General features: G+C 42.4%; 133 protein-coding genes, 12 tRNA genes, 3 rRNA genes, 1 other RNA gene and 8 pseudogenes. 64 read left to right on the forward strand and 93 right to left on the reverse strand.

Features of this window, described 5'->3' with window-relative positions:
• Positions 1-404, forward strand: a pseudogene (locus BACCOP_RS20740) (hypothetical protein); the annotation flags it as partial.
• Here the strand turns inward: BACCOP_RS20740 and BACCOP_RS17080 are convergent.
• On the reverse strand, positions 379-1,839 hold the full coding sequence (locus BACCOP_RS17080) for an ISAon1 family transposase N-terminal region protein (protein WP_227994726.1): 1,461 nt from the start codon (positions 1,837-1,839) through the stop codon (positions 379-381). The pseudogene BACCOP_RS20740 and the gene BACCOP_RS17080 overlap by 26 nt on opposite strands.
• 104 nt (positions 1,840-1,943) lie before the next feature.
• On the opposite strand from BACCOP_RS17080, the pseudogene BACCOP_RS17085 reads away from it, so the two are divergent.
• From BACCOP_RS17085 to pyrH, 3 genes and pseudogenes are all read left to right on the forward strand, one after another.
• Positions 1,944-2,465: pseudogene (locus tag BACCOP_RS17085) on the forward strand (efflux RND transporter permease subunit); the annotation flags it as partial.
• Positions 2,466-2,506: 41 nt separating this feature from the next.
• Positions 2,507-3,793, forward strand: coding sequence for a TolC family protein (locus tag BACCOP_RS17090; protein ID WP_007571336.1), 1,287 nt, complete (start codon positions 2,507-2,509; stop codon positions 3,791-3,793).
• Between the two features lie 85 nt (positions 3,794-3,878).
• Positions 3,879-4,589 (forward strand): UMP kinase, encoded by a 711-nt coding sequence (gene pyrH / locus BACCOP_RS17095; protein ID WP_007571338.1) that lies wholly within the window; start codon positions 3,879-3,881, stop codon positions 4,587-4,589.
• A 99-nt stretch (positions 4,590-4,688) separates the two neighbouring features.
• On the opposite strand, the gene BACCOP_RS17100 is transcribed toward pyrH, so the two are convergent.
• The 5 genes from BACCOP_RS17100 to BACCOP_RS17120 all read right to left on the reverse strand — a co-directional run bounded on the left by BACCOP_RS17100 (position 4,689) and on the right by BACCOP_RS17120 (position 9,694).
• Positions 4,689-5,207: a histidine phosphatase family protein gene (locus BACCOP_RS17100; protein WP_007571340.1), complete on the reverse strand. Its 519-nt coding sequence runs from the start codon at positions 5,205-5,207 to the stop codon at positions 4,689-4,691.
• Between the two features lie 103 nt (positions 5,208-5,310).
• Positions 5,311-6,999, reverse strand: a complete 1,689-nt coding sequence (gene ettA, locus BACCOP_RS17105; RefSeq protein ID WP_007571342.1) for an energy-dependent translational throttle protein EttA — start codon at positions 6,997-6,999, stop codon at positions 5,311-5,313.
• A gap of 11 nt (positions 7,000-7,010) precedes the next feature.
• Positions 7,011-8,138, reverse strand: a complete 1,128-nt coding sequence (locus tag BACCOP_RS17110; RefSeq protein ID WP_007571344.1) for an MFS transporter — start codon at positions 8,136-8,138, stop codon at positions 7,011-7,013.
• Between the two features lie 28 nt (positions 8,139-8,166).
• Entirely contained in the window at positions 8,167-8,988 is an 822-nt protein-coding gene (panB, locus tag BACCOP_RS17115; protein WP_007571346.1) for a 3-methyl-2-oxobutanoate hydroxymethyltransferase, read from the reverse strand.
• 55 nt (positions 8,989-9,043) lie between these two features.
• On the reverse strand, positions 9,044-9,694 hold the full coding sequence (locus BACCOP_RS17120; RefSeq protein WP_022124962.1) for an HAD family hydrolase: 651 nt from the start codon (positions 9,692-9,694) through the stop codon (positions 9,044-9,046).
• Positions 9,695-9,788: 94 nt separating this feature from the next.
• Between BACCOP_RS17120 and BACCOP_RS17125 the strand changes: the two genes are divergently transcribed.
• Positions 9,789-11,147 (forward strand): MATE family efflux transporter, encoded by a 1,359-nt coding sequence (locus tag BACCOP_RS17125; RefSeq protein ID WP_007571350.1) that lies wholly within the window; start codon positions 9,789-9,791, stop codon positions 11,145-11,147.
• Positions 11,148-11,301: 154 nt separating this feature from the next.
• On the opposite strand, the gene BACCOP_RS17130 is transcribed toward BACCOP_RS17125, so the two are convergent.
• Both BACCOP_RS17130 and BACCOP_RS17135 read right to left on the reverse strand, forming a co-directional pair.
• A complete protein-coding gene (locus BACCOP_RS17130) occupies positions 11,302-12,558 on the reverse strand; it encodes an Nramp family divalent metal transporter (RefSeq protein ID WP_007571352.1) in 1,257 nt (418 codons plus the stop codon).
• Positions 12,559-12,618: 60 nt separating this feature from the next.
• Positions 12,619-13,884 (reverse strand): putative DNA modification/repair radical SAM protein, encoded by a 1,266-nt coding sequence (locus BACCOP_RS17135; RefSeq protein WP_007571353.1) that lies wholly within the window; start codon positions 13,882-13,884, stop codon positions 12,619-12,621.
• Between the two features lie 127 nt (positions 13,885-14,011).
• Between BACCOP_RS17135 and BACCOP_RS17140 the strand changes: the two genes are divergently transcribed.
• The gene (locus BACCOP_RS17140; RefSeq protein WP_007571355.1) at positions 14,012-14,914 is read left to right on the forward strand and encodes a DMT family transporter; all 903 of its coding nucleotides are present in this window, start codon (positions 14,012-14,014) and stop codon (positions 14,912-14,914) included.
• A gap of 83 nt (positions 14,915-14,997) precedes the next feature.
• On the opposite strand, the gene BACCOP_RS17145 is transcribed toward BACCOP_RS17140, so the two are convergent.
• The gene (locus BACCOP_RS17145; protein ID WP_007571358.1) at positions 14,998-16,680 is read right to left on the reverse strand and encodes a putative transporter; all 1,683 of its coding nucleotides are present in this window, start codon (positions 16,678-16,680) and stop codon (positions 14,998-15,000) included.
• Positions 16,681-16,861: 181 nt separating this feature from the next.
• Between BACCOP_RS17145 and mutA the strand changes: the two genes are divergently transcribed.
• Together mutA and scpA are read left to right on the forward strand one after the other, a co-directional pair.
• The gene (mutA, locus tag BACCOP_RS17150; protein ID WP_007571360.1) at positions 16,862-18,730 is read left to right on the forward strand and encodes a methylmalonyl-CoA mutase small subunit; all 1,869 of its coding nucleotides are present in this window, start codon (positions 16,862-16,864) and stop codon (positions 18,728-18,730) included.
• A gap of 4 nt (positions 18,731-18,734) precedes the next feature.
• Entirely contained in the window at positions 18,735-20,882 is a 2,148-nt protein-coding gene (scpA, locus tag BACCOP_RS17155) for a methylmalonyl-CoA mutase (protein ID WP_007571362.1), read from the forward strand.
• A 286-nt stretch (positions 20,883-21,168) separates the two neighbouring features.
• Here scpA and BACCOP_RS17160 read toward each other — a convergent pair whose 3' ends face one another.
• The 6 genes from BACCOP_RS17160 to BACCOP_RS17185 all read right to left on the reverse strand — a co-directional run bounded on the left by BACCOP_RS17160 (position 21,169) and on the right by BACCOP_RS17185 (position 28,188).
• A complete protein-coding gene (locus BACCOP_RS17160) occupies positions 21,169-21,978 on the reverse strand; it encodes an N-acetylmuramoyl-L-alanine amidase family protein (RefSeq protein ID WP_007571363.1) in 810 nt (269 codons plus the stop codon).
• The gene (locus BACCOP_RS17165; RefSeq protein WP_370859016.1) at positions 21,975-22,499 is read right to left on the reverse strand and encodes a TlpA family protein disulfide reductase; all 525 of its coding nucleotides are present in this window, start codon (positions 22,497-22,499) and stop codon (positions 21,975-21,977) included. The genes BACCOP_RS17160 and BACCOP_RS17165 overlap by 4 nt, the downstream gene beginning before the upstream one ends.
• A 322-nt stretch (positions 22,500-22,821) precedes the next feature.
• Positions 22,822-24,354, reverse strand: a complete 1,533-nt coding sequence (locus BACCOP_RS17170) for an acyl-CoA carboxylase subunit beta (protein ID WP_007571369.1) — start codon at positions 24,352-24,354, stop codon at positions 22,822-22,824.
• Positions 24,355-24,358: 4 nt separating this feature from the next.
• The gene (locus BACCOP_RS17175; protein WP_007571370.1) at positions 24,359-24,877 is read right to left on the reverse strand and encodes a biotin/lipoyl-containing protein; all 519 of its coding nucleotides are present in this window, start codon (positions 24,875-24,877) and stop codon (positions 24,359-24,361) included.
• An 11-nt stretch (positions 24,878-24,888) separates the two neighbouring features.
• Positions 24,889-26,400 (reverse strand): acetyl-CoA carboxylase biotin carboxylase subunit, encoded by a 1,512-nt coding sequence (gene accC / locus BACCOP_RS17180; RefSeq protein WP_007571372.1) that lies wholly within the window; start codon positions 26,398-26,400, stop codon positions 24,889-24,891.
• 291 nt (positions 26,401-26,691) lie between these two features.
• Positions 26,692-28,188 carry a trypsin-like peptidase domain-containing protein gene (locus tag BACCOP_RS17185; protein WP_007571375.1) on the reverse strand — a complete coding sequence of 499 codons (1,497 nt, stop codon included), beginning with the start codon at positions 28,186-28,188 and terminating at the stop codon, positions 26,692-26,694.
• A gap of 258 nt (positions 28,189-28,446) precedes the next feature.
• On the opposite strand from BACCOP_RS17185, the gene rnpB reads away from it, so the two are divergent.
• Both rnpB and BACCOP_RS17190 read left to right on the forward strand, forming a co-directional pair.
• Positions 28,447-28,813, forward strand: an RNA gene (gene rnpB / locus BACCOP_RS19330) — RNase P RNA component class A.
• Between the two features lie 22 nt (positions 28,814-28,835).
• Entirely contained in the window at positions 28,836-30,146 is a 1,311-nt protein-coding gene (locus BACCOP_RS17190; protein WP_040312227.1) for a YihY/virulence factor BrkB family protein, read from the forward strand.
• 127 nt (positions 30,147-30,273) lie between these two features.
• Here the strand turns inward: BACCOP_RS17190 and BACCOP_RS17195 are convergent, their stop codons facing one another.
• The 15 genes and pseudogenes from BACCOP_RS17195 to BACCOP_RS17270 all read right to left on the reverse strand — a co-directional run bounded on the left by BACCOP_RS17195 (position 30,274) and on the right by BACCOP_RS17270 (position 42,845).
• Positions 30,274-30,879 carry a riboflavin synthase gene (locus tag BACCOP_RS17195; protein ID WP_007571377.1) on the reverse strand — a complete coding sequence of 202 codons (606 nt, stop codon included), beginning with the start codon at positions 30,877-30,879 and terminating at the stop codon, positions 30,274-30,276.
• Positions 30,880-30,918: 39 nt separating this feature from the next.
• Positions 30,919-31,125 (reverse strand): hypothetical protein, encoded by a 207-nt coding sequence (locus tag BACCOP_RS17200; RefSeq protein ID WP_007571378.1) that lies wholly within the window; start codon positions 31,123-31,125, stop codon positions 30,919-30,921.
• A 109-nt stretch (positions 31,126-31,234) separates the two neighbouring features.
• Positions 31,235-31,307: transfer RNA gene (locus tag BACCOP_RS17205), tRNA-Gly, on the reverse strand.
• A gap of 23 nt (positions 31,308-31,330) precedes the next feature.
• A tRNA-Gly gene (locus BACCOP_RS17210) sits at positions 31,331-31,403 on the reverse strand.
• A 5-nt stretch (positions 31,404-31,408) separates the two neighbouring features.
• Positions 31,409-31,492: transfer RNA gene (locus BACCOP_RS17215), tRNA-Leu, on the reverse strand.
• Between the two features lie 39 nt (positions 31,493-31,531).
• Positions 31,532-31,604: transfer RNA gene (locus tag BACCOP_RS17220), tRNA-Gly, on the reverse strand.
• A gap of 9 nt (positions 31,605-31,613) precedes the next feature.
• Positions 31,614-31,697: transfer RNA gene (locus BACCOP_RS17225), tRNA-Leu, on the reverse strand.
• 19 nt (positions 31,698-31,716) lie between these two features.
• Positions 31,717-31,797 (reverse strand) — tRNA-Leu (locus tag BACCOP_RS17230).
• A gap of 28 nt (positions 31,798-31,825) precedes the next feature.
• Positions 31,826-31,898, reverse strand: a tRNA-Gly gene (locus BACCOP_RS17235).
• A gap of 380 nt (positions 31,899-32,278) precedes the next feature.
• Complete coding sequence (gene nspC, locus BACCOP_RS17245; RefSeq protein ID WP_022125161.1) at positions 32,279-33,442, reverse strand: carboxynorspermidine decarboxylase; 1,164 nt, start codon at positions 33,440-33,442, stop codon at positions 32,279-32,281.
• A gap of 14 nt (positions 33,443-33,456) precedes the next feature.
• Positions 33,457-35,811: an ATP-dependent helicase gene (locus BACCOP_RS17250; RefSeq protein WP_007571381.1), complete on the reverse strand. Its 2,355-nt coding sequence runs from the start codon at positions 35,809-35,811 to the stop codon at positions 33,457-33,459.
• A gap of 245 nt (positions 35,812-36,056) precedes the next feature.
• Complete coding sequence (locus BACCOP_RS17255) at positions 36,057-37,739, reverse strand: RagB/SusD family nutrient uptake outer membrane protein (RefSeq protein WP_007571382.1); 1,683 nt, start codon at positions 37,737-37,739, stop codon at positions 36,057-36,059.
• 22 nt (positions 37,740-37,761) lie between these two features.
• Positions 37,762-40,680: pseudogene (locus BACCOP_RS17260) on the reverse strand (SusC/RagA family TonB-linked outer membrane protein).
• 513 nt (positions 40,681-41,193) lie between these two features.
• Positions 41,194-42,558 carry a PFL family protein gene (locus BACCOP_RS17265; protein ID WP_007571384.1) on the reverse strand — a complete coding sequence of 455 codons (1,365 nt, stop codon included), beginning with the start codon at positions 42,556-42,558 and terminating at the stop codon, positions 41,194-41,196.
• A 14-nt stretch (positions 42,559-42,572) separates the two neighbouring features.
• Positions 42,573-42,845, reverse strand: a complete 273-nt coding sequence (locus tag BACCOP_RS17270) for an ACT domain-containing protein (RefSeq protein WP_007571386.1) — start codon at positions 42,843-42,845, stop codon at positions 42,573-42,575.
• A 158-nt stretch (positions 42,846-43,003) separates the two neighbouring features.
• Between BACCOP_RS17270 and BACCOP_RS17275 the strand changes: the two genes are divergently transcribed.
• From BACCOP_RS17275 to rny, 6 genes are all read left to right on the forward strand, one after another.
• Positions 43,004-43,091: transfer RNA gene (locus BACCOP_RS17275), tRNA-Ser, on the forward strand.
• A gap of 263 nt (positions 43,092-43,354) precedes the next feature.
• Positions 43,355-43,810 carry a GNAT family N-acetyltransferase gene (locus tag BACCOP_RS17280; RefSeq protein WP_007571388.1) on the forward strand — a complete coding sequence of 152 codons (456 nt, stop codon included), beginning with the start codon at positions 43,355-43,357 and terminating at the stop codon, positions 43,808-43,810.
• Positions 43,811-44,009: 199 nt separating this feature from the next.
• Complete coding sequence (locus BACCOP_RS17285) at positions 44,010-46,157, forward strand: M3 family metallopeptidase (RefSeq protein WP_007571389.1); 2,148 nt, start codon at positions 44,010-44,012, stop codon at positions 46,155-46,157.
• Between the two features lie 260 nt (positions 46,158-46,417).
• The gene (locus BACCOP_RS17290) at positions 46,418-46,711 is read left to right on the forward strand and encodes a hypothetical protein (protein WP_007571390.1); all 294 of its coding nucleotides are present in this window, start codon (positions 46,418-46,420) and stop codon (positions 46,709-46,711) included.
• Positions 46,712-46,730: 19 nt separating this feature from the next.
• Entirely contained in the window at positions 46,731-47,030 is a 300-nt protein-coding gene (locus BACCOP_RS17295; RefSeq protein WP_007571391.1) for a cell division protein ZapA, read from the forward strand.
• Between the two features lie 108 nt (positions 47,031-47,138).
• Positions 47,139-48,674 carry a ribonuclease Y gene (rny, locus tag BACCOP_RS17300; protein WP_007571392.1) on the forward strand — a complete coding sequence of 512 codons (1,536 nt, stop codon included), beginning with the start codon at positions 47,139-47,141 and terminating at the stop codon, positions 48,672-48,674.
• Between the two features lie 344 nt (positions 48,675-49,018).
• On the opposite strand, the gene BACCOP_RS17305 is transcribed toward rny, so the two are convergent.
• Positions 49,019-49,864: a patatin-like phospholipase family protein gene (locus BACCOP_RS17305; protein WP_040312216.1), complete on the reverse strand. Its 846-nt coding sequence runs from the start codon at positions 49,862-49,864 to the stop codon at positions 49,019-49,021.
• A gap of 121 nt (positions 49,865-49,985) precedes the next feature.
• On the opposite strand from BACCOP_RS17305, the gene BACCOP_RS17310 reads away from it, so the two are divergent.
• From BACCOP_RS17310 to BACCOP_RS17330, 5 genes are all read left to right on the forward strand, one after another.
• Positions 49,986-51,380 carry an aminopeptidase P family protein gene (locus BACCOP_RS17310; RefSeq protein ID WP_007571398.1) on the forward strand — a complete coding sequence of 465 codons (1,395 nt, stop codon included), beginning with the start codon at positions 49,986-49,988 and terminating at the stop codon, positions 51,378-51,380.
• A 37-nt stretch (positions 51,381-51,417) separates the two neighbouring features.
• Positions 51,418-52,614 carry a C1 family peptidase gene (locus tag BACCOP_RS17315; protein ID WP_007571399.1) on the forward strand — a complete coding sequence of 399 codons (1,197 nt, stop codon included), beginning with the start codon at positions 51,418-51,420 and terminating at the stop codon, positions 52,612-52,614.
• A gap of 169 nt (positions 52,615-52,783) precedes the next feature.
• Entirely contained in the window at positions 52,784-54,502 is a 1,719-nt protein-coding gene (gene recJ, locus BACCOP_RS17320) for a single-stranded-DNA-specific exonuclease RecJ (RefSeq protein ID WP_007571403.1), read from the forward strand.
• Positions 54,503-54,604: 102 nt separating this feature from the next.
• On the forward strand, positions 54,605-56,500 hold the full coding sequence (locus BACCOP_RS17325; protein ID WP_007571405.1) for a RecQ family ATP-dependent DNA helicase: 1,896 nt from the start codon (positions 54,605-54,607) through the stop codon (positions 56,498-56,500).
• 43 nt (positions 56,501-56,543) lie between these two features.
• Positions 56,544-57,647 carry a linear amide C-N hydrolase gene (locus BACCOP_RS17330; RefSeq protein WP_007571407.1) on the forward strand — a complete coding sequence of 368 codons (1,104 nt, stop codon included), beginning with the start codon at positions 56,544-56,546 and terminating at the stop codon, positions 57,645-57,647.
• Here BACCOP_RS17330 and BACCOP_RS17335 read toward each other — a convergent pair.
• The 3 genes from BACCOP_RS17335 to BACCOP_RS17345 are packed head-to-tail and all read right to left on the reverse strand — an operon-like array spanning position 57,598 to position 61,429.
• Positions 57,598-58,986, reverse strand: a complete 1,389-nt coding sequence (locus BACCOP_RS17335; protein ID WP_040312217.1) for a VWA domain-containing protein — start codon at positions 58,984-58,986, stop codon at positions 57,598-57,600. The two genes, BACCOP_RS17330 and BACCOP_RS17335, sit on opposite strands and share 50 nt — an antisense overlap.
• Positions 58,901-60,538: an AAA family ATPase gene (locus BACCOP_RS17340; RefSeq protein ID WP_007571411.1), complete on the reverse strand. Its 1,638-nt coding sequence runs from the start codon at positions 60,536-60,538 to the stop codon at positions 58,901-58,903. The genes BACCOP_RS17335 and BACCOP_RS17340 overlap by 86 nt, the downstream gene beginning before the upstream one ends.
• A gap of 3 nt (positions 60,539-60,541) precedes the next feature.
• A complete protein-coding gene (locus BACCOP_RS17345) occupies positions 60,542-61,429 on the reverse strand; it encodes a DMT family transporter (RefSeq protein ID WP_007571413.1) in 888 nt (295 codons plus the stop codon).
• On the opposite strand from BACCOP_RS17345, the gene BACCOP_RS17350 reads away from it, so the two are divergent.
• From BACCOP_RS17350 to BACCOP_RS17365, 3 genes are all read left to right on the forward strand, one after another.
• On the forward strand, positions 61,403-61,903 hold the full coding sequence (locus tag BACCOP_RS17350; protein ID WP_007571415.1) for a hypothetical protein: 501 nt from the start codon (positions 61,403-61,405) through the stop codon (positions 61,901-61,903). The genes BACCOP_RS17345 and BACCOP_RS17350 overlap by 27 nt on opposite strands.
• A gap of 385 nt (positions 61,904-62,288) precedes the next feature.
• Entirely contained in the window at positions 62,289-62,858 is a 570-nt protein-coding gene (locus tag BACCOP_RS17360; RefSeq protein WP_007571419.1) for a Crp/Fnr family transcriptional regulator, read from the forward strand.
• A gap of 71 nt (positions 62,859-62,929) precedes the next feature.
• Positions 62,930-64,069, forward strand: a complete 1,140-nt coding sequence (locus tag BACCOP_RS17365) for an acyltransferase (RefSeq protein ID WP_040312230.1) — start codon at positions 62,930-62,932, stop codon at positions 64,067-64,069.
• Positions 64,070-64,127: 58 nt separating this feature from the next.
• Here the strand turns inward: BACCOP_RS17365 and BACCOP_RS17370 are convergent, their stop codons facing one another.
• Both BACCOP_RS17370 and BACCOP_RS17375 read right to left on the reverse strand, forming a co-directional pair.
• Positions 64,128-64,730, reverse strand: coding sequence for a hypothetical protein (locus tag BACCOP_RS17370; protein WP_007571423.1), 603 nt, complete (start codon positions 64,728-64,730; stop codon positions 64,128-64,130).
• Positions 64,715-65,230, reverse strand: a complete 516-nt coding sequence (locus tag BACCOP_RS17375) for an NAD(P)H-dependent oxidoreductase (RefSeq protein ID WP_007571426.1) — start codon at positions 65,228-65,230, stop codon at positions 64,715-64,717. Before BACCOP_RS17375 ends, BACCOP_RS17370 begins: the two co-directional genes overlap by 16 nt.
• A 275-nt stretch (positions 65,231-65,505) precedes the next feature.
• On the opposite strand from BACCOP_RS17375, the pseudogene BACCOP_RS17380 reads away from it, so the two are divergent.
• Positions 65,506-66,084, forward strand: a pseudogene (locus BACCOP_RS17380) (helix-turn-helix domain-containing protein).
• 13 nt (positions 66,085-66,097) lie between these two features.
• Positions 66,098-67,750 carry an AMP-binding protein gene (locus BACCOP_RS17385; protein ID WP_007571431.1) on the forward strand — a complete coding sequence of 551 codons (1,653 nt, stop codon included), beginning with the start codon at positions 66,098-66,100 and terminating at the stop codon, positions 67,748-67,750.
• A gap of 108 nt (positions 67,751-67,858) precedes the next feature.
• On the opposite strand, the gene BACCOP_RS17390 is transcribed toward BACCOP_RS17385, so the two are convergent.
• Positions 67,859-68,563 carry a TapB family protein gene (locus BACCOP_RS17390; protein WP_007571433.1) on the reverse strand — a complete coding sequence of 235 codons (705 nt, stop codon included), beginning with the start codon at positions 68,561-68,563 and terminating at the stop codon, positions 67,859-67,861.
• A 126-nt stretch (positions 68,564-68,689) separates the two neighbouring features.
• Between BACCOP_RS17390 and BACCOP_RS17395 the strand changes: the two genes are divergently transcribed.
• Positions 68,690-69,640 carry a tetratricopeptide repeat protein gene (locus tag BACCOP_RS17395; RefSeq protein WP_007571435.1) on the forward strand — a complete coding sequence of 317 codons (951 nt, stop codon included), beginning with the start codon at positions 68,690-68,692 and terminating at the stop codon, positions 69,638-69,640.
• 263 nt (positions 69,641-69,903) lie between these two features.
• Here the strand turns inward: BACCOP_RS17395 and BACCOP_RS17400 are convergent, their stop codons facing one another.
• Complete coding sequence (locus BACCOP_RS17400; RefSeq protein ID WP_007571437.1) at positions 69,904-71,073, reverse strand: MalY/PatB family protein; 1,170 nt, start codon at positions 71,071-71,073, stop codon at positions 69,904-69,906.
• Positions 71,074-71,402: 329 nt separating this feature from the next.
• Between BACCOP_RS17400 and BACCOP_RS17405 the strand changes: the two genes are divergently transcribed.
• Genes BACCOP_RS17405 through BACCOP_RS17420 form a run of 4 tightly spaced genes read left to right on the forward strand, consistent with a single transcriptional unit; the run spans position 71,403 to position 75,302 of the window.
• Positions 71,403-72,245, forward strand: coding sequence for a prephenate dehydratase (locus tag BACCOP_RS17405; protein WP_007571439.1), 843 nt, complete (start codon positions 71,403-71,405; stop codon positions 72,243-72,245).
• Positions 72,220-73,404 (forward strand): pyridoxal phosphate-dependent aminotransferase, encoded by a 1,185-nt coding sequence (locus tag BACCOP_RS17410; RefSeq protein WP_007571442.1) that lies wholly within the window; start codon positions 72,220-72,222, stop codon positions 73,402-73,404. Before BACCOP_RS17405 ends, BACCOP_RS17410 begins: the two co-directional genes overlap by 26 nt.
• A gap of 29 nt (positions 73,405-73,433) precedes the next feature.
• Positions 73,434-74,501, forward strand: coding sequence for a bifunctional 3-deoxy-7-phosphoheptulonate synthase/chorismate mutase type II (locus BACCOP_RS17415; RefSeq protein WP_007571444.1), 1,068 nt, complete (start codon positions 73,434-73,436; stop codon positions 74,499-74,501).
• Between the two features lie 27 nt (positions 74,502-74,528).
• The gene (locus BACCOP_RS17420; protein WP_007571445.1) at positions 74,529-75,302 is read left to right on the forward strand and encodes a prephenate dehydrogenase; all 774 of its coding nucleotides are present in this window, start codon (positions 74,529-74,531) and stop codon (positions 75,300-75,302) included.
• Positions 75,303-75,707: 405 nt separating this feature from the next.
• Here BACCOP_RS17420 and BACCOP_RS17425 read toward each other — a convergent pair whose 3' ends face one another.
• Positions 75,708-76,316, reverse strand: a complete 609-nt coding sequence (locus BACCOP_RS17425) for a porin family protein (RefSeq protein WP_007571447.1) — start codon at positions 76,314-76,316, stop codon at positions 75,708-75,710.
• Between the two features lie 450 nt (positions 76,317-76,766).
• Between BACCOP_RS17425 and BACCOP_RS17430 the strand changes: the two genes are divergently transcribed.
• Positions 76,767-77,897, forward strand: coding sequence for an ISAs1 family transposase (locus tag BACCOP_RS17430; protein ID WP_007565353.1), 1,131 nt, complete (start codon positions 76,767-76,769; stop codon positions 77,895-77,897).
• 202 nt (positions 77,898-78,099) lie between these two features.
• Here the strand turns inward: BACCOP_RS17430 and BACCOP_RS17435 are convergent, their stop codons facing one another.
• On the reverse strand, positions 78,100-79,602 hold the full coding sequence (locus BACCOP_RS17435; RefSeq protein ID WP_007571448.1) for a glycoside hydrolase family 10 protein: 1,503 nt from the start codon (positions 79,600-79,602) through the stop codon (positions 78,100-78,102).
• Between the two features lie 234 nt (positions 79,603-79,836).
• On the opposite strand from BACCOP_RS17435, the gene uvrA reads away from it, so the two are divergent.
• Positions 79,837-82,611, forward strand: a complete 2,775-nt coding sequence (gene uvrA, locus BACCOP_RS17440) for an excinuclease ABC subunit UvrA (RefSeq protein ID WP_007571449.1) — start codon at positions 79,837-79,839, stop codon at positions 82,609-82,611.
• A gap of 160 nt (positions 82,612-82,771) precedes the next feature.
• Here the strand turns inward: uvrA and BACCOP_RS17445 are convergent, their stop codons facing one another.
• Positions 82,772-83,935 (reverse strand): IS4 family transposase, encoded by a 1,164-nt coding sequence (locus tag BACCOP_RS17445; RefSeq protein WP_007564783.1) that lies wholly within the window; start codon positions 83,933-83,935, stop codon positions 82,772-82,774.
• Between the two features lie 190 nt (positions 83,936-84,125).
• On the opposite strand from BACCOP_RS17445, the gene BACCOP_RS17450 reads away from it, so the two are divergent.
• Positions 84,126-84,611, forward strand: a complete 486-nt coding sequence (locus tag BACCOP_RS17450; protein ID WP_007571450.1) for a carboxypeptidase-like regulatory domain-containing protein — start codon at positions 84,126-84,128, stop codon at positions 84,609-84,611.
• A 5-nt stretch (positions 84,612-84,616) separates the two neighbouring features.
• Here the strand turns inward: BACCOP_RS17450 and BACCOP_RS21585 are convergent.
• The 4 genes and pseudogenes from BACCOP_RS21585 to traK all read right to left on the reverse strand — a co-directional run.
• Positions 84,617-84,742 (reverse strand): annotated as a pseudogene (locus tag BACCOP_RS21585) (DDE transposase); the annotation flags it as partial.
• Positions 84,714-85,877, reverse strand: coding sequence for a conjugative transposon protein TraM (traM, locus tag BACCOP_RS17455; RefSeq protein ID WP_040312220.1), 1,164 nt, complete (start codon positions 85,875-85,877; stop codon positions 84,714-84,716). The pseudogene BACCOP_RS21585 and the gene traM, both read right to left, overlap by 29 nt.
• A complete protein-coding gene (locus BACCOP_RS17460) occupies positions 85,855-86,274 on the reverse strand; it encodes a hypothetical protein (RefSeq protein WP_007571452.1) in 420 nt (139 codons plus the stop codon). Before BACCOP_RS17460 ends, traM begins: the two co-directional genes overlap by 23 nt.
• Before the next feature lies 1 nt (position 86,275).
• A pseudogene (traK, locus tag BACCOP_RS17465) lies at positions 86,276-86,659 on the reverse strand (conjugative transposon protein TraK); the annotation flags it as partial.
• Between the two features lie 280 nt (positions 86,660-86,939).
• Here traK and BACCOP_RS19325 point away from each other — a divergent pair.
• The 14 genes from BACCOP_RS19325 (at position 86,940) to BACCOP_RS17535 (ending at position 101,925) form a co-directional block, all read left to right on the forward strand.
• Complete coding sequence (locus tag BACCOP_RS19325; RefSeq protein WP_007571455.1) at positions 86,940-88,769, forward strand: DUF262 domain-containing protein; 1,830 nt, start codon at positions 86,940-86,942, stop codon at positions 88,767-88,769.
• Positions 88,756-91,077, forward strand: a complete 2,322-nt coding sequence (locus tag BACCOP_RS17475) for a GmrSD restriction endonuclease domain-containing protein (RefSeq protein ID WP_007571457.1) — start codon at positions 88,756-88,758, stop codon at positions 91,075-91,077. Before BACCOP_RS19325 ends, BACCOP_RS17475 begins: the two co-directional genes overlap by 14 nt.
• A gap of 3 nt (positions 91,078-91,080) precedes the next feature.
• Positions 91,081-92,016: a helix-turn-helix transcriptional regulator gene (locus tag BACCOP_RS17480; RefSeq protein WP_007571460.1), complete on the forward strand. Its 936-nt coding sequence runs from the start codon at positions 91,081-91,083 to the stop codon at positions 92,014-92,016.
• Between the two features lie 144 nt (positions 92,017-92,160).
• Positions 92,161-92,673, forward strand: coding sequence for a hypothetical protein (locus BACCOP_RS17485; protein ID WP_007571462.1), 513 nt, complete (start codon positions 92,161-92,163; stop codon positions 92,671-92,673).
• 22 nt (positions 92,674-92,695) lie between these two features.
• Positions 92,696-92,920, forward strand: a complete 225-nt coding sequence (locus BACCOP_RS21245; protein WP_007571464.1) for a DUF6140 family protein — start codon at positions 92,696-92,698, stop codon at positions 92,918-92,920.
• Between the two features lie 78 nt (positions 92,921-92,998).
• Entirely contained in the window at positions 92,999-93,520 is a 522-nt protein-coding gene (locus tag BACCOP_RS17495) for an FtsZ/tubulin family protein (protein ID WP_007571466.1), read from the forward strand.
• Between the two features lie 95 nt (positions 93,521-93,615).
• Positions 93,616-94,872, forward strand: a complete 1,257-nt coding sequence (locus BACCOP_RS17500) for an RNA-splicing ligase RtcB (protein WP_007571468.1) — start codon at positions 93,616-93,618, stop codon at positions 94,870-94,872.
• Position 94,873: 1 nt separating this feature from the next.
• Positions 94,874-95,425 carry a hypothetical protein gene (locus BACCOP_RS20535; protein WP_007571471.1) on the forward strand — a complete coding sequence of 184 codons (552 nt, stop codon included), beginning with the start codon at positions 94,874-94,876 and terminating at the stop codon, positions 95,423-95,425.
• A gap of 130 nt (positions 95,426-95,555) precedes the next feature.
• Positions 95,556-96,842 (forward strand): IS1380-like element IS615 family transposase, encoded by a 1,287-nt coding sequence (locus tag BACCOP_RS17510; RefSeq protein ID WP_007567149.1) that lies wholly within the window; start codon positions 95,556-95,558, stop codon positions 96,840-96,842.
• A gap of 326 nt (positions 96,843-97,168) precedes the next feature.
• Entirely contained in the window at positions 97,169-97,318 is a 150-nt protein-coding gene (locus BACCOP_RS17515) for a hypothetical protein (RefSeq protein ID WP_157034758.1), read from the forward strand.
• A 13-nt stretch (positions 97,319-97,331) separates the two neighbouring features.
• Complete coding sequence (locus tag BACCOP_RS17520; protein ID WP_007571476.1) at positions 97,332-97,823, forward strand: 3'-5' exonuclease; 492 nt, start codon at positions 97,332-97,334, stop codon at positions 97,821-97,823.
• 2 nt (positions 97,824-97,825) lie between these two features.
• Positions 97,826-98,185: a hypothetical protein gene (locus BACCOP_RS17525; protein ID WP_007571478.1), complete on the forward strand. Its 360-nt coding sequence runs from the start codon at positions 97,826-97,828 to the stop codon at positions 98,183-98,185.
• 468 nt (positions 98,186-98,653) lie between these two features.
• Positions 98,654-101,215, forward strand: coding sequence for a xylan 1,4-beta-xylosidase (xyl3A, locus tag BACCOP_RS17530; protein ID WP_370859017.1), 2,562 nt, complete (start codon positions 98,654-98,656; stop codon positions 101,213-101,215).
• A 227-nt stretch (positions 101,216-101,442) separates the two neighbouring features.
• A complete protein-coding gene (locus BACCOP_RS17535) occupies positions 101,443-101,925 on the forward strand; it encodes a GNAT family N-acetyltransferase (protein WP_007571484.1) in 483 nt (160 codons plus the stop codon).
• Between the two features lie 8 nt (positions 101,926-101,933).
• Here the strand turns inward: BACCOP_RS17535 and BACCOP_RS17540 are convergent, their stop codons facing one another.
• From BACCOP_RS17540 to BACCOP_RS17575, 8 genes are all read right to left on the reverse strand, one after another.
• Positions 101,934-103,865 (reverse strand): transglycosylase domain-containing protein, encoded by a 1,932-nt coding sequence (locus tag BACCOP_RS17540; protein ID WP_007571487.1) that lies wholly within the window; start codon positions 103,863-103,865, stop codon positions 101,934-101,936.
• Between the two features lie 39 nt (positions 103,866-103,904).
• The gene (locus BACCOP_RS17545) at positions 103,905-104,852 is read right to left on the reverse strand and encodes a hypothetical protein (RefSeq protein ID WP_148315581.1); all 948 of its coding nucleotides are present in this window, start codon (positions 104,850-104,852) and stop codon (positions 103,905-103,907) included.
• A 109-nt stretch (positions 104,853-104,961) separates the two neighbouring features.
• Positions 104,962-106,287, reverse strand: coding sequence for an ABC transporter substrate-binding protein (locus BACCOP_RS17550; protein WP_007571491.1), 1,326 nt, complete (start codon positions 106,285-106,287; stop codon positions 104,962-104,964).
• Between the two features lie 38 nt (positions 106,288-106,325).
• Positions 106,326-107,117 (reverse strand): ABC transporter permease, encoded by a 792-nt coding sequence (locus BACCOP_RS17555; protein WP_007571493.1) that lies wholly within the window; start codon positions 107,115-107,117, stop codon positions 106,326-106,328.
• A complete protein-coding gene (locus BACCOP_RS17560; RefSeq protein ID WP_007571495.1) occupies positions 107,111-107,911 on the reverse strand; it encodes an ABC transporter permease in 801 nt (266 codons plus the stop codon). Before BACCOP_RS17560 ends, BACCOP_RS17555 begins: the two co-directional genes overlap by 7 nt.
• Before the next feature lie 10 nt (positions 107,912-107,921).
• Positions 107,922-109,310, reverse strand: coding sequence for a polyamine ABC transporter ATP-binding protein (locus BACCOP_RS17565; RefSeq protein ID WP_007571496.1), 1,389 nt, complete (start codon positions 109,308-109,310; stop codon positions 107,922-107,924).
• Between the two features lie 98 nt (positions 109,311-109,408).
• Positions 109,409-112,291 carry an exo-beta-1,4-galactosidase gene (locus tag BACCOP_RS17570; protein WP_007571498.1) on the reverse strand — a complete coding sequence of 961 codons (2,883 nt, stop codon included), beginning with the start codon at positions 112,289-112,291 and terminating at the stop codon, positions 109,409-109,411.
• A gap of 284 nt (positions 112,292-112,575) precedes the next feature.
• The gene (locus BACCOP_RS17575) at positions 112,576-113,628 is read right to left on the reverse strand and encodes a DUF2027 domain-containing protein (RefSeq protein WP_007571501.1); all 1,053 of its coding nucleotides are present in this window, start codon (positions 113,626-113,628) and stop codon (positions 112,576-112,578) included.
• Positions 113,629-113,924: 296 nt separating this feature from the next.
• On the opposite strand from BACCOP_RS17575, the gene BACCOP_RS17580 reads away from it, so the two are divergent.
• Complete coding sequence (locus BACCOP_RS17580) at positions 113,925-115,142, forward strand: S-adenosylmethionine:tRNA ribosyltransferase-isomerase (RefSeq protein WP_007571503.1); 1,218 nt, start codon at positions 113,925-113,927, stop codon at positions 115,140-115,142.
• Positions 115,143-115,759: 617 nt separating this feature from the next.
• On the opposite strand, the pseudogene BACCOP_RS20110 reads toward BACCOP_RS17580, so the two are convergent.
• A pseudogene (locus BACCOP_RS20110) lies at positions 115,760-115,930 on the reverse strand (transposase); the annotation flags it as partial.
• Between BACCOP_RS20110 and BACCOP_RS21480 the strand changes: the two are divergent.
• The gene (locus BACCOP_RS21480; RefSeq protein WP_007571504.1) at positions 115,879-116,403 is read left to right on the forward strand and encodes a hypothetical protein; all 525 of its coding nucleotides are present in this window, start codon (positions 115,879-115,881) and stop codon (positions 116,401-116,403) included. The pseudogene BACCOP_RS20110 and the gene BACCOP_RS21480 overlap by 52 nt on opposite strands.
• 203 nt (positions 116,404-116,606) lie before the next feature.
• Here the strand turns inward: BACCOP_RS21480 and BACCOP_RS17585 are convergent.
• From BACCOP_RS17585 to BACCOP_RS17600, 4 genes and pseudogenes are all read right to left on the reverse strand, one after another.
• Positions 116,607-117,431, reverse strand: a pseudogene (locus tag BACCOP_RS17585) (ISAon1 family transposase); the annotation flags it as partial.
• A complete protein-coding gene (locus BACCOP_RS17590; RefSeq protein ID WP_040312234.1) occupies positions 117,397-117,783 on the reverse strand; it encodes an ISAon1 family transposase N-terminal region protein in 387 nt (128 codons plus the stop codon). The gene BACCOP_RS17590 and the pseudogene BACCOP_RS17585, both read right to left, overlap by 35 nt.
• A gap of 151 nt (positions 117,784-117,934) precedes the next feature.
• Positions 117,935-118,005, reverse strand: a tRNA-Gln gene (locus tag BACCOP_RS17595).
• A 51-nt stretch (positions 118,006-118,056) separates the two neighbouring features.
• A tRNA-Gln gene (locus BACCOP_RS17600) sits at positions 118,057-118,127 on the reverse strand.
• Positions 118,128-118,335: 208 nt separating this feature from the next.
• Between BACCOP_RS17600 and rsfS the strand changes: the two genes are divergently transcribed.
• From rsfS to BACCOP_RS17620, 3 genes are all read left to right on the forward strand, one after another.
• On the forward strand, positions 118,336-118,695 hold the full coding sequence (gene rsfS, locus BACCOP_RS17610) for a ribosome silencing factor (RefSeq protein ID WP_007571507.1): 360 nt from the start codon (positions 118,336-118,338) through the stop codon (positions 118,693-118,695).
• A 17-nt stretch (positions 118,696-118,712) separates the two neighbouring features.
• Positions 118,713-120,749 (forward strand): ATP-dependent zinc metalloprotease FtsH, encoded by a 2,037-nt coding sequence (gene ftsH / locus BACCOP_RS17615; protein WP_007571508.1) that lies wholly within the window; start codon positions 118,713-118,715, stop codon positions 120,747-120,749.
• A gap of 111 nt (positions 120,750-120,860) precedes the next feature.
• Positions 120,861-121,706 (forward strand): phosphatidate cytidylyltransferase, encoded by an 846-nt coding sequence (locus BACCOP_RS17620; RefSeq protein ID WP_007571509.1) that lies wholly within the window; start codon positions 120,861-120,863, stop codon positions 121,704-121,706.
• 213 nt (positions 121,707-121,919) lie between these two features.
• Here the strand turns inward: BACCOP_RS17620 and lpxB are convergent, their stop codons facing one another.
• On the reverse strand, positions 121,920-123,062 hold the full coding sequence (gene lpxB / locus BACCOP_RS17625) for a lipid-A-disaccharide synthase (protein WP_007571513.1): 1,143 nt from the start codon (positions 123,060-123,062) through the stop codon (positions 121,920-121,922).
• On the reverse strand, positions 123,059-123,832 hold the full coding sequence (gene surE / locus BACCOP_RS17630) for a 5'/3'-nucleotidase SurE (RefSeq protein ID WP_040312235.1): 774 nt from the start codon (positions 123,830-123,832) through the stop codon (positions 123,059-123,061). Before surE ends, lpxB begins: the two co-directional genes overlap by 4 nt.
• Positions 123,833-124,043: 211 nt before the next feature.
• On the opposite strand from surE, the gene BACCOP_RS17635 reads away from it, so the two are divergent.
• The 4 genes from BACCOP_RS17635 to BACCOP_RS17650 are packed head-to-tail and all read left to right on the forward strand — an operon-like array spanning position 124,044 to position 127,806.
• A complete protein-coding gene (locus tag BACCOP_RS17635) occupies positions 124,044-124,805 on the forward strand; it encodes a ParA family protein (protein WP_007571517.1) in 762 nt (253 codons plus the stop codon).
• Between the two features lie 31 nt (positions 124,806-124,836).
• On the forward strand, positions 124,837-125,736 hold the full coding sequence (locus BACCOP_RS17640; protein ID WP_007571519.1) for a ParB/RepB/Spo0J family partition protein: 900 nt from the start codon (positions 124,837-124,839) through the stop codon (positions 125,734-125,736).
• Between the two features lie 12 nt (positions 125,737-125,748).
• On the forward strand, positions 125,749-126,543 hold the full coding sequence (locus tag BACCOP_RS17645; RefSeq protein ID WP_185150235.1) for a DUF5683 domain-containing protein: 795 nt from the start codon (positions 125,749-125,751) through the stop codon (positions 126,541-126,543).
• A 3-nt stretch (positions 126,544-126,546) separates the two neighbouring features.
• Positions 126,547-127,806 carry a lytic transglycosylase domain-containing protein gene (locus BACCOP_RS17650; protein WP_007571522.1) on the forward strand — a complete coding sequence of 420 codons (1,260 nt, stop codon included), beginning with the start codon at positions 126,547-126,549 and terminating at the stop codon, positions 127,804-127,806.
• Between the two features lie 250 nt (positions 127,807-128,056).
• Here the strand turns inward: BACCOP_RS17650 and BACCOP_RS17655 are convergent, their stop codons facing one another.
• Positions 128,057-129,163 carry an ISAs1 family transposase gene (locus BACCOP_RS17655; protein WP_007571524.1) on the reverse strand — a complete coding sequence of 369 codons (1,107 nt, stop codon included), beginning with the start codon at positions 129,161-129,163 and terminating at the stop codon, positions 128,057-128,059.
• A 365-nt stretch (positions 129,164-129,528) separates the two neighbouring features.
• Between BACCOP_RS17655 and BACCOP_RS17660 the strand changes: the two genes are divergently transcribed.
• Positions 129,529-131,802 (forward strand): RelA/SpoT family protein, encoded by a 2,274-nt coding sequence (locus BACCOP_RS17660; protein ID WP_007571528.1) that lies wholly within the window; start codon positions 129,529-129,531, stop codon positions 131,800-131,802.
• 246 nt (positions 131,803-132,048) lie between these two features.
• On the opposite strand, the gene BACCOP_RS17665 is transcribed toward BACCOP_RS17660, so the two are convergent.
• Together BACCOP_RS17665 and BACCOP_RS17670 are read right to left on the reverse strand one after the other, a co-directional pair.
• Positions 132,049-132,396 carry a MerR family transcriptional regulator gene (locus BACCOP_RS17665; RefSeq protein WP_007571531.1) on the reverse strand — a complete coding sequence of 116 codons (348 nt, stop codon included), beginning with the start codon at positions 132,394-132,396 and terminating at the stop codon, positions 132,049-132,051.
• Between the two features lie 28 nt (positions 132,397-132,424).
• Positions 132,425-133,393 (reverse strand): M23 family metallopeptidase, encoded by a 969-nt coding sequence (locus BACCOP_RS17670; protein WP_022125533.1) that lies wholly within the window; start codon positions 133,391-133,393, stop codon positions 132,425-132,427.
• Positions 133,394-133,527: 134 nt separating this feature from the next.
• Here BACCOP_RS17670 and alaS point away from each other — a divergent pair, with 134 nt between their 5' ends.
• Positions 133,528-136,146 (forward strand): alanine--tRNA ligase, encoded by a 2,619-nt coding sequence (gene alaS / locus BACCOP_RS17675; protein WP_007571533.1) that lies wholly within the window; start codon positions 133,528-133,530, stop codon positions 136,144-136,146.
• 324 nt (positions 136,147-136,470) lie between these two features.
• Here the strand turns inward: alaS and BACCOP_RS17680 are convergent, their stop codons facing one another.
• The 7 genes from BACCOP_RS17680 to BACCOP_RS17715 form a co-directional block, all read right to left on the reverse strand.
• Entirely contained in the window at positions 136,471-136,755 is a 285-nt protein-coding gene (locus BACCOP_RS17680) for a winged helix-turn-helix domain-containing protein (protein ID WP_007571535.1), read from the reverse strand.
• Positions 136,745-137,368 carry a hypothetical protein gene (locus BACCOP_RS17685; RefSeq protein WP_007571536.1) on the reverse strand — a complete coding sequence of 208 codons (624 nt, stop codon included), beginning with the start codon at positions 137,366-137,368 and terminating at the stop codon, positions 136,745-136,747. The genes BACCOP_RS17680 and BACCOP_RS17685 overlap by 11 nt, the downstream gene beginning before the upstream one ends.
• A 552-nt stretch (positions 137,369-137,920) precedes the next feature.
• Positions 137,921-139,015, reverse strand: coding sequence for a methylmalonyl Co-A mutase-associated GTPase MeaB (gene meaB / locus BACCOP_RS17690; RefSeq protein ID WP_007571537.1), 1,095 nt, complete (start codon positions 139,013-139,015; stop codon positions 137,921-137,923).
• Between the two features lie 44 nt (positions 139,016-139,059).
• Positions 139,060-140,139, reverse strand: coding sequence for a DUF1573 domain-containing protein (locus tag BACCOP_RS17695; protein WP_007571538.1), 1,080 nt, complete (start codon positions 140,137-140,139; stop codon positions 139,060-139,062).
• Positions 140,140-140,312: 173 nt separating this feature from the next.
• The gene (locus BACCOP_RS17700; RefSeq protein ID WP_007571539.1) at positions 140,313-145,991 is read right to left on the reverse strand and encodes an alpha-2-macroglobulin family protein; all 5,679 of its coding nucleotides are present in this window, start codon (positions 145,989-145,991) and stop codon (positions 140,313-140,315) included.
• A gap of 526 nt (positions 145,992-146,517) precedes the next feature.
• The gene (locus tag BACCOP_RS17710; RefSeq protein ID WP_022125538.1) at positions 146,518-148,005 is read right to left on the reverse strand and encodes a pectate lyase family protein; all 1,488 of its coding nucleotides are present in this window, start codon (positions 148,003-148,005) and stop codon (positions 146,518-146,520) included.
• Between the two features lie 239 nt (positions 148,006-148,244).
• A complete protein-coding gene (locus tag BACCOP_RS17715; protein ID WP_007571545.1) occupies positions 148,245-149,873 on the reverse strand; it encodes a polysaccharide lyase domain-containing protein in 1,629 nt (542 codons plus the stop codon).
• A gap of 217 nt (positions 149,874-150,090) precedes the next feature.
• On the opposite strand from BACCOP_RS17715, the gene BACCOP_RS17720 reads away from it, so the two are divergent.
• Positions 150,091-151,482, forward strand: coding sequence for a glycoside hydrolase family 28 protein (locus tag BACCOP_RS17720; RefSeq protein WP_148315582.1), 1,392 nt, complete (start codon positions 150,091-150,093; stop codon positions 151,480-151,482).
• On the opposite strand, the gene BACCOP_RS17725 is transcribed toward BACCOP_RS17720, so the two are convergent.
• Positions 151,483-155,814, reverse strand: a complete 4,332-nt coding sequence (locus tag BACCOP_RS17725; protein WP_040312223.1) for a hybrid sensor histidine kinase/response regulator transcription factor — start codon at positions 155,812-155,814, stop codon at positions 151,483-151,485.
• 381 nt (positions 155,815-156,195) lie between these two features.
• Here BACCOP_RS17725 and BACCOP_RS17730 point away from each other — a divergent pair, with 381 nt between their 5' ends.
• The 3 genes from BACCOP_RS17730 to BACCOP_RS17740 all read left to right on the forward strand — a co-directional run bounded on the left by BACCOP_RS17730 (position 156,196) and on the right by BACCOP_RS17740 (position 160,415).
• Positions 156,196-158,400, forward strand: a complete 2,205-nt coding sequence (locus BACCOP_RS17730; RefSeq protein WP_040312224.1) for a S9 family peptidase — start codon at positions 156,196-156,198, stop codon at positions 158,398-158,400.
• Between the two features lie 104 nt (positions 158,401-158,504).
• On the forward strand, positions 158,505-159,356 hold the full coding sequence (gene lipA / locus BACCOP_RS17735) for a lipoyl synthase (protein WP_007571551.1): 852 nt from the start codon (positions 158,505-158,507) through the stop codon (positions 159,354-159,356).
• A gap of 48 nt (positions 159,357-159,404) precedes the next feature.
• The gene (locus tag BACCOP_RS17740) at positions 159,405-160,415 is read left to right on the forward strand and encodes a hypothetical protein (RefSeq protein ID WP_007571553.1); all 1,011 of its coding nucleotides are present in this window, start codon (positions 159,405-159,407) and stop codon (positions 160,413-160,415) included.
• 5 nt (positions 160,416-160,420) lie between these two features.
• Here the strand turns inward: BACCOP_RS17740 and BACCOP_RS17745 are convergent, their stop codons facing one another.
• The 4 genes from BACCOP_RS17745 to BACCOP_RS17760 all read right to left on the reverse strand — a co-directional run bounded on the left by BACCOP_RS17745 (position 160,421) and on the right by BACCOP_RS17760 (position 164,524).
• Positions 160,421-161,125: an SAM-dependent methyltransferase gene (locus tag BACCOP_RS17745; protein WP_007571555.1), complete on the reverse strand. Its 705-nt coding sequence runs from the start codon at positions 161,123-161,125 to the stop codon at positions 160,421-160,423.
• Between the two features lie 28 nt (positions 161,126-161,153).
• The gene (locus BACCOP_RS17750) at positions 161,154-162,140 is read right to left on the reverse strand and encodes a gliding motility protein GldB-related protein (RefSeq protein ID WP_007571556.1); all 987 of its coding nucleotides are present in this window, start codon (positions 162,138-162,140) and stop codon (positions 161,154-161,156) included.
• A gap of 23 nt (positions 162,141-162,163) precedes the next feature.
• Positions 162,164-163,021, reverse strand: coding sequence for an enoyl-ACP reductase FabI (locus BACCOP_RS17755; RefSeq protein ID WP_022125548.1), 858 nt, complete (start codon positions 163,019-163,021; stop codon positions 162,164-162,166).
• 285 nt (positions 163,022-163,306) lie between these two features.
• Positions 163,307-164,524 carry a transposase gene (locus BACCOP_RS17760; RefSeq protein ID WP_007566352.1) on the reverse strand — a complete coding sequence of 406 codons (1,218 nt, stop codon included), beginning with the start codon at positions 164,522-164,524 and terminating at the stop codon, positions 163,307-163,309.
• A gap of 403 nt (positions 164,525-164,927) precedes the next feature.
• Between BACCOP_RS17760 and BACCOP_RS17765 the strand changes: the two genes are divergently transcribed.
• Entirely contained in the window at positions 164,928-165,602 is a 675-nt protein-coding gene (locus tag BACCOP_RS17765; protein ID WP_007571561.1) for a porin family protein, read from the forward strand.
• Between the two features lie 87 nt (positions 165,603-165,689).
• Here the strand turns inward: BACCOP_RS17765 and BACCOP_RS17770 are convergent, their stop codons facing one another.
• The 18 genes from BACCOP_RS17770 to BACCOP_RS17855 all read right to left on the reverse strand — a co-directional run.
• On the reverse strand, positions 165,690-166,127 hold the full coding sequence (locus tag BACCOP_RS17770) for a PepSY-like domain-containing protein (protein WP_007571563.1): 438 nt from the start codon (positions 166,125-166,127) through the stop codon (positions 165,690-165,692).
• Positions 166,128-166,232: 105 nt separating this feature from the next.
• Positions 166,233-167,513 carry a sensor histidine kinase gene (locus tag BACCOP_RS17775; RefSeq protein WP_007571565.1) on the reverse strand — a complete coding sequence of 427 codons (1,281 nt, stop codon included), beginning with the start codon at positions 167,511-167,513 and terminating at the stop codon, positions 166,233-166,235.
• Positions 167,510-168,187: a response regulator transcription factor gene (locus tag BACCOP_RS17780; RefSeq protein WP_007571567.1), complete on the reverse strand. Its 678-nt coding sequence runs from the start codon at positions 168,185-168,187 to the stop codon at positions 167,510-167,512. The genes BACCOP_RS17775 and BACCOP_RS17780 overlap by 4 nt, the downstream gene beginning before the upstream one ends.
• A 153-nt stretch (positions 168,188-168,340) precedes the next feature.
• Positions 168,341-169,078 carry a NigD1/NigD2 family lipoprotein gene (locus BACCOP_RS17785; RefSeq protein WP_007571569.1) on the reverse strand — a complete coding sequence of 246 codons (738 nt, stop codon included), beginning with the start codon at positions 169,076-169,078 and terminating at the stop codon, positions 168,341-168,343.
• Positions 169,079-169,203: 125 nt separating this feature from the next.
• Positions 169,204-171,771 carry an alpha-glucan family phosphorylase gene (glgP, locus tag BACCOP_RS17790; RefSeq protein WP_007571571.1) on the reverse strand — a complete coding sequence of 856 codons (2,568 nt, stop codon included), beginning with the start codon at positions 171,769-171,771 and terminating at the stop codon, positions 169,204-169,206.
• Positions 171,772-171,800: 29 nt separating this feature from the next.
• Positions 171,801-173,468 carry a glycosyltransferase gene (locus tag BACCOP_RS17795; RefSeq protein WP_040312238.1) on the reverse strand — a complete coding sequence of 556 codons (1,668 nt, stop codon included), beginning with the start codon at positions 173,466-173,468 and terminating at the stop codon, positions 171,801-171,803.
• Between the two features lie 201 nt (positions 173,469-173,669).
• Positions 173,670-174,134 carry a V-type ATP synthase subunit K gene (locus BACCOP_RS17800; RefSeq protein ID WP_007571575.1) on the reverse strand — a complete coding sequence of 155 codons (465 nt, stop codon included), beginning with the start codon at positions 174,132-174,134 and terminating at the stop codon, positions 173,670-173,672.
• A gap of 41 nt (positions 174,135-174,175) precedes the next feature.
• Positions 174,176-175,984 (reverse strand): V-type ATP synthase subunit I, encoded by a 1,809-nt coding sequence (locus BACCOP_RS17805; protein ID WP_007571576.1) that lies wholly within the window; start codon positions 175,982-175,984, stop codon positions 174,176-174,178.
• A complete protein-coding gene (locus BACCOP_RS17810; protein WP_007571578.1) occupies positions 175,981-176,586 on the reverse strand; it encodes a V-type ATP synthase subunit D in 606 nt (201 codons plus the stop codon). The genes BACCOP_RS17805 and BACCOP_RS17810 overlap by 4 nt, the downstream gene beginning before the upstream one ends.
• A gap of 19 nt (positions 176,587-176,605) precedes the next feature.
• On the reverse strand, positions 176,606-177,925 hold the full coding sequence (locus tag BACCOP_RS17815; protein WP_007571580.1) for a V-type ATP synthase subunit B: 1,320 nt from the start codon (positions 177,923-177,925) through the stop codon (positions 176,606-176,608).
• A gap of 29 nt (positions 177,926-177,954) precedes the next feature.
• Entirely contained in the window at positions 177,955-179,712 is a 1,758-nt protein-coding gene (locus BACCOP_RS17820; RefSeq protein ID WP_007571583.1) for a V-type ATP synthase subunit A, read from the reverse strand.
• 14 nt (positions 179,713-179,726) lie between these two features.
• Positions 179,727-180,566 (reverse strand): DUF2764 family protein, encoded by an 840-nt coding sequence (locus BACCOP_RS17825; protein ID WP_007571585.1) that lies wholly within the window; start codon positions 180,564-180,566, stop codon positions 179,727-179,729.
• Positions 180,567-180,575: 9 nt separating this feature from the next.
• A complete protein-coding gene (locus BACCOP_RS17830) occupies positions 180,576-181,166 on the reverse strand; it encodes a hypothetical protein (protein WP_007571587.1) in 591 nt (196 codons plus the stop codon).
• A gap of 466 nt (positions 181,167-181,632) precedes the next feature.
• Positions 181,633-181,741 (reverse strand): 5S ribosomal RNA (gene rrf / locus BACCOP_RS17835).
• Positions 181,742-181,827: 86 nt separating this feature from the next.
• Positions 181,828-184,707 (reverse strand): 23S ribosomal RNA (locus tag BACCOP_RS17840).
• Positions 184,708-184,811: 104 nt separating this feature from the next.
• Positions 184,812-184,888, reverse strand: a tRNA-Ala gene (locus BACCOP_RS17845).
• A gap of 82 nt (positions 184,889-184,970) precedes the next feature.
• Positions 184,971-185,044: transfer RNA gene (locus tag BACCOP_RS17850), tRNA-Ile, on the reverse strand.
• A 124-nt stretch (positions 185,045-185,168) separates the two neighbouring features.
• Positions 185,169-185,391, reverse strand: a 16S ribosomal RNA gene (locus BACCOP_RS17855); the annotation flags it as partial.

A 185,391-nucleotide genomic window follows, 5' to 3' on the forward strand; every position in this document is an offset into this window, starting at 1 on the left:
TTTATGATGAATATTCCAAATTGAATGCTTCAATTCATGCTAAAAGCATTTTTAAAGCAAGATACGAAACTCTAAATGAAACATTTCAAAAAGCCTATCAAGAATATAGCCAAAATGAAAAAATCAAATCTACTATAAATATTTACCAACTGGATTCAGATAAACTATGGCTGTTGTTTTTATTTATTACAGATTTTACAGAAAGTTGTTTCTATGAAGATACAAATATAGAAGAACATTCAATATCAGATTTCTGTAAAGAGTGCATTTCATTAATTGAAAATAGTAACGATGTTAATATTACCATTACCTCACCTGATAAGAGAATTAGCCTAAAAAATCGGCACAGTTGCATAAGTCCGTGGCAATATAATCATGTTATCCAAAGATTATGGATGCTCTGAACATAAAGAAAGGTAAATCCTGCACACCGCGTAGTTGTGCTCTAAAGCCTTTCAACTTAGAGTTAAGAGATTCAGCATGAGCATTGGTTGATCTGTTTATGAAGTAATTTAGTACTTCTTCTTCCTTGTACTTGATGGCATCCCTTGCAGCCTTTACTTCACGCAACGTACAAACTGAAACCTTCTGATACCACTCATGCAGTTTAACCTTAGCAGTACCCCGGTCGATAGACTTGTTGCTAAACACGCTTCTTAGGCTACAAATCAAAGTATATGCATCCTTTATCTTTGGGAACATCCTGAAAAGTATCTTTGCACGTGTTTTCTGCCTGTCAGTCCATTTTTCACCACTCACACTCAGCAGATACTTGCTTCTTGTCAGTAGTTCTATGACAGTTTCGCCATTGGCAAGCATGGTTGGTCTGAAGCGTTTGTTCAACCTCTGTGGCTTGCGTCCCCGCTTCTTGCCTTTGTATTTCTTTGGATGTTTCTTGCGGTAGTATTTACGGCTCTTTACCAGCTGTTCAAGTTTCTTTTTGAACATGGCCTTCTCCTTGTTTTGTGCTTTCTGTGCTTCTCGTTTAGCTTTGAGGCGGAGTTCCTCCACTGCTTCGATACAACGTTTGACGATATGGAAGCAGTCAATGACTATGGCTGCATTGGGAAAGGCTTCTGTGACGACAGCAAACATGCTGTCAGAGAAGTCCATGGTGACTTCCTCGACCTGCTCTCGCTGTTCCTGCGGTATCTGCATAAGAACATTGATAATGTCTGATGCCTTAGTGCCTTTTACTGCTGCTATTAAGGTGTGACGTTTGCCATGCCCTTCTTTGTTGGTCAAGAATGTCATCAGGTCCTTGTGGAGCATGGTCTCGTCAATGCCCAGCCGTTTGCCTATGTTCTTAGGATGCAGCACCCAGTCCTCTGCATGACTGGCTTGTTCCCAATTACGGAAACCGCTCAGATGATCCTTGTAAGCACGCTCCAGGTTATTGCCATCTACCTTAAAGTATAGCCCCGGCGAGCGGGCCGTTATCGGGTAGGTATCCAAATATTTTTTTAAGACATCAGCAAACTCCTTAGAGTAGCTGGTGTTGTCAGCAAGCAACGAGTACCTGTCAAGGATTATGTTTCTGCCTTCTGCCGTTAACCGTCTGCGACGTCTGACATGAAGAACGACCTTGTGATCACGGATAGGAAAGTCGTTAACCTGACGGCTTTCCGTGAAACCATTGGGCTTAAGGTCGTGCCACTCTTCTTCCCGTGCATCTTTTTCGTCAAGATAGATGTGAAGAAGGACGCGCTCATTACCAGTCTCTTCAATAATGCCAGTGTGGTCTTCGTTAACGGCTGTAACGTCGAAGAACTTAAGTATGCCTTTGGGAAGAAGGTAACTTGCCAGAATCTTATAGTCAAATGCTGATTGCTTACTCATGAGTGCAAAGGTAATGCTTCTTATAAACATTTAAGCATTAAACAAGAAAATAGAGACCTATACTACAAAAATAAGCCACGGATATTTGCAACTGTGCCCAAAATCCGCTTATTATGGGAGCACTCGCCATTGCAGCTGTCATGATATTATTTATCCTGATAGCTCATTTCCACCGTCTAAGTATTGCATTACTTATTTTCGGCAGCATGACATTCTGTGTTTTCGGTACAGCAATAGGTGTTTTGATTCAGGGAGTTGACTTCAGTATGACATGTACACTGGGTATTATCAGTTTGATGGGAATCATTGTCCGTAACGGAATCATTATGATCGACTATGCCGAAGAGTTGCGAAATACCGAAAAATTATGTGTACGTGATGCTATTTATCATTCTGCACGCCGACGCATGCGACCGATTTTCCTGACTTCCGCAGCAGCTTCTATGGGAGTCATTCCGATGATTTTGGGCAAAAGTGGATTGTGGATGCCTATGGGAACCGTTATTTGCTACGGAACTCTTATCACCATGATCTTCCTGCTGACCGTTCTTCCGGTTCTGTACATGCTATTGTTTAGAGGTTCCACCCGTAAACGCGCTATCAATGAGCAGCTTGAGCTTCAATAACATAATAAACAAAAGATAGCTATCAAAAATTAGTTACGATTATGAAAAGAAAAAACATCATATCTTTATTCCTGCTGTCGGCAGGCTGTATGTTGCCGCTATGTGCTTCTGCCCAACATGTCTATTCGCTGGACGAATGTATAGAAGCTGCTCTCGACAACAATGTACGCATGAAAAATGCTCAAAACAACCTCCGCATGGTGGAACACAGCAAACAAGAGGCTTTCAGTAAATACTTTCCCACGGTAAGTGCCATGGGAAGCGGGTTCCTCGCCGACAAAAGTCTGGTACGTATGGGACTATCACCCGAAATGCAGATGGCCTTTATGAAAAACGGACTTGTGGGTGATGTTTCTGCTACCCTGCCACTGTTCACCGGCGGACAGATAGTCAACGGAAACAAACTGGCTAAGGTAAATGTAGAAGTAAACCGACTCCAGCAGCGCCAGTCGCAAAACGAGGTGACTCTGACAGTCGAAAATTATTTCTGGCAGGTAGTAATGCTGAAAGAAAAATTGCAGACTATCAGTACACTCGACAAGCAACTGACACAATTACTTCAGGATGTGGAAACCAGCGTTCAAGCCGGTGTTACAACCCGCAATGATTTATTACAAGTACAACTCCGACAGAACGAAATACAAAGTAAACGCATTCAGGCAGAAAACATGCTTTCACTGTCACGAAGCATGCTTGCACAATATATAGGACATCCGGCAGACAGCATAGAAGTTGCGGCAACGTTGAAAGATACGTTACCGCAGGGACCGGAAGGACTTTACACTCCACCCGAAGCAGCGCTAGCTACAACAAACGAATACAATCTTCTTCAACAAAATGTAAAGGCAAGCAGCCTGCAACATAAAATGGCTATAGGAAAAAACTTGCCGACCATAGCTATCGGAGGAGGCTATGCCTACGAAAACCTGTTAGGAAAGGATCATACATTCTGTCTGGGATTCGCTACGGTATCCGTACCAATCTCAGGCTGGTGGGGAGGCTCGCACGATATCCAGCGTCAGAAACTACAATTACGCAATGCCGAGAATCAGCTTGCCGACCAGAATCAGTTGCTGGTAATCCGTATGAAACATACATGGGATGACCTGAATGATGCCTACAAACAAGTCAAGATAGCCTTACTTTCCATCGAACAGGCTAAAGAAAACCTGCGTTTGAACACAGACTATTATGCGGCCGGCACATGTACCATGAGCGATTTGCTCGACGCACAAAGCCTCTATCAGCAAAGTCGTGACAAATACGTAGAAACCTATGCCCAGTATGAAGTAAAAAAACGTGAATACCTGCAAGTGACAGGACGATAGAAATAAGGAATAAAAATAAGAGGTTTTGACAATTCTTCTGACATTTATTTCTAACTTTGCGACTAAACATTAAAAAAATTAATTTATGGCAAAGTTCAAACGTATTCTGTTAAAGCTCAGCGGCGAAAGCTTAATGGGAGAAAAGAAATATGGTATCGACGAAAAACGTCTGGGCGAATATGCACAGCAGATTAAGGAAATCCACGACATGGGTGTACAGATCGGCATCGTTATCGGTGGCGGAAACATCTTCCGTGGACTGACTGGAGCCGGAAAGGGATTCGACCGTGTGAAAGGTGACCAGATGGGTATGCTGGCAACAGTTATCAATAGCTTGGGATTGAGTTCTGCTTTGGTTGTAGCCGGAGTTAAGGCTCGTGTACTGACTGCTATCCGTATGGAACCGATCGGTGAGTTCTATACCAAATGGAAAGCTATCGAAGCCATGGAAAACGGTGAAGTAGTCATCATGTCTGCCGGAACCGGAAACCCATTCTTCACAACCGATACAGGTTCTTCACTGCGTGGTATCGAAATTGAAGCTGATGTTATGCTGAAAGGTACACGTGTAGACGGTATCTATACTGCTGACCCGGAAAAAGATCCGACAGCTACCAAGTTCGATGAAATCACTTACGACGAAGTTCTGGCACGTGGCTTGAAAGTAATGGACCTGACCGCTACTTGTATGTGTAAGGAAAACAACCTGCCGATTATCGTATTCGATATGGATACAGTAGGTAACCTGAAGAAAGTCATGTCTGGAGAGAACATTGGAACAATGGTTCACAACTAAACCAGATTTATTATTTTCACCACAGAAGATAAAGTTTCTCCATCATCGGTATGGAAAATATAACTTTTTCTTCTGTGGTGTTTTTTATGCCCTTTCTCCTCATTCCATCGTCAGACGGACTACCTCACAATTATCCATGTGTGGTACAGTGGTCAGCTGATCGACAGGTATGCCTGCCAGATAAGCCCGCAGCGAACGGTTTATCAAGCCGTGAGCCACTACCAATATGCATTTTCCTTCGTAATGCTGCCGGATATATTCCAGACATTTTCCAGCACGTTCGTAAAGCATTTCACGTGTTTCAGCATCAGCCGGCAAATGTGTCCGGTCTACCGAGTCGAGCGGAAGTCCGGTCCAGCTTCCCCAGTCTATTTCACGCAATAGAGGCGTTGTCTGCCACGGCAGGTTCCTGTCGCCTACAGCAAGACGAACTGTGTCAATCACCCGCTGCAAGTCACTGCTCAGTATAGCATCCAGTGGAATATCCTGCAAACGTTTGCCTAATTCTACAGCCTGCTGCTTTCCCTCTTCCGTAAGATGTCCAGGCAGGTGTCCCTGAAAAATACGACTGATATTTTCCTCTGTCTGTCCATGACGGACCAAGTATATGGTTATCATATAACAAAATGGTATTAAGCCATCATTAAATGATACGGAGTTGCCGTAAATATGCATTGCATGCCAACGTCAACTCCGTACAAATTATAATAAATAAACCCTATCAATCTTCCATCAGCTTGCGATAACGAACGCGCTTCGGCTCTACGTTACCCATACGCTTCATCTTGTTTTCTTCATATTCTGTATATGAACCTTCGAAGAAGAATACTTCACTGTTTCCTTCGAATGCAAGAATGTGTGTACAGATACGGTCGAGGAACCAACGGTCGTGGCTGATTACTACCGCACATCCGGCAAAGTCTTCCAGACCTTCTTCCAGTGCTCGCAGTGTATTTACGTCAATATCGTTGGTCGGCTCGTCCAGCAACAGCACATTACCTTCTTCTTTCAGTGCCATGGCCAGATGCAAGCGGTTACGTTCACCACCCGAAAGCATACCGCACAATTTTTCCTGATCAGAACCAGAGAAGTTGAAACGGCTCAGGTAAGCACGTGCATTCACATCACGGTTTCCCATACGTATCAAATCATTTCCTCCGCTGATAACCTGATATACAGTCTTGTTCGGGTCAATATCCTTATGCTGCTGGTCTACGTAAGCTACTTTTACGGTTTCTCCTACTTCGAATTCACCTTTATCAACTTTTTCCAGTCCCATAATCAGGCGGAACAAAGTAGTTTTACCGGCACCGTTCGGACCAATGACTCCCACAATACCGTTAGGCGGCAACATAAAGTTCAGGTCGTCGAACAGCAGCTTGTCGCCATACGCCTTTGCTACATGCTTCGCCTCGATAACCTTGTTTCCCAAACGCGGACCGTTCGGAATGAAGATTTCCAGTTTTTCTTCCTTTTCCTTCACATCTTCATTCAACAACTTATCGTAAGAATTCAAACGGGCTTTACCCTTTGCCTGACGTGCCTTAGGAGCCATACGTACCCATTCCAACTCACGTTCCAATGTCTTACGACGCTTGCTGGCAGTCTTTTCTTCCATTTCCATACGCTTGGTCTTCTGTTCCAGCCAGCTAGAGTAATTACCCTTCCATGGAATACCTTCACCACGGTCCAGCTCCAGAATCCATCCAGCCACATGGTCAAGGAAGTAACGGTCGTGTGTTACAGCAATCACCGTACCTTCATACTGCTGCAAGTGCTGTTCCAGCCAGTCGATACTTTCTGCATCCAAGTGGTTGGTAGGCTCGTCCAGCAACAAGATGTCCGGTTTCTGCAACAACAAACGACAGAGAGCTACACGACGGCGTTCACCCCCAGACAGATTTTTCACCGGCTGGTCTTCGGGCGGACAACGCAATGCGTCCATCGCGCGTTCCAGCTTGCTGTCCAGATTCCATGCATCTGTAGCATCGATTATATCTTGCAACTCAGCCTGACGGGCAAACAAGGCATCCATTTTTTCGGGATCCTCGTAATACTCCGGCAAACCGAACTTATTGTTTATTTCTTCGTATTCGGCAAGCGTATCGACTACATTCTGTACGCCCTCCATTACTACTTCTTTTACAGTCTTGGTATCGTCAAGGTGCGGCTCCTGAGCCAGATAACCGACTGAATATCCCGGAGAGAACACAACTTCTCCCTGATAGTTTTTCTCCAGACCGGCAATAATTTTCATCAGGGTAGACTTACCCGAACCATTCAAACCGATGATACCGATCTTCGCTCCGTAGAAAAAAGATAGGTAGATGTCTTTCAAGACCTGCTTATTGTTCTGGAATGATTTACTCACTCCGACCATAGAAAAGATAATCTTTTTATCGTCTGCCATACTCTTTTATATTAATTAGTTTGATAATGTTTCGTAAAATAACGGTGTATATATACCTGATATAAAAGGAATCCGATTACACAAATCCCCAAAGCTACCTGATACGGATTGTTGTTTCCAGCCTGACGGACATATTGCGAAATCCATATACCCAGCATTACTCCTGTTTCCCAAAGTAACTGATAAGTATGATACCCCGTCCCCCGTTCGCAATGTAAAGGTAAAAGTATCATCATCCGCAGAAACTGCCCGATAGAAAATCCGACTCCGATTCCAACCAGCAGACCCGCTCCGTAAAGGTACTCACCTGTGTCTGCATTACAAAGCAGCATTAAACCAGCTCCGGTAAAAAGTTGTCCGATAAAAATCTGTATCCTTCCATTCATCGGTCTGGTAAAAACTTGCCTGACAAGCAGGTATATCAAAAAACCGCTTCCTATGCAAAGATAAAAAAAAGCATTGGAAATCATAATGAAAAGCATACCTAAAACCATAGGTACCGTCATCATATTTATTCCGGGAAGCAAGGTCCGGAAAAGGATAAACCTGTCGAACGAACACAACGGCAGGTCTAAAGGCGCACGGAAGCATACTGTTACCATGGAAACAAGCACAATGGCAACCGCACATAAAAAAGCAGAAAAATACAATAACGTATCAAAACTGAGATAATTTCCTCCCTCAATTCCGATAATAATACCACTCAACATCCCGACAATGCTACTCCAGGTAAATACACGGTTTGCCGCATTACGATTGTTACTTGGAGTTACATCAATGGCCAAAGTACTTCCGGTTGCCATCAAGACAATACCAAACAGTGCCCCTTGTAAAATACGGAGCAAAACAACCATCTCTACGGAAGAGACATAAGGATACAATATCCCTACCAGTGCCAGCAACATGATACTCCGGGTACAAACATTTTTCCGGCTAAATGTATCGACCAAATAATTATTAAAAGCTCCGGGAAGGAACAAAGCGATGCCGAATACAGCTGTTACCCCTGCAGCCTGTAGTTCAGAACAACTCCAGGCTTGAATCATCCACCGATGAATCAGAGGAAACAACATGTAAACCGCTATATAGAGTAATATGTTAGCTGCAATCAATAAAGAAAAGTTTCTATTCCACAGCATATTTCATACAATAACGGTGAAATAAAAATCAATATTGCTCAGTTTCGTTAGGGAAATCACACGATTTCACATCTGCTACATAATGTCCGATAGCATCAGTCATTATGGTATGTAAGTCTGCATAGCGACGTAAGAAACGTGGACTGAAGCCTTTTGTCATACCCAACATATCGGCAACAACCAATACTTGTCCATCGACAGCTCCACCTGCTCCGATACCGATAACAGGAATTGTAAGTTCGGAAGCTACACGAGCAGCCAGATCTGCCGGAATTTTTTCCAGAACCAAAGCAAAACAGCCTGCCTCTTCCAGCAAATGAGCATCACGAATCAGTTTTTCAGCTTCAGCATCGCCTTTGGCACGCACACCATAGGTACCATATTTATTGATAGATTGTGGCATCAGTCCCAGATGTCCCATCACAGGCATACCGGCACCGATAATCTTTGTTATTGTTTCGATTACTTCTTCGCCACCTTCAAGCTTAAGAGCATCAGCTCCGGTTTCCTTCATGATACGAATTGCGTTACGTACTCCGTCGAACGGATCTGCCTGATAAGAACCGAAAGGCATGTCGACAACCACCAGTGCACGCTTTACACCACGCATTACAGACTTGCCGTGATAAATCATCTGGTCGATTGTAATAGGCAATGTAGTCACATTACCCGCCATAACGTTCGATGCAGAATCACCTACCAAAATAACATCTACTCCAGCCCCGTCAACAATCTGGGCAATCGTATAATCATAAGAGGTCAACATGGAAATTTTTTCACCTCTTTCTTTCATTTCAATCAAACGGTGAGTTGTCACTTTTCGTGTATCACCAGAAAGATATCCTGCCATAAAGTTTTCTCCTTAATTTAATAAAATTGCGGCAAATGTAGTTCATTCTGACGAGTTAAGCAAGCAGGGCTTTCATCTTTTCGAATGAGAAGGCAGTAAAATCGGGGATAACCAGTTTACATTTGTCAGCAATTGCCTCTGCCGAGTTAGTCGTACACAAGCCTACGACTGCCATATTTGCAGCATTTCCGGCTTCCAGTCCGTGAAAAGAATCTTCGAATACCACACAGTTTTCGACTACTGTATCAAAGACTTCCGCTCCCAGCAGAAAACAATCCGGAGCCGGTTTCGAACGAGTAAACATTTCGGCCGTGAGAATACGGTCTACCAGCTCTTTCAGTTCAGGATGTGCCTTGTATACATTCGCCATCTTCAAATCGTTCGAACTGGTAACAATAGCAATCTTTACACCGTGAGCACGTAAATCTTCCATAAAGGCAACTACTCCGGGAATATAATTGAAGGACATTTCTTTTTCAAACTGATTCAAACGAGCAGTAATCTCCTGCTGTTCTTTTTCCATACCCGAAAAATGTTTTGCGTAAATCTGTGTCAAAGTCTGTCCTTTGATGATGCGTCCAAAATCTTTTATCTGAGGGAAATACTGTCTACCTATCTCATCCCAAAATATGCTGTACTGGGTTTCTGTATCCATTACTACTCCATCAAAGTCGAACAAGGCTGCTATACATTTTGTTTTATCCATTCTCTTTACCATTTAGTTGATTTAACGGTACAAAGTTCTGAAATATCACGCCATATTCCTAACTTTGAGCACATAATTTTAACCAAAGTACAAAATGGAAGAAAACAATCCGCATGTTTTAGGAAATGCGCCTATAGGCAAATTACTTTTACAGTATTCCATACCTGCCATCATCGGTATGACACTGACTTCATTGTACAATATCATCGACAGTATCTTTATCGGACATGGAGTAGGTGCGCTGGCCATCTCCGGACTTGCCATTACTTTCCCGCTGATGAACCTGCTTATCGCGTTCTGCACCCTGGTTGGTGTAGGAGGAGCCACTATTTCGTCTATTCGTCTGGGACAGAAAGATATAAAAGGAGCGGAAGACATTTTAGGAAATGTTACTATTCTCTGTATCGTCAATGCCATTTTTTACGGAGGAATCACACTGATATTTCTGGATGATATCTTATATTTCTTCGGTGCAAGTGAAAGTACCCTGCCCTATGCACGCAATTTCATGCAGGTTATTCTGCTGGGAAGCCCAATCTCGTATGTAATGGTAGGACTGAACAACATCATGCGTGCTACCGGTTATCCCAAGAAAGCCATGTTATCATCAATACTGACAGTAGGCTGTAACGTAATTCTTGCTCCTATCTGTATCTTTGTACTGGAGTGGGGAATAAGAGGGGCAGCCCTTTCTACTATCATGTCACAATTCGTTGGTATGATATGGGTGCTCTATCATTTCTACGATAAGAAAAGCTATATTCGCTTCAAACGTCCCAGCTTCAAGCTGAAAAAGCACATCATCATGAATATATTCGGAGTCGGTATGTCGCCTTTTATCATGAATGTATGTGCATGTTGTATCGTGATTTTTATCAATAACCGTCTGTTGACGTATGGTGGAGATCTTTCTATCGGGGCATTCGGCATCCTGAACAGAATACAAATGTTGTTTGTGATGATTGTAATGGGAATCACAATGGGAATGCAGCCCATTTCTGGCTACAACTACGGAGCACGTCATTATGACCGTGTGAAACAGACTCTCCGGCTGGGTATTATAGCCGGATGTACCATTACAACTGTCGGATTCCTGATAAGCGAATTATTCCCCAGTATATTTGTGGGAATGTTTACTACCAACCATGAACTGACCGAACAGGCAACACTGGCACTTCGCATCGGTGTCATGGCGTTTCCCATTATCGGCGCACAAATTGTGATTACACAGTTTTTCCAATCAATCGGTAAAGTCAGCATCTCTATTCTGCTTTCTCTTTCCAGACAACTCGTCTTTCTGTTGCCCGGACTGGCTTTACTTCCGCCGCATTTCGGTGTGGAAGGAGTCTGGTTCAGTATGCCGCTATCGGATACATTAGCCTTTATCATGGCAGCACTAATGCTGATTTATCACTTCCGTAAGCTAAAAGCCAGACAACAATTAAACGACTGAAAATAAACTCCATACAAAGGGTACAATCAAGACATTTTCAGTTTATGTTTATCCTTTAAAAAAACTTCAGCAATTTTTCAGAAAAACATCTCGATATTTTTCTGAAAAATTGCTGAAGTTTTTTACTTACCTTGCCGAAGTGTTTATTTTAGAATCAACTGAAAAGTAACATAATATTGAGTACCGAAACGATGATGGCAATGGTATAAAGTACAAACGTGCTCCACCGTGAGTTGGCGTACTGCCCCATAACACGCTTTGACGAGGTGAGCGACAACTGTAAGAAAACAGTAAAAGGTAGCTGAATACTCAACACCATCTGCGAAATAATCAGTCCTTGGAACGGATTTTCAATAAAAAGAATAATCACCAGTGCCAATCCTAATGAAAGGAGCACTCCTACCTTAGAATGAATATCGCGAATATTATAAGATTCTCCAAAGATACCGGCAAAAATAGAACCGGCTGCCATACCACTGGTAACAGTAGATGAAATACCAGCCATGAGCAGAGCCAGTGCAAAAATAGCGCCAGCCTGACTTCCCAACAAGGGATCGAGCAACGATTTTGCCTGCTGAAGTTCTTCTACCGGAGTGCCGTGCACAAAGAAAGTAGTAGCAGCCAGCAAAATCATGGCACTGTTGATAGCCCATCCTATTCCCATCGACAGCAACGTATCGTAAAATTCGTACTTCAAATGTTTCTTGATAGCCTGTTCGTCCTCCTTATTGTATTCACGGCTCTGTACTACCTCCGAATGAAGAAACAGATTATGAGGCATGACAACTGCTCCCAATACACTCATAATAATGAGCATACTTCCCTGCGGAATACTTGGTGTCACCCACGAACGTGCAGCCAGTCCCCAGTCGACATCTACCAGAAACAGTTCGTAAAGAAAAGAAAGACCGATAACCGATACGAAAGCAATGATTCCCCGTTCTATACGCCTGTACGAATTAGTGAAAAGCAATATCAGCACAAATACCGTAGTCAGTACGGCTCCTGCAATAATCGGTATATCAAACAACATCTCCAGTGCAATGGCTCCTCCCAATATTTCCGCCAGTGAAGTAGAGATGCTTGCCAGCACAGCACTTCCCAGTATGGGGCGTGCTATCCACTTCGGCGTATATTTATTGGCTGCCTCACTCAAACACAATCCGGTAACGATACCCAAATGCGCTACATTATGCTGAAGCACGATCAGCATGACCGTAGAAAGTGTTACTACCCACAACAGTGCATAACCATAATCGGAACCCGCAGCAAAATTAGAGGCCCAGTTCCCCGGGTCGATAAACCCCACAGTAACCAGCAGTCCGGGACCGATATATTTAAATATATCCAGACCACCCAGATATCTCTGGTGGTCTTTCCGTTTCAATTCCTTGAACAGATTCTTCCACATAACTCATTTTCTTTTTAGCTTAATAATGATATTACAATCCATCCCGAGCAAAGGTTCACGCTAATCGAAATCAAAATTGAGTGTAAGCTGACGGTCGTCCGTACGTTTCTTTGGCTTCGGAACAAGTAACTTTCTCACACCCAGCGGAGTAAGTTCGTGTATTGTCTTGTCAGGCAACTCGTTGCACGTAATAAAATAACGGGCTTTTTTCATTACTGCTCCCATTTTTTTCAGTTCATAGAAACCAATGCGTGAGAAACGGCGCGACATGACAATCATTTTTGCCGAACGCACACCAATACCCGGCACACGAAGCAGAGTTTCATAATCTGCCGTATAAATATTTACAGGAAAAAACTCCGGATGCTTCAATGCCCATGCCAGCTTAGGATCGACTTCCAGATCGAGATCCGGACTAGCCTCATCTACCAGTTCATCTACCCGAAACTGATAAAACCGTAACAGCCAGTCGGCCTGATACAATCGATTCTCACGCACGAGAGGAGGTTGTTTCAGAGCAGGCAGGCGCTTGTCGTAGGTATTGACAGAAATATATCCCGAATAATACACACGTTTCATGGTAGGCTGAGCGTAAAGCGCAGAAGAAACTTTCAGAATATCTCGGTCGCTTTCCGAAGTTGCCCCGACAATCATCTGCGTACTCTGTCCTGCCGGCGCAAAACGCGGGGCATGGCGGTGATGCTTCCGCTCTTCCGCACTTTCAAGTGCTCCTTCACGGATATATCTCATAGGCAGATACACACTGCGATGGTCTTTTTCAGGAGCCAACATCTTGAGATTAGCTTCGGTAGGTATTTCAAGGTTTACACTCAGACGGTCGGCATAAAGTCCGGCTTCACGAACCAGTTCTCTGCTGGCTCCGGGAATACTTTTCAGATGTATGTAGCCATTAAACCGATGAATCGTACGTAAGTCTTTTGCCACACGTACCAGACGTTCCATGGTATAGTCAGGATTTCTCACCACTCCCGAGCTAAGAAAAAGTCCCTCGATGTAGTTTCTGCGATAAAACTCCATGGTCAGTTCGACTAACTCGCTGACAGACAAGGTAGCCCGCGGTATATCGTTGCTGATACGGTTGATACAATAAGCGCAATCGTAAATACAATAATTGGTAAGCATCACTTTCAGAAGCGAAATGCATCGTCCGTCTTCTGCAAAGCTATGGCATATCCCCCACCCTCCTACAGTATTTCCGACACCTCCCGAAGAATTGCGGCGTACGGTTCCGCTGGAAGAACATGATACATCATATTTTGCTGACTCTGCCAGCACTTTCAGTTTATGCAAGACTTGCTCGTTCATTGTACTTTACTGATAATTTTGCAGTTGTAGAAATTTAGTAAAAATAGACATACCGCATGAGCTATGCAAATCTTTGACGATTTTTTGTAACTTTGCAGCCAAATTTATAAAGCGATATAAAAAGATTATGTGGTTACTATTAGCCTTCTGCTCGGCAGCGTTGCTGGGCTTTTACGATGTTTTCAAGAAAAAGTCATTGAGTAATAATGCTGTACTTCCTGTACTGGCGCTCAATACACTTTTTTCGAGTATTATTTTTATTCCGTTCATCCTGCTGTCACACTTCGCACCGCAGATGTTACAAGACTCTATTTTTTATGTACCCGATTCGGGAGGATGGGAAGTACATAAATTTATTTTGCTGAAATCGTTTATTGTATTGTCTTCATGGGCATTCGGGTATTTCGGTATGAAGCATCTTCCGCTTACTATCGTGGGGCCGATTAATGCTACCCGTCCGGTGATGACCCTTGTAGGTGCCATGCTGATATTCGGAGAACGCCTGAACCTGTATCAATGGATCGGTGTATTCATGGCTGTAATTTCTTTTTTCATGCTGAGCCGTTCAGGGAAAAAGGAAGGTATCGATTTCAAACACGACCGATGGATATGGTTTGTAGTACTGGCTGCAGTACTGGGAGCAGTAAGCGGACTATACGACAAATATCTTATGGGAAGATTCAATAACATGCAGGTACAGGCATGGTATAATATTTATCAGCTTTTCATGATGGGGGGAGTACTGATGTTCTTATGGTGGCCTAAACGGAAAACATCTACTCCTTTCCGATGGGACTGGTGTATCATCCTGATTTCTGTCTTCCTGTCGGCTGCCGATTTTGTATATTTCTATGCCCTGAGTATGGAAGATTCCATGATTTCTATCGTATCAATGGTCCGCAGGGGAAGCGTAGTTGTTTCATTTCTTTTCGGTGCAATGATGTTCCATGAAAAGAATTTGAGGAGCAAAGCCATCGACTTGTTGCTTGTGCTTATCGGTATGTTCTTCCTCTATCTGGGTAGCAGGTAAAGAAAATTGATTCTGATATACAAAAAAACGTCCTGATGTCTGATTAAATCAACACCAGGACGTTTTTATATATCACAGATATCTTATCCAGCCATAAATAAGATAAGCAACTGAGCTGTAAGGATTCTAAGGAACATCGCTAACGGATATACAGTAGAATATCCTACTGCCGGAGCATCATTTCCTGAAATCTGGTTGGCATAAGCCAATGCAGGAGGGTCTGTATTACTACCGGCTATCAATCCCATTAATGTAAAATAGTTTACTTTATGTCGCCAGCGGGCTACCATTCCAATGATGAGAAGTGGAATAATGGTTATAAGGAATCCGATACCTACATACAGCAAACCATCGCCTTCTACTACCGTTTGAACAAAGTTTCCACCAGCCTTGATTCCGACACTGGCAAGGAACAGCACCAAACCGACCTCACGAAGCATCAAGTTGGCACTCATAGTTGTATAAGTCACCAGTTTTACTTTATGTCCGAAACGTCCGATAAGAATAGACACAATCAGCGGACCTCCAGCAAGACCCAGTTTCACTGGAGTAGGTATTCCCGGAAATGCAATAGGCAGACTTCCGAAAAGGATACCACATAAAATACCAACGAAGATGGTTACGATATTAGGATGATCCAGACGCTTCAACTGATTACCCAGCAAATCGGCAACTCGTTCGATAGCATCCTGTGGTCCTACTACCATGACACGGTCGCCCACCTGAAGAATCAACTGACGCGCAGCAAACAAGTCCATACCCGAACGGTTGACACGAGTTACATTCACACCATACATACTGCTGAAATGAAGCTCACCCAATGTCTTACCATTAATAGCCGGTTGGGTAACCAATATACGGCGTGATATCATCGGCTTGTCTTGTTTGCTCTGGTTATCCCAGTCTACATCATCAACTTTCGAACCGATGAAAGCCTGAATCGCTTCAGAGTCATTTTCTGCACATACAATGTTCATTTCATCGCCCAAACGCAAGACCGTATCTGCATTAGGAATATGTACATGTCCATCCTGCAAAATACGAGAGCAGACAAAATCTCTTGCCAAAAAGCTCTGAACCTGAGAAAGTTTCTTTCCACTCAATGCTGCATTCTCTACTTTCAGGGCAATGTTGTAAGGCTTCAAGTGAGGATTTGCCTCTTCTTCTTTCTGGATATCATCAGCTTCTTTGTCCAAATTTACCCGACAAATATAACGGATAAGAATAAGTGAAAGAATGATACCCATAACACCCAAAGGATAAGCACAGGCATATCCCATAGCTATTTCCGGCCCTTGATAACCTAATTGCTGCAAAGCTTCGTTGGCAGCACCCAAACCCGGAGTATTCGTTACCGCACCGCAAAGAATACCTACCATCATCGGAATTTCCACCCGACCTTGCAAAGCATAGTAAATAATTATGGCAACCGCTATATTCAGTGCCACGATACCCACAGCCAGCATGTTCAGCCTGATTCCTCCTTTTTTGAAAGAAGAGAAGAAAGAAGGACCGACCTGCAAACCGATACAGAACACAAACAAGATCAATCCAAAATCCTGCAAAAACGAAAGGATGGACTGATTTCCTGTAAATCCAAAATGTCCGGCAAGAATCCCTACGAATAATACGAAGGTAACTCCAAGAGATATACCGAAAATCTTGATTTTTCCCAAAAGAACTCCAACTGCAATTACAAAAGAATATAATGCGACTATATGTGCTATGGAGTCGGGATTAGTTAATAAATCTTGTATCCAATTCATAATATTATATTTTTAAGCGCCACAAATGTAGGCAATTAAAAAGAATAAGTCAAACATTTGAACCTAAAAAAATACTCACTTTTTGTCGGGATGTGCAATTTACTTTGTATATTTGCCTCGCATGGGTTCCAACCTCCATGCCAACTAACTTAAATCATAATATCATAAACACTCATTCACTATGGCAGATAGTAAAGAAAAACTCTTTTCAGATTTTCCCTCCGTATCGACACAAGAATGGATGGATAAAATCATGGTCGACTTGAAAGGAGCCGATTACGAAAAGAAATTGGTGTGGAAAACAAACGAAGGATTTAAAGTAAAACCGTTTTACCGCCAAGAAGATTTGGAAGGACTTAAAACAACTGAAGGACTTCCGGGAGAATATCCTTACATCAGAGGTAATAAAAAAGATGACAATACCTGGTATATCCGTCAGGACGTTCGTGTAGAAGAACCTGCTGAAGCAAACCAGAAAGCACTTGATTTGCTGAACAAGGGAATTGACTCACTGGGTTTCCACATTAAACCCAAAGATTTGAGTGCTGAATACATCGCAACTCTACTGAAAGACATCTGTTGCGACTGTATAGAAATTAACTTCACTACTTGTCAGCGCCATTCTACTCAGCTGGCTGAATTACTCGTTGCTTATTTCAAAGAAAAAGGATATGATCCGAATAAACTGTACGGCTCAATAAACTTCGACCCTATCGGCAAAATGCTTCAAAAAGGGAAAGATGTCAGCCCGATCATATCGAAAGCCAAAGAGCTGGTAGAAATTCTGGCTGAATATCCTCATTTCCGTTGTATAGGAGTCAACTCACTTCAACTAAACAATGCTGGAGCTTATATTTATCAGGAACTGGGATATGCACTGGCATGGGGAAATGAATACCTGAACAGATTGACAGAAGCAGGAGTTCCTGTTAATCTGGCTGCAAAGAAGATCAAATTCAACTTCGGTATCAGTTCCAACTATTTCATGGAAATTGCCAAGTTCCGTGCAGCACGTATGTTATGGGCAAACATTGTCAAAGCTTACAACCCGCAATGCGAATGTGCTTGTAAAATGATTGCTCATGCCGAAACTTCAAGCTTCAATCTGACCTTATTCGATGCTCATGTAAACTTGCTCCGTACTCAGACTGAAGCTATGAGTGCTGCTATTGCAGGAGTAAATTCTATCACAGTAACTCCTTTCGATAAAGCATACGAAACTCCTAATGACTTTTCAGAACGTATTGCACGTAATCAGCAATTACTTTTGAAAGAAGAATCTCATCTTAACCGCATTGTCGATCCTGCCGGCGGTTCATATTATATTGAAAATTTAACAGTCTCTATTGCTAAACAAGCCTGGGATTTGTTCCTGCAAGTAGAAGAGGCCGGCGGAATGGTTAAGTCTATCTTCGACGAAAGCGTACAAAATGCTGTTAACACAAGCAACAAAGCACGCCATGAAGCTGTTTCGAAACGTAAAGAAATCCTGCTGGGAACCAATCAGTATCCTAATTTCAACGAATTGGCAGGAGAAAAGACCCCATCAGAACACAAATGTTGCTGTGGTGGCGGACATAATCACGAGGAAGAAGCTTCATTTGCTAAACTGGAAACCAGCCGTGCTGCCAGCGAATTCGAAGCTTTACGTTTGCAGACAGAACATTCTGGCAAACGTCCAAAAGCTTTCATGCTGACTATCGGAAATCTTGCGATGCGACAAGCACGCGCACAGTTCTCATGCAACTTCCTGGCTTGTGCCGGATATGAAGTAATAGACAATCTGGGATTCCCAACCGTTGAAGAAGGAGTAGAGGCTGCAATGAAAGCCAACGCTGACATCGTTGTTATTTGCTCAAGCGATGATGAATATGCAGAATATGCTATTCCGGCATTCAAAGCTGTAAACGGAAGAGCCATGTTTATTGTGGCAGGAGCTCCTGCTTGCATGGAAGAATTGAAAGCTGCCGGCATAGAAAACTTCATACATGTACGCTGCAACGTATTGGAGACCTTGAAAGAATATAATGAAAAGCTAGGAATTAAGTAATGCTATGAAACCGAATTTTAAAAATATCGATATATATGACGGATTCCATCCTCAAAATGGTATGGAATGGCAAAAAGCCAATGACATCAAAGCCAATTGGAGAACACCGGAACAGATTCAGGTGAAGCCGGTTTATACGAAAGAAGACCTGGAAGGCATGGAGCATCTGAACTATGCTGCGGGTATTCCTCCTTACCTGAGAGGTCCGTACTCGATGATGTATACGTTCCGTCCGTGGACTATCCGCCAGTATGCAGGATTTTCTACAGCTGAAGAATCAAATGCATTTTATCGCCGTAACCTGGCTTCCGGACAGAAAGGTTTGTCTGTTGCTTTCGACCTTCCGACACACCGCGGCTACGACCCAGATCATCCGCGTGTAGTGGGAGATGTTGGTAAGGCCGGTGTTTCAATCTGCTCACTGGAAAATATGAAGGTATTGTTCGACGGTATTCCATTGAATAAGATGTCTGTTTCCATGACTATGAACGGCGCCGTACTTCCTGTTATGGCATTCTATATCAATGCAGGACTGGAACAGGGAGCTAAACTGGAAGAAATGGCCGGAACTATTCAAAATGATATTTTGAAAGAGTTCATGGTGCGTAACACATATATCTATCCGCCTGCATTCTCCATGAAGATCATCTCGGATATCTTTGAGTACACTTCTCAAAAAATGCCGAAATTCAACTCTATCTCTATCTCAGGATATCACATGCAGGAAGCTGGTGCTACAGCCGATATCGAATTGGCTTATACACTTGCCGACGGTCTGGAATATCTGCGCGCAGGAGTTGCTGCAGGTATTGATATCGATGCCTTTGCTCCTCGTTTGTCTTTCTTCTGGGCAATCGGCATGAATCATTTCATGGAAATTGCCAAGATGCGTGCTGCACGTATGCTTTGGGCAAAGATTGTAAAACAGTTTAATCCGAAGAATCCGAAATCACTTGCACTGCGTACACACTCACAGACTTCAGGATGGTCGCTTACAGAACAGGATCCGTTCAACAACGTAGGACGTACTTGTATCGAAGCAATGGCTGCTGCACTGGGACACACTCAGTCACTGCATACCAATGCGCTGGACGAAGCTATTGCTCTGCCAACTGATTTCTCTGCACGTATTGCACGTAATACACAGATTTATATCCAGGAAGAAACCCAGATATGTAAAAATGTAGACCCATGGGGTGGTTCATACTATGTAGAAGCGCTGACCAACGAACTGGCTCATAAAGCTTGGGAACACATTCAGGAAATCGAAAAACTGGGTGGTATGGCTAAGGCTATCGAAACAGGTATACCAAAGATGCGTATTGAAGAAGCTGCAGCTCGTACACAGGCTCGTATCGACTCAGGTGAACAGACCATCGTAGGTACAAACAAATATCGTCTGGAAAAAGAAGATCCGATTGATATTCTGGAAGTAGACAACACAGCTGTACGTCAGGAACAGATAGAAAACTTACGTCGCCTGCGCGAAGGAAGAAACCAGGCCGAAGTAGACAAAGCACTGGAAGCTATTACCGAATGCGTACGTACAGGTAAAGGCAACTTGCTGGAACTGGCTGTAGAAGCCGCTCGCGTACGTGCCACATTAGGAGAAATATCCGATGCATGTGAAAAAATTGTAGGACGTTATAAAGCAGTAATAAGAACTATTTCAGGCGTGTATTCATCAGAAAGTAAAAAGGATGCAGATTTCGCAAGAGCTTGCGAACTGACTGAAGAATTTGCAAAGAAAGAGGGTCGCCGTCCGCGTGTAATGATTGCCAAAATGGGACAGGACGGACATGACCGTGGTGCAAAAGTTGTAGCTACAGGATTTGCAGACTGTGGTTTTGATGTTGATATGGGACCGTTGTTCCAGACTCCGGAGGAAGCTGCTCGCGAAGCCGTAGAAAACGATGTTCATGCAGTAGGAGTTTCTTCATTAGCCGCCGGACACAAGACTTTAATTCCACAAATCATTGCAGAGTTGAAACGTCTGGGACGTGAAGATATTCTGGTATTTGCAGGAGGTGTCATACCGGCACAGGATTACGACTTCCTGTATAAAGCTGGAGTTATGGCTATATTTGGTCCTGGTACTTCTGTCGCTAAATCAGCTTGTCAGGTAATGGAGCTGTTACTTGCTGAAGAATAAACCTGACCGACAATAAAAAATCAATAAGTTCTGCCCAAAAAGAAAGGTCTTAGTATCAAAACTTTTCATGGCAGAACTTAATAAAAATCACCTGCTTGAGAGTTTCACTTTATATCTGAATAACGTGTTTCTCAGGTTCAGGCGAAAAAGCAATAGCGGAACTTTTGCTCAATGAACAGAAGTTCCGCTATTGCTTTTTCAATGTTCAGCTGTTAGCTATATACTGCCTATCCTATACAGACAAAATTAAACTATTTCTCTTCAATAACTGAATATCACACAGTTACTACTTACTTTTCTTATAATCGCTAACCATAGCCTCAGCAATCCAGTTGGCTAATGCCTGACGATTGTCGGGTATCACCAAACGCTGCTGATCGCGTGCGTTCTGAATATTTCCTAATTCCAAAAAAACAGCATAAGGCGTTGAGTTCCGAAGGACAAACAAGTTACGCGAACTAACCGTTCCATTGAATCCTCTATTAGGCTGATGACGGTCATATTTTGCAGTAAAAGTACGCTTCAACTGATCGGCAAGACGTTTTCCATATTTACTGCCAGGTGAGTGATAAAAGAAAACATCCGTCTGTTTACCTCTGCTACGGCTATCCACATGAACAAAGATTGCACGTTTATAATTGCTATTATCTCTACGATATAACCGGTTAATAGCATCACAACGCTGTTGCAACCTTGCTACCTGATTCAATGGAATTGCTTCACCCATACATGTTTCCCGCTTACTGTTATTCAATATCGCAGCATTTCGGATTCCATCTTTCTTGTCCTGAATAATAAAATGAACCTTAGCACCACGTTTCAGCAATTCTCTGCCTAAACGCAAAACAATATCATAGGCATATTCATCTTCGTGCAGTTCCTTTCCTCTATACTTGCCGATACATCCCGGATCTGGTCCTCCATGACCGCTGACCAAATAGAAGGTAGCCCCTTTTAATGAACTGGAAGTAATCTGGTAGGCTGCCTGTGATTTTCCAAATAGAGGTTCATATCCCGAAGTCTTTTTCTTACGAGAAAACCCAGGAAGAACGACCAGACAGCATAGGATGAGTAATGTATACTTAAGCCGCATCATTTCAGCAGTTCATCTATTTTCTTACACAAAGCAGAGAACTCTTCCTCGTTATATAAACGTGTCATCATCACAATCTTGCCAGTCTTGTCGATTAACACGTTGCGGGTGATACCAGCGTTACGAACCGCATATTTAGCAAAGATATCTGCTCCCGGATCAAGTCCAAGCGGATATGTTACTTTCGTCTGCTTTGCAAAAGCTTTAACCTTTTCCAAAGGTTCATCACGGTCTACTCCATAAAGCGCAAATGAAGCATTATCTTTATGTTTCTGCCAGATATCCTTCTCGATAAAAGGCATTTCTTTACGGCAAACCCCACACCAGCTTGCTGTAAACTGAAGCATCACAACTTTCCCACGCAAAGAAGATAATTTTACTTTCTGACCGTCGGTTAAAGTCATTTCAAAATCGGGAGCTTCATCACCCACTTTAACTATATATCCTACTTCATCAGGAGTAACTTCCTGTGCTTGTACTGTAGAGACTCCGGCAAACAGACAGCCAAATAATGCTGCCATCATTATCCATTTTTTCATCATATACTAATAGCTTAAATAATTATCGCTTCAAAGATACAAAAAAATCGATATAAAAAGAGGAAACCTCGAACTGACCGCTACGCTTTCAAAGGTGTTTAAATACTACTTAATATTATTTTAAGAATTATATTCAATAAACTTCTGTTGCCTTGCAAACGATACAGTCTGCTTAAAAAACAAATAAAGCACAATAATAAGCACAACAGTTGTGCTATATCATGAAGTTATATGGAATTAAAACAAAAAAGCCATCCCAACGGATTAGGTTGAGATGGCTAAATTTATATTATTTCCTTCAAATCAATTACAAAGGCATGTTACCGTGTTTCTTCGGAGGATTGCTTACACTCTTATTCTGAGTCATTTCAAGTGCCTGAATCAATTTATAACGAGTATCTTTCGGAAGAATGATTTCATCGATATAGCCCTGTTCAGCTGCACGATACGGATTAGAGAATTTCTCCTTGTATTCTTCTACAGCCTTAGCTTTTTCTTCCGCCGTAGCTTTACGATACAGAATATTCACAGCACCGTCTGCTCCCATTACAGCAATTTCAGCTGTAGGATAAGAGAAGTTCACATCAGCACCAATAGGTTTACTATTCATAACGATGTATGCACCTCCGTAAGCCTTACGTGTAATTACTGTTATTTTAGGAACAGTAGCTTCTGCATAAGCGTATACAATCTTTGCACCGTGACGGATAATACCATTGTGTTCCTGTGTACATCCTGGCAAGAACCCCGGTACATCTTCGAATGTTACAATAGGAATATTGAAACAGTCGCAGAAACGGATGAAACGAGAAGCCTTGTCAGAAGCGTCAATATCAAGCACACCTGCCAGATATGCCGGCTGATTGGCAACGATACCTACAGAACGTCCACCCAAACGAGCAAAACCGACTACAATATTCTTTGCAAAGTGAGGCATAACCTCAAAGAAATAATGATTGTCGACTATCGGTTCGATGATGTTTTTGATATCATATGGCATGTTCGGGTCGTCAGGAATAACTGTCATCAGTGATTCTTCTGCACGACGGATATCATCTGTACAAGGAATAGAAGGAGCATCTTCCATGTTGTTAGAAGGCAAGAAACTCAGCAGCTCACGAATGCTCATCAAAGTTTCTTCTTCTGTTTCACAAAGGAAGTGAGTAACACCACTCTTACTGCTATGAGTATATGCACCACCTAATTCTTCCTTATCAACTTCTTCATGAGTAACAGCCTTTACTACATCCGGACCAGTGATAAACATGTGACTCTTTTCCTTTACCATGAAGATAAAGTCTGTCAATGCCGGAGAGTAACAAGCACCTCCTGCACACGGACCAAGAATTGCTGAAATCTGAGGGATAACACCTGATGCAATAGTATTCTGATAGAAAATTGAAGCATATCCGGAAATACTTCCCACACCTTCCTGAATACGTGCGCCACCCGAGTCATTCAAAGCAATTACCGGAGCACCGTTTTTCAATGCCAGTTGCTGTACCTTTACAATCTTCTGTGCACCGGTAGCACTAAGTGTTCCACCATATACGGTAAAGTCGTAAGCATAAACATATACTAAACGTCCATCAATTTTACCATATCCACAAACGATACCGTCACCAGGAATATGTTTTTTCTCCATACCGAAATCAGTACAGTGATGAACCACAAACTTATCAATTTCATTGAACGTACCTTTATCGAGCAACATATCAATACGTTCGCGAGCAGTCATATGACCATTGGCATGTTGCTTTTCAACACGCTCTACTCCTCCACCCTGAGCAGCCAGTTTATCCAGCTCCTCAAATTTTTTATATTGTTCTGCTGTTGTCATAAATTTAATCCTCCTCTTTAATCACATCCAGTGTCATGATAACCTGGTTACTGTTTACAGAGTCACCTTCATTTACGAAGATTTCTTTTACAACACATTCGCTGTTTACTTTGTAATTACTCTGCATCTTCATGGCTTCTATCACAACCACGATATCACCAGCCTGCAAGCGGTCGCCAGCCTTTACTGGAATCTTAACCACTTTACCCGGCATAGGAGAAACAATCTTATCCTGCTGTTTCTCATCAGCTCCCTTACGCATGCGAAGGTATTTTGCCTGCGAATCTATAATATCAATATTATATGACTGGTAATGAGCATTTACCGTATAACTCTTTCCGCCTTCTTTACGGATCAGTTCTGCATTATACGATTTTCCTTCATGCAAAATAGAACAACTACCGTTTTCTGCCATTACAATATCAACATCGTAAGGAACACCGTCGATAGTCAACTGTACTTTATTGCCTTCCTTGCTAACCAACGTAACGTCAGCAACTCTATCACCTATATGTATTTCCATAAATATCTTCTTTAAATTCGCAATACACCTTTTTTCAATCCGAACTCACGCCAACGACTGATAGGACGATTGTCTGAAGAGCCAGAATTATTCTCTTCCAGATTCATCAGATAGTCGATGTATGCTGCAATCATAGCAATATTTTCAGTTTCTTCTTCCTTCTGACCAGCCCATTCACGCAACATATCCTGATGCTTTGGTATAAACAAGGTATTATAATGACCTTCTACAAAATCAGGTACATTCATGATGTGACGCAAATAACCGATATTTGTTTTCAAGCCGGTAATCTTGTATTCGTAAAGCACACGGCGCATACGTTCGATAGCAAATTCACGAGTAGTAGCCCATACGATCAGCTTACCGATCATCGGGTCATAATAAATAGGAATTTCATAACTTTCGTATACATAGCTATCGATACGAACACCGATACCGTTGGGTTCCATCAACTGACGGATAACTCCCGGTGAAGGCATAAAGTTATTTTCAGAGTCCTCTGCGCAAATACGACATTCGATAGCATGACCACGCTGCTTCAGATCTTCCTGTTTGAAATGAAGAGGCACATTGTTTGCAATACGGAGCTGTTCCTTTACCAAGTCAACACCTACAACTTCTTCTGTAATAGGATGTTCTACCTGAAGACGAGTATTCATTTCAAGGAAATAGAAATTGCGGTGTTTGTCAACAAGGAATTCAATTGTTCCTGCTCCCTTATAATTTACAGCCTTGGCAGCCGCTACAGCAGCCTCACCCATTTTCTGGCGTAATTCAGGAGTAACAAACGGAGACGGAGTTTCTTCTACAATCTTCTGGTTACGACGCTGAATAGAACATTCGCGTTCGAACAGATGTACCGCATTACCATAATTATCTCCTAAAATCTGGAATTCAATATGATGCGGTTCCTCTACAAATTTCTCCAGATAAACTGTATCATCACCAAATGATGACATAGATTCCGAACGAGCTGTATTATAAGCTTCTTCCACTTCAGACTCACTATGAATAAGGCGCATACCTTTACCACCGCCTCCCATAGAAGCCTTCAGCATAACCGGATAACCGATACGATTACAGATTTCTTTTGCTTCCTCTACACTCTGCAAAGGCTGTTCCGTACCAGGAACCACCGGCACTCCCGCAGCAATCATGTGTTTACGTGCAGAAATCTTATCGCCCATCGCATCCATTGTTTCAGGATCAGGACCGATAAAAATGATTCCTTCTTCACGACAACGACGTGCAAACTCGGAGTTTTCCGATAAGAAACCATATCCCGGATGAATTGCATCCACTCCATGGCGCTTAGCCGCCATGATAATTTTATCAATATTCAGATAGCTTTCACGAGATGCTGCCGGACCAATCAGGCAAGCCTCATCTGCATAAAGTACGTGGCGTGCCGTTCTATCAGCTTCCGAAAAGACTGCCACGGTACGAATGCCCATTTCACGGCAAGAACGCATCACGCGCACAGCAATTTCGCCACGGTTAGCGATTAATACTTTGTGTATCATGCTTTATGTTTTAGTTATTATCTTCGTTTAAGCCGCCGCCGCGTCATTCGGCACATGCAGCCAAAATCTGTGCAAAAGTAGCAAAAAAAGAGACACCGTTCTAAATATCCTCTCTTTTTTTACCCTGAGAAAGGCTTTTAGCACAAAATACCTAGCTTTAGGTATACATTCCACTCTAATATAAACCAAAACGCAATGTCGAGGTAGCAAAAAGCAAAAGTCCGAAGAGTAAACCCTTCGGACTTTTCAAACATATCTTTTTACTTCAAAAACAATACCTGTTTATTATACTTAATTCTGTGATAAATCTACTGCATAGTTGGCACGTTTTCCTGACGGATATATACCTACCATAAACAATACCTGATCAGGAGATTGAGAAGCCGCTTTCATAACTTCTTCCAGATCCTGCACTGTTTTCAGTTGTTTTCCGTTAGCTTTCAGTATGATAAATCCTTTACGGATACCAGAATCTGCCATTCTGCCTTCACTTACTCCTGTTACCTGAACACCATAACCTAAATTCAGTTGTTTCTTCAATTCGGCAGGCACTTCGCGGAATGCTGCTCTCAGTAATTCCATATCAGCATTCTTTACAATCTTAGTATTACCTTGGGCATTTTTCAGTGTTACAGTGAAAGTCTTTTCTTTCTTATCACGCCATACTTTCAATTTAATCTTATCACCCGGACGATATTTAGCCAGTGATCCTTGTAATTCGGCCATGGTCTTCACTTTCTTTCCGTTCAATTCCATTATAACGTCGTTCTTTTCCAAAACGCCATCTACCGAACCACCTTCTGTCACTTCAACAACCTGTACACCATCGTTGATGCCCAGCTCTTTCTGTTCCTTACGGATTTCATCCGGATAAGTTTCATCACCCATGTTTCGTCCTGCAATACCCAACAGAGCACGTTGTACAGTACCGTATTGCTTCAGGTCTGTAACAACCTTTGTCATAATGCTTGTAGGAATAGCAAATCCGTAACCCGAATAAGCTCCTGTAGGAGATACCAACATAGCATTAATACCTACCAATTCTCCATTAGCATTAACTAACGCACCACCACTGTTTCCCTGATTAATGGCAGCATCAGTCTGGATAAACGACTCTACACCATTAGCACCAAGTCCACGAGCCTTAGCACTGACAATACCAGCAGTTACTGTAGAACCCAAATTAAACGGATTACCTACAGCCAGTACCCATTCTCCAACTTTCAAGCGTTCAGAATCACCAACCGGTATGGCAGGAAAATCATCACCTTCTATTTTAACCAATGCTAAATCGGTAGTCGGGTCTGTACCAATTACACGTCCTTTCATTTCACGACCGTCGTGCAACTTGACAGAAATTTCATCAGCTCCATCAATTACGTGATTATTGGTTACAATATAACCATCCTTCGAAATAATTACACCCGAACCAAATCCACGCTGTTCAGGAGTTTGCACCTGCTGCTGACGTCCGCGCCCATCACCGAAGAAGAAATCAAATATATCAGGCTGACTCTGTATTGTTTTCACTTTACTTCTCTGTACAGACATAATATGTACAACAGAGTTCAAAGAACTTTCTGCCGCTTTAGTCAAATCAATCGGCTGCATGCTAGTTGCATCCAAAGCTGCATAGCGCACATTAGACGCTGTCTGGAATTCATCATAAAAAGACAAATTTTTGTCTTGTCTAGACTGCATAAGAGTATAAGTAGTAACCCCTGCCACCCCTGCACTGACAGCCAATACTGCGACTGCTCCAAATGCGATTTTAGTTGCCTTTTTCATATGTTTATATCATTTAAATTGTTAATTTCAACTCTTATTTAACATTTTATTTGCTAAAGTAGAACAAAATTCATACGATTGTACTCTACACAACATCTTTTTTCCCTCTTTTAACAAAGCAAACTTTCCTATTAACCGCAGTTAACGACTACTGCCTGACAAATTTACATTCATTATCAGACTGTTCGATAGAATTGCAGATATTTCTGACAAAAATGACACAAATTCGTTTTATTTGCGTACCTTTGCAAACAGAAAGCAGTTGGTCGGTTTGTCGCTGGTACTTATATGTACAAGAGGAAAGTCCGGGCAACACAGAGCATCCTACTTCCTAACAGAAAGCTGCCTGCAAAGGTAGAGTAATGCAGAAGAAAATAACCGCCAGTCCACACCGGAAAGGCAAGGGTGAGAAGGTAGGGTAAGAGCCTACCAGACGTATAGCGATATGCGTGCTGTGCATCTTAGGAGTTGTAAGGTCATGTAAACCGGCATTAAGGAGGGTTGCTCGCCCCACGTCGGAGGGTAGACCGCTAGAACTTACTGGTGACAGTGAGTGTAGATAAATGACAGACACTTTGCATTTCGATGCAGAGAACGGAACCCGGCTTATAGACCGACTGCTTTTTTCATTGAAAAACCTTATCGCCATGAGTTATACGAGAATAAAAAACTGGCTACAATTTCTCACCGACGGCATATGGAGAATTACCGAAGATGAGATATCTCCCGTACGGCGACAAATATATTCGTGCATCAAAATCGTTTATCTTTCTGTAAACCAGTTTCTAAACGACCGTATCCAGATACGTGCCTCCGCACTGACCTACAGCACGCTACTGTCGATTATTCCCATTCTTGCCATCCTGTTCGCCATCGCACGAGGATTCGACTTCGACGCATTAATGGAAATACAGCTCCGCAAAGGTGTTGCAAGCCAGCAGAGTGAACTTATTATTTCGTGGATAAACTCCTATCTGGAGCATGCCCAAAGTGGAATATTTATCGGAATCGGTTTAATCATGTTATTATGGACTGTTCTTATACTGACAGACAACATCGAACGAAGCTTCAATGCAATCTGGCAGGTAAAACACCCCCGTTCAGTCTTTCGCAAAATAACTGATTATTTTTCCATGATTCTCCTTTTACCACTGCTGATAGTCATTTCAAGTGGTCTTACCATTTTTATGACTACATATATAAAGAACATGGATAACTTCCTGGTACTTGCGCCTATCCTGAAATTCCTGGTAAGACTTACCCCATATGCACTGACCTGGGGAATGTTTATCGGACTCTACATATTTATCCCAAACACCAAAGTCAAATTAAAGCACGCCTGGTTTCCGGGAATACTGGCAGGAACCGCCTTTCAGGCATTTCAGTTCTTTTATGTAAACAGTCAGATATGGGTTTCAAATTACAACGCTATCTACGGAAGCTTTGCTGCCATTCCCATGTTTTTGTTATGGACACAGATTTCCTGGACAATCTGCCTCTTCGGAGCTGAAATGAGCTACGTAAGCCAAAATCTGGGTTCGTTCGATTTCGGAAAAGAAAGTGCAAATATCAGCCGCAGATATCATGATTTCTTTTGCACCATTATACTTTCAGTCATCTGCAAGAGTTTTGCAGAAGAAAAGACACCTTACTCTGCAGAAGAAATAAGCAAACAATACAAAATTCCTATCCGACTCACCAAACGGATCTTATATGAACTGCAAGACATACATCTGATTTTCGAAACAATAGAAGAGAAAAAAGGCGATGTACGCTATCTTCCGGGCATAGACATCAATAAACTTACAGTAGGTACACTGCTGGAGAAACTAGATTCTGCCGGTTCCGAAGATTTCAAGGTAGATCGCCAGCAATATTCTGACTCATGGAAAATTCTGGAGCATGCACGCAAGGAATATATGTACAACAACAGTCAGATTTTACTGAAAGATTTATAGGCAGTCACCAGACATATCAGAACAACAGATACGAAAAGAGCAGAAAACACAATTCTTCTTCTGCTGCATAAAAAAATTATCCCCGTCATAAAATATGGCGGGGATAAGTCTTACAAATACAGCTACCTTATTTTGTCAACTGCATCATGCGGCTCAAATACTTGCCGATAATATCAAACTCCAAGTTCACTACGCTACCAACCTGAAACGTATGGAAGTTGGTATGCTCATAGGTATATGGGATAATGGCAACCTGGAAAGTATCTTCAGTCGGATTACAGACCGTCAGACTAACTCCATTCACTGTAACCGAACCTTTGTCAACAGTAAAATATCCTCGTTTTGCCATTTCCGGACCGAATGCATACTTGAATGTAAAATACCAGCTGCCCTCTGCGTCATCTATAGCTACACAAGTAGCAGTCTGATCTACATGTCCCTGAACGATATGCCCGTCCAGACGTCCATTCATCATCATACTGCGTTCTACATTAACCTTATCTCCCACTTTCAGCAAACCAATATTAGAACGTTCGATAGTTTCCTTCATGGCCGTAACCGTATAAGTTCCATCCTGAATACTCACTACAGTCAGACAAACTCCATTATGAGAAACACTCTGGTCTATTTTTAACTCATCAACAAACGAACATTTCAACGTGAGGTGCAGATTTTCCTGATCCTTTACCACCTTTACCACTTCTGCATATTCTTCAACTATCCCTGAGAACATAAATTCATTATTTTATATTAATACTTCTACTTTTTACAATCACTGTACCGGAATAGGCTTACTCCAGACCGTATTGCCTTCTGAGTCGACTACCGAAATAGTTCCCCCGGCATAATCCTCTATGTAACTATTCCCTTTTACCAGCATATCCTCCGCCATACGTATGGCTTTTTCCTCTGTTCTTATAAAGAAGCCTTTATTATCGCTTGAGCTTCCATCCGAAAAATAAATATCATAAGTTTTCATGGTTATATCATTTAAATATTGCGGGCACAAATATATATATTATCAGCTAGAAGAAGCAAACTTATGACATAAAAAAAGAGAAACCAACATTTGTCGATTTCTCTGAAAGAGCGGAAAACGAGACTCGAACTCGCGACCCTAACCTTGGCAAGGTTATGCTCTACCAACTGAGCTATTTCCGCAGTTATTCTGCAATATGTAAAAGAGCGGAAAACGAGACTCGAACTCGCGACCCTAACCTTGGCAAGGTTATGCTCTACCAACTGAGCTATTTCCGCAATTATGGTGCCCAGAACAGGACTCGAACCTGCATGCCTCTCGACACACGCACCTGAAACGTGCGCGTCTACCATTCCGCCACCTGGGCAAAATCAGCCTTTCGACTTACGCAACTTTCATTGCTTTGAGCGGAAAACGAGACTCGAACTCGCGACCCTAACCTTGGCAAGGTTATGCTCTACCAACTGAGCTATTTCCGCAATTATCAGTGAAGGAAATGAGACTCGAACTCACACGACATAACTGTCACCACCCCCTCAAAGTGGCGCGTCTACCAATTCCGCCATTCCTCCGAAACAAAGATTTGAACAGTGCCCAGAACAGGACTCGAACCTGCATGCCTCTCGACACACGCACCTGAAACGTGCGCGTCTACCATTCCGCCACCTGGGCAAATCATGCGCAAACCTTTCACGCTTTGAGCGGAAAACGAGACTCGAACTCGCGACCCTAACCTTGGCAAGGTTATGCTCTACCAACTGAGCTATTTCCGCATTCTGTAATTAGCGCAAGCGATTTTTCGATTGCGAGTGCAAAGGTAATGCTTTTTCCGAAACTACCAAAACATTATAATACTTTTTTCATCAAAAGCTATTATATTGTCTTTTTCAACCCCATTTTGAAGCAATTACACAAGCTTCTTTTCCTCCAAAAACAAGATTCAGGGAAAGTAGAAAAAAACTTCAGCATATTTAAGGAAAAACATCTCGATATTTTTTTATTTTTTGTACAAAAGCCAGCAACCTTTGTACGATTTTTTTTGAAAGATAACGACAGCTATCCCAACCGTCAGGCATCTTCAATAAAAAACGTCCGCACAAGCCTGTTCGAAGGTGTACGGACGCTATGACTTACAATCAGAAGTAACTTATAATCAACACATTCTGTCGCGATAATCTTCATAACGGAAGGTTTTATACACCTCCAGTTCTCCATCAGTGTGGAGCAAAGCAACAGAAGGATGATGAATTCCATTAAACATGTTTGTCTTCACCATCGTATAATGAATCATATCTTCGAATATGATGCGTTCGCCTATCTGCAATTCATGATCGAACTTCCAACTGCCCATATAGTCACCACTCAAGCAGCTGTTTCCGCCCAAACGATAAACATGGTCCTCACGAGCAGCAGTCTTCACAGCATCAGGCGGAAGGGTTTCGGCATTGCGCACCTTAGGCTGATAAGGCATTTCCAGACAGTCGGGCATGTGACAGGTAAAGCTCACGTCAAGAATAGCCGTACGTATACCTCTGCTCTCTACCACATCGACAACCGATGCTACCAGCGGTCCGGTCTGCCAGGTAAAGGCTGATCCCGGTTCCAGAATAATCTGAAGATTCGGATAGCGTTCACGCAAACCTTTCAACAGTCCGATAAGGTGTTCCACATCGTAGTCTTTACGTGTCATCAGGTGTCCCCCACCCAAATTCAGCCATTTCAATTGAGGGAACCAGCGAGAGAACTTTTCTTCAATGTGTTTCAGTGTACGTTCCAGCTCATACGAACTCGACTCACAATGACAATGACAATGAAAGCCTTCAATTCCTTCGGGCAAACGGTCGGGAAGCAAATCGGCAGTCACACCGAAACGGGTTCCGGGAGCACAAGGATTATAAAGTTCTACTTCCACTTCCGAATACTCTGGATTCACACGAATACCACAAGATACATGTTCCGGATAAGCCTTTGCCTGCGGATAAAAACGCTCGAACTGCGACAGCGAATTGAACGTAATATGACTGCTATACTTCAGAAAAGCAGGAAAATTGGTCTCTGTATAAGCAGGAGAATACGTATGAGCCTTGCTGCCAAACTCTTCGAAAGCCAGTCTGGCTTCGTATTCAGAACTTGCTGTTGTGTAATGAATATATTCACGGAATATCGGAAACGATTTCCACATGGCAAAAGCCTTGAAAGCAAGAATAATTTCCACACCGGCACGTTCTGCCACACTTTTTATCAGACTCAGGTTCTTTCTGAGCAAATCTTCTTCCATAACATAACAGGGAGAAGGAACTTTTGTTACATCCAACATATATTTATCAATCTTTATTCTATTATTTTAAACCGTGCAAACTTCAGCAGCAACTGCTTTTCTCCCGCATTACGGAAGCGTACCGTTGCCTTACAGTTATCTCCACTTCCTTCAACTTTAATAATCTCGCCTATACCGAAACGTTCGTGTTCTATCTGCTTTCCGGCACAAACTCCATTTACAGCAGGAGAAGAAGCAGAAGTTCCGACAGAAGTTTCCGCCGCAGGGATTCTACGCAGTACACGTGGAGCAGCCGGCTTGACGAAGCGACGAGGTTCTTCGGGAATTTCACCTCCATCAAACATCGACGGCGAATTACCAGATATATACCGCGGAGTGTCCGAATCCATTTCACGGCGAAAACGCTTCGCCCCCTCTTCTACCTTTCGGGAAACGATATCCTCCTGAGGCAGGTTCAAATATCTGGCATCTATATCTTTTAAGAAACGACTGGGATTACTGAATTCCACCTTACCGTATTTAAAACGAGTCTTGGCAAACGACAGAAAACAGTGTTCTTCCGCACGGGTAATAGCTACATAAAACAACCGGCGTTCTTCCTCAAGCTGCTTGTATGAATCGCCAGCCATCGGACTAGGAAACAAATTTTCCTCCAAGCCTACAACAAAAACATTCTTAAACTCCAGTCCCTTTGCCGAATGAATGGTCATCAATGTCACCTTGGGTGCATCATCAGCCCCTTCACTGTCCTGATCAGTAAGCAACGACACTTCCGACAAATAATCAGTAAGCAGGATATGCGTATTGCCTTCTTCTTCCCGACCGGCACAGAAATCGTGCATACCGTTTATCAATTCTTCAATGTTTTCCTGCCGGCTCAAATTCTCAGGCGAACGGTCCTGATAAATATCATTGATGATACCCGACTGACGGACAATGTCTTTTCCCAACTCGTAGGCTCCGGTATGCGAAACCGCTTCTACAAATCCGGCAATCAAATCACGGAATGCCTGCAATTTGGTGTGAGTGCCTTTCGTCAAAGATACTCCATAAGTCAGCGGTTCGTTCAACACCTTCCACAAGCTTACTCTATGCACATTGGCTGCATCAATAATCTTATTTAATGTAGTATTGCCTATCCCCCTTGCCGGATAATTGATAACACGCTTGAAAGCCTCCTCATCATTCGGATTGACAGCCAAGCGGAAATAAGCTATCACATCTTTTATTTCCTTACGCTGATAGAAAGACAAGCCTCCGTAAATACGGTAAGGAACTCCCCTCTTGCGTAATGCCTCTTCGAAGATACGGCTTTGGGCATTCGTACGATACAATACAGCAAATTCATCGTATGAATATCCTTTTTTGGTCCGGAGCTGGGCTATCTTGTTTGCAACAATCTCCCCTTCTTCCACATCGCTGTAAGCATTGAATACCGTAATAGGTTCTCCCTTATCGTTTTCAGAGAAAACTTCCTTACGTATCTGCTCCCTGTTTTTCTCTATAAGACTGTTTGCCGCCTTGACAATGGTCTGCGTAGAACGATAATTCTGTTCCAGCTTAAACAAGCGGGCATCCTTATATAAACTTGTAAACTTCAGAATATTGTCGATGTTCGCTCCGCGGAAAGAGTAAATACTCTGCGCATCATCACCTACAACACAGACATGGCGATATTTTTCTGTAAGTTGCAGTACAATGCAATGTTGTGCATAGTTAGTATCCTGATACTCATCTACCAAAACATAGCGGAAGCGAGAAGCATACTTGTCACACAGTTCCGGATGTGTCTGAAACAATATATAGGTGTAAACTAGCAAGTCGTCAAAATCCATGGCATCACTCTGCCGGCAACGCTCCCAGTATCTCCGGTAAATATCGCGCACAGCCGGTATTTTAGCAGCCTGGTCATTTTCATAAAGTTCACGACTGGCAGCATAGGCATCGGGAAGCATCAGATGATTTTTGGCATTACTGATACGCGACTGTACCACTCCCGGCTTATACACTTTATCGTCCAGCTGCATTTCTTTGATAATGGCCTTGATCAGACTTTTCGAATCGGCGGCATCATAAATAGTAAAATTTGCAGAAAAACCAATGGCAGCCGCTTCCGTACGCAAAATACGTGAAAAGATAGAATGGAAAGTCCCCATCCATAAGTATCGCGCACGTTCCGCTCCTACCCGACGCGCAATACGTTCCTTCATCTCACGTGCAGCCTTATTGGTAAAAGTCAGAGCAAGAATAGACCACGGCTCATAACCGTTATCCAGCAGATAAGCTATCTTATAAGTCAGCACACGGGTTTTTCCCGATCCGGCTCCTGCAATAACAAGAGAAGGACCATCATTGTATAACACCGCAGCACGCTGACTTTCATTCAGTTCATTCAAGTAATCTGTCATACAGGTTAAAATATTTCAGGCACAAAGATAGCACAAATCCAGCAGTGTTCTAATACATTTCCAAGCTACGCCTAAACAATTTTTCCAAACTCGAATATTTATTATAAAATCCCCAAAGCTTACTGCTACAGTAAAAACACGAAAAGAGGAAGTTCCCCGGCATTTTATCCGGCAGAACCTCCTTCTCTCTCTACAGTCTCGATTATATAATATACCTTACTGAAAACCGAAAACCATCTTCTAAATTAAAGGTTTGGATTTTTAGCCGAATCAGTATCTGGATAAGGCATATATACCATCTTATCATTCCATGAGCCGCTTACTTCTACACCTTCTTTCACCTTTACTCCCGGCACTATTTCAATTTCAGGATTGCCCTGACGTTCTTCAAACGTTTTCTGTAGAAGTTTCATACGGAACTGGTCTGCCCGGCGAGTTACCATAGCAACCCAATAACCAGCAACTTCCCATCCATGTCCCTCTAAAGCAGCCTCAGCAAGCTGTGAAGCATTCATTGCATCAATATTTACTCCATTTATAACTTGCCATTTTCCATCATCTTCATACGTTTTTTCCTTTGTTCCATAGGTATCACCTACCATTCCACGCTTACGCACGTCTTTCAGACATTGTTTTGCCAATGACAAATCGCTTTCTCCCGCACGGGCAGCAGCTTCTGCGTACCACAGTTTCACTTCTGCATAGCGTATCAGACGATGACGATGCCCATTACACATATTCTGACTTGCAGGCAACGTATAATCATACGGAGCATCAATATTAGTCTTTGTCGACGGTTCCCAGTTTACAGAAAAGACGCTGAACATCGGATGACATTCCGGAATCACCCAACCGTCTTCTGATTTGTCATACCAGTTATGCAGTTCATACCCGTTTCCATCTTTATTGGGTTTCAGAATCTGTGGGTCATAAGTGGCATCCTTGCGAGGACCTTCCGGAAATTTCTGCCAGAAACGGATTTCTCCCCATGCATCTCCCCATCCACCAAGTGATTCAAACTGATCACATGAAGTAAGTTGGGAATCTTGCACCCAGTCTACATTTGGAGAATAATTAATTCCAAGAATGGTTTCCTTATTATAGTTATTACTCATGGCATATACATCGTAAAAATTCTCATCCATACGAATATCATATATTCCATTACGTTCACCTTCTATCACCTTCTTGGCTTCATCGGCTGCTTTTTTATAATAAGCAGTTCCTTTCCCTAAAGGCCATCCGGCCATAGCCATATACACAGCAGCACGCGTAGCCTCTACTGCTTGTTTGGTTACATATACATTTACACCATTCAAAAAAGCCGGTGCATTCTTATAACTTGCGGGTAGTCCTTCACATTCATCCGAAGTAAGGTCGGCTACAATTTGCTCGTACACCTGTTCTACACTGCTAGGTTTCATAGTGAAATCATCGTTTTCATTGGTCAGTGTCAATGGAATATCTCCGAAAAGGCGTACCAACGTAAAATAAGCATAAGCACGCCAGAACTTAGCCTGACCTATAGCCTGATTCAGCGATGCAGCATCAGTAGGAGTTTTCGAAGCGTTCTGTATAATAAAATTAGCAGCTTTTATAATTGCATAATGGTCGGACCAGCAATCTTTTACTCCTTTATTAGAGTTCACTGGAGCAAAACGGTCAATTTCTGCAGCGGCCTGCTTGTTACTTCCCGGATTGGTCGTAATATCATCTCCCTGCCACTGAGGATACTGAGGATTGGTACGAGTTTGTGAATAATTTACTTTACTGTACAACGAATATACACTCATATCCAGTTCTTCCTGTGTACTGAAATAACCTTCTGGAGTAAGTTTTCCCTGAGGATTTTCCTGAAGCAAGTCCGAACAGGAAACAGTTATCAATGAAGCTGCCATGATACAGCCCAGAAATATCTTTGTTTTCATATCATATCAATTTGATTAAAGGTTAAAAGTTCATGCGCACACCGAAGGTAAAAGTACGAGGAGTAGGATAAGCTCCCATATCAATACCTGCATCCACATCCACATTATCATTAGAGAAAGTTGTTCCAACCGGATCCATACCCTTATAACCGGTAATAGTAAAGAGATTCTGGCAGCTTAGCGTCAAACGGATATCGGCAAACTTTGTTACTTTTTTCGACAGATTATACGATAAACTGATATTTTCCAGTCTTACATAGCTAGCATCTTCAACCCACTTGGTAGATACAGCCTGATAATTATTTCCAGCCACCTTCAGCCCCGGATATATAGCCGACTGTCCCACCTTATCAAAATTATCAGTATAAGCCTCACGTAATGTAATAAAACGAGAATCGCCTACCATTGAAGCCATTGTAAAACGTGCCAGATTCAATCTGTCAGCTCCGAAGGCTCCGTTGAAGAATAAGTTAAGATCCCAATTTTTGTAAGTCAATGTATTATTCCATCCTACAGTAAAGTCAGGAGTTGCCTTTCCGATAACCCGACGATCGGATCCATCAATTGTTCCGCTATTATCCATATCCTGATAAGTATCCTTACCAGATTCATCAAGCCCTGTCCAGATATAACCATAGAAAGATCCGATTGCATATCCCGGCTTAATGATACTAGCCTCATCCACCATACCTGAAGCCGGCTTTGAGCCGAAGAAATAATAGTTTTCACCTCCAGCAAGTTTTTCTACACGATTCTTCAGATAAGTTCTGTTTACAGTTGTCGACCAGGTAAAATTCTTATGCTGAATCAAATGTGCAGTCAGTGATATATCTACACCTCGGTTACTGATTTCTCCATCATTCACCCAATAACTTGCACCACCTTTATAATTAGGCATTGTCTTTTTAAGCAAAGCATCGGTAGTGCGCTTATCAAAGTAATCGACACTCATTGACAAACGGTGATTGAACATTGAAAAATCCAGACCAACATCAAACTGGCGAGTCTTTTCCCATGTAAGTTCAGGAGTTGCAATATCATTAGCCCAATAACCGACATAGTCACTGCTTGTTCCAAAATTATATTTAGTCTGCGTCATCAGTCCTAAAGTAGAATACGGATCAATAGCCTGATTACCCACGATACCAAAACTAGCACGCAGTTTCAAGTCTTGTACAGCCTTGACATTCTTCATGAACTTTTCATTACTGATAGTCCAGGCAGCAGCTACAGAAGGAAAGAATCCCCATTTATTTTTAGAGAAGCGAGAAGAACCGTCAGCACGGAAAGTACCTGTCAGCTGATAACGGTCGTTATAATTATACATCACACGCGTTACTCCGGAAACCAGTGCCCAGTTCTGTATACCATTACTTACATCGCGGCTTTGAGCCATACTTGCATCCCACCAACCGACAGATTCCGTCAAAAGATTTTTTCCGGAAATATTCATCAGACGTTCCTCATACTTCGTTACTTCGTATACGGCAGTAGATGTCAGCGAGTGCTTATTCCACTTACCCATGTAAGTAAAGTTATTAGAACTCTGCAACATCATACGGTAGGTATCACTATTTCCCATGCTGTTCGACGGATTCACCCGTTTAGAAGAAAAACTGTATGATTTGGCATCGTAATAGTCAACACCGTTAGTTGTCGTAAAAGTCAGTCCTTTTGCAAGATTAAAACGCAAATCTACGTGTCCGGTAAACACATCAGTCATAGTTTCTCCACCTTGCAAACGCAAAATACCTACAGGATTGCTGGCTATGGAGTTAATAGGATCCTTCGCATAATTATTACCATCCATCATCTGCATAGTAGGAGAATAGTTCATGGCAATCCAGATCGGATTATCTTTTCCAGTAGCAAAAGATCCTCCTTTACGTATATTATGCGAAGCATTGACATCTGCCGTCACATGCAGCCATGGAGTAACTTGTGACGTAACATTAGCTTTAGCCTGATAGCGTTCATTCTTCGACTCTATTACAACTCCAGTCTGTCCCATATAGTTGCCGGACAAATAGAACTGAGTCTTATCATTACCTGACGATACCGCTACTTTATAATTCTGAGTAATACCTGTACGGAAAATTTCATCCTGCCAGTCTATTCCTGGATTCGTACCATTCAAATAAACAGACATCTCATCTTGCGTTTTCTTTCCAGCATCGACCAAAGCCTGAGCATATTCACGTGAATTAAGCAAATCATAGCGTTTATATACATTTGCAACTCCAAACGAGGCATCCAAAGTTACTTGAGTAGCTCCAGCCAACCCTGTCTTAGTCGTAACCAATACAACACCGTTTGAACCACGAGAACCATAGATAGCTGTAGAAGAAGCATCTTTTAAGACTTGCATAGACTGTATATCCTCTGGATTAATGCCATCCAAACCACTTTCCCGTACAATACCATCCACTACATACAAAGGATCATTACTTTTATTAATAGAACCAGAACCGCGCACACGAATCTTTACGCTACCGCCTGGCACACCACTGTTTTCCACTTGTACACCAGAAACACGTCCTTGCAAAGCATCCGAAACCTGCGTTATAGGCTGATCCTTAAAGCTTTTATTATCAAGTACAGCAACCACTCCTGCTACATCAGCCTTACGAACAGCTCCATAACCAATAACAACAACTTCATCCAAAGTTTCAGTATCTTCTTTCAGGACTATCTTTGCACCATTTTGATTTTTAGCCGAAACCTCCTGTGATACATAGCCTATATAAGAAAAAACTAAAACAGCATTCGGAGATGATAAGCTTAAAGAAAAGTTTCCTTCAAAATCCGTTATAGCACCATTTTCAGTACCTTTTTCTACTACATTTACTCCAATCAACGGATCACCATTTACATCGACAACAGTACCAGTAAATTCTGTAACTTACTGAGATACAGAAACTTCAGCAACATTCGCAGCCATTACTTCTGCTGCAGAACTAATTGCGACAAACAAACTAAGGGCAATGGGGACAGAGTGTAAAAGTCTCCTTGTCCAAGGAGAGTTCACCTCCCGACAAAATTGATTCTTTTTCATAAAAAAATTAAGGTTAACTATCAAAGTATTATTATCACCCAGATGCAATAATTAAATACAATAATTGACTTTAACAGGTTTAGTTAAAGTTTATTTTTGTTTTCCGCAAAGAAAGAATTTAATTTTAAAATCAGCAAGAATATCAGTAAAATATTTTCATTTTTAACCAATAAATAATGATAACATTTAGAAATACCCCGATAGTTTTATAATTCCTTTTCAAATAAGATCTTAACCTGCCTTCAAAATACTTTCAGAAGACCAAATAAAACACACAAGTAAAATAATTAATTGCATTTTATTATTGAAATATAAAGACTCGCTTGTCTCTCGAAACAAAAAAATCAGCCGAATTCTTTTCTATCGAATCCGGCTGATCTCTCATATAAAAAGCAATAATTAATTTTTAAAGCTATGAATCGGCGCAGGAATACGTCCCTTACGATTTACAAAAGCCTCACAGCTAAAACGGTTGACAGGCATCACAGGAGCATATCCCAGCAATCCACCAAACTCAACAGTATCACCAACCTCTTTACCCACTACAGGAATAATACGCACGGCGGTGGTTTTCTGGTTAATCATACCAATAGCTGTTTCATCGGCAATAATACCCGAAATAGTTGCAGCAGATGTAGTTCCTGGGATAGCAATCATATCCAAACCTACTGAACAAACACAAGTCATCGCCTCCAGTTTTTCCAAAGTTAAAGCACCGGCTTCTACCGCATTTATCATACCCTGATCTTCACTGACAGGAATAAATGCTCCACTTAGTCCTCCAACATACGATGAAGCCATTACTCCACCTTTCTTTACCTGATCGTTCAACAAAGCAAGAGCAGCTGTGGTTCCAGGTGCTCCCGGATGTTCCAAACCAATCTCCTGTAATATTTCGGCTACACTATCACCAATAGCCGGAGTTGGAGCAAGTGACAAATCAATGATACCGAAAGGAACGCCCAAACGGCGAGAAGCTTCCTGTGCAACCAGCTGTCCGACACGTGTAATCTTAAAGGCTGTACGCTTGATAGTTTCACAAAGTACCTCAAAACCTTCACCACGTACTTGTTCCAATGCGTATTTCACAACGCCCGGTCCGCTGACACCAACATTTATAATAGCATCGTCTTCCGATACTCCATGAAAAGCTCCTGCCATAAATGGATTATCATCGGGAGCATTACACAATACGACCAGTTTAGCACATCCCAAAGAATCACGCTCCTTAGTCAATTCCGCAGTCTCCTTGATTATTTCTCCCATAAGGCGAACAGCATCCATATTGATGCCTGTTTTAGTCGATCCCACATTCACTGAGCTGCAAATACGTTCCGTACAAGCCAAAGCCTTAGGAATAGAACGAATAAGCAATTCATCGCTTCGGGTCATGCCTTTCGAAACAATAGCAGAATATCCTCCGATAAAATTTACTCCCAATTCTTCTGCAACCCGGTCTAATGTCTGTGCTATCTTTACATAATCATCCGGAGTATGGCATGCAGTACCGCCAACCAATGCTATAGGAGTAATAGAAATACGTTTGTTTACGATAGGAATTCCATACTCCTTGGCAATATCCTCTCCCGTTTTTACCAGATTTTTAGCAAAGCGGGTCATCTTATTATATATATTCTGACAGAGAACATCCAGATTACTGTCGGCACAGTCCAACAAGTTTATTCCCATAGTAATGGTACGTACATCCAGATTTTCTTTCTCTATCATCTTATTGGTTTCGAGAACCTCGGATATATTAATCATAGCAATACTGTTTTTTAGATACGATGCATTTTATTGAATATTTCCTCACGCTGGCATTTCACCTGTACTCCGATTTCATTTCCGGCTTCTACCAGTTCAGTTACTATTTGCTCGAAAGGCTTTTCTATATTCGCCAGATCTACAATCATCATCATATTAAAATACTCCTGAACAATAGTCTGAGAAATATCCAATATGTTTACATTATTTTTAGCAAGATAAGAACATACCTTTGCTATGATACCCACTGTATCTCCACCTACTACAGTAATAATCGCCTTATTCATAATCAAGTTTTCTAAGTGTTATTAATTTTACAAAGATATGTATTTATTATCAAAAGCCACCTCTCTAAAAACTTTTTTTACCCAAATGCTTGCTTATTACAAAATTTTACGTACCTTTGCATCGCTTTTGAAAGGAAGCACTCTTACAAAAGAGTTTTGGAGAGGTGGCAGAGTGGTCGATTGCGGCGGTCTTGAAAACCGTTGTACCGCGAGGTACCCGGGGTTCGAATCCCTGTCTCTCCGCCAATAAAAAGTGTAAATCAAGCATTTGCGAGGTTTACACTTTTTTTATATTCTGAATTAGAATCTCTATCTGTTTTATTGGAGCATCCAACAACTGAAGTATCGTACAAGTCTATATACATAAAACGGTTCTAATAAATATTATTTTAATACAGAACTATAAAATTCAGTTTATACTTGTTGAATAAGCTACAGCTATCTAATTTTATGACTTCAATAAAAAAAGTATTTTATAGCACATCAAGCCATTTACATAAAAACTGAATATGATAAATATATATCCTATTTTCTACAACAAAAAGCAATATCTCGATTTACTGCTCCTTGCTGATGAGCAAGAATCCATGATCGATCGCTATTTAAAACGCGGAGACATGTTCGTTCTAGCTGAAAACAATGAGATAAAAGCTTCATGCGTTATAACCGAAGAAGGTAAAGGTATCTACGAAATCAAAAACATTGCTGTCTATCCACAGTTCCAGCGTCAGGGATATGGAAAAAAGTTGATATTCTTTCTTCTGAAACATTATAAAGCCCGATGCCATACAATGCTTGTCGGAACCGGAGACTCTCCTATAACTATAGCCTTCTACAAGAATTGCGGATTTGTATATTCACATCGGATACCCAACTTTTTCACCGACAATTATGAGCATCCGATTTTTGAAGCAGGTAAACAATTGAAAGATATGATTTACCTTAAAATTAGCATAAGCAAATAAGGAGCAACGTAAAAATCTAAGAGATTCGTCGACTAAAACATAGAGTTTCTCTAACCTATACAGAAAGAATTATACACTTACCTAAAAACGAAAAGCATCAAATATAAAAACAGGCAATCTGCCCCACTTGTTAAATTCCTGACATTTCGTTATATTTGCGCTCAAAGATTATAACAATTAACATACCTATTTTAACAAAATGAAGAAATGTTTATTCACAGCCGCCTTCGCTCTGGCATTGGGAGGAAGCAGCATGGCACAAAGTACCAATCCATTTCTATCAGAATCGTATGGTACTCCGTATGAAATTGCTCCATTCGAAAAAATTACTATCGACAACTACCGTGAAGCGTTCCTGAAAGGAATGGAAGAACAGAAACAGGAAATCAATGCTATTATCCGAAATCGCGCAGTACCCGACTTCGAAAACACTATCGTTGCACTCGACCGCAGTGGAGAACTGCTTACTAAAGTAGAATATGTTTTCGGACCTATCGCTAGTAGCAACTCAACCGAAGAGACTCGCGCTTTGGAAAAAGAACTGTCTCCATTATTTTCTGCACACAGCGATGATATTTACTTGAATCCATTGCTTTTTGCAAAAGTGAAAGAAGTTTACGACAATCAGAAAAAATTTGGATTAGATAAAGAACAGACCAAACTACTGGAAAATGTGTACAAGCGTTTTATCCGTGGCGGCGCTGGATTAAATGATGAGCAGAAAGCCGAATTACGTAAGCTGAACAGTGAAATATCACTGCTGGAACTTACATTCAGCCAAAACCTGATGCACGAAACCAATAACACATTTGTTACAGTCGACAAACTGGAAGAACTGGAAGGACTTCCAGAAGCAAATATCGAAGCTGCCGCTAAAATGGCAGAAGAAAACGGACAGAAAGGAAAATGGATGTTCAATATGCAGCGTCCAAGCTGTAACCCTGTTCTACAATACTGTAAAAACCGTGAATTGCGTCATCGCGTATATGATGCATATTACAATCGAGGAAATCAGAACAACCAGTATGACAATAAAGAAATATCCCGCAAACTGGTTACTTTACGCTTACAAAAAGCTAAGCTGATGGGATATGAAGATTATGCTTCTCTTGCCCTCGACAATCGTATGGCAAAAAACGAACAGAATGTATACCGCTTGCTCGACCAGGTATGGACTCCTGCTGTAGAAAAAGCTAAAGAAGAGCTGAATGATATACGTGCTGAAATAAAGAAAGATGGCTATAACTTCGAGCCGGAAGGATGGGACTATATGTACTATCTTAATAAAGCTAAACAAGCCAAATATGCTATCGATGAAGATAAAGTTTCAGAATACCTTGAAATCAACAATGTACTGAAAGGTATCTTCTATGTAGCAAATAAACTTTATGGCTTGACTTTCAGAGAATGTACAGATAAATTCCCTGTGTATGAAAAAACAGCTCAGTCATGGGAAGTGATCGATAAAGATGGTAAAGTACTTGCCCTCTTCTACAGCGACTATTACCCGCGTGACGGTAAAGGAGCCGGAGCCTGGTGTACAGGTTTCAGAGATCAGAGCTATAACGGCAATGAACGAGTTCTGCCAGTGGTTGTAAACGTATGCAACATGACAACTGCAAGCGGTGACAAACCTGCTTTGCAAAGCATTGACAATGTAACAACCATGTTCCATGAATTTGGACATGCCTTGCACAGTTTCATGTGCGACGTACACTACCCGGGAGTTTCCAATGTTGAACGCGACTTTGTAGAACTTCCTTCGCAAATAAATGAGCACTGGGCATTCGAACCGGAAGTGCTGAACATCTACGCCAAACACTACAAAACAGGCGAAGTAATACCAATGGAACTGGTAAAGAAAATAGAAGAAAGCGCTAAATACGGTCAGGGTTTTGCTACAGTAGAATATCTGGCTGCTTCGCTTACAGATATGGACTTACATACACTGAAAGAAGTTCCTTCTGACCTGAATGTTATGGAGTTCGAATCTCAAAAACTGAAAGAACGCGGAATTCCTTCACAAATCTATCCACGCTACCGTGTTACCAATTTCAGTCACACAATGGGAGGTGGATATACAGCCGGATATTACAGCTATATGTGGGCTGAGGTATTAGACTGTGACGCATTTCAGGCTTTCAAGGAAACAGGTGACATCTTCAACAAAGAAATGGCAGACAAATTCCGTAAATATATCCTGACACCGGGTGGCATCGACGATGGCATGACTATGTATAAGAATTTCCGTGGCCGCGAACCTAAGATAGATGCGTTACTCAAAAATCGTGGTTTACTGAAAGAAGAACCTCAAACACTAATCAATGGAGATATCGAAAAAAGATAAGCATCTCTAAGATATAAGTAAAAAATCGCTTCGGAGCATCTTAACATAAAGAATCCGAAGCGATTTTTTCATTTTTATTCATTCCATGTATAACCTTTATACATCCAATTCTTTTAACAACAAAAAAGTGTCAACATTCTGATTCCACCCGAAAATTTGCCCAATATCCCTTAAATTTTATCCTATTTAAAAGAAAATATGAGCAAAAATTTTTGTGTTTCTCTTCAATCCACTATATTTGTATACAATTTTGGTACAAAATGACGGAAGAAGACAAAAAGCTATTGAATACTTTCGAAGGGAAACTGAGGCATTTTATGTATTTATATGAAGAACAACAAAAAGAAAATGCATCTCTCCGTCAACTTCTTGCTGAAAAAGAAGTTGAAATAGCCGAACTTCAAAATAGCCGAAAAGAATTGGAAGCCATGTATACCAATTTAAAAACAGCTCGCATAATCAGTATCAACGACAATGAACTCCGAGATACCAAACAACGATTGGCGAAGCTTGTGCGTGAAGTCGACAAATGTATCGCTTTGCTGAATGAATAATTAAAACGGTGAAAAGAGCATGACGGACGACCAAATGAAAATACATCTGCTGATTGACAACGAACGATATCCGCTCATCATTAAACGTGAAGAGGAACAACTATATCGGGATGCAGCCAAACAGATTGATTATAAACTAAACAAATACCGCAATAAGTTCCCTAATTTCAATACTGAGAAGTATTGGGTTATGACAGCCCTGGAGCTGGCTTTTGAAAATATGTCTATGAAAGACCGTAATGATACCACGCCTTATCTGGAAAAGCTGAAACAACTGGAACAAGATATAGACGAGTGTATCGGTAAAAAGAGTGAGTAAGCGTTTAGTAAACGAAAGATAGAAAACATTTGCGCACAAGCTTGACGTCAGGAAAACAACCTGACAGAAAGTTTGTGCGTTTTTTATTTATATTTTAAACTACTTATAATGTTGACATTAGTAATATTAACGGTTATCGCCTTTCTGATTGGAGGGGCACTTTCATATTGCTTTTTCAAGTATGGCTTGAAAGCGCGATATGATAAAATTATAAAGGAAGCGGAAACAGAAGCTGAGGTTATAAAGAAAAACAAACTTCTGGAAGTAAAAGAGAAATTCCTGAATAAAAAGGCTGATCTGGAAAAGGAAGTTGCTCTTCGTAATCAAAAAATTCAACAGGCAGAAAACAAGCTGAAACAGCGCGAAATGGTGCTGAACCAGAAAAATGAAGAGTTGCAGCGTAAACGCAACGAGAATGAAGCCATCAAGGAAAATCTGGACGCACAGCTGGTTATCATTGAAAAGAAGAAGGAAGAATTAGATCAGTTACAATCACAGGAACGTGAGAAACTGGAAGCACTTTCAGGACTTTCTGCTGAAGAAGCAAAGGAACGTCTGGTAGAATCGTTGAAGGAAGAAGCCAAAACTCAGGCTCAATCTTACATCAATGACATTATGGATGATGCTAAGCTTACAGCAAACCGTGAAGCTAAACGCATCGTTATCCAATCTATCCAGCGAGTTGCTACAGAAACTGCTATTGAAAACTCTGTAACGGTATTCCATATCGAATCAGATGAAATAAAAGGACGTATCATTGGTCGTGAAGGCCGTAACATCCGCGCGCTGGAAGCAGCAACCGGAGTAGAAATCGTTGTAGACGACACACCTGAAGCAATCGTATTGTCTGCATTCGACCCTGTCCGCCGTGAAATTGCACGTCTAGCCTTACATCAGTTGGTTACCGACGGACGTATTCATCCGGCACGCATCGAAGAAGTTGTTGCAAAAGTGCGTAAGCAAGTAGAAGATGAAATCATCGAAACAGGTAAACGTACTACAATCGACTTGGGTATTCATGGCCTGCATCCTGAACTGATCCGTATCATCGGTAAGATGAAATATCGTTCTTCTTATGGACAGAATCTGTTGCAGCATGCACGCGAAACAGCCAACCTGTGTGCTGTCATGGCTTCGGAACTGGGACTTAATCCGAAAAAAGCTAAACGTGCCGGATTGTTGCACGATATAGGTAAAGTACCTGATGAAGAACCAGAATTGCCACACGCACTGCTTGGTATGAAGCTGGCTGAAAAATATAAGGAAAAACCAGATATCTGCAATGCTATCGGAGCTCACCACGATGAAATAGAAATGACCAGCTTGCTGGCCCCTATCGTACAGGTATGTGATGCTATCTCTGGTGCACGTCCGGGAGCACGCCGCGAAATCGTAGAGGCTTACATCAAACGTTTGAACGATTTGGAACAGCTTGCAATGTCTTATCCGGGTGTTACAAAAACTTACGCTATTCAGGCAGGTCGCGAGTTGCGCGTAATCGTCGGTGCAGACAAGATAGACGACAAACAAACAGAAAGCTTGTCTACTGAAATAGCTAAGAAGATTCAGGATGAAATGACTTATCCGGGACAGGTTAAGATTACAGTTATCCGTGAAACTCGTGCGGTTAGCTTCGCAAAATAAACAGCAAATAACCGAAAATGAAAATAAACTCCGGTTCTGTCAAACCGGAGTCGACAATAAAAACAAGTGCGGCAGCCTTCCTCTATTGGAAAGCTGCCGTACTTGTTTTTGAGCTACCAAAAGCTGTTTTCTAATTTCATTTCTGCTCTGATTGGGAAAGATTGAAAACTACTTTTAAAATTTCAAATATGCTTTTTTTACTTTTATATCCTTTGCAAGAAAATAAGCACGTAAAAAAGGGAATGGTAGACATCCTACATGAAGGAAAGCTGGTATCAAAAACCCTCTTAATTTCCGACAAAGAACATCAGTATTGATACACTATAAAAAGCCTATACAGTTTTTTACAAGAACTGCCCCATGACTTTTTCTGCGCATGCATAACCTTCTTCATACAGACTGGTCAACTTCTTGATATCCTTCTCTATACGGTTGACAACAACCCGTTGTTCGGGACGGATTGCAATGATCCGACCTTCATCCTCCATCCGTTCAATCATTTCCAACTGTTGATTATAAACCTGACAACGCCGGCTTAACACAACGCGCAACCTTGGATAACGTGTATAAATAAACCGTGGTACCCGAATATCCTTCTCCGATTTACGATACCCTCTGTTCCGTGTCAATACGACGACATTGCGTTCATATCCCTGTTCTATGGCACGCAGTACAGGTATCGAATCGACTATTCCTCCGTCCAACATCGGACGTCCGTCGACATACGTAATGGGACAAACATAAGGCAAGCTGCTCGAAGCTTTTGCTATCGCCAGCAGGCGCTCTTTATCTTTCTTTTCTTCCAGGTAACAGGGACGTCCTGTCACACAGTTTGTTGTAACCATTTCAAACCGTGCCGGATTTTCATAATATGCCTGATAGTCGTACGGAAGCAATTCTTCTGGAAAAATCTCGTACAATAGTTTTTGGTCTAGTATGCTATGCTGATACCACAAATACTTCAACCCGATATAATGATACTTTGCCATCATATCGATATTGCTATATTTGGCACGTCCACGCTGATGCGACATGTAAGAAAGTCCGTTACATGCTCCAGCCGAAACACCGATACCATATGGAAACTCGATATGATGATCCATGAAATAGTCTAATACTCCGCAGGTAAAAACCCCACGCATGCCTCCTCCTTCAAGAACAAGGCCCATATTCTTCAAATCTAGTTTCATAACATACAATAGTTTAGTTTCACAAAGATACATTTTTTAGGAAAATGGTTAGGACATAATTCAATTTAATTTCCTACTTTTGCAACACTTATTACAATAATTTCACTTTAACAATTACAATATGTTCGAATCATCAGTATACCGCAATCGCCGTAAGGCACTTAGAGAGAAAGTCAGTAGTGGTATTATCCTGATACTGGGAAACAATGAAGCCCCTGCCAATTATCCCGATAATACATATAAATTCCGTCAAGACAGCTCGTTCCTCTATTTCTTCGGACATTCACATCCCGGATATGCAGGAGTGCTGGACGTTGATGCTGAGGAAGATTATTTCTTCGGCGATGACGTAACGATGGACGACATTATCTGGATGGGTCCTCAGCCTAGTGTAAAGGAACTGGGAGAACGTGTAGGAGTGAAAAAAAGTTTTCCGTTTGCACGACTGAAAGAAGTAGTAGGAAAGGCCATATCACAACGACGCAAGATTCACTTCCTGCCTCCTTACCGCTACGACAACATGATGCTTCTGGAAGATTTGACCGGAATCCGTGCTTCCATGACCAGACAACATGCTTCATTGGAGCTGATAAAGGCTGTAGTAAGCCTGCGCTCAGTAAAAGAAGCATGCGAAATTGAGGAAATAGATAAAGCCTGCAACATCGGTTACGAAATGCATACGGCTGCCATGCGCCTGTGCAAACCGGGAGTTTCGGAACAATATATTGCCGGCATACTGGATGGTATTGCTGCATCATACGGAAATATGGTATCGTTTGCCACTATCCTTTCACAGAACGGACAGACACTTCACAATCATGACCACAGCCAGATTCTTCAGACAGGCCGTCTGATGCTGACTGATGCAGGTGCAGAAAGCGTTACCAACTACTGTTCCGACCATACCCGAACCATACCTGTAGGCGGTAAATTTACTGACCGCCAACGTGACGTATACAGCATCGTACTGGCATGCCACGACCGTGCTTTGGAACTGGCTCGCCCGGGAGTTACTTACAAGTCTGTCCATCTGGATGTCTGCAAGGTGCTGGCGCAGGGATTGAAAGATCTTGGATTGATGAAAGGCAATGTAGATGATGCCGTAGCAGCAGGAGCTCATGCGCTGTTCATGCCTCACGGTCTGGGACATATGATGGGAATTGACGTTCACGACATGGAAGATTTAGGACAGTGCTACGTGGGTTACGACGATGAAACTCGTCCTTCCGATCAGTTCGGACTGGCTTCTTTGCGTATGGGACGTCGTTTGCAGGAAGGCTTTGTCATCACAGACGAACCGGGATGCTATTTCATTCCGGCACTGATCGACAAATGGAGAGCAGAAAATATTAATACTGAATACCTGAATTTCGATGCTATAGACAAGTTCAAGGATTTCGGTGGCATCCGTCTGGAAGATGATATTCTGATTACTCCGGAAGGTTCACGCTTTACTGGCGACAAGCGTATTCCTATTACCATCGAAGAAGTGGAAAAGATTATGAATGAACAATAATAAATAAACAAATAATAATTTAACCCTAAAAGAAACAATGAATAAACTTGTTGCGATTTTAGCTTTGGGTGTATGCTTCAGCAATGTATATGCTAAAGGCCCCAAAAAGAACAAAGCTGAAGAAGAAGGCTTTGTGTTTACAACTGTAAAGGAAAACCCTATCACTTCTATCAAAGACCAAAACCAGTCAAGCACTTGCTGGTCGTTCTCAACACTGGGATTCCTCGAAGCAGAACTGTTGCGTGCAGGAAAGGGAGAATTCGATTTGTCTGAAATGTTTGTTGTACACAAAACAATGGAAGACCGTGCTGTAAACTATGTACGCTATCACGGTGACGCTTCTTTCTCTCCGGGTGGAAGCTTCGAAGATATCGTAGTTTGCTACGAAAAATATGGTATGGTTCCTCAGGAAGCTATGCCGGGTATCATGTACGGCGATTCACTTCCTAACCATAACGAACTGGATGCTGTAGCTTCAGGTTATATGAACGCTATCGCTAAAGGCGGATTGAAAAAGCTGTCTCCGGTTTGGAAAAACGGTATCAAGTCTATTTATGACACATACTTGGGAGAATGCCCGAAAGAATTTACTTACAAAGGTAAGACTTATACTCCGAGAACATTTGCCGATGAAGTATTGGGTCTGAACATGGACGACTATGTTTCACTGACATCTTACTCTCATCATCCGTTCTACACTCAGTTCAATATCGAAGTACAAGACAACTGGCGTAATGCACTTTCGTACAACTTGCCTATCGACGAACTGATGTCTGTTATGGAAAATGCAATCAACACCGGCTATACTTTCGCATGGGGTGCTGATGTAAGTGAACAAGGCTTTACTCGTGATGGTGTAGCTGTATGTCCGGATGCAGAAAAAGGCGCTGAACTGACAGGCTCTGATATGGCACGTTGGTTAGGTATGAGCCAGGCAGACAAACGTAAAGAACTGACAAGCAAACCACTTCCTGAAATCACTGTAACTCAGGAAATGCGTCAGGAAGCTTTCGACAACTGGGAAACTACCGATGACCACGGAATGGTTATCTACGGTATTGCAAAAGACCAGAACGGAAAAGAATACTTCATGGTAAAAAATTCATGGGGAACTGAAGGCAAGTACAAAGGTATCTGGTATGCATCAAAAGCATTTGCTGCTTACAAGACTATGAATATTTTGGTAAACAAGCATGCCATTCCTGCTGACATAGCTAAAAAATTGGGATTATAATTAGTTAATATAGACCAATTATAAATAATTAAGCGGCTAATCTCCGAAAATAAATAGGAGATTAGCCGTTTTTTTCTTTCTTTTTTTCTAATTTTACAGATTGAATAACTAGGGTAAAAAAGCTTTTTGCCCGTGTCTGAAAAAGAAAAGAAAGAAAAAATATATATAAATGAATTACAAATGGAATTATCAACCTCCGACACTAGAACAGCGGGAAGCAGCTAGAGCACTGGCTAAAGATATAGGAATCAGCCCTATATTATGCCGGCTTCTCTTGGAAAGAGGAATAACCTCTACTGCCGAGGCCAAACAATTTTTCCGCCCTCAGCTCAACGAACTGCATGATCCGTTCCTTATGAAGGACATGAGCATTGCAGTAGAACGACTGAACAAGGCTATGGGACGGAAAGAACGTATCATGGTGTATGGAGATTACGATGTAGACGGTACTACAGCAGTCGCATTGGTTTATAAATTCCTTCAACAGTTCTATTCGAACATCGACTACTACATCCCCGACCGTTACAACGAAGGGTATGGAGTATCGAAGAAGGGAGTGGATTATGCTGCCGAAACAGGCGTAAAGCTTATTATTGTATTAGACTGCGGTATCAAAGCCGTGGAAGAGATTACGTATGCCAAGGAAAAAGGCATCGACTTTATTATTTGCGACCATCATGTACCAGATGATGTGTTGCCGCCTGCTGTTGCCATATTGAACCCTAAGCGGTTTGATTCAACTTATCCGTACGATCACCTCTCAGGATGCGGTGTCGGATTTAAGTTCATGCAGGCTTTTGCCATCAATAATGGAATCGAGTTTCATCAGCTCACCCCACTGCTCGATTTGGTTGCAGTAAGTATCGCCTCGGACATCGTACCTATAATGGGAGAAAACCGCGTGCTTGCCTATCATGGGCTGCGTCAACTCAATTCTAATCCCAGTATCGGGCTGAAAGCCATCATCGATGTTTGTGGTTTGTCCGAACGGGAAATCACGATGAGCGATATTGTCTTTAAAATAGGTCCCCGCATCAATGCATCCGGACGCATACAAAACGGGAAGAAGGCAGTCGATTTGCTGATTGAGAAAGACTTTCAGGCAGCACTCGAAAAGAGTAACCAGATAAACCAGTTCAATGAAACTCGCAAAGACCTGGACAAAAGCATGACCGAAGAAGCGAATAAGATTGTAGATCATCTGGAGAAACTGTCTGAACGCCGCTCCATCGTCATCTACAATGAAGCTTGGCACAAAGGAGTTATCGGTATCGTAGCTTCCCGATTGACGGAAATCTATTACCGTCCGGCTGTCGTTCTGACGCGTACAGATAATCTGGCAACAGGTTCTGCACGATCGGTTTCAGGCTTCGATGTGTATAAAGCAATCGAACATTGCCGTGACTTGCTGGAAAACTTCGGAGGACATACGTATGCTGCGGGACTTTCCATGAAGATTGAGAACGTACCGGAGTTTACACGACGCTTCGAGCAATATGTAACCGATCATATCTTGCCGGAACAGACCAGTGCGACGATAGACATCGATGCCCAACTGGATTTCCGCGACATCACACCGAAGTTTTTCTTCGATTTGAAGAAGTTTAATCCCTTCGGTCCGGATAATCCGAAACCCGTCTTCTCAACGCTGAATGTTTACGACTATGGAACAAGCAAGGTGGTGGGACGCGATCAGGAACACATCAAGCTGGAACTGGTGGACAACAAATCGAATAACGTGATGAACGGCATCGCTTTCGGACAAAGTTCGCAAGCACGCTACATCAAGACCAAGCAATCGTTCAATATCTGTTATACGATTGAAGAAAATACGCACAAACGTGGAGAAATCCAATTACAGATAGAAGACATAAAACCTTCTTTCTAAACAATACATAATGATGAATGAAGAACGGAAACTGATGCAGTAAGTTCTTTCATTCATCATTATTCTTTCAAGACTTTCATTTATAACTTCTCATTCAACACCGTGGACTATAAAAGCATACTGAAACAATATTGGGGATACGACAGTTTTCGAGGTATCCAGGAAGATATCATCAACAGTATAGGCAGCGGACGAGATACACTCGGACTGATGCCTACGGGAGGAGGAAAGTCTATTACCTTCCAAGTGCCTGCCCTCGCCCAACCTGGATTATGCCTGGTTGTCACCCCTCTTATTGCCCTGATGAAAGACCAGGTACGCAATCTGCGCGACCGGGGAATAAAATCAATAGCTGTCTATTCGGGTATGACGCGTGAAGAAATTGTCGTGGCACTGGAAAACTGCATCTTCGGCGATTATAAGTTTCTCTATATTTCGCCCGAACGACTGGACACGGAAATTTTCCAGACCAAGCTGAAAAGCATGAAGGTAAGCATGATTACCGTCGACGAATCACACTGTATATCTCAGTGGGGATATGATTTCCGTCCAGCCTACCTCAAGATCTCAGAAATCAGAAAACTGCTTCCAGGAGTACCAGTGCTTGCTCTTACAGCTACAGCCACGCCCGAAGTGGTAAAAGACATTCAGAAACGACTGGATTTCAGAGAAGAGAATGTTTTCCGGATGAGTTTTGAACGGAAAAATCTTGCCTATATCGTCCGCCGCACAGAAAACAAGGCTGAAGAACTTCTTCACATCCTGACCAGTGTACAAGGTTCAGCCATTGTATATACGCGCAACCGTAAAAAGACAAAAGAAGTATCTCAATATCTGAATGAACAAGGTATTACTGCAACGTTCTATCATGCCGGACTGAACAATGATACCAAAGACCAGCGTCAGAAGGGGTGGATAAACGGAGAGTTCAGAGTCATGGTAGCAACCAACGCATTCGGTATGGGTATTGACAAGCCCGATGTACGACTGGTGGTACACATCGATTTTCCCGATTCTCCCGAAGCATATTTTCAGGAAGCGGGACGCGCCGGACGTGACGGACAGAAATCGTATGCGGTACTGCTATACGCACGAAGTGATAAAACCTTATTGAACAAACGCATAGCCGATACTTTTCCAGAAAAGGAATACATCCGTCAGGTTTATGAGCACATCAATTATTATTATCAGATGGCAATGGGCGACGGACTTGGCTGTACGTATGCGTTTAATATAGATGAGTTCTGCCAGAATTTCAAGCATTTTCCTATCCGGGTAGACAGTGCGCTGAAGATTCTTACCCGGGCGGGATATCTGGAATATACCGACGAACAGGATAATGCCTCACGCCTGATGTTCACACTGCGGCGTGATGAACTGTATCGCATCCAGGAAAATAATCCTGACACAGAGAATCTGATTCGCATCATTCTGCGTTCGTACACCGGTCTGTTCAGCGACTATGCCTATATCAATGAAGAAACGCTTGCATTAAGAAGCGGACTTTCCCGTCAGCAGGTGTATGAAACACTGGTACTGCTCACCAAACGGCACATTTTGCATTATATTCCGGGGAAGAAAACACCCTACATCATATATACACGCGAACGCCAGGAAAGTGAACGTATCGTACTGAACCGAGATGTTTACGAGGACCGGAAAGCCAGTTATGAGCAGCGAATCAAGGCCATGCTGGAATATGCCGATGCTGAAAACAAATGCCGGAGCCGCATACTTTTACAGTATTTTGGCGAGAAAAACGAACACAACTGCGGATTGTGCGATGCCTGTCTGGCGAAACACTCCTCGGGACTGAAACATGGAGAATTTGAAGACATACGCAACCAGATAATGGACATTCTGCAATCACCGTGCTCCTCCCACGATCTGCTGGAAGCTCTTCCGGGAGATAAAGAAAAAAATACAAAAGCCTTATCATACCTACTTGCAGAAGAAGTGATCGGACAGGAACACGGGAAACTATATATCTGCAAATGAACATATTTCTAATACCGATTGTTATATAAGAAAAACACTGAATATGAAATCTAAATTATCAATTTTACTGCTTGGCATAGCTGGTTGGTTTGCATCACAACCTGCAAATGCCTGTACAGGCATCACACTGAAAAGCAAAGACGGAACTACAATCGTTGCACGTACCATCGAATGGGGCGGAAGCAACCTGAACAGCCAGTATGTTATTGTTCCAAGAGGATATACGGCACAGTCGTACACTCCTGAAGGAATCAACGGAATGAAGTTTACGACACGATATGGTTATGTAGGACTTGCCGTAGAACAAAAGGAATTTATCGCTGAAGGCGTAAACGAAGCCGGACTGTCTGCCGGACTGTTCTACTTCCCGTCTTATGGAAAATACGAAGACTACAATGCTTCGGAAAAAGAAAATACAATCTCCGACCTTCAACTTGTTTCGTGGATACTGGGTAACTGTGCTACGCTGGATGAAGTGAAAGAAGCGGTAAAGAGTGTACATGTAGTCAACATCGACCCGCGTTCGTCTACTGTTCATTGGCGGTTTACCGATGCAGAAGGCAAACAGCTAGTGTTGGAAATTACAGAACAGACTCCGCATTTCTTCGAAAATACATTGGGAGTGCTGACCAACTCTCCGGGCTTTGAATGGCAGCTTACCAACCTGAACAATTATGTGAATCTCTTCCCGGGAACAGCTCCGGCACAAGATCTGGGAACTACTCCATTGAAATCGTTCGGAGCAGGAAGTGGATTCCTGGGCATACCGGGTGACGTAACTCCTCCTTCACGTTTCGTACGTGCGGCTTTCTATCAGTCGACTGCCCCACTGCAGGATTCTGCCGAGAAAACAGTGCTTCAGGGCTTTCAGATTCTGAACAACTTCGATATTCCGGTAGGCATTGAATTCCCATTGGGAAAAGTTCCTGCCGACATTCCAAGCGCTACACAGTGGACATCGGCTACCGATATGACAAACCGGACTATCTATTACCGAACCATGTACAACAGTGCGATACGAAGCATCGACTTGCGGACCATTGATTTTGCTAAAGTGAAATACCAGGCCATCCCGCTGGACAACGTCAGCCAGCAGCCTATCGAGCAGATAAAGGTATCTCCATCTCCCAAGTCCGGTCGCAAATAGAAAGATAATCCATTTCGGGACGACTCCCGAAAACCAAAGCATAGAACGAGGTATCTCTATGCTTTACCCCCATAATCTGTTTCATTAACTCATCCCCCACGGGTGGCATCTCGAAATCGGAAATCATTACTACATCCGAGCGATGCCACCCGTTTGTTTGTATCAAACGGACAGCTTCTTTTAATGCCGGAACCATATTGGTTCCTCCGTCGAAACGATAATTCAGGAAATCTGCCAATAAAGGAAAATCTGCACGCAAGTCCTTTATCAGCATGCAGTGGATATCTTCGGCAAAATTAATTACATAGCATTTGCGATGCGTGCCGTCTACCAACTTAGCCACAGCCAGCAGAGCCGACTTTGCCAGTATCTCACGCTTCCCTTGCATAGAGCCTGACGTATCCAGACAAACCACAAACGGTCCCTGTCCGCTTACTGGCTTTCTGCCTTTTTGAAGCACCGAACTGTCTTCTGCCGACCGACTGTCGAACACCTGCAAACGCTTCTCTACGAACTTCTGCATGAATACCGGACGAAGTACCTCATCCGTCAGATAACAATATTCTACCGGAAGCAGATGATTCAAATCGTTTCCCAATGTTATACCCTCGATATCGCTGCGTACAGCATGACGTACCAGTTGCTCTTCGCGTACTCCTCCCAACGGATCGAAGCTACGTTTCTCACCCTTACAGTGCTTTCCTAACACCCGCACCAGTTCACGAATGTGGCGATTCTGCTCCATAGCCTTCTCATAAGGCACGATACGCCGGTAAAGTTCCGGACGGTTCAACAACAACCATCTGACGCGCGAACCTGTCACATCGGCAACCGTTTTCAGTCCGTTCTGCTTGTCGAGCAAAACAAATCCTTCACACAACGACCCGATGTGATGATACTGATAATCGTATTCCTTGGTTGTGAGCAAGCGATGCCATTTATCCAGAAAAAGTTCCTGCAGGAGCTTCCGTTCGGGACTGAGCAAAGGCAGACGCTCCAGCCGCTCAATATAGTAAGCAACATCAAGCTCTGCAAGCGAATAACGTTTCCGGAAAGCTGCCTGCATACGATAAAGAAAATCCAGAAAATCAGACGGAAGCAACTGTTCATGCTCGTAAAACACCTCCCATTCGGGCGTATAACGTGAATAAAACTCCTGCAACGAAGGAGCTGTCTTCCGGTAATAACCCCACACCGTTTCCTCCAGTTCACCGGGAAGCACCGTACCACGCTGTAAAGCTTCGCCCAGGCAATCAAAGCACCTGCGCCGAAGCTCCTCCAAATAAATCGTTTTCAGATCCTTGATCCGGATACTCCTCGTTCTCTTTTCGGTACGCATGTTTCAGTTCATCAAGTTCATTCTTATATTTTGCCAGCGAATCCTGCTGCACACGCAACATCTCTTCCATCGTCCGGCGCTGTCTGTCGCCCAAGAACAGATGATTGCGGCAATACTCCATCTCTGCTTCGAAAAACTCCCTCGTTCCGGCATCCACCCGCGAAAGAAGCTCTTCCAGTTCTCGGAAACGAGCGTTTAAATCGCTTTCCGGACGCACTTCAATTGCCGGAAGCGGTTCCGCATCGGGATTACAGCGCAAAGGATATTCATAATTGTTGATAAATACCGAACGTCTTCCCTTACGGAGAGAATAGATTTTGTTCTGAGGAATCTTCCCGCGCATGGAAAGATCGTACTTCTTCAGGATAAAGCACTGCGATTTATATTTGTCTTTATGCAAGTAGAAGAGTTTCCCCGTATCATCGAGCGACTGGAAGTCGGAAGCAAACATCAGCAGACGTCCTGCCAGCCGTACCCGCTCTATCTGGTAATAATACGAATCTACCAGTGTCAGTCCGGGATCGTGATTTTCACGTACCGTACCTTCTGCCATCAGTTCCTCCTTCAGTGCCTGCAACTCACGGTCCACTCCCTGCAAGTTCAGCAGATAACCTTCAGCACTCTGCCGTATCGCTCCGGCAAGCATTTCTTCTGTTATATTCTTCTGTGTCACATCACTCCACAAGCAATGTGCCAGCAGCAGACAGTCCGACAGGCGAACAGCTTCCGAACCGTTCAGGAAAGCCGACGTACGAAGCAGTTTGACAATCTTTTTCCAACGGCGGTCGGACACATACAGAGGAAGCTCCGCAGATTCTTCGTTCTGCAAACGACGGTTGTACTCCTCCATCTTTTCCTTCAGCAGATGGATGACTTCGAAAATGGAATAATGCAAGGTTATGCCCGCTATCTGCTGCTGCCATCCGGCATACTCCTCGTCACCGATGGCTAGTTCCTCCGGCACACATGGCTCACTCTCATCGGCAGAAGCAATCATCCGGTCGAAATCGGACAAATCTTCCACTCCCGTCACCATAACACGCAACAGAAAACGGTCCCACAAAGCCTCCAGTCCCTGTCCTACCGCCGGCAACTCATTCGATGCTGCTACCAGTCCCTTGAGCGGAAGCTGCATCGTCAATCGTCCGTTGCGGAAAATTTTCTCATTGATAGCCGTCAGCAATACATTCTGAATAGCAGGTCCCGCCTTCCAGATTTCATCCAGAAACACCACCGTAGCCGAAGGCAGATAGCCCTCGGTGACACGTTCGTACGTATCGCCTTCCTTTAGCTTTGAAATAGAAACCGGTCCGAAGATTTCATCGGGCGTACTGAAACGCGACATCAGATACTCGAAAGCCTCTCCCCGGCGGAAAGCCAGTTTCAGCCGGCGTGCCACCATACTCTTTGCCACTCCCGGAGGTCCCAGCAAGAAAATACTCTCACCTGCCACAGCCGATAACAACGACAGTGCAATAACATGCTCCTTGCCGAACACACGCTCGTTCAGCTGCTGCAACAACTGTTGTATGCGCAATCTCAAATCGTCCATGCTTTACGGTTTTAATTGATTTCTCTTTGCCTGCCAAACTACTCTTCCCGTCTGCATCACGACAGACAGAAAAATCAGTCCCAGTCCGGTATAGAAACTGAAATTCAGATCTTTCGCCTCACGGAAAATAATCATAGCCAGAATAATGCTGTAAATAGGCTCCAGATTGTAAGTCAGATTAAACGTAAACGCTGAAATCTTCTTCAACACCTGTATCTGAAGAATGTACAGCAAGACGGTACAAACCGAAGCGAACAGCAGCAAATAGCCGAAATCAGTAGCCGAAGGCAATATGGTTGGTACAGGAAAGAAATACAAATATACAGGAAGCATACAGGTCAGTCCCGCAAAACCTCCTCCCATTTCATACAGCAAGGTAGTGCCCGACGGATAACCCGAAGCCACTTTCTTGTTGCAGATGGTAAACAGGGAAGCCAGCGCCGACGACACGACTCCCATCAGTATACCCGCACGGTAACGGGTGTCGAAGTGAAAGATAAGCACAATGCCCGCCACTCCTACCAGACTGAACAATATCTCACTTGCCGATATCCGATGCCGGTTGATTACCGGATCGAACAAAGCTGTGAAAAAGCTCATCAGCGACAGACAGACCACTCCGATGGATACGTTCGACGCCTTGATACTGCCATAGAAAAACAGCCAGTGAACGGCAAGCAACAGTCCCACCGAAGCAACACGCAATGCATCGCGGGCAGGAAGTTTCCGCAGTTTCTTCAGCAGAAAAAGTACGATATAAAACAATACACCAGCCAAAAGCATCCGATACCACACCAGCAGTCCTTCATTTAATGTAATCAGTCGACCGAAAATACCTGTACCTCCGGCTATGAGTACCGAGAGATGAAGTTTGATAAAAGCCTCTTTCATTCGTTTTATTTTTTCGGCGCAAAGGTACAAAACAATTTTGTAGCACGAGAAGCGAACGCTACAAAAAGACATGGCATTAGAATTAACAAAAAGACAGAAAAATACCGCTTACATAAACAAGTAAGGGCAAAACTTCCCAACCAACTGACAAGCCTCAGTGACAAAATCCTTCTTCTACACGAGGGAAAGACTATTCTATCGAAAAACAAAACCCTTCGAACAACCTTTTTAACAGGTAAACGGCAGTATCTGACAGATATTCCCGCAAAAAGTAAAGGATTTTCCCGCGGAAACAGACAGACTTTCCTGCGGAAAAAGAAAAAGAAGCCCACAGCCCGAAAAGCTTTTGTACAACTTTTCTCAAAACATCGGGATATTTTACTAAAGCCATCGAGATGTTTTGAAAAAACATGCTCTGAAAAGAATGAAAAGCTCTCTGTAAACAGCCTGAAACAGCCAGATGCTCCTTTGTAACCATCAGCAACAGACTATCATTTTTCTTGCTATTTCGCCCGATACTACCGAATATTTCTGCCACGCATACTTTACAAAGCAAAAACACGACTTTACCTCCATTCTTCTGACATTCGGGAAATTACCGGCTTCACACCGCTGCGTTTTTTACACCGCCCCTCACCTGTTGCTCGAAAGAAGCGATTCTCAGAGACGTGGATTGACAGTTTGTCAAATCAGTCTCAAACTTTATAAAGCTCTACTCATTACCCCATTTCACATATGTATGAAAGTTATACTTATTTCTCTTTGTAAATTTAAGATTTTCTTACTAACTTACCATTTCAGTTTATATTACATGGGATTTACATTATTCATTCTTGTTTTTGGAAAATACAGCTTGTAAATGGAAATAGACAATATAAGAAATAGCATAAAAAAATACTACCCTGTCACAGACAAATCTATAGATCTGTTATCCAAACATTTTAAAGCACATAATTTTCCAGCGAAGCATCTGATAATAAGAGGGGGAGTCATTGACAGAAATGTTTATTTTATAGAAAAAGGATTAACCAGATCCTATTGTATCGTTGACGGAAATGAACATACAACTTGGTTTTCAAAAGAAGGAGACATAACCTTTGGTCTACTTTGTCTATATCACAACAAAGCCGGATTTGAATTTGTTGAAACAGTTGAACCGACCCTAGCATATTCCATACCCATAAATATATTGAATGAATTATATGATACCAATATCGAAATAGCCAATTGGGGAAGAGTTATTCATCAGGAGTGTCTACTTTCATTGCAGTGTGTAAGAATAGACAATCTAACAATGACTGCCAAAGAAAGGTATCAAATGCTTCTGAAAACATTTCCAGATATTTGCCAAAGGGTCAATTTAGGATATATTGCATCTTTTCTTGGCATTTCAATATCTACCTTAAGCAGAATCAGAGCAGGAAAATAAGTATTTAAAAGAATTTTGACCTATGTCAAAAAATGTATTTTTCATTGTGGCTACTTTTGTATCAAAAAAATATGAAAGTTGCATCAATTGAAAAAGATAACAAGCGTATTATATGGCTTGATTTTGTAAAGTTTATCGCTATCTCCATGATGATAGCGGTACATTGTACTGATAATGTTACTCCAACAGAACGATCTGAAGCATGGTATAACCTCTGGGGAAGTTTTTATGGTTCATTTATGCGTCCTGCCATACCTTTGTTTGTAATGGTTACAGGAGCATTGCTTCTGCCTGTAAAAGAGAATATTTCTACATTTTATACCAAACGTCTGACAAGACTCGTTATTCCTTTTATCGTCTGGTCAGTTCTTTATAATCTATTTCCCTGGATTACCGGATTGTTGGGACTTTCTCCTACAATCATTAATGACTTCTTTGCCTGGGCAGAACCAGATCAGTCTTTTTCTGGAGCGTTACATAATATACTGATGATACCTTTCAATTTTTCGATGCTGGCTGTACAGATGTGGTATGTTTATCTTTTAATAGGACTATATCTTTATATGCCATTTTTTTCGGCATGGGTCAAACAAGCATCGGTTAAAGAACAAAAAATATTTCTTACTCTGTGGTTCATTTCTCTTTTTATTCCTTATCTGAGGGAATACCTGACAAAAGACCTTTGGGGTACATGTTCCTGGAATGAATTTGGACTTTTATATTATTTTGCCGGTTTTAATGGATATCTGCTATTAGGTTATTATATCAAAAACAATGATATAAATTTTAGCTGGGGGAAACTTGCCGTTATTGGAATACCTTCATTTATCATTGGTTATTGTATTACTTTTCTAGGATTTAAATCTATTACAGCAATTCCCGGACAACCGGCAGAACTTGTTGAACTATTCTTTACATATTGCTCTCCCAATGTATTGCTAATGACGCTTCCTATCTTTCTTGTTATCAAAAAAAATCATTTTAAATCTGTAACTATCAGACGATTTGCTATTAATATTTCTACATGCACATTGGGAATCTGGATGTCTCACTATCTGTTTCTTGGTCCTTGTTATATGCTTGTAGAGTTTTTACCCTTGCATACGATACTAAAAATGATTGTATGTACAATATTGTTGTTATCTATAACTTGGGGATTTGTTTATGTAATCAGAAAATCAGGTAAAATAGGTAAATGGATAATGGGATAACAAGAAAAATTCCATTCAGAGATACCGTAAAGCTGTTTCCTTCCGGCACAAAGTAACCCTACTCAATCTTCATGCTCTGCATCTGCTCTTTGGTTATTCCAAAACGCTTGCCGTACTGTATCCAGTAACGTGTGGAAGCCCAGATAAACAAACGCTTATTCAGCGGCATGGTAGCTTGTATGTTACAATATTTACCGTTATCGACAGATTTTGCCAGTTTCCTGATTGCCCTCACAGCTATGTAACGGAACGGAGTGCCGAGTATCGCCTCTCCACTTCCCAAAGCCAACACAGATCCTGTGCGATAACCGTTTTTCCGACAAAAAAAACGGAGCATTTCCAAGGCAATATCGTTTTGGTGGTATTCCAGAAAACCGCAATTTATCAGAACTGATACAACAGGCTTCCGCTCCGGTGGGTTGACTTCCAGATACTTCAGGAAATTCAGTAACCCCACTGGAAGCGAATCGGCATAAAGCGGAAAGACCAACAGTACATCGGAATACTCTGACATTTTCTGACACAGTGCGGCATGGTTGGTCTTCAATATATTGAAACAATCCGACGGTAACTTACAAGCGGTGGAGAATATTTCAGCATATCGTCTGGAATTGGATTTCGGAGCTCGCGGACTACCGTTAAGAATCAGTACTTTTCCCATTTTTCTACAATATCTTTTACCACATCGTTCAACATAGCTTCGGTTGTAAACCTTACTTCATAACTCTCAAAGTTCATATTGGCTGCATTGCGGGCAACCAGCTTTCTGAATAGCTTCTTTTCTTCGGACGAAATATCGCCGTAAGCAAGAATAGTAGCTTTCTTCGGCATTACGGCACGCTGCACGTGATGGGTTTCTCCCTTGTAAATGCGTATAAATGCCTGCTGTACAAGAATGGCACGCTCCAGCATGGTCTTCATCACACTGTCATATCCGCCATAGCAGAGCCGGCTGACATACAGAACAGTGTCGCTGGCAGCTATACAGGGATATACCCAGGTAGCGTCGTCACGAATCACGCATTTGCCCGGTGTTTTTGTCCAACATCCAAAGCATCCCACACAGTTCGCTATCCGCAAGGATGACAAATCAATGTATTTCACCGCCTCATCTTTCAAGAAACTCAGGTCGACAGGGCGGTCGGTCATTATCAGTTTCATATTTTATCTGTTCAAATTTAAACGAAGCTCAGCCATCTTTGAAAATATGCAAAGCTTATAAAATACACACAACACGATTTCGACCAAGGTTCACAAACCATTTTCCGTATATGTTTTTTTTTGAAAATATTAGCAAGCTCGGCAACTTTAGCAAAAAAGCTGGATAACCTTTTTATACATCCATGGCATGAGTATTATAAAACTTTACTATATTTGCCCAAATCTGATTCATTGAAAGCCACATAACGGCTTTTCATCGTAAAAAACACTATACTATGGATAGAACCAACGTTATTGGAGAAAAAGTAAAAAGCCTTAGAACAGCAAAAGAAATAAGTCTGGAAGAACTGGCAGACCGTACAGGACTTGCCGTAGAACAAATCACACGTATCGAGGAAAATATTGACATTCCTTCGCTCGCTCCGCTTGTAAAGCTGGCGCGTGCACTGGGAGTACGTCTGGGCACTTTCCTCGACGACTAGCCTGATGAAGCGGGTCCTGTAGTATGCCGACGCGGAGATGCTGACGATACCATCAGCTTCTCTAACAATGCACTCGATGCGCGTCAGCACTTACATTATCATTCACTGTCGCGCAGCAAGACCGACCGACACATGGAACCGTTTATCGTCGACATCGATGCAAACGGAAATAATGAATTCCATCTGTCTGCTCACGAGGGAGAAGAGTTTATCATGGTACTGAAAGGCACACTGGAAATCAATTATGGTAAATACACGTATCTGCTGGAAGAAGGTGATACGATTTATTACGATTCCATCGTACCTCATCATGTACATGCTTTCGAAGGACAGGAAGCTCGTATCCTGGCTGTAATCTATACTCCTATTTAAACCGCTACCTATTATGATACAATTATCGGAAAGAACACTGGGTGACTGGCTGGAGCACTGGGCCAAGGAAACACCCGATAAAGAGTATATCGTATACTCCGACCGTAACCTGCGGTTTACATGGAGTCAGTTCAACCGACGTGTGGACAATATGGCTAAGGGATTGCTTGCCATCGGTATCACACACGGCACACACGTGGGTATATGGGCGAGAAACGTACCCGACTGGCTGACGTTTCTTTATGCCTGTGCCAAAATTGGTGCTGTAGCAGTTACGGTTAACACAAACTACAAACAGGCTGAGCTGGAGTACTTGTGCGAAAACTCGGACATGCATACGCTATGTATCGTCGATGGGGAAAAGGACAGCAGTTTTGTAGATATGACTTACCGGATGCTTCCCGAGCTGAAGACTTTCGAACGCGGGCACATGAAGAGTAAACGGTTCCCGCACATGCGCAATGTCATCTACATCGGACAGGAAAAATACCGTGGCATGTACAACACAGCCGAAATCCTTCTGTTGGGAAACAACATAGACGATACCGTACTCGACGAAGCAAAGAAAAAAGTCAATTGCCACGATACGGTAAACATGCAATATACTTCAGGTACAACGGGATTCCCGAAAGGAGTAATGCTTACGCATTATAACATAGCCAACAACGGATTTCTTACGGGAGAACACATGAAGTTCACTTCCGCCGACAAGCTTTGTGTATGTGTACCGTTATTCCACTGCTTTGGTGTGGTACTTGCTACGATGAACTGTCTTACACATGGTTGTACACAAGTTATGACGGAACGTTTCGATCCGTTGCTGGTACTGGCTTCCATTCACAAGGAACGCTGTACGGCACTTTACGGAGTACCTACCATGTTTATAGCGGAACTCAACCACCCGATGTTCGACATGTTCGACCTTTCATGCCTGCGTACAGGTATTATGGCTGGTTCTCTCTGCCCGGTAGAACTGATGAAACAGGTGGAAGAGAAAATGTTCATGAAGGTAACCAGTGTATACGGACTGACAGAAGCTTCTCCGGGTATGACACACAGCCGTATCGACGATCCGCAGGAGGTGCGTTTTACTACAGTCGGTCATGATTTTGAATTTACGGAAGTGAAGGTTATCGACCCAGAAACAGGAGAGGAATGTCCTCCAGGCGTACAAGGGGAAATGTGTAACCGCGGATATAATACCATGAAAGGATATTATAGGAATCCGGAAGCTACTGCGGAAGTGATAGACAAAAACGGTTTCCTGCATTCGGGCGACTTGGGTATCAAGGACGAAAACGGCAACTATCGCATTACGGGACGTATCAAAGACATGATTATCCGTGGAGGAGAAAACATTTATCCGCGCGAAATAGAAGAGTTCCTTTATCAGATGCCTGGCATAAAGGATGTTCAGGTAGCGGGTGTACCGTCGAAGAAATACGGTGAAGCTGTAGGTGCATTCATCATTCTGCACGAAGGATGCACAATGAACGAATATGATGTACGTGAGTTTTGCGAAGGAAAGATAGCCCGATACAAGATTCCGAAATACATTTTCTTTGTAAAGGAATTCCCGATGACAGGAAGTGGCAAAATCCAGAAGTTCAAACTGAAAGATTTAAGCCTGGAACTTTGCAAGCAACAAGGTATAGAAATTATCTGATACACAGGTATCAATAAAAAGATCGCACCCGTATTCCTAAGTCGAGAAATCAGAATATCGGGTGCTTTCTTAGAAAGACAAGTATTATTAATGAAATATTAATTCAGATCACTTCACTATTTTTACCAAGATAGTTTTTCCATCAGGTTCTCCCTTGGTATTATAGCTTTCTGATTTTACCAGTCCGATACCTTCGGCATACCATTCTGTTACACGTACGGTTTCGGTCTTCAGAACGATTTTTGTACGCTTCAGGTATGAAATCTTAATACAATCAAACTTACCGGCAGTCGTACTGACTTTCTCTTCACCCATATAAGCTGCACCAGATATATTTATCTCATTCTTCAGCATATTGAAGATCAGCGAATAAGTACGGTCTGGAATCGACTCGCCTGCACTGGCGTGCTTTTTGATAGTAAATGAATTATCACCTTTCAGTTTCAGCTCTTCAGCCATAGCCTGACGGGCCTTCGAATCGTATTTGGCAGGATCTGAATCAGATTTTATATAAGGACCATACATCAAATCTTCCTGGCAGGTAGTAACATTACCATCGTAATTCCAGTTATAAAGTGTATAGCTGGTATTATTCTTGGTCTTATTAGTTACTATTTTGGCAAGATACTGAGCACTTTCTCCTGAAGCATTCTTTACGACATTGTATACCGTAACCGTTTCGTTCGACAGGCTTTGTCCTGCCTCATCATAATTTACATAATGTAATTCCGTACCCTGAGTAGTACAGAAGTATTGTGCCTGCATGGTATGACATGCCAGCAGAGCAACAATGACCAACAGCATTTTTTTCATAACTTATCTTTTTTATTTCACTGTATTATTCGGTTGCAAACATACTAATTTCTTTTCAGCAAACATATCCATTAAGTTAATTTTCTCGTTATCTTTGCAACACATTAACATAAAAGAGATAAAATTATGGGCTTATTATCATCCTTGTTCGGTGGAGGAAAGCCGAACGAAGACCAACAGGCAAAACAGGAAAAGAAAAATTTCGAGATTCTGAAATATGATGGTATCCGCGCACGCAATATGCGCCAGCTTCCCTATGCTATAAAATGTTTTGAGCAGGCAATAGCGCTGAATGATGAACCTGAAACGCTGCAACTGCTTGCCAATGCGTATATAGAAGCCGGACGTACAGACGATGCCCGTATTACACTAGACCGCCTGGTTGATAAAACGCCCGACAATATACAGGCTCTGCTTGCTCTGGCAAGTATCTGTTATATGCAAGAAGATTATGAAAGTATGGATGATGCTTGTCAGAAAGCTATAAAGCTTGACGAAACCAGTGCTCCGGCTTACTATCTTGCAGCAAAGGCTGCACGAGGCATGAAAAATGACCTGCAGGCTATTGTGATGCTGACCAAGGCCATCATGCAAAACGAAGAATATAAAGAGGCTTATCTGCTTCGTGCCGAAGTCCTCTGGGATATGCGTCAGGCTAAAGATGCCATGAGCGATCTGAATAAAGTTCTTTCAGTTTCACCTGATGAAGAGGATGCTTTACTACTTAAAGGAAGAATACACGCAGCACTTGGTCAGGTAGAAGAAGCTCAATCATGTTTCAACCAGGTATTGGAAGTAAATCCGTTCAACGAAAAAGCCTATTTGCTTAAAGGTGAAATGTTAATGGAACAGAAAGAATTCGACCAGGCTATAGAGTTCTATACAGAAGCCATCGAACTAATGCCTCAAAACGCAGTGCTCTATCAGGAAAGAGGACGCATCCGACTGTTAAAAGGTGATAAGGAAGGTTCCATAGAAGATATGAAAAAAGCTATTGAGCTAAATCCGGACAACGAGAAGCTGATTACCGGAAATTATGATAACCTCAAGCAAAACTCTGCTCCGGGAATTTATTAATATGCTACTTTTTAAATAAGACAAAGGGAAAACGTCAACAAAATTGATAAAACTGCAATTGTCAATTGCCTCAATATAGAAGAATATAATCCACTGATTTATTTAAGAAGTCTGGAATTATAATATTTTCAAACGAAAAAGAGTCGTATCAAACTACATGATAAAAAGTTTGATACGACTCTTTAGTTCATAAGAACGAAATTTTCTATTAAAAATTCACATTTCTTAAAAATGTTTTTTTTATATAGCTTTCATATCTATAATTACAACTCATCATAAGCCTCTTTCAACTGCTTCATTGCCTGTTCAAGTACAGAACGCGGACATCCGACATTCATTCTCATAAATCCCGTACCCTCTTTTCCAAAAGTCGTACCACTGTTCAGAGCTAAATGCGCATGAGATACAAAAAAATCTTCAAGCTGCTGCTGTGGCAGATTCAACTCCCGACAGTCAAGCCATACCAGATACGAAGCCATCGGAAGCATTGCCTTAATCTTAGGCATATAAGTTTTCAGGTAATGATCCAAATAATCAATATTACCTTGTATATAAGCCAGACATTGTTCCAGCCACTCTGTTCCATTAGAATATGCAGCCTCTACTGCCGGAAAGGCAAAAACATGACCTCCGCCAAACTCACAGCTTTCCATATAAGTAGTAAACCGTTTGTGGAGTCCCTCATTATAGATAATAGCATGCGAAGCAGCTACTCCTGGCATATTAAATGCCTTACTAGGAGCCATGAACGTAACGGAATTATTCTTTGCACGCTCGGAAATCATGGCAAAAGGAACATGATGACGAGGTGGCAACGTCAGATCGGCATGAATTTCATCCGAAAAGACAATCACATTATCTTCAGCACATATGTCTGCAATCGCCTTCAGCTCATCGTGTGTCCAGACCACACCGCCCGGATTGTGAGGATTACATAATATAAACACACGTACCCCTTTTATCTCTTTGCGGAACAAATCCAAGTCCATGCGATACGTTCCATTTTCCAGTATCAACGGACACTCTACCACTCTTCGGTCATTACGAGTTACCAGCCACGAAAAAGGATGATAAACAGGAGGCATAATCATTATTTTATCTCCCGGATGAGTAAAGGCATTGATTGCCATTCCCAACCCCGGCACAATGCCCGGCACGTAAGTAATCTGTTCTTTTCTTACCTTCATACCATAACGGGAATCTACCCAGTTGATAACGGCCTGATAATAGCTATCAGGTTTGCAGGTATAGCCCAGCACAGGATGCTCACAACGCTTGCGGATTGCATCAATCACAAACGGTGGAGTTGCAAAATCCATATCGGCTACCCACATCGGAATAAGATCGTCCCTACCCCATATACTCTTCATTCCTTCAACTTTTTCAGCACCCGTTCCCCGACGGTCTATCAGTTCATCAAAATTATAATTCATGGTGATATTATGTTTTAATTAGCGAGTTTGTTCTAACACAAATTTAATCGAATATGTCGTGTAAAGAAAATATTTAAAGAAAAAGTTCATAAAACTATTGTTTTTTCAAGAAAAGTATTACATTTGCAACCGTAATGATAACAAAATAACAGAACAAAAATGAAAACATTTGCGACATACTTCTTCTTTTACTTTTTTTACTTTTACTTTAGCAATGAAGTGAAGCGGGAGTTCGCATATGTACGATAAACCAATGAATAAGTAAAAACAATATAACGAAATCCCGCTTCTGGAAAGAAACGGGATTTTTTATTTTAAACCAAGAGCAAATGAAAAAGATAGCAATACAAGGTGTTCCGGGCTCATACCACGACATTGCCGCCCACAAATATTTCAAGGATGAAGAAATAGAGTTAATCTGTTGCAATACATTCGAAGAAGTATTCGAGAACATGCGCAAGGACAGCAATGTAATCGGAACAGTTGCCATAGAAAATACAATTGCCGGAAGCCTGCTTCATAACTACGAATTACTCCGCGAAAGTGGAGCTACTATCATCGGAGAACACAAGCTTCGTATCAGCCACAACATCATGTGTCTGCCCGATGAAAGCTGGGAGGACCTGACAGAAGTAAACTCTCATCCGGTAGCCCTGGCACAATGCCGCGAATTTCTCCAGCACCATCAGGAACTGAAAGTTGTAGAAACCGATGATACTGCCGGAAGTGCCAAAAACATCCACGAAAAACAACTGAAAGGACATGCAGCCATCTGCTCCAAATATGCAGCAAGCATGTATGGAATGAAAATACTTCAGGAAGGAATTGAAACCAACAAACACAATTTTACACGCTTTCTTATAGTATGCGACCCGTGGATTGCCGACGACCTGAAAGACCGTTCGAAGGTAAACAAGGCAAACATCGTTTTCTCACTTCCACACAATGAAGGAAGTCTTTCGAAAGTTCTTTCCATTTTTTCATTCTACAACATAAACCTGACTAAGATACAATCATTGCCCATCATCGGACGCGAATGGGAATATATGTTCTACGTAGACGTGATGTTCAATGATTACCTGAGATATAAACAATCTATCGATGCGGTAACCCCGCTCACTAAAGCACTTAAAATTTTAGGAGAATATGCAGAAGGAGAATCAACATTATAATATACAGCCCGCCGACAGACTGGCTAGTGTCAGCGAATATTATTTCAGCCGTAAACTGAAAGAAGTGGCAAAGATGAACGCCGAAGGTAAGGATGTCATCAGCCTGGGTATAGGAAGTCCGGACATGCCGCCATCGGAAGAAACCATCAATGTATTATGCGAAAATGCCCGCAAGGCAGATGCACACGGCTACCAGCCCACAGTAGGTATACCTGAACTGCGCAAGGCGATGGCCGACTGGTACAAACGCTGGTACAATGTCGATCTTGATCCTGCTACGGAAATACAGCCGCTCATCGGATCAAAGGAAGGTATCCTGCATGTCACACTGGCTCTCGTCAATCCGGGAGATCAGGTTCTGGTTCCTAATCCGGGATATCCTACCTACACTTCACTAAATAAAATATTAGGAAGTGAGATCGTCAATTATAACCTGAGGGAAGACAATCACTGGCAACCCGATTTTGATGAACTGGAGAAAATGGATTTGAGCCGTGTGAAAATTATGTGGACCAACTACCCCAACATGCCGACAGGAGCAAATGCCACCATGGAGTTGTACGAAAAGCTGGTCGACTTTGCCCGCCGCCACAACATCGTCATTGTAAACGACAACCCATACAGCTTCATTCTGAACCATAAGCCTATCAGTATCCTCAATGTTCCGGGAGCCAAAGAATGCTGTATCGAGTTCAACTCCATGAGTAAGAGCCACAACATGCCGGGCTGGCGTGTAGGTATGCTTGCCACCAACGCGACTTTTGTACAGTGGATTCTGAAAATAAAAAGTAATATCGATTCGGGAACTTTCCGTCCCATGCAGCTCGCTGCCGCACAGGCATACCGCAACAGTGCAGAATGGCACGAAGAAGCAAACATCAACGTATACAGCCGCCGTCGTAAACTGGCGGAGGAAATCATGACTACACTGGGATGTACATTCGATTCTGATCAGGTAGGTATGTTCCTTTGGGGAAAAATTCCTGAGAGCTATACTGATGTAGAAGACCTGACAGAGAAAGTATTACACGAAGCACGGGTATTTATTACTCCGGGATTTATCTTCGGAAGCAACGGAAAACGGTATATCCGCATTTCTCTCTGTGCCAAGGAAGGAAAACTGGCTGAAGCCCTTAAACGCATCAAAGCAATTTTCTAAAGAATAATAAATTAAAAAGACAAGATAATATGGAACTAAATTTGCAACCCATCGAACTGGAAGGTGTATCAAAAGAACACCCTCTTATCATAGCAGGTCCTTGTAGTGCCGAAACAGAAGAGCAAGTTATCTCAACTGCTACCCAACTGGCCAATAAAGGTATCAAGATTTTCCGTGCCGGAATATGGAAACCACGTACCAAACCCGGAGGTTTCGAAGGTATCGGTGTGGATGGTCTTGCATGGATGAAACGAGTTAAACAAGAAACAGGCATGTACGTAGCAACCGAGGTTGCAACGGCAAAGCACGTATACGAATGTCTGAAAGCAGGTATCGACATCTTGTGGATTGGAGCACGTACCACTGCCAATCCGTTTGCCGTACAGGAAATAGCTGACGCACTGAAAGGAGTAGATATTCCTGTTTACGTAAAGAACCCTGTCAATCCGGATCTGGAATTATGGATCGGAGCTTTGGAACGCATCAACAACGCAGGATTGAAGCGTCTGGGAGCTATCCACCGCGGATTCTCGTCATACGATAAAAAGATTTACCGTAACTTGCCACAGTGGCATATTCCAATCGAACTGCGCCGCCGTATTCCTAACCTGCCTATCTTGTGCGACCCAAGCCATATCGGTGGAAAGCGTGAACTCATTGCACCGCTCTGCCAGCAGGCAATGGACCTGGGACTGGATGGATTGATTGTTGAATCTCACTGCAATCCGGATTGTGCATGGAGTGATGCGGCACAGCAAATTACTCCAGATGTACTCGACTACATCCTGAATCTGCTGGTTATTCGTAAAGGGCATCAGTCAACAGAAAGCTTGCACGAACTTCGTCTGCAAATCGATGCGTGCGACAACGAACTGATGGAAATCTTAGCCAAACGTATGCGTGTATGCCGTGAAATAGGTACATTCAAGAAAGAGCATAACATGACTGTCCTTCAGACCGGACGTTACAACGAGATACTCGACAAGCGTGGTGCGCAAGGTACATTATGCGGAATGGATGCCGATTTTGTCAAACAAGTATTCGAAGCTATCCACGAAGAAAGCGTACGCCAGCAATTGGAAATCATTAATAAGTAAGTAAATAACAGACTTTTATAAGAATCTATGAGAATATTAATTTTGGGAGCCGGAAAAATGGGTTCCTTCTTTACCGATGTATTGAGTTTCGACCACGAAGTGGCAGTATTCGATGTGAACCCAAAGAAACTGCGCTTTATGTACAACTGCTGTCGGTTTACCAATACTCAAGAAATAGAAGAATTCAAACCCGAACTGGTTATTAATGCAGCAACGGTAAAATATACTCTTGATGCATTCAATCAGGTTTTGCCCATTCTCCCGAAAGATTGTATCATAAGCGATATAGCTTCTGTAAAAACCGGACTGAAAGAATTTTACGAAAATTGTGGATTCCGCTATGTATCTACTCACCCGATGTTTGGTCCTACGTTTGCCAACCTTGACAAGCTAAGTACGGAGAATGCCATCATCATCAAGGAAGGCGACCATCTGGGAAAAATTTTCTTCAAAGATCTGTATCAAAGACTGGGACTTAACATCTTCGAATATACATTCGAGGAACACGATGAAACAGTAGCTTACTCGCTGTCTATCCCCTTTGTTTCTACGTTTGCCTTCGCTGCGGTAATGAAACATCAGGATGCTCCGGGAACAACATTCAAACGGCATATGGCAATAGCCAAAGGAGTGATGGGCGAAGATGATTTTCTGTTGCAGGAAATCTTGTTCAACCCACGTACTCCGGCACATGTAGAAGGTATTCGTACAGAACTCAACGAGCTGTTGGATATCATCAACAAAAAAGATGCTGAAAGAATGCGTGCCTATCTTACAAAGATTCGCGAGCATATCAAATAATATAGATGATTTCCAAACGGAAACATGGGATGACTTTACTTACAGTTTATAAGTTGACATTCTAAAAGTCCCTCTGTTTTCAGCCTGATATTGCAACAAATTAAGGCTGAAAACAGAGGGACTTTTCTTTTAAGGTTTCGATTTATCAGATTTTCCAGGCCTAAACCTTACGTTTACAACGACCTGTTTTCTTCATAAAATCAATACCAGCTTTCACAAAAAACATCAGCATATTATCAGCAATTCTTCCTGATATTTTTTTTAAATTTGTACAAAAAAGCAGATAAACATCAGCTAGATTTAAAACAAAGAAATACGGAAACAGCTGCACAATCCATAAAAAAAGCGGTCAGACCATTTGTCACAGCCCGACCGCTCTATACTTAGAAAGAATTTAATACGCTATCAGAAGCGATAACCCACAGTTATCATAAAAGCCAGGTTTTTATTATTTTCCTGTGTCAGGCTTTTCTTAAACATGTTAGTAAAACCATACTGACCTGTCAGATTCAGCAAATATTTATATCCCAGTTCAAAACCTACTCCATACTGCAAACCTACAGCACAACGGTTCATCAATGCTTCGTCAGCTCCGTCTATCTTCTTAAACAGTTTAGTTCCAACTTCAGCACCTCCTGATTCCACAGTCGCTTTTCCGCCCAAACCAAATCCTACATAAGGACCGGCATTTACAACAAACGTATTACCTTCGCTGATGGGTAATTTTATAGCAGCCAATAAAGGAATATCCAGATAAACAGGATTAATTTTCGCATCAACACCTTTCTCAGATCCTTTACAACCTTTGCTTGTAAAATTCAAACCGGTCTGGAAGGCCCACATATCAGTAATGGCATAATCCATTCCTACTCCTACCGAATAGCCAATCTTCAAGTCTGCATCACTATTGGTGATGTTTGCCATAGACATACCTGCATGTACATCAAATTTCGCCTGAGAAAAACCGGCAAGTGTACACAATCCTAAAACAACAGTTAATAATAACTTCTTCATAACTGATATTGTTTTTATAAGGTTCTCGTCCCCAAAGAATCTTCGTTTTTGCTTCCGAAGTGTAGGGACTGCTCTTTACAGGCACACTTCTGTTTGTTTTGTATCTATTAGCAAAGATAATCAATTCTTTCAATATAACAAATTTAAAGGAGAAGAACACAATATTGAACCACGGCTCTTTCATTTAAAACAACCTCTATAATCCTTGTTATTCTCCGAAAAACCATTATTTTTGCGCACAGCGATGCAGGAAGCACCGCTTCCGGTGTTTCTTTTTATCGTTCATATAAAATTATTTTTGTAGGCGGAAATCAAATGCGACAGAGGTCGTTTTTTGATTTCCGCCTTAATTTTCGCTATGCGAAAATAAGATTTATTTTGCTGATATGCAACATTTTGCATATCTAATATATAAAAAAGAAACATGCATTCTGCCGTCGTGGCAGCATAATGAAACATCTGAAAGAATTTGTGAAATCAGTGCCGGATTACCGCAGGACAGACAAGGGAAACTACAAATACAAGCTGGAAGATATTCTTCTCCTTGTAATACTCGGACGGCTGGGCAAGTGTATGACAAGACCGGATATAATCAGATTCGGCGAGCGTAATCTGAAACGCTTCCGCTCTTTAGGAATTTTGTTGGACGGTGTGCCTTCTGAACCTACGCTCTGCCGTATATTCAAACATATTGATGATGAAGCCATGTCTGAGCGGATGTCTGAATTTACCTCCACCTTCCATGATGAGCTTGTCGGTTGTGCCGGAGACATCCTCTGTATTGACGGCAAGGCAATGAGAGGGACGGTACTTGAAAACGGACGCACCCCCGACATCGTATCCGCCTATTCCCTTGAAGGAGGTTTCACCCTTGCCACGGACATGTGTGAAGAAAAAAGCAACGAGATAACTTCCGTACCCAAACTGTTGGACAAGGTGGATGTGTCAGGATGCATAGTTACGGCAGACGCCATGTCCTTCCAGAAAGCCATCATAGATAAAATCCGGGAAAAAGGCGGTGATTTCCTTATCGAGCTGAAGGCAAACCAGAGAACTCTGCGATATGGGGTTGAGGACAATGTCGAACTTGCAGAGCCTGTGGATGTATATTCGGAAGGCCCTTTTCTTGAACATGGCAGAATAGAGACCAGAGTATGCCGTATCTTTCGTGGAAATGACCTGATTACGGACAGGAAAAAGTGGAATGGAAATCTGACGGTTGTCGAAATACGGACTGCAACGGAGAGAAAATCTGATGGTCAGAAATCTTCCGAGAGGAGGTTCTATGTCTCCAGTTTTCACGGAAGTGCCAGGCGGCTGAGTACAATAGCCAGAATGCATTGGGCAATAGAAAGCATGCACTGGGACCTTGACCGCAACCTGAGGCAGGACTTCATCAGGCGGAATAGTGCAAGGTCCGCCAGAAACCTTGACACGATACAGAGGATAGTACTGGCAATACTTTCTATATGGAAAGGTAAAAGGAAAAAGCTCTCCGACAAGGCTAAGGGAACGGCCGAACTTATTAGAGAACTTTCTTTGGACTTTACCGCAATGATACATATGCTGGATCAAAAATGAGATAATTTGTAATTTCAGAGGATTCGTAACGTTTTGGGTATCAATCATAACAAAATCCCTACTTCCCATAAGAAGTGGGTGGGGGAATTATGTGCCTTTATCTAAGCTTAAATGAAAGAGCCGTGATATTGAACACATCAGTCTGTTCATAAAAAAATCCGTCCGGATTCCTCCGAACGGATTTCTTAACTTAATAAATATTTTACAACTTAATTTTTTTCTTAACAGCCTTCGATTCATTATGCAGACGGTCGAGTGCAGTCACTACATAGCGGTACTTAGTCTTTCCGTTTTCATAAGGAAGTTTATAGAAAGTATTAGTAGTGATTTCAACAATATGAGAAGGATCATTCAGATTAACCTTTTCATCGTTATTGAAGCGATATACTACATAACGCACAGCCTTGTCCATTTCATCTTTCGCCTTAGGAGCTGTCCAGAACAAAATATATCCGTCGGCAGTCCACACCGGTTTCAGTTTTTTCACTTTACCCGGAGCCTCTTTATCGATAAAAGGAGAAGCCGGAATCAAAGCTGGATATTTGTGGTAGACATTTGCCAGAACCTCACGATAGTTGCCTTTATTTTCTACCACTGCAGCAGCATACCACTGACAGCTTCCCTGTACGGTTGGAAGCATACGCTGCAAGTTATATTTGGCAAGCATCTGGTGCTGTCCCGGATTTTTCAGATCTGGCTTTGTTACAGTACGAACTACGTCTTGTCCGATAAACAGTGGACGTGCGGCAGAATGACGCGCCCACCAGCGGATCAGTTTATCATAATCTGCTGCCGGATGACCGATTTCCCAATAGATCTGAGGGATATTATAATCTACCCAGCCATTGTTGACCCAAAGCAGTACATCGGCATACAAGTCATCGTAATTCTGAAGTCCGTTTGTATCGCTGCCATTCGGATCTGATTTTCTGTTACGATAGATACCGAAGGGAGAAACACCAAACTTAACCCATGGCTTACAACTGCGTACAGTTTCGTGAATTTCTTTTATCAAGACATTGACATTATCTCTACGCCAGTCGGCCTTGTTGGTAAATCCGCGACCATAAGCAGCAAAGCTGATGTTGTCTGGAAATTCTTCTTCCGGATTCGGATACGGATAAAAATAATCATCCATGTGAATAGCGTCAATATCGTAACGAGAAACGATATCTCTTACAATCTTGCAGATATAAGCTCTCGATTCAGGATATCCGGGATCGAAATACAGCTGTCCGCCGTAACGTACAAACAAATTAGGGTATTTATTATAAGGATGCATAGGCGACAATGCCGTAGTTCCCTTGGTCTGTGCACGATAAGGATTTATCCATGCATGAAGTTCCATGCCACGCTTATGACATTCTTCCACCATGAAACGAAGTGGATCCCAGCCTGGCTGAGGAGCTTTTCCCTGCAATCCGGTAAGGAAACGGCTCCAGGGTTCATAGGTCGACGCATAAAGAGCATCACATTCGGCACGAACCTGAAATATAATCGCATTGATACCCGCACCTTTCAGGTTATCCAACTGACGGATCAGAGTCGCTTTCATCTGTTCTGTGGGCATACCTTGAAACTGACCGTTCACACATTGTATCCACGCACCGCGGAATTCACGCTTTGGATGCATTGTCTGTGCCTTAACACTTCCGGCAACAAATAAAAGCATTGCCAGCCAAATCAATAAAACTTTTGATTTCATATTTTTTATACATTATAATCGAGAGGGCAAAGATAAGGAAAAAATAATCAATAACTTACTTTTTCCTCGAATCGATAAAAGAATAAAGCAATGAGGACCTGTTTTACACATGTGAAAGCAATAAGCAGAGTTTTTTCCAAAATTGAAGCTATTAACACTCCTTATTTATCTTTTGTTTCACGATATGCATAAAATTCACTATTTTTGTCTATCAAAAACCAAACGAATCCAAGCATGTCTGACAGTAAATATATATCTATAAAAGGCGCGAAGGTAAACAACCTGAAAAATATAGACGTTGATATTCCACGTAATAAACTAGTAGTCATTACGGGGTTGTCCGGTTCCGGAAAATCCTCACTGGCATTCGACACATTGTATGCCGAAGGACAGCGTCGCTATGTGGAAAGCCTTTCATCGTATGCACGCCAGTTCCTGGGACGAATGAGCAAACCTGAATGTGATTTCATCAAAGGTATTCCTCCTGCCATTGCTATCGAACAGAAAGTAATCAGCCGGAATCCGCGTTCTACCGTAGGTACATCGACTGAGATATACGAATATCTGCGTCTGCTGTTTGCACGTGTCGGCAAAACTTATTCGCCGATAAGCGGTCAGCTTGTAAAAAAAGACAGCCCCGAAGATATTGTAAACTGCATGCTCTCATATCCGAAAGGTACACGCTATACGGTACAGACTCCTATCATTCCCCGAGAAGGACGCAGTGAAGCCGAACAGATAGAAATGGATATGAAACAAGGATTCACCCGTCTGGAAGTAAACGGTGAAATGGTTCGTATGGAGGATTATCAATATAATCCTGCCGATACGATATACCTGCTGGTGGACCGTATGAGCTGCGATGATACAAAAGATGCAATCAGCCGCTTGACCGATTCAGCAGAAACAGCTATGTACGAGGGTGACGGAGCTTGTCTGCTGCGCTTTTACCTGCCCGACGGAAGTACCAAACTACATGCCTTCAGTACAAAATTCGAGGCAGACGGTATTAAGTTTGAAGAGCCCAGCGACCAGATGTTTTCGTTCAACTCTCCTATCGGCGCATGCCCTACGTGTGAAGGTTTCGGAAAGATTATCGGTATAGACGAGCATCTTGTCGTACCCAACCGTGCATTGAGTGTTTACGACGGTGCTGTGATGTGCTGGAGAGGAGAAAAAATGAGCGAATGGCTCACCGAATTCCTGCGCGAAGCTCCGGCGCACGATTTTCCTATATTCGAGCCTTACTATAACCTGACTCAGGCACAGAAGGATTATTTATGGCACGGACCGCGTGACAAAGTCTGCATCGATTCGTTCTTCAAGATGCTGGAAGAAAATCAGTATAAGATACAGTACCGCGTAATGTTAGCCCGTTACCGTGGTAAGACAACTTGTCCGGAGTGTCATGGCAGCCGTTTGAAGAAAGAAGCGCTTTATGTCAAAGTGGGAGGACGCACCATTGCAGAACTGGTAGAGATGCCGGTTTATCAGTTGAAAGAATTTTTCCGTACCTTGCAGCTCGACGAACATGACAAGATGATAGCCCAACGCTTGCTGAATGAAATCAATAACCGATTGACCTTCCTGCTCGACGTCGAACTTGGATATCTTACATTAAACCGACTCAGCAACTCACTTTCCGGGGGAGAAAGTCAGCGAATCAATCTGGCAACCTCACTGGGAAGCAGTCTGGTAGGTTCACTTTATGTTTTGGACGAACCTAGTATCGGACTTCACAGCCGAGATACAGACAAGCTTATCAAAGTACTCCGCCAGTTGCAACAGCTGGGCAATACGGTTGTAGTGGTAGAGCATGATGAAGAAATCATCCGTGCTGCCGACTATATTATAGATATCGGCCCTAAAGCCGGACGTCTGGGAGGAGAAATTGTTTATGAAGGAGATATGAAAGACCTGCATCCCGGAAGCAACAGCTATACTGTAAAATATCTGCTGGGAGAAGAAATCATCGAACGACCACAAACACATCGTTCGTGGAATAATTATATAGAAATAAAAGGAGCCAGAGAAAACAACCTGAAGGGAATCGATGTACGCTTTCCGCTTAACGTAATGACGGTAGTGACCGGAGTAAGTGGTTCAGGAAAAAGTACGTTAGTGCGCGACATCTTTTATAAGGCACTGAAGCGTGAGTATAGTGAAGGCAGCGACCGTCCGGGAGAATTTATTTCACTGGAAGGTGATATCCAGATGATGAAGGACATAGAGTTTGTCGACCAAAACCCGATAGGCAAATCTTCACGCAGTAATCCTGTCACCTACATCAAGGCATACGACGAAATAAGAAAACTGTTTGCCGACCAGCCTTTGGCCAAACAAATGGGGTACTCGGCAGGGTATTTCTCGTTCAATACCGAAGGAGGACGTTGTGAAGAATGTAAAGGAGAAGGTACTGTAACGGTAGAAATGCAATTCATGGCCGATCTGGTACTGGAATGTGAATCATGTCATGGAAAACGTTTTAAGAGTGATACCCTGGAAGTACGTTACGAAGGGAAAAACATCTATGACATACTGGAAATGACAGTCAACCAGGCTATCGAATTTTTCGATGAACACAAGCAGAAGAAAATAGTAAAAAAACTGCTGCCGCTACAAGAAGTTGGACTCGGATATATCAAGCTGGGACAATCATCCTCTACCCTTTCGGGAGGAGAAAACCAGCGTGTCAAACTGGCATACTTCCTGAGTATCGAAAAATCTCAGCCAACTATTTTTGTATTCGACGAACCGACAACAGGATTACATTTCCACGACATAAAGAAACTGCTAGAGGCATTCAACTCGTTAATAGCACGAGGACATACGGTTGTCATAATCGAACATAACATGGACGTTATCAAATGCGCCGATTATGTCATAGACCTCGGTCCGGAAGGTGGAGATATGGGCGGTAATCTCGTAGTATGCGGCACCCCCGAAGAAGTAGCTCATTGCGGAGCATCATATACAGGACAGTATCTGTTAGAAAAGATACAAATTTAGCCCATACACATACAAAAAAGAAAGTATATAGAGTAATTTTGATGTTTTTTTGTTAAGGTGCAGTAAACAATATTCCTCACTATATTGTTTAATTATTTATTTTAATCAAAAAAAGAGAGATTTTCATTAGTGTCCCGTTAAAATCGGGACGAATTAAATATTAATCAAACAACCCCGGGAAAAGGGGATTTAATTGCTCTTTGACATCATTGAAATTAGTCTTATTGAACAACTCTTGTAAAGGTGTTTTATCCGTTAATGAAATGCTCAAAATCTGTAGGACCTCATAGGTCGAACGGCTTAAGTGCAAATCATGTTGGATAATAGCTACCAAACAATAAGTGATAATAGCCACACTTATCTGAATACGGACTGCGTTTTCTGTGGTGCCCCAGAACCTTTTGATTTTAAGGTGCTGCTTCAACCATTTGAAGAACAGTTCTACAAGCCATCTCTTTTTATAGAGATTAGCTACATCAAGTGCAGATATATGTTTGGCATTTGTCAGGAAGGTAAATTCACGATCATCTTCTTCATCATAGAACCTGATAATCCTGAATGATTCCGGATACTTCTTTTCAGAGGTATATCCTGATAATTTCACTTCAGCATCAGATAGTATATTCTTTGGTAGTCTGCGTTTCCATTTGCAGAACTTAAATTTAAGATTCGACTTGGCTCTTACGACAAAGAAAGAGCCAGTAAGATGAATCCGATATAGTTCCTTAAACGAATCATACGCTCTATCAAAAATATAGTATGCATTTGGTTCATAATGAATTGCAGACATTGCTGTTGAGTCATGTTTTGAAGCTGTGGTTACTGTAAAAAAAGCCGGAACCTGAGCCTCAATGTCATAAAGGACATGTGCCTTGACTCCACCTTTTTTACTTCGAAATTTAGCCCAAGGAAATGTTGCCAAACATAACGGAATGGTGGTTGAATCAAAAGCGTACTTCTTTCCTTCGATATCCAGAATATGAGTAGCTCGTTTATCACTGGCTTCTTTCATCATGAAGAATGCAAAATCTTCAAAGATTCTGTAATCCCTATTTTGGTTAGCTGATGCAAGTGTGGTTTTGGCCAAGGGTTCACGACCCAATCCCAAATGATAACACTTGGCTTGATGTGCTTCCAATGCAACAATCAGGTCGCGTAGGCTCTCACGATTGCTTAGCTGTCCGAACATCATAGCAAGAAGCTGGTTCCAGCAAGTGAAATGTTTGACGTAACGATTTCCATCGTATTTGTCCACGATTCTTCTGAATTTATTGTTGTTCAAAAACTCTACCAATTGAGCGAAAACATATTTGTCTTGATTCATTTGAAGCCATTTGATTTGGTTTCAAAGGTACAATTTCAAATCGTCGCGCTTTACAAATAGAGTATAATAAGCTATATTTCAGTTATTTCAAAGAACTATTTATCCACTTTTACGGGACAGTAATGAGAGATTTTATGAAAAAAAGTTGTTTTTACTCTGTACTTGCTTCTTCGCCTACATCAGCATAGCGATGGCACAGGTATCGAAGGTGACAGGTGTTGTCATCTCAGAAGAAGACAATCTTCCTATCGTAGGAGCTTCTGTCCTAATAAAAGGGACTAATACAGGAACCGTGACTGATATCGATGGGAAATTTACACTTGGCAACATTCCAGCAAATGCAAAGAAAGTGATAATTTCTTTCATCGGTATGCAAAGTCGCGAATTAGACATTAAACCGGAATTAAATGTAATCCTGAAATCGGATACAGAAGTTCTGGATGAAGTGGTGGTTACCGGTTATGGAGTAACAAAGAAAAGTACATTTACGGGAGCAGCCAATGTAGCAGATTCTACTACACTTGAATCACGCACCGATGCAAACTTCATGAAAGCGCTCGAAGGAAGTATGCCGGGTGTGCAAATGAATAATTCAACAAGTACGCCGGGTGCTCAAGCTAACGTGTATATCCGAGGAGAAAGTTCGGCACAGTTGCATAAGTCCGTGGCAATATAATCATGTTATCCAAAGATTATGGACGCTCTGAACATAAAGAAAGGTAAATCCTGCACACCGCATAGTTGTGCTCTAAAGCCTTTCAACTTAGAGTTAAGAGATTCAGCATGAGCATTGGTTGATCTGTTTGAGCTTGACTTTATTTTTTTTGATTGCCTTGCTGACGGCATTACTGCTTTTCTGGACAGCATTGGAAATAGCTTGCGCTCCCCATGATGCCAGACTGTTTCCAGATGTGGTTGTATTGGTGAGTGTTGATGTATTGCTTAGCGCACCGCTACCCACATCTTTTGTAGTTTCACGGAACTGGCTGCTTGGAACATACAGTCCTTCTAATCCGTCTGTATCATAGAAGGCAAGGTTTACTTTGATAATCTCACCATCTACCATGATGCTTGTAACATTGCCTTTAACACGCTGTGAGCCAAAACCGCTCATAGTTGCATAAAGGTATGATCCTTTGGGAACAACAACTTCATTGATTTCCACATCATCTATTAATCGGAGACGGACTCTTGAGCCGTCAACTGCCTTGATGTTTTCATCTATGATGGCTTTAATTAACTTCTGCTCTTTTTCATTCTCACAGATAGTATTGAAATAGTCGGACGTTACTTTGACTTTCTTGACCACTTCCAGGGGTTCATCGTTATTTTCTTTTTCATCAGACACTTCCAGATTCTTTTCATTCATCTTTGTAAGTGTATCCGTATCAGTCGGCAAATTTGTAGCTTGCAGACCTTGCAATCTGGCTTGGGCAATAGCTCGGTTCAGCTCCTCCATGGCTTCTTGCTCACGTTGTTTACTGATGGTCAAGCGGTCTTCTTCAGAAGTACCGTCGCCTTGTGCGACTTCCTGACCTTTCTGTGCGCTCTCCTGTAGTTGTCTTTGCATCTCAGCGAGTTTCTCGGCTTCCTGTTTCTGAGATTCCAATTGTTTAAGCTCTTCTTCTGAATATTTTGAATCATACTCTTCTTTGTTGTCTCCTTCATTACGGTCAATGTTTCCTAAAGCAGTATAGTCATCTATTTTCCCATATGATTTAAGCATATTGTCATACTTTTTGCCAATACCATCGCCTTTCATGTTGGCATCAGGCAATTCCGGATTCAGATAATCAGTCGTAGTGAGTCCGTTAGGAGTCTCTGCCTTCTCCGTATGAAACAGATCTATGACAAAGTAACCGACAAACAACAGGGGAAAGTAGATGATTATTGGAATCATGTACTTTGGCTGCTTCCAGTTAATTTTCTTCAGTGCGTCCATCATTCTTTATGTTTACGTTGTTATTATTAGATTCGTCATTGACGGTAGAAAGTCCTTCGTGAAGACGGTTGGATTTTTGATTACCCTTGTTGTAATATTTGCGCAATATCAGCTCCTGCCTTTCTGTGGCACTTTGGACGGATTGTTGCCTGTTAAACACAAATGCCATTCTGTAGATATTCAGACATAGACAGATTATGATAAGTCCGAAAACAATGACAAGAAACAGCTTCCTGTGGTTGTTGGCAAAGTTCTGAACCGTTCCGGCAAGCACATCAAGTTTCATCATACGTGCGAACTTGCGACCAGCATTGACTTCATTTTCGTATCTTTGCTTATATTTCGGATCATCTTTATCTGGCATCTTCTCTCCAACAAATAACTTTTTCCATCCCATATTAGTAGTTCATTTTGTTCTTTTGTTCAATATCCTTATTCATAAGTGTCCTCCAGTTTGTTATAAGCAATCCGTGAGGGTTATTGTCAGTTCTTGGTACACGTTTCAGCTGACCTGCAGTGACCAGTTCTCTGGTAAGAATGCTTGTCCGTCGTTCAATACGCTGTTTGCCATAATACATGAACTCCATCTTTTCCTTATCGAATTTTATACTGTCGCAGAATATGCTGAACACAGCACTCGTACCCATAATATTCGAGTAGAATCCTTTTTCCTTCAATGTATTATACTGGGCAAGACCCGTTTCGTCCACTAAATACATGGCTTTGTCCATTGTGTACTTGATATATTTGTCGTCTGGAGCCAGGGTGAAAAACAGATGGTGGACTTTCTTTATATCTTAGCGCAAATGACTGTATTACAATGATTTTGTATAAGTACAAGAAATGAGAGTAACAAACAAGACACATTTTAGGTGATTTATGAGAACTCAAAGGAACTTTACTTTTGGTGTTTGCAATGTTATTCTTGAGAAATTTAGGGGGATATAAGCATTCATTGCCCCTGTTATATGGGGAAATTTTATAAAAAAACGACAAACTGCCGTGTTTTGTCAGTTCTAATTAGTAACTTTGCATAGACCACTAAAAAACATATTGTGCGGTATGGAAAACGATATTCGTGAGTTCTTGTTAGAACCCAAGCCAATTAAGGTTGGTAAATTATGTTTGAAGAATTTCAACCTGAAAATTCCATCGTATCAGAGAGGATATCGATGGACTAAAAAGGAGGTACTACGACTTATTGAGGATGTATTCCTTTATGATGAGAAGAAGGATGGTTCTTTCTATTGTCTTCAACCTCTTGTAGTAAGACATATTGAGAGCAATGGAAAGCATGAATGGAGAGTAATTGACGGACAACAACGGCTCACGACCATCTATCTTATTCTGAAAGCAATCGGTTACGATAGTAAATGTTATTCGCTTGAATACGAGCGAGATAATATACTTAGGAGAATGTGTGATGAGGACTTCGACCCTGAATCTTCATGTGAAATATGGCACCTTTCAATGGCAAAACAGGTTATCGTAGAATGGATAAATCAGAATCTTGATTATAAGGAAATACTTAGGACGAATATACTTGAATATTGCAGATTTATCTTGTATGTGATGAAGGAGGACGAGCGATTGTCAGAAAAGGAGAAAAGCCAAATGGAACATGACCTGTTCAATAATCTTAATTCGGGCAAAATATCCCTTACCGAGAGTGAACTCATCAAGGCTTTGTTTCTCCACAATGTTGGCGAGACTAAAGCAGTAAAAGAAATCAAACAAATCTCAATGTCCGAAGAATTGGACATTATGGAACGCACTTTACGAGAAGATGAAATGTGGTATTTCCTTGCCGGGGATCAAGACAGGCCTTCGAGTTGTATTGACTATCTCTATAAAGTTTGGTATCTGTCAAAGCATGAAGAGATTCCCAAAGATGTAGATTATCCTCTATTTTCTTCTTTGGAAGATTCTATCACAGCCGATACAGAGATGATCAGGAAATGGGAAGAACTCAAAAAATGCTACCATATGATTACAGGATGGTATCGTGATCCGTTGTTATATAATCTCATTGGCTATCTTGAAGGAAGAAAATATCCTAAATATATGCCGCAGGATTATCCTCCGTTCCACGAACATCTGCTTGCGAAATTCTACAAATATGCAACAGGAAACAATGAACAACAGAAGCTGCCTACTCGAAAGGAGTTTATCGGCTATGTTAAACTACAATGCTCGCAATCAATACCGAAAAACTATTTGGAGGCTCGTTTTGATAAAGACAAAAATGAAGTGTTTAATATATTATTGCTCTTGAATATAGCAATGCTTGTCAATAACAAGAGCCCTTTGCTGATACAGGATTGCGGTAAGTCAACAGGAAAGGGAACTGAAACAAAAGTAAGCCGATTCCCATTCCATGTATTTCATACTGTAAATTGGAATGTAGAACACATCTCACCGCAAAACCCCAAAGACAAGTCTAAACTCCTAGAACGTCTTCGAGATTTGAAAATTGAATACCAAGAAAAAAGTCTACCCGATGAGATTGAAAAGCTCTGCAAAATGTTAAATGATTCGAAAAATAATCTTTCAGCCCTTGACAATGATGCAGAATATATCAGTTTGGTCAATAAGTTTGTAGCAGAGGGGGAAGATGTAATGCGTCTCAAAAATCTCACACTCTTGACGGAACATGATAATAAAGGTATAGGTAACAAATTCTATTTTGACAAGCGAAATTGGCTTAACGCATACCAAGCTAATGGAAGTTTCATACCAGCTGCAACAATAAATGTATTTAGTAAATGGCACACCCACTCACCAAATGGATTTGTGTTTTGGGATGAGAATGACCAAGAAGCCTACGAGAAAGCAATAGAAAGAACAATCAACGATTTTGAAAAATTTTGTAAGGACAATGGGACAGAATGATTCAAGAAAAACTCTTCAAGCATTGTTTGAAGAAGAAAAATATGACTATATTTACATTCCACGCATCCAACGTGATTATGCACAAGGAAGAATTGACAAAGAAGCTACTGTAATTCGTGACAATATTCTCGACGATGTGGCCTCTGGCAAGCCATTGTCATGGGGGATTGTTTTCGGTGTCTCTGAGGTGAGAAACATGATAGATGGAACAACCAAGAAATGTTTTATACCTATCGATGGACAGCAACGCCTTACTACGCTGTATCTTCTTTCTCTTTATGGTGAGAAGGTACACGGAATACCGTTCGGCTATTTACAGGGATTCAATTACGAAACACGCAGTGCATCGCGTGACTTCCTGACTGCTATAGCCGAGTATTGGAAAGGTGAGAAAAATGAGACAGTTGACTTAAAGAAGCATATACTCAATCAAGGTTGGTTTTTGAACTATTGGATTCTTGACCCGACAGTCGGTGCAACTCTTAATATGTTAAATGCCATTGACTCCCGTTTCAGAAAAGCCCCAGGCGTATTTCATAATCTTGATAGAATCAGCTTTGAATTCTTGGACCTTAAAAGTCTGGAACTCAATGAAACTCTGTATCTCAAGATGAATTCGCGTGGAAAGAAGTTGTCCCAATTTGACAAGATTAAGTCTGAAATTGATAAAATCCTGCCGGACGATATACAGGATTATGATTCCGAATTTTCGCTTTACGAAAAGGAAGATTCTTATCTGAAAGAACGTCAAGAACGTCATGAATGCCCCACATTTGCGGATAAATGGAGATATTGCTTGGACCGAGAATGGAGCAATCTTTTCTGGGATAGAAAAGCCCATAATTTCGACATTCCATTATTGGCATTTCTTTCTAATTGGCTTATCGCTCGTGCCGGAAAAGAATACCCATATTCAGACAATCTTCTAGGGTTGAACTACGATGATGGGAACTTCTTCTTGCCTTGGAAATATTTTGGGTACCTCTTAGACGCAAACAATGCAAAACGATACCTTGGGGAAATATCATCTTTGTTAAACAGACTTTATCATAATCGAAATAACGGGATAGTAAAAGAATTGATCTCTATTCCAAAATCATATCCTGAACGAGCATTTAAGTTTGGTTTGCTTTCTTACAGTGGTAACGATTATTCTTCCAATGAGTTTGCAGAATGGAAGCGATTCATACGCAACTATTCAGCGAATACGGTAAGTGACAAGGATACGTTCTATGCTTATGTTAATAGAATAAGGGAAGACTTTTCTGAACATTCTACTGAGATTCTTCCTTATTTGGCTTCTCTTAATAAGGAAAAGGTCAATGAGCAAAATATGCAGCTTGCCGAAGAATACTTTAAGGCAACGGTCTTGCTAAATAACGAAGAGTTATCTGGAATTATCCGCCAGGCAGAAGAGCATCCCATACTCAACGGACGTTTGCGACCGCTTCTGATTGATGGTGATAAGTTTAATGAGACTACATTACGCAAAATATGGGACAATTTCCGACATTGGTTTGGCGAAGACGGTAAAGCCTTAGAGTTCAAAGATGGAGATGAAGAATCGCTTAGAAAGCGTTCGGCTTTTGCACGTGCGTTTACAAAGTGTATCGTAAGGCAAAATCAACTGTTCAATGACTGGCGTGTGCTTGATTTTACTGCTGGTACGCTCAAAGATAGGCTCCAACGAGAGAGATTTAATCTTATTTTTCGTACCTGTCTTTTATCAGAATCAGACAATCTTGATGACATTGAGGATTTGCCTTGTGAAAATTCCAATGAAATAGAGTTTATACAGGCCAAAGAAACGCTGCTTCAAGCTGGGATAATTGAAGGAATACTAAAATATGATGTTGGAAATCGTCTAAGGTTCAGATGGTATCACAACTCTTTATGTTTCTACCCTGAAAAAGGAAGAATTTCAGAAGATAGGATTGGAATTGACCGTGTGAATGATAATCCAGGTTGGGATCGTAACCGTAATCAGACACTGAAGTACTTGCAATCCCAATCATATATTATAGATGCGACACCTGTATCAGATGATGAATCTGTTGCTTTGTGGTGGGGAAACGACATCTGCTTCCATCGCTCTGACCATCCTGAGATAACGCTTTGCTGGACTTCTGACTATAACCTTGGAATCATTAACAAAGAATACCAATGGATAAAACGTCGAGTTTTAGTTGAAGGTAAAAATCTTAATTTTATGTTTGGTACCGTCGGAAAGAATGAATCAATAATTGAACGTGAAATCGGCACGTTAATTAAAGAGTATTTACAGGAACAAGAAAATATAAATGAGTAAATTATGGCAGCATCAGAATTATTCAACCGTTATATTTGGCTTGTTGATTTGATTTTTAGCTCAGGTGGGATTACACGAGAGGAAATCAGTAGTAGATGGTCTCGTAGTTCACTTAATTATAATAATGAACCTGAAATTCCTGAGAGGACATTCCATCGCCATAAAGATGCTATTAAGGAACTCTTTGATATTGATATTGTATGTGACCGTTCAGCAGGAAAAGTTTATAAAATAGCCAATAGTGATGACATTAGAAAAGGAGGAGTCAGAACATGGCTTATCAATACGTTTGCGGTAAATAATCTTATAAATGAGAGCCATCAAATAAAGCAACGTATTTTGTTTGAACAGATTCCTTCTGGTCAGCGATTTCTTACGCCTATTATTGAGGCTATGAGAGACAATCACACATTAACAGTTACGTATCAAAGTTTTCATCGAGATCGACCTTCAACTTTTGAGGTGGAACCTTATTGTGTCAAGGTATTCAAACAGCGATGGTATCTTCTTGCGCGAAGTACATATAACGGAGATATTCGTATTTATGGGCTTGATAGAATCCTTTCTATTGAACAGAACGATAATACATTCAACCTCCCAAAAGGATTTGATGCTGAGAGTTACTTTGATGATGTGATTGGTATCATTATTGGATCAGACGATAAGTTAGAGACAATTGAAATAGAAGTTTCAAATGGTCAGCAGAACTATTTTCGCTCGCTTCCACTTCATCACACACAGCAAGAAACATCCAAAGGAGAATACTCATCTACATTTACTTTTTTCTTGCGACCAACTTTCGACTTTATACAGGAACTATTGAGGTACGGGAGTGATGTTGAAGTAATCCGACCACTTGAGCTTCGTAAGCAGTTTGCAAAGATAGCCAAAGATATGAATGAACTTTATAGTGATGATGGTTCTAAAAAGGTGTTATAATGTAACGTTTAGTTAATTGTAGGCGGACAGAATCCCGGTATTAGAGAAAATATCGGGATTTTTTGAAAAAATAATTTATACTGCCGCATAATGGCAGTTTTGTAAACTACCTTTGCATCAACAAAACAATTAAAGCTATTAAGTATGGGACAAATTACAAACAATGAATTCCTATCGTCTGTGCTAAATGCAGAGGTTTGGAAAAAAGTTTCAGACGAAAGCCTGAGCATGGAGATGATTGAGAAGTTTCAGGACAAGCTCGATTGGGAAACGCTGTCACAGAACCGCAATATTCTGTGGACAACAGCAGGTATTGCCAAATTTGCTGGCAAGATTAACTGGTCTGATTTTTCGCAGTACTGTAATGCGAACATTCTTACTGAGGAAAATCTTCACAAGTTTAAGGAGAAGTGGAACTGGAAAACTCTTTCGTCTCGCGATGAAATCTACAACAACTGGACACTACTTGACAAGTTTGTTGACATGATGGACTGGGCTGACATCATAGATAATTGGGACATTGAGCGTGCAGAGGAGTTCATAGAACGCTACCAGCAGTACATTCCTCTCAATAAGTTCCAGACCTCACGACTATGGGATAAACTCGTCGAGGTCAAGGCGGAGCGACTTCTCAAGGAAACGATTTACTCAATCTAATAAACTACTAAACTACAACAGTATGCCACTTTGGAAATTCACAACAAAGAACAAGCGTCAGTGCAATGGCGTGTTCGTCGAGAGAGGAATGACCGTTGAAGTCGTCACACCTACAACATCTAATCCCCTACACAACCCACAGGGGCGAGAACAGATTGCTGCCGCTTTCATGACAAAGTATGGTGTGGATATGAAGAAAGCGCAAATGCTCACTTCTAGTTATTTGGACTACACGATGTCGAAGTAGAAGCTAACAACTTTTATCATTAACAGGGGAATCATGATGCAACTATCGTGATTCCTCTATAAAATTATAACAAGAATTATGAAGAAAATAATAGCTGTTGGAAACGCTGGTGGTAATATCGCTGATTCTATAAGAAAACAAGGAATTGGTGTTAGAGATGCCGAGTTCGTCTATTATGATACTGATACGGAATCCCTCTACAAACATGGTAAAAAGGAAGATACACATATCTTACTACCCAAAGAAGCAAATGCAGAAGAGCATTTTGACGCTAGTCTCAATGGCGTTGACACTCTAATTATAACTGCTGGACTCGGAGGTAATACAGGTAGCATTTATGCACCTTGTATCGCATGGTCTAGTGAAGATATGAATGTGGAGAATGTAATAGCTTTTGTCTCGATGCCGTTCACGCTTGAAGGTGAAGACAAACGTGCTATTGCTATGGAAAGTCTTGAAAACTTAAAAAATCTCTGTGATGAAGTCATTGTTCAGGAGAATGATAAACTTGATGGAGAACTTGGCATTACCGATATGGATGCTGACCTCTGCTACAAATATGCAGAGATGTCTAAAAGACAGAAGAGTAATCAAAAATAAACCATCATAAAATGTCAGATTAATGCTGTATTTTCGTCCAAGATAAGTCTTAGATAGGTTGTATACTGAATTTACCCCCCTAGTACTGAATAGATATGAAAACTATAGAAGGATATGACGTGAAGATTTTCACGGATAACATTGAAGAACGCGCATTGGAGCAAGTCAGAGGTTTGCTTTCCATTGGCGTGTTTTCTGACAAGAAGATACGTATTATGCCGGACGTTCATGCTGGTGCGGGCTGTGTCATCGGGTTCACGGGTAATCTTGGTGACAAGGTTATCCCGAACATCGTGGGCGTGGACATCGGCTGTGGTATGCGTGTACTTGAATTTGGGAAAATAACAGATATAGATTTCCATGCGTTTCATGAGTTTATCCATAGCAATGTGCCTTCCGGTATGATTGTGCGTGAAGACCGCTTTGGTTTCCGTCCTCTTGTGGGTGAAGAGATGGACATTTATCGTGAAGCAAAGCAGATAGTGACAGAAATGCGTTGCTATCGCTCACTGAAAGATAGTAGCCGTATCTATAAAGCTATCGGTTCGCTCGGTGGTGGCAACCATTTCATCGAGCTGGATAGAGATGATGACGGTAACGTGTATCTTGTTATCCATACGGGTAGTCGGAATCTTGGCAAACAGGTGGCGGAGATTTACCAGGCAGCAGCAGTTCACCACATGACGGAAGGCTATGACGAGTTTGAGGACTTAATTAAACGTACTATAGAGGAGTACAAGGCTGCCGACCGTAGGGCGGAACTTCAGTCTGTCATTAAGAGAATGCGAAAGGAACATAAAGAAGCCGAGCCGAAACTTCCTGCGGATCTCTGTTATTTAGAACATCAGGCTAGAGAAGATTATCTTCACGACATGCGTCTTTGCCAAAAGTGGGCAGTACTTAACCGAAAACTCATCTCCATACTGCTCCTTAAATTCTTCCCGGATGTAGAGGTTTTGGAGGAGTTTGAGAGCATACACAACTATATCAGTGATGACAACATGGTGCGCAAGGGTGCCATATCTTCCGCCGAAGGTGAACGCTGTATTATCCCGTTGAATATGCGAGACGGTTCTTTACTATGCACAGGTAAGGGCAATCCGGATTGGAATTGTTCTGCACCTCATGGTGCCGGTCGTGTGCTCAGTCGTACACAAGCTTATGAGCAAATCAAGATGGAAGACTTCGAGGAATCCATGAAGGGAATTTACTCTGAGAGCGTAAACGACTTCACCCGTGACGAATCTCCCATGGTTTATAAACCAGCCGAAGAGATAATTGCCAACATTGCAGACACGGTCTGTATTAACAATATCGTTCGACCTATTTTTAACTTTAAGGCATGTAAATAATATGCATGAAGCCAAGACATATAGACAATACATAGAACAGACACCTTTCGAGAGTGTTTGGGGTGTTTTACGAGTTCAGTATGGTGAGACAGAAGATGTTAGGCAATCCTATATTGACTTATGCGAGGAACTTAAAACTTTACCCCCGTCTCCTAAATGTAAACCTATTCAAATTAAAAGCGTATATAACTCTCAAAGAGAAACGGAATCAGAGAAGTTTTTATATTTGAACGTATTTCATGTTTGTTATCGTCAAGAAGCACTAATAGACCAAATTGTCAAAATCGAATCTACTATAGAAGTTAAGGACGAGGAAGTTCTTGCTTTAATACTGTATATGTCAACTTTGCATGGTTTTGAAACCGGTAAGCAAGCTGATAAGGCAATGGGTAACTGGTTGAAATCTTTGAAGGATGACGAGAAGAATTCTATTCCGCTATCGACAGAAAAGGATAAGGCAGAGTCCAAAAGTATAGAAAGAAAAAGACACTATTTTTGGAAATATACCATCGGCAATGACTATGCATACGATTGGAGTTTTATTCTTCCTTAATTCCGCAACATAATTGATAATTATTTTTATAAGTTCCTGAGCAACATTTTGTTGCCCAGGTTTTTGCCATGTCAGCGTTTTCACTTACCTTAGTGTTGCGAATCCAAAGACAAAGAAAACCGCAACAGGCATGGCAAAGGTAGCAATAAAATCCGAAAGACTCACTCCTTTTGGAGGCATATTTCCAATCATGGAGCAATTTACCTCCCTTCTCTCCTCTACAATTGACTCAACACTTGGGTTGAGATGCAAACTCTATGGTTATCAATACAGCGAAATCATCCGCTCCCTCCTATGCGTTTACTTCTGCGGCGGTTCTTGCGTTGAGGATGTCACCGCCCACTTAATGAGTCATCTTTCCCTTCACCCCACACTCCGCACCTGTAGCGCCGACACCATCCTTAGGGCAATAAACGAACTGACCCGGGAAAACATCTCATACACGTCTGATGCCGGAAAGTCCTATGATTTCAATACGGCAGACACACTCAACACATTGCTCCTGAATTGCCTGTTGTCCACAGGGCAGTTGAAAGAGGGCGGGGAGTATGACGTTGACTTTGACCACCAGTTCATTGAGGCGGAGAAGTACGATGCAAAGCCCACGTACAAGAAATTTCTTGGTTACAGGTCCGGTGTGGCCGTTATCGGCGACATGATTGTCGGCATAGAGAACAGCGACGGCAACACCAATGTACGCTTTCACCAGAAGGACACGCTAAAGAGGATTTTGGAGAGACTTGAAGAGAAGAAGCTGACAGTCAAACGCTTCAGGGCCGACTGCGGCTCATGCTCTGAAGACATTGTGGATGAGGTCAGGAAGCATTGCAGGACATTCTACATACGCGCCAACCGCTGCTGCTCGCTCTATGATGACATCTTCGCGCTCAGAGGGTGGAAGAAGGAAGAGATAAACGGCATCGTGTTTGAGTTGAACTCCATTCTCGTTGAGAAGTGGAAGGGCAAACCGTATCGCCTGGTAATCCAGAGACAGAGACGCATGGGCAGTGGACCGGACCTGTGGGAGGGGGAATATACATACCGCTGCATCCTGACCAACGATTACGAATCATCCATGAGGGACATCGTGGAGTTCTATAACATGCGCGGTGGCAAGGAACGCGTCTTTGATGACATGAACAATGGGTTTGGATGGGACAGACTGCCTAAATCCTTCATGGCGGAAAATACCGTGTTCCTGCTCCTGACGGCACTGATACGCAATTTCTACAAGGCCATCATGCAAAGGATTGAAGTGAAGAAGTTCGGGCTCAAGGAAACCAGCCGTATCAAGACGTTTGTCTTCAAATTCATTTCAGTACCTGCCAAGTGGATTAAGACCGCAAGGCAATGTGTGCTGAATATCTACACCGACAACCATGCATATGCAGAAGCCTTCAAAACTTCTTCCGGATGATTTACATCACTTGATGGCCACTGATTGCGTATTGCCTCAAGTCGCTTTATGGGGTAAGGGGATGGTATGCGCATTGAAACGGACGCGAGGACTTAATGGTTATCTTACGAATCAAAAGTCCATTTCTCTTTATGTAGGTAGCACTTCGGGAATGGAGTTGCGGATTTAAGGTTCTTCAAATTCTGGAACGTAAGATAGAATACAATATCGGTTACTGGTATTATCATCAACGATATGTTGGATGGGATAAAGATGTAGCACGAATGGAATTGTGCTGTCAACTAATTGACATTGTTGTTGATGAGTCTTATCGGAAAATTCCCATTGTGAATTACAAAAACGCATATCGTTTCAATAAGGAGTTTGAGTTGTCGGATGATAAAGATATTATGAATCTTCATAAACTTCGTAAGAAAAAGGCATTCCACCTTATTTTTAAGTTACTGGATAAAGAGATGTGTAGATGGTGGGATTAAAATTTGTAATAATATGACCGATTTCGCAGCAATAGATTTTGAAACGGCTAACCAATGTCGTTCAAGTGTGTGCAGTGTAGGGGTTGTTATCGTTCACGATGGCATGATTGTAGATAGATTTTACAGTCTTATTCAACCGACACCAAACTACTACACTCATTGGACTACTGAGATTCATGGTTTAACACACAATGATACGGATAATGCTCCTATCTTTCCAGAAGTTTGGAAGCAAATAAATCCACTCATAAAAGGGTTGCCACTTGTGGCTCATAACAGCCCTTTTGATGAAGGATGTCTCCGCTCTGTATTTAAAACATACGAGATGGAATACCCCGAATATCCTTTTTATTGTACCTTAAAAGCTTCGCGTAAACTCCAACCGGAATTGCCCAATCACCGTCTTGACACAGTCGCTGAGACTTGTAATTTCAATCTTACTAATCACCACAATGCTATTGCTGATGCAGAAGCCTGTGCTGCCATAGCATTAAAACTTTTGTAGCAATGGGAAAAAGTAACTTATTTCACTTTGAGACACCTCGTCCTTTTGCAAAGATTATTGGCATAGGGGATGGAACGGAGTCTGTACTGAATGATATTAAATCAGAATATGGCAAGAATATCAACGCTATAAAATACGAAAAGGATAATTATAATATATCATCGACAGAAGAAAGACTGACAATTATAATTATTGATGAAATTAATGTCAATCTTTCCGAAATGCTTAACGCGATACCTAATACATCTGGACTATTTCTAATAATGAGTCCTTGCGAGATTACCTTGCAAGATATGCTGATGGAGTGTTGGTCGCCAATAAGTCTGAAATTACTGATGGAGTTAGGGCTATTCTTGATATGATTTTTTTGCCAAACATGATTAGCCTAGACTTTTATGATATTTGTTATATCTTAAAAGATTGCAAGAGGTTTAAAGTTATCAGCATTAAGCAAAAAGGGGAGAAGCCCTTAAAAATCCCAATTCTGTTATCCAATTCCTAGTGATGAAATCAATGCAGGATTTGGTATAGAACAAACTCCAAACTGGAACAATTATCTGCCTAAATAAATCTAATTTCGGCAAAGCCTTATAGGTCAGCCCACAAATACAATCCGTTTTAATGAACAAACTGAGTTTCAATCCCCAAACTCTCCCGTTCATTAAAACGGATTTTTATTTTTAGCCTCAATAGAAATTGAGTCAATTTTTCCCAGATTTTTTATCCCCTTATTATAAATTCTTTTACCTTTGCAATCAAAGGGTTAGTCAACACACAAATAATACTATAAAAACATGAACAAAAAAATTAAAGCACTTGTGGGGTTAGGTATGCTTTTATTTACCGCTCCTGTTATGGGACAACAATTTCCTTATCAAAACACCAGTCTTACTCCTGAACAACGGGCATCCGATTTACTTGAACGGTTGACCCTGGAAGAAAAAGTTTCTCTTATGCAAAATGCTTCTCCTGCTATTCCACGACTAGGTATCAAAGCCTACGACTGGTGGAACGAAGCTCTTCATGGAGTAGGCCGAGCTGGAATTGCCACTGTATTTCCTCAAACAATCGGTATGGCTGCATCGTTCGATGATGAATTGATTTACAAAGTCTTTACAGCCGTTTCCGATGAAGCCAGAGCCAAATATACAGAATTCAGCAAATCGGGCAATCTGAAACGCTATCAGGGACTGACATTCTGGACTCCCAATATCAACATATTCCGCGACCCTCGCTGGGGAAGAGGACAGGAAACTTACGGAGAAGATCCTTATCTCACTTCACGAATGGGAGTTGCCGTAGTTCGAGGTCTGCAAGGTCCGGATAATATGAAATACGACAAGCTTCATGCATGTGCCAAGCATTATGCCGTTCATTCAGGACCGGAATGGAACCGACACAGCTTCAATGCCGAAAACATTGCGCCACGTGATTTGTGGGAAACTTACCTGCCGGCTTTCAAAGCATTGGTTCAGGAAGCAGATGTAAAAGAAGTAATGTGTGCCTACAACCGTTTCGAAGGTGAACCTTGCTGTGGAAGCAACCGCTTGCTGATGCAAATCCTGCGCGATGAATGGAAATACAAAGGCATAATAGTATCCGATTGCGGCGCTATCAGTGACTTCTGGCGCAAAGGCGATCATGAAACACATCCCGATAAAGAAACGGCCAGTGCAGGAGCTGTATTGAGTGGTACAGATCTGGAATGTGGAAATAATTACAAATCACTTCCGGAAGCTGTACAAAAAGGACTGATAGACGAAAAACAAATTGATATCTCTGTAAAACGTCTGCTGACAGCTCGTTTCGAATTAGGCGAAATGGACGAACATGTCTGCTGGGACAGTATTCCATATTCTGTAGTCGACAGCAAAGCACATAAAGACTTAGCACTGGAAATTGCACGAAAAAGCATTGTCCTGCTGCAAAATCGGAATAATATCCTGCCGTTGAAAGAAGACATGAAAATCGCTTTGATCGGCCCCAATGCCAACGACTCTGTTATGCAATGGGGTAACTACAATGGTTTTCCTTCCCATACCTCTACCTTGTACGAAGCTTTGAAAGAACGTATTCCGGCAAACCAACTGATTTACGACTTCGGATGTGACCGTACTTCTGGTATCAGTTTGGAAAGTGTATTCAGCCAATGTAGCATCGATGGGAAACCTGGATTCCGCTCTACCTATTGGAACAACATCAAGATGGAAGGCAAACCTGCTACCGTCACCCATACCAGTACTCCTTTCAAGTTTACCACATTAGGAGCAACAGTATTTGCAGCAGGAGTAAATATTCAAGATTTCTCTGCAAGCTACGAATCGGTATTTAACGCACCCCAAACAGAGGATATCAATTTCCACTTCGAGGCAGCAGGCATAATCCGCCTGAGCATAGATGGAAAAGAAGTAGCCAGCGGAAAATATCTGAAAAACAATATGAATCTGTATACGCTGAAAGCTGAAAAAGGAAAAACATACAACATTAAAATAGACTTTATCTTCTACAGCAAAGACAGAGCAGCCCAACTGAATTTTGATATGGGACGCAATGCTCCTGTAAACCTGCAAGCTTCCATCGACAAAGTAAAAGCAGCCGATGTCATTGTCTTTGCAGGAGGTATTTCACCTTCTCTTGAAGGAGAAGAAATGCCAGTAAATGCAGAAGGTTTCAAAGGCGGCGACCGCACAACAATCGAACTTCCTGCTATTCAGCGACGATTGATAAGTGAATTGAAAAAATTAGGCAAGCCAATTATCTTTGTCAACTATTCAGGCTCGGCTGTCGGACTGGAACCCGAAAGCAAGATTTGCGATGCCATCCTTCAGGCATGGTATCCTGGTCAGGCTGGAGGAACAGCTGTTGCCGACGTTTTATTTGGCGACTACAATCCTTCGGGTAAACTTCCGGTCACTTTTTATAAGCATACCGACCAGCTTCCTGACTTTCAAGACTACTCGATGAAGGGACGTACCTACCGTTATATGACAGAAAGTCCTTTATACAGCTTCGGTCACGGATTGAGTTACACCAACTTTACATACGGTCCAGCTACATTAAGTCAGCAAACAATCAGCCAAGGTAAAGAAGTAACACTCACAATCCCCGTACAAAATACCGGAAATTATGACGGAGAAGAAGTGGTGCAAGTATATTTAAGTTGCTCGGGAGATAAAGAAGGCCCTTCACATACACTCCGCGCCTTCAAACGCGTCCACATTGCAAAAGGACAGCGCGCAAATGTTTCTTTCACCCTCGACAGTGAAACATTCCAATGGTTCGATACAAACACCAACACCATGCGTATGGTAGAAGGTAATTATGAACTGCTTTACGGAGGAACTTCACGTATAGATCAATTACAGAAAATATCAATCAAGGTAATCGAATAAAAGATAACGTAATCCACAGACAAAAATAACGTCAGCAGACTCACCTAAAAATCTGCTGACGTTTTTTTATTTTATGCTGATGTTTTTCAGAAAACATCACGACGTTTTTTTAATATTCGTACAAAAAATAAGGTACTCTCATAAAGTTTCCAAAGAAAGTAATAAAAGCCTCATACATGTATGCTGCTATTTCTTTACTTTTGCAATGAACAAAAGAAAAAACAATCATGATCAGAGCGGTTACCCTACAAGATACTTCTGCCATAACGGCAATTTACAATGAATATATCGCACATAGTACGAGTACTTTCGATATAGAACCTGTCAGCGAAGAAGAGATGCAAAAAAGAATCTCTGAAATTTCAGCGCGATATCCGTATTTTGTATACGAAACAGACGGAGAAATTGTGGGATATTGCTACGCACATCCGTGGAAAGAACGGGAAGCCTACAACCGCACACTTGAAACGACTGTATATCTGTCGCCCGCCCATACGGGAAAAGGACTGGGTCGGCTGCTCATGCAGCGTCTGACAGACGAATGCAGACGACGCGGCATACATGTCCTGATAGCCTGTATCACGAGTGAGAATACAGCAAGCTGCGCCTTCCATGAAGCTTTAGGATTCAGAAAAGCGTCTTCGTTCGAAGAGGTCGGTATGAAATTCGGACGATGGCTTGGGGTGACAGACTACCAGCTTATTCTGTAAACCAACATTTATCTGATGCTGTCGGGATATAAGATCATCTCTCTAGCCTTCCCCTTTACTATTATCTCCGGACGAACAGCCGCAGCTTCCTCTTCTGTAAGCAATCCTTTTGCACACAGTCTTTCGGCTATCAGGCGGAAATAACCTCCTTGTGAATCACGCAAAGTAGCATCTTCATTGAATGAAGAACGGAAATGTTTGGGCTTCGGTACAATGGAAGCCAGAAATATAGCTTCTTCTACGGTAAGGTCGGAAGGTTCTTTTTCAAAATAAAAATGTGAAGCTTCACAAGCACCGTATACCAAAGGAGCCCATTCTACCAGATTCAGGTATACTTCGTACATACGTTCCTTTGAAGTAAGATGCTGGTTTTCTATCAGCCATACGATAAGAGCTTCCTCCAGCTTTCGGGCAATATTTTTATGACGGTTCAGAAAAACATTCTTTACCAGCTGCATGGTAATAGTACTTCCTCCGCGTGCAAAGCGTCCTACCTGCAAATCGTAGGCTAGAGCTTCCTGAATAGCTCCAGGAAGAAACCCTTGATGATAATAAAACCCTCCGTCTTCCGACTGCATGATTGCCATCTGAAGCAAAGGAGAAATACGGTTGAGCGGACGGAAATTAGGATTCGACGGTCCGATAAAGAATGTTCTTACCGGCAAGTCGTTCTCGTATGCCGTATATTCAAACTCCTCGTTCATCTTGGTAAGTTCACTGCCACCCAGGCTTTCGATACGGAAACCATGCCCGCGCAAATCGGAAGAGAATTGCAGACTATCCAGATGATTGAAGTCAACATCCAACAATAAATCATAACTCAGTTTGCCTGATGTACGAATACCCTGTACATGACGGAACAAACCTTTTGGCAAGGAAGCAAACAAATCTTCGGAAGGGAAAGGCGAACGATGGATGCTTGCCGTATAATGCCACTTTTTTTCTTTTTCTACCCGTAAATAAGGATGGAAATCAAGGCGGTTGAATATAACAGTAGAAACACTGTCCAATTCGAAATAATTACCTCCTACATGGCAGGTATATTCCAGCTTTCCTTTATCTAGATCAATCGTATCGGGTGAAAGTACTGTATGATAAACCTCCAGCCCGTCTACAGATGCCATCCCCTCCAGTGTAAGAGGCGTAGCAGAAGCAGACTTTTCTGAAAGCTTAAAGGCTATGGAATCGAATGCAACCGTCGCATTATAATGGGGACGGATGTAGGGAAGTATGATTTTTTCATTTGTACTGCCGGAAGCAATGCTGCCTTCTATCAGGCGCATACTGCGTGCAAGCGTACCTCTTACTTTCCATTCTCCCTTAATAGCTCCCTCTTCCACCTGAATAGCAGAAGCAAACTGACTGTTTGCTAGTATAAGCTCAGGAATATAAAAACTTGTTTGCAGCAAGTCCCGGCGCGCCGTCACACTCAAGTTGCGTAATTCTCCATTTTCCGGCAATAATCTGAATACCAGGCTAAGTATTTTACTTACCTGCACATCGTATCCAGCCAATACACTTTCTACTTTACCCGGATCAGCTTCCGATACAGTCTGTTGACGGAAAAGAAAATCATAGTTCGAAACATTACCTTGCTTTACAAAAGAAAGTTTCATACCCTCTACATCAACCTGATGTACGGAAACTCTTTTTCTAAGCAAAGGAAGCAAATCGATATCGATCTCGGCTTTTTCGAGAGTCAGTAAGGTATCGTAATCTTCAGGTACTACTGTCAATCCTTCCAGGCGGATGACAGACAAAGAAGGCATTCCCAATTCACGATAGGCAATACGCAAGTTATAACGCTGCTCTAAAGCAGCCAACTTTTCATCGGCAACACAGCGCAACAGGGCTCCCCGAAAAAGAAAGAGTCCTGTTCCTGCCACAAGCACAACTGCAATCAATCCTGCGGCAAACCATTTAAGTACTCGACTTTTCATAATATCTTTATTGATATCTGCCGCAAAAATACGTTTTACTTACATGTTGTGCAAGAAAGATTTTTCTTTTATTTGTTTAACTGGTTTCCTGTTTTCTTTTCTTTCCGGACGAACAGACGGACGGTTATCCTTACGTTCTGTCCTTGAAGGTCTTGTCACCCTGTTGGGAGCTTTATCCGACGGTCTGGAAGTACCGGGTCTGACCGAATGATGATTTCCGTTTTGAGGCGGACGGATACCACTTGCATGAGGCGGACGTTTGTCTGGCTTTGGTACCGGTTTGGGAGCAGGTTTTGCACTTATACCCGGACGATATGGCGGACGTGCCTCAGGACGATGAGAGGGTGCTGCCGGAGCTGAAGGTCGTGCCGGAGTAAAATGATATCCGGGATTCTTAACCGGCCGAGGAGCGATAAAGTCATGTTTTCTGAACTCCGGACAAGAGTGGAAATGACCTTTATACACCGAATGATGATAACGGCCGGTATAATGCGCACAGTAATAGCCTGTATTCCGGTAAAAACGGCGGCTGTGTGCTCCATGGTAAGTAAGGTAATGTACCGGACGTCCGAAATAGAAGAAACTTCTGTTAGGGTATACCTTATACACCCGCAGATAACAAACATTATTCATCGCATAAATCGGACGGAAAAAGTATTCGATTGCAAGAAAACGAGTGTATGCCGAACTGGAAAGAATCCAGCGAAGGTCATCGTTTCTTTCATCCAAATACCGATAATAAGCATCAAGTGCAGCAGCATCGGCACATGCCATACCCGTCAGATAAGGATCCACTCCACTCAGAAAGTCAAAGTTTATTTCAAACAAATCATTGTACTGACTCTGGTTCAGATTCAGTTCGAAAGCCATACGGTCTGTCAGAAAACGAGCGTTGACGCGTATATCGCCTAATGACGAGGCATTTGCCGGCAAACAACATGCACAAAGCGCAAGGCAAAGTAATAATGCGAACTTCTTAATCTTCATATTCAATATTTTTTTAATTTCCTGATACAAAAATAGGAGGATAAAAATCCTCCTGCAACGGAAACTCTCCATTTGCCGATAGGGAGTTTCCTATTTCTTTTAGGGATAATCATCTACGCCGGCGCTTACGATGCTGCTTGCGTTTACGCTTGTACGTCTGAATACGGCGGTGTATCTGCCATCCGCTCAGTCCTGCGACAACAACCAGAATAAGAATAACAATCCCGCTATTCAAATTATCCCCTTTGATACGTGACCATATTTCAAGCACATTGACCGTCTTGTCACCAAAATCGCGTATCATGGAACAACGGTTTACGACAGAAATATCAGGATATTGCGTATTGCGTAATTTTACATCACGTCCTTCCGGTCCGAAAAAGTAGCTTGCATCCACCGTTTCAGTCAGTGTTGTATCAATGCATGCTTCCATGATTTCGGGAGCTGCTATTGCGCTGACATAGCCATTTTCTTCCATATTGCGCAAAGCAATATCGGGACGGCACAGAAAGTTGATAAAGTAACTTGCAGCTTTTACGTTCTTGGCATACTTCGGAATCACCCATCCGTCGTACCAGATATTACTACCTTCTTCAGGGATAGAATAAGACAAATCGACACCCACCTGTTCAGCTTCTTCGATAGCCCATTGTGCATCACCGCTCCAAGTCATATTTATCCATGCTTTTCCCTTTGTCATCATCTCCTTTCCGAAATCGGCTTCCCAGCCAGCAACATTGGGTTTCAACAGTTTCAGATACTTTTCTACCGTATCCATAGCTGCCGGAGAATAATCGTTCATCAATTCAGGAACAGTAACGGTACTGTCGGCAAGCTGCTTGCGGTAAGCATACAGCATAGCTGTACCATAAGCATCACGATAGGCGTCTTTCATCAGAATACGTCCTGCAAAACGTTTGTCCCACAGACAGCCCCATGTTTTCATATCCTCGGCAATAACATACTGAGTATTGTACAACAGTCCGGCAGTTCCCCACATATAACATACAGCATATCGGCTTGCCGGATTTTCAGCAGTTCCCAGTTTATTTATTTGTCGAAGAATATACGGAGAAATACCTTTCATGTAATTAGGAGAATGTGCAAAGGTAGTATCGATAGGCAGCAACAAACCTTTATGCAGCATTCGTTCGATGATATATTCCGAAGGACATACCACATCAAAATCCTCATGCCCTTTTTCGATTTTGGTGAGCATGATTTCGTTTATATCGAAAGTCTGATAAACGATACGTATATCTTCTCCTGTCTGTTCTTTATAGTATTGCTGAAAATCTTCCAGCACGCCTTCACCAATATAGTCTGCCCAGTTATATACTTTCAATATATTCTGGCGTGACTCATCAGCATTATAGCAGCTTGCCATCGTAAGGCAAGCCCACAGACATACGATAAATTGATATAATCTTTTCATTCTATGTTTCAGCACACGGTTTCTACTCCGGCAAAGCCTTATTTCTTCTGAGCTTTTCCGGCTCTGCGGTTAATAATAATCAACAATACCAATATAACAACAAACGTAAGGGCGGACAACGGACGAAGCTCAGGAGTCAGTCCTCCCTTTCGGGCATCGGCATAAATATAAGTAGAGAGGGTTTCCAGTCCCTGATTACCGATGGTAAACACTGTTACGGCAAAATCATCGAACGAGATAGTCAGTGCCAGCAGGAAACCGCTGATCATACCCGGACGTATCTCAGGAATAATCACTTTCCAGAGTGCCTGCATCGGTGTTGCTCCCAGATCGAGTGCTGCTTCATACAGGTTCGGATTCATCTGTTTCAGACGGGGAAGTACACTCAGCACCACATAAGGCGTACAAAAAGTAATATGAGCCAGCACAACAGTTGTAAATCCCTGTGTTACTCCCAAAGAAACAAACAGCAGGAACAGCGATATACCCGTAATGATATCCCCGTTTAAGATAGGAATCGTATTGATAAATCCTACAGCTTTCCGGCTGCGAGCCCGCAAGTTGAATATTCCAATAGCTGCAATACTTCCCAACAAAGTAGAAACCGTAGCAGCAATGAAAGCAATGGCGATCGTATTGATACAAGCATTCATCAGCGAATGGTGTGCACCGGTATTCATCAGTGACTCATAAAGCTTAAATGAAAAACCTGTCCAGTTACCCAGCACTTTTGCTTCGGTAAACGAATAAACCACAATAATCAAAATAGGTGCATAAAGCAAAATCAGCAATATCCACAAATATGTCTGCTCGATGATTCTTCTTACCATACACCACCTCCTCTCTCCGACTCATCCTTATTTTCGGGAGTAAACAAGGAAGTTGCGGCAATAAGGAACAACATGATGAGCGAAAGAGCTGCTCCGTAGTTCCACAAGCTGTTGTTTATATTTTCCTGTATGGTAGTTCCGAAAAGCTTGATATTGTTCATGGTCAACAGCTCGGCAATGGCAAAAGTCGAAATAGTAGGCATGAATACCATCATGATACCGCTTACCACACCCGGCATGGACAAAGGAAATATAACCTTCCAGAATACCTGGAAAGAGTTTGCTCCCAAATCCTGTGCTGCTTCAATGTAACTTCTGTCCATCTTCTGCAAGGTATTGTAAATGGGATAAATCATAAAGGGAATAAAATTGTATATCATACCGAAAATCAAAGCTCCCTCTCCCAACGGCAGCCTGCAAAAATCGAACAACGCTACCGTGGCAAGTGTACGTACCAGAATGTTTACCCACATCGGAAGGATAAACAACATGATCAGCGTACGCGAATAACTCAGATTCTTGCTGTTGTTCAGAATCCAGGCTACCGGATAACCCAGTAATATACAGCCAAGAGTAGTAAGAATGGCAATACCTATAGAGTACACAAATGTATTGACAGACTCCGAATGAGCAAAAAACTTACTGAAATTAGCCAGTGTAAGATGTCCCATATCGTCGGTAAATGCATATACTACAATCAGCAACAGCGGAATAATTACGAATATGACCGAAAAAATGAGATACGGCAAAACCCAACTCTTGCGTGAAGAGAAAAAATGTTGCAAATTCTTCATTATCCTTATATTAACATATTACACGAATAGCCTCAGCAGGAATAGTGATACCTACACGGTCACCATCGTCCCACACATCATTAGTATTGACGAATACATTCTCGTCCCAATCGGAAAAGACAGTAAGATGATAATGGTTTCCTTTATAAAGTATGAATTTCACTTCACCGGTAAGCATACCGTCTTCTTCATTATCCTGCAATATCACTTTGTCGAAATCGACCTCTACCTTCACATTTTTCCAGTCGCGTGACGAGTCACTCATGTCCACCCGAGGACATTCGAACTCGCAACCGAGAAATTCCACATGCGTTTCATCCATCATGGATGCCTCAAACGTATTACATACACGTTCCTTCTGCATGATATGTATGTCCATCGGCTTAATCAGCAGACCGACTTCCGAACCTGCTTCGAAAGCATGATAATCTTGTACCAGAAACTCATAATCGCCCACAGCAACTGCCATTTCGTAATGCACTCCCTTAAAGATGCACGACTGAACGATACCGCGAAGCTGTGCAGCATCGGAAACAGGAAATATATACAAGTCTTCCGGACGTATCACCACATCGACAGGAGCATTTTCTCCAAATCCCTTATCCACACACTCAAACTCCTGACCGCAGAAACGAACCAGACAGTCACGCACCATCGTACCGTTCAAGATATTACTTTCACCAATAAAATCGGCAACAAACGAATTGATCGGCTCATTATAGATATCTGTCGGTGTACCTATCTGCTGGATTTTTCCTTCGCTCATTACCACGATGGTATCACTCAGTGTCAATGCTTCTTCCTGATCGTGAGTAACATAAACAAAGGTAATGCCCAGACGGCGGTGCATTTCCTTCAACTCCATCTGCATGTCCTTACGCATTTTCAGGTCGAGTGCAGCAAGAGGCTCATCAAGCAACAACACTTCCGGCTCGTTTACAATGGCACGGGCAATAGCCACACGCTGCTGCTGTCCGCCCGACAAAGAGTTTACGTCACGGTACTCATAGTCGGTCATACCCACCATTTTCAACGCAGCCTTCACCTTTTTCTCCATTTCTGCCTTAGGCATTTTTTTCAGCTTCAGTCCGAAAGCGATATTATCATATACATTCAGGTGAGGAAACAAAGCATACTTCTGGAATACCGTATTCACCGGACGACGATGCGGAGGAATTTGTGTAATCTCCTTCCCACCAATGTACAACTCGCCCTCCGAGGCAGTCTGAAAACCTGCGATAAGCCGCAGCAAAGTAGTCTTTCCGCATCCGGAAGGACCAAGAATCGTCACAAACTCACCTTTACGGATAGATAAGTTTATATTATCGAGTGCCGTTTTTTCACCAAAAAACTTCGACACATTCTTTACTTCAATAATAGGTTTATTGTCTTGTTGCATACACTTGTTCTGATTTCAGCCTGCAAAGGTACACATTATTATTAATTTATCCCGCCAAAATAAAACAGTTTTAGCAGTACAACCCAACGAGAATATTTTTAATTCTCTTTTCTGAAATCGAACATCAGGTTCAGACGTAACCCTTCATCTCCCTTCTTGATACGTATATTTCCCGGCTGACTGTTCGGACCTTGTTGTTCAATCGGCTTGAACGAACAGATGGCAGGGATATCAAGCAAGAACGATATATCCCCTTCAGGAAATTCGGGCATGGTCCGTTTTGCACTGCCTTTCGGTTCTTCGGGTGTAAAGACACGATAGAAAATACCGTCCGTACGCGAATAAACAGTAAAAGGTGCTGTATCGCTTTCGAACGTAGCCCAATACATATTGGCATGATAGCCCTTAAATTCAGGGTAAACGAGATTGTCGTAACTCTCGCCCGTAACGGTATTGTTGTAATCTTTATGCCAGATACCATAATTCGTACCCGGAATACGATTTTTCCACACCCGGTAAGGTCCTCTGCCCAGCCATTTCATCCCCTTACAAATGCGTTCCGGATAAGAAAAAGTCAATCCCAGATTATATACCTCCGTATCCATGAAAGCATCATCGAAACCTCCGCCTCCCGACGCACGGTTCAGCAGTACCGCATCCATGTAAAGCAATCCCTGAGAGGTAAGCCGCCAGACAATCGAATCAGCTCCTCCCTTGTAGCGGGCACAAAAAACGGCTTCTTCCGAATCCTGACGCACATAACTGCTGGCAGGCTGGTAGAGCATCTTCATGCCGACTGCTACCGGACCATTGGTTAAAGGTATCTCAGTATTCCCCGAAAGCACACGGAGAATCATCCCCGTAGCCGCATCGAAAGTTACGCTTACCTTCTCACTTTTCAGTACAATTTCTTTTCCGTTGTTACGTGCCGAAACAGTATTACCGGACAAGCCCGTGGCAACCTGTGCCAAATGACGCTGAAAATACGGATTTGCAAGCCGGATAGGAAAAGACCAATCACAAATGCGATGTCCGTCCCTGTCGAAGGCTTCCAGTTTCAATACATCTCCTTCAGCAAAAGAAGCCGGCAACGAAAAACGAGCTTTGCCTGTCTCACCCGGAGACAAGGCAGGAAGCGTAACCTCGCCACGCGCCAATATACGGGAAACAGCTCCCTGCATAGGAATGTCACACGACAAAACTTCATAAGTCATCCGGCAATCTTTTAAATTGGTATAGATATATTCATTCGAGACGAAAAAGCTTCCATCGAAATGTTCTGTTATAAGCAAGGGTTTTATCTGTACCGGCGACCACTGGGAACGTATGGCATAGAAACTTCCTTCCTTTTCCCTGCGTGGTCCCACAACACCATCGGGAGCATTCGATCCGTCCGAATCAAGCACGCCTCCTCTGTCGGAACGTTTGGGAGCCTCATCACAGAATACCCAGATAAAGCCTCCTGCAAACATGGGATTCGTCATCCACCTGTCCCAAAAGTCACGAAGTCCGGCTCCTCCACCCTGATCGTACATGGCATGCATAAACTCTGTAGGCATAAACACCTTATATCCGTTGGTAAAGCGTGCCACACCTGTAAGATAGGCCGGATAATGATGCGTATCAAGTCCGTCGAAATCAGCCCAGGGATGGATGACATGCCTACGCTGAAACTTATCGTATTTACAGAAAAGGCTGTCATTATCGGTATTCCATCCGCCTTCGTTTCCGTTACTCCATAAGATAACCGACGGATGATTCACATCCCGTTCTACCATTTCCCTGATCAGCCGTGCACCGGTTTCCGTATCATAACGTCCATGCCAGCCCGAAAGCTCATCGATATATACCAGTCCGAGAGAGTCGCACATATCAAGAAAATGTTCATCGGGCGGATAATGAGAACGTACAGCATTCATATTCATTTCTTTAATGAGCAGAGCATCCTGACGACTCATGGCTGCACTTGTAGTCCGTCCGCCGTCTACCGAAAACGAATGCCGGTTGATACCTTTCACAATCAGGCGGGTTCCGTTCAGATAAATACCGTCTTGCGGAAAAAACTCAATGGTACGGAATCCGATCCGCTCTTCACGAACCTGAATAACGTTTCCGCTGCGGTCTTTCAGTTCCAGACGCGCCACATAAAGTTCCGGAGCTTCGATATTCCATACTTTTACATCCGACCATTTGCATGTAAACCCGGTTTCTCTGCCGGAGGTGGCAAGCGGACAACTGACCTGCTCTTTGCCTTGCAGTGTCCGTAAGGGCTTTCCGTCTTTCAACCCTCTTATGGATACAGCCAGCACATGTCCTTCGGCATTACCAGCCATGCGTACCGAAGCACGCAACGAACTGTCTGCACGCGCGTCAAGTATGAAATGTTCCATCGAAACATCAGGAACAACCTCCAGCCATACCGGACGATAGATGCCCCCATACAGCCACCAGTCGGCACGTCGTTCGGCAGCATTCACCGACTTGTTTGCAGACTGCTTGGCTACTTTCACTTCGAGCAGGTTTTCCCCCTCGGCTTTCAGCAGTGAAGTTATGTCATAAGAAAAACGATAAAAAGCTCCCTGATGGATCTGTCCTGCCGGATTGCCATTTACCCTAACTTCGGCATCGGTCATCACCCCGTCGAAAAACAGTTTGATGCGGTCGTTTTTTCCACAATCGGGAGTAAGAAAACGATAGCGGTATATACCTGTTTCATCACTGGGTTTTGCTCCTTTGATAGTATAATAACGTCCATAAGTGTATTCTCCAAATCCTTGCAATTCCCAGCAGGAAGGAACCTCTATGGATTTCCATTTCCCGGAATTTTGTCCTTTGGAACAATAAAATTCCCATGTACGGGTATAGTCTGTACCTGTTCCCGACAGGTAGATACGTTCGGGATGTGGAGCCTGTGCCTGCATATTCAGTGCAGAACAGATGCCTAGTGCAAGCAAAGCACGACGGATAATGTGTGTTTTCATATAAAAAAATGCCTGAATTGGATTCTTTCAGGCAAAGATAAGGATTCGAAAAGAGCAGGGAAATAGAAATTTGTACACTTAAATGTATATCCGTGCATTTCAATGAATTACACTTACTGTACACAGACCTAAAAAAACATGCTCTTCTTTTCCGGAAAATATGCTCTTCTTTTGATTAAAATATCAGCATCTTTTTCTGAAAAGATGCTGATATTTTCAGAGCAGGAATAAATCTGTGTGATTTATGTCCGGAATGGTATTCTGATTTCCTGCTGTTACCCCGGTTATCGGATAGTCACCATGGTAGCTCCGAAACCGTATTCGCGGAACGAAGCGTCCTGACTGGGATAGTTTTTATATTTGCGCTTGAGTTCATCAAGTATGGCACGACGCAAGACTCCATCACCTTTTCCGTGGATAAACACGATTTTCTGTCCTTTCTTATTTTTGTATTCTTCCAGTGTCTTGCGGAATACATCAAGCTGATAGTTCAGCATTTCTGCATTTCCCATACCTGTAGTATCGTCCAGCAGTTCATGAATGTGCAAGTCTACTTCTACAATATCATTTTTTACCTTGTGCTGTTTCTTTTGCAGCTTGGCTGGAACATCCGACACATTCTTCTGCAACAGAGCTTCCTTGATATCGTTGGCCGAAACATATACTTGTTTTACTTCTTCATCATCGCGTACAATATCGTATATCAAAGCCGGTTCGGCAAAGAAATCACTCTGCTGGAACGTATGCAACTTGTAGAATTTTACGGTATCAATACGCACTTCCGTATTGATGGCATTCTTCAGAAGGAAAGTACGGTCGTCTTTATAAGCAAGCAGTTGCACGGCTACATGTTCCATACCGTTCAATTCACTCTTTTCGAACTCCTCCAGATGCATCTTCATATTCGGCTTGATGGTTCCTCTGCTGCGCAATGTCCAGCTTTTTCCTTCTGCCGACAAATACAGATAATCGACAAAATAGTTGCTGTCGTTCACCAGATAAGCATCAAAAGCAGTCGATGAAATGGCCTTTACATCCTGAGGCACATAAGCCAGATATACGTTCAATACATCATTTCCCCGTATCTCCGGAGCACGGTATGTTACAGGCTTTTCTTCCTCTATTTCTTCTTCGGCTGCTTGCGGTGCTTCGGGTTTCTTTGCTGACTTAAGCGGAATATTATAGTCATCCGTCTGAATGACAACACACTCCTTTATCAGCATAGGTATCTCAAAACCGTCTTCACCTTCTACCAGCGCAACATCTTTTCCCTGAAATCCTCTTACTATTCCTCCTCCTACTTCGCTAAGGAAGCGGACTTTATCTCCTATTTTCATATTTTCTTCTTATTTGGTTTATTACGCAAAAGTAAGGATTTTACTAGTGAGTAATGATATTTTTACCTACTTTTTAAAGCAATGTTTTTCCTTTATCTATATAGGAAATATCTGAAACCTACTTCCCCAAGAGCGGACTTCAGGCAGTTTTTCCGATAAAAAACTGCCAGCTCATGTATCCGAAAGTGTATTCCGAAAGAAACAAGAATAAAAAAAGTTATTCTTATAGGACTGAGAACAAAAACCCGAAAGAAATTCAGTAATTTTGCAGACATTAAAAAATACTACTCAACACTATGACAGAAACTAAGCATATAAAAATCAGCGATTATAACTATCCGCTACCCGATGAACGTATTGCTAAATTCCCGCTTCCTGTACGCGACCAGTCGAAATTACTTGTATATCGCCACGGGGAAGTAAGCGAAACTGTATTTACTTCTTTACCCGACTATATGGAACCGGGTATGCTGATGGTTTTCAATAATACAAAAGTTATTCAGGCACGCCTGCACTTCAGAAAGGAAACAGGTGCACTGATCGAAATATTTTGTCTGGAACCTATTCAGCCAAACGATTATGTACTCAATTTCCAGCAGACTCATCATGCCGCATGGTTATGTATGATCGGTAACCTGAAGAAATGGAAAGAAGGGCCGCTGCATAAAGAGATGACGGTAAAAGGAAAAACAATCACGCTGACCGCTACACGCGGAGAATGTCACGGTACAAGTCATTGGGTAGATTTCACCTGGGATAATCCGGAAGTTACCTTTGCCGATATACTGGAAGTATTCGGCGAACTGCCTATTCCACCTTATCTGGATCGTGAAACTCAGGAAAGCGACAAGGAAACTTATCAGACTGTTTACTCTAAAATAAAAGGATCGGTTGCTGCTCCTACTGCCGGACTGCATTTTACAGAACGCGTACTGGCATCGCTCAAAGAAAAAGGTGTAGACTTGGAAGAAGTCACGCTGCACGTAGGAGCCGGAACATTCAAACCGGTCAAAAGCGAAGAAATAGAAGGTCACGAAATGCATACAGAATACATTTCGGTCAACAAAAGCACTATAGAAAAGCTGATTGCACATCGAGGAGAAGCTGTAGCTGTTGGTACAACTTCCGTACGTACACTCGAAAGCTTATATTATATAGGAGTAACTATCAGCCAGAATCCTGATGCCAGTCAGGAAGAATTGCACGTAAAACAGTGGCAACCCTATGAATCGGATGTTACACTCAGTACCATAGAGTCACTGCAATGTATATTGGATTATATGAACCGCCATAATCTTGACGCACTCCATACAAGTACGCAGATTATTATCGCTCCCGGATACGAATACAAAATAGTGAAGCGCATGGTCACAAACTTCCACCAGCCTCAAAGTACACTGCTTTTGCTGGTTTCGGCTTTCGTAAAAGGTGACTGGCATAAAATCTATGATTACGCACTGGCACACGATTTCCGTTTCCTGAGCTACGGAGACTCTTCGCTGCTTATTCCTTGAAGCACTCTTTGATATAAATCAAGAAAAGGGCATCGGAAGTCATTTTTTTCTTATTAGATGAATAAAGAATAAACAAAACCCTGTAATTTTGTGTTGTAAAACATAAAACAAGGATAACATTAACTAGACTAACCCCATAAAAAGAGGGGAAAAGCAATACTAAATTAACTTAGTAAACGCAAAAACAAAAGAAAGGGTAACAATTATGAAACAGGTAAAAGATTTATTCAAAGCTATTAAGAAAAACTTGAATGCAAGTGCAATGGCAATGTACGGTCAGTATACAAGATAATATACACCGTACTGATTTTAGAAAAACATCAATACATCATCCATAACCAGAGGACGAAAGATTTTCAGATAAAATCTTTTGTCCTCTTTTTTTATATTTAGTAAACTGAAGCTTTACACACTCTTACAGATTATTCATTACCACCAATCAAGATATCTTCTCCCTACCTTCTCAGCCTAAGGGATATTCTATTCTTCCACTCAGACCATGCAAGTTATCGCATGATATCTTTAAGACACTCATATTTCTCCAGAGAATAAGGCGAATGATCGGGTAAGGCGTGAACCAGTTGTTACGTTAATCCGTTTTTAGGGTCAGTAGAAATTTAGTGGGGATACGCATATAGCTTCGCAATGCGGAATAAAAAGAACTTCTTATCAGCTACTCCTCTTAGATTTGCTCTGAACAGTTTAATTTTTGCATTGAACGATTCTGCCATCGCATTTGAAGAACGATGGTTGTAGAAATTCAGTATTTCATCATAGTGCTCATAAACGAGTAGGAGGAAAACGAAGTAGTTTTCTTCCTACTTTCGTTTTCCGACCTCTCACACCACCGTACGTGCCGTTCGGCATACGGCGGTTCTTTACTATGGATGCCTTTCGTATTCTTCGAAAGACACTTCCACGACATCTTCTTCAACCATCCATTTGTAGGTCTGCGCTCCTTTATACCCTTCGGATTCCGTCCTATCTCTTTAAAGGTAGCCCAATACTTCTGTTTTGGTTTTATGCATTCGTTCCAACAAACGGTAGTTTTCAGTTATGCCGTTTAAATAAAGTTTGGTCCTTCCCTATAGGCATACATGCCTTGGGTACTACGACCTCTGCTGACTTCTCACGGCAAGCTTTACTCCATCATGGTACTTCGAATCATTCATCCTCACCATATGTCCGTGAGACCTCCTCGGATAAGGGTATTAACTTTCAATCTTATGTCTGCTCCATTTACACTAACCGTCCCGAATAGCTATAGGGCTTTAGTTTGTTTCGCAACCTTACCCACGGTCATATGCCTTATATGAAGTTTCTGTTCGTCAGACCAGATGTTTGCCGCCAGCTTCTTTCAGATTCCAACTCGCGATGGACACCCTTGCTTTTGGCTGTATGATTCCCGCTATTAGGGCTCATTGGGGACTTGCACCCGTTAGCTAATACTCATGCCGAGCATACGAAAGTAGCAGCAATGACATTAAAAGAATGCATCCCTGCTTCTTCTACTTTATTATACCATCGTGCCATAGCCAAACGTGCAGCGTCCTTTATGGTGTTCTTAGAGAAAATCATCCGCAGGGAATGGCACAAACCGTATGCCTTTTTGATGTCAGGGTATTCCTCAAATAGGATTGCTGCCCTTTGCTTCTGTTTTTCCGTCCATTTATCAGCTGACTTGAAAAGCAGATACCGGGAGCGTATAAGTAATTCCCTACGGGTGTCGCCATTGGAATATCGGTATGGGACATAATCTTCGTTCTTCCGCTTAGCTTCTTCCATTTCCTCATTGGCCTGCTGTATGGCATCCCAACGGTGTTTGATGCGTAATTCCTGCACGGCATCACAAGCTAATTTCTGAATGTGAAAACGGTCTATTACACGGCTGGCTTCAGGAAATGCAGTCCGTACAATCTTGCGCATGGAGTCTGAAAGGTCAAGTGTCACTTCTTTAACGGCATAACGGCTTTCCTCGTCAATTCGTTGCAGCACAGCTATTACATCCTCTGATTTAGTTCCTGCCACGACAGCTACCAGGGAGCACTCTCTCGTACAGGCATCACGGTTGGTTACAAAGGTGTAAAGTTCACCGTTGGAGAGTGAGGTCTCGTCAATCGCCAGATACGGTCCCATATTTTCCGGAAACAGCATCCATTCACCGGCATGGGATAACTGTTCCCAATTACGATATCCGCTGAGAACCTCCTTGTACTGTTTTTCAAATGTATGACCATCTATATGATAGAATTCCTCAAGCGTACGGCAGGTCACTGGGGATGTCTCCATACGTTTCTTTTAAAAAAGCCCCAAATTCTTTGGAGTATCTGGTTCCCTTGGCTACAACATCGAGGTCGATGGGAATACTGAAACTTTTACCTGCGCGCAAGTCCGTCCAACGACGACGTCTGATCTTGAGGATTACCTTATGGTCCCGTATGGGAAAGTCTGTCACATTAACAGCTTCCATAAAACCTTTGGATTCAAAATGTTCGTCATTGCTTAACTTGGAATTCATCTTTTCATCCAGACTAATATGAATCTCTTGAGAGGTTTGTTCAACTCCAGAGATAAGAAAGTAATCTAATATCTGAGCCGGCAACACGAGGCTGGCTAGCATGTTCAAATAATCGTTTTTCATAATGCGAAGTAAGCAATACCTTACGAGTATAAAAAATAATCCCCACGAAATTTCTACTGACCCCGTTTTTATCTTGAGCTCCAAATACGTATCGAAAGAATATATAAAAGAAAAAAGCATCTTGGATTTTCTCCAAAATGCTTTTAATCTGTTGGGCTACTCGGACTCGAACCAAGAAAAACAGGACCAGAATCTGTTGTGTTACCATTACACCATAGCCCAAACTTATATTTACGGTATCCTCTCCATGAAGACTTCCGCTTTTGTAAGATGTTGGGCTACTCGGACTCGAACCAAGAAAAACAGGACCAGAATCTGTTGTGTTACCATTACACCATAGCCCAAAATCTATTGTTTTGTCAGCCTCATTTGATTTTGACGGTGCAAAGGTACAACTTTTTTATAATATACCAATATTTTGGAGCTTTTTTTTCAAAAAAATACAAAAGAAAAAGAGAATTAAGCCTCATTCCTTCGTGATATACAGAAAAGCAAGTATATTTGCTACATTAATTTATATATGAATAATAAATAAAAACGGAAACAATAATAATGGACGAAACAAAAGACTTAGTAAAGAAAATTACAGAAGGCATTCAAGAGAAAAAAGGAAGAAACATTGTAATAGCTGACTTAACCAATATAGAAGATACTATTTGTAAATACTTCGTTATTTGTCAGGGAAACTCTCCCAGCCAGGTTCTGGCAATCGTTGACTCAGTAAAAGAATACGTCAGAAAGACAACCGGTCATAAAGTATACGGAATGGATGGTGTGCGTAATACACAATGGGTTGCAATGGACTACGGAGATGTACTGGTACATGTCTTTTTACCTGAAGTGAGAGATTTTTACAACCTGGAACATCTGTGGGCAGATGCCAAATTAACATCTCTCCCCGATATTGACTAACTTCATAAAAAAATTGTATGAGCGAAAATTTAAACAACAATAAACCTAAGATTAATGTACCCCGACCTAGCTTGAGTTGGCTGTACGTTATAATAGCACTTGTTTTTGGTTTTCTTTATTTCTCGAGCGAAGACGGAAGCGCTAGCAAGGAAATAACCTATACCGAATTCAAGGAAATGGTAAGCAAAGGATATGCAAGTAAAATCATTGCTTACGATGACAACACCGTAGATATGTTCATCAAGCCTGAAAACATTGTTGATGTGTTCGGAAAGGATGCTAATAAAGTAGGAAGAAGTCCTTCTGTAAATGTCAAGATAGGCTCAATGGAAGCACTCGATAAATTCCTTGACGAAGAACAAGACAGCGGAAACTTTACAGGTTCTATCAGCTACGAAAAGCAAACCAATTATTTTGGTATGATTTTCTGGAACATTGCTCCTTTCTTATTATTAATAGGAATATGGATGTTCGCCATGAGACGTATGAGTGGTGGCGGAGGTCCGGGAGGAGCCGGAAGTGTGTTCAGTGTAGGAAAAAGCAAAGCACAGCTTTTCGAAAAAGGAGCAAACCGCATCACTTTCAAGGATGTTGCTGGTCAGGCAGCAGCTAAACAGGAAGTAGAGGAAATAGTAGAATTTCTGAAACAACCTCAAAAGTATACGGAACTGGGAGGAAAGATACCTAAAGGAGCCCTGTTAGTAGGCCCTCCGGGAACAGGTAAGACATTGCTTGCCAAAGCTGTTGCAGGCGAAGCTGACGTACCTTTCTTCTCTATATCAGGTTCCGACTTCGTTGAAATGTTTGTCGGAGTGGGAGCTTCACGCGTACGCGACCTATTCCGCCAGGCTAAAGAAAAGTCACCTTGTATCATCTTTATCGATGAGATCGATGCCGTAGGTCGTGCCCGTGGAAAAAACCCGAGCATGGGAGGTAATGATGAACGCGAGAACACCCTGAACCAGCTGCTTACAGAAATGGACGGATTTGGTTCAAACAGTGGAGTTATTATCCTGGCTGCAACCAACCGTGTAGATATTTTGGATAAGGCCTTGCTTCGTGCCGGACGATTCGACCGACAGATTTATGTAGATCTGCCCGACTTGAACGAACGTAAAGAAGTATTTGGCGTACATCTCCGCCCATTGAAACTGGATAATACGGTAGACGTTGACTTGCTGGCTCGCCAGACTCCGGGATTCAGTGGAGCTGATATTGCCAATGTTTGTAATGAAGCTGCTCTGATAGCTGCCCGCCACTCAAAACCGTCAGTGGGAAAAGATGACTTTCTGGCTGCAATCGACCGTATAGTCGGTGGTCTGGAAAAGAAAACCAAGGTTATGACAGCAGCAGAGAAACGTGCCATTGCGCTGCACGAAGCAGGACATGCTACGATTTCATGGTTCCTGGAACATGCCAATCCGCTGATTAAGGTTACAATCGTTCCTCGCGGACGTGCATTGGGAGCAGCATGGTATCTGCCCGAAGAACGTCAGATTACAACCAAGGAACAGATGTTGGACGAAATGTGTGCTACGCTGGGAGGACGTGCTGCCGAAGAAGTATTTATCGGTCACATCTCAACCGGTGCTATGAATGACCTGGAGCGAGTTACCAAACAAGCTTACGGCATGATAGCATATGCAGGTATGAGCGACAAGTTGCCTAACTTATGTTATTACAGCAATGACGAATACAGCTTCAACAAACCTTACAGTGAACATACTGCTGAACTGATTGACCAGGAAGTGCAGAAGATGATCAACGAACAATATGCTCGTGCCAAGGCATTGTTGCAAGAGCACAAGGAAGGTCACAACCAGTTGGCACAGCTTCTGATAGACCGTGAAGTCATCTTTGCAGAAGATGTAGAAAAGATATTCGGAAAGCGTCCATGGGCATCTCGTTCGGAAGAAATCATGGCTGCTGAAGAAAAAGCTCTTCCTGCTCCCGAAAAGACAGAAGAAGCTGCAACAGCATCTGAACCGGAAACTAAGGAACAGACTGAAAACTCCGGAACTTCTGCTACACAAGATGAGGAAAAGCAAGCCTGACAATCATCTGACAAACAACAGATAACATAACTTTTGTCATTCAGAAGGCTCCAAACGAGCTTACTGAGTGACAAAAGTATTTTTAATAATAAACATTAAAACCTTACTGCCGTGAAAAGCAATTTTCTTCAACGAGCCATCACAGGAGTGATATTCGTAGCCGTACTTGTAGGCTGTATTCTGGGAGGGCCCATTTCATTTACAATTTTGTTTGCATTGATCAGTGCACTTACGATCAATGAATTCGGAAACATTGTCAACCGAATGGAGCATACGCACATGAACAAACCTATATCCATTCTGGCTGGTTTGTTCTTATTCCTCTGTTTCGGATATATCGGAGTAGTGCCGGGAGCGAATGAGATATTCATCCCTTATCTCTTCCTGATACTTTATCTGTTTATCAGTGAATTGTACAAGAAGCAACCTAATCCGCTCAATAACTGGGCATATGCCATGATGAGCCAGATATATATTGCCTTATCATTCGCTTTGCTCAACGTACTGGCTTACCACAGCAGCGCAACAGAAAGCGTATCTCAGTATAACCCTATACTGCCCTTATCCATTTTTATCTTCAACTGGGTAAACGATACGGGTGCTTACTGTACCGGCATGCTGTTTGGAAAACACCGTCTGTTCGAACGTATTTCCCCAAAGAAATCGTGGGAAGGTTCTATCGGTGGAGCTGTGTTCAGCATCATTGCAGCCATCGTTTTGGCACACTTCTTTACATTCCTGAGCACCGGTGTATGGATTGGACTGGGACTGACTGTAGTAGTATTTGGAACATGGGGTGACCTGACCGAATCGCTGATGAAACGTACCCTCGGCATTAAAGATTCAAGCAATATCCTGCCTGGACACGGAGGTATGCTCGACCGCTTCGACAGTACTTTGATGGCCGTTCCAGCAGCTGTAGTATACCTGTATCTGGTAGGACTTATCCTTGCATAAGAGCATAAAAATCGCCCTTCATTTCTTCTATACGTTTCAGATATGCATCTTGCTATGCAACAAACTGATTCACAACGCATTGATAAATAGAAGAAATGAAGGGCTTATTATGTCTGAAATTCGTACAAAAAATAAAAAAAACATCAAGAAGTTTTTCTACACTTTTGCTCTTCTTTCAACAAAGTCTCCATGTAAAAACAGAAACCAATGGTATCAGGCTTTGTGATTCGACTTTAACAAAGCTGTAATCTGAGATGCAGCACGTTCCGATGCTCCGGGTTCTCCTAAAATTGCTATCAGCCGGTCGTATTCTGAATGCATAAGTGGACGTCCGCTTCCTCCCGGTACAATCTTAGCCAACTCCTTTTTTATATTGGCAACCGTCATACCGTCGGCAACCAGTTCAGTTACCACTTCACGGTCGGCTATCAGATTTACCAATGAAATGTATTTCACCTTCAAGATATGCCTGCGAAGGAAAGAAACCAACTTGCCTGCTGCCGTATAGTAACATACCACCTGAGGTACACGGAACAAAGCTGTTTCGAGCGTAGCTGTTCCCGAAGTAACCAGTGCAGCCTCAGCCTGCTGCAACAAACGGTAAGTCTGCCCGAACACAATCTTCGTACTGCTGTCGATATATTGTTTGTAGAAATCAGGCTCAATACCAGGAGCTCCCGCCACCACAAACTGATACTGCGGAAAACTGCGTGCTGCCTCAATCATACGCGACAGATTATCTTTGATTTCCTGCCGGCGACTTCCTGCAAGTAAGGCTATGACCGGTCTGTTTTCCAACCCATTGGCAGCAATAAATTCACTGAAAGTTTCCTCACCATTCTTCCGGAAATCATCCACAGCGTCGACACAAGGATTGCCCACATAATGCACCGGATACTGGTGTTTCTTGAAAAAATCGACTTCGAAAGGCAGAATAGAAAACAGTTCATCTACATCGCGCTTGATATTTTTGATGCGATATTCCTTCCAAGCCCAAATCTTAGGCGAAATATAATAGTAGACAGGTATCCGCGTATGCTGTTTGATATATTCGGCTATCTTCAAGTTAAATCCCGGATAATCAACGAGGATCAGCACATCCGGCTGCCACGCTTCAACATCCTTCTTGCAGTAGTCCATGTTACGGAAAATAGTACGCAAGTGAAGCAGTACAGGAATAAAACCCATATATGCCAGTTCACGGTAATGCTTTACGCAAGTACCTCCCACCGCCTTCATCAGATCGCCTCCGAAAAAACGAAATTCGGCCTGCGGATCTTCGTGCTGCAAGGCACGCATCAGGTTCGATGCATGCAAGTCGCCCGATGCCTCTCCTACTATCAGATAATATTTCATACGTTCCAGTTCCAGTGTTTCAAGTCTTCCATCAGCGAATATGCCGTCACATCAATTTGCGTAGGAGTAATGGCCACGTAACCGTGTTCCAACGCCCAGTGATCGGTATCTTCAGCATCAGGCTCGTTATTCTGATACTCACCTGTCAGCCAATAATAATATCCGCCACGCGGATGATCTGCCTTAACAAATTCATTGGTCCATACCCCATCAGTCTGACGGCAGATACGCACACCTTTCAGTTCGTTTGTATCAGGGAAATTCACATTCAGACACTTACCTACGGGAAGTTCCTTTGCAAGCACTTCTTCTACAATGCGGCGCACATAAGGCAGCGTTGCAGAAAAATCAGCATCCGCACTATGATTACAAAGCGAAAATCCTACCGAAGGGATTCCTTTCAGGCATCCTTCTATCACCACTCCCATCGTACCAGAGTAGTGTACATTGACCGACGAGTTGTCGCCATGATTAATACCTCCTATCACCATATCGGGCTTACGGGGAACCAAAGCGTGCAAAGCAAGTTTGACACAGTCGACAGGACTTCCCGAACACTTATATACAATGAGTCCCGGCTCCTGACGCATCTTTGTACAGCGAAGCGGATGCTCGGAAGTAATGGCTCCCGATGAACCCGAACGCGGCCCGTCGGGCGCAACAACAATGAGGTCGGCAACAGTGCGTAACGCAGCGATAAGTTCTTGTATTCCTTTGGCATTCACGCCATCATCATTCGACAGCAATAAAAGAGGTCTTTCGTTTGTCATATATTTCTCCATTAATAATCGCCGGTAAAGTTACAACAAATATTAATCTTCCCAAACCACGACGAATAATTACAGATAAATCGTTATCTTTGCCTCGCCGAAGTTATTAACAAAAGCCGTAAGTTATCAACATTTTCAAGAAATGTAGACATTTGCTGATACATAGTTTCGACGATTATTTGTTACTTCGCAATCAGATAAACTGATTAATATGGGAAAAATTATTGCTTTAGCCAACCAAAAAGGTGGCGTAGGTAAGACTACTACAACCATTAATCTGGCTGCATCATTAGCAACTCTCGAGAAGAAAGTGCTGGTAGTCGATGCCGACCCGCAGGCGAATGCTTCATCCGGTCTGGGAGTAGATTTAAAAGAAATAGATTGTTCTATTTATGAATGTCTTATCAATCAGACCGATATACGGGAAGCTATTTACACGACCGATATTGACGGATTGGATATTATTCCTTCTCACATCGACCTCGTGGGAGCAGAAATCGAAATGCTGAACCTGGAAAACCGTGAGAAGATTATGAAAAAGGCATTAGAGCCGATGAAAAGTGAATACGATTATATTCTGATAGACTGTTCACCGTCGCTGGGGCTGATTACCATCAACGCACTGACAGCTGCCGATTCAGTCATCATTCCGGTACAATGCGAATATTTTGCACTGGAAGGTATCAGCAAGCTGCTGAACACCATCAAGATAATCAAGACAAAACTGAACCCTTCGCTGGAAATAGAGGGTTTCCTGCTTACAATGTTCGACTCACGTCTGCGTCTGGCAAACCAGATATACGACGAAGTGAAACGTCATTTCCAGGAACTGGTATTCAAAACCATTATCCAGCGAAATGTCAAACTGAGTGAGGCTCCCAGCCACGGAATACCTGCCATTTTGTACGATGCGGATTCTACAGGAGCAAAAAACCACCTGGCTTTGGCAAACGAAATTATAAACAAAAATTAAGAAGCATAGAAAGCTGAAAGAATAAACAAATATGGCCGTACAGAAAAAATTTGCACTGGGCAGAGGACTCGACGCGCTGATTTCTACAAACGACGAGGTTAAGACTTCGGGCTCTTCTTCCATCAACGAAGTGGAACTGAGTAAAATCTCGGTAAACCCGAACCAGCCGCGCCGCGAGTTCGATCCGATTGCCCTGCAAGAGCTTGCCGACTCAATAGCTGAAATCGGCATCATACAACCTATCACTTTACGCAAGCTGAATGAGGATTCATATCAGATAATAGCAGGAGAACGACGTTACCGTGCTTCTATACAGGCAGGACTGAAGACTATTCCTGCTTACATCCGTACTGCCGACGATGAGAATGTAATGGAAATGGCTCTGATAGAGAATATCCAGCGCGAGGACTTGAACTCGCTGGAAATAGCTCTCGCCTACCAGCATCTGATCGAACAATATGAACTGACTCAGGAACGTCTGAGCGAACGTGTAGGCAAGAAGCGTACTACCATCGCCAATTACCTGCGACTGCTTAAACTTCCTGCTCCGATACAGGTTGCACTGAAAAATAAAGAAATAGATATGGGGCACGCACGTGCCTTGCTTGCGCTGGATGACCCGAAGACACAGATACGTATTTTCAACGAAATAATAACCCAAGGGTATTCGGTCCGCAAGGTAGAAGAAATAGTAAAAGCCCTTTCAGCCGGCGAAAGCGTAGAGTCGGGAGGCAAGAAGATTGCTCCCAAAGGCGCCAAACTGTCTGAAGAATATACGATGTTGCAAAATCATCTATGTACCTTCTTCGGTACAAAGGTGCAGCTTTCGTGCAGCAACAAAGGAAAAGGTAAAATCAGTATCCCGTTCAGCAACGAAGCTGATCTGGAAAGAATCATGGAGATACTGGACTCATTGAAACCAAAAGAATAAAAAGGACAAGTTTTGAGAGAACGATCGTTTACATATGTATTGTATATCGTACTGATGCTCTGTTTCGCATGGGGAGGAAGTACGGAAGGATATGCACAACGTGCACTCAAGCACCGGAAAGGCTTACTGAATGCCGATTCGATACGCGCGCAAAACGTGGCCGACCGCCTTGCTTTACCCGATACGCTGAATATACGTCAAAAGCGCATCGAGGAACTGGAAGCTCCGGTAGATACGGCCAGACTTATGCGTCAGAGTGACTCTTTGCAAAGCCGGAAACCTGTAACCATAAAGGAGAAAAAGAAATGGCTTCCCACTCCCAATAATTCTATCTGGCTGTCGCTTGCCATACCCGGAGCAGGTCAGATATACAACCGGAAGTATTGGAAACTGCCTATCGTTTATGGAGGTTTCGTGGGATGTACTTATGCATTGACCTGGAACAGCAAGATGTATAAGGATTATACACAGGCATATCAGGACATCATGAGTGACAATCCGAATAACGACAGTTATATGGATTTCCTGCCAGCCGGATATACCAAAGAAGATGTACAAAACAGACTCGATTATTATCAAGAGTTGTTCCGTAAACGAAAAGATGTCTTCCGTCGTCAGCGAGATTTAAGTATAATTGCTTTCATCGGAGTTTATCTGTTGTCGGTAATCGACGCGTATGTCGACGCTGAGCTATCGAACTTCGATATATCGAACGATCTGGGAATGACACTGGAACCTGCAATATTTAACGATGCATACCGCAAGCTTCCTCAAGGAATAGGCTTGCAATGCAGTATTAGATTTTAAATTATGAAAAAACTATGTATTGGCATACTCGCCTTCCTTAGCTTTTCGCCCCTCTTTGCCCAACAAACGGAAAAGAGTATTGTCGTCCGCTCCAGTTCAGGTGTGGAGGCAGCTGCCGATTTGCCCGAAGGTATGCTTTCTGAAACAGACAGTTTATATCTGGACTGGATTTCGAAAAATTATATCAATCTGGGAGAAAACTGTACTGCGACTTCTACCAATCCGGAAGTAAGCGACTCTATCTACATGGATCGTCTGCAACGTATTCCGGCCATCATCGAAATGCCGTATAACGAAGTGGTGCGCAAATTTATCGACATGTATGCTACCCGCTTGCGACAGAAGATTGCATTCATGCTGAGTGCTAATAATTTCTACATGCCCATCTTCGAAGAGGCACTCGACTTGCACGACCTGCCGCTGGAGTTAAAATATCTTCCTGTAATCGAATCGGCCTTAAACCCGATGGCAACTTCCCGTCAGGGAGCCGTAGGCTTATGGCAGTTCATGCTGGCTACAGGTAAAATTTACGGACTGCAAGTAACCAGTCTGATAGACGAACGTCGTGACCCGATCAAATCTACTCGTGCCGCAGCACGTTATCTGAAAGACTTATACGATATCTATCACGACTGGAATCTGGTACTTGCGGCTTACAATTGCGGTCCGGGCACAATAAACAAAGCTATCCGACGTTCGGGAGGAGAAAAGGACTTCTGGAAGCTATACAATTATCTGCCTCAGGAAACTCGTGGATATGTGCCGGCATTTATCGCTGCAAACTATATCATGACCTATTACTGTGAGCATAACATCAGCCCGCTGGAAATGAGAATGCCGGAAGGAACAGATACTATACACATATCTCGTCCGCTCAACCTCCAGCAGATAGCCGCCGTATGCAACTCAAACATCGATGAACTTCGTGCCTTGAATCCGGAGTTTAAAAAAGACATCATTCCTGGAAATGAGAAGCCTTATGCGCTTCGCTTGTCCAACAAGATGATGAGCTGTTTCCTCGAAAACGAAGACAGCATCTATAACTATAAACCGGAGGTCTATCAGACACGACGCAGCAAAGTAGAAGTAGCCGATGTTAAATCGTCTGCCAAATCAGGAAAAGCCGTTTATCACAGAATCAGAAACGGAGAAACCTTGGGAGGCATTGCAGCCAAATATGGAGTAAGCGTATCGCAGTTACGCAGATTGAACGGAATCAAAGGCAGTAACATACGTGCCGGAAGATCACTCCGCATCCGATAAGTATCATATTTTTACACCGAAATATCATAAAAACCATCCCGACAATCCCAAGATTTGTCAGGATGGTTTTTCATTTTTCTATCTTCCTTTTCCATAGCTTTGCACGGCTCTTTCATTTAAGCTTAGATAAAGGCACATAATTCCCCCACCCACTTCTTATGGGAAGTAGGGATTTTGTTATGATTGATACCCAAAACGTTACGAATCCTCTGAAATTACAAATTATCTCATTTTTGATCCAGCATATGTATCATTGCGGTAAAGTCCAAGAAAGTTCTCTAATAAGTTCGGCCGTTCCCTTAGCCTTGTCGGAGAGCTTTTTCCTTTTACCTTTCCATATAGAAAGTATTGCCAGTACTATCCTCTGTATCGTGTCAAGGTTTCTGGCGGACCTTGCACTATTCCGCCTGATGAAGTCCTGCCTCAGGTTGCGGTCAAGGTCCCAGTGCATGCTTTCTATTGCCCAATGCATTCTGGCTATTGTACTCAGCCGCCTGGCACTTCCGTGAAAACTGGAGACATAGAACCTCCTCTCGGAAGATTTCTGACCATCAGATTTTCTCTCCGTTGCAGTCCGTATTTCGACAACCGTCAGATTTCCATTCCACTTTTTCCTGTCCGTAATCAGGTCATTTCCACGAAAGATACGGCATACTCTGGTCTCTATTCTGCCATGTTCAAGAAAAGGGCCTTCCGAATATACATCCACAGGCTCTGCAAGTTCGACATTGTCCTCAACCCCATATCGCAGAGTTCTCTGGTTTGCCTTCAGCTCGATAAGGAAATCACCGCCTTTTTCCCGGATTTTATCTATGATGGCTTTCTGGAAGGACATGGCGTCTGCCGTAACTATGCATCCTGACACATCCACCTTGTCCAACAGTTTGGGTACGGAAGTTATCTCGTTGCTTTTTTCTTCACACATGTCCGTGGCAAGGGTGAAACCTCCTTCAAGGGAATAGGCGGATACGATGTCGGGGGTGCGTCCGTTTTCAAGTACCGTCCCTCTCATTGCCTTGCCGTCAATACAGAGGATGTCTCCGGCACAACCGACAAGCTCATCATGGAAGGTGGAGGTAAATTCAGACATCCGCTCAGACATGGCTTCATCATCAATATGTTTGAATATACGGCAGAGCGTAGGTTCAGAAGGCACACCGTCCAACAAAATTCCTAAAGAGCGGAAGCGTTTCAGATTACGCTCGCCGAATCTGATTATATCCGGTCTTGTCATACACTTGCCCAGCCGTCCGAGTATTACAAGGAGAAGAATATCTTCCAGCTTGTATTTGTAGTTTCCCTTGTCTGTCCTGCGGTAATCCGGCACTGATTTCACAAATTCTTTCAGATGTTTCATTATGCTGCCACGACGGCAGAATGCATGTTTCTTTTTTATATATTAGACATGCAAAATGTTGCATATCAGCAAAATAAATCTTATTTTTGCATAGCGAAAATTAAGGCGGAAATCAAAAAACGACCTCTGTCGCATTTGATTTCCGCCTACAAAAATAATTTTATATGAACGATAAAAAGAAACACCGGAAGCGGTGCTTCCTGCATCGCTGTGCGCAAAAATAATGGTTTTTCGGAGAATAACAAGGATTATAGAGGTTGTTTTAAATGAAAGAGCCGTGATAGCTTTGTAAGAAAAAACTTCATTCTACTTGTTAAATTCTTTATTTTCTTTATTTTTGCAATATAGATTAAGGGAGTAATACAATGACGGATGAAAAACTTACACAAGAGCAAGCAGATGAAAAGCAAATAAATGATGCCTTTCAAGAACTTTTAGATCGATACCTGGAAAGCAAGCACCGCAAAAAAGTAGAAATAATCACCAAAGCATTTAATTTTGCCAAGCAAGCACATAAAGGTGTACGACGCCGTTCGGGCGAACCTTATATACTGCACCCTATTGCGGTAGCACGCATTGCGTGTGTAGAAATCGGACTGGGGTCTACCTCCATCTGTTCGGCTTTGCTGCATGATGTAGTAGAGGATACCGACTATACGGTGGAAGATATAGAAAATCTGTTCGGACCTAAAATTGCACAGATTGTAGACGGACTGACAAAAATATCCGGAGGCATTTTCGGCGACCGCGCTTCGGCTCAGGCTGAAAATTTCAAAAAGCTCCTGCTTACAATGAATGACGACATCCGAGTCATTCTGATAAAAATAGCCGACCGTCTGCACAACATGCGTACCCTCGGTTCCATGCTTCCCAGCAAACAATATAAGATTGCGGGAGAAACCCTTTACATCTATGCTCCTCTTGCCAACAGACTAGGTCTGAACCGCATAAAAACAGAACTGGAAGACCTGAGTTTCAAATACGAACATCCGGAAACTTACAAAGAGATACAAGACAAGCTGCAAGCTACTCAGGCAGAGCGCGAAAGCGTCTTTACCGAGTTTACAGCTCCTATACGTGCACAACTGGATAAGATGAAAATACCTTATCGCATTCTGGCACGTGTAAAATCTCCTTATTCCATCTGGAACAAGATGCAGACCAAGCATATCACGTTCGAAGAAATCTACGATATCCTTGCTGTGCGCATCATCTTTACTCCAAGAAACGAAGAAGAGGAACTGAACGACTGCTTCGATATCTATGTAGCTATCTCGAAAATATACAAGCCCCACCCCGACCGTCTGCGCGACTGGGTAAGCCATCCGAAAGCTAATGGCTATCAGGCACTGCACGTGACACTGATGAGTAACAAAGGGCAATGGATTGAAGTGCAAATCAGAAGTGAACGCATGAATGACGTTGCCGAGCAAGGATTTGCAGCTCACTGGAAATACAAGGAAGGTGGAGGCAGTGAAGATGAAGGCGAACTGAGCAAGTGGCTGAAGACCATTAAGGAAATTCTGGACGATCCACAGCCTGATGCGCTCGATTTCCTCGATACCATCAAACTGAACCTGTTTGCATCCGAAATTTTTGTCTTCACCCCCAAAGGAGAAATCAAGACTATGCCGCAAAACTGTACGGCACTCGATTTTGCTTTCTCTATCCATACATTCCTGGGCAGTCACTGTATCGGAGCTAAGGTAAACCATAAACTGGTTCCACTAAGCCACAAGCTACAAAGTGGTGATCAGGTAGAAATACTTACTTCCAAATCACAAAAGGTACAGCCTTCGTGGATAAACTTTGCCACCACAGCAAAAGCCAAAGCTAAGATACAAGCTATTCTGAAGCGTGAAAAGAAAGAAATGCAGCAGAAAGGTGAAGATATGCTTACCGATTTCTTCCATCAGGAAAACCTGCCGTCAAATGATGAGAATATCAAGAAGCTCTGCAACCTGCATCACGTAAAGAATTACGATGAACTGACCTTAAATATCGGTCAGGGAATATTCTCATTAGGTGAAGCAGACAAAAACGAACTGAAGGAAAAGCCATCGCCTACCAACTGGAAGAAATATATCAGCTTTGCATTCGGAGGAACCAGTAAAAACAAGCAGGAAGAGAAACAAGCTGAACAGCCTGCACTGAATATAGACAAAAAGAAAATCATCAAGCTGACTCCTGATGCCATTCAGAAGAATTACATTCTGGCTGATTGCTGTAAACCGATTCCGGGGGATGATGTACTTGGTTACATTGACGATAACAACCGTATTGTCATTCATAAACGCCAGTGCCCGATTGCAGCCCAGCTGAAGACCAGTTTCGGTAACCGACTGCTTGCTGTAGAATGGGAAACAGGCAAAGCATTAAACTTCCCGGTCAATGTATACATTAAAGGTATAGACGGCATAGGAGTCCTCAATCAGGTTACACAAGTTATATCTCAACAGTTGAATGTAAATATTCATAAATTGAATATTGAATCGAACGATGGTATTTTCGAAGGTCGCATTCAGCTTTACGTACACGATGTAGATGATGTAAATACCATCTGTACAAACCTCAAAAAGATAAATCACATCAAGAAAGTAACCCGTATCGAAAACTTTGAAGATACAATTGCCGACTAAAAAGACGTATCTTTCTGATGATGACAATAACAGATTACAACCATTAAGACGAAATAAAGATATTCAGCAAATATCCCTAAAAAATACAATGGCATATGAAGATGATAAACCATAATCACTTCATATGCCATTTTTATTGTTGTTTTTCGTTGTTTCCTCGCATATACGACGTCCGGAAAAAGTCTGATGATCGCTTAAAAAGACCTAGAATTAAGTCACCAGCCAAACAATTCACACCTGCAAGCATCAGGTGAGATAATCCAGCTCCTTACGCATACTGAGCAAATCTTCTTTGATACGCCGCAAGCGGTCGATGATTTCGGCCGTATCACGAATGCTTTCTTTATTCTGCTTCAAACGCTGTCTGGCTCCGGCAAGAGTCATTTTCTTTTCTTTTACAAGATGATATACCAGGCGAATATTTTCAATATCCTCTTTCGTATACTGCCGGATATTTCCTCCCGCCTTCTTGGGAGCAATTATAGGAAACTCCTTCTCCCAATAGCGCAAAAGCGACTCGTTTACATCAAACATTTCCGCCACTTCACGAATAGAATAATATAATTTCAAATTTTTATCGCTCTTCAAAGCCATGTCCTTTCTGTTTAGTCTGTATGTAATATTAATCGAATACCTTACCGTGGTTGGCAGCAATCTGAATCATCTTGTCGTAATCATCCGCATCCAAATCCATGAAGTAATAGTTCACCGGATTCATAATCTGCCCTTTCAGATGCACTTCGTAGTGTAAATGCGGTCCGGTACTCTTTCCCGTACTTCCTACCTTGCCAATAGTTTCTCCACGCACTACTTTCTGCCCTACCTTCACATCAATTTTACTCAAGTGAGCATATCGGGTGACATAACCGAAACCATGATTAATGACAATACAGTTGCCATACAATCCTTCCCAGCCTGCTTTCTGTACCGTACCGTTTCCAGTGGCATACACCGGTGTACCCACGTTTGCCGAAAAGTCCATGCCCGCATGAAACTTAACAGTCTTATAAATAGGGTCGATACGATTTCCATATCCCGAAGCCGTCTGCTTCAAATCCTTGTTGGCCACCGGCTGGATAGCAGGAATACATGCCAGCATATCATCCTGTTTCTTACACAACTCTACCACCTCGTCAAACGATTTCGACTGCATATAAATCTGACGTGAAAGCAAGTCCATCTTCTGAGTAGTATTCACTACCAGCTTGGCATTTGCCATATCCATCAAATCCTCGTAACGGTTCGTTTTACCGTAACTGGCCGAACGCAAGGCATCCGCCACGGGATCTGCCTGCATAATCACCCGGTACAGATTATCATCACGCTGCTGAAGCTGCTGCATCACACCAAGAGCCTCGTCCAGACGGGTAGATAAAATATGATATTGTGAAAGTAAGCGCGAATTTTCCACACGCAGGTCCTTTTCCGAAGGAGAACCGAAAATCAGCAACAGGATGATAAAACATCCTGCACCCAGTCCCATACCCACAAACAGACGCCGCAAATAGCTCATCGCCCGCTGGCGCATAGTGGGATAAATACGGTCGTATGTACGCGTTTTCGGATTATAAATATAATAGACTTTACGCATTCAAATCTAATTTTGAAAAATTTTAAGATGCAACATGTCAAGTTTTTGCATCAAACATACGGACAAAAATAATAAAACCGATTATCTTTGCAAATCAATTTTGAGAATATTAACTACAAGACATTATAAGCATTATGTTGACAGCAAACGAAATTCGCGACTCATTTGTAAAATTCTTTGAGTCGAAAGGACATCAGATTGTGCCTTCAGCACCGATGGTCATCAAAGACGACCCGACATTGATGTTCACCAATGCAGGTATGAACCAGTTTAAAGATATTATTCTGGGTAACCATCCTGCGAAATACAAACGTGTAACCGACTCACAGAAGTGCTTGCGTGTGAGTGGAAAACATAACGACCTGGAAGAAGTAGGTCACGATACATACCATCATACCATGTTCGAAATGCTGGGTAACTGGTCTTTCGGCGACTACTTCAAGAAAGAGGCTATCAGCTGGGCATACGAATACCTGGTAAGCGTACTGAAACTTGATCCGAAAGATCTGTATGTAACCGTATTCGAAGGAAGCCCGAGCGAAGGTATTTCCCGCGATGACGAAGCAGCAGGCTACTGGGGACAATTCTTCCCAGAAGATCACATCATCAACGGTAACAAACACGATAATTTCTGGGAAATGGGTGATACAGGTCCTTGCGGTCCTTGTTCAGAAATTCATATCGACTCGCGTTCGGCTGAAGAAAAGGCTGCCGTTCCGGGACGTGAATTGGTTAACAAAGATCATCCGCAGGTTATCGAAATCTGGAACCTGGTGTTCATGCAGTACAACCGTAAGGCTGACGGAACCCTGGAACCGCTTCCAGCAAAAGTTATCGATACCGGTATGGGATTCGAACGTCTGGTACGTACTTTGCAAGGCAAGACATCCAACTACGATACTGACGTTTTCCAGCCTATCATCAAGGCAATCGGCGATTTGTCTGGCAAGAAGTATGGCGACGATGAAAAGGTAGACGTAACTATGCGCGTAGTAGCCGACCATATCCGTACCATCGCCTTCTCTATCACCGACGGACAGTTGCCGTCTAATGCAAAGGCTGGTTACGTAATCCGCCGAATCCTGCGCCGTGCCGTTCGCTACGCTTACACTTTCCTCGGACAGAAACAAGCATTCATGTATAAGCTGCTTCCTGTACTGATTGAAAATATGGGTGGTGCTTATCCTGAACTGAAAGCACAGCAGGCATTGATCGAGAAAGTTATGAAGGAAGAAGAAGAATCATTCCTCCGTACACTGGAAACAGGTATCCGTCTGCTCGACAAGACAATGGCTGAAACTAAAGCTGCCGGTAAGACTGAAATCAGCGGTGTAGACGCATTTACACTGTATGATACATTCGGGTTCCCATTCGACCTGACTGAACTTATCTTGCGTGAAAATGGTCTGACTGCCGACGTAAAAGGCTTTGAAGCCGAAATGCAGAAACAGAAAGAACGCGCACGTAATGCTGCTGCCGTAGAAACAGGCGACTGGGTTACACTGAAAGAAGGAGAAACAACTTTCGTAGGTTACGACTATACTGAATACGAAACAAGCATCCTGCGTTACCGTCAGATTAAACAGAAGAATCAGACACTTTACCAGATTGTATTGAGCGATACTCCGTTCTATGCAGAAAGTGGTGGTCAGATAGGTGATACCGGTGTATTGGTAAGCGAATTCGAAACTATCGATATCATCGATACCAAGAAGGAAAACAATCTTCCTATCCATATAGCAAAGAAACTTCCGGAACATCTGGAAGCTCCGATGATGGCATGTGTAGATACAGACAAACGTGCAGCTTGTGCAGCCAACCACTCTTGTACACACTTGCTGGACGAAGCATTGCGTCAGGTACTGGGTGCTCACGTAGAACAGAAGGGTTCTCTTGTTACTCCTGACTCTTTGCGTTTCGACTTCTCTCACTTCCAGAAAGTAACTCCGGAACAGATTCGCGAAGTAGAACATCTGGTTAATGCTAAAATCCGCGAAAACGTTCCTTTGACTGAATACCGTAACCTGCCTATCGAAAAGGCAAAAGAACTGGGTGCAATCGCTTTGTTCGGCGAAAAGTACGGCGATGAAGTACGTGTCGTACAGTTCGGTTCATCTATCGAATTCTGTGGTGGTACTCACGTATCGGCAACTGGAAAGATCGGTATGGTGAAGATTATCTCAGAAAGCTCTGTTGCTGCCGGTATACGCCGTATCGAAGCTGTTACAGGTGCGAAGGTTGAAGAAATGTTCGATACTGTACAAGATGCTATCAACGATCTGAAAGCTTTGTTCAACAACGCTCCCGACCTGAAAGCCGCTATCTCGAAATACATCGAAGAAAATGCCGGTCTGAAGAAACAGATGGAAGAATTCATGAAGGAAAAAGAAGCTGCTGTAAAGAACAAGCTGATTGAAGGTGCAAAAGAAATCAACGGTGTGAAAGTTATTCAGGCTGTTCTTCCGATGCCAGCTGACGCAGTCAAGAATATTGCCTTCCAGTTGAAAGGACAGTTCCCTGAAAACTTGTTCGTAGTAATTGGTAGCGTATTCGAAAACAAGCCGTTGCTTACTGTTACCATGAGCGACGATCAGGTGAAGGCCGGACTGAATGCCGGACAACTGGTTCGCGAAGCTGCCAAACTGATCCAAGGTGGTGGTGGTGGTCAGCCTCACTTTGCAACTGCCGGCGGTAAGAATCCTGACGGACTTAGTGCAGCAGTCGACAAGATTGTAAGCCTGGCTGGCTTCTGATTGTAAATTACAAGAATAAAATACAAAAAGGTTCTATCATTTTCCCGCTATGGGGTGATAGAACCTTTTTTATTACAGATTAGGATGGTTAGCGTACAAATCAATTATTGCAGTCTGACAAGAATCTTCAATCCAAAGATAGAGTATTGATGAACAAGCAATTATCCTACAGAATTCAGCTATGCAGGTTATCTACAGGAACAATGCTGATAAGCTCATATTCATATATGTTTATCGGACACTTATCTAAACCAATAGCTCTTCTTTCTTGAATTGGAATTCCGGCCTCTACCTTTTCTTCTTTCCGAACGTGTTTCTCTTATCCTACAAATCCAGATAAGTCTTCAGTGCCTTTATATATTCTTCCATCGCTTTTCTGCCTGTTTCTGTAATCCGGCACGATGTACGAGTCTTTTTTCCGACAAACTCTTTCTCTACCTGAATGTATCCCGCCTTGCTCAGTTTATCCAGTTGCACACTGAGATTACCGGCAGTAGATTCAGTCTTCTCTTTCAAGTACACAAAGTCGGCCTCATCTACCGATAATAGGATAGACATAATCGCCAGACGCAGTTGCGAGTGTATCAACGGATCTAGTTCAGCAAGCATAAGCAGCGGCTTTTTTATTCAACAAATGTCCTGGTATCACCATCATAAGCAAGAAAGGAAAACCGAAATATAGATTCCATTCCGGAGCCACTCTACCGCCATTTGTCAGTACCATCAGCATATAGACAGCAACCAAAAAGGCAACAAGAGGTGAATACACCAGGGCTGGAACCCGAACAATCAGACCGGTAATCGAAGTTCCTATACCCGCATATAGCAAACACAGCGGAAGCATCAAGCCAAAATTGCACGAACCAATCACCATACCTATCAGTAGCATAGCCACAACAGTCAGTCCGAACAACGATCCTACGATGCACCAGGTATGAGCAAGCATCTTATCCATATGTGTTACCACAGAAGGTTTCTTACGAACCTGAAGTACTTTCATAACAATGGCAGGAATAAACATCAAAAACCACAAGGCGTTCCACAACGGTCTGCCTGTGATATACACGGCTGCATATACAACTACAGAAAGCGCTACTGCAGCATATCCATAAATCAGAAAAACATTGCCACTACCCCGTTCCAAATTTTCTTTCGTCATTTGAATCATCTGGGAAATCAGTTCCAGACTTTCTTTTTCTGTAAACATCTTCTTTTCTTCCATACTCCTTACATTTTTAAAAGATAAAACAGTTTATTTTATAAACCACCACTGCAAAAAAAATAGAAATCCGCGCGTTTATTCCTATTTTCTATCACATTACAAATGTAAAGTAGTCTATTTTATAAACCAAATATTCTGTAGTTTTTTTCTGAAAAAAGTAAATTTCCTACCAAGTCAATTGTAATAAAACCCAAGTATCCATGAAGATTTTGCTGTGATCAACGCATAATAAAACATTGCTGTCCGACAAAACATTTTCGAAAGCTCATAGTCGCTTGTAATATAGCAGTTGGTTTATTCATTGATACAACAGAGTTTTTAAAGCCTTAAATACGACTGAGAATCAACCTATTGATGAAATTTATCATACACTGATAACAATAAAAAGACTCTTCCCAAAGGCTTTTAAAAAAGACCTTCAGAAAGAGTTTCTATAATATCAGCAATTTCTGCCCAAAATATCTCGATGTTTTTTTATTTTCTGTACGAAAGTTCAGCAAGTTCGTACAAAAATTTTCAGAGAAATTATGTACTCCGTCGCAAGCCCAGCAATCAAAGATTACCGAAATATGTATCGAGCAACTTTTTCGCAGCCGAGAACGAAGTAGCCTTTCCCTGCAATACCTCCTGTTCCTGAGCTGTAAGCATCGAAGCGATAGCCGGATTGTTGTAGAAACTATCACGCAAATGTTCGTTTATCGTTTCGTACATCCAGTATTTAGCCTGTTCGTTGCGGCGGTAATCAAAGTATCCGTTCTTCTTCACAAAGTCGATATAACTGTACACCATGTCCCAGATCTCCTTGATTCCGATACCATAAAAACCTGAATATGTCAGCACCTGTGGTGTCCATCCCGATTCAGGAGCCGGAAACAGATGCAGTGCATTGCGGAAATGAGCAGCAGCCAGCTTTGCCTTCTCGATGTTATTACCATCAGCCTTGTTGATGATGATACCGTCTGCCATCTCCATTATACCACGCTTGATACCTTGCAGTTCATCTCCTGTTCCGGCAAGCTGTATCAGCAGGAAGAAATCCACCATCGAATGAACGGCTGTTTCGCTCTGTCCTACTCCCACTGTTTCGACAAAAATTTTATCGAAACCTGCTGCTTCGCACAAGATAATCGTTTCACGGGTTTTACGGGCTACACCACCCAGCGAACCGGCAGAAGGGCTGGGGCGGATAAAGGAATCTGGATGAACGGAAAGTTTTTCCATACGGGTTTTATCTCCCAAAATACTTCCTTTCGAACGCTCACTGCTCGGGTCGATAGCCAGTACAGCCAGCTTACCTCCACGTTCCAGTACATGCAGGCCGAATACATCAATCGACGTACTCTTCCCCGCTCCGGGAACACCACTGATACCCACACGGATAGAATTGCCTGAATACGGCAGACATTTTTCGATAACCTCCTGTGCGACTGCCTGATGCTCGGGTTTCACACTCTCTACCAGCGTGACAGCCTGACTAAGTACGGTTACATCGCCTTTTACGATACCTTCCACGTACTCGCCTACGGTAAACTGACGGCGCTTGGGTTTCTTTCTCAGGTTCAAATAAGGATTTATACTGGAGGGTTGTTCGATACCCTTGTTAACAGTCAATCCCTTGTACTCCTCACTGTTCTCAGGGTGTTCCATAGTCTTAGTATTTTAAGTTGATAATAATAGCCTTACGAGAGATCTTAAGGCTGTACGATTTTTGCCTTTACCCGAATGGTAACCGACGGTTTATTCGGGTCGTTGGTAATCATCAGTACACGGGGAGTACCTTTCACACGCGAAAGATTCTCACCAAGTACGGTAATCTTCAGCTTGGCAGATTCACCCGGCTTCAATACCGTTTTCTTCAAATTGACGGCTAGAGCGATGTTGAACACCTGCATATCCTGAATAACCAAATCGGTCTTTCCCGTATTGGTAATGATGACATTCTGTGATTTTTTCTGTTTCGGTTTCAGCGGAGGGAACTCCAACTGTGTAGTAGAAAGCGAAATCTGCGGAGGATTGTTCTTCTGCTGTTCGGTCAGTCCGGAGAAATCCGGCAACAAGACTGTCGATACAGGTATTTCGTTGTCGCTTCCCACTTTATCGCCCGGATAGCGTGACAGATACACCGATGTACGGGTAATACCGAACTTTGGAAGTTTTTCCGTATCGAGCGTAACGATAATCTTACCGTTCTTACCTCTTCCCAGCACTTCGGGAACTGCCTTTGCACTCAGATAAGGAGGCAGATGCATCAGCACCGGAGAATAAGCTTTATTGGATGTATTGGCAACCAGAATACTAAATTCAGGATGGTCGCCTTTATTGACATCTTTAAATTCTATTTCATCTTTGTCCAGACGGATTGCACCAAACCCGAAAGGATGGGTAAACGAATAATTTCTGGCGTCGGCTGTTACTTCACCATTAAATTCCAGATAAATAGGACGATAAGAAGCGTTGCAGTAAATACCGACTTCTTTATAGAAATGTCCGATAGCCTCTGCGTCGAAAACGGCTGTTACCGTACCTTTTCCACCGGCAGGTATCGGAGACTTAGTCCAGTCGACCTCCGTACAGCCGCAGGAAGAAGTTACTTTCGAAATAACCAGCGGTTTGTCACCCGTATTCGTGAAATTATAAGTAATGGTCACCGGATTGCGCCAAAGCACATATCCCAACTCCTGCACATTCTTGTCGAATGTTATTTTCGGCTGTGCCTGAGCAACCAAAACTACGGCAAACAATATATTGAATAGAAATAAAATGCGTTTCATCTTTCAGTGTGTTACTTGTTTAGAGTGAACAAAGATAAAGAGAAAATCAAAGACGAACAAAGGTTGGTGGTGAATTAATATAAATTTGCCGATACAGCGGTAAAAAGAAATACAGGCTGATGCAGATTTTTCCAGTATGGAAAATACATCAGCCTGTACTGTTTTCTAATGAATTATTCTACTGTCAGAGATTGTCCTCCTGTGTGTCCGCTGAACTCGGGAGCATAAACCGACTGGATGGTTGCCACACCAGCCTGATAATTTCCCGCACGGTCTAAATAAACTTCATACTCCAGCGTATATGTACCCTTCGGCATCCGGTCGATAAAGAGTTCGGTCGAAGCATCCCGGTTCACCTGATAATATCCCAGACCGTTGTTCCAATGATAGCCGGACAACTGGTTTTCCGGTTCCATACATGCCGCACGCTCATCCTTTATCCGGATAAAGTCCATGTCGCGATCGGCCTTTACCGTCAGTCGTACAGTCAGTTTATCTCCAGCATGCAAGGCAGTCTTCCGCGAAACCTGCTTACCGTCGAGCCAATACTCACGTACTATTGAAACGCCGTTACCTTTTGCCGGAAGTACCTTATCCATATCCTCCAGATACTGCGCATATACAGCTCCCCAGCCTATACCGGTTCCCGACTTCGAAACGACAACACGTTCCACACGAGTATCCGTTCCGGTCAGCGTCTTTCGGGTATATCCTAAAGCATCGTCCGGAGTACGTACCTCGATATTACCGGCTACTGCCTTCATCTTTCCATTCACCTGTAACTGCTTACCGGAGCCATTCAAGAAAGCATACACCGCATCTGCTGTTGCAATACCGCTTTCCCATACCTGAACCTGCTTCTGTTTGAGCAGCCAAAGCTTCATACCGGCCAGCATATCCGCATCGGGAGCAATCTGCCGGATAGCCTCCATAGCAGCCACCTGTGCAGGGATTCTGTAATTGCTCCATGAATAAGGTGCTTTCGGTGTATCGAAATAGACTCCCAGTTGCGGCGTGCTTACCGTATACTCCTTAACAGACTGAACCAGTTCCTGAGCCTGACGCTTTCTGCCATCAGCCTGCATAATGAGAGCAATCATCGCCTTCTCACCGATAGAATACTCAGCCGAACGGTTTTCCAGCTTATCCGTCATATAGGCGTTTATCTGTTTATCTGCCAACGAAGCAGCCTGCCCGTCGAGGGCACAAACATACAGATAGTGTACCACCTGCCCGTTGGGAACAAGGTTTTTCGCACCTTCCTTTTCCGCCTTCTTCATCATTTCATAATCTTCTTTCACTGCGTTCTGCAAATAGCGCAAAGCCTGTGTATACATCGGAGCGACCTTTCCGTCGAGCGTCACGTTCATGTGCTGTAAACGTGCCAGCATCTCCACAATCTGCGTTGTAATATACCGGCTACCTGTCATACCCTTATACCAGCTCCATGAGCCATCGGAAAGTTGCAGTTCTTGCAAACGTTCTACCGAAGTACGCAGGCGGTTGTCCATCGAATTCAGATCGAACAACAAGGCTATACGCCGTTTCTGTTCGCCTTCCTCAATTGCTTCGGAAAGCCATGGAGTTTCTTCCAGCAACAGATTCTTCAAATCCTGATTGCGTTCGAGATTACTCAAAAGCGTTTCTTTACTTCCTCCCTGAGCAATCCAGGTATCAAACACCTGTTTGATGCGGGGATTTGCCTTCACAATAGCCTCAGCAAGTGAATTGGCATAATAGGCAGTTGCCCACGACAATGCATCTTCTTCTGCCGGATTGCCAATAACAGGCAACGCCTGAACAGCATACCAGTCGGGATTTGCAGTCAGCTCCACTGTCAGCCGTCGTTCGGTAGCCGTTTTGCTCTGCTTGTTGAACAAGTCTTCGGTTCCGACTTCCGTCATGCTTTCTCCACTCAATTGGACAGGAATGGTTTCCGTCATCCACTGCTTGTCGGTCAGTACCGGCAAGTAATGCTGTTCGCCGTCGCTATATTCTCCAGCCTCGGCCGTAATCCGGCATACCACCATATCATATTTATCAGGAATCTGGCAGTCAAACCGTACGACCCCCGTTGTTCCTTCTGCCACACTGAACGGTTGCTGATAATCGTAAACCACTTCTTCTGTCACCGGATCGTATAATTTGATACCGGCATTCCCTTCAATCTTGTCCATCGACAGATTGACCAGCGAAGCAGCAATAACGGTTCGGTCACCTTTGCGGACGAAGCGCGGCATATTAGGTTGCACCATAAATGGCTTGCTCGTCTTCACGGTCTGCGTCAGCATGCCGTAATCGACATCCTGTGTATGCGCCAGTCCTGTGAACTTCCATTCGGTCAATGCATCCGGTACGGTAAAGACGATACTTACCCTACCCAGTGAATCAGTCCGCAAATTCGGATAGAAAAAGGCTGTTTCGGCAAAGTTCTCACGCACCGGAATCATCGTTTCTTTACCATCTGTTCCTTCGACAGCTGCATCATTTTCTACAATCTGCAAGACTTCTTCTACACCAGCACTGCCGCTTTCTTTTTTAAAGCCAGACGATACAATATCCGGAGAGGCGACTACCGCCGATTCCTCAACAGTCATGACAGGCTGATATTTCACCTCTACGGCATTTCCGGCATCGTGTTTCGCCAGAATACGGGTTGATGTGCCAGCCAGATTGATGCCTCGCATATAAACATTTCCGGAAAAGACCAGCAAAGAACTATACTCACCATTCAGCAGATTCAGTCCGGTGTATGTCCTTACGTATGGAAAACCTGCAAACATGCCGATTCCCTGGTTTGCCGACAACATACCTGCATAAATCCATGGAACAGGGCGAGAGAACCACAGATTAAAACGCCAGTCGTGCTGATACAGCTTATCGAGCGAAGCATCGTAAAGGGATGCCATCACATTAGCTTTCACCGGATTTCCGGCCGCATCTGTAATATGCATGCTCCATTCTTCCTTATTGCCCGGCTGCAACTTATCTCTGAAAGTTTCCCACTTCAATGTCAGTTTCTTTTCCGGTTCCGGCCGGATGATTGTCGCCTGCTTGCTATACAGGCTGCCGTTCCGCATGAAAGCAAAGTTTACGGTAATACCATCGCCATACACCTCCCGATACGGATAACTGAATTTCTTGATTTCATCATTCAGTGTCAATCGCTGAGAATCGATCCGTTTGCTTCCACTGTACACATCGACCAGCAGATACACATTCTTTTCACTGGTTCCCACATACAAGGTTGCCGGAGCCGATTCGTTAAACTCGGTTCCATCCTGATAGAACCAGTCGACAGCAGGATACGGGAGTCGTGTATCCAGACGCGAGAACAATGTAAAATCTTGCTCTGCCGTACATACTCGTCCCTGCGCATCCGTTGCAGAAATTTCAATGCGATATCTGCCCGAAGGCAATGCAAGCAATTCGGAAGGAACAAACGAACGTTGAGCTTCCGCCTTGCCTTCCAGTTGCAATCCGGCTTTCTTGCCCGCTTTATCCAATGCAAACACACGGTAAGCGACCTCTGTCTGTACAGGAGTTCCATTCAGGTTCAATGCCATAAACTGCACCTTTTCCTGTTTCTCACGCATGACCATACCCGACAGTCCGCGTATCTGCAAGCCCAACGACTGCTTACCCACCGGAAGTGACAAGGTGTTTGTCTGTGTTTCAGCCGCTCCATCGGTTACCTCTGCCTGTACTTCATATACATAATAACGGTGCTCCAGCATATCCCTTCCGGTTGTTTCCGGGGCAGTAAGCACCACACGGACACTAAAATTTCCATCAGCATCCGTCTGCACCTCACCGTTATCCAACTCTACCTTATTCATACCTCCCATACGGAACCACATATATTCCGAACGGGATATCGTATATTTTACCTTTGCCATACGGACTGGTGCTCCGGCAAATGTCTTTGCTTCTCCTTTCACCACAATGGAATCGCCCATATTATATGTGTCTTCGTACGGAGTAAAGACCACATCAAAAGTAGGACGCTTGTATTCCTCTACCTTGATAATGGCAGAAGCTCCATCCATCGACACATAATAAGTACCGGGAAGCAGGTTCTGTGGCAGCACAAATTCACCCGACAATACGCCAAAGTCGTCTGTCGATACGGTATATTCGGCTACATTACGCTCGGAAGAATACAGTTTCAGAGAACTTTTTTCGCCCTTTATCACACGAAGAGAATCACCGTTCTGTTCGTAAACCATACCGGAAACATATACTTTCTGTCCCGGACGATACAACGAACGGTCGGTAAACAGATTTACCTTCTTCTTCCATCCCTGCACTGTTTCTCTGACAAACGAAGCATTTCCTCCTATACTTGAAATAGCAGTGAAATCATTTCCTGCCATACGGACATTGTAATAAATCCTGCCCGAACGGGGAACATCTACCGTAACACTGCCTTTACCATCGGTCTTATATACCTGAAGCACATTGTATTCATTTCCGTTCGACCGATACGTAACCACTTCTGCACCCGGAACTGGTCTGCCCGTCAGTTTATCTACAGCAACAAGCTCCTTGCGTCCCTCTGACACAGGAATACTGATGCACTGATAAGGAGAAACAAACAACAACGAATAATCAATACCTTTCGCACTCCCTTGAGGAATTTGCTTTAACATGTAAATTCCCGCTTCGGGCAATGTATAATGCAATACCGTATCACGCTTTTCGTAATCGGGGGTAGAAGGCAAAGCGTAGTAACATGAAGCCACTTTTGTACCGTAATTCTGTATCAACGTTTCTTCCTTCAGATTGCCGCGAATCAATGAAGAAGCAGGAGATATATTCAGACGATACAATTCGAAAGACACTCCTTTCAGATTGGCATACGTCAGGTTCATATCCGCCTCATAGTTGGGATATACAAAAGGAATATTCATTGAAAGATACGGACTGGAAGCAAAATCAATGTATGAACGCAACTGAGACACCCATTCGTGCTTAGGATATTTTTCAATTCCTTCTCGTGCCGCCTCAACCGACTTAAGCAGTTCATTGTTCATACGATAGACATAGGCCAGCTTTACATATACATCGGCACAGACAGGCAGATCCTTGTATTCTTCTGCCAGCTTACGCAATTCCTCCGCTACCTGCTCCGGTGTCAGCGCTTCACGTACGATGCTACTTCCCGCCCCTTCCCAGCAGTACAACAAACGGGCTTCCTTAGTCAGTAAAGCTGCCTGACGGTTGCTTTCACCGTAGAAAGCAATCAGTCCGTCGTACAGTGACAATGCTTCCGACACACATTTCAGTCTGTCGGAATTAAAACGATAAACAGACAAACGTTCAATTGCCTGCCGGGAAAGCAAGTCGAACATATTATCATCCAGATACTTTTCACTCAGCTCGCCGGAAGTTGTCATCGGACGGAAATCCTTGGCAGAAGCCTTACCCAGTACCTCTCTGTCTTTCAGCGAAAGACGGAAATACCGTATCGCATCATCTTCCGTGCCCAACTGCTGATTATCCAGTATCAGGCTACCCATTACATGATTCAGTGCGGCACACCCCACCCTATCTGTTTCGCTTTCTGCCCATTTCCGGATACCATCGTACTCTGCCTGTGCACTGTCCGGAGTAAGCTGGATGCGTGATTCAGCACGCACAATATAGGCCTTCATCATCTGAGGGATGTTCTTTTCACTTTTCGCTTTAGTGTATATTTTATCAACTACACCAATAACCGTTTTCGGCAAGTCCTTCTTTTGGGCTGCTTCTACTTCTTTCCAAAGTTCATTATAACTCTGTGCCTGCAATACAGATGGAAACAAACTGAAAAACAGTATCAGCCAGCTCATCAAATGTACTTTCTTCATATCGCATATAGTTTGGTTTCACATAACATTGTTCTATAAAGAAAAGAAATTTTCACTTAAATGCTGCACAGATTTTAATTAAATTATCTGAAAGACTAAGTAAGTTACCATAAAAGACATTGAAACCTTATCCCAAAACATGCTGATGTTTCTTCTAAAAGATGCTCATGTTTTCCCCAAAAAATGCTGATGCTTTACAGAACTTCTGCCCGTATTTTTCAAAAAAAATCCTTCGCGCTCCTGTATTTCCAAAGAAATTCCAAGAAGCGCAAAGGATTATGAAGGCATCCTTTAACGGGCTGTGGTACAAAATTTTCTGTCGTATCCGACACTATCAACGGGGTGCTTAAACCTTTCTGTCATTACATTTTCATAAGCATATCAGTTTGCCTTCCAAATTATATAGAGATTGTGTACTGTGTTGATTTTCAATTAAATTAAACGATATTCATCATATACACCCCAACAAATAAAAAGCGCCCACCTTATATATATTCACATCTATTGTTTCATATCTTATATCCGATTATAAACCTTCATTCAGATAGACTTCCAGATTGGTATATCCTTCACGACTTAACGTTACTGCTGATCCATCTGCCGGATTCTCGGAATCCAATCCGTGTTTTCTTTCCCACACATCGGGCATACCGTCACCATCAGTATCCAGAAGAGCCTGCAAATCGGTATTTCCGTCGGAAAGGTCCACCCATGGTGATGAAGCTCCTTCAGGCATGACATCCTCGGGCAAGTCGATTATGCCAGGCGAACTGGCAGCCTTTTTATCAATGCTTCCCATATAAGTCGCCGTACCGGTACGAGTTTCTCTTACAATCCGCTCATCGATTTCATCTCTCCATTTGGAACATCCGGCTGAAGCCAGCACTTTCTCGAAGGCTTCGGCAGCTGTATGTGTGGTAACAATACCTGCTTCCAATGGAGCTTTCAGCCGTATCGTATCGCGTGTGACGGAAGAAAAGTATCCGTCGGCACTTGCCGTATCAAGCTGTTCGTATATACCTTTCGTCCAGTTATCGGCTGAAACTTCGGGAAAGCCTTCTACTACATTACCGTCCACATAAAACTTTCCCCACACATGCAGCATGGGATGCCAGATGTTGGGCTCCCCTTTCTTGTTATAACAATATTTTTTAGAACGCACACCGACAGAAGCAATCCGATAACGCACCTTATTATGAGGTGTAGCAGGACCGGGTTTATAATAATTATTCACGATATTGACTTTCATTCCTTCGCCTCCATAGCAGCCATTGCCAGCCCAGTTGTAGTACACATTGTTACGAATATCCACATACTCTCTGGTCTGTGTTCCCGGACGAGGTCCCATACGCGGAACTCTACTCACATGATGTGCCATGAGATTATGATGGAACGAGGCATGATCTCCTCCTACTATACCGCCATATCCGTGCGCTCCCTTGGCATGCCCTCCGTTATTCAGACTTTCTGAGATGATACACCATTGTACGGTAGTATTCTCATTTCCATATACAGAGCAAGTTTCGTCTACCGACCAGCTGATGGAGCAATGGTCTACTATGATATTGCGATGATCGGTAGCTCCAAGTCCGTCGGGTTCTCCCTTGTTTTCGTTGCCAACCCGAAAGCGTACATAACGGATTATAACATCGTCTGCCTTGATAGTTACCGGATAACGTGCAATACATACTCCACGTCCCGGAGCTGTCTGTCCGGCAATGGTCAGGCTATCGTTCACTATTTGCAAGGGACGGTTCAGAAAAATGTTACCCGAAACATCGAACACCACGGTACGTGCCCCTTTCTTATTTACAGCATATCGGAGAGTTCCTTCCTGCTCTCCATCTTCGAGTGTGGTAACATGATATACCTTACCCCCTCTTCCTCCGACAGTGTATCTTCCGAATCCTTCAGCTCCCGGAAAAGCCGGAAGAGCAGTTCCACCGTCAGCTGCAATCATCGTTCCAGTTGGGAAAAACAATAATAAGATTAATAAAAATAACGGATGCTTCATAACTATCAGATTTTATTCCTGCTGTTTTCGATAACGCAAAAATAAGATACCCCTGAAGAAAAGACGTGCATTATTTAAGTAAACAATGTATACTATTTAGGCAAACCGGCGATATGAATAAATATTGCATGACATACGGACTATTTTTCAAGACAAAGCAATGGCGCCATCAGCAGCCGGACGATAAATCGTACAGCAACCAATAACGCCATGCCTTAATCAACAACTATTTCCAGAAATTACTGCTGTTGTTTCTTTATAATATCCTGCACCAGACTATGCAGATACATTTCAAGATTTGTATATTTTCCAGCCGGATCGAGTGTATTCGCATTACCGTCATCCGGATTATTGGCATCGAGCCCGTATGCCGTTTCAAAAGCATCAGGCATACCGTCGCCGTCTGTATCGGTCACATCACGCGAGGTATCTTTCGCAAGTTCCGGATAAGGATTGTCACCCAGTTCGGACAATGCCTGCAATACATCTTCAGGTTCGTTGATGTATCCAGGCTTATTTCCTGAAGCCGTACACGTAGCTTTTCCTTCTTTGACATCCGAAAGGACAAGCTCGTCGATTGCATCCCGATAATTGCAGGCTCCAGCATAGTTCAATACCGCCTGATAAGCTTCCTGTGCCGAATGCTCGGTTGTCATTACCGGATCGACTACCGGCGACTCCTTACGGATAGCCTTCATGGTTTCTTCAGTCCACAGATTATCTACCTTACTGCCGTTTTCCTGCTGTGCGTAAATACCTTTTGTCCAGTTGTCTGCCGTAACATCATCGTGTCCTTCCACCACGTTTCCCGTTACATAGAAAGTTCCCCATTTATGCAAGGAAGGATACCAGTCGTTGTAAGAACCATCGTCTTCAGTCACATAATCGAGAGTACGAACACCAATCTTGGCTATACGGTAACGGATACGGTCTGTTTCCTTACCCGAATTAGTAGCCGGTCCCGGTTTATAATAATTGTCTACAATATTTATATTCTGATTTTCGGCTCCGTAACAGCCCTCTCCTGCCCAGTTATAAAATACATTATTCCGGATATCGACATACTCATTAAGCTGTGTGCTGGGGCGCGGGCCCAGACGAGGAACACGGCTTTCGCAATGTGCTATCAGGTTATGGTGATAGGAAGCTTTGTTTCCACCCCAGTTTCCTCCGTAGCAATGTGTACCCTTGCCATGAACCGATACACGAAGTGCCTGAGCTGCGATGCACCACTGCACGGTAGAGTTCTCCATACCGTACACCGAGAAACATTCATCCACACTCCAGCTCACTGAACAATGGTCTATGATAATATTCTTTTTATCCATACCTCCCAGTCCGTCGGGTTCTTTTCCACTGTCATCTCCGGGACGGAAACGAAGGAAACGGATGATAACTTCATTCGAATTGATGACAAAAGCATAATCGGCAAGACAAATACCTCCCGGAGAAGTCTGTCCGGCAATAGTCAGATTATCGTTATTGGTTTTTAAGTCGGCTTTCAGATGAATGGTTCCTGCGACATCAAACACAACAGTCTTTGCACCTTTCTGTTTCAATACCCAGCGTAATGTTCCCTCTGCCGGATTGTTGGCATCGTCGTCCAGACTGGTCACGTGATAAACCTTTCCTCCTCGTCCGCCTACGGTATTCTTTCCATACCCTTCTGCACCCGGAAATGCAGCAAACTCTACCGGATCCATCTGCAAAGGTCCATCAGGATTATCTTCACCTCCTGGTTCCTCGGTTTCTCCACTCTCTGTACCTCCACCAGCTGGCTGTTCTGGTGTATCATCCGAACATGCTGTTCCTCCCAAAGCAGCAAGCAGACATGCACTGAAGAGGATTCTTTTAAAATTTCTGTTCATAATATTAAATGTTAAGTAATTTAGGACTTGTTTCGGAAGCAAATTTAGGGAAAAGCGAGTATACGGAGTTGCACAAATTGATTTATGATGTACAAACATTAGTCAATCGTACATAAATATACCTCGCAGAGAAATTGTACAACGAATTGCATAAATACTATACAAGGCTTTCTGGTATACGGGCTATTTTTGTAAACAACACTCAAAATTGTATCTTATGCATATCCTGAAAACTTCAATTTTAAGCGGTTTACTGCTGACAGCCGCTGCATGTATATCCTGCCAGACATCAGAACCGTGTTCATGGAAGGAGATGGAAAAGGTGTACAACCAGATTTCTCCTCCAACTTTTCCCGACAAGACGTATGTGATAACCGATTATTACAACGGAAAAGATTCACTATACACCGATGCGATTAATCGGGCCATCGAAGCCTGCTCTTCACAAGGAGGAGGAACCGTACTCGTTCCCGACGGCGAGTTTCTCACGGCTCCTATCCGCCTGAAATCGAACGTCAACCTTCACCTGTCGGACAGTACCATTCTGAAATTTACAACCGACTACAATCTGTTCGAAACCGTACTTACACGTATAGAAGGCATCGACTGCCATAACATATCTCCGCTGATTTATGCATACGGAGAAAACAATATTGCCATTACCGGAAAGGGGAAGCTAGACGGACAGGCTAGTACAGACAACTGGTTTGCAGAACAGCGCATCCGTGGCATTAAGGCAGAAAACGGAGAAACGGTCAACGAAAAGACCCTGCTGTACCAGATGAAAGCAGATTCTATCCCCGTAAAAGAACGCGTCTTTGAAAAAGCGAACGGCATCCGCCCGCAGTTCATCAATTTATATAAATGCAAGAACATTCTGCTGGAAGGATTCACCATCAACCGTTCTCCGTTCTGGCTTATCCATCCGCTGCTGTCGGAAAACGTAACCATAAAAGGTGTGAAAATGCAAAGCCACGGTCCGAACAATGACGGATGCGATCCGGAATCGTGCGAAAACGTGCTGATAGAAGACTGCGACTTTGACACGGGCGACGACTGCATAGCCATAAAATCGGGACGCGATGAAGACGGTCGTTACTGGAACATTCCCTGCAAAAACATCATCGTACGTGAATGCCGCATGAAGGACGGACATGCAGGAGTAGCCATAGGAAGCGAAATAACCGGAGGATGCCATAATGTATGGGTAGAGAACTGCCGGATGGACAGCCCCGAACTGGACCGTATTATCCGTATCAAGTCCAACCCTATGCGTGGTGGAAACGTAGCAAACGTCTTTGTACGGAATATCACCGTAGGCGAATGTAAACAATCTATTCTGGGAATAGAGCAAAAATACTGGCATGTAGACGAAGGTCCGTATCTGCCTCTCTTCGAGAATATCCACCTGGAAAATATAACCAGTAAGAAAAGCCAGTATGTGCTTCATCTTGACGGATTTGACGATAAATCTCAGATACGCAACATCTACCTGAAAGACTGCTCATTCGAAGGAGTAGAAAAGCCGGAAATCAACAAAGTAACAGGAGCTGAAAATATCCGTTTCGAAAATGTAACTGTAAACGGAGAACCATTCCACGAAATGTAATTATTTCGTGGAATGGTTTTCCTTATATTCCGTAGGCGTACATCCCATTGCAGCCTTGAATACACGACTGAAATACTGGGGAGAAGAAAATCCACACATATAGGCAACTTCCGATACCGTATATTCTCCCGACTCCAGTAACTGCACCGAACGTTTCACACGCATATCTTTCACAAAGTCAATCGGTGAAACACTCAGAATCGATTTTATCTTCCGATAGAACATCGAACGTCCCATTCCCATCGAGTCGGCAAGATCCTCTATCTTAAAGTCCGGATTATTCAGGTTATCTTCTACACTCTGTATGATATTCTTGATAAACTCTTCATCAAAATGAGTGATTTGCGGAAGTGAAGGCGACAGATCCTCCAGCCGGTGTTCCTGCTTTTCTTCAGTTGCCGTTACGGTCACCTCGTCCAGACTACGTCCTGCCAGCAGGAAGTCTTTCAGGTGAGTGCGCTGCAACAATACCGATTTCAGACGTGCACGTAAATAAGCAGAACTGAACGGCTTCGTAATATATCCGTCGGCACCATACTCCAGTCCCTTTATACGATCGTCCAGCGAAGCCTTTGCCGACAAGATAATAACCGGAATATGACAGACATTATGGTTTGTCTTAACAGCATTCAGCAGTTCAATACCATCCATTTCAGGCATCATGACATCACTAACCACTACATCGGGCATTTCTGCCAGAACTTTTTCCAGTCCGATTCGTCCGTTCGGAGCCTCCAGTACACGATATTCTTTCTGAAGGATATGAACAATGAAGTGACGCAGCTCATCATTATCTTCTACAACCAATATCGTTATATCCTTCTGATCTTCCAGTTCTTCGGGCATCTGAACTTCGGAAGAAACATCCCGGCTGCCGTCATCCAATATAAACTCTACATTCTGGTCATTGCGATAAGCCTCAGCCCTCAAAGGCAATGAAACAGTAAAAGTACTTCCTTGTCCCAACGCCGTATCAACTTCAATCTTGCCGTGCATCATCTCTACCAGATTGTGTACCAGCGAAAGTCCTATTCCTGTAGAAACCGCCGAGCGTTCGCTTCCAAGTGTTTCAAAACGGTCGAACAGCTTGCTCAGCTTTCCGATATCGATGCCTTTTCCCTCATCTTTTACCCGGATCAGTACATTATCCGCCTGCATCTCGACGATAAGCGAAATAGATTTTCCCTTGGGAGTATATTTGAAAGCATTCGAAAGCAGATTGAACACCACCTTCTCTACCTTATCTACATCTGTATAAATCTTGATTTCTTCCTGAGGTGCGACAAAACGGAAATCTATCTCCGACTGATGTGCCATGCCTACGAAATCGGAGTATGCCTTGTGGGCCAAAGATACGATGTCGACCTGCTCTATATAAAGCTTCATCTTATTGTTCTGAATCTTACGGAAGTCGAGCAGCTGATTGATGAGCTGAAGCATACGTTCTGTATTACGCTTGGCCACCTGCATGTTCTCCAGTCCTTCGGGTGAAAGCTTTTCCTGTTCAAGTACTTCTTCAATCGGACCTTCGATAAGCGTAAGCGGAGTACGGAGTTCGTGCGATATATCGGTAAAGAAACGGAGTTTCATATTTGTAAGCTGTTTCTCGAAACCGATTTTTTTACGCAACCCCCATATATACACTACAATACCCGAAACCAGGGCCAGAGCCAGCAGGAACAAGATAACGTACAAGACCCATGCCCAACCTGTTTCCCAGAAAGTAGGTTTCACATGAATATGCAATACCTTGATATTGTCCGACCACACTCCGTCGCTGTTATTCGATTTCACTTCCAGATCAAAATCTCCTGCCGACAGATTTACAAGGCTTACCGAACGGTTCTTTCCGATATACGTCCATTCATCACTCAAATTCTTTATCCGATAAGCATATTCCAGATAAGCAGGCTTGGTAAAATCGAGTGCAGCAAACGAAACCGTAATGTTACGTTCATCGGGTTCCAGTGTCAACGTATCGTTTACCAGTGAGTTTCTGACTGAGATTCCTCCTCGTTTCTGAATGTTGAAACTTGTAAAGGCTATGTTCGGTGCATAAGCAGTCTTTTTCAACTGTTCCAGATCGATGCGTAACGCTCCTTCATTGCAGCCTACATACATGTTACCCGAACGGTCTACCACCGGAGGTACTTCGGAAAGAATTAAATTGGAGTTGACATTAAAGTGGTCATACACTTCGAAATCAGGCTTTTCCGGAGAGAACTTACAGATAATATTCTCGAACATAATCCACAGTCTGCGTTTGTTATCCTCTACCATGGCAAAGGCTATGTCCGAAGGCAGACCGTTTTTCTTATTGTAATGGAAAAAATCAATCTTGTCGGACAACAGTCCTCCCAGTTCCACCTGACTGATTCCTCCACTGAAGGTAGTAATGTATACTTCTCCGTCGGAAGTTTCCAGTATATGCATCACATCGTTATCACTCAAACTGTTCTCACGGTTCGGTTCACAATAATTCAAGTAAAAATGAATATCCTCAGGATTGTCAAACTGCGAGGAGAACGAAATCAATCCGTCGGTCGTACCCACAAGTATCACATCATTCGACAACGGACAGACGCTGCGCACACGCATACATTTTCCGGTGGGATAATTTTTTTTCAGCTTGTTGGTAACATTTATAAAGTGTAGATTCTCCGGCTCACCTACGGCAAGATTCAAGCCACCCTCATATGTTCCTACCCAAATATGCCCGAAACGGTCTTGTGCTATAGAATAAACCGAATTACAGTTTATCCCGTCCGGATTGTTTTCCTCAATCTGATAGTGTTTAAAGACGTACCCTTCTCCACGAGGTTTGCCAACAAACAATCCGTTACCGCGGCTTCCTATCCAGAAATTTCCACGGCTATCTTCAAAGAAAGAATAAATGTTAGCTCCAAACACCACCGAACCGTCTTTTACGATTCTGCCGTCAGGACTCAGGTTTCCGCAATATCCGAAATCTTTATCGTACACCTTCACCATTCCGTCCTTCGATGCCACCCAGATTCTTCCGCGCGAATCGATGTACAAGCCCCTGACCAATGCACTGGACGTGCTGAGATATTCAAAATTTGTATTCAGAAAAGCAATACGGTCAATTCCGCCTTCCTGAGCCATCCATACATTTTTATGATTGTCTATGTAATAAACCCGGTTGATACCTTCGTACATCGTTTTGGTAGCATCGTTCAACATATAGCTCTGTTGAAACACATGCTTTTTAGGATTGTAATACGAGAAAAAGCCATTATTAGAATACGCCCATATATGACCATACTCATCTTCATGGATAAAACAGGCTTCATCTTCACTTGCCTGCCGGCGGGGATAGTCCAGAAACTCAGCTTGCCGGCACTCCGGATCCAGCCTGACTATATGCTTGAGCTTGTTCTGTACCCATATATTCTTTTTCGAATCCTGAAAAATATAAACCGGCTGAAAATCCTCCTGAGTTTCGTCGAGTAACAATGAAACCGACTTTCCGTCTGCCGGATTATAAACCGCAAAGCTTCTCTTCATCAATATACCCAACAATCCGTCGGAAAGAGGAAAAATCTGCCGGATATTTTCTGCCGGACGAGATAGACGTACGTCAGACAGTCCCTTTTCCGGAAGGTATTCCATCAGCTTGTTTCTACTATCTGCCACGAAAAATCGCTTGCCGACACTAGCGGTATATCGATAAGCATCATTTCCTTTCAGTGCGTTATTGCCATATACAAAATATCCTTTGTCTGTCAGCACCCACTCATTGCCCTGCATATCGAGTGAGATTGTGAACACGTATCGTCTGCGTTCCGCATCCGAATGGGCAGGCAAGTATACCAGCCCTCCCTTGTCTTTATACCTGAAACAATCGATGCGCCACAAATCGCCATTCGTACCTACAATCCAGACCATTCCGTTTGGAAGGGTGATAATTTTCGAGGCAGCGGTACACAACTTTACTTCCGGATGATAGGCAAATACATCTTCAAAACACTCCCGGCGTATATCGAACAGATACACCCTTCTGTCGTAACTCTGGCACACCAGCATCTGATTACCTCCGAGTAGCAGATTCACCAGACGGTTATACTGAAGCTTGACCTTGTCTGTAGGATATGTCTTATAGTTTTTAAAGGAATAACCATCAAACTTTTCCAGTCCGTTCCAGGTAGCCATCCAGATGTAACCCTCATTGTCCTGCAATACTCCCTGCACCGTATTCTGCGACATACCGTCCTTCACCGAATAGTGCTTCACATTGACAAGTCCTTGCGCTGCCATGTAACACAGGCTGCACACAGCATATATCACCGTTAGAAATAAACTTTTCCCCATACAAATTCATATCGTTTTAGATACGGCAAAGATATAAGAAAGTTTATAACTAAAAAAAATCCTGAAAAACGAATTTTCCCATTGCATCACGAAAGCTTTCTTCCGGACAAGTCCGGCAAAATATCAAGATAAGGTATGGAAAACTGCCCGACGTTTTTTTAAAACTTCATATAAAAACTTACTGTATTTTCCTGACGTATGATATACTACCTGCCTAAACCTTACCGAAAACCTCGGCAAAGCTATTAAAAAGTGTGAAGTAAACGAGAAAACATCTGCAATCGGCATTTTTCGATGTAACGCACGAAAGGGGGATTGCATTTTTTTATACCTTTGCTTCAGGTAAGTATGAATAATAATAAAAACAAGCATATCTACACAATGAAAAAACTGATTGCATTATTCTGCCTGCTGGCTTTCGTTATCGGAGCACAGGCACAGCGTAAGGTCAGCCTGCAAGATGTGGCACAAGGAACCTACCGTGCACAAAGCATCTACGGCATCAAACCAATGCTGGACGGAGAACATTACACGCAGATGAGTTCTGACAAAAAACGTATCGTGAAATACTCGTTCAAAACGGGCAAGGAAGTAGAAGCGATATTCGATGTTACTACGGCAAGAGATTGCCCCGTGAAGTCGTTCGACGATTATATCATGTCGCCCGACGAAAAGCTGATTCTGATTCAGACAGACACGAAACCCATCTACCGTCATTCGTTCACTGCCGAGTATTACATATACAACGTGAAAAACAACAAGATGGAACCGCTTTCTAAAAACGGTCCTCAGCAGGTTCCACTGTTTTCACCCGACGGCTTCCAGGTTGCTTTCGTACGCAACAACAATATTTTCCTTGTGAAGCTGCTTTTCGGCAACAGCGAATCGCAGGTTACAAAGGACGGTGAATACAATAAGGTGCTGAACGGTATCCCCGACTGGGTATATGAAGAGGAGTTCTCTTTCAACCGCGCTTTCGATTTCAGTGCCGACAGCAAAATGATTGCCTATATCCGTTTCGACGAGAGTCAGGTTCCCATGTTCAGCTTCCCATGGTACAAAGGTATGGCCCCCGAAAAGAGCCAGTATGCCACTTATCCGGGAGCTTACGAATACAAGTACCCGAAAGCCGGCGAAATGAATTCGAAAGTCAGTGTGCACACATACGATATCAAGAGCCACGTTACACGTAAAATGGATTTGCCGCTCGACGAAGACGGATACATTCCACGTATCAAGTTTACTTCCGATCCTGAAAAACTTGCCATCATGACACTGAACCGCCACCAGAACCGGTTCGACATCTATATGGCCAATCCGAGAAGCGCACTGTGCAAGCTTACTATACGCGACGAAGCCGAACAGTACATCAAGGAACAGGCTTATTCTGACATTGTTTTCTATCCGGAAAATATCGTAATGATGAGTGAACGCGACGGATACAATCACTTGTACTTGTATACTATCGGAGGAAACCTGATCAAACAAGTTACCAAAGGTAAGTTCGAAGTGAAGGATTTTCTGGGATGGGATAAGCCAACCAATACGTTCTACTATACCAGCAACGAGGAAAGTCCGTTGCGTACGGCTGTATACAAGACCGATGCCAAAGGAAAGACTATCAAACTTTCTACCCGCACGGGAACCAACTCGGCAATATTCAGTACCAACCTGTCGTATTATATCAATAACTTCTCTAATATCGACACTCCTACACTGATAACGATAAACAATAACAAGGGTAAGGAGCTGACTACACTATTGGACAACTCGAAACTGAAATCGGAAGTTGCTACACTGAACATGCCGAAAAAAGAGTTTTTCAGTTTCCGTACAACCGAAGGTGTAGAGCTGAACGGCTGGATGATGAAACCTGCCAACTTCGATCCAAGCAAGAAATATCCGGTCATCATGCACCAGTACAGCGGACCGGGTTCGCAGCAGGTACTCGACAGATGGGGCATCGGAAGCTTCAGTGATGGAGGCATGTTCGAAGCTTACATGTGCGACAAAGGTTTTGTCATGGTATGTGTCGACGGACGTGGTACAGGCGGACGCGGTGTGGACTTTGAAAAATGTACATACTGCTTCCTGGGAGTAAAAGAATCGCACGACCAGGTAGAAGCTGCCAAATATCTGTCCTCACTGCCTTACATCGACGGAAACCGCATCGGTATCTGGGGATGGAGCTTCGGAGGTTACAATACACTGATGTCGATGAGTGAAGGTACACCTGTATTCAAGGCTGGTGTGGCGATTGCAGCTCCAAGCGACTGGCGCTTCTACGATACAGTATATACTGAACGCTTCATGCGTACACCGAAGGAAAACGGCGACGGTTACAATGCCGGTTCGGCTATCCTCCGCGCTCCGAAACTGCATGGCGACCTGCTTCTGATACACGGAACAGCCGACGACAACGTGCACTATCAGAACTGCGCCGAATACAGTGAAGCACTGGTACAGGCAGGCATACAGTTCGACATGCAGGTATATACCAACCGCAATCACAGCATCTTCGGCGGCAACACACGCAATCATCTGATGAACCGTGTAGCCAACTTCTTTATCGAAAAGCTGAAATAAACATTATAATCATACATTGAGAGTTATGAGGAATTAAAAATTCTACTGCCGATACAAGGCGGCGGTTTTTAATTCCTCATTTCTCATTCTTAGACCAATATACTATGGAACACGTAAAAAAGCCTGGATGGCTGAAAATAACTATCGGAACCAATGCACGCTATACCGATACAAAACGCATTGTCGATACGCATAAACTGCATACGATATGCAGCAGCGGCCGTTGTCCGAATCTGGGCGAATGCTGGGGAAAAGGAACGGCTACTTTCATGATAGGTGGTGCTATCTGTACCCGCTCATGCAAATTCTGTAACACCCTCAGCGGGAAACCGCTTCCGCTCGACGCTCAGGAGCCTGAACGGGTAGCCGAATCGGTCCGTCTGATGAAACTGGATCATGCCGTTGTCACCTCGGTAGACCGCGACGATCTGCCTGATCTGGGAGCAGCTCACTGGGCTGCCACAATCAAAGCGATAAAAGAAGTCAATCCGAATACAACACTGGAAACACTCATCCCCGACTTTCAAGGCAGGGAAGAACTGATCCGCATGGTAACCGACGCCCGTCCCGATATTATTTCACACAACATGGAAACCGTACGCCGCATCAGCCCGCTGGTAAGAAGCGTGGCAACCTACGACCGAAGTCTGGAGGTTATCCGCCAGATAGCCGAGAGTGGAATAACGGCCAAGTCGGGCATCATGGTAGGACTGGGAGAAACTCCTGAAGAAGTAGAACAGACCATGGACGACCTGCTGGCAAACGGCTGCCGCATTCTCACCATTGGACAATATCTCCAGCCGAGCCGGAAACATTATCCCGTTCATGAGTATGTCACACCCGAACAATTTGCCCGCTACAAGGAAACCGGAGAAAAGAAAGGATTTGCCACAGTAGAAAGCGGTCCGCTGGTACGTTCTTCCTATCATGCCGAAAAACACATCCGCTATAAGTGAACAATTCGGAAAAGAACCTTGTTACACCTATAAAAAAGACCACGGCAGATGATGAAACTTATATTAAAATACAGAAACAAGATAGTATCGCTCGGACTGTTGCCTATCATAGCAACACTGATATGTTTGCATTTTTTCCAAAATACAATAGTGCTGGGAATAGGTTTTATAGTCTGCCTCGGTCTGCTGTTATACGGCATTGTACGCCTGAAGGATCTGAATTTTTTCCTTCTGCTAGGTAGTATAGGCATAGGTTCCTGCTTCGTACTTCGCCTGTTTACAGGCTACAAATTTATTCCATACGGAAGCATTACTCCCATACTGGAGCTGTTGCTGCTCATTGTGGCATTCATCCATATCACAGCTCCCGAAATCTACAAGGAACTGCAAGAACGGCTGCATCTGAGAAACTGTTTCTCTTTTGTTCTGGAAGCAAAAACCATTGTAATACTTTCATCACTGCATCTTACTATCCTGCTTTTTGTAGACCATATCGAACATCTGTTTTTGGAAGAGGGTTCTTTCTTCCTGATGTACGGCATACCGGTTATTATCTATGTGCTGTGCCTGGTCATCAATGTAGTAGGAATCCATCTCGCACTTCAGGAAAACTTCCGTTATAGTCTGGTGCGCATTGCAGTAGTACACGACGGAAAAATCTACCTGAAACAACGTACCGGATGTCCTGACGAAAAATACGAAAACGCTCCCATGTGGGATATTGCTGTAGAAAGTCCTTTTGAGGGACCAATCGAAAAGAGCAGCGAATACGCCGCACGCATCGCCAAAAAGATATGTGCTTCGAAAAATACTACCCCACGGCTTATATTGAAATATACAACTACATCATGCGATGCCGACAACCAGCAACGCGTATCGTTGTACATTCTCCCTCTCCAGAACGAAACAGACCTGCAGAAAATAACCGGAGGCAGATTCTTTTCTTTCGACGAAATAAGCGAAACCGCTGCACGCAGATACAGTCCTTCCCTGCTTTCGGAACTGGATACACTTCAGATGGCAGCAGAAATGTGGAAGGCATTCGGTGCTTCCGAATAATATTTTTATTTATAAATCAAAAATATGCACGGTATCTTTGAAAGGTCGGGCAAATGACCTTTCCATTCCTGAACAGTCTTGGTTTTGATATATTCCCCCTCACAGGTAATATTGGCAGCCACACAAAGTTTGGTTTGCGGACGGCAGGCTTTCAAGATATCCTCCAGCATCTTGTTGTTACGGTAAGGTGTTTCGATGAAAAGCTGTGTCTGATGCTCACTGTATACCCGCTGTTCCAGTTCCTTCAATCTTTTCTGACGTTCTCCCGGTTCGATAGGCAGATAACCGTGGAAAGCGAAACTTTGTCCGTTGAAGCCCGAACCCATGACCGACAGGATAATAGACGACGGTCCCACCAAAGGAACCACCTTCAGATTCTTGCGCTGTGCGATAGCTACAACGTCTGCTCCCGGATCGGCAACGGCCGGACAACCTGCTTCCGAGATTACTCCCATGGAGTTTCCTTCCTGCAACGGTTTCAGATAACCCGAGATAGCTTCGGGTGACGTATGTTTGTTCAACGGATAAAACGTCAGTTCGTCGATATTGATATCCCGATCCACTTTTTTCAGGAATCGGCGTGCCGAGCGCACATCCTCTACGATAAAATGACGAATCTGCAGAATGATTTCTCTATTGTACGAAGGAAGGACTTTTTCTACCGGAGTATCACCAAGAGTCACCGGCAGCAAGTATAATGCTGTATCCATGATTGTCTATAATCTATATTTTTGTAGCTCAGTCTAAAGTCAGATTGCCGAAATCAGTACGTTCCAGCAGTGTGGCAATACTCACGTCAGAGTGTTGCTTCATGTATTTTTCTACAAGCTGCATTCCCAGCCATAAGCCTATTACCGGCGGAATCTTCTCACCGTTGAGTACCATGCTCGGATCGGAATGTGTATATGCACGAATCAGCATCGGGTCTGTACTCGCGAGATGTCCCCTTTCTTTCATCCATTTCCACATCTCCTTCTCATGTTCCTTGCACCAGTCTTCTTCCTCGCTGCTATATCCCAGCATTGCTCCGTTCGATTTCATCTTAAGTACCTTACGCACTACCCAGTGTATTTTTCCCTGGTGCATGATGACATCGTATAGCGAACGGTGTCCCGGATGCCATTCAAACGGATATAAGCTAAGCAGATAGAAGGTAAAACAGTCGGGAAGTATCCGGTCCGGATTCATCGAGCGGCGCTGATAGTCGTAATAATACCGGCGATAAAGCGGATAGTCTTCGCCCATGTACTTGTCAATACTGAAGCCCAGCAAGCTGTCGCCCACCACTACCGACTGGTTGAGTGCTGAGATTTGCGAGTAGACTGCCGGTATGGGAAATGAAGGTATCTCTTCCCGCAAACGGTGAAAACCTTCGGTAAATCCCTTTTCAAGGGAAGTCATATCTTTGAACTTCTCGGTCGCATCCTGCATCAGCCGGAGCAAAATTGTGTCCGAGTAATACTCACACAAGCGTTCGTTGATAGCCGGCTCGTCTACTGTACCCAGCATGAGCACATCTTCTATCAGAATCTTGGTAGCACGCGGACAGTCGAGGCTCATTTTCTGCAATGCCGAGAAGCTGTTCATTGCCGTGGCCTCAAATTGCAGACGGTCGTAACGGAAAACCTTTATATTCTTATTAAGCAAAACATCGCCGTCTTGCTCTCCTGTATGACAGGAAACAAGTACGACGATGCTTAGTAATATGAATATAAATTTTCTCATGTAAACAGTTTATCCGTCAGATATTATCCGTAGATAATATTTCCGTTTTCGTCTTTGTATTCATCCAGACCCTTTTCGTAAGTAGCCATAGCACGAAGACTCATACCTATGCTAGAGAAACCTCCATCGTGGAACAGGTTCTGCATAGTGACTTTACGAGTAAGGTCAGAGAACATTACGATACAGTAGTCAGCACATTCGTCAGCCGAAGCATTGCCCAGAGGCGACATGCGGTTGGCGAAGTCGAACAGTTTATCCATACCTTTTACTCCCGATCCGGCAGTAGTCATGGTAGGCGACTGTGAAATGGTATTGATACGTACGTGATGTTCGCGTCCGTAAATGTAACCGAAGCTACGTGCGATAGATTCAAGCAAAGCTTTCGCATCTGCCATATCATTGTAACCGTAGAATGTACGCTGTGCAGCTACATAGCTCAGTGCAACGATAGAACCGTATTCGTTGATAGCATTCAGTTTTTTAGCCGACTGAATCATCTTATGGAATGAAACGGCTGAAATATCCAGCGTTTTGTTCAACATATCATAGTCAAGGTCATCGTAAGTACGTTTCTTACGTACGTTAGGTGACATACCTATAGAGTGCAGTACAAAGTCGATTTTACCTCCCAATACCTCCATTGAACGCTTGAAAACGTTTTCCAAATCTTCTACGCTTGTAGCGTCTGCCGGAATCACTTCGCAATTCAGCTTTTCTGCCAATGCAGAAACTTCTCCCATACGGACAGCAACAGGAGTATTGGACAAAGTGATCACTGCTCCTTCTTCAACAGCTTTTTCTGCAACTTTCCATGCAATAGACTGTTCATTCAGAGCACCAAAAACAATACCTCTTTTTCCTTTCAGTAAATTATAACTCATACTTTTTTTATTATAAATTTGGGGCAAAGATACAAACAATTCTGTTAATCCTGACATTTTCAGGCATGAATCTATGAAAAATGAACAATATTCCCTCCTGCATACCAAAGAATGCATCTTTTGTCAATTTTTCATATATAAAAACACAAGATTGCACATTTTTTTCACCTATTGAATCAAAATGTTCACATCATTTTCATGCGAACCTGCTAATTTTGTAAACATCAACAAGAGGTTTTTCATAATATTTATTAAGGTCAATAGTTCGTTAAAAATTCGCCAAGCCTAAGCGGCTCTGGCAGTAAATAAAATGAGTTCTTTGAAAAGTTTGTCAATAACTTGCGGGTCTGGGCTAATCCCAAACACGCAAATAAATCGTTCAAGCATATAAGCATTGTGTATGAAAGACTTGCAGGAGGATATGGAATAGGTTATTCCGAGCCTCTTACATGCCGCTTTGGCCAAGTTGACAGCAGCAAGCGATGCATTGAAGTGAAAATCCAATTTCCTGAAGTCGGTAGACTGGCAGCTGGTGATTCCTGCATGCTGCTTGCCATCTCTAAAGCAAAATTCCAACTGGAACCTGGTTCTGTAATAATCCAGCACCTCGCGTCCATCCATGGAATCGTCTGTAGAGAAATAAAGTTGCCACTTGTCTGTTCTTCCGTCCATCGGATACCAGACGGCTAAGGAAACATACCTTTTGAAAGCTTTAGCATAAACCCTCAATCCGTATAGCTTTCCTTTGTTCACCTCGTATTCCTTGCACCGGGTCAAATCCAGATTGGCAAAGTCAATCCTGCCGTCAAACCACTTGGGATGACCACGTTTTCCTGTTTTCTTTTCCAATGTCGGATAGTACAGGACAACATCATTCCTAAAGCGGCTGATAACATGGAAACTGTTCTCACACATAGGCGTTACGAAAGTTTCCTTGGAAAAGAATGCGTCTGCAACCACCGTTTTGGATATGCTTTGCAGCTTGTCTTTTCTGCTGATAAGATAGCAGCTGTACCAGTCAACAAGGTTCTTGTCCATATTATCCAAGGTCTTACAATCCGGCGTCTGAATGGAACCTAAAGTCATGCATTCATGGTTGTCGATGTCAATGACACCGATGCCCATGATTTCCAGTCCACGCTTGTATTCTCCTGCACAACCGGACCAGAAGTAACCTATCCAAGGTGTCTTCTTGCCTGATTTGGGAATATAGGAAGGATCGATGGCGATGGCTTTTCTTTTGCCTGTGAGATACTTGCTGATGATAGATCCGTTGAACGCAAACCAGTCGAAAGTTTCATGCTCAAAAAGGTTGCGATAAGTCTGTTCTGAGAAACAGCCATATCTGCCCAATTGAAGGAAATTTATACGATCCGGGATGGCCATGAATAATTTCATGGTGTCCATGAATGCTTTTTCAAAAGGTTTGTGTATATTCGCTACTGATTTGAGAGCCGACAGGCACTCGGATTGGTATTGCATAAGGAGTGTTTCTTTAGTCATAATCAGAAGAGTTCAGAGACTTCTAATTTACTAAGAAATAACGAATTATGCAATACTTTCCTCCTTTATTATCAGCAGGTTAGCTCTCTTTTTTCAGCACATTTCTTCATGCTTAACCATTCGTTTTTGACAACATTTCAATGACCTCTTTAGTGTTTCCGAACCAGCTTTTGCCGGTTCTGTTGTTTAACTTTTAATCTTTCGGTAAAAATTTACCGAAGTATTGTTATATAGAAACGTTCAGGGCTGTATCGAATGATACAGCCCTTTTTTCATCACTAAAACCAGAAAAAACGACATACTTTATCTAACAGTAAATATAGAGATTCCATAAGATTTTTATATATTTGTAGTAACAGCATCCACGCAATTGTTCATATAAAATCTTAAAACTCCTCATGTTATGAAAAGGTTGTTTTTATTCATAGCTTTATTTGCCACGGTGTGGGAAATGAAAGCACAAAGTATCGGTGCCCCGTTTAGATGGGAAACTACATTGGGATTGAATGTTTCTGATCTTGGAGGTTTAGGTTCTCGTACAGGATTTCATATCGGAGCAAGATTTGAGATTCCCATTTTCGCAATGAATGAAAAGACATATATAAATGCAGGAACAATTTTGTCTTTAAAAGGCTGTTCTCAAGATCATAGAATTTTGGGAAGTATAAAAACAAATCCTTATTATTTGGATATCCCTATTCATTTCGGCTATAGACATTCCATCACGAGAAAAGTTTCAGTATTCGCCGAAGCCGGTCCATACTTCAGTATTGGCCTATTCGGCAAACACAAGATAGAACAAATATCAGCTACAGCAGATGGAGGCAGTGACCCCAATATCGTAAAAGAAGACTATACAGAGAATGTATTCGGCAGTAATGGACTAAAACGCTTCGACTTTGGATTAGGATTCAGAATAGGAGCAGAACTACAAAAAAGATATTCTGTATCTTTAGGATATGACTGGGGATTAATAGACGAATATACCTCCGATACAGATAAAAATAATACAAGCATTTATGAAACACCTACTTTAAGAAATAGAAATCTAACAATTTCCTTAAGCTATAAATTCTAATAAAATATCAGCCCCAAAAACTCTGGAATCGGAACATATTAAAAATGCCCCCAAAAGTTAAACTTTTGGGGGCATTTTCTTTAGAAATTAATCGTCTATATCTACAACTTGATATTTACTGTCAAAGGTTATTTCCCAGCGAGTAGAAAGCTTCACTTCATATCCTTTATCTTTTCGCTCTATCTGTATTATTTTTCCATCCGGATAGTTATTTTTCAAGAAAGTCCGGATAGGTTCTGGAACAATGGCAGAAGGAACTTCTGATTTCGTACATTTAACTTCGGTCCAATCACCTGACTTGTTAAACTCCAATTTTTCTCCATTAGTAAAAATTACGTCATAACTTTTATTTAAAAGACCTGACTCCATCTTAGCCAAAGCGATTTTATGGTTTTTAAAATAAGTGGTTATTAAAGTCTGTGCTTTCGTCGGTAATTGTCCTACATGAATTGGCTTATCGTTGTCTGCCCACAACATTGTCTGTATAGAAAAAAGACATACAAGTAAAAAAACTAACTTTTTCATATCGATCTGCTTTTTAGTGTTATTTTATCAAATTCTCATTATCGTATTGCAAAGATGCAAAAGGAATCTGAAAAGAAATTGAAATCAAAAAGGATATTTCTCTTTTTATTCTGAATTCTGCTTACTTATCGTAAAGATATGTCTGTTTTCTACATAAGTATAATCAATCTTCAAATGATTCGCTTTACAGATAGAATCCACTAAAGCCAGTCCAAGCCCTGTTGATCCTTCTTTTTTCTGACCTTGATAAAAGCGCTCAAAAATACGCTCCCTATCCAATGGCTTTTCTCCAGTATTGCTTATTTCAAAAGTATTTGCAGTGATTTTTATATATATAAACCCACCATCTATATTATGTACAAAAGAATTTTTCAGCAGATTTGTCACTAATACAGAAACCAATGAATCATTCATCTCAACACAAAATGAAGAGTCTGTTGTTACTGTAACCGTAATGTTACGATAAGCATATACCTCCTTATAGTCGTCCAAATAATGAGCAAGAATATCATTCAGACAAACAGAACGTGTATCTACAAACTGCCCGTTCTCTATTTTACACAGCAGTAACAAAGAACGATTCATACGAGTCAGATTTTCCAGTGTCTGATGAGTCTTTATCAATTCATTCAGTTGATGTTCAGTCAAAGTCTCATCCTCCATCAGCATTTCCAATCGATTACGACAAATGGCAAGAGGAGTCTGCATCTCGTGGGAAGCGTTACCTATAAATGTCTTTTGCTGCTCAAAAAGTTTCTCACCTCGCTCGGCAAATGCCATGGTTGCCGCATTCAGCTTACGAAACTCCGTAATTTTAGTAGTATTCTCCAATGGCTCATTTTTCTTTCCCAGCTGACTAGTATCCAGCCATTTGAGCAATACGTACAATGGCTTCATATTTTTACGGAATACCCATATATTAATTGATAGAATAATCAGCAACAACAAAACATATAAAAAGATAATCCAGCCTAAGATAGCTCTAAGCAAATCAAGCTTTTCAATAGTTGGCGTATAAACGACCAACTCCATATAGCGTTCATCTTCCGTTCGGAAAATTGTTATCAAAACGCGAGCCGGCTCTGTTTCACTCTTTTCTGTGATAAATACCATCTCATCACGATACGTAATCTGAGGATGAGAAGCTGCATATGATTCGCTCACTTCATATAAATAATATTGATTATTCGAACCGTTACTGGCTGTTGGCATATCCTCTCCAGACAGAGCACGAATTATAAGTCCTTCCGAATAATCTTCAAGCGTATCATCTACCTCATCGTTCACTTCCTCTACGACTGCCATATAAAAAAATCCAGCCCATACCGTCAGAACAACGATCAATGCTAAAGAGATACGCCACAGAACTAAATGAAAGAGTTTCATTCTACAACAAATTTATATCCAAAACCATAAACTGATTTCAACTCGGGAGTAGCTCCTGCATCTTTCAAACGTTTACGAAGATTTTTTATCTGAGCATATATAAAATCAAAATTATCAACCTGATCGATATGATCTCCCCACACAGATTCGGCCAGCGTATTTTTATTTACCAACCTGCCAGGACGCGACATAAAATAATTCAATATATCATACTCTTTCCGGTTTAGTTCAATTTCTTTTCCTTGAACCATAACACGAAAATCATCAGGGAAAAGTTCAACATTTCCTACTTGTAATTTGCGTTCCCCTTCACGTAACTTACGACGGAGCAAACTCTTAATACGTGCATGAAGTTCTGCCAGATGGAATGGTTTGGGCAAATAATCATCTGCACCTAAATCCAGACCATTTACCTTATCCTCTAAAGAGGCTTTAGCTGAAAGAATGATAACGTTTGTATGTTTTCCTAGTGCATGAAGTTCTGCCAACAAATCAAGTCCGTTTCCATCCGGAAGCATTATATCAAGCAAAATACAATCGTAGTCATAATCCTCAATTTTCTGTAATGCAGTACGGTAATCAGGAGCTTGGGATACCACATATCTTTCTTTCTCAAGAGAATGAGTTGTTATTTCTCTTAAATCGTTATCGTCTTCTACTATTAATATTTTCATAAATAATTAGTTTTTACGGCAAAAATAAGACTTTAAGAGATATATGCAAGTAAATCATTTACCTAAATCTGAAAATATCGACAAATAAAAAAGCATGTCTTCATCCCATAAAAAAACAGAATAAAAACATGCTTCCTCTATAAGAGATATAATTTACTCTACTTCCAATCTGGCTATAGAATGCAATTCTTTTGCATCGTCAGGAGTCGGCTCATTCATATTTTCAAAACTTAGAATTCTCTCTCCGTAATATGCCTCATTAATCTTCAATTTAATGCCTTTTGCCTCTTCAAGCGGAAGAGTATTCAAGTTATAGCATACAACTCCAACACTAGGATTGAAAACATCTAATGTATCACCATAGGTATTATAGCGATATTCTAAATGTATGTATCCGTCATCTGCAATATCCGGCTCTCCTGCTTTCTTTACCAAACTAACTCGATGTTTATGAGTAGTAGGTAACTTTTGGTTAAAAATAACATTCAGATAACCTCCTGCAATCCACATATTTTCCAAATAAGCCGGATGATCTGCAAATTCTTCTTCATTCTCATCTGTTAATTCCTCAACAGATTTTGTTAGAAATGGATATATCCGTTCAGGTTTTATACCGACATCATAACCATAATAGTTATCGAACAACGGATTAAAAACAAGAAAAGCACGCTGTCCTTCTACAAGAGAATAGTTCCAGACAGCATTAGCAGCAGGATACATTGTTCCCCAAGTGTCACCTGTGAAACTGTATACTCCTTCTCCTTCAACCCGTATAGTTACCCAGTCATTAGCTATATCACCAATGGAATATCCTTCATCGTCATCACAGGATTGTAGCAATCCGGCAAAAACAAAGAATGCAGCTATCCAATATTTTTTCAATTTCTTCATAGATAAATCTTTTTGTTTCTATTATTAGAAATTAAAAAACACGAGAATACTGCATGTATTAATAAAAATTAAGAGGCTGTGAAAAATTCCACAGCCTCTCATATTAAGAAATAAAATAAGTCATTTTATTCATTGAACCAACGAACATAGCAGAAGTCCTGACGATATGGCAATTCTGGATGTTTAGGGAACATACGGTAAGCAACTTTAAAGCTTCCTGCATTAGACAAGCTATGAGTTACCTGGAACGTATATAAATCACCTTCACGTTTAACCATTTCCATAGGAGCAACGCAATAAATGTATTCTTTTCCTTCTACATTTGTATAAGTTACTACCATTTCAATGCCGATAGCATCGTTCAGTCCCTTTTCGTCAACTACGCATGTAATAGTGTAATCTTTACCGCTTTCTACATTGCCTTGACGAAGTTCTGCACACTTATCCATTGATACGATCTGGATAGAATCCCATTTTTCAGCTACTTCTTCTTTCCATTTAGCTATTTCCTTAACCTTAGCATAGTTATTTTCAGCTAAAGCATGGAAACGCTTAGCTTCTTTACCATAGAACTTGCTGAAATAGTCATCCAACTGACGCTTCATTGTATAGTGAGGAGCAATCTGTGCGATAGAGTTCTTGATAGTCTTAACCCAACCTTCAGAATATCCCTTCTTGTTACGAGCATAATACAATGGCAGGATTTCTGTTTCAAGGATACTATAGATAGTTGCAGCATCCAACTTATCTTGATATTCCTGATTCTGATAAGTACGTTTTTCAGTCAAAGCCCAACCAGCACCTTCACGATAGCCTTCAAGCCACCATCCATCAAGAACAGAGAAGTTTACTACACCATTCATCAAAGCCTTTTCACCAGAAGTACCAGATGCTTCCAATGGACGAGTCGGAGTATTCATCCAAATATCAACACCAGAAACAAGGCGACGTGCCAGCTTCATATCATAATTTTCGAGGAAGATAATCTTACCCAAGAATTCAGGACGCTGAGAAATTTCTACAATTTTCTTAATCAATCCTTGTCCTGCGCCATCGTGCGGGTGAGCTTTTCCTGCAAACAGGAACTGTACTGGATAGTCAGGATTATTGACAATCTTAGACAAACGATCCAAATCAGTAAACAGCAAATGTGCACGTTTATAAGTTGCGAAACGACGAGCAAAACCGATCAACAATGCATTCGGATTAATCTTATCCATCAATGATACAACACGAGAAGGATCACCCTGGTTCTTCAACCATGTATCACGGAACTGATTACGAATATAATTGATCAGTTTATTCTTCAGTGCTATACGAGTTTTCCAAACCTCTTCATCAGGTACACTGTAGATTTTCTCCCAGATTTGCGGATTTGACTGATCCTTCAAGAAGTTTTTATCAAAATATTTAGCATACAACTGTTTCCATTCAGAAGCGCACCAAGTTGGGAAGTGAACACCATTAGTTACATAACCAACATGATTTTCTTCTGGGAAATAGCCTTTCCAAATACCAGAGAACATTTCCTGAGAAACTTTTCCGTGCAACCAGCTTACACCGTTTACTTCCTGGCAAGTATTACATGCAAATGTAGACATGCAGAAGCGTTCATTGTGATCACCCGGATTAATACGTCCCAAGTCCATCAAGTCATCCCAAGAGATACCCATACGTTGAGGGTAACCTCCCATATATTTACCAAACAGACCTTCATCGAAATAGTCGTGACCTGCAGGAACCGGAGTATGAACTGTATACAAAGAAGATGCACGAACAACTTCCAGTGCTTCATTGAATGACATTCCGCCTTCTACATAATCACACAAACGCTGAACATTACACAAAGCAGCATGTCCTTCATTGCAATGATATACATCCTTTTTGATATCCAGCTTCTTCAACAGCAAAACGCCACCGATACCTAACAAGATTTCTTGCTTCAAACGGTTTTCCCAGTCCCCACCATAAAGCTGATAAGTAATAGGACGGTCAAATTCACTATTCATTTCATTATCTGTATCCAACAAATACAAAGGAACACGACCGACATTTACTCTCCATACATAAGCGTGTACATAATAGTTCAGGTATGGAAGATCAAGTACCATAGGATGACCATCTTCATCTGTTACACGTTCCAATGGCAAGCTACCAAAGTTTTGTGCTTCATAATTAGCGATCTGCTGACCATCCATAGACAAACTCTGGCTAAAATAGCCATAACGATACAAGAATCCGATACCGCACATGTCTACGTTACTATCTGATGCTTCTTTCAGATAATCACCAGCCAAGATACCCAAACCTCCAGAATAGATCTTCAATACGTGAGTCAGACCATATTCCATACAGAAATAAGCTACAGAAGGACGAGAAGAATCTGGCTTCTCGTTCATGTATGCTTCAAACTTACTATAAATATCATTAATTTTCTTCAGGACATTGCTATCTGCAGACAAAGCCTCCAATTTTTCGTAGCTTAAACGTTCCAGTAAAGCGACCGGGTTCTGTCCAACAACCTGCCATAATTCAGGATCCAGTTCTCTGAACATTTCAGTTGCCTCATCATTCCATGCCCACCAAATATTACGAGCCATTTTTCCCAGCATTTTCAATGGCTCGGGAATACGAGATTTTACATTTACTTCTCTCCACACCGGAGCGTTAGCATAATTCGTTTTGACTTTCATATTGTTTAAAATTAGTATAAGAATTCAAGTTAATTTAAAGAAAGACGCTTGGCGGCATTACGCAAAGCAATGTCGTAAGCTTCATAATAGTACTGTATAAAATGTTTCCACAGTGCCTTTTCAGCAATATTTGCCGCATTCTTCCGTATTTTATTGATTTCTGTACTTGTCAATGATGAGAATTCAGAAATTGTATCTTTTATAGTATCTGCAACTTCCGAATAATTATAATCTGTACGATGGATAACCTTTACTCCATCCTGTAAAGTGGCATTCTTACCTGTCAAAGAGTTAACCCACAATCCAAACCCAGCCAAATCTGTCGTAATCGTAGGTACTTTAAATGCAATACTCTCCAATGGAGTGTATCCCCATGGTTCGTAGTATGATGGATATACACTTAAATCAGTTCCTATCAACAAATCATAATAAAGTTCATTTAATATGCCATCTTTTCCATCCAAATAGCAAGGCACAAATACAACCTTCACCTTTGTATCAACAGAATTTGACATATTAAGATACTTCAACATATCCAGAACTTGATCATGACTCATATTATGTAACCAATGAGTAATGAAAGGACATTCTAATGGAGTATCATAATCTTTACCACTATCCAAACGTTCGCGTAAATCCTCACGAACCTCACCTACCCATCCAGGGACATTGATGAAAGCCAGTACGTCTTTTTTCAGATTCTTATCACGAGTTAATCTGTTAAGAGCCTCCAGATAAACGTTTATTCCTTTATTCTTAAACTCATATCGTCCACTTGTTCCGATAATCATCGTATCATCATCAAGTTGAGTGCCCATTAATTTATTTGCCATATTCAATAATACAGCACGTGCATGTTTACGTTTCCGAGTAAATGCTGCACCTTTAGGAACAAAATCATCTTCAAAGCCATTCATCAGAACTACATCCGCAGATTTATTCAATAATTCACAACATTCATGATTCGTAATTTCACTTACTGTTGTAAAACAGTCCACATGATGTGCAGTCTGCTTTTCAATAGAATGTTTTGACTCCATATTAAGCTCCTGAGCCATCTGATCGCCATTATAAGCAAATAAATAATCGTAAAGAGGTTTATTATTTCCGGCAATCGAACGTCCGATAGAAGTTGCATGAGTAGTAAAAATTGTTGCTATTTCAGGAACGGCTTTCTGTATATACAAAGCTCCCAATCCAGTCATCCACTCATGTGCTTGATAAACGACCTTATCACTAGCAGTCAAATTATAACGATAATAGCTTTCTACAACTTTCCCTGCAGCGTAAGAAAACATGGAAGCTTCATCATAGTCTCCATAAGCGTGAAGCGAATCTACTTGAAAATCAATCCATGCCTGAGTATAAATATCATTCTTTTGAGTATAAAACGGAGTAAAATCGACTAAAATAGCAATAGGATTTCCCGGTATATTCCAACGTCCTATACGTATTTTTAAGTCATCTTTTTCTAAAGCATGCTTACGCCATGCTTGTAACATTTTTACATCTTCGGTAAACAAAGGATTCTCTTTCCCTAGCCAAACATCCGGACCAATAAAGAAAATCCGGTCGGGAAATACACCCTGAAGGGTTTTTGCCCTCGTAGAAAGTACGGTATAAATACCTCCTACTTTATTGCACACCTCCCAACTCGATTCGAAAATGTAATCAGGTGTTAATAGCTGTTTCATCATCATCTTTAATATTTTCTAAATCAGGCACGAATTTACAAAAAACATTTAATTGGGCGAAGAAATAAAAGTTTTTTATTCCTTTTTCATATCCTACAGACAAAAAAATACCTTGGTATTATTCAGTAACACCAAGGTATCTTATGAAAATATCAGGAATTTCTCTTAAAATAATCTGATATTAAGCCGTTTTCATTCGCACAATTATGCAGCAAGTGCAGATCCCATCAAGAATGTTGCAGCAAGAGCAACGATTGCATACAATTCAGGGAATACAGCTAAAATCAAAGTATTACCAAATACATTATGTCCTTGTCCGATAGCTGCAATACCGTTTGCACAAACTTGTCCCTGACGAATAGCAGAGAATAATGCAACCAGTCCCAAACCAATTCCTGAACCTAACACAGCACAAGCTTGAATTGCTGAAATTTCAGGAGTCAGTACATTAAAAATACTCTGGAACATAAAGTAACCTGCAAAACCGTACAAACCCTGAGTACCAGGAAGCGCTGTAAGAACCAAGAAGTTACCGAAAGCACCATCGTTTTTCTTCAAAGCACCAATTGATGCATTACCTGCGATTGTTACACCATAAGCACTACCAATTCCAGATAAACCAACCATAATTGCGATGCCAATGTAGGCAATCAAAAGATTCATTTCCATAATTTTATAAGATTTAATTTTTAGTTTTTACTTTAATTTTATTAGTTTTTAAAAGGTTTATATTCCTTTCCTCCACCTTCATATCCCGAATTCTTAAAGAACTCTACGAAGGTCAAACGCATAGGATGCACCATAGCTCCCAGCACGTTCATAAACATATTGATAGCATGTCCGATTACAAAAATCAAAACCATAACTATCGGACCGGCAATCACATTATCAGGACTCATACCTACAGCCAGACTATTAAACACACTAGCCAATATACCTCCTGATAATCCTAACGCAAACAAACGTACATATGAAAGGATATCTCCCAGTAATCCTGTAGCCATATTATAACTATCCCAAAGTCCTAATCCTATATTTACAAAGATATTTTTATCAGGACTATTGTATAAATAAGCCATCAACAAACCAGCTACAAGAAATACCAGATGAACGGCTCCACCCATTGGCATTACACCCGGAGCGGCGAATGCTATAGCTGAACTGACTAAAACAAGTATCCATCCGATTGTTGCTACTGCATATTTGAAGCCAAATTGAATGGTCTGGTTTACAGCTTTGAGAATCATACCAAAGATAATCTGTACTCCACCTAAAATCAGAGACAGGTTGAACATCTGCTGATTATCTAAAGATATAGCCTCTTTCAAGCTTTGGAAGAAAGGAACTTGAATGTCATACAAATTAAAGCCAAAACAAGTACCAGTCAACAAACCACACACCATCGTAGAAGCTCCCAATAACTGTACCAACGTAAGAATAGACTTCATCGATGCAGCTATGTTTTTCGCTACCAGACGATATACCGTAACAGCAAGAAGCATAAACAATCCATATCCGGAGTCACCCAAACATAGTCCGAAAAATAACATAAAGAATGGAGCAAAGAACGGAGTCAAGTCCAATTCATTATATTTCGGCAACATATACAGGCGCATAATCGGCTCAAACAATCGGAAGAAACCTTTATTGTTCAACAATATAGGTACATCGTCTTCCGGAGACGGATCGGATATTTCATAATAAACCTCCTCTGTTTCCAGAAAATGTTTAATCTCATCTATACGTTCTACCGGTGTCCAGCCTTGCAGCAACATCAATTTATTATCTGCCAACGAATTTGTATTCAGCACTACCTTAGAAAATTCTATTTGAGAATGAACTTTTGCTTGAGCAGCCTGTAAATCAGGGATTGCTGAAGCAGCCAGATCCTCCATCTGTTTCTGCAATGTTTCATTCTGCTTTATCAAACCTTCTCTCTTAACCTGAAGATCTGACAAAGAAATTTCAGGTAATTTTGCAGATTCCACTTCCAAATCAGCACAAACATGATTTGGAATAACTGTTACAAAATACAACTTCGATCCAACGCGATTTATGACTGTTGCATTATACAAGTCTGCCCATTCATCCTTAAACTGTTTATCAGAACAAATATAAAAATCAATCTGATATCCCGCATCATGCAGGCGCTCCAAGCTATGAGGATCAAAATCTCCCCATGGTTCCAATTGAGCAACTTCCTTCTCAACAGATTGGAGTTTATGAGCAACTTGTTGTATTTGCTGCTGTAAATCTTCCATTTCTGTCAGGACATCCATTCCTCTATCAGCATTTCCCGCATGATTGTCTACAGGCTGAACATTCATACCTTGCAGCAATTTGATAGCTGCTGCATAGCGTGTAGATAAGCGAATACTTTCTTGTAAACCTGCATCCTCAGCACTTCCCTGTGCCTTGGTGGCTACATGAACTACCCCTAAATCACGTATACTCTTTAAAAAGGCATCATATTCTTTATGATAAACTAGAAACGTAAGTTTCTTCATCTTAGCAATCATACTTCAGCCTCCTTTCTTTTTTCTTGAATCGATTTCAGGATTTTCTGTGAAGATTTAGACAAGTTTTCTTCATCTTCCATAAAGCGCTTAATCTTTCTCAAAGCATCCTGATAACCGGGTATCTGCACCTTCTCAAAAAGATTAACCTTTTGAGTGGTCTTTTTACGCGCATGTTCCAACAAGCTCAATTTAGCGAGCGTAAATTCTCTTTCAATAGCGGTACGAGCTAAATTCTTTAATAGATGTATTCCATCTGCATACCATTTAGGACTACAAAACAAGCTAAACGGACGAACATCGAAATCAACATCTTCTAAGAGTGGTACACGTACACCAGCTATTTTACGTACGCCCAAATGAACATCCTTCACTTTAATCAATGAAGCATCAAATTCATTCCAGAGTGCGAACATGGCTTCATAAGCCTGAATTTGTTTTTCCAGACTTCCTTCCAGTCCCACAGCTTCAGTTTTACAGCGCTTCACTTCCAGTCGCAACGCACTCTCCTTATTTTTTATAATAGGCAAGGTGCGCACACGAATCTTGAGCTGTTTCTCAAGCTGTTGCAACGAAGTTTTATTATATTGAAACTTTATAGCCATTTCTCTGTGAATTAATAAATTACTTTCTCCAGTACTGGTCTACAAACTCTTTCTTGATGTTTACTTCTTCAGGTTTAAAGTATTTACTGAATAATCCCCATGTTACATCAAGCATTTCTGTGGTATTCAAGTTTACATCAATAGCCAATAACTGATTTGCGTAATCTTTCGCAAAAGCTAATGCACGTTCATCGTAATTAGTCAGATCGAAACCATTTTCCATCTTCGTTTTGGCATTAGCAGCATCAGCATACAAACGGACAGCTGCATTCATCACCTGAGGATGGTCTTTACGAGTCTTCTTACCACTAACAAGCTGTTTCAAACGTGACAAAGAACGGAACGGGTCTACAATAACTTTACCAATATCGCTATCACGACGTAAGAACAACTGTCCCTCAGTAATATAACCCGTATTATCGGGCACTGCATGAGTAATATCACCACCCGACAAAGTAGTTACGGCAATAATCGTAATAGAACCACCACTTGGGAACTGTACCGCTTTTTCATAAATCTTAGCCAAATCTGAATACAGAGATCCAGGCATAGAATCTTTAGACGGAATCTGGTCCATACGGTTAGATACGATGGCAAGAGCATCTGCGTAAGAAGTCATATCAGTCAACAGAACCAGAACCTTCTGATTATGTTCCACTGCAAAATATTCAGCAGCAGTCAGTGCCATATCAGGAATAAGCAAACGTTCTACCGGAGGGTTTTCTGTAGTATTTACAAAACTGATGATACGATCCAATGCACCTGCATTCGAGAACACATTCTTAAAATACAAGTAGTCATCATTTGTCATACCCATACCACCCAAGATAATCTTGTCTGTTTCCGCACGTAACGCAACATTCGCCATTACCTGGTTGAAAGGCTGGTCAGGATCAGCAAAAAACGGGATTTTCTGTCCAGAAACCAATGTATTATTCAAGTCAATACCTGCAATACCTGTAGCAATAAGTTCAGACGGCTGCTTACGACGAACAGGGTTTACAGACGGACCACCAATTTCCACTTCTACCCCTTCTATTTCAGGTCCTCCGTCAATAGGATCACCAAAGGCATTAAAGAAGCGACCAGCAAGTTGTTCGCTAACCTTCAGTGTAGGAGATTTTCCCAAGAATACAACTTCAGCATTAGTAGGAATACCTTCCGTACCTTCAAATACCTGAAGTGTCACTTCATCTCCGGCAATCTTCACGACCTGTGCAAGTTTGCCGTTTACCATAGCCAATTCATCGTAACCTACTTCTGCTGCTTTCAACGAGCAAGTAGCTTTAGTTATCTGGCTAATCTTAGTATATATTTTTTGAAAAGCTTTTGTTGCCATTTTCTTCCGATTACTTTATAAGTATTTTATTACTTCACGCTTCTTTCGGCAACCAGTGTAGCAAGCTGCTTACGGAAATCTTCATACTGTTCAGATTTATACTTAGAGTAGTTCATCTGCTTACAAATATTAATCATTTTCTTGAAGTAATCCATAACTTCCACAAAGGTTTCAAACTTGAAGTTTGTATGACAAATATCAATAACCATATTTACGATATCTTCCTGACGCTCCATCGGAGTAACTGAGTCGACTTCATCAAAAGCATCTTGCTGTAAAATCACAAAGTCTATCAATTCCGATTTCCAGAATATCACATGATATTCAACTGGTACACCGTCATCACCCAAGATATTGATCTGTTCTGCAATTTCCTTACCACGTAACAATCTCGTCTTCAATTCATTGACTTTTCCTGTCCACTGGTTATTGATACGTTCTGTTATGTAGTCTTCAAATTCCGGATATTCCAGATATTTAGAATAAGAATCAATCGGATTCACAGCCGGATAACGTTTACGGTCTGCACGTTCCTGTTCTAGAGCATAAAAGCATCGAGCTACTTTCTTTGTATTTTCTGTAACCGGTTCTTTTAAGTTACCTCCAGCCGGAGATACTGTTCCGATAAAGGTAATAGAACCTGTTGCTCCATTATACAAATGTACGAAACCAGCGCGTCCATAGAAGTTAGAAATAATAGCTGAAATATCCATCGGGAATGCATCAGGACCAGGAAGTTCCTCCATACGGTTAGACATTTCACGCAAAGCTTGTGCCCAACGAGAAGTAGAGTCTGCCATCAGCAATACCTTCAGTCCCATAGCACGATAAAATTCAGCCATTGTCATTGCTGTATATACAGATGCTTCACGTGCTGCAACCGGCATGTTTGAAGTATTGGCTACAATAATGGTACGCTCCATCAATTTACGTCCTGTATGAGGGTCCACCAGTTCCGGGAACTCTGTAAAGATTTCAACGACCTCATTTGCACGCTCACCACAGGCTGCAATAATAACGATATCTGCTTCTGCCTGTTTAGAAATAGCATGCTGAAGTACGGTCTTACCCGTTCCGAACGGACCAGGAATAAATCCTGTACCACCTTCTACAATCGGATTCATTGTATCAATAACTCGTACTCCTGTTTCCAATAATTTATAAGGACGAGGTTTCTCTACATAATTCGTCATAGCCTTTTTCACCGGCCACTTCTGAATCATATTAACTTTAATATCCTCTCCTCCTTTATCTGACAAAACAACTACAGTATCCTCTATAGTATAATCTCCTTCAGGTACAACTGATTTAACTTTATATGTACCTGTCAGCTGGAAAGGTACCATAATCTTCAGCGGCTGATGATTTTCTTCAACCTCTCCCAACCATGCAGAAGGACCAACTTCATCTCCAACCTTTACAATTGGTTTAAAGTGCCATTTTCTTTCCTTGTCAAGCGGGTAAGTATACTGACCACGCTTCAAGAACACCCCTTCCATCTTGTCCAGGTCATTCTGCAAACCATCATAGTTTTTCGACAGCATACCTGGGCCTAAGGTTACTTCCAACATATGACCTGTAAATTCTGCTTCAGCACCAACTTTCAGTCCACGTGTACTTTCAAACACCTGCACATATACATTCTTGCCTACTACTTTGATAACTTCGGCCATCAAACGATCCCCTCCCGTAGTGATGTAGCAGATTTCATTTTGTGCTACAGGACCGTCAACAGTCAGCGTAACCATATTGGCGATAACGCCCAAAACAGTTCCTTTTGTTGCCATTCTTATCTTTTTTATTATTTTCTAAATTCTTCTGGTATTTGAACTTCATTTTTCAGGTCTTGAATCATCTTTCGGAAAAGTTCATTACCTTTTTCCTTATCCAATGAAATCCAACGTTCAATCATTTCCAGCTGCATTAAAAATACAAAAATACGCTCGATAGTAAAATAGTGGGAGAAGGATTCATCTTCCAACCATTTCCATTTCAGCATATCTACCTTCTTCTCACGTTCCACCAGTTCTTCAATATCAGCAATACGTTGTAATGCTTCAAAATATTCAAGTGTTTCGTTCAATCCAAAATCACGTGCATTTGAGGTACGCAACTGCTCACAGATACTCGTTGCTCCAACAATCACACTAGAAACTTCCATTTTATACTTACGCGCCGCCAAAGCCGCAAGAATATTATTTAAATTCAGATTAAATTCAAACCAAGAAGCAATAAAAGCATTATTGGATGACATTCCATAAGAATAATACAATGCTGCCAACAGATCATCGGCACGATATAATTCATCTTGTGAAAGTTGCAAATATTGAGAAACAAAGTTAACCAGGTAAGAAGGATATTTTTTATCCGGAGTATCTCCTTCACGTACAGCTTCAATCAACTGAAGTAACTCTTCTGCTGAAAAATTACCCTTATCTTCTATTACTGCATCTTTATTTTTCAGTAACTTCAAGATAACCGTATTATCAAACTTCAGATAAAATAAATCTATTAATTTTCGATCTTGAGCAGATAAATCCGGATACAATTCAGCCTTAAAATCAGACACAGAATAGCTTAATTTGCCGTCATCCAAAGATATATCCGGCAAACCGGCCACCAGACAATAATACGTACTCATAGTTTCTGGTTAAAACAACATTTTGACTAGCTGAGGACGAAGGAATTCCTTGAAATAGTTTTCAAATTCCTCTTCACCAAAATTCACTTTATACGAACCATCAGCAGGTGAAACAGAGAAAAGAGCCTTAGCTCCGTTTACTTCCTCTATCTTTACACCTTTATCTAAAAGATTTTTCGTATTTGAGGCAAAATATTTTTTCAGAGACTCTGCATCCTTCACAGAAATAACAATCGATTCGTTTGCCGACCATTGAGTAGCCAATGTTACAATAAACTTGTTGAAAAAATCCTTGTCAGCGATAAATCCTTTTACAGCATCCGAAACTGTTTCATTTGTCAGTAGGTTAGTAATTTCGGTTTTCAGAGCATTCAGGGCCTGTCCAGCAAACAACTTCAACTCAGATTTCGTATTTTCAGTTAATTCATCTGCCGATTTACGGGCATTGGCTATAATTCCTTCCGCCTCTTTCTGGGCATCTGCAATCAACTTTTGAGCCTTTTTCTGAGCTTCATCGATAAGTCGTTGTGCTTCTTCATTACCCTTTTCCACCCCTTCACGATAAATCTTATCAGTGAGCTCCTGAATCTTGTTTTCCATAATGATTATTAAACTTTAACTTAGTTATAAGACTTACAATTTTATCAATTGTAATTATTACAATTTCTGAGTCAAATATACTAAATAAGCCTTAATCACCTACTATTTCGAAAGAAATATTTCCACCAATAAGCAAAGATTTTAAATAAAGAATAATAAGAATGTAATATATCGAATAAGCAACATGTTCTTCAACATAAAATTAGAAAAAGGATTGTCAAAGCTTATCGGCATCGACTCGTCGAAGGGCACTCTCCAGAAGGGCAAGGATGCGGACATCCTCATCATAGACAAGGACATCAGCATCAGGTGCGTCTTCTCCTGCGGCAGGATCGTGGAAGGTATGAACACCCTGGTACATTGAAACGTTTCCGCCGCCGTACTCCCGGAGCCGGCGGCGTTTTTTCTGCCCTCATGCAAAAAAAGAAAGCCCCGCGGCACTTGTGATGCTGCAGGGCTTCTCCTAAGACGGCGACTACCTACTCTCCCACTTGCGCAGTACCATCGGCGTGACGAAGCTTAACTTCTCTGTTCGGAATGGGAAGAGGTGGAACCTTCGTGCAATAGTCACCTGAATATCCTTTATGTATTCATGACTAACAAGCAGGTAATTCAAGCACTTCTCAAGAAGCTGAAAGTATATATCACCCATCCTTCCTGACAAGGAAAGCATACGGGCAATTAGTAATGCTCGGCTTTGGTATCTCTACCTTTACACCTGCATCCTATCAACGTCATCGTCTTTGACGACCCTGAGAAATCTAATCTTGTGGCCGGCTTCGTACTTAGATGCTTTCAGCACTTATCCGATCCCGACTTAGATACCCGGCGATGCACCTGGCGGCACAACCGGTAAACCAGAGGTCGGTCCAACACGGTCCTCTCGTACTAGTGTCAGAGCCACGCAAATTTCATACGCCCACGATAGATAGAGACCGAACTGTCTCACGACGTTCTGAACCCAGCTCGCGTGCCACTTTAATGGGCGAACAGCCCAACCCTTGGGACCTTCTCCAGCCCCAGGATGTGACGAGCCGACATCGAGGTGCCAAACCACTCCGTCGATATGAGCTCTTGGGAGGGATCAGCCTGTTATCCCCGGAGTACCTTTTATCCTTTGAGCGATGTCCCTTCCATACGGAAACACCGGATCACTATGCTCTAGTTTCCTACCTGCTCGACTTGTCTGTCTCCCAGTCAAGCGCCCTTCTGCCATTACACTCTGCGGACGGTTACCGATCGTCCTGAGGGCACCTTTAGAAGCCTCCGTTACGCTTTTGGAGGCGACCACCCCAGTCAAACTACCCACCAAGCAATGTCCTCTTACCAAGAGTTAGAATTCAAACAAACAAAGGGTCGTATTTCAACAGCGGCTCCACAAACACTGGCGTGCCCGCTTCAAAGCCTCCGACCTATCCTACACATCGCGTGCCCAAATTCAATGCTAAGCTATAGTAAAGGTTCACGGGGTCTTTTCGTCCCATCGCGGGTAATCGGCATCTTCACCGATACTACAATTTCACTGGGCTCACGGTTGAGACAGCGTCCGGATCATTACACCATTCGTGCAGGTCGGAACTTACCCGACAAGGAATTTCGCTACCTTAGGACCGTTATAGTTACGGCCGCCGTTTACTGGGGCTTCAATTCAATGCTTCTCTTGCGATGACATCTCCTCTTAACCTTCCAGCACCGGGCAGGTGTCAGGCTGTATACTTCTACTTTCATATTCGCACAGCCCTGTGTTTTTGTTAAACAGTTGCCTGGACCTATTCTCTGCGCCCTCTCTTGCGAGGAGGGACCCTTTATCCCGAAGTTACAGGGTCAGTTTGCCTAGTTCCTTAACCGTGATTCACCCAAGCGCCTTAGTATATTCAACCCGACTACGTGTGTCCGTTTGCGGTACGGGTACCTCTGAAGTTATGTTTAGCGGATTTTCTCGGCAGTCTGATTACCTGCGCTGTTGGATTGTCCCGAAGGACGCTCCATACTGTCAAGTTCGGCTCTTTCCGTGGATTTGCCTGCGGAAATCAACGCCTACACTCTTTAACGGGCTATTCCGTCAGCCCGCGGCAGTGTCACTACTGCTTCCCCACGTCACCCTCAAAGGTAGTAACGGAATATTAACCGTTTCTGCCATCGACCTCGCCGTTCGGCTGAGCCTTAGGACCCGACTGACCCTGATCCGATTAGCGTTGATCAGGAAACCTTAGTCTTTCGGCGAGGGGGTTTCTCACCCCCTTTATCGTTACTTATACCTACATTTGCTTTTCCATACGCTCCAGAATGGCTCACGCCACGCCTTCGACGCGGAATGGAATGCTCCCCTACCGATCATTGCTGATCCCACGGCTTCGGTAGACAACTTCATACCCGATTATTATCCACGCCCGATTCCTCGACTAGTGAGCTGTTACGCACTCTTTAAATGAATGGCTGCTTCCAAGCCAACATCCTAGCTGTCTTAGCAATCAGACTTCGTTAGTTTAACTTAGCTGTCATTTCGGGACCTTAGCCGGTGGTCCGGATTCTTCTCCTCTCGGGCACGGACCTTAGCACCCATGCCCTCACTCCTGCGGTAGAACTGATGCGCATTCGGAGTTTGTCAGGACTTGATAGGCGGTGAAGCCCTCGCATCCAATCAGTCGCTCTACCTCACATCAGTAACCCGCAAGGCTGCACCTAAATGCATTTCGGGGAGTACGAGCTATCTCCAAGTTTGATTAGCCTTTCACCCCTACCCTCAGCTCATCCAGAAGCTTTTCAACGCTTATTGGTGCGGACCTCCATCTGGTGTTACCCAGACTTCATCCTGGCCAAGGGTAGATCACTTGGTTTCGCGTCTGCCGCCGCTGACTTGACGCCCTGTTCAGACTCGCTTTCGCTTCGGCTGCGGGACTCATGTCCCTTAACCTTGCCAAAGACGGCAACTCGTAGGTTCATTATGCAAAAGGCACGCCGTCACACTTTCGTGCTCCGACCGCTTGTAGGCGCACGGTTTCAGGTACTATTTCACTCTTCTGTTCGAAGTGCTTTTCACCTTTCCCTCACGGTACTGGTCCACTATCGGTCTCTCGGGAGTATTTAGCCTTACCGGATGGTCCCGGCAGATTCACGCAGAATTCCTCGTGTTCCGCGCTACTCAGGATACCGCTATGCTTCGTCTTGCTTAGAATACCGGGCTGTCACCGTCTTCGGCCGAACTTTCCAAATCGTTCTTCTCGCAAAATTTCTTGCAACAACGCGGTCCTACAACCCCGTCCATGCCGTAACATGAACGGTTTGGGCTCTTCCCCGTTCGCTCGCCACTACTGGGGGAATCATTGTTATTTTCTTTTCCTGCAGGTACTAAGATGTTTCAGTTCCCTGCGTTAGCCTCCATCATTGATGGATGTTACCTCTTCAAGGTAACGGGTTGTCCCATTCGGAGATTCACGGATCAAGGGTTATTTGCACCTCCCCGTGACTTATCGCAGCTTATCACGTCCTTCATCGCCTCCGAGAGCCAAGGCATCCGCCATGCGCCCTTTCCTACTTTCCTTATCACGTGCACACTATATATTATAGTGCGGGATGATATATACTTTTAGCTTTCGTACTAAAATTACTTTTTGCTTGTTACATCATGTCATAGACCTATCTTTATGGTGGAGAATAACGGATTCGAACCGTTGACCCCCTGCGTGCAAAGCAGGTGCTCTAGCCAGCTGAGCTAATCCCCCGTTTTTTTGCGGCTGCAAAGGTAAGCGTTTTCCTTCGTTCCCGCAAATTTTTAAGGAAGTTTTTTTCTTCCTTCCTTTCGGGTAGTCCCAGGCAGAGTTGAACTGCCGACCTCTACATTATCAGTGTAGCGCTCTAACCAACTGAGCTATAGGACTAGCTTTTGTGATTCAGTTCAACCTAGTCTGTTACCGACTCGGCTTCATCTTTCTCTCTTCTATATCGTTAAACAAACTCCCATGCAGCACAAGGGACAAAACCCTTATTCAGGTCACGCTCCAGAAAGGAGGTGTTCCAGCCGCACCTTCCGGTACGGCTACCTTGTTACGACTTAGCCCCAATTACCGGTTTTACCCTAGGGCGCTCCTTGCGGTTACGCACTTCAGGTACCCCCGGCTTTCATGGCTTGACGGGCGGTGTGTACAAGGCCCGGGAACGTATTCACCGCGCCGTGGCTGATGCGCGATTACTAGCGAATCCAGCTTCGTGGAGTCGGGTTGCAGAC

This window comes from Phocaeicola coprocola DSM 17136 (genome assembly GCF_000154845.1).
Lineage (GTDB): Bacteria > Bacteroidota > Bacteroidia > Bacteroidales > Bacteroidaceae > Phocaeicola > Phocaeicola coprocola.

Coding starts and splice junctions, on each gene's coding strand:
- BACCOP_RS17080 (WP_227994726.1), bottom strand. CDS start 1,839: ATGAGTAAGCAATCAGCATTTGACTATAAGATTCTGGCAAGTTACCTT.
- BACCOP_RS17090 (WP_007571336.1), top strand. CDS start 2,507: ATGAAAAGAAAAAACATCATATCTTTATTCCTGCTGTCGGCAGGCTGT.
- pyrH (WP_007571338.1), top strand. CDS start 3,879: ATGGCAAAGTTCAAACGTATTCTGTTAAAGCTCAGCGGCGAAAGCTTA.
- BACCOP_RS17100 (WP_007571340.1), bottom strand. CDS start 5,207: ATGATAACCATATACTTGGTCCGTCATGGACAGACAGAGGAAAATATC.
- ettA (WP_007571342.1), bottom strand. CDS start 6,999: ATGGCAGACGATAAAAAGATTATCTTTTCTATGGTCGGAGTGAGTAAA.
- BACCOP_RS17110 (WP_007571344.1), bottom strand. CDS start 8,138: ATGCTGTGGAATAGAAACTTTTCTTTATTGATTGCAGCTAACATATTA.
- panB (WP_007571346.1), bottom strand. CDS start 8,988: ATGGCAGGATATCTTTCTGGTGATACACGAAAAGTGACAACTCACCGT.
- BACCOP_RS17120 (WP_022124962.1), bottom strand. CDS start 9,694: ATGGATAAAACAAAATGTATAGCAGCCTTGTTCGACTTTGATGGAGTA.
- BACCOP_RS17125 (WP_007571350.1), top strand. CDS start 9,789: ATGGAAGAAAACAATCCGCATGTTTTAGGAAATGCGCCTATAGGCAAA.
- BACCOP_RS17130 (WP_007571352.1), bottom strand. CDS start 12,558: ATGTGGAAGAATCTGTTCAAGGAATTGAAACGGAAAGACCACCAGAGA.
- BACCOP_RS17135 (WP_007571353.1), bottom strand. CDS start 13,884: ATGAACGAGCAAGTCTTGCATAAACTGAAAGTGCTGGCAGAGTCAGCA.
- BACCOP_RS17140 (WP_007571355.1), top strand. CDS start 14,012: ATGTGGTTACTATTAGCCTTCTGCTCGGCAGCGTTGCTGGGCTTTTAC.
- BACCOP_RS17145 (WP_007571358.1), bottom strand. CDS start 16,680: ATGAATTGGATACAAGATTTATTAACTAATCCCGACTCCATAGCACAT.
- mutA (WP_007571360.1), top strand. CDS start 16,862: ATGGCAGATAGTAAAGAAAAACTCTTTTCAGATTTTCCCTCCGTATCG.
- scpA (WP_007571362.1), top strand. CDS start 18,735: ATGAAACCGAATTTTAAAAATATCGATATATATGACGGATTCCATCCT.
- BACCOP_RS17160 (WP_007571363.1), bottom strand. CDS start 21,978: ATGATGCGGCTTAAGTATACATTACTCATCCTATGCTGTCTGGTCGTT.
- BACCOP_RS17165 (WP_370859016.1), bottom strand. CDS start 22,499: ATGATGGCAGCATTATTTGGCTGTCTGTTTGCCGGAGTCTCTACAGTA.
- BACCOP_RS17170 (WP_007571369.1), bottom strand. CDS start 24,354: ATGACAACAGCAGAACAATATAAAAAATTTGAGGAGCTGGATAAACTG.
- BACCOP_RS17175 (WP_007571370.1), bottom strand. CDS start 24,877: ATGGAAATACATATAGGTGATAGAGTTGCTGACGTTACGTTGGTTAGC.
- accC (WP_007571372.1), bottom strand. CDS start 26,400: ATGATACACAAAGTATTAATCGCTAACCGTGGCGAAATTGCTGTGCGC.
- BACCOP_RS17185 (WP_007571375.1), bottom strand. CDS start 28,188: ATGAAAAAGGCAACTAAAATCGCATTTGGAGCAGTCGCAGTATTGGCT.
- BACCOP_RS17190 (WP_040312227.1), top strand. CDS start 28,836: ATGAGTTATACGAGAATAAAAAACTGGCTACAATTTCTCACCGACGGC.
- BACCOP_RS17195 (WP_007571377.1), bottom strand. CDS start 30,879: ATGTTCTCAGGGATAGTTGAAGAATATGCAGAAGTGGTAAAGGTGGTA.
- BACCOP_RS17200 (WP_007571378.1), bottom strand. CDS start 31,125: ATGAAAACTTATGATATTTATTTTTCGGATGGAAGCTCAAGCGATAAT.
- nspC (WP_022125161.1), bottom strand. CDS start 33,442: ATGTTGGATGTAACAAAAGTTCCTTCTCCCTGTTATGTTATGGAAGAA.
- BACCOP_RS17250 (WP_007571381.1), bottom strand. CDS start 35,811: ATGACAGATTACTTGAATGAACTGAATGAAAGTCAGCGTGCTGCGGTG.
- BACCOP_RS17255 (WP_007571382.1), bottom strand. CDS start 37,739: ATGAAAACAAAGATATTTCTGGGCTGTATCATGGCAGCTTCATTGATA.
- BACCOP_RS17265 (WP_007571384.1), bottom strand. CDS start 42,558: ATGATTAATATATCCGAGGTTCTCGAAACCAATAAGATGATAGAGAAA.
- BACCOP_RS17270 (WP_007571386.1), bottom strand. CDS start 42,845: ATGAATAAGGCGATTATTACTGTAGTAGGTGGAGATACAGTGGGTATC.
- BACCOP_RS17280 (WP_007571388.1), top strand. CDS start 43,355: ATGATAAATATATATCCTATTTTCTACAACAAAAAGCAATATCTCGAT.
- BACCOP_RS17285 (WP_007571389.1), top strand. CDS start 44,010: ATGAAGAAATGTTTATTCACAGCCGCCTTCGCTCTGGCATTGGGAGGA.
- BACCOP_RS17290 (WP_007571390.1), top strand. CDS start 46,418: ATGACGGAAGAAGACAAAAAGCTATTGAATACTTTCGAAGGGAAACTG.
- BACCOP_RS17295 (WP_007571391.1), top strand. CDS start 46,731: ATGACGGACGACCAAATGAAAATACATCTGCTGATTGACAACGAACGA.
- rny (WP_007571392.1), top strand. CDS start 47,139: ATGTTGACATTAGTAATATTAACGGTTATCGCCTTTCTGATTGGAGGG.
- BACCOP_RS17305 (WP_040312216.1), bottom strand. CDS start 49,864: ATGAAACTAGATTTGAAGAATATGGGCCTTGTTCTTGAAGGAGGAGGC.
- BACCOP_RS17310 (WP_007571398.1), top strand. CDS start 49,986: ATGTTCGAATCATCAGTATACCGCAATCGCCGTAAGGCACTTAGAGAG.
- BACCOP_RS17315 (WP_007571399.1), top strand. CDS start 51,418: ATGAATAAACTTGTTGCGATTTTAGCTTTGGGTGTATGCTTCAGCAAT.
- recJ (WP_007571403.1), top strand. CDS start 52,784: ATGAATTACAAATGGAATTATCAACCTCCGACACTAGAACAGCGGGAA.
- BACCOP_RS17330 (WP_007571407.1), top strand. CDS start 56,544: ATGAAATCTAAATTATCAATTTTACTGCTTGGCATAGCTGGTTGGTTT.
- BACCOP_RS17335 (WP_040312217.1), bottom strand. CDS start 58,986: ATGCGTACCGAAAAGAGAACGAGGAGTATCCGGATCAAGGATCTGAAA.
- BACCOP_RS17340 (WP_007571411.1), bottom strand. CDS start 60,538: ATGGACGATTTGAGATTGCGCATACAACAGTTGTTGCAGCAGCTGAAC.
- BACCOP_RS17350 (WP_007571415.1), top strand. CDS start 61,403: ATGAAGTTTGATAAAAGCCTCTTTCATTCGTTTTATTTTTTCGGCGCA.
- BACCOP_RS17345 (WP_007571413.1), bottom strand. CDS start 61,429: ATGAAAGAGGCTTTTATCAAACTTCATCTCTCGGTACTCATAGCCGGA.
- BACCOP_RS17360 (WP_007571419.1), top strand. CDS start 62,289: ATGGAAATAGACAATATAAGAAATAGCATAAAAAAATACTACCCTGTC.
- BACCOP_RS17365 (WP_040312230.1), top strand. CDS start 62,930: ATGAAAGTTGCATCAATTGAAAAAGATAACAAGCGTATTATATGGCTT.
- BACCOP_RS17370 (WP_007571423.1), bottom strand. CDS start 64,730: ATGGGAAAAGTACTGATTCTTAACGGTAGTCCGCGAGCTCCGAAATCC.
- BACCOP_RS17375 (WP_007571426.1), bottom strand. CDS start 65,230: ATGAAACTGATAATGACCGACCGCCCTGTCGACCTGAGTTTCTTGAAA.
- BACCOP_RS17385 (WP_007571431.1), top strand. CDS start 66,098: ATGATACAATTATCGGAAAGAACACTGGGTGACTGGCTGGAGCACTGG.
- BACCOP_RS17390 (WP_007571433.1), bottom strand. CDS start 68,563: ATGAAAAAAATGCTGTTGGTCATTGTTGCTCTGCTGGCATGTCATACC.
- BACCOP_RS17395 (WP_007571435.1), top strand. CDS start 68,690: ATGGGCTTATTATCATCCTTGTTCGGTGGAGGAAAGCCGAACGAAGAC.
- BACCOP_RS17400 (WP_007571437.1), bottom strand. CDS start 71,073: ATGAATTATAATTTTGATGAACTGATAGACCGTCGGGGAACGGGTGCT.
- BACCOP_RS17405 (WP_007571439.1), top strand. CDS start 71,403: ATGAAAAAGATAGCAATACAAGGTGTTCCGGGCTCATACCACGACATT.
- BACCOP_RS17410 (WP_007571442.1), top strand. CDS start 72,220: ATGCAGAAGGAGAATCAACATTATAATATACAGCCCGCCGACAGACTG.
- BACCOP_RS17415 (WP_007571444.1), top strand. CDS start 73,434: ATGGAACTAAATTTGCAACCCATCGAACTGGAAGGTGTATCAAAAGAA.
- BACCOP_RS17420 (WP_007571445.1), top strand. CDS start 74,529: ATGAGAATATTAATTTTGGGAGCCGGAAAAATGGGTTCCTTCTTTACC.
- BACCOP_RS17425 (WP_007571447.1), bottom strand. CDS start 76,316: ATGAAGAAGTTATTATTAACTGTTGTTTTAGGATTGTGTACACTTGCC.
- BACCOP_RS17430 (WP_007565353.1), top strand. CDS start 76,767: ATGAAACATCTGAAAGAATTTGTGAAATCAGTGCCGGATTACCGCAGG.
- BACCOP_RS17435 (WP_007571448.1), bottom strand. CDS start 79,602: ATGAAATCAAAAGTTTTATTGATTTGGCTGGCAATGCTTTTATTTGTT.
- uvrA (WP_007571449.1), top strand. CDS start 79,837: ATGTCTGACAGTAAATATATATCTATAAAAGGCGCGAAGGTAAACAAC.
- BACCOP_RS17445 (WP_007564783.1), bottom strand. CDS start 83,935: ATGAATCAAGACAAATATGTTTTCGCTCAATTGGTAGAGTTTTTGAAC.
- BACCOP_RS17450 (WP_007571450.1), top strand. CDS start 84,126: ATGGCACAGGTATCGAAGGTGACAGGTGTTGTCATCTCAGAAGAAGAC.
- traM (WP_040312220.1), bottom strand. CDS start 85,877: ATGGACGCACTGAAGAAAATTAACTGGAAGCAGCCAAAGTACATGATT.
- BACCOP_RS17460 (WP_007571452.1), bottom strand. CDS start 86,274: ATGGGATGGAAAAAGTTATTTGTTGGAGAGAAGATGCCAGATAAAGAT.
- BACCOP_RS19325 (WP_007571455.1), top strand. CDS start 86,940: ATGGAAAACGATATTCGTGAGTTCTTGTTAGAACCCAAGCCAATTAAG.
- BACCOP_RS17475 (WP_007571457.1), top strand. CDS start 88,756: ATGGGACAGAATGATTCAAGAAAAACTCTTCAAGCATTGTTTGAAGAA.
- BACCOP_RS17480 (WP_007571460.1), top strand. CDS start 91,081: ATGGCAGCATCAGAATTATTCAACCGTTATATTTGGCTTGTTGATTTG.
- BACCOP_RS17485 (WP_007571462.1), top strand. CDS start 92,161: ATGGGACAAATTACAAACAATGAATTCCTATCGTCTGTGCTAAATGCA.
- BACCOP_RS21245 (WP_007571464.1), top strand. CDS start 92,696: ATGCCACTTTGGAAATTCACAACAAAGAACAAGCGTCAGTGCAATGGC.
- BACCOP_RS17495 (WP_007571466.1), top strand. CDS start 92,999: ATGAAGAAAATAATAGCTGTTGGAAACGCTGGTGGTAATATCGCTGAT.
- BACCOP_RS17500 (WP_007571468.1), top strand. CDS start 93,616: ATGAAAACTATAGAAGGATATGACGTGAAGATTTTCACGGATAACATT.
- BACCOP_RS20535 (WP_007571471.1), top strand. CDS start 94,874: ATGCATGAAGCCAAGACATATAGACAATACATAGAACAGACACCTTTC.
- BACCOP_RS17510 (WP_007567149.1), top strand. CDS start 95,556: ATGGCAAAGGTAGCAATAAAATCCGAAAGACTCACTCCTTTTGGAGGC.
- BACCOP_RS17520 (WP_007571476.1), top strand. CDS start 97,332: ATGACCGATTTCGCAGCAATAGATTTTGAAACGGCTAACCAATGTCGT.
- BACCOP_RS17525 (WP_007571478.1), top strand. CDS start 97,826: ATGGGAAAAAGTAACTTATTTCACTTTGAGACACCTCGTCCTTTTGCA.
- xyl3A (WP_370859017.1), top strand. CDS start 98,654: ATGCTTTTATTTACCGCTCCTGTTATGGGACAACAATTTCCTTATCAA.
- BACCOP_RS17535 (WP_007571484.1), top strand. CDS start 101,443: ATGATCAGAGCGGTTACCCTACAAGATACTTCTGCCATAACGGCAATT.
- BACCOP_RS17540 (WP_007571487.1), bottom strand. CDS start 103,865: ATGAAAAGTCGAGTACTTAAATGGTTTGCCGCAGGATTGATTGCAGTT.
- BACCOP_RS17545 (WP_148315581.1), bottom strand. CDS start 104,852: ATGAAGATTAAGAAGTTCGCATTATTACTTTGCCTTGCGCTTTGTGCA.
- BACCOP_RS17550 (WP_007571491.1), bottom strand. CDS start 106,287: ATGAAAAGATTATATCAATTTATCGTATGTCTGTGGGCTTGCCTTACG.
- BACCOP_RS17555 (WP_007571493.1), bottom strand. CDS start 107,117: ATGGTAAGAAGAATCATCGAGCAGACATATTTGTGGATATTGCTGATT.
- BACCOP_RS17560 (WP_007571495.1), bottom strand. CDS start 107,911: ATGAAGAATTTGCAACATTTTTTCTCTTCACGCAAGAGTTGGGTTTTG.
- BACCOP_RS17565 (WP_007571496.1), bottom strand. CDS start 109,310: ATGCAACAAGACAATAAACCTATTATTGAAGTAAAGAATGTGTCGAAG.
- BACCOP_RS17570 (WP_007571498.1), bottom strand. CDS start 112,291: ATGAAAACACACATTATCCGTCGTGCTTTGCTTGCACTAGGCATCTGT.
- BACCOP_RS17575 (WP_007571501.1), bottom strand. CDS start 113,628: ATGAAAATAGGAGATAAAGTCCGCTTCCTTAGCGAAGTAGGAGGAGGA.
- BACCOP_RS17580 (WP_007571503.1), top strand. CDS start 113,925: ATGACAGAAACTAAGCATATAAAAATCAGCGATTATAACTATCCGCTA.
- BACCOP_RS17590 (WP_040312234.1), bottom strand. CDS start 117,783: ATGAAAAACGATTATTTGAACATGCTAGCCAGCCTCGTGTTGCCGGCT.
- rsfS (WP_007571507.1), top strand. CDS start 118,336: ATGGACGAAACAAAAGACTTAGTAAAGAAAATTACAGAAGGCATTCAA.
- ftsH (WP_007571508.1), top strand. CDS start 118,713: ATGAGCGAAAATTTAAACAACAATAAACCTAAGATTAATGTACCCCGA.
- lpxB (WP_007571513.1), bottom strand. CDS start 123,062: ATGAAATATTATCTGATAGTAGGAGAGGCATCGGGCGACTTGCATGCA.
- surE (WP_040312235.1), bottom strand. CDS start 123,832: ATGACAAACGAAAGACCTCTTTTATTGCTGTCGAATGATGATGGCGTG.
- BACCOP_RS17635 (WP_007571517.1), top strand. CDS start 124,044: ATGGGAAAAATTATTGCTTTAGCCAACCAAAAAGGTGGCGTAGGTAAG.
- BACCOP_RS17640 (WP_007571519.1), top strand. CDS start 124,837: ATGGCCGTACAGAAAAAATTTGCACTGGGCAGAGGACTCGACGCGCTG.
- BACCOP_RS17650 (WP_007571522.1), top strand. CDS start 126,547: ATGAAAAAACTATGTATTGGCATACTCGCCTTCCTTAGCTTTTCGCCC.
- BACCOP_RS17655 (WP_007571524.1), bottom strand. CDS start 129,163: ATGAAACATCTGAAAGAATTTGTGAAATCAGTGCCGGATTACCGCAGG.
- BACCOP_RS17660 (WP_007571528.1), top strand. CDS start 129,529: ATGACGGATGAAAAACTTACACAAGAGCAAGCAGATGAAAAGCAAATA.
- BACCOP_RS17665 (WP_007571531.1), bottom strand. CDS start 132,396: ATGGCTTTGAAGAGCGATAAAAATTTGAAATTATATTATTCTATTCGT.
- BACCOP_RS17670 (WP_022125533.1), bottom strand. CDS start 133,393: ATGCGTAAAGTCTATTATATTTATAATCCGAAAACGCGTACATACGAC.
- alaS (WP_007571533.1), top strand. CDS start 133,528: ATGTTGACAGCAAACGAAATTCGCGACTCATTTGTAAAATTCTTTGAG.
- BACCOP_RS17680 (WP_007571535.1), bottom strand. CDS start 136,755: ATGCTTGCTGAACTAGATCCGTTGATACACTCGCAACTGCGTCTGGCG.
- BACCOP_RS17685 (WP_007571536.1), bottom strand. CDS start 137,368: ATGGAAGAAAAGAAGATGTTTACAGAAAAAGAAAGTCTGGAACTGATT.
- meaB (WP_007571537.1), bottom strand. CDS start 139,015: ATGGAACACCCTGAGAACAGTGAGGAGTACAAGGGATTGACTGTTAAC.
- BACCOP_RS17695 (WP_007571538.1), bottom strand. CDS start 140,139: ATGAAACGCATTTTATTTCTATTCAATATATTGTTTGCCGTAGTTTTG.
- BACCOP_RS17700 (WP_007571539.1), bottom strand. CDS start 145,991: ATGAAGAAAGTACATTTGATGAGCTGGCTGATACTGTTTTTCAGTTTG.
- BACCOP_RS17710 (WP_022125538.1), bottom strand. CDS start 148,005: ATGAAGCATCCGTTATTTTTATTAATCTTATTATTGTTTTTCCCAACT.
- BACCOP_RS17715 (WP_007571545.1), bottom strand. CDS start 149,873: ATGAACAGAAATTTTAAAAGAATCCTCTTCAGTGCATGTCTGCTTGCT.
- BACCOP_RS17720 (WP_148315582.1), top strand. CDS start 150,091: ATGCATATCCTGAAAACTTCAATTTTAAGCGGTTTACTGCTGACAGCC.
- BACCOP_RS17725 (WP_040312223.1), bottom strand. CDS start 155,814: ATGGGGAAAAGTTTATTTCTAACGGTGATATATGCTGTGTGCAGCCTG.
- BACCOP_RS17730 (WP_040312224.1), top strand. CDS start 156,196: ATGAAAAAACTGATTGCATTATTCTGCCTGCTGGCTTTCGTTATCGGA.
- lipA (WP_007571551.1), top strand. CDS start 158,505: ATGGAACACGTAAAAAAGCCTGGATGGCTGAAAATAACTATCGGAACC.
- BACCOP_RS17740 (WP_007571553.1), top strand. CDS start 159,405: ATGATGAAACTTATATTAAAATACAGAAACAAGATAGTATCGCTCGGA.
- BACCOP_RS17745 (WP_007571555.1), bottom strand. CDS start 161,125: ATGGATACAGCATTATACTTGCTGCCGGTGACTCTTGGTGATACTCCG.
- BACCOP_RS17750 (WP_007571556.1), bottom strand. CDS start 162,140: ATGAGAAAATTTATATTCATATTACTAAGCATCGTCGTACTTGTTTCC.
- BACCOP_RS17755 (WP_022125548.1), bottom strand. CDS start 163,021: ATGAGTTATAATTTACTGAAAGGAAAAAGAGGTATTGTTTTTGGTGCT.
- BACCOP_RS17760 (WP_007566352.1), bottom strand. CDS start 164,524: ATGACTAAAGAAACACTCCTTATGCAATACCAATCCGAGTGCCTGTCG.
- BACCOP_RS17765 (WP_007571561.1), top strand. CDS start 164,928: ATGAAAAGGTTGTTTTTATTCATAGCTTTATTTGCCACGGTGTGGGAA.
- BACCOP_RS17770 (WP_007571563.1), bottom strand. CDS start 166,127: ATGAAAAAGTTAGTTTTTTTACTTGTATGTCTTTTTTCTATACAGACA.
- BACCOP_RS17775 (WP_007571565.1), bottom strand. CDS start 167,513: ATGAAACTCTTTCATTTAGTTCTGTGGCGTATCTCTTTAGCATTGATC.
- BACCOP_RS17780 (WP_007571567.1), bottom strand. CDS start 168,187: ATGAAAATATTAATAGTAGAAGACGATAACGATTTAAGAGAAATAACA.
- BACCOP_RS17785 (WP_007571569.1), bottom strand. CDS start 169,078: ATGAAGAAATTGAAAAAATATTGGATAGCTGCATTCTTTGTTTTTGCC.
- glgP (WP_007571571.1), bottom strand. CDS start 171,771: ATGAAAGTCAAAACGAATTATGCTAACGCTCCGGTGTGGAGAGAAGTA.
- BACCOP_RS17795 (WP_040312238.1), bottom strand. CDS start 173,468: ATGATGAAACAGCTATTAACACCTGATTACATTTTCGAATCGAGTTGG.
- BACCOP_RS17800 (WP_007571575.1), bottom strand. CDS start 174,134: ATGGAAATGAATCTTTTGATTGCCTACATTGGCATCGCAATTATGGTT.
- BACCOP_RS17805 (WP_007571576.1), bottom strand. CDS start 175,984: ATGATTGCTAAGATGAAGAAACTTACGTTTCTAGTTTATCATAAAGAA.
- BACCOP_RS17810 (WP_007571578.1), bottom strand. CDS start 176,586: ATGGCTATAAAGTTTCAATATAATAAAACTTCGTTGCAACAGCTTGAG.
- BACCOP_RS17815 (WP_007571580.1), bottom strand. CDS start 177,925: ATGGCAACAAAAGCTTTTCAAAAAATATATACTAAGATTAGCCAGATA.
- BACCOP_RS17820 (WP_007571583.1), bottom strand. CDS start 179,712: ATGGCAACAAAAGGAACTGTTTTGGGCGTTATCGCCAATATGGTTACG.
- BACCOP_RS17825 (WP_007571585.1), bottom strand. CDS start 180,566: ATGAGTACGTATTATTGTCTGGTGGCCGGTTTGCCGGATATATCTTTG.
- BACCOP_RS17830 (WP_007571587.1), bottom strand. CDS start 181,166: ATGGAAAACAAGATTCAGGAGCTCACTGATAAGATTTATCGTGAAGGG.